Source organism: Bacillus sp. NP157 (assembly GCA_018889975.1).
Lineage (GTDB): Bacteria > Pseudomonadota > Gammaproteobacteria > Xanthomonadales > Rhodanobacteraceae > Luteibacter.
Map to the genome: position 1 here is coordinate 4,207,843 of CP076546.1, position 228,430 is coordinate 4,436,272.

Annotated in this window: 206 protein-coding genes, 1 tRNA gene, 1 other RNA gene and 1 riboswitch (2 of these 209 running past the window's edge); of the genes, 97 read left to right on the top strand and 111 right to left on the bottom strand. The window is 67.3% G+C overall.

The features are described from left to right. On the bottom strand, positions 1 to 324 hold the 5' portion of the coding sequence (locus KPL74_19055) for a porin family protein (protein ID QWT19832.1). Its footprint begins 321 nt before the window's first position; only the first 324 of its 645 coding nucleotides appear in the window; the start codon lies at positions 322 to 324; its stop codon lies beyond the left edge, outside the window. A 242-nt stretch (positions 325 to 566) separates the two neighbouring features. Between KPL74_19055 and KPL74_19060 the strand changes: the two genes are divergently transcribed. The 3 genes from KPL74_19060 to KPL74_19070 all read left to right on the top strand — a co-directional run bounded on the left by KPL74_19060 (position 567) and on the right by KPL74_19070 (position 3,565). Further along, positions 567 to 2,462: a hypothetical protein gene (locus KPL74_19060; protein QWT19833.1), complete on the top strand. Its 1,896-nt coding sequence runs from the start codon at positions 567 to 569 to the stop codon at positions 2,460 to 2,462. Positions 2,463 to 2,526: 64 nt separating this feature from the next. Continuing rightward, positions 2,527 to 3,432: a LytTR family transcriptional regulator gene (locus tag KPL74_19065; GenBank protein ID QWT19834.1), complete on the top strand. Its 906-nt coding sequence runs from the start codon at positions 2,527 to 2,529 to the stop codon at positions 3,430 to 3,432. Positions 3,433 to 3,488: 56 nt separating this feature from the next. Next, a tRNA-Arg gene (locus KPL74_19070) sits at positions 3,489 to 3,565 on the top strand. An 11-nt stretch (positions 3,566 to 3,576) separates the two neighbouring features. On the opposite strand, the gene KPL74_19075 is transcribed toward KPL74_19070, so the two are convergent. Continuing rightward, the gene (locus tag KPL74_19075; GenBank protein ID QWT19835.1) at positions 3,577 to 4,494 is read right to left on the bottom strand and encodes a LysR family transcriptional regulator; all 918 of its coding nucleotides are present in this window, start codon (positions 4,492 to 4,494) and stop codon (positions 3,577 to 3,579) included. Positions 4,495 to 4,677: 183 nt separating this feature from the next. Here KPL74_19075 and KPL74_19080 point away from each other — a divergent pair, with 183 nt between their 5' ends. Genes KPL74_19080 through gstA form a run of 6 tightly spaced genes read left to right on the top strand, consistent with a single transcriptional unit; the run spans position 4,678 to position 13,146 of the window. Next, a complete protein-coding gene (locus tag KPL74_19080; GenBank protein ID QWT19836.1) occupies positions 4,678 to 5,850 on the top strand; it encodes an efflux RND transporter periplasmic adaptor subunit in 1,173 nt (390 codons plus the stop codon). Further along, positions 5,847 to 9,053 (top strand): efflux RND transporter permease subunit, encoded by a 3,207-nt coding sequence (locus tag KPL74_19085; GenBank protein QWT19837.1) that lies wholly within the window; start codon positions 5,847 to 5,849, stop codon positions 9,051 to 9,053. The genes KPL74_19080 and KPL74_19085 overlap by 4 nt, the downstream gene beginning before the upstream one ends. Next, complete coding sequence (locus KPL74_19090) at positions 9,050 to 10,546, top strand: efflux transporter outer membrane subunit (GenBank protein QWT19838.1); 1,497 nt, start codon at positions 9,050 to 9,052, stop codon at positions 10,544 to 10,546. Before KPL74_19085 ends, KPL74_19090 begins: the two co-directional genes overlap by 4 nt. Next, complete coding sequence (locus KPL74_19095) at positions 10,543 to 11,631, top strand: NADH:flavin oxidoreductase (GenBank protein ID QWT19839.1); 1,089 nt, start codon at positions 10,543 to 10,545, stop codon at positions 11,629 to 11,631. Before KPL74_19090 ends, KPL74_19095 begins: the two co-directional genes overlap by 4 nt. 18 nt (positions 11,632 to 11,649) lie before the next feature. Further along, positions 11,650 to 12,519, top strand: coding sequence for a glutathione-dependent disulfide-bond oxidoreductase (gene yghU / locus KPL74_19100; protein ID QWT19840.1), 870 nt, complete (start codon positions 11,650 to 11,652; stop codon positions 12,517 to 12,519). Positions 12,520 to 12,531: 12 nt separating this feature from the next. Further along, on the top strand, positions 12,532 to 13,146 hold the full coding sequence (gene gstA, locus KPL74_19105; GenBank protein QWT19841.1) for a glutathione transferase GstA: 615 nt from the start codon (positions 12,532 to 12,534) through the stop codon (positions 13,144 to 13,146). Positions 13,147 to 13,186: 40 nt separating this feature from the next. Here gstA and KPL74_19110 read toward each other — a convergent pair whose 3' ends face one another. Then, positions 13,187 to 13,753, bottom strand: coding sequence for a carboxymuconolactone decarboxylase family protein (locus KPL74_19110; GenBank protein ID QWT19842.1), 567 nt, complete (start codon positions 13,751 to 13,753; stop codon positions 13,187 to 13,189). Positions 13,754 to 13,869: 116 nt separating this feature from the next. On the opposite strand from KPL74_19110, the gene KPL74_19115 reads away from it, so the two are divergent. Further along, complete coding sequence (locus tag KPL74_19115; protein QWT19843.1) at positions 13,870 to 14,442, top strand: TetR/AcrR family transcriptional regulator; 573 nt, start codon at positions 13,870 to 13,872, stop codon at positions 14,440 to 14,442. Positions 14,443 to 14,493: 51 nt separating this feature from the next. Here the strand turns inward: KPL74_19115 and KPL74_19120 are convergent, their stop codons facing one another. Continuing rightward, on the bottom strand, positions 14,494 to 15,765 hold the full coding sequence (locus tag KPL74_19120; protein QWT19844.1) for a HAMP domain-containing histidine kinase: 1,272 nt from the start codon (positions 15,763 to 15,765) through the stop codon (positions 14,494 to 14,496). 52 nt (positions 15,766 to 15,817) lie between these two features. After that, positions 15,818 to 16,507 carry a response regulator transcription factor gene (locus tag KPL74_19125; GenBank protein QWT19845.1) on the bottom strand — a complete coding sequence of 230 codons (690 nt, stop codon included), beginning with the start codon at positions 16,505 to 16,507 and terminating at the stop codon, positions 15,818 to 15,820. Between the two features lie 119 nt (positions 16,508 to 16,626). Between KPL74_19125 and KPL74_19130 the strand changes: the two genes are divergently transcribed. Continuing rightward, positions 16,627 to 16,929, top strand: a complete 303-nt coding sequence (locus tag KPL74_19130) for a hypothetical protein (GenBank protein ID QWT19846.1) — start codon at positions 16,627 to 16,629, stop codon at positions 16,927 to 16,929. Positions 16,930 to 17,047: 118 nt separating this feature from the next. Further along, positions 17,048 to 17,737 carry a dienelactone hydrolase family protein gene (locus KPL74_19135; GenBank protein QWT19847.1) on the top strand — a complete coding sequence of 230 codons (690 nt, stop codon included), beginning with the start codon at positions 17,048 to 17,050 and terminating at the stop codon, positions 17,735 to 17,737. A gap of 16 nt (positions 17,738 to 17,753) precedes the next feature. Here KPL74_19135 and KPL74_19140 read toward each other — a convergent pair whose 3' ends face one another. From KPL74_19140 to KPL74_19190, 11 genes are all read right to left on the bottom strand, one after another. Continuing rightward, positions 17,754 to 18,251, bottom strand: coding sequence for a DUF4142 domain-containing protein (locus KPL74_19140; GenBank protein ID QWT19848.1), 498 nt, complete (start codon positions 18,249 to 18,251; stop codon positions 17,754 to 17,756). Between the two features lie 76 nt (positions 18,252 to 18,327). Further along, positions 18,328 to 18,501: a DUF1328 domain-containing protein gene (locus KPL74_19145; protein ID QWT19849.1), complete on the bottom strand. Its 174-nt coding sequence runs from the start codon at positions 18,499 to 18,501 to the stop codon at positions 18,328 to 18,330. 329 nt (positions 18,502 to 18,830) lie between these two features. Next, positions 18,831 to 19,436, bottom strand: coding sequence for a hypothetical protein (locus KPL74_19150; protein ID QWT19850.1), 606 nt, complete (start codon positions 19,434 to 19,436; stop codon positions 18,831 to 18,833). Between the two features lie 120 nt (positions 19,437 to 19,556). Then, positions 19,557 to 20,384, bottom strand: coding sequence for an NADPH-dependent 7-cyano-7-deazaguanine reductase QueF (gene queF, locus KPL74_19155; protein QWT19851.1), 828 nt, complete (start codon positions 20,382 to 20,384; stop codon positions 19,557 to 19,559). Between the two features lie 41 nt (positions 20,385 to 20,425). After that, positions 20,426 to 21,418: an aldo/keto reductase gene (locus KPL74_19160; GenBank protein ID QWT19852.1), complete on the bottom strand. Its 993-nt coding sequence runs from the start codon at positions 21,416 to 21,418 to the stop codon at positions 20,426 to 20,428. Next, on the bottom strand, positions 21,415 to 21,825 hold the full coding sequence (locus KPL74_19165) for a MerR family transcriptional regulator (GenBank protein QWT19853.1): 411 nt from the start codon (positions 21,823 to 21,825) through the stop codon (positions 21,415 to 21,417). Before KPL74_19165 ends, KPL74_19160 begins: the two co-directional genes overlap by 4 nt. A 132-nt stretch (positions 21,826 to 21,957) precedes the next feature. Continuing rightward, entirely contained in the window at positions 21,958 to 22,329 is a 372-nt protein-coding gene (locus KPL74_19170; protein QWT19854.1) for a DUF779 domain-containing protein, read from the bottom strand. Between the two features lie 31 nt (positions 22,330 to 22,360). Then, a complete protein-coding gene (locus KPL74_19175; GenBank protein QWT19855.1) occupies positions 22,361 to 23,527 on the bottom strand; it encodes a c-type cytochrome in 1,167 nt (388 codons plus the stop codon). An 11-nt stretch (positions 23,528 to 23,538) separates the two neighbouring features. Beyond that, the gene (locus tag KPL74_19180) at positions 23,539 to 25,239 is read right to left on the bottom strand and encodes a methanol/ethanol family PQQ-dependent dehydrogenase (GenBank protein QWT19856.1); all 1,701 of its coding nucleotides are present in this window, start codon (positions 25,237 to 25,239) and stop codon (positions 23,539 to 23,541) included. A gap of 23 nt (positions 25,240 to 25,262) precedes the next feature. Then, positions 25,263 to 27,557 carry a TonB-dependent receptor gene (locus KPL74_19185; protein QWT19857.1) on the bottom strand — a complete coding sequence of 765 codons (2,295 nt, stop codon included), beginning with the start codon at positions 27,555 to 27,557 and terminating at the stop codon, positions 25,263 to 25,265. Between the two features lie 2 nt (positions 27,558 to 27,559). Continuing rightward, complete coding sequence (locus KPL74_19190) at positions 27,560 to 29,080, bottom strand: aldehyde dehydrogenase family protein (GenBank protein QWT19858.1); 1,521 nt, start codon at positions 29,078 to 29,080, stop codon at positions 27,560 to 27,562. Positions 29,081 to 29,327: 247 nt separating this feature from the next. Between KPL74_19190 and KPL74_19195 the strand changes: the two genes are divergently transcribed. Then, entirely contained in the window at positions 29,328 to 31,172 is a 1,845-nt protein-coding gene (locus KPL74_19195) for a sigma-54-dependent Fis family transcriptional regulator (GenBank protein ID QWT19859.1), read from the top strand. 28 nt (positions 31,173 to 31,200) lie between these two features. On the opposite strand, the gene KPL74_19200 is transcribed toward KPL74_19195, so the two are convergent. The 3 genes from KPL74_19200 to KPL74_19210 form a co-directional block, all read right to left on the bottom strand. Continuing rightward, the gene (locus KPL74_19200) at positions 31,201 to 31,614 is read right to left on the bottom strand and encodes an acyl-CoA thioesterase (GenBank protein ID QWT19860.1); all 414 of its coding nucleotides are present in this window, start codon (positions 31,612 to 31,614) and stop codon (positions 31,201 to 31,203) included. A 158-nt stretch (positions 31,615 to 31,772) separates the two neighbouring features. After that, positions 31,773 to 32,801 (bottom strand): ribonucleotide-diphosphate reductase subunit beta, encoded by a 1,029-nt coding sequence (locus tag KPL74_19205; protein ID QWT19861.1) that lies wholly within the window; start codon positions 32,799 to 32,801, stop codon positions 31,773 to 31,775. Positions 32,802 to 32,934: 133 nt separating this feature from the next. Beyond that, positions 32,935 to 35,448 carry a ribonucleoside-diphosphate reductase subunit alpha gene (locus KPL74_19210; GenBank protein ID QWT19862.1) on the bottom strand — a complete coding sequence of 838 codons (2,514 nt, stop codon included), beginning with the start codon at positions 35,446 to 35,448 and terminating at the stop codon, positions 32,935 to 32,937. Between the two features lie 154 nt (positions 35,449 to 35,602). Continuing rightward, positions 35,603 to 35,814, bottom strand: a riboswitch (cobalamin riboswitch). A gap of 263 nt (positions 35,815 to 36,077) precedes the next feature. Here KPL74_19210 and KPL74_19215 point away from each other — a divergent pair. Then, a complete protein-coding gene (locus KPL74_19215) occupies positions 36,078 to 38,030 on the top strand; it encodes a response regulator (GenBank protein ID QWT19863.1) in 1,953 nt (650 codons plus the stop codon). A gap of 9 nt (positions 38,031 to 38,039) precedes the next feature. Here the strand turns inward: KPL74_19215 and KPL74_19220 are convergent, their stop codons facing one another. Next, positions 38,040 to 38,558: a DUF2501 domain-containing protein gene (locus KPL74_19220; GenBank protein QWT19864.1), complete on the bottom strand. Its 519-nt coding sequence runs from the start codon at positions 38,556 to 38,558 to the stop codon at positions 38,040 to 38,042. Positions 38,559 to 38,663: 105 nt separating this feature from the next. On the opposite strand from KPL74_19220, the gene KPL74_19225 reads away from it, so the two are divergent. The 4 genes from KPL74_19225 (at position 38,664) to KPL74_19240 (ending at position 47,252) form a co-directional block, all read left to right on the top strand. Next, the gene (locus KPL74_19225) at positions 38,664 to 41,204 is read left to right on the top strand and encodes a glycoside hydrolase family 78 protein (protein ID QWT19865.1); all 2,541 of its coding nucleotides are present in this window, start codon (positions 38,664 to 38,666) and stop codon (positions 41,202 to 41,204) included. A gap of 99 nt (positions 41,205 to 41,303) precedes the next feature. Beyond that, positions 41,304 to 42,971, top strand: coding sequence for a cache domain-containing protein (locus KPL74_19230; GenBank protein QWT19866.1), 1,668 nt, complete (start codon positions 41,304 to 41,306; stop codon positions 42,969 to 42,971). A gap of 51 nt (positions 42,972 to 43,022) precedes the next feature. Next, entirely contained in the window at positions 43,023 to 44,705 is a 1,683-nt protein-coding gene (locus tag KPL74_19235; protein ID QWT19867.1) for an AMP-binding protein, read from the top strand. Between the two features lie 81 nt (positions 44,706 to 44,786). Further along, on the top strand, positions 44,787 to 47,252 hold the full coding sequence (locus KPL74_19240) for a membrane-bound PQQ-dependent dehydrogenase, glucose/quinate/shikimate family (GenBank protein QWT19868.1): 2,466 nt from the start codon (positions 44,787 to 44,789) through the stop codon (positions 47,250 to 47,252). Positions 47,253 to 47,423: 171 nt separating this feature from the next. On the opposite strand, the gene KPL74_19245 is transcribed toward KPL74_19240, so the two are convergent. Then, positions 47,424 to 48,638 carry an MFS transporter gene (locus KPL74_19245; protein QWT19869.1) on the bottom strand — a complete coding sequence of 405 codons (1,215 nt, stop codon included), beginning with the start codon at positions 48,636 to 48,638 and terminating at the stop codon, positions 47,424 to 47,426. A 100-nt stretch (positions 48,639 to 48,738) separates the two neighbouring features. Between KPL74_19245 and KPL74_19250 the strand changes: the two genes are divergently transcribed. Beyond that, complete coding sequence (locus KPL74_19250) at positions 48,739 to 49,506, top strand: helix-turn-helix transcriptional regulator (GenBank protein ID QWT19870.1); 768 nt, start codon at positions 48,739 to 48,741, stop codon at positions 49,504 to 49,506. Here KPL74_19250 and KPL74_19255 read toward each other — a convergent pair. Beyond that, positions 49,491 to 50,003, bottom strand: coding sequence for a gluconokinase (locus tag KPL74_19255; protein QWT19871.1), 513 nt, complete (start codon positions 50,001 to 50,003; stop codon positions 49,491 to 49,493). The two genes, KPL74_19250 and KPL74_19255, sit on opposite strands and share 16 nt — an antisense overlap. Here KPL74_19255 and ltaE point away from each other — a divergent pair. Beyond that, complete coding sequence (ltaE, locus tag KPL74_19260; protein ID QWT19872.1) at positions 49,987 to 51,102, top strand: low-specificity L-threonine aldolase; 1,116 nt, start codon at positions 49,987 to 49,989, stop codon at positions 51,100 to 51,102. The two genes, KPL74_19255 and ltaE, sit on opposite strands and share 17 nt — an antisense overlap. On the opposite strand, the gene KPL74_19265 is transcribed toward ltaE, so the two are convergent. The 4 genes from KPL74_19265 to KPL74_19280 form a co-directional block, all read right to left on the bottom strand. After that, positions 51,096 to 51,869: an N-acetylmuramoyl-L-alanine amidase gene (locus tag KPL74_19265; GenBank protein QWT19873.1), complete on the bottom strand. Its 774-nt coding sequence runs from the start codon at positions 51,867 to 51,869 to the stop codon at positions 51,096 to 51,098. The two genes, ltaE and KPL74_19265, sit on opposite strands and share 7 nt — an antisense overlap. Next, complete coding sequence (locus KPL74_19270) at positions 51,866 to 52,303, bottom strand: hypothetical protein (protein QWT19874.1); 438 nt, start codon at positions 52,301 to 52,303, stop codon at positions 51,866 to 51,868. Before KPL74_19270 ends, KPL74_19265 begins: the two co-directional genes overlap by 4 nt. 92 nt (positions 52,304 to 52,395) lie before the next feature. Further along, positions 52,396 to 53,514 (bottom strand): AFG1 family ATPase, encoded by a 1,119-nt coding sequence (locus tag KPL74_19275; protein ID QWT19875.1) that lies wholly within the window; start codon positions 53,512 to 53,514, stop codon positions 52,396 to 52,398. Further along, positions 53,511 to 54,206 carry a hypothetical protein gene (locus KPL74_19280; GenBank protein ID QWT19876.1) on the bottom strand — a complete coding sequence of 232 codons (696 nt, stop codon included), beginning with the start codon at positions 54,204 to 54,206 and terminating at the stop codon, positions 53,511 to 53,513. The genes KPL74_19275 and KPL74_19280 overlap by 4 nt, the downstream gene beginning before the upstream one ends. Positions 54,207 to 54,254: 48 nt before the next feature. Here KPL74_19280 and KPL74_19285 point away from each other — a divergent pair, with 48 nt between their 5' ends. Next, complete coding sequence (locus KPL74_19285) at positions 54,255 to 54,845, top strand: DUF479 domain-containing protein (protein QWT19877.1); 591 nt, start codon at positions 54,255 to 54,257, stop codon at positions 54,843 to 54,845. 9 nt (positions 54,846 to 54,854) lie between these two features. Here the strand turns inward: KPL74_19285 and KPL74_19290 are convergent, their stop codons facing one another. Further along, positions 54,855 to 55,388, bottom strand: coding sequence for a c-type cytochrome (locus KPL74_19290; GenBank protein ID QWT19878.1), 534 nt, complete (start codon positions 55,386 to 55,388; stop codon positions 54,855 to 54,857). Positions 55,389 to 55,713: 325 nt separating this feature from the next. On the opposite strand from KPL74_19290, the gene KPL74_19295 reads away from it, so the two are divergent. The 4 genes from KPL74_19295 to KPL74_19310 all read left to right on the top strand — a co-directional run bounded on the left by KPL74_19295 (position 55,714) and on the right by KPL74_19310 (position 65,978). Further along, on the top strand, positions 55,714 to 56,973 hold the full coding sequence (locus tag KPL74_19295; GenBank protein ID QWT19879.1) for an efflux RND transporter periplasmic adaptor subunit: 1,260 nt from the start codon (positions 55,714 to 55,716) through the stop codon (positions 56,971 to 56,973). A 74-nt stretch (positions 56,974 to 57,047) separates the two neighbouring features. Continuing rightward, positions 57,048 to 60,287 (top strand): efflux RND transporter permease subunit, encoded by a 3,240-nt coding sequence (locus tag KPL74_19300; protein QWT19880.1) that lies wholly within the window; start codon positions 57,048 to 57,050, stop codon positions 60,285 to 60,287. Between the two features lie 136 nt (positions 60,288 to 60,423). Further along, entirely contained in the window at positions 60,424 to 63,546 is a 3,123-nt protein-coding gene (locus tag KPL74_19305; protein ID QWT19881.1) for an efflux RND transporter permease subunit, read from the top strand. Positions 63,547 to 63,746: 200 nt separating this feature from the next. After that, the gene (locus tag KPL74_19310; protein QWT19882.1) at positions 63,747 to 65,978 is read left to right on the top strand and encodes an NADP-dependent isocitrate dehydrogenase; all 2,232 of its coding nucleotides are present in this window, start codon (positions 63,747 to 63,749) and stop codon (positions 65,976 to 65,978) included. A gap of 86 nt (positions 65,979 to 66,064) precedes the next feature. On the opposite strand, the gene KPL74_19315 is transcribed toward KPL74_19310, so the two are convergent. From KPL74_19315 to KPL74_19325, 3 genes are all read right to left on the bottom strand, one after another. Further along, positions 66,065 to 67,324, bottom strand: a complete 1,260-nt coding sequence (locus KPL74_19315) for an SGNH/GDSL hydrolase family protein (protein QWT19883.1) — start codon at positions 67,322 to 67,324, stop codon at positions 66,065 to 66,067. A gap of 150 nt (positions 67,325 to 67,474) precedes the next feature. Then, positions 67,475 to 68,422: an aldo/keto reductase gene (locus KPL74_19320; protein QWT19884.1), complete on the bottom strand. Its 948-nt coding sequence runs from the start codon at positions 68,420 to 68,422 to the stop codon at positions 67,475 to 67,477. Between the two features lie 75 nt (positions 68,423 to 68,497). Further along, a complete protein-coding gene (locus KPL74_19325) occupies positions 68,498 to 68,710 on the bottom strand; it encodes a hypothetical protein (protein ID QWT19885.1) in 213 nt (70 codons plus the stop codon). Positions 68,711 to 68,830: 120 nt separating this feature from the next. On the opposite strand from KPL74_19325, the gene KPL74_19330 reads away from it, so the two are divergent. The 4 genes from KPL74_19330 to KPL74_19345 all read left to right on the top strand — a co-directional run bounded on the left by KPL74_19330 (position 68,831) and on the right by KPL74_19345 (position 73,580). Beyond that, positions 68,831 to 69,727: a LysR family transcriptional regulator gene (locus KPL74_19330; GenBank protein QWT19886.1), complete on the top strand. Its 897-nt coding sequence runs from the start codon at positions 68,831 to 68,833 to the stop codon at positions 69,725 to 69,727. A gap of 255 nt (positions 69,728 to 69,982) precedes the next feature. After that, complete coding sequence (locus tag KPL74_19335; protein QWT19887.1) at positions 69,983 to 70,156, top strand: hypothetical protein; 174 nt, start codon at positions 69,983 to 69,985, stop codon at positions 70,154 to 70,156. Between the two features lie 158 nt (positions 70,157 to 70,314). Beyond that, the gene (gene mgtA, locus KPL74_19340; GenBank protein ID QWT19888.1) at positions 70,315 to 72,939 is read left to right on the top strand and encodes a magnesium-translocating P-type ATPase; all 2,625 of its coding nucleotides are present in this window, start codon (positions 70,315 to 70,317) and stop codon (positions 72,937 to 72,939) included. A gap of 161 nt (positions 72,940 to 73,100) precedes the next feature. Next, entirely contained in the window at positions 73,101 to 73,580 is a 480-nt protein-coding gene (locus tag KPL74_19345; protein ID QWT19889.1) for a hypothetical protein, read from the top strand. A 91-nt stretch (positions 73,581 to 73,671) separates the two neighbouring features. Here KPL74_19345 and KPL74_19350 read toward each other — a convergent pair whose 3' ends face one another. The 4 genes from KPL74_19350 to KPL74_19365 are packed head-to-tail and all read right to left on the bottom strand — an operon-like array spanning position 73,672 to position 82,716. Next, positions 73,672 to 75,105, bottom strand: a complete 1,434-nt coding sequence (locus tag KPL74_19350; GenBank protein ID QWT19890.1) for an efflux transporter outer membrane subunit — start codon at positions 75,103 to 75,105, stop codon at positions 73,672 to 73,674. Next, entirely contained in the window at positions 75,102 to 78,365 is a 3,264-nt protein-coding gene (locus tag KPL74_19355) for an efflux RND transporter permease subunit (protein ID QWT19891.1), read from the bottom strand. Before KPL74_19355 ends, KPL74_19350 begins: the two co-directional genes overlap by 4 nt. Continuing rightward, positions 78,362 to 81,475, bottom strand: a complete 3,114-nt coding sequence (locus KPL74_19360; protein QWT19892.1) for an MdtB/MuxB family multidrug efflux RND transporter permease subunit — start codon at positions 81,473 to 81,475, stop codon at positions 78,362 to 78,364. Before KPL74_19360 ends, KPL74_19355 begins: the two co-directional genes overlap by 4 nt. Further along, positions 81,472 to 82,716, bottom strand: coding sequence for an MdtA/MuxA family multidrug efflux RND transporter periplasmic adaptor subunit (locus KPL74_19365; GenBank protein QWT19893.1), 1,245 nt, complete (start codon positions 82,714 to 82,716; stop codon positions 81,472 to 81,474). Before KPL74_19365 ends, KPL74_19360 begins: the two co-directional genes overlap by 4 nt. Positions 82,717 to 82,909: 193 nt before the next feature. On the opposite strand from KPL74_19365, the gene KPL74_19370 reads away from it, so the two are divergent. Then, positions 82,910 to 83,641: a response regulator transcription factor gene (locus tag KPL74_19370; GenBank protein ID QWT19894.1), complete on the top strand. Its 732-nt coding sequence runs from the start codon at positions 82,910 to 82,912 to the stop codon at positions 83,639 to 83,641. Beyond that, complete coding sequence (locus KPL74_19375; GenBank protein ID QWT19895.1) at positions 83,641 to 84,981, top strand: HAMP domain-containing protein; 1,341 nt, start codon at positions 83,641 to 83,643, stop codon at positions 84,979 to 84,981. The genes KPL74_19370 and KPL74_19375 overlap by 1 nt, the downstream gene beginning before the upstream one ends. Here KPL74_19375 and KPL74_19380 read toward each other — a convergent pair. Further along, complete coding sequence (locus KPL74_19380) at positions 84,935 to 86,722, bottom strand: GGDEF domain-containing protein (protein ID QWT19896.1); 1,788 nt, start codon at positions 86,720 to 86,722, stop codon at positions 84,935 to 84,937. The two genes, KPL74_19375 and KPL74_19380, sit on opposite strands and share 47 nt — an antisense overlap. Positions 86,723 to 86,975: 253 nt before the next feature. On the opposite strand from KPL74_19380, the gene KPL74_19385 reads away from it, so the two are divergent. Together KPL74_19385 and KPL74_19390 are read left to right on the top strand one after the other, a co-directional pair. Further along, complete coding sequence (locus KPL74_19385; GenBank protein ID QWT19897.1) at positions 86,976 to 88,160, top strand: acyltransferase; 1,185 nt, start codon at positions 86,976 to 86,978, stop codon at positions 88,158 to 88,160. Further along, positions 88,157 to 89,455 (top strand): cobyrinate a,c-diamide synthase, encoded by a 1,299-nt coding sequence (locus tag KPL74_19390; GenBank protein ID QWT19898.1) that lies wholly within the window; start codon positions 88,157 to 88,159, stop codon positions 89,453 to 89,455. Before KPL74_19385 ends, KPL74_19390 begins: the two co-directional genes overlap by 4 nt. A gap of 85 nt (positions 89,456 to 89,540) precedes the next feature. Here KPL74_19390 and grxD read toward each other — a convergent pair whose 3' ends face one another. The 4 genes from grxD to KPL74_19410 form a co-directional block, all read right to left on the bottom strand. Continuing rightward, entirely contained in the window at positions 89,541 to 90,464 is a 924-nt protein-coding gene (gene grxD, locus KPL74_19395) for a Grx4 family monothiol glutaredoxin (GenBank protein QWT19899.1), read from the bottom strand. 83 nt (positions 90,465 to 90,547) lie between these two features. Next, complete coding sequence (locus tag KPL74_19400; GenBank protein QWT19900.1) at positions 90,548 to 91,408, bottom strand: UDP-2,3-diacylglucosamine diphosphatase; 861 nt, start codon at positions 91,406 to 91,408, stop codon at positions 90,548 to 90,550. A gap of 87 nt (positions 91,409 to 91,495) precedes the next feature. Next, positions 91,496 to 92,092, bottom strand: coding sequence for an SGNH/GDSL hydrolase family protein (locus KPL74_19405; GenBank protein QWT19901.1), 597 nt, complete (start codon positions 92,090 to 92,092; stop codon positions 91,496 to 91,498). Next, positions 92,092 to 93,336, bottom strand: a complete 1,245-nt coding sequence (locus tag KPL74_19410; protein ID QWT19902.1) for an aminotransferase class I/II-fold pyridoxal phosphate-dependent enzyme — start codon at positions 93,334 to 93,336, stop codon at positions 92,092 to 92,094. Before KPL74_19410 ends, KPL74_19405 begins: the two co-directional genes overlap by 1 nt. Positions 93,337 to 93,454: 118 nt before the next feature. Between KPL74_19410 and rsgA the strand changes: the two genes are divergently transcribed. Beyond that, positions 93,455 to 94,510 (top strand): ribosome small subunit-dependent GTPase A, encoded by a 1,056-nt coding sequence (gene rsgA / locus KPL74_19415; GenBank protein ID QWT19903.1) that lies wholly within the window; start codon positions 93,455 to 93,457, stop codon positions 94,508 to 94,510. On the opposite strand, the gene KPL74_19420 is transcribed toward rsgA, so the two are convergent. From KPL74_19420 to KPL74_19440, 5 genes are all read right to left on the bottom strand, one after another. Then, positions 94,511 to 95,173 (bottom strand): zinc ribbon domain-containing protein, encoded by a 663-nt coding sequence (locus KPL74_19420; protein QWT19904.1) that lies wholly within the window; start codon positions 95,171 to 95,173, stop codon positions 94,511 to 94,513. It lies immediately after the preceding gene. An 87-nt stretch (positions 95,174 to 95,260) separates the two neighbouring features. Beyond that, entirely contained in the window at positions 95,261 to 96,280 is a 1,020-nt protein-coding gene (locus KPL74_19425; protein QWT19905.1) for a spore coat U domain-containing protein, read from the bottom strand. Continuing rightward, positions 96,277 to 98,496: a fimbria/pilus outer membrane usher protein gene (locus KPL74_19430; GenBank protein ID QWT19906.1), complete on the bottom strand. Its 2,220-nt coding sequence runs from the start codon at positions 98,494 to 98,496 to the stop codon at positions 96,277 to 96,279. Before KPL74_19430 ends, KPL74_19425 begins: the two co-directional genes overlap by 4 nt. An 82-nt stretch (positions 98,497 to 98,578) precedes the next feature. Continuing rightward, positions 98,579 to 99,289: a molecular chaperone gene (locus tag KPL74_19435; GenBank protein ID QWT19907.1), complete on the bottom strand. Its 711-nt coding sequence runs from the start codon at positions 99,287 to 99,289 to the stop codon at positions 98,579 to 98,581. A 23-nt stretch (positions 99,290 to 99,312) separates the two neighbouring features. After that, positions 99,313 to 99,819, bottom strand: a complete 507-nt coding sequence (locus KPL74_19440) for a spore coat U domain-containing protein (protein ID QWT19908.1) — start codon at positions 99,817 to 99,819, stop codon at positions 99,313 to 99,315. Positions 99,820 to 100,173: 354 nt separating this feature from the next. Between KPL74_19440 and KPL74_19445 the strand changes: the two genes are divergently transcribed. The 6 genes from KPL74_19445 to KPL74_19470 are packed head-to-tail and all read left to right on the top strand — an operon-like array spanning position 100,174 to position 105,238. Continuing rightward, the gene (locus KPL74_19445) at positions 100,174 to 101,151 is read left to right on the top strand and encodes an alpha/beta hydrolase (protein QWT19909.1); all 978 of its coding nucleotides are present in this window, start codon (positions 100,174 to 100,176) and stop codon (positions 101,149 to 101,151) included. Between the two features lies 1 nt (position 101,152). Continuing rightward, entirely contained in the window at positions 101,153 to 101,563 is a 411-nt protein-coding gene (locus KPL74_19450; GenBank protein ID QWT19910.1) for a hypothetical protein, read from the top strand. Further along, the gene (locus KPL74_19455; GenBank protein QWT19911.1) at positions 101,556 to 101,750 is read left to right on the top strand and encodes a helix-turn-helix transcriptional regulator; all 195 of its coding nucleotides are present in this window, start codon (positions 101,556 to 101,558) and stop codon (positions 101,748 to 101,750) included. Before KPL74_19450 ends, KPL74_19455 begins: the two co-directional genes overlap by 8 nt. A gap of 4 nt (positions 101,751 to 101,754) precedes the next feature. Beyond that, positions 101,755 to 103,335 (top strand): alpha/beta hydrolase, encoded by a 1,581-nt coding sequence (locus KPL74_19460; protein ID QWT19912.1) that lies wholly within the window; start codon positions 101,755 to 101,757, stop codon positions 103,333 to 103,335. Continuing rightward, positions 103,332 to 104,066 carry an ATP-binding cassette domain-containing protein gene (locus tag KPL74_19465; protein ID QWT19913.1) on the top strand — a complete coding sequence of 245 codons (735 nt, stop codon included), beginning with the start codon at positions 103,332 to 103,334 and terminating at the stop codon, positions 104,064 to 104,066. The genes KPL74_19460 and KPL74_19465 overlap by 4 nt, the downstream gene beginning before the upstream one ends. Then, positions 104,063 to 105,238: an ABC transporter permease gene (locus KPL74_19470; GenBank protein ID QWT19914.1), complete on the top strand. Its 1,176-nt coding sequence runs from the start codon at positions 104,063 to 104,065 to the stop codon at positions 105,236 to 105,238. The genes KPL74_19465 and KPL74_19470 overlap by 4 nt, the downstream gene beginning before the upstream one ends. Before the next feature lie 121 nt (positions 105,239 to 105,359). On the opposite strand, the gene KPL74_19475 is transcribed toward KPL74_19470, so the two are convergent. Next, positions 105,360 to 107,474 carry a TonB-dependent receptor gene (locus tag KPL74_19475; protein ID QWT19915.1) on the bottom strand — a complete coding sequence of 705 codons (2,115 nt, stop codon included), beginning with the start codon at positions 107,472 to 107,474 and terminating at the stop codon, positions 105,360 to 105,362. A gap of 125 nt (positions 107,475 to 107,599) precedes the next feature. Between KPL74_19475 and KPL74_19480 the strand changes: the two genes are divergently transcribed. Both KPL74_19480 and KPL74_19485 read left to right on the top strand, forming a co-directional pair. Then, on the top strand, positions 107,600 to 108,439 hold the full coding sequence (locus KPL74_19480) for a hypothetical protein (protein ID QWT19916.1): 840 nt from the start codon (positions 107,600 to 107,602) through the stop codon (positions 108,437 to 108,439). A gap of 1 nt (position 108,440) precedes the next feature. Then, positions 108,441 to 108,977: a pseudouridine synthase gene (locus tag KPL74_19485; GenBank protein ID QWT19917.1), complete on the top strand. Its 537-nt coding sequence runs from the start codon at positions 108,441 to 108,443 to the stop codon at positions 108,975 to 108,977. A gap of 177 nt (positions 108,978 to 109,154) precedes the next feature. On the opposite strand, the gene dgoD is transcribed toward KPL74_19485, so the two are convergent. From dgoD to KPL74_19525, 8 genes are read right to left on the bottom strand one after another with little or no spacing between them, the layout of a single operon-like run. Then, entirely contained in the window at positions 109,155 to 110,306 is a 1,152-nt protein-coding gene (gene dgoD, locus KPL74_19490) for a galactonate dehydratase (protein ID QWT19918.1), read from the bottom strand. Positions 110,307 to 110,308: 2 nt separating this feature from the next. Next, entirely contained in the window at positions 110,309 to 110,920 is a 612-nt protein-coding gene (locus KPL74_19495) for a 2-dehydro-3-deoxy-6-phosphogalactonate aldolase (protein QWT19919.1), read from the bottom strand. A 4-nt stretch (positions 110,921 to 110,924) separates the two neighbouring features. Continuing rightward, on the bottom strand, positions 110,925 to 111,734 hold the full coding sequence (locus tag KPL74_19500; GenBank protein QWT19920.1) for an SDR family oxidoreductase: 810 nt from the start codon (positions 111,732 to 111,734) through the stop codon (positions 110,925 to 110,927). Continuing rightward, entirely contained in the window at positions 111,731 to 112,624 is an 894-nt protein-coding gene (locus KPL74_19505) for an SMP-30/gluconolactonase/LRE family protein (GenBank protein QWT19921.1), read from the bottom strand. Before KPL74_19505 ends, KPL74_19500 begins: the two co-directional genes overlap by 4 nt. Beyond that, positions 112,624 to 113,625: an L-arabinose ABC transporter permease AraH gene (araH, locus tag KPL74_19510; protein ID QWT19922.1), complete on the bottom strand. Its 1,002-nt coding sequence runs from the start codon at positions 113,623 to 113,625 to the stop codon at positions 112,624 to 112,626. The genes KPL74_19505 and araH overlap by 1 nt, the downstream gene beginning before the upstream one ends. Then, entirely contained in the window at positions 113,622 to 115,163 is a 1,542-nt protein-coding gene (gene araG / locus KPL74_19515; protein QWT19923.1) for an L-arabinose ABC transporter ATP-binding protein AraG, read from the bottom strand. Before araG ends, araH begins: the two co-directional genes overlap by 4 nt. After that, positions 115,163 to 116,155 (bottom strand): arabinose ABC transporter substrate-binding protein, encoded by a 993-nt coding sequence (locus tag KPL74_19520; GenBank protein ID QWT19924.1) that lies wholly within the window; start codon positions 116,153 to 116,155, stop codon positions 115,163 to 115,165. The genes araG and KPL74_19520 overlap by 1 nt, the downstream gene beginning before the upstream one ends. Positions 116,156 to 116,181: 26 nt before the next feature. Further along, positions 116,182 to 117,180, bottom strand: coding sequence for a 2-dehydro-3-deoxygalactonokinase (locus KPL74_19525; protein QWT19925.1), 999 nt, complete (start codon positions 117,178 to 117,180; stop codon positions 116,182 to 116,184). Between the two features lie 131 nt (positions 117,181 to 117,311). On the opposite strand from KPL74_19525, the gene KPL74_19530 reads away from it, so the two are divergent. Beyond that, entirely contained in the window at positions 117,312 to 118,160 is an 849-nt protein-coding gene (locus KPL74_19530; GenBank protein QWT19926.1) for a LysR family transcriptional regulator, read from the top strand. 86 nt (positions 118,161 to 118,246) lie between these two features. Here KPL74_19530 and KPL74_19535 read toward each other — a convergent pair whose 3' ends face one another. From KPL74_19535 to rpsU, 5 genes are all read right to left on the bottom strand, one after another. Then, positions 118,247 to 118,918: a DedA family protein gene (locus KPL74_19535; protein QWT19927.1), complete on the bottom strand. Its 672-nt coding sequence runs from the start codon at positions 118,916 to 118,918 to the stop codon at positions 118,247 to 118,249. A gap of 91 nt (positions 118,919 to 119,009) precedes the next feature. Continuing rightward, positions 119,010 to 120,749 (bottom strand): DNA primase, encoded by a 1,740-nt coding sequence (gene dnaG / locus KPL74_19540; protein ID QWT19928.1) that lies wholly within the window; start codon positions 120,747 to 120,749, stop codon positions 119,010 to 119,012. A gap of 51 nt (positions 120,750 to 120,800) precedes the next feature. Beyond that, entirely contained in the window at positions 120,801 to 120,974 is a 174-nt protein-coding gene (locus KPL74_19545; GenBank protein QWT19929.1) for a DUF1328 domain-containing protein, read from the bottom strand. Positions 120,975 to 121,037: 63 nt separating this feature from the next. Then, positions 121,038 to 121,481 (bottom strand): GatB/YqeY domain-containing protein, encoded by a 444-nt coding sequence (locus KPL74_19550; GenBank protein ID QWT19930.1) that lies wholly within the window; start codon positions 121,479 to 121,481, stop codon positions 121,038 to 121,040. A gap of 137 nt (positions 121,482 to 121,618) precedes the next feature. Then, positions 121,619 to 121,834, bottom strand: coding sequence for a 30S ribosomal protein S21 (rpsU, locus tag KPL74_19555; protein QWT19931.1), 216 nt, complete (start codon positions 121,832 to 121,834; stop codon positions 121,619 to 121,621). Positions 121,835 to 121,890: 56 nt separating this feature from the next. Here rpsU and tsaD point away from each other — a divergent pair, with 56 nt between their 5' ends. The 5 genes from tsaD (at position 121,891) to KPL74_19580 (ending at position 126,256) form a co-directional block, all read left to right on the top strand. After that, a complete protein-coding gene (tsaD, locus tag KPL74_19560; protein QWT19932.1) occupies positions 121,891 to 122,943 on the top strand; it encodes a tRNA (adenosine(37)-N6)-threonylcarbamoyltransferase complex transferase subunit TsaD in 1,053 nt (350 codons plus the stop codon). A gap of 114 nt (positions 122,944 to 123,057) precedes the next feature. Further along, the gene (folB, locus tag KPL74_19565) at positions 123,058 to 123,417 is read left to right on the top strand and encodes a dihydroneopterin aldolase (GenBank protein ID QWT19933.1); all 360 of its coding nucleotides are present in this window, start codon (positions 123,058 to 123,060) and stop codon (positions 123,415 to 123,417) included. A gap of 23 nt (positions 123,418 to 123,440) precedes the next feature. Next, a complete protein-coding gene (locus tag KPL74_19570) occupies positions 123,441 to 124,685 on the top strand; it encodes a mechanosensitive ion channel family protein (GenBank protein ID QWT19934.1) in 1,245 nt (414 codons plus the stop codon). Further along, positions 124,685 to 125,167: a 2-amino-4-hydroxy-6-hydroxymethyldihydropteridine diphosphokinase gene (gene folK / locus KPL74_19575; protein QWT19935.1), complete on the top strand. Its 483-nt coding sequence runs from the start codon at positions 124,685 to 124,687 to the stop codon at positions 125,165 to 125,167. The genes KPL74_19570 and folK overlap by 1 nt, the downstream gene beginning before the upstream one ends. Before the next feature lie 234 nt (positions 125,168 to 125,401). Continuing rightward, complete coding sequence (locus KPL74_19580; GenBank protein QWT19936.1) at positions 125,402 to 126,256, top strand: hypothetical protein; 855 nt, start codon at positions 125,402 to 125,404, stop codon at positions 126,254 to 126,256. Between the two features lie 98 nt (positions 126,257 to 126,354). Here KPL74_19580 and KPL74_19585 read toward each other — a convergent pair whose 3' ends face one another. Both KPL74_19585 and KPL74_19590 read right to left on the bottom strand, forming a co-directional pair. Continuing rightward, complete coding sequence (locus KPL74_19585) at positions 126,355 to 127,092, bottom strand: pteridine reductase (protein QWT19937.1); 738 nt, start codon at positions 127,090 to 127,092, stop codon at positions 126,355 to 126,357. 52 nt (positions 127,093 to 127,144) lie between these two features. Beyond that, the gene (locus KPL74_19590) at positions 127,145 to 128,224 is read right to left on the bottom strand and encodes a hypothetical protein (GenBank protein QWT19938.1); all 1,080 of its coding nucleotides are present in this window, start codon (positions 128,222 to 128,224) and stop codon (positions 127,145 to 127,147) included. Between the two features lie 192 nt (positions 128,225 to 128,416). Here KPL74_19590 and KPL74_19595 point away from each other — a divergent pair, with 192 nt between their 5' ends. Both KPL74_19595 and KPL74_19600 read left to right on the top strand, forming a co-directional pair. Further along, positions 128,417 to 130,531 (top strand): TonB-dependent receptor, encoded by a 2,115-nt coding sequence (locus KPL74_19595; GenBank protein ID QWT19939.1) that lies wholly within the window; start codon positions 128,417 to 128,419, stop codon positions 130,529 to 130,531. Between the two features lie 106 nt (positions 130,532 to 130,637). After that, positions 130,638 to 131,831, top strand: a complete 1,194-nt coding sequence (locus KPL74_19600; GenBank protein ID QWT19940.1) for an SAM-dependent methyltransferase — start codon at positions 130,638 to 130,640, stop codon at positions 131,829 to 131,831. A gap of 182 nt (positions 131,832 to 132,013) precedes the next feature. Here the strand turns inward: KPL74_19600 and KPL74_19605 are convergent, their stop codons facing one another. From KPL74_19605 to KPL74_19615, 3 genes are read right to left on the bottom strand one after another with little or no spacing between them, the layout of a single operon-like run. Further along, positions 132,014 to 133,240, bottom strand: a complete 1,227-nt coding sequence (locus tag KPL74_19605; GenBank protein QWT19941.1) for a multifunctional CCA addition/repair protein — start codon at positions 133,238 to 133,240, stop codon at positions 132,014 to 132,016. Between the two features lie 20 nt (positions 133,241 to 133,260). Next, positions 133,261 to 134,202, bottom strand: coding sequence for a complex I NDUFA9 subunit family protein (locus KPL74_19610; GenBank protein QWT19942.1), 942 nt, complete (start codon positions 134,200 to 134,202; stop codon positions 133,261 to 133,263). A 22-nt stretch (positions 134,203 to 134,224) separates the two neighbouring features. Next, entirely contained in the window at positions 134,225 to 136,303 is a 2,079-nt protein-coding gene (locus KPL74_19615; protein ID QWT19943.1) for a transglycosylase SLT domain-containing protein, read from the bottom strand. A 146-nt stretch (positions 136,304 to 136,449) separates the two neighbouring features. Between KPL74_19615 and KPL74_19620 the strand changes: the two genes are divergently transcribed. Next, positions 136,450 to 138,090 carry a hypothetical protein gene (locus KPL74_19620; protein ID QWT19944.1) on the top strand — a complete coding sequence of 547 codons (1,641 nt, stop codon included), beginning with the start codon at positions 136,450 to 136,452 and terminating at the stop codon, positions 138,088 to 138,090. Here the strand turns inward: KPL74_19620 and KPL74_19625 are convergent. The 5 genes from KPL74_19625 to KPL74_19645 form a co-directional block, all read right to left on the bottom strand. Continuing rightward, the gene (locus KPL74_19625) at positions 138,073 to 138,453 is read right to left on the bottom strand and encodes a hypothetical protein (protein ID QWT19945.1); all 381 of its coding nucleotides are present in this window, start codon (positions 138,451 to 138,453) and stop codon (positions 138,073 to 138,075) included. The two genes, KPL74_19620 and KPL74_19625, sit on opposite strands and share 18 nt — an antisense overlap. Then, positions 138,450 to 139,271, bottom strand: a complete 822-nt coding sequence (locus KPL74_19630) for an endonuclease/exonuclease/phosphatase family protein (protein QWT19946.1) — start codon at positions 139,269 to 139,271, stop codon at positions 138,450 to 138,452. Before KPL74_19630 ends, KPL74_19625 begins: the two co-directional genes overlap by 4 nt. Before the next feature lie 83 nt (positions 139,272 to 139,354). Continuing rightward, complete coding sequence (locus tag KPL74_19635) at positions 139,355 to 140,035, bottom strand: thiol:disulfide interchange protein DsbA/DsbL (GenBank protein QWT19947.1); 681 nt, start codon at positions 140,033 to 140,035, stop codon at positions 139,355 to 139,357. Between the two features lie 31 nt (positions 140,036 to 140,066). Further along, positions 140,067 to 140,954: a thiol:disulfide interchange protein DsbA/DsbL gene (locus KPL74_19640; protein QWT19948.1), complete on the bottom strand. Its 888-nt coding sequence runs from the start codon at positions 140,952 to 140,954 to the stop codon at positions 140,067 to 140,069. Between the two features lie 75 nt (positions 140,955 to 141,029). After that, positions 141,030 to 141,836, bottom strand: coding sequence for a cytochrome c4 (locus KPL74_19645; protein ID QWT19949.1), 807 nt, complete (start codon positions 141,834 to 141,836; stop codon positions 141,030 to 141,032). 176 nt (positions 141,837 to 142,012) lie between these two features. Here KPL74_19645 and yihA point away from each other — a divergent pair, with 176 nt between their 5' ends. After that, positions 142,013 to 142,657, top strand: coding sequence for a ribosome biogenesis GTP-binding protein YihA/YsxC (gene yihA / locus KPL74_19650; GenBank protein QWT19950.1), 645 nt, complete (start codon positions 142,013 to 142,015; stop codon positions 142,655 to 142,657). A 43-nt stretch (positions 142,658 to 142,700) separates the two neighbouring features. Here yihA and KPL74_19655 read toward each other — a convergent pair whose 3' ends face one another. Beyond that, positions 142,701 to 143,192: a GAF domain-containing protein gene (locus KPL74_19655; GenBank protein ID QWT19951.1), complete on the bottom strand. Its 492-nt coding sequence runs from the start codon at positions 143,190 to 143,192 to the stop codon at positions 142,701 to 142,703. 76 nt (positions 143,193 to 143,268) lie between these two features. On the opposite strand from KPL74_19655, the gene bioD reads away from it, so the two are divergent. The 3 genes from bioD (at position 143,269) to dcp (ending at position 146,635) form a co-directional block, all read left to right on the top strand. After that, positions 143,269 to 143,940, top strand: a complete 672-nt coding sequence (gene bioD, locus KPL74_19660; protein QWT19952.1) for a dethiobiotin synthase — start codon at positions 143,269 to 143,271, stop codon at positions 143,938 to 143,940. Between the two features lie 35 nt (positions 143,941 to 143,975). Beyond that, positions 143,976 to 144,311 carry a hypothetical protein gene (locus KPL74_19665; GenBank protein ID QWT19953.1) on the top strand — a complete coding sequence of 112 codons (336 nt, stop codon included), beginning with the start codon at positions 143,976 to 143,978 and terminating at the stop codon, positions 144,309 to 144,311. 128 nt (positions 144,312 to 144,439) lie between these two features. Further along, positions 144,440 to 146,635 (top strand): peptidyl-dipeptidase Dcp, encoded by a 2,196-nt coding sequence (gene dcp / locus KPL74_19670; protein QWT19954.1) that lies wholly within the window; start codon positions 144,440 to 144,442, stop codon positions 146,633 to 146,635. Positions 146,636 to 146,693: 58 nt separating this feature from the next. On the opposite strand, the gene KPL74_19675 is transcribed toward dcp, so the two are convergent. From KPL74_19675 to putA, 4 genes are all read right to left on the bottom strand, one after another. Then, entirely contained in the window at positions 146,694 to 147,257 is a 564-nt protein-coding gene (locus KPL74_19675; protein QWT19955.1) for a hypothetical protein, read from the bottom strand. Between the two features lie 88 nt (positions 147,258 to 147,345). Then, positions 147,346 to 147,939, bottom strand: coding sequence for a hypothetical protein (locus tag KPL74_19680; GenBank protein QWT19956.1), 594 nt, complete (start codon positions 147,937 to 147,939; stop codon positions 147,346 to 147,348). Between the two features lie 115 nt (positions 147,940 to 148,054). Then, complete coding sequence (locus tag KPL74_19685) at positions 148,055 to 148,984, bottom strand: 2OG-Fe(II) oxygenase (protein ID QWT19957.1); 930 nt, start codon at positions 148,982 to 148,984, stop codon at positions 148,055 to 148,057. A gap of 125 nt (positions 148,985 to 149,109) precedes the next feature. Next, entirely contained in the window at positions 149,110 to 152,262 is a 3,153-nt protein-coding gene (putA, locus tag KPL74_19690) for a bifunctional proline dehydrogenase/L-glutamate gamma-semialdehyde dehydrogenase PutA (protein QWT19958.1), read from the bottom strand. Positions 152,263 to 152,532: 270 nt separating this feature from the next. Between putA and KPL74_19695 the strand changes: the two genes are divergently transcribed. From KPL74_19695 to KPL74_19720, 6 genes are all read left to right on the top strand, one after another. After that, a complete protein-coding gene (locus KPL74_19695; GenBank protein QWT19959.1) occupies positions 152,533 to 153,015 on the top strand; it encodes a DUF2244 domain-containing protein in 483 nt (160 codons plus the stop codon). A gap of 97 nt (positions 153,016 to 153,112) precedes the next feature. Next, the gene (coxB, locus tag KPL74_19700) at positions 153,113 to 153,937 is read left to right on the top strand and encodes a cytochrome c oxidase subunit II (protein QWT19960.1); all 825 of its coding nucleotides are present in this window, start codon (positions 153,113 to 153,115) and stop codon (positions 153,935 to 153,937) included. Positions 153,938 to 153,971: 34 nt separating this feature from the next. Continuing rightward, positions 153,972 to 155,585: a cytochrome c oxidase subunit I gene (ctaD, locus tag KPL74_19705; protein ID QWT19961.1), complete on the top strand. Its 1,614-nt coding sequence runs from the start codon at positions 153,972 to 153,974 to the stop codon at positions 155,583 to 155,585. Between the two features lie 161 nt (positions 155,586 to 155,746). Further along, entirely contained in the window at positions 155,747 to 156,637 is an 891-nt protein-coding gene (locus KPL74_19710) for a cytochrome c oxidase subunit 3 (protein ID QWT19962.1), read from the top strand. Positions 156,638 to 156,862: 225 nt separating this feature from the next. After that, positions 156,863 to 157,204, top strand: coding sequence for a type II toxin-antitoxin system RelE/ParE family toxin (locus tag KPL74_19715; protein ID QWT19963.1), 342 nt, complete (start codon positions 156,863 to 156,865; stop codon positions 157,202 to 157,204). After that, positions 157,201 to 157,488, top strand: coding sequence for a helix-turn-helix domain-containing protein (locus KPL74_19720; GenBank protein ID QWT19964.1), 288 nt, complete (start codon positions 157,201 to 157,203; stop codon positions 157,486 to 157,488). Before KPL74_19715 ends, KPL74_19720 begins: the two co-directional genes overlap by 4 nt. A 78-nt stretch (positions 157,489 to 157,566) precedes the next feature. Here the strand turns inward: KPL74_19720 and KPL74_19725 are convergent, their stop codons facing one another. Continuing rightward, positions 157,567 to 157,803 carry a twin transmembrane helix small protein gene (locus tag KPL74_19725; protein ID QWT19965.1) on the bottom strand — a complete coding sequence of 79 codons (237 nt, stop codon included), beginning with the start codon at positions 157,801 to 157,803 and terminating at the stop codon, positions 157,567 to 157,569. A gap of 41 nt (positions 157,804 to 157,844) precedes the next feature. Between KPL74_19725 and KPL74_19730 the strand changes: the two genes are divergently transcribed. The 4 genes from KPL74_19730 to KPL74_19745 are packed head-to-tail and all read left to right on the top strand — an operon-like array spanning position 157,845 to position 161,195. Continuing rightward, positions 157,845 to 158,579, top strand: coding sequence for an SURF1 family protein (locus KPL74_19730; protein ID QWT19966.1), 735 nt, complete (start codon positions 157,845 to 157,847; stop codon positions 158,577 to 158,579). Further along, a complete protein-coding gene (locus KPL74_19735; protein ID QWT19967.1) occupies positions 158,576 to 159,136 on the top strand; it encodes a hypothetical protein in 561 nt (186 codons plus the stop codon). The genes KPL74_19730 and KPL74_19735 overlap by 4 nt, the downstream gene beginning before the upstream one ends. Next, entirely contained in the window at positions 159,136 to 160,281 is a 1,146-nt protein-coding gene (locus tag KPL74_19740) for a COX15/CtaA family protein (GenBank protein ID QWT19968.1), read from the top strand. Before KPL74_19735 ends, KPL74_19740 begins: the two co-directional genes overlap by 1 nt. Next, a complete protein-coding gene (locus KPL74_19745) occupies positions 160,278 to 161,195 on the top strand; it encodes a heme o synthase (protein ID QWT19969.1) in 918 nt (305 codons plus the stop codon). Before KPL74_19740 ends, KPL74_19745 begins: the two co-directional genes overlap by 4 nt. Before the next feature lie 18 nt (positions 161,196 to 161,213). Here the strand turns inward: KPL74_19745 and KPL74_19750 are convergent, their stop codons facing one another. Together KPL74_19750 and hemH are read right to left on the bottom strand one after the other, a co-directional pair. Next, on the bottom strand, positions 161,214 to 162,050 hold the full coding sequence (locus KPL74_19750) for an alpha/beta hydrolase (protein ID QWT19970.1): 837 nt from the start codon (positions 162,048 to 162,050) through the stop codon (positions 161,214 to 161,216). Next, positions 162,043 to 163,164, bottom strand: a complete 1,122-nt coding sequence (gene hemH / locus KPL74_19755; GenBank protein QWT19971.1) for a ferrochelatase — start codon at positions 163,162 to 163,164, stop codon at positions 162,043 to 162,045. The genes KPL74_19750 and hemH overlap by 8 nt, the downstream gene beginning before the upstream one ends. A 107-nt stretch (positions 163,165 to 163,271) precedes the next feature. Between hemH and KPL74_19760 the strand changes: the two genes are divergently transcribed. The 5 genes from KPL74_19760 to KPL74_19780 all read left to right on the top strand — a co-directional run bounded on the left by KPL74_19760 (position 163,272) and on the right by KPL74_19780 (position 166,078). Beyond that, positions 163,272 to 163,964, top strand: a complete 693-nt coding sequence (locus tag KPL74_19760) for a lipid-binding SYLF domain-containing protein (GenBank protein QWT19972.1) — start codon at positions 163,272 to 163,274, stop codon at positions 163,962 to 163,964. Positions 163,965 to 164,038: 74 nt separating this feature from the next. Next, complete coding sequence (gene tatA / locus KPL74_19765) at positions 164,039 to 164,275, top strand: Sec-independent protein translocase subunit TatA (protein QWT19973.1); 237 nt, start codon at positions 164,039 to 164,041, stop codon at positions 164,273 to 164,275. Positions 164,276 to 164,290: 15 nt separating this feature from the next. Continuing rightward, on the top strand, positions 164,291 to 164,722 hold the full coding sequence (gene tatB, locus KPL74_19770; protein QWT19974.1) for a Sec-independent protein translocase protein TatB: 432 nt from the start codon (positions 164,291 to 164,293) through the stop codon (positions 164,720 to 164,722). Next, entirely contained in the window at positions 164,709 to 165,461 is a 753-nt protein-coding gene (tatC, locus tag KPL74_19775) for a twin-arginine translocase subunit TatC (protein ID QWT19975.1), read from the top strand. The genes tatB and tatC overlap by 14 nt, the downstream gene beginning before the upstream one ends. 5 nt (positions 165,462 to 165,466) lie before the next feature. After that, a complete protein-coding gene (locus KPL74_19780; GenBank protein QWT19976.1) occupies positions 165,467 to 166,078 on the top strand; it encodes a hypothetical protein in 612 nt (203 codons plus the stop codon). 17 nt (positions 166,079 to 166,095) lie between these two features. Here the strand turns inward: KPL74_19780 and KPL74_19785 are convergent, their stop codons facing one another. Further along, positions 166,096 to 167,439 (bottom strand): S41 family peptidase, encoded by a 1,344-nt coding sequence (locus tag KPL74_19785; GenBank protein ID QWT19977.1) that lies wholly within the window; start codon positions 167,437 to 167,439, stop codon positions 166,096 to 166,098. Positions 167,440 to 167,453: 14 nt separating this feature from the next. Beyond that, positions 167,454 to 168,629, bottom strand: coding sequence for a peptidoglycan DD-metalloendopeptidase family protein (locus tag KPL74_19790; protein QWT19978.1), 1,176 nt, complete (start codon positions 168,627 to 168,629; stop codon positions 167,454 to 167,456). A gap of 246 nt (positions 168,630 to 168,875) precedes the next feature. On the opposite strand from KPL74_19790, the gene gltB reads away from it, so the two are divergent. The 4 genes from gltB (at position 168,876) to KPL74_19810 (ending at position 176,571) form a co-directional block, all read left to right on the top strand. Beyond that, positions 168,876 to 173,324 (top strand): glutamate synthase large subunit, encoded by a 4,449-nt coding sequence (gene gltB / locus KPL74_19795; protein ID QWT19979.1) that lies wholly within the window; start codon positions 168,876 to 168,878, stop codon positions 173,322 to 173,324. Then, the gene (locus KPL74_19800) at positions 173,321 to 174,751 is read left to right on the top strand and encodes an FAD-dependent oxidoreductase (protein QWT19980.1); all 1,431 of its coding nucleotides are present in this window, start codon (positions 173,321 to 173,323) and stop codon (positions 174,749 to 174,751) included. The genes gltB and KPL74_19800 overlap by 4 nt, the downstream gene beginning before the upstream one ends. A 67-nt stretch (positions 174,752 to 174,818) precedes the next feature. After that, entirely contained in the window at positions 174,819 to 175,580 is a 762-nt protein-coding gene (locus KPL74_19805; protein ID QWT19981.1) for an NRDE family protein, read from the top strand. Positions 175,581 to 175,776: 196 nt separating this feature from the next. Continuing rightward, positions 175,777 to 176,571: an SDR family oxidoreductase gene (locus KPL74_19810; GenBank protein ID QWT19982.1), complete on the top strand. Its 795-nt coding sequence runs from the start codon at positions 175,777 to 175,779 to the stop codon at positions 176,569 to 176,571. Between the two features lie 429 nt (positions 176,572 to 177,000). Here KPL74_19810 and KPL74_19815 read toward each other — a convergent pair whose 3' ends face one another. The 4 genes from KPL74_19815 to KPL74_19830 form a co-directional block, all read right to left on the bottom strand. Next, entirely contained in the window at positions 177,001 to 177,138 is a 138-nt protein-coding gene (locus KPL74_19815; GenBank protein QWT19983.1) for a hypothetical protein, read from the bottom strand. Positions 177,139 to 177,373: 235 nt separating this feature from the next. Further along, positions 177,374 to 177,766, bottom strand: a complete 393-nt coding sequence (locus KPL74_19820; GenBank protein QWT19984.1) for a YchJ family protein — start codon at positions 177,764 to 177,766, stop codon at positions 177,374 to 177,376. A 63-nt stretch (positions 177,767 to 177,829) separates the two neighbouring features. Next, positions 177,830 to 178,399, bottom strand: coding sequence for a hypothetical protein (locus KPL74_19825; GenBank protein ID QWT19985.1), 570 nt, complete (start codon positions 178,397 to 178,399; stop codon positions 177,830 to 177,832). Between the two features lie 103 nt (positions 178,400 to 178,502). Continuing rightward, positions 178,503 to 179,033, bottom strand: coding sequence for a lipocalin family protein (locus KPL74_19830; GenBank protein ID QWT19986.1), 531 nt, complete (start codon positions 179,031 to 179,033; stop codon positions 178,503 to 178,505). A gap of 81 nt (positions 179,034 to 179,114) precedes the next feature. Between KPL74_19830 and KPL74_19835 the strand changes: the two genes are divergently transcribed. Beyond that, complete coding sequence (locus KPL74_19835; protein QWT19987.1) at positions 179,115 to 179,618, top strand: hypothetical protein; 504 nt, start codon at positions 179,115 to 179,117, stop codon at positions 179,616 to 179,618. 24 nt (positions 179,619 to 179,642) lie between these two features. On the opposite strand, the gene KPL74_19840 is transcribed toward KPL74_19835, so the two are convergent. Together KPL74_19840 and dinG are read right to left on the bottom strand one after the other, a co-directional pair. Next, the gene (locus tag KPL74_19840; protein ID QWT19988.1) at positions 179,643 to 180,170 is read right to left on the bottom strand and encodes a HutD family protein; all 528 of its coding nucleotides are present in this window, start codon (positions 180,168 to 180,170) and stop codon (positions 179,643 to 179,645) included. After that, a complete protein-coding gene (gene dinG, locus KPL74_19845; protein QWT19989.1) occupies positions 180,167 to 182,263 on the bottom strand; it encodes an ATP-dependent DNA helicase DinG in 2,097 nt (698 codons plus the stop codon). The genes KPL74_19840 and dinG overlap by 4 nt, the downstream gene beginning before the upstream one ends. Before the next feature lie 99 nt (positions 182,264 to 182,362). Here dinG and KPL74_19850 point away from each other — a divergent pair, with 99 nt between their 5' ends. Both KPL74_19850 and KPL74_19855 read left to right on the top strand, forming a co-directional pair. Continuing rightward, a complete protein-coding gene (locus KPL74_19850) occupies positions 182,363 to 182,854 on the top strand; it encodes a hypothetical protein (GenBank protein QWT19990.1) in 492 nt (163 codons plus the stop codon). A gap of 71 nt (positions 182,855 to 182,925) precedes the next feature. Further along, positions 182,926 to 183,237 carry a DUF5076 domain-containing protein gene (locus tag KPL74_19855; GenBank protein ID QWT19991.1) on the top strand — a complete coding sequence of 104 codons (312 nt, stop codon included), beginning with the start codon at positions 182,926 to 182,928 and terminating at the stop codon, positions 183,235 to 183,237. A gap of 46 nt (positions 183,238 to 183,283) precedes the next feature. On the opposite strand, the gene KPL74_19860 is transcribed toward KPL74_19855, so the two are convergent. Both KPL74_19860 and KPL74_19865 read right to left on the bottom strand, forming a co-directional pair. Next, complete coding sequence (locus tag KPL74_19860; GenBank protein QWT19992.1) at positions 183,284 to 183,562, bottom strand: DUF2188 domain-containing protein; 279 nt, start codon at positions 183,560 to 183,562, stop codon at positions 183,284 to 183,286. Between the two features lie 88 nt (positions 183,563 to 183,650). Beyond that, a complete protein-coding gene (locus KPL74_19865; protein QWT19993.1) occupies positions 183,651 to 184,139 on the bottom strand; it encodes a DUF1993 domain-containing protein in 489 nt (162 codons plus the stop codon). Between the two features lie 118 nt (positions 184,140 to 184,257). Here KPL74_19865 and KPL74_19870 point away from each other — a divergent pair, with 118 nt between their 5' ends. Together KPL74_19870 and KPL74_19875 are read left to right on the top strand one after the other, a co-directional pair. Next, complete coding sequence (locus tag KPL74_19870; GenBank protein QWT19994.1) at positions 184,258 to 185,205, top strand: ABC transporter ATP-binding protein; 948 nt, start codon at positions 184,258 to 184,260, stop codon at positions 185,203 to 185,205. Continuing rightward, complete coding sequence (locus KPL74_19875; protein ID QWT19995.1) at positions 185,202 to 185,963, top strand: ABC transporter permease; 762 nt, start codon at positions 185,202 to 185,204, stop codon at positions 185,961 to 185,963. Before KPL74_19870 ends, KPL74_19875 begins: the two co-directional genes overlap by 4 nt. 129 nt (positions 185,964 to 186,092) lie before the next feature. Here KPL74_19875 and KPL74_19880 read toward each other — a convergent pair whose 3' ends face one another. Beyond that, positions 186,093 to 186,599 carry a DUF1993 domain-containing protein gene (locus tag KPL74_19880; protein QWT19996.1) on the bottom strand — a complete coding sequence of 169 codons (507 nt, stop codon included), beginning with the start codon at positions 186,597 to 186,599 and terminating at the stop codon, positions 186,093 to 186,095. Between the two features lie 99 nt (positions 186,600 to 186,698). Between KPL74_19880 and KPL74_19885 the strand changes: the two genes are divergently transcribed. Beyond that, complete coding sequence (locus tag KPL74_19885) at positions 186,699 to 187,316, top strand: FUSC family protein (protein ID QWT19997.1); 618 nt, start codon at positions 186,699 to 186,701, stop codon at positions 187,314 to 187,316. Next, entirely contained in the window at positions 187,297 to 187,992 is a 696-nt protein-coding gene (locus KPL74_19890; protein ID QWT19998.1) for a VIT family protein, read from the top strand. Before KPL74_19885 ends, KPL74_19890 begins: the two co-directional genes overlap by 20 nt. Before the next feature lie 18 nt (positions 187,993 to 188,010). Here the strand turns inward: KPL74_19890 and KPL74_19895 are convergent, their stop codons facing one another. The 4 genes from KPL74_19895 to KPL74_19910 form a co-directional block, all read right to left on the bottom strand. Continuing rightward, complete coding sequence (locus tag KPL74_19895; protein QWT19999.1) at positions 188,011 to 189,378, bottom strand: diguanylate cyclase; 1,368 nt, start codon at positions 189,376 to 189,378, stop codon at positions 188,011 to 188,013. A gap of 73 nt (positions 189,379 to 189,451) precedes the next feature. Next, positions 189,452 to 190,726, bottom strand: coding sequence for a TCR/Tet family MFS transporter (locus tag KPL74_19900; protein ID QWT20000.1), 1,275 nt, complete (start codon positions 190,724 to 190,726; stop codon positions 189,452 to 189,454). Beyond that, on the bottom strand, positions 190,719 to 191,906 hold the full coding sequence (locus KPL74_19905) for a cation:proton antiporter (protein QWT20001.1): 1,188 nt from the start codon (positions 191,904 to 191,906) through the stop codon (positions 190,719 to 190,721). The genes KPL74_19900 and KPL74_19905 overlap by 8 nt, the downstream gene beginning before the upstream one ends. 76 nt (positions 191,907 to 191,982) lie before the next feature. After that, on the bottom strand, positions 191,983 to 192,357 hold the full coding sequence (locus tag KPL74_19910) for an EF-hand domain-containing protein (GenBank protein ID QWT20002.1): 375 nt from the start codon (positions 192,355 to 192,357) through the stop codon (positions 191,983 to 191,985). 78 nt (positions 192,358 to 192,435) lie between these two features. Between KPL74_19910 and cysK the strand changes: the two genes are divergently transcribed. The 4 genes from cysK (at position 192,436) to KPL74_19930 (ending at position 195,142) form a co-directional block, all read left to right on the top strand. Next, positions 192,436 to 193,389 (top strand): cysteine synthase A, encoded by a 954-nt coding sequence (gene cysK / locus KPL74_19915; protein ID QWT20003.1) that lies wholly within the window; start codon positions 192,436 to 192,438, stop codon positions 193,387 to 193,389. A 98-nt stretch (positions 193,390 to 193,487) separates the two neighbouring features. Beyond that, positions 193,488 to 193,964 (top strand): hypothetical protein, encoded by a 477-nt coding sequence (locus KPL74_19920; protein QWT20004.1) that lies wholly within the window; start codon positions 193,488 to 193,490, stop codon positions 193,962 to 193,964. A gap of 84 nt (positions 193,965 to 194,048) precedes the next feature. Next, positions 194,049 to 194,744 (top strand): hypothetical protein, encoded by a 696-nt coding sequence (locus KPL74_19925; GenBank protein ID QWT20005.1) that lies wholly within the window; start codon positions 194,049 to 194,051, stop codon positions 194,742 to 194,744. Further along, positions 194,741 to 195,142 (top strand): DUF5615 family PIN-like protein, encoded by a 402-nt coding sequence (locus KPL74_19930; protein QWT20006.1) that lies wholly within the window; start codon positions 194,741 to 194,743, stop codon positions 195,140 to 195,142. The genes KPL74_19925 and KPL74_19930 overlap by 4 nt, the downstream gene beginning before the upstream one ends. Here KPL74_19930 and KPL74_19935 read toward each other — a convergent pair. From KPL74_19935 to KPL74_19990, 12 genes are all read right to left on the bottom strand, one after another. Then, positions 195,139 to 196,380 carry a hypothetical protein gene (locus KPL74_19935; protein QWT20007.1) on the bottom strand — a complete coding sequence of 414 codons (1,242 nt, stop codon included), beginning with the start codon at positions 196,378 to 196,380 and terminating at the stop codon, positions 195,139 to 195,141. The two genes, KPL74_19930 and KPL74_19935, sit on opposite strands and share 4 nt — an antisense overlap. Continuing rightward, positions 196,380 to 199,172, bottom strand: coding sequence for an AAA family ATPase (locus KPL74_19940; protein ID QWT20008.1), 2,793 nt, complete (start codon positions 199,170 to 199,172; stop codon positions 196,380 to 196,382). The genes KPL74_19935 and KPL74_19940 overlap by 1 nt, the downstream gene beginning before the upstream one ends. Continuing rightward, positions 199,165 to 199,899: a hypothetical protein gene (locus KPL74_19945; protein ID QWT20009.1), complete on the bottom strand. Its 735-nt coding sequence runs from the start codon at positions 199,897 to 199,899 to the stop codon at positions 199,165 to 199,167. Before KPL74_19945 ends, KPL74_19940 begins: the two co-directional genes overlap by 8 nt. After that, a complete protein-coding gene (locus KPL74_19950) occupies positions 199,892 to 201,190 on the bottom strand; it encodes a hypothetical protein (GenBank protein ID QWT20010.1) in 1,299 nt (432 codons plus the stop codon). Before KPL74_19950 ends, KPL74_19945 begins: the two co-directional genes overlap by 8 nt. Before the next feature lie 2 nt (positions 201,191 to 201,192). Then, the gene (folE, locus tag KPL74_19955) at positions 201,193 to 201,789 is read right to left on the bottom strand and encodes a GTP cyclohydrolase I FolE (GenBank protein ID QWT20011.1); all 597 of its coding nucleotides are present in this window, start codon (positions 201,787 to 201,789) and stop codon (positions 201,193 to 201,195) included. A gap of 157 nt (positions 201,790 to 201,946) precedes the next feature. Continuing rightward, positions 201,947 to 202,948, bottom strand: coding sequence for a DNA recombination protein RmuC (rmuC, locus tag KPL74_19960; GenBank protein ID QWT22641.1), 1,002 nt, complete (start codon positions 202,946 to 202,948; stop codon positions 201,947 to 201,949). A 520-nt stretch (positions 202,949 to 203,468) separates the two neighbouring features. Next, positions 203,469 to 204,122, bottom strand: coding sequence for a ribose-5-phosphate isomerase RpiA (gene rpiA / locus KPL74_19965; GenBank protein ID QWT20012.1), 654 nt, complete (start codon positions 204,120 to 204,122; stop codon positions 203,469 to 203,471). Next, positions 204,119 to 204,577: an EVE domain-containing protein gene (locus KPL74_19970; GenBank protein QWT20013.1), complete on the bottom strand. Its 459-nt coding sequence runs from the start codon at positions 204,575 to 204,577 to the stop codon at positions 204,119 to 204,121. Before KPL74_19970 ends, rpiA begins: the two co-directional genes overlap by 4 nt. After that, the gene (locus KPL74_19975) at positions 204,574 to 205,185 is read right to left on the bottom strand and encodes a 5-formyltetrahydrofolate cyclo-ligase (protein ID QWT20014.1); all 612 of its coding nucleotides are present in this window, start codon (positions 205,183 to 205,185) and stop codon (positions 204,574 to 204,576) included. Before KPL74_19975 ends, KPL74_19970 begins: the two co-directional genes overlap by 4 nt. A 109-nt stretch (positions 205,186 to 205,294) precedes the next feature. Beyond that, positions 205,295 to 205,478: non-coding RNA, 6S RNA (gene ssrS / locus KPL74_19980), on the bottom strand. Positions 205,479 to 205,486: 8 nt separating this feature from the next. Next, complete coding sequence (locus KPL74_19985; GenBank protein QWT20015.1) at positions 205,487 to 205,786, bottom strand: cell division protein ZapA; 300 nt, start codon at positions 205,784 to 205,786, stop codon at positions 205,487 to 205,489. Between the two features lie 17 nt (positions 205,787 to 205,803). Beyond that, the gene (locus KPL74_19990) at positions 205,804 to 206,028 is read right to left on the bottom strand and encodes a TIGR02449 family protein (protein ID QWT20016.1); all 225 of its coding nucleotides are present in this window, start codon (positions 206,026 to 206,028) and stop codon (positions 205,804 to 205,806) included. A gap of 115 nt (positions 206,029 to 206,143) precedes the next feature. Here KPL74_19990 and KPL74_19995 point away from each other — a divergent pair, with 115 nt between their 5' ends. Together KPL74_19995 and KPL74_20000 are read left to right on the top strand one after the other, a co-directional pair. Further along, positions 206,144 to 206,710: a UPF0149 family protein gene (locus tag KPL74_19995; protein QWT20017.1), complete on the top strand. Its 567-nt coding sequence runs from the start codon at positions 206,144 to 206,146 to the stop codon at positions 206,708 to 206,710. Then, positions 206,707 to 207,978, top strand: coding sequence for an aminopeptidase P N-terminal domain-containing protein (locus KPL74_20000; protein QWT20018.1), 1,272 nt, complete (start codon positions 206,707 to 206,709; stop codon positions 207,976 to 207,978). Before KPL74_19995 ends, KPL74_20000 begins: the two co-directional genes overlap by 4 nt. 12 nt (positions 207,979 to 207,990) lie before the next feature. Here the strand turns inward: KPL74_20000 and pepQ are convergent, their stop codons facing one another. The 8 genes from pepQ to rph all read right to left on the bottom strand — a co-directional run bounded on the left by pepQ (position 207,991) and on the right by rph (position 216,489). After that, complete coding sequence (pepQ, locus tag KPL74_20005; GenBank protein ID QWT20019.1) at positions 207,991 to 209,316, bottom strand: Xaa-Pro dipeptidase; 1,326 nt, start codon at positions 209,314 to 209,316, stop codon at positions 207,991 to 207,993. Between the two features lie 46 nt (positions 209,317 to 209,362). Beyond that, the gene (locus KPL74_20010) at positions 209,363 to 209,971 is read right to left on the bottom strand and encodes a hypothetical protein (GenBank protein ID QWT20020.1); all 609 of its coding nucleotides are present in this window, start codon (positions 209,969 to 209,971) and stop codon (positions 209,363 to 209,365) included. Between the two features lie 56 nt (positions 209,972 to 210,027). After that, positions 210,028 to 210,375, bottom strand: a complete 348-nt coding sequence (locus KPL74_20015; protein QWT20021.1) for a PilZ domain-containing protein — start codon at positions 210,373 to 210,375, stop codon at positions 210,028 to 210,030. Further along, positions 210,372 to 212,582: a DUF1631 domain-containing protein gene (locus KPL74_20020; GenBank protein ID QWT20022.1), complete on the bottom strand. Its 2,211-nt coding sequence runs from the start codon at positions 212,580 to 212,582 to the stop codon at positions 210,372 to 210,374. The genes KPL74_20015 and KPL74_20020 overlap by 4 nt, the downstream gene beginning before the upstream one ends. A 922-nt stretch (positions 212,583 to 213,504) precedes the next feature. Further along, a complete protein-coding gene (hemW, locus tag KPL74_20025; protein ID QWT20023.1) occupies positions 213,505 to 214,662 on the bottom strand; it encodes a radical SAM family heme chaperone HemW in 1,158 nt (385 codons plus the stop codon). Next, on the bottom strand, positions 214,659 to 215,252 hold the full coding sequence (gene rdgB / locus KPL74_20030; protein QWT20024.1) for an RdgB/HAM1 family non-canonical purine NTP pyrophosphatase: 594 nt from the start codon (positions 215,250 to 215,252) through the stop codon (positions 214,659 to 214,661). The genes hemW and rdgB overlap by 4 nt, the downstream gene beginning before the upstream one ends. Continuing rightward, a complete protein-coding gene (locus KPL74_20035) occupies positions 215,252 to 215,761 on the bottom strand; it encodes an N-acetyltransferase (protein QWT20025.1) in 510 nt (169 codons plus the stop codon). Before KPL74_20035 ends, rdgB begins: the two co-directional genes overlap by 1 nt. Beyond that, entirely contained in the window at positions 215,758 to 216,489 is a 732-nt protein-coding gene (rph, locus tag KPL74_20040; GenBank protein QWT20026.1) for a ribonuclease PH, read from the bottom strand. Before rph ends, KPL74_20035 begins: the two co-directional genes overlap by 4 nt. A gap of 75 nt (positions 216,490 to 216,564) precedes the next feature. On the opposite strand from rph, the gene KPL74_20045 reads away from it, so the two are divergent. The 10 genes from KPL74_20045 to KPL74_20090 form a co-directional block, all read left to right on the top strand. Continuing rightward, the gene (locus KPL74_20045) at positions 216,565 to 217,428 is read left to right on the top strand and encodes a YicC family protein (GenBank protein QWT20027.1); all 864 of its coding nucleotides are present in this window, start codon (positions 216,565 to 216,567) and stop codon (positions 217,426 to 217,428) included. Between the two features lie 117 nt (positions 217,429 to 217,545). Then, a complete protein-coding gene (locus KPL74_20050; GenBank protein QWT20028.1) occupies positions 217,546 to 218,115 on the top strand; it encodes a hypothetical protein in 570 nt (189 codons plus the stop codon). A 40-nt stretch (positions 218,116 to 218,155) separates the two neighbouring features. Further along, the gene (locus tag KPL74_20055) at positions 218,156 to 218,782 is read left to right on the top strand and encodes a hypothetical protein (protein QWT20029.1); all 627 of its coding nucleotides are present in this window, start codon (positions 218,156 to 218,158) and stop codon (positions 218,780 to 218,782) included. Between the two features lie 223 nt (positions 218,783 to 219,005). Beyond that, positions 219,006 to 219,509, top strand: coding sequence for a nuclear transport factor 2 family protein (locus tag KPL74_20060; GenBank protein ID QWT20030.1), 504 nt, complete (start codon positions 219,006 to 219,008; stop codon positions 219,507 to 219,509). Positions 219,510 to 219,726: 217 nt separating this feature from the next. Beyond that, positions 219,727 to 220,284: a hypothetical protein gene (locus KPL74_20065; GenBank protein ID QWT20031.1), complete on the top strand. Its 558-nt coding sequence runs from the start codon at positions 219,727 to 219,729 to the stop codon at positions 220,282 to 220,284. Between the two features lie 248 nt (positions 220,285 to 220,532). Continuing rightward, positions 220,533 to 223,358, top strand: a complete 2,826-nt coding sequence (locus tag KPL74_20070; protein QWT20032.1) for a TonB-dependent receptor — start codon at positions 220,533 to 220,535, stop codon at positions 223,356 to 223,358. A gap of 12 nt (positions 223,359 to 223,370) precedes the next feature. Continuing rightward, a complete protein-coding gene (locus KPL74_20075; GenBank protein QWT20033.1) occupies positions 223,371 to 224,393 on the top strand; it encodes a hypothetical protein in 1,023 nt (340 codons plus the stop codon). 15 nt (positions 224,394 to 224,408) lie between these two features. Further along, entirely contained in the window at positions 224,409 to 224,828 is a 420-nt protein-coding gene (locus KPL74_20080) for a DUF1311 domain-containing protein (GenBank protein QWT20034.1), read from the top strand. Positions 224,829 to 224,964: 136 nt separating this feature from the next. Then, positions 224,965 to 227,154 carry a penicillin acylase family protein gene (locus tag KPL74_20085; protein ID QWT20035.1) on the top strand — a complete coding sequence of 730 codons (2,190 nt, stop codon included), beginning with the start codon at positions 224,965 to 224,967 and terminating at the stop codon, positions 227,152 to 227,154. Next, a protein-coding gene (locus KPL74_20090) for an amidohydrolase family protein (GenBank protein QWT20036.1) crosses the window boundary here: on the top strand, positions 227,151 to 228,430 show its 5' portion. It continues 22 nt past the right edge of the window; 1,280 of the gene's 1,302 nt are visible here — the first part of the coding sequence; its start codon is at positions 227,151 to 227,153; its stop codon lies off the right edge, out of view. Before KPL74_20085 ends, KPL74_20090 begins: the two co-directional genes overlap by 4 nt.

Here is a 228,430-nt window from a genome sequence, read left to right on the forward strand (position 1 = left end):
GAGGAGCGCCTGGCCCTTGAACTTCGCCTTGTAGACGTCGGTCTGGCCCGGGAAGCTGTAGTCGTCGCTGGCCTTCATGCTACCGAGGTCGACGTAACCCACTTCGACGCCGAGCGAGAACGGACGATCGACCACCCAGCGATAACCCGCGAGGGCACCGAACGCGGTGTCGTTGTTGTCGTCGAAGCTGGTGTGGCTCACGCTGTAGTGGGAGCTGCCACCGTTCACGCTGACGAATGCACCCTGCTGGGTCACGGCGGCGGCGGAAAACGAGGCGAGGGAGAGCGCGGTGGCCGCAGCCACCGAAAGCAGAACCTTTTGCATGATGAAGTCCCTGATCCTTGTAAGTACGCCGACCCCTTTGCCGGCGTGCCTCGTGGGCGCCGATATCTTACGAGGGTTTCATGATGACTGCCATGACAGCTGCCGCCCCGTGACCTCTGGCATAGGGAGACCCGGGCCCCGGCGTTTAGGATCGGGGGCTTGCGCGGACCGCAGGGGCCCGCGCCGACCCCATCGCAGGCACGGACGGCCCGGCGACCCCACCTGTTCCTCGGGAGAGACATTTGAAATCCACGCTTCTTGCTTCCGCGCTGCTAGCCGCCCTGGCCAGCCTTGGCGCCACGGCCGCGTTCGCAGACGACGTGCCGGCCATCCAGGATGGCCCGTACAACGGCACCCTCAAGGTCATGGTCGACGCGACCGACCTCGACCACCGCATCCTGCGGGTTAAGGAAACCGTCCCGGCCCAGCCCGGCAAGCTGACCCTGCTGTTCCCGGAGTGGATCCCGGGCCACCACTCGCCGACCGGCCCGATCGACCAGTTCGCCGGCCTCATCGTCAAGGCGAACGGCCAGCGGCTCGAGTGGACCCGTGACGAGTTCAACGTCTATGCCTTCCACGTCGAGGTGCCGGCAGGCGCGACGTCGGTGGACCTCGAGTTCCAGACGCTGACCCCGCAGGACACCCGCCAGGGTCGCATCGTGATGACCCCGGACATGGTCAACGTCGAGTGGAACCAGGTCGCGCTGTACCCGGCGGGCTACCGCGCCGACCAGGTCCAGGTCGAGCCGTCGGTGAAGTTCCCGGCCGGTTTCCAGTTCGGTACCGCGCTGGAACAGGCGAGCAAGGATGGCGATACCGTCACCTTCAAGAACATCGACTTCGACAACCTGGTCGATTCGCCGATCTTCGCCGGCCGTTACTTCAAGCGCGTCGACCTCGACCCGAACGGTCGCTCGCCGGTGCACCTGAACATCATCGCCGACAGCGCGAAGTCGCTGGAAATCAAGCCGGAAGCGCTCGAGATCCACCGCAACCTCGTCAAGCAGATGGACAAGCTGTATGGCGCGCGCCACTACAACCACTACGACTTCCTGTTGGCGCTGACCGACAAGCTCGGCGGCATCGGCCTGGAGCACCATCGCTCCTCGGAAAACAGCGCGTCGACCAACTACTTCACCGAGTGGGACAAGAGCTGGCTCGGCCGCGACCTGCTGGCGCATGAGTACAACCACTCGTGGGACGGCAAGTACCGCCGCGGCGCCGACCTCGCCACGCCGAGCTTCAACGTGCCGATGGGCGACAGCCTGCTGTGGGTGTACGAAGGCCAGACCCAGTTCTGGGGCAACGTGGTTGCCGCCCGTTCGGGCCTCGTCTCGCAGGACCAGGCGCGCGACCTGCTCGCCATGGTCGCCGCCACCTACGACAAGGGCCGTCCGGGCCTGTCCTGGCGTAACGTGCAGGACACCACCAACGACCCGACCATCGCCCAGCGTCGCCCGCTCTCGTACCGCAACTACCAGATGAGCGAAGACTACTATTCGGGCGGCCAGATGATCTGGCTCGACGTCGACACCAAGCTGCGCGAACTGACCAAGAACAAGCGTTCGCTGGACGATTTCGCCAAGGCCTTCTTCGGCATGAAGGACGGTGACTGGAAGGTCAATCCGTACACCTTCGAGGAAGTGGCCTCGACGCTGAACAGCATCACCCCGTACGAATGGGCGAAGTACCTGCGTGACCGCGTCGACGGCCACAAGGGCGACCTCGAAGGCATCGAGCGCGGTGGCTGGAAGCTGGTCTACAACGACAAGCCGTCGGAAGCGGTGAAGGCGTTCGAAGCACGTCGCCACTACACCGACCTGACCTACTCGGCCGGCTTCGGCGTGTCGTCCAAGGGCGACATCTCCGACGTGCGCTGGGACAGCCCGGCCTTCAACGCCGGCCTGTCGCCGGGCATGCACGTGGTCGCCGTGAACGGCAAGGAGTTCGACGGCGATGCGCTGAAGGACGCCGTGACCGCGTCGAAGGGCACCTCGGCCCCGATCGAACTGCTGGTGAAGAACTTCGACCAGTACAAGACGATCAAGATCGAGTACCACGACGGCCTGAAGTATCCGCACCTGGAGCGCGATGCGAGCAAGCCGGACTGGCTGACCCAGCTCTACAAGGCGAAGTAAGGAAAAGGGCCCCTCGGGGCCCTTTTTCATTCCGGCCCCCGCCACTGCGACTAAACTCCACCCCATGGACGAACAGCCAACCGCACCCGGGAAAGACCTCGATACCGCCCATCGTCGCCGGCGCTGGGGCATGATCCTGTTCTGGGCGATCGTCTTCGCCAGCTCCGCGATCGGCAATACGCTGACCACGTCGATCGACGCCGAGCGCTTCCATATCCCGTTCGCCACCTGGCACATCGCCGTCAACGAGTTCAGCAGCACGCTGGTCTCGCTCCTGATCGTGCCCTTCCTGCTCGCCGCCTGCGACCGCTGGCCGCTGCACGCGGACACCTGGCGCCGCTACCTGCCGTTCTACGTCCTGGGCAGCCTGCTCTGGTGCGTGCTCCACGTCGGTGGCATGGACCTGCTGCGCTGGGTCGGCTACGCCATGGGCGGCGATACGTTCGACCCGGGCAACCTCGCGCTGCAGTTCGTCTACGAATACCTGAAAGACATCCGCACGTTCTTCTACATCGTGGCGGTGACCCACGCGGTGGAATGGTTCGGGCGCCAGATCAAGGGCGAAGCGAGCCTGCTCGACGTGCCCGACGTGGGACCGCCGGTGGAACCGGTCGACCGGCCCGAGCGTTTCCTCGTGCGCAAGCTCGGCCGCGATTTCCTGGTCGCCACCGCCGACATCGAATGGGCCCAGGCCTCGGGCAACTACGTGAACCTGCGCGTGCGCGGCCGCGACTATCCACTGCGGTCGACGCTGGCCGCGCTGGAAGCCAAGCTGGATCCGGCGACGTTCGTCCGCGCGCACCGCAGCTATGTCGTCCAGTTGGCCCAGGTGACCTCGATCGAGCCGCTGGACGCGGGCGAGGCCCGCCTGCACATGGCCGACGGCACCGTGCTGCCGTGCAGTCGCCGTTATCGCGAGGCCCTGCGCGCCGTGGCGGCGGGCGTGGAGCCCGGCATGGCCCGCGCCTGAGGCGAGGCTAGGCCATTGGCCGCCAACTCCGCTACAATGCCCGACCGCTCAGGTACGCGCCCGTAGCTCAGCCGGATAGAGTAGTGGCTTCCGAAGCCATTGGTCGGGGGTTCGAATCCCTCCGGGCGCGCCATCTTTCCTGATCTAGCCGAATCGCCAGCCTGGCTCGGCTTCGCCCACCACGCCCGCGACCCAGTCGACGAAGGCACGCACGGTGGGCGACAGGTGCCGGTTACGTGGATAGATCACCGACAACGGCGCCGCGGGTGCCGCGTAGTTGGCCAGCACGCGTCGCAGGCGGCCGCTGCGAAGATGCTGCAGCACCATGTAGCTACCCGCGCGAATCAGGCCCAGCCCTTCGATCGCCGACGTCACATAAGCATCGGTGTCGTTGACGACCAGCCGTTCGGGCATCGTGATGCATCGGCTTTCGCCATCCACGACGAAGTTCCACTCCAGCGAACGCGCGGTGCGGCTGGAGAGATAGCCGACGGCCTGGTGGCTGGCGAGATCCTCGAGCGTCGACGGCGTGCCGTGCCGTTCCAGGTAGGCCGGCGATGCGCAGGTGATCCATTCGAATGCGCCGATGCGTTTCGCCACCAGCGTGGGCGAATCCTCCGGCGTGCCGGCACGGATAACGCAATCGACGCCTTCCTGGACGAGCTCGACCGTGCGGTCGCTGGCCGTCAGGGTCAGCTGCACTTCGGGGAATCCGTCGAGGAATTCCCTGACGCGGGGAAGCACGACCAGGCGTGCGAGCGACAGCGTCATGTCCACGCGCAGTCGCCCGCGCGGCTTGCCGGCGCTGCCGGGGAAACTCGCCTCAACCGCTTCGATGTCGGCCAGGAGGCGCTTGCACTGGTCGAAATACTGCAGGCCATCCGGCGTCAGGCTGATGTGGCGCGTCGTCCTTTGCAGCAGGCGAACACCAAGGAACGTCTCCAGTTCCTTGACGACGCGAGTCACTCGGGAGGGCGGCAGGGAGAGGCTGTCGGCGGCGCGACTGAAGCTCTGCATCTCCACCACCCGGGTGTAGATCTGCATCGACTGGAGACGATCCATGGGCTCTCGACCTCGCTGATTTTATTGCGACACGTGGCAATAAACCGATCGGAAAACCTACCAGATGCTCCGGTCGGCGGCCAATAATTCCATCCAGGGCAAGAATGTTACCCATTTTAGTGCCTAGATGACTGCCGGGCGCGGCCACAGACTGCTGGCCGTCTCCCTCTCGTGGTCATGCCCATGAACCGCTCAGCCAAACCCCGAATCGCCGCCCTCGCGGCCGCCGTCGCCCTGGTGGTGGCGGGCAGCGCGTACTGGAACGGCGTCCCCGACGCGCACGCCGCCACGGCCGCGCCCCCGCCGACCGTCACCTTCCGCGCCGCCGAAGAACGCACCGTGTCGGACAGCCAGGACTACACCGGCCGCCTGGAGGCCGTCGACCTGGTCGATGTGCGGCCGCGGGTGGCCGGGACGCTGCTGGCCGTGTACTTCAGGGATGGCCAGCACGTGGCGGCGGGCGACCTGCTGTTCACGATCGATCCGGCGCCGTACCAGGCAGAGAAGGATCGGGCGGAAGCCGCCGTTGCCATGGCCGAAGAGCGCAGGCGCCTCGCAGGTAGCGAGCTGGCCCGTGGCCAGAAACTGGTCGAAGCCAATGCCATCTCGCGCAAGGAATTCGATGCGCTGGATAACGCGGCGCGCGAAGCCGCGGCGTCCCTGAAGGGCGCCCAGGCGGCACTCGCGCAGGCGCGGCTGCAACTCGGTTATGCGCAGGTCCGCGCACCCATCGCCGGGCGGATTTCACGCGCCGAGATCACCACGGGCAATGTCGTGGTGGCCGGTGGCGATGCGACGCCGCTGACCCGGATCGTTTCCGACACGGCCCTCTACGCCTCGTTCAACGTGGACGAGCAGAGCTACCTGCACCTGATCGCGCCGTCGCTCCGCGCGGGCCGGCTTCCCGTGGCCCAGGTCGGCCTCGCCGACGACGACGGCTATCCGTATGCGGCGACGGTGCAGGCCATCGACAACCAGATGGATACGCGCTCGGGCACCGTGCGCGTCCGCGCACGCATCGACGCGGTATCGCCGGCGATGCTGCCGGGCTTGCAGGCCCGGGTGCGCCTGCAGGGCGGCGAGCCCTACCGCGCCGTCGTCGTCGACGATGCCCTCGTCGGCACGGACCAGGATCGCAAGTTCGTCCTGGTCGTGAATGCAAAGGACACGATCGAGCGTCGCGTCGTCGAGCCCGGCGTCCTGCAGGGGCGTGAGCGGGTCTTGCGTAGCGGCATCGAGCCGGGTGCGCGCGTCGTCGTCGATGGGGCGTTCAAGGCACCGCCGGGCACCACGGTGAAAGCCGTGGCGGCCAGCAACGCCACGGCCAGCGTGGCCGATGCGGGGACGCGGCCATGAACATCTCGAAATTCTTCATCGATCGCCCGATCTTCGCCTGCGTGCTGTCCGCGATGATCCTGCTCTCGGGCATCGTCGCCGCGTTTCACATGCCCGTGTCGGAATACCCGCAGGTGATCCCGCCCTCCGTGGTGGTGCACGCGCAGTACCCCGGCGCGAATGCGAAGACGATCGCGGAGACGGTAGCCGCACCGCTGGAACAGTCGATCAACGGCGTGGAAGACATGCTGTACATGGATTCCAAGGCCAGCGGCGACGGCCACCTCTACCTGACGGTGACCTTCAAGCTCGGCACCGATCCGGCGCGGGCGCAGCAGTTCGTGCAGACCCGCGTATCGCAAGCCCTGCCGCGCCTGCCGGAAGACGTGCAGCGCCTGGGCGTCACCGCGGTGAAGAGCTCGCCGATCATCACCATCGCCGTGCACATGGTGTCGCCCAAAGGCACCTACGACAACAACTACATCAGCAACTACGCGGTGCTGCACGTGAAGGACCGCCTCGCCCGCATCGCCGGCGTGGGCGACGTCGTGCTGTGGGGGCCGGGTGGCTACGCGATGCGCGTGTGGCTCGATCCCGCGGCGCTGGCCGAGCGCGGGCTCGCCGCCAGCGATGTCGCCGACGCGATCCGTCGCCAGAACATCCAGGCCGCCGTGGGCACCATCGGCAGTTCGCCGGCGGTGCCGGACACCGCGTTCCAGCTGACGGTCAATGCCGATGGCCGCCTGAAGACGCCCGAGGAGTTCCGGAACATCGTGATCAAGTCCGATGCCCGCGGCGCCATCACGCGCCTGGGTGACATCGCACGCGTCGAGCTCGGCGCCGAGGACTACGGCATCCGCGCGACCCTCAGCAACCAGCCCGCCATCGCACTGGCGGTGCAGGAAGCGCCCGGTGCCAACTCGCTGGACATCTCGCGCGACGTGCACGCGGCGATGGAGGAGCTGGCCCGGGAGTTCCCGCAGGACCTTACCTACCGCGTGGTGTACGAGCCCAGCCGGGCCGTGCAGACCGGCATCGACGCGGTCATCAAGACGCTGCTGGAATCGGTCAGCCTCGTCGTGCTGGTGGTGTTCCTGTTCCTGCAGACATGGCGGGCGTCGATCATCCCGCTGCTGGCGGTGCCGGTGTCCATCGTCGGCACGTTCACCTTCCTGCTCCTGGCGGGATATTCGATCAACACGCTGTCGCTGTTCGGCCTGGTCGTCGCCATCGGCATCGTCGTCGACGATGCGATCGTGGTGGTCGAGAACGTCGAGCGCAACATCGCACGAGGCCTTGCGCCGCGCGAGGCGACGTACCAGGCGATGCGCGAGGTCAGTGGCCCGATCATCGCCATCGCGCTTACCTTGTCGGCCGTGTTCCTCCCGCTGGCGTTCCTGAGTGGCCTGACGGGCGAGTTCTACAAGCAGTTCGCCGTCACCATCGCCATCTCGACGCTGATCTCCGCGGTCAACTCGCTGACCCTGTCGCCGTCCTTGTCGGCGATGCTGCTCAAGGCGCATGGCGACAAGCCGGATGCGCTCACCCGTGCGATGCATCGCGTGTTCGGCCGCTTCTTCGGCCGGTTCAACCACGCGTTCGATCGGGCCTCCGAAGGCTACGGCGGTGGCGTCGCACGCCTGGTGAAGCACAAGGGCGCGATGCTCGGGGTGTACGCGGCGCTGCTCGTCGCGACGTGGTGGCTCACTGGCCACGTGCCGGGCGGCTTCGTGCCAGCGCAGGACAAGGAATACATCGTCAGCATGGCGCAGCTGCCGGAGGGCTCCACGCTCGACCGCACCGAAGCGACGATGAACCAGATGAACGCCGTGGCGCTGAAGCACCCGGCGGTGATGGGCACGTCGACGTATAGCGGCCTGTCGATCAATGGCGTGACGAAGAGTTCGAGCACGGCGCTCACCTTCGTCCTGCTCAAGCCGTTCAAGGATCGCCCGGGCGTCAGCGCGGACCAGGTGGCCGCCGACCTCAACCGCGAATACGGCAGCATCGGCCATGCCTTCGCCGCCGTGTTCCCCGCGCCGCCGGTGTATGGCCTGGGCACGCTGGGTGGTTTCAAGCTGCAGATCGAGGATCGCGCGGACCTGGGTTACGAAGCCCTCTACAAGGCCACGCAGGCATTCATCAAGAAGGCCGCCGAGGCGCCCGAACTCGGCCCGTTGTTCTCCACCTACACCGTCAACGTGCCGCAGCTTAAGGTCGACATCGACCGGGCCAAGGCGCAGCAGCTCGGTGTGCAGACACCGGCGATCTTCGGCACGCTGCAAGCCTTCCTCGGTTCGTACTACGTCAACGACTTCAACTTCCTCGGCCGCGTCTACCAGGTACGCATGCAGGCCGACGGCAAGTACCGCTCGCGTCCCGACGACATCGGGCAGCTGCACGTACGCAGCGACGACGGCCAGATGGTGCCGCTGGCGTCCGTTGCCAGGGTGTCGCAGACCTACGGCCCCGACCAGGTGCAGCGGTACAACGGATTCACCTCGGCGGACGTGGGCGGCAGCCCGGCGCCGGGCTACTCGTCCGACCAGGCGATGGAGGCGATCAAGCGGATCGCGGCGGAGACGCTGCCGCCGGGCATGTCCTACGAGTGGACGGACCTCACGTACCAGCAAATCATCGCGGGCAACAGCGCGGTGTGGATCCTGCCGCTGAGCGTGCTTCTGGTGTTCTTCGTCCTCGCCGCGCAGTACGAGAGCGTGACGCTGCCGCTGGCCATCATCCTCATCGTGCCCATGAGCATCTTTTCCGCGCTCCTCGGTGTGTGGCTGACCCACGGCGACAACAACATCTTCACCCAGATCGGCCTGATCGTACTGGTGGGCCTGGCCACGAAGAACGCGATCCTCATCGTCGAGTTCGCCCGCGAGCTGGAGATCGCCGGCATGCCGACGATCAAGGCGGTCATCGAGGCATCGCGCCTGCGCCTGCGTCCGATCCTGATGACATCGCTGGCCTTCATCATGGGTGTCATTCCCCTCGTGATGTCGACCGGTGCCGGCGCGGAGATGCGCAAGGCGATGGGTATCTCGGTGTTCTTCGGCATGCTCGGCGTCACGCTGTTCGGATTGTTCCTGACGCCGCTGTTCTACGTGGTCGCTCGGATCCTCGGTGGACGACGGCCGTTGCACTCGGCCGCGCACCATGAGGCGCCGGCGCTGGTGCCGCATCACATCGATGCCGGTCGCCTGGGAGGTGACGCATGAACGCCGCCCTGTCCTTCACGCGCACCGCCCTCATGACCTCGTTGCTGGCGCTGCTCGCGGGGTGCTCGCTCGCGCCGACGGAGCGGCGACCGGAGATCGCGGTGCCAGGCACTTTCCGCGAAGCCGGCACGGACGCGGTTACCGCCGTGCCGGGCGAGGAGCTCGGCCAGTGGGTGCCGGCCCAGCCGGCGGACGAGCAGACGCCTTCGCCCTGGTGGAAGGCCTTCGGCGACCCCGTGCTCGTCGAACTGGAAGCCCAGGCGTTGAAAGCCAATCCGGACGTCGCCATCGCCATGGCCCGGGTCAGGCAGGCACGTGCGCTGGGTTCCCGCGCCGAGGCCGAACGCTATCCCAGCCTCGACGTGGGGTTTGGTCCGACCCGGCAGCGTACCAGCGGTGCGGCGGCATTCCGGGGCGATGGCGCGCCGGGCGTGACGCAGACCCTGTGGCGTGCGCAGGGCACGGTCGCCTACGAGGCGGACGTGTTCGGGCGGGTGTCGTCGGAGGTGGCGGCGGCACAGGCGACCACCGCCCAGCAGCAGGCGCTGTCGCAGCAGATGCTGCTGATCGTGCAGGCCGACGTAGCGAGCACGTACTTCACCCTGCGGCAGCTCGAGGGCGAGCGGCGCCTCCTGCGCGATACCGTGGCGAGCTGGGAAGACAGCGTGGCGCTGCTGGAGCGCAAGCAGGCGCTGGGCGCCGTCGCCACCGTCGTCCTCGACCAGGCGAAGGCGGAACGTTCCGCTGCGCGCGCACAGCAGGCGTCGGTGGAGCAGGAGGCGGCGCTGGCCCAGCATGCGCTGGCCGTCCTGCTGGGAGAGACGCCGGCCGCGCTTGGCCTGGTGGCCAGCCCGCTGGAAAACGTCTCGGTGCACGTCTCGGAAGGCCTGCCGTCCACGCTGCTGGAACGCCGCCCCGACGTGGCCGCCGCCGAACGCGCCATGGCCGCGGAGAACGCGCGCATCGGTGTCGCACGGGCGGCGTACTTCCCTTCGCTGTCGCTGACGGGTGCCTTCGGCTACGAATCCGCGGCACTGGGGAACCTCACCCAGTGGACCCAGCGCACCTTCCTGCTTGGCCCCCTGGTCGGCACGGCGCTGAACCTGCCGATCTTCGATGGCGGCAAGCGCAAGGCCGGCGTCGCGCTCGCCCGCGCCGACTACGAGGAAAGCGTCGGCGCCTACCGGAAGACCGTGCTCCAGGCGTTCCGCGAAGTGGAGGATGCATTGGCTTCCACGCGCTCGCTGGACGAACGGCTCGCGAACGATCGCGATGCGGAGGAAGCGTCTGCGCGCGTCGCATCGTCGGTGCGGACCCGCTTCGACGAGGGCGATGTCGACTACCTCGTGGTGGTCGATGCCGAGCGCACCTTGCTGAGGAACCGGCAGTCGCGCCTGCGCTCCGAGGGCGCGCGCGTGCGCGCCACCGTCGACCTCGTCCGCGCGCTGGGCGGTGGATGGCACGCGGACGCAACGCAGGGAGCCCCGCGATGAGCGTATCGGACCTGTTTAAGCCGCTCACGCTCATGCATGGGCCGGCGATGCGCAATCGCTTCATGCTGGCGCCGTTGACCAACCAGCAGAGCGAACTCGACGGAACGCCGTCCATCCACGATCGCGACTGGATCCGGCAAGTGGCCGGGGGCGGCTATGCCCTCGTGCAGACCGGCGCGGCGACGGTGGAAGCGGGTGGCATCGCGTTTGCGCGACAGTTGGGGGTGCACAACGACGGCCTCGCGCCGGGCCTGCGCGAGATGGCGACATCGATCCGCGACGGCGGCGGGCTCTCGGCGGTGCAGCTCCACCACGCCGGGCACCGTGCCCGGCGTGAGATCGGCGGGGTTCCCGCACCGGCATCCAGCCGCACGCTGGCCGATACCCGGGCGTTGGCGACCGGGCAGGTGGAGCGCATCCGCGACAGCTTCATCGCCGCTGCGAAACGCGCGGAGCTGGCCGGGTTCGACGGCGTGGCGTTGCATGGTGCGTTCGGCTGGATCCTGTCCGAGTTCATGTCGCCGCTGTTGAACGACCGCGACGACAGGTACGGCGGGTCGGTCGAAAACCGTGCACGCCTCACCATCGAAGTGATCGAAGGCATCCGCAAGGCCACCGGACCCGATTTCCAGATCGGCTGGCGGCTGTCGGTCGAGCGCTACGGCCTGCGCCTGGAGGAACTGCGCGAGATCACGGCGTGCATCCTCGATCGCGAACTGATCGACTACCTCGACCTGGCGCTCTGGGATTCGGCACAGGTGGTGCAGGAAGGCACGTTCCGCGGCAAGTCGTTGCTTGGCGTGTTCACGAGCATCCCGCGCAAGCGCGTGCGTGTCGGCACGGCGGGGAAGATCATGGGTGCGCAACGCGCCGCCGAGCTCCTCGACGAAGGTTGCGATTTCGTCCTGATCGGCCGCGCGGGAATCCTTCGCCGCGACTTCCCCCTGCAGGTGCGCGACAACCCCTGCTACGACAGCCCCGCGCTCCCCGTGACCGCCGACTTCCTGCGTCGCGGCGGCCTTAGCGAGCGCTTCATCAACCACATGCGCGGCTGGCCACGTTTCGTGGTGCCGGGCAGCCCATGACCTTGCGAGGAAACCGCGATGACCCACGATCCCACCGATAACCAGCCGGCGGGTTACACGCCGCCCGCCGTCTGGTCGCCGAAAGCGAGCTACGCCGGCACGTTCGGCAGCATCAACAGCCACGTCTCGGGCGCGCGCTTCGAGCACGCCTTGCCCGTGGGCAGGCATCCCTTCCAGTTGTACTCACAGGGCACGCCCAACGGCCAGAAGGTCACCATCCTGCTGGAGGAGCTGTTGCAGGCGGGCCATGCCACCGCCGAATACGACGCGTGGCTGGTCAATGTCTTCGAAGGCGACCAGTTCGGCAGCGGCTTCGTCGCCATCAATCCCAACTCGAAGATCCCGGCCCTGGTCGACCGCACCACCGAGCCCGAGACGCACGTGTTCGAAAGTGGCTCGATCCTGGTCTACCTGGCCGAACGCTTCGGTGCCTTCCTGCCCACCGAACACGGCAAGCGCACCCAGGTGTTCAACTGGCTGATGTGGCAGATGGGCGCCGCGCCGTTCGTCGGCGGGGGCCTGGGCCACTTCCTGAAGTACGCGCCGCTGAAGATCGAATACGCGATCGACCGCTACGCCATGGAGACCAAGCGACAGCTCCACGTGCTGGATACGCACCTGGCCCGGCACGAGTTCCTGGCCGGCGACGACTACACGATCGCCGACATGGCCGTGTGGCCGTGGTACCCGGAAAGCCTTTACGGCGTGTACGGCACGGCCGGGTTCCTCGGCGTGTCGCAGTACACCCATCTCCTGCGCTGGCACAGGACGATCGCAGCGCGCCCCGCCGTGGCGCGAGGCAGGGTCGTCAACCGCATCAACGGCGAACCCGGGACCATGCTGCGCGAGCGGCACGACGCCAGCGATTTCCAATCCCTCACCCCATAGAAGGTCGTTCGAATGAAACTGTACTTCACCCCTGGCTCATGCGGCCTCGCCGCGCAGATTTCGCTGCGCGAAGCCGGCGCTACGTTCGACATGGTCAAGGTCGACTTCGCGACCAAGCGCACCGTGGAAGGCGATTACATGCAGGTGAACCCGAAGGGATTCATCCCTGCGCTGGAGCTTGCCGATGGTGCGATCGTCACGGAAAACGCCGTGATCCTGCAGTGGATCGCCGACACGCACGCCGACGCCGGGCTGCTTCCGCCAGCGGGTACGATCGAGCGCTACCGCGCGCTGGAGTGGCTGAACTACGTGGCCACCGACCTGCACAAGGGCATGGCCGTGATGTTCTCGAGATTCATCGATGGCGCCTCGAAAGCGCGCTTCGCCGAAGGCAACCTCGCCAGCCGCTTCGCCTACGTGGAAGACCACCTGGCAGGGAGCGACTATGTGATGGGCGAGCGGTTCTCGGCGGTGGACGGCTACCTGTACAACGTGCTGCGCTGGCCGGTACGCGTGGGCATCGACATGTCCGGCTACGTGGCGATCCAGGCCTTCATGCACCGGATGGAGGCACGCCCGTCGGTCATCGCCTCGCTGGACGACGAAGGCCGCGCCGCCGCCTACTGAGCAAAACGTGGCGGAGGCCCGGGCCTCCGCCACGTGCGCGTCAGTGGTTGCCGCGGGCGATCTTGGACTGGTCGAACAGGCGAAGCACCGGGAAGTCGATGTCGGTGCGGGCCACCTTCCAGAAGTAGTTGGTGAGGAAGTTGAGGATGAGGTGGCCGAAGACTTCCGAGACGTCTTCGTCGCTCCACCCGGCGTCCTTGACCGCCTGGACTTCGGCGTTGGTCAGGTCGCCCTTGTGGCGAACGAGCAGGAGCACGAAGGTGAGCAGGGCTTCTTCCTTCGGGTCGGTGGACTTGCCGTGGCGGGCCAGCTCGATGTCTTCGTCGGTGAGCTTCTGCAGCTTCGCGATCGCCGCCAGCAGCGAGATGCAGTATTCGCAGCCGTTCTCTTCGCCGATGGCCAGGCCGATCTTGCGGGCCAGCTTCTTGTCGAAGCGGCCATCGGTGAGGTTCTGGAACAGGGTGAGGTAGCTGTTCATCATCGCCGGCGAGTTGGTCATCGACGCCATCAGCAGCGGATTCTTGCCGAACTTGGCCGTGGTCTTCGCGAAGATCTCGGCCTGGGCGGGGGTGGCGGTCTCGGGGGTAAGGACGGGGATGCGTGACACGGTGGTTCTCCAGTAATTTACCGATCGTTCGGTAACAATAGAATCGCTACTGGCCTGCGGAGAAGTCAAGAAGTATTTGACCGATTGTTCGGTTACAATCGCCGCAGGAGTGCACCATGCCCAAGCCACGCAAGATCGAAGACGACGAACTCACCCGCAAGCTGACCGCCATTTTCAAGGAGGTCGGCTACGATGCCGCGTCGCTGGCCAGCCTCTCGGAGGCCACGGGCCTGAAGAAGGCGAGCCTCTACCACCGGTTTCCCGGCGGGAAGGAACAGATGGCCGAAGAGGTGCTCGCCGCCACGAGCGACATCCTCGACGAACACCTGTTTCCCGCGCTGGCGGACGAGTCGTCGCCGGAGCGCAGGATGGCCGCGTTCGTCAGGATCATCGACGCGTTCTACGCGAGCGGCAACGAATCGTGCCTGTTGAACGTCCTGGCGCCGCCCCGCGGCCAGCAGAACGGGCGCTCCGCGGCCATCGCCTCGATCTTCCAGCGGCTTGCCGAGGCGCTGACGCGCGTGGCCGAGGCGGCGGGTGCACCGAAGCGCCAGGCGAAGGTCCATGCGGAACAGGCCCTCGTCGAGTTGCACGGCGCCCTGATCCTATCGCGTGGCATGGCCGATACGAAGATCTTCCAGCGGATGCTGGTGCGCCTGCCCGGCATCGTCCTCGCCGGCGCCCGCTGACGCCGTTCGCATAGCCACGGCGTGGCCGGCGTCGCGCCGGTCGGTCGCCGGTCAGGCCTTCGCGAGCGGCAACCGCACCCTGAAGCACGCCCCGCCGCCGTCGCCATCGGTGACATCGATGCTGCCGCCGTGTCGCTCCACCACCTGCCGTGCCAGGTGCAGGCCGAGGCCGGTGCCCGAGCTGCTGGGCCGCGTGCGATAGAACGGCTCGAAGATCCGCGCGCGTTCTTCCGGGGCGATGCCCGAGCCCTGGTCGCTGACGCGCAGCTGGCCGTCCGCGCGTACCTCGACGCTGATCGTGCCATTGCCGCTGGCGTGCACCATCGCGTTCTGGATCAGGTTCATCAGCACGCGGCACAGCGCTAGCGCGTCACCCTGTATCCATACGGGATCGCGCGGCGCGTCGAACTCGATGTCGTTGCCGGACTCCAGCGCGAGCGGCGCGATGTCGGCCACGGCGTCGGCGGAGAGCTTGCCAAGGTCGAGTCGCGTGAGCACGGCCGAATCGCCGCTGAAACGTTGCAGGTCGAGCAACTGCTCGGCCAGGTTCCACAGCCGGGCGACATCGCCCATCAGGCGCGAACGCTCGGGCCCCGGATCCATCGCATCGATGCGCGTGCGCAGGATCGCGATCGGCGCACGCAGCTCGTGCGCGGCGCTGGCGAGGAAGCGATCACGCACCTCGTAACCCTCGGTCACCCGGCTCAGGGCCGCGTTGAATCCCCGCACCAGCGGCTGGATCTCGTGGGGCACGGCCTGGTCGGCGAGCCGTGCGCCACGCTTCTCGACGTCGATGGCGTCGGCATGGCGTGCCACCGAGCGCACGCCCTTCATCGAGCGGCGTACCACGATCGGCACGAGGATCAGCGTGCAGATCACCGTGGGCACGAGCAGGCGCCAGGTCAGGTAGTCCGCCACCATGGTCGCGATGCCTTGCACGCTGGCGACGCCCGCACCGCCTGTCGCTGCATGCAGCTTGCCGTTGGGCCGCGGAAGCACGCGGATGCCGGTGGTATCGGCATAAGGCGCATGGGTGCCATGGATATCCGAGGCCGCGAACTGGTCAAGCCGGGCAATGAGCGGTGCGAGGGCCGGCGGCGGCGTGCCGTAGTCGAGCGCATGGCCGCGTTCGTCGCGCACGGCGATCCACAGCCCGGGGTGATCCTGCATCGCCTGGCGCAACACCGCCGTGGGATGCAGCGCGATGCGGCCGTCGGAGTCCTGCGTGAGTGACTGGTCCACGGCGTCCAGCACATCGGGTTCGATGTACGACACGTTTTCGTCGTGGATCCGGAAGCCCAGCACCAGGAAGGCGATGAGCATGATCACGGCCTGTGGCACCACGATGCGCCACGAAAGCTGGACCGCCAGCGATCTACCGCGCCGTGCCATGAGCCTTGCCCCTCAGCAGGTAACCGACCCCGCGGATCACGTGGATGTCGACCTCCGCGCCCGCGTCGTCGAGCGAGCGGCGCAGCTTGGAAATGTGTGCGTCCAGCGCGTTGGACTGGATTTCATCGTCGAAGTCGTACACCGCCTCGAGCAGGTCGTTGCGCGACACCGTGCGGCCATGCCGCAGGCACAAGGCTTCGAGCACCAGCAGCTGGCGGCGCGGCAGGCGTAGCGGCACGTCGGCGACGAAGGCCTCGTGCGCGGCGAAGTCGAACGAGAGCCGGGCCACGGTGGCGCGTGGGACGTCGCGCGGTGACTGCCGTCGCGATACCGCGCGGATGCGTGCCAGCAGCTCTTCCACGGCGAACGGCTTGACCAGGTAGTCGTCGGCGCCCTGGTCCAGGCCGGCGACGCGGTCGCCCAGCGAGCCGCGCGCGGTCAGCACGATGACGGGCACCCCGGGCAGGTGTTCGCGGGCCTTGCGGATCAGGCTGACGCCGTCGCCGTCGGGCAACTGCCGGTCAAGGACCACCAGGTCGTGCACGCCCAGGCGCAGCGACTCGTTGGCCTGCAGCAGGGTGGGTGCCACGTCGATCACCAGGCCATGGCGTTCCAGCGCGGTGCGCAGGGCATCCGCGAGTTCGGTTTCGTCTTCGACAAGAAGTATGCGCACGGGCCCGCCTTCACTGGGTGCCCGGGCATGCTACCGCGCGCCGCCGGCGCGGGCGGCAATGTTCAGGCAATGTGGCCTCGCCAACCATGCACGCTCCCCACATAGGCGTTCCCCCCGCCATGCATTACGGCATCATCCGACGCATCGTCACCCTGGCCGAACTGGTCGAGCCCGATCGTGCCCAGGTCTGGACGTGGTTCTTCGAAACCCACATCGATTGCCTGGGCGGCCGCCCCGTCGAACTGGCCTTCCACGGCCGCGGCCCCGAGGTGGTGGAGTTCCTGCTCGACGTGCTCCGTCGCAGCCGGGATACCAGCAACGTGGCGCCGTTCCCGCGCCGGCCACGCCGGCATATCGGCCCGCAGCCTAACAGCGAGCTATTCGACGACGGCCGCATGCGCCTGGTGGCCGTGCGGGGCTGACCACGGCCCGCGAAGCGCGTTGCACGAACGCGCGAGGGCGGGCGCGTCATTCCTGGCAAAGACGCAGGCGGGCGTGGCCTCGTACGGTCGCGGTCCACCGCCTCACCATGGAATGCCCATGAGCCTCTCCGTCACGACTCCCGATGGCCGCTTCGATGCTTACGTCGCCATGCCCGCCCGTACGCCTGCACCGGTCGTGGTGGTGATCCAGGAGATCTTCGGCATCACCGATGGCATCCGCGCGATCGCCGACGGTCTGGCGCGCGACGGCTTCATCGCCGTGGCCCCCGACCTGTTCTGGCGCTTCCAGCCGCATATCGAGCTGTCGGAACATAGCGAAGCCGACTGGAACACGGCGCTCGGTTACTACATGAAGCTGGACATCGAGAAGGCGACCGACGACATCGTCGCCACGCTCGATGCCGCCCGTGCACTGCCAGACGCGAACGGAAAGGCCGGCGTTATGGGCTTCTGCCTCGGTGGCCTGCTCACCTTCCTCACAGTGGCGCGCGGCAAGGCCGACGCCGGCGTGGAATATTACGGCGGCCGCACCGAGGAATTCGTCGAGCGCGGCAAGGACATCAGCACGCCGCTGTTGATGCACCTGGCCGGCGAAGACGAGTTCATGAGCAAGGAAGCGAAGGCGACGATCAAGGCGACCCTCGAAGGCAATCCGCATGTGGAGATCCACGTGTACGCGGGGCGCAACCATGCCTTCGCCCGTCCGGGCGGCGATCACTACGACGCAGCGGATGCGGAAAAAGCCAATGCGCGCACGCGGGCGTTCCTGGCGGAAAAGCTGGGTTGAACGCTACGGGTGCCGCCTAGAACGGCGGCAACCCGTCCGCGAGCTTTTCGTGTTCCTTCAGCACGGGCAACTGCCCACGTGCGAAGTTGCGGATATCGGGGTCTTCGCCCTTGTCGGCTTCGAGCTGGTAGAGCCCCGTGGCCAGCTTGTGATCCTTGACCATCGCATCGGAGTAGGCGCGATCGAACTTCGCGCCCTGCAGGTCTTTCATCGCGTCGATTTCCTGCTGCTGCGCTGGCTCGGGCGCCACGGCGATCTGCACGCCCTTGCTGCCCGCCAGCTTGCCCAGTGCCTCGTTGCCACGGCTGTGGTCTTCAACCATGCGGGCGGCGAACTTCTTGACCGAATCGCTGGATGCCTGGTCGGCGGCGAGCTTGCCCAGGGCGATCTCGGTGAGGCCGGCGCTGCTGGCGCGTCGCACGAAGTCGGCATCGGCCGTGGCGATCTTCGCCGGCTGCTGCGCATGGGCCGCGACGGCGGCGAGGACAAGCACGACACAGGCAAGGCGGCGCATGGCGTTACTCCGTCAGATAGAGAAACGCCCCGGCGTGGGGACGGGGCGTTTCGTCAGCGGTGCGGGTTGGCTTGGGTTACAAGCGCGGCCCGCGACGCAGGCCACCGAACAGCAGCGACAGGATGAACAGGATCAGGAACACGACGAACAGGATCTTGGCGATGCTGGCGGCGCCGGCGGCGATGCCACCGAAGCCAAAGATCGCGGCAACGATCGCGACGATGAAAAATACAACGGCCCAATAAAGCATGGGATCTCTCCTAAAGATGGCAGGGTGCCTGACGGCCCTCTGCCGAGTCAGGTTGGGTGCCATTCGATCATCGGGATGCTGAAAGAGTCGTCTTCACGCGGTGAGACGTCGTCTCACTGGGTTTTGTCTTCGTGCTCACGAAGCCTTGTGGGGGCTGAATGGAGCCGTAGGTTTACTTAGGTGGGGGGCGTTTTGGGGTCAGGAAACCGAGAGGGGGCCGGGATCGCGCGCGGGCGCGCTCCTACGGGAGCTGAATGACTTTTTTTTGCGGGCACAAAAAAAGGCGCGGCAGGGCCGCGCCTTCTGGTGCCTCGCGATGGAGCGGGGGCTTACTTCTTCTTGACGTCGAACGACTGGTCGCCGACGGCCTTGCCGTTGAGCGAGATCGACACCTTGTACTTGCCTTCCGGCCACTCGTTCGGATTCTGGATCTTGAACGTGGTGACGGCCGGGCCGTCGGTGCTGATCGACTGGCTGATGTCGCTGACCGTGGTGCTGGTCTCGCCGTCCTGGTAGGTCCACTTGGCGTTGAGCGTGGCGCCGGCGGTGCTGCCTTCGGTGGCGACCGAGGCGTAGATGGTCTTCTCGTTCGGTGCGAAGGCGGTCTTGGCCTTGGCGACCTTCTTGTCGGCGCCGACGGCGCTGCCGAGGGTCACCGAGCCGACCTTGAGCGTCTCGCTGGCGGCGACCGGGGCCGGGGCGGCCGTCGGGGCGGCCGGGGTGGCAGCGGCGGCAGCGGCCGAGGTGGCGCTGGCCGGGGCGGTAGCGGCCGGGGCAGTGCTGGCGGCGGCCGGAGCAGCAGCCGGAGCCGCCGGGGCGGTCGAGGCAGCGGCCGGGGCCGGGGTCTGCTCTTCCTTCTTGCCGCAAGCGGTCAGGACCAGGAGGCCGGCCAGGGTGGCCGTGGCGAGGGCGGGCGTGCGGAAGGAAAGCTTCATGTCTGGATTCCGGAATAAACGAATACGTGGACGGGACGAGGGAAGTCCCTCAGCCGCGGCAGGTTACAGGCTACACAACTAAAGGCAAGACCAATGAAGAGTGCATGAATGCGCGGTTCATCATTGGCGCGCGCCGCGCGGATTCCCGGGCACTTCGGCGGGGTCCGTGCTGCGGAATGGGTTGATGTCCAGGCCGCCGCGACGGGTGTACCGGGCATAGACCGCCAGCTCGCGCGGGGCGCAGCGGTCGCGCACGTCCATGAAGATCCGCTCCACGCACTGTTCGTGGAATTCGGTATGCGTGCGGAACGAGACCAGGTAGCGGAGCAGGCCGGCGCGGTCGATCGGCGCACCGGTGTAGCGGATCTGCACGCTGCCCCAGTCCGGCTGGCCGGTGACCGGGCAGTTCGAACGCAGAAGGTGCGAGACCAGCACTTCGCGGACGTCGCCTTCGTGGGTGCCGAGAAAATCGGCGCGCGGCGGGCCGTAGCAGTCGAAGTCGAGGTCCTGGTCGTCGAGCAGGATGCCCTCCGGCTCGGACAGCGCCGTGCCGGACAGCTCCTCCGGCGCATGCAGGACGACCCCGGCCGGGCCACCGGCCGCCGCGGAGAGGTCCCGCACGAGGATGTCGCGCAACGCATCGCGGTCGGCGAGCACTTCCTGGGCGAAGCTGTTCAGGTACAGCTTGAACGACTTCGATTCGACGATGTGGGGGGTGGTGGCCGGGAAGCGGAATTCCGCCACGGCCACCATCGGCTTGCCGCGCGGGTCCAGCCAGCTCAGTTCGTAGCCATTCCAGATGTCGACGCCGTGGAACGGCAGCGCATCGCCATCCACGCCGATCTCGTCACGCTTGGCCTGGCGGGGGATGGGGAAGAGCAGGGCCGGATCGTAGCGGTCGGCGTACGTGGTGGCCTTGCCCAGCGGCGAATGGTCGGGGGACGACATGGCGGTTTGCCGGTGATGCAAACCGCCATTATACGGCCCGGTCAGGCGTTGATAGAGCCCATCATGGACGCGGCGTAACGCTCACCTACCGCCGATTCAGGTGGGAACACGGCGTCGATCTCGGCCAGCTCCGATTCGGTGAGCTTCACCTCTACCGCGGCGGCGTTTTCCTCCAGGTACTTCACCCGCTTCGTCCCCGGGATCGGCACGATGTCCTGGCCCTTGGCCAGCACCCAGGCCAGGGCAAGCTGGCCCGGCGTGCAGCCCTTGTCCGCGGCGAACTTCTTCACCTTGCCGACCAGCTCGAGGTTCTTCGTGAAGTTCTCGCCGGTGAAGCGCGGGTTGTGCCGGCGATAGTCGTCTTCGGCGAAGTCGTCGGGCGTGGTGATCGCGCCGGTGAGGAAGCCACGGCCCAGCGGGCTGTACGCCACCAGGGCGATCCCGTTCTCGCGGCAGGCGGCCAGCGTGCCGGTGGTTTCCGGATCGCGCGTCCACAGCGAGTATTCGCTCTGCAGGGCGGTGATCGGATGCACCTTAGCGGCGCGGCCGATGGATTCCGCCGAGGCCTCGGACAGGCCGAGGTGGCGCACCTTGCCTTCCTTCACCAGCTCCGCCATCGCGCCGACCGTTTCCTCGATGGGCACGGTGCGGTCCACGCGGTGCTGGTAGTACAGGTCGATGTAGTCCGTCTTCAGGCGACGCAGGCTGCCTTCGACCGACGAGCGCACGTACTCCGGGCGGCCGCTCACGCCGCGCGAAGACGGGTTGGCCGGGTCGCGCACGATGCCGAACTTCGTCGCCAGGAAGACCTTGTCGCGGCGGCCCTGGAGCACGCGGCCGATCAGCTCTTCGTTGGTGTGCGGGCCATAGGCATCGGAGGTGTCCCAGAAGCTGATGCCGAGCTCCAGCGCGCGTTCGAGCGTGGCGATGTTTTCCTTCTCGTCGCCTGCGCCATAGAACTCGCTCATGCCCATGCAGCCGAGCCCCTGTGCGGAGACTTCCGGGCCGTGGGCGCCAAGTTTGCGGGTAATCATGCGTGCTTCCTCCGGGGAGTGGGGGTGGCGATCGCGGGATCGCCGTACATGGAGCGGTAAAGCGCAATCTTCTCGTCGAGCCGCGCGATCGATTCGGTGAGCGATTCCAGCTGGTCGCGCAGGTGGGCGGCGTGGCGTTCGAGCAGGTCGCCGCGGGCGACGATGCTGTCGGGCGTCTCGCCGAGCCGGCGCAGGCGTGAATATTCCTGGATGTCGCGCATCGGCATGCCGGTGCTGCGCAAGCGCAGCACGAACTGGATGAAGCGCATTTCGGCTTCGCCGTACACGCGCTGGCCGTTTCGTCGCGGGACCGGGTCAATCAACCCGATCTGCTCGTAGTAGCGCAGGGTGTAGGCCGTGAGGCCGGTGGCGGTGGCCGCCTCGGCGATGGTCAGGGATGTGGGCATGACGGGAAGCGTAAGGCTTAGAGTGCGCTCTAAGTCAAATGCTTTTGGTGATGCGGGGGATTGGCGGGGCGAAGGGATGGGCGGTGGGGTGGGTCGCGCGCGGGCGCGCTCCTACAAGGGGGAGGGGATCCGTTAGAAGCGGCCGGCGGCGACCAGGGCGTTGACTTCCTCGTCGGTGAACAGGCGGGAGCGGGTGAGGAAGCGGACGCCTTCGCCGTTTTCCAGCGAGAACATGCCGCCCCTCCCCGGCACCACGTCGATGATCAGCTGGGTGTGCTTCCAGTACTCGTACTGGGAGGGGCTCATGTAGAACGCGGCGTCCGCGATCGTGCCGAGCAGCACGTCGCGGTCGCCGACGATGAAATCCCCGGTCGGGTAGCACATGGGGGACGAGCCGTCGCAGCAGCCGCCGGACTGGTGGAACAAGAGTTCACCGTGCCGTTCGCGCAGGCGTTGCACCAGTGCGACGGCGGCCGGGGTGGCGATGACCTTCTCGATGTCCATGGCGGTGCTCCGCGGTGGGGTCAGTGGGCAGTCAGTGGGCGTTGGACGTCAGCGGTACCTTCGACTGCTTCGCTTCGTCGAAGGTGAGCTTGGTGCTGCCCGGCGGGTAGCCGTTCTCGCGCAGCAGGAAGGCCATGATTTCCACGTAGTCGTCCTGTGGCAGGCTGGCCGGCTGGGTCGCCGGCATGTTCTGCGAGACGATGGTGAAGATGTCGCCGACGTGGAAGTTGGCCTGCGGATTGGCGAAGTGCGGTCCCTTCAGCGCGGGTCCGGCGCGACCTTCCAGGGTCGGACCATGGCACTGCGCGCAGTTGTCGGAATACTTCGTCGCGCCCGAATCGGCCTGTGCCGTGGTGTAGAGCGCTGGCGCCGCGGCGGTGTCCTTCTTTGCCGCCGCACAGGCCAGGCCCGTAGGCTCGCCGGGGCGCCGCCACAAGGCGTTGCGGCGATCCGGTCGTGCCGAGGCGGCCATCGCCACGGGGGCGAGCAGCCTGGCCATGCTGCCGTCGGCGCGCAATGCCGCGACCGCGCTTTCGAACTGGCGTGCGGCAGCGGCGTGGGCGTCGTCGTACAACGCGACGAGGTCGAAGCGTGCATGCGGCTCGGTGAGTTCGACGGTACGGAAGCGTCCGGCCTGCTTCTTGAGGAAGCCGGCGACCGTGGGTCCCCACACCATGGCCGCGCCCACCTTGCCGTCGGCCAGGGCTTTCAGCCCATCGTCGTCGGTGAGGTGCACGTCGGCGACCAGGCCGGGATGGTCGGCGAAGTACAGGTTCGGCGTGGTCTGGTAGGTCACCGCGATGCGCGTGCCCTTGCCGACGCTGGCCAGCGAGGTGGCCTTGTCCGCCGCGGGCAGCACTAGCAGGAAACCCGTGTGCCCATAGGCCTGGGTGGCCTTCAGGCCTTCGGGCACGCCCGGCGCGTCGGCATCGACCGGGAAGCCGAGCACGAGGTCACAGGAGGACTTCGCCAGCGCGTTGAACTCCTTCAGGTCGAAACCGTCGTCGTCCCCGCTTCCATCGAAGTAGTGGATCTTCGCCCGGGCGTGGTCGTGCGCGCCCACGGCCTGCGCCACGCCGACGTCGGCATGGGCAAGCGGGCTGGCGCGATCCACGCAGACCGTGAGGTCCGCTGCGCGTGCGGCGATGACGACGAAGGGCAGGGTGGCCGCGAGCGCGACCAGGTATCGAATTTTCATGCGTCGCCTCCTTACAGCGAGAACACGTAGAGATGGCCGCCGAGCGGGATGTTGCGCACGCGCGGATCCTTCGCCATGTCACCGCCCCAGATCGGCACGCCGCCGCCCCAGCCGGCATACACCGCGACGTATTGCTTGCCGCCGACGCGCCACGTGCTGGGCACGCCGAGCACGCCGGAGGTCATCTGCGGGCTCTTCCACAGCACCTTGCCGGTCTTTGCGTCGAACGCGTAGAGATAGCCGTCGGCCGATCCGGAGAACACCAGGCCGCCCGCGGTGCTGAGCATGCCGCCGTTCCACGGCAGCGCCGACGGATGGCGCCACGCCTGCTTGCCGGTGTTCACGTCGATCGCCTGCACGGAACCCCAGGTGTCCTTGTTTTCAGGGTCCGCGACGACCTTGAAGGTTTCGCCCAGGAACGGCAGGCCGGCCTTGTAGCTCACCGTCGCACCCTTCATGGTCATGCAGGTGTGCAGGGTCGGCACGTACGCGAGATGGGTCTGCGGGTCCACGGAGATGGGCCACCAGTTCTTGCCACCGAGGAAGCTGGGGCAGGTGAACACTTCCTTGTCGACGGTGGGTCGCATCGCCGGGTCGGTCTGCGGCTTGCCATCCTTGAAACCCGACACCGACGTGGCGTGGGCGAACTTCTCGGCGTAGATCAGCTTGCCGTCGTTGCGGTCGATCGCGTAGAACCAGCCATTGCGGCTCGCGGTGACCAGCGCCTTGTGCTTCGTTCCCTTGTAGTCGATGTCGGTGAGCACGATTTCATTCGTGCCGTCGTAGTCCCAGCTGTCGTTCGGCGTGTACTGGTAGTGCCACTTGATCTTGCCGCTGCCGGGATTCATTGCGATCACCGAGTCGGTGTACAGGTTGTCACCCGGGCGCAGCGTGGCCAGCCAGGGGCCGGGATTGCCGACGCCCCAGAACAAGGTGTCGGTCTCGGCGTCGTAGCTGCCGGTCAGCCAGGTGGCACCGCCGCCGGTCTTGTACGCGCCTTCGGGCCAGGTATCGCCGCCCGGTTCGTTCGGCGCCGGGACGGTGTGCTGCTTCCACACCTGCTTGCCGGTCTTCGCATCCAGCGCTTCGACGTAACCGCGCGCGCCATACTCACCGCCGGAAACACCGACGATCACCTTGCCCTTGACCACCAGCGGGGCCAGCGTCATCGCATAGCCGACATCGGGCGCGCTCAGTTCCACGTTCCACGCGACCTTGCCGGTCTTCGCGTCCAGCGCCACCACGCGGTTATCCAGCGTGGCCATGTAGACCTTGTCTTCGTAGAGCGCCACGCCGCGGTTCACCACGTCGCAGCAGATGGTCTTCAGCCCGGTGTTCGACAGGTCGTGTTCGTACTTCCACAACAGCTTGCCGGTGGACGCCTGGAAGGCGAGCAACTGGTTCTTCGGCGTGGTGATGAAGAGGAAGTCGCCGTTGACGATCGGTGGGGCCTCGTGGCCCATGTCGAAGCCGGTCTTGTAATCCCAGGCCGGCTTGAGGCTGGTGACGTTGCCGGTGTTGATGGCATCGAACGGTGCGAAGCCTGAACTGCCGTAGTCGCGGCGGTACATGAGCCAGCCATCGTCCTGGGCGGCGTTCTTCAGCCGGGCGTCCGTTACCGGCTGGTAGTCGCCCGACGCGGCGACGGCGGAGGCCGTGGCGACGAGGGACGCAAGCAGTGCGGCAAGTTGTCTGTTTCGCATGGGCGACATGGCATGGCTCCTGTAGCGTGGGACTAGAGTTGCAGGGTGAGTGACAGCCAGCCGGCGCGAGGCGCGCCGGGGCCAAGGAAGCGGGGATCGTCCATGCCGGCGAAGACGCCGGACGGATCGCCCAGGACACCGACCGTCGCGTAGCGACGATCGAAGAGGTTGTCGACGCGGGCCGACACGGTGACGTGTGCGTTCACCTGCCACGCGGCATCCATGCCGAACACGGCATAGCCGCCGGTGCGACCCAGTGCATTGATCTCGTCGCCGCGCAGGTACTGGCCACCGGCGTAACGGCCGTCGACGCCAATGCGTACGGCGTCGGTCGCGCGCCAGTCGATGCCGGCCTTGAGCGTCTGCCGGGGCAGGCCGGGGATGCTGTCGCCGCGGCGTACGTGCACGACGCCGTCGTCGTCGGCATCCGGATGGTTGGCGCTGACTTCGTCGAAGGGGCTGAGGAACCGCGCGCGCAGGTACTGCCAGCTGGCATGCCAGTCGAACGCACCCAAGGTGCCGGCCAGCGAGGCTTGCGCGCCCTCGCGCCGGGTATCGCCGACGTTGGCGAAGAAGCCCTCGTTGGAGAGGCTGCCACCCGTCGTCTGGAACACGATGTCGTGCGCGCTGGTGCTACGGAACACGCCCGCGTCCCAGCGCCAGCCGTCGCCGGCGCCACGCAGGCCGGCCTCGACGGAACGCGCGACCACCTGCTTCAGCGGCGGGTCGGAAACGAAGTCGTTCGGCAGCTTGCACGGCGCGTCTTCGTCCGCGCAGGTCAGCTCGACCGGCGTCGGCGCACGGGTGCTCTCGCTGTAACCGGCGTACGCGGAGAGGCCGTCGCGCGGCGTCCACGCCAGGCCGACCGACGGATTGAACCGGCTGTAGGCGTGGTTGCCGTCGAGATCGGGATTTTCGCCACTGCGGTCGGCGATGCGGACGCGCGTGTGGTTGAAGCGGCCTGCCACGTCGAGGACCCATGCCGTGCCGATGTGCAGGCTGTCGCTGACGAAAAGGCCGCGATCGGTGGTCCGGGTTACCGCGTCCACGTCGCCGTCGACCACTTGCGGTCCATCGGCTTCGACGTAGCGACGCTCGTCCAGCGTACCGAGCAGCTGGCTCGCGACGTAGCCGACGTCGCCGCGGCGGACCTCCACGCCGGCGAGGAACAGGTTGTCCTGGCCCAGCAGGGGTTGGGTGGCACGGAACACCAGGTTCGCGCCGCGTGCCCGCTGCCGCCGCACGCCCACGTTGCCGATCGCGTCGTAGCCGGACGACACCGGGTGCCCCTGCTCGTCGCGCACGGGGTCGTCGCTGTCGTCCTCGCAAAGGATCGATGCATCGGCGTCGCAGGCTTCGTATTCGGAGGTGTCGCCGTTGTAAGAACGGGTGCGAACGTTGCGCGAATAAACGGTGCCGTCCAGGCTCATGTCGTCGCTGAAGCGGAAGCTGCCATCCAGGCTGGCCTGCGCGAGGCGGTTCTGCGTTTCATCCGGCGCGGTGAAGATCGCCTTGCGCCGCTCGTCCAGCAGCTGCACGGGCGATGCGCCATTGCCGGTGAGGTCGGTGTCGGCGTGGGCCAGGTGCAGGTCGAGGTCGAGGCGTGCACCGCGGAAACTGAACACGCCCACCTCGTGCCGGGCGTGCGATGGCGACTCGTCACGCCAGCCTTTCTCGTAAAGGCGGTCCGCCAGGACGTAGTAGCCGAGCCGTCCGTCGTTACCGCCGCTCTCCACGAAGCTGGTGTCGCGGCCGAACGAACCGGTCTCGTAGCCGATGCGTGTGCCCGGCGCGCTGAAACCGGTCCGGGTCCGCAGCGCGATCGCACCACCCAGCGCGTTCTGGCCGAACAGCGGCGCATCGCCGGCGCCGATGGCGGCGGTGTCGATGGCCCGCGCGGGGATCAGGTCCCAGTTCATGGTGTCGCCGAATACCTCGTTCACGCGCACGCCGTCCTGGTAGATCGCCAGCCCCTGCGGCGTGCCGAGCAGGGGCGAGGCGGTGAAGCCGCGGTATTGCAGGTCGGGCTGCCACGGGTTGCCTTGCACGGCATTCAGCGTGACGCCGGGGATGCCCTTCTCCAGTGCGTCGGCCAGCCCCGTCGACCGGGCGGGGTCCAGCGCGTGCCGGTCCAGGCTGCGTGCGTCATACGGCACGCCTGCCATGTCTTTCGCTTCGAAGATGCCCGGTGCCACGGCGACCACGGTCACCGTCGGCAACGTGGTCGACCCGGTCGACGGCGTCGACGGCGTGGCCTCGATGGCGGCGGCCTTCGCCGCCACCACCGCCAGGCCGATCACGGTGCCCACCCTCACCGCGATGTGCATGCTCAGAAGAATCCAAGCTTCTTCGGTGCGTAGCTGACCAGCAGGTTCTTGGTCTGCTGGTAGTGGTCGAGCATCATCCGATGCGTTTCACGGCCGATGCCGCTCTGCTTGTAACCGCCGAAGGCCGCGTGTGCGGGGTAGGCGTGATAGCAGTTGGTCCACACGCGACCGGCCTTGATCTCGCGGCCGAAGCGATAGGCGCGCGTGCCGTCGCGCGTCCACACGCCCGCGCCAAGGCCGTAAAGCGTGTCGTTGGCGATCGACAGGGCTTCTTCGTCGGTCTTGAACGTGGTGACGGAAACCACTGGGCCGAAGATTTCTTCCTGGAACACGCGCATGCGGTTGTGTCCCTTGAAGACGGTGGGCTGCACGTAATAGCCCTGGGCCAGTTCGCCCGGGAGCTCGTTGCGCGCGCCGCCGATCAACACCTCGGCGCCTTCCTGCCGGCCGATGTCGATATACGACAGGATCTTTTCCATCTGCTCGCCCGATGCCTGCGCGCCGATCATCGTCGACGGATCGAGGGGGTTGCCCGCCTTGATCGCCTTCACGCGCTGCAGGGCGCGCTCCATGAAACGGTCGTAGATGGATTCGTGGATCAGTGCGCGGCTCGGGCAGGTGCAGACCTCGCCCTGGTTCAGCGCGAACATCACGAAGCCTTCGATCGCCTTGTCGAAGAAGTCGTCGTCTTCCGCCGCCACGTCGGCGAAGAAGATGTTCGGCGACTTGCCGCCAAGCTCCAGCGTCACCGGGATCAGGTTCTGGCTGGCGTACTGCATGATCAGCCGGCCGGTGGTGGTCTCGCCGGTGAAGGCGATCTTGGCGATCCGGTTGGACGACGCCAGCGGCTTGCCGGCTTCGAGGCCGAAGCCGTTGACGATGTTGAGCACGCCCGGCGGCAGCAGGTCGCCGATCAGTTCGGCCCAGACCAGGATGCTGGCCGGGGTCTGTTCGGCGGGCTTGAGCACGATGCAGTTACCGGCGGCCAGCGCCGGCGCCATCTTCCACGCGGCCATCAGCAGCGGGAAATTCCACGGGATGATCTGGCCGACGACGCCCAGCGGCTCGTGGAACTGATAGGCGACGGTGTCGTCGTCGATTTCGCCGATCGAGCCTTCCTGGGCGCGGATGCAACCGGCGAAGTAGCGGAAGTGGTCGATCGCCAGCGGCACGTCGGCGGCCAGCGTCTCGCGGATCGGCTTGCCGTTGTCCCAGGTTTCCGCATGGGCGAGCAGCTCGAGGTTCTGCTCCATCCGGTCGGCGATGAGGTTGAGGATGCGTGCGCGCGCGGCGACCGAGGTGCGGGCCCAGCCGTCCTTCGCGGCATGCGCGGCATCCAGCGCGGCGTCGATGTCGGCGGCGTCGGAGCGCGGGATCTCGCAGAACGCCTTGCCCGTGATCGGGGTGACGTTCTCGAAATACTGGCCGCTCTTCGGAGCCACCCACTGGCCGCCGATGAAGTTGCCGTAGCGCTGCTTGAAGGGAACCTGCACGGCAAGGTGCTGCTGTTCGAGTCTGGTCATGGGTGGTGCTCCGGTGGCGTTGGATCAGGTACCTGATCAGGAGCAGGGCCCATGCCATCGCGGGCCTTCACGCGCACGTTGCCGCACTGCCGCACCCGGTGCTGCACGCCCCTTTGTCCAAATCGCTGCAACGCAGCACCCGGCTCGGCGAACGTCGTCTTGCGGCCGCCCGGCGAACGTGCTCTGAATCGGGACAGGCCACGCGCCAGGTGTCGCAAATTGCGACACATCCACCGAGGGGTTAGCCATGCGCCACATCGTCACCGCCGAATCCATATCGATGGCTCGCCGCCGCTTCTTCGATGCCGGGCAGGCGCCGCACGGGCTGGTGCCGGAGAACATCCTTGCGTCGTGGCGCCGCTGCACGGCCGGTGGGCTGGATGCCGCCGCGCGGCCGGTGGTCGCGCCGATGGAACAGGTGGCGCTGAACGAGCTGCACGAGACCAACGAGGAGCTGCGCCGGATCTGTCGCCCCGAACTGGAGTCGCTTTACGCCAGCGCGAGCCAGGCCGGCAGCATCGTGATCCTGACCACGGCCGATGGGCTGATCCTGGACGCGCTGGGCAGCGCCGAGTTCCTGGCCAAGGCGGCGCGTGTCGCGCTGAAGCCGGGCGTGCCGTGGAGCGAGCAGGCGATCGGCACGAACGCGATCGGCACGGCGATCGTCGAGCGTCGCGCCGTGGAAGTGCGCGGTGCCGAGCACTTCTATCGGCCGCACGGGATGCTGAGCTGTTCGGCCTCGCCGATCTTCTGCCCGCGTGGCCAGGTCGTGGGCGTCCTCGACCTGTCGGGCGAGGCGTCCGTGCATCACCTGCATGCCCTGGGCATGGTGCAGATGGCCGTGGAGCAGATCGAGCATCGCCTGTTCGAACGCAAGTTCGCTGGCGCGGAGATCGTCCGCTTCGAGCAGAATCCCGCGTTGTTGGGGACGTCACGCGAGGGCATGGTGGTGTTCGAAAACCACAAGCTCGTCGCGGCCAACCGGCAGGCCCTGCGCCTGCTCGGGCTGGACTGGGGCGAGCTGGGCCGCACGCGTTACGACGAACTGTTCGCCTCGGCGTTGCCGCGGCCGGGCGACACCGGCGCCTTGCGCGGGCACGGCGGTGACTGGTTGCACGCACGCCGCGACACCACCCGTACCGTGGTCGGTCCGCCGCGTGTCGCGCCGCGTGCGCGACCCACCCGCTCCGATGTGTCGGTGTTCGCGCCGGAGATCGCGCGCGCCATCGAGCGCTACGTGCGCCTGCTCGACACCGACGTGCCGCTCCTGTTGCAAGGCGAGACGGGCACGGGCAAGGAGCGCGTGGCGCGTGAGCTGCATCGGCGCAGCGAGCGTGCGTCCGGTCCGTTCGTGGCGGTGAACTGCGCGGCGCTGCCGGAGAGCCTGATCGAAGCCGAACTGTTCGGTTATGCGCCCGGTGCGTTCACCGGGGCGCGCAAGGAGGGCGCCGCGGGCCTGCTACGCGATGCGGATGGTGGCGTGCTGTTCCTCGACGAGCTGGGCGACATGCCGCTCGGCCTGCAAAGCCGGCTCCTGCGCGTGCTGCAGGAACGCGAGGTGGTGCCGCTCGGCGGCGGTCGCCCATGCATGGTCGACATCGCGGTGGTCGCCGCCACCCACCAGGACCTGACCGCCGCCGTGGCGGCCGGTACGTTCCGTGCGGATCTTTATTACCGCATCGCCCAGGCCACGATGCACCTGCCGGCGCTGCGCGAGCACGCCGCCGTGGCGGACACGGTTCGCGCGATGTGGATCGCGATCGGTGGGGACGCGGCGGGCCAGCGGCTGGCGCCGGAGCTGGTGACGCACATGGCTGCGCTGGCCTGGCCCGGTAACCTGCGCCAGCTGGTCGGCACGCTGCGCGGCATGATGGCCCTCGCGGACGGCGGGGCAACCCTCGGCCTGGCCGACCTGCCGCCGGAGCTGCGCACGGCGGTGCCGCGCAGCGAGGGTGTCGCACCCGGTAGCCTGGACAGCATTGAGCAGCAGGCCATCGACGAGGCACTCGTGCAATGTGGCGGGAATGTCGCGGCGGCGGCGCGCAAGCTCGGTGTCGCGCGCAGCACCATCTATCGCAAGCTGGGCCGCTAGGCGCCAGCTGCTAGCGCTGGCGCTGGTATCAGCCGGCGTTCGGCAGCGATTCGACGGCGGTGGGCTTGTGGTTCTCGTCCAGCGCGATCATGACGAACGTGCCGCGGGTGCAAAGCTCGCGCTCGCCGGTGATGAGGTCTTCGGTATACATCGCCACGTCGACGTTCATCGAGGTGCGGCCCACCGAGACGACGATGGCGATCAGCTCGACCATCTGGCCCTTGCGCACCGGGACGTGGAAATCCACCTGCTCGGAACGCGCGGTGACGACGATCTTCCGCGAGTAACGCGAGGCCGCGAGGAAGGCGGCCTTGTCCATCCATGCCAGCGCCTGGCCACCGAACAGGGTGCCCAGGTGGTTGGTGTGGTCCGGGAACACGATCTCGAGGACACGGGCCTCGGTCGGGCGGGCAATGGGGAGCATGGTGGGCTGCTTGGTCATGATCGCTCCATTTTACTGCATTGCAGCAATCCGCGCTGCGCGCCCCTGTAGGAGCGCGCCTGCGCGCGATGTGGGCTGCCCGGATGGCTGTCGCCCGGGAGGATATCGCGCCTGGGTAATCGCGCGCAGGCGCGCTCCTACATGGGGGCGATGGGGCCTTAGAAGGACTGGTCGAAGGCGACTTCGCCCTGGACGCCGACCTGGTAGGACGACACCCGCCGTTCGAAGAAGTTGGTGAGCTCCTGGACGTCCTGCAAGTCCATGAAATCGAACGGGTTCTTTGCGCCGTACTTCTTCGGCATGTCGAGCTGGACCAGGCGCTGGTCGGCGCAGTATTCGAGGTACTGGCGCATGTCGTTCACCGACAGGCCGGCCACGCCGCCCGAGAGCACGTCGGCAGCGAACTGGGTTTCGCAGGCGATCGCGTCTTCCAGCATGGCTTCCACTTCCTGGCGCATCTGGTCGTCGAACAGGTCGGGTTCCTGCTCGCGCACGGTGCGGACCACTTCGAAGGCGAACGCCATGTGGCCGGACTCGTCGCGGAACACCCAGTTGGTGCCCGAGGCCAGGCCGTGCAGCAGGCCGCGCGAACGCAGGTAATACACGTAGGCGAACGCGGCGAAGAAGAACAGGCCTTCGATGCACGCGGCGAAGCAGATCAGGTTGAGCAGGAACTGGCGGCGATGCTCGCGGGTTTCCAGGCGGTTGAGGTCCTGGATCGAGTCGATCCACTTGAAGCAGAACTCGCCCTTCTGGCGGATCGACGGGATGCTCTCGATCGCGGCGAAGGCCTTGTTGCGCTCGCTCGGCTCGGGGATGTAGGTATCCAGCAGCGTGAGGTAGAACTGCACGTGCAGTGCCTCTTCGTACAGCTGGCGCGAGAGGAACATGCGCGCCTCGGGCGAATTCACGTGCTGGTACAGGTTGAGCACCAGGTTGTTCGACACGATGGTGTCGCCGGTGGCGAAGAACGCCACCAGGCGATGGATCAGGTGGCGATCGGCATCCGACATCTTCGACTTCAGGTCGCTGGTGTCCAGCGAGAAGTCCACCTCTTCCACGGTCCAGGTGTTGCGGATCGCAGCGCGATACATCTCGTAGAACTGCGGATACTTCATCGGCCGCAGGGTGAGCTCGAAGCCCGGGTCGAGGATGTGGGTATCGCGGGTGACGGGAGAAGCGGACATGTTGGAGCCTCGCAAATTTCTGTGATGTTTGGGGAGGCGGGAGGTGGGAAGTGGGGGCGCTCCGCATGTGGCGTAGCTGGCCCCCTCGGGACGCATCCACGCGCCCCCATTTCCCATTCCCCCGTCCCCGCTCTTACTGGCAGGCTTCGCAGTACTCGGGGTTCTCGAGCGAGCAGAACACCGCGGCTTCGGCCTGTTCCTGGGCATCGGCGACGGGGGCGGCGGGTACCGGCGCGGCAGCGGCGGCGGTCACCGTCGTCTTGGCGATGCGGGTGGCCGGGCGCGAGCGCAGGTAGTAGGTCGTCTTGATGCCGGACTTCCACGCGTACATGTACATGGACGAGAGCTGGCCGATGTTCGGGTTTTCCATGAACAGGTTCAGCGACTGGCTCTGGTCGATGTATGCGCCGCGGGCGGCGGCGAGGTCGATCAGGGCCTTCTGCGGCAGCTCCCACGTGGTGCGGTACACCTCGCGCAGCATCGCCGGGATGGCGTTGATGCCCTGCACCGAACCCTCGGCCAGCTTGATCTGGTCACGCACGTCGGCGGTCCACAGGCCCAGCGTCTTCAATTCGTCGACCAGGTAACGGTTGACGACCAGGAAGTCGCCCGAGAGCGTCTCGCGCTTGAACAGATTGGACACCTGCGGCTCGATGCACTCATAGCAGCCGGCGATGGAGGCGATGGTCGCGGTGGGCGCGATGGCGATCACCAGCGAATTGCGCAGGCCGTGCGCCTTGATCTTTTCGCGCAGCTCCGCCCAGCGGCCGTCCACGCCTGTCGGCGTCGCCGCCGGCCAGTAGTCGAACTGCAGCTCGCCGTTCGCCGCGCGGGTTTCGTCGAAGCCCGGGTGGGCGCCGTCGCGCTCGGCGATTTCGTTCGACATCGACAGCGCGTGGAAATAGATCTCTTCCTGGATCCGGGTCGAAAGCTTGCGCGCCTGTTCGGAATCGAACGGCAGGCGCAGCTTGAAGAACACATCCTGCAGGCCCATCACGCCGAGGCCGACCGGACGCCACTTCATGTTCGCCGTCTTCGCCGTATGGATCGGGTAGAAGTTCAGGTCGATCACGCGGTTGAGCTGGCGCACCGCGGTGCGCACGGTGCTGCCGAGCTTCTCGAAGTCGAACTGGCCGTCGACGACGTGGCGCGCGAGGTTCACCGAACCAAGGTTGCAGACCGCCGTTTCGCCCTCGTTGGTCACTTCGAGGATCTCGGTGCACAGGTTCGACAGGTGGATGACGTTTTCCGGGCGGGCCGTCTGGTTGCTCGTCGCGTTCGAACGATCCTTGAAGGTCATCCAGCCGTTGCCGGTCTGGGCCAGCGAACGCAGCATGCGTGCATAGAGCTCGCGCGCCTTCACCTTCTTCACGGCCAGGCCGTCGGCCTCGGCCTTGTCGTAGGCGGCTTCGAAGGCCGGGCCCCAGGTGTCGACGAAGTGCGGGACGATCTTCGGATCGAACAGCGACCAGTCGCCATCGGTTTCCACGCGGCGCATGAACAGGTCCGGCACCCAGTTGGCCAGGTTCAGGTTATGCGTGCGGCGCGCGTCGTCACCGGTGTTTTCGCGCAGCTCGAGGAACTCTTCGATGTCGGCGTGCCAGCTTTCCAGGTACACGCAGGCCGCGCCCTTGCGCTTGCCACCCTGGTTCACCGCGGCGACCGAGGCGTCCAGCGTCTTCAGCCACGGCACCAGACCGTTCGAATGGCCGTTGGTGCCGCGGATCAGCGAGCCGCGCGAACGGATGCGCGAGTAGGCCAGGCCGATGCCGCCGGCGAACTTGGACAACTGGGCCACGTCGCCGTACTTGGCATAGATGGACGCGAGGTCATCCTGCGGCGAGTCGAGCAGGAAGCACGACGACAGCTGCTCATGCGCGGTGCCGGCGTTGAACAGCGTCGGCGAGCTGGCCAGGTATTCCAGCGACGACAGCATGCGGTACAGCTCGAGCGTCTCGGTGACGTCGTTGCCGCCGAGCGCGCAGGCGATGCGCATGAAGAAATACTGCGGCGTTTCGATCACGTGGCGCTTGGTCGGATGGCGCAGCAGGTAACGGTCGTACACCGTGCGCAGGCCGAAATACTCGAAGCGGCGCGATGCGGTGGTATCGATCGCGTCGTTGAGCTTGCGCGCATTGGTCTGCACGAAGCTGCGCAGGCGATCGTTGAGGATGCCCAGTTCCGCGCCGAGGTTGATCGACTGCGAGAACGACTGGATGTCCTGGCCGCTCACTTCCTTGTCGACGAAGGCCGACAGCAGGCGCGCGGCGAGCTGGCCGTATTCCGGCTCTTCGGCGGTGAGCGCCGCCGCGGTGCGGATCGACAGCTGGTCGAGCTCCTGCGTGCTGGCGCCGTCGTACAGGCCGCCGATGGTCTTCAGGGCGACGCGCATCGGGTCCACGGCGAACAGGCCATCGGCGCTGCGCGTGACCGCGCGCACGATCTTGTTCACGTCGACCGTCTCATGCCCGCCATTGCGCTTGGTGACGCGCATCTGGCCGGGGTTGTGCGGCGGGGTCAGGGCGAACGCCGGCGGGGCGTCTTCGCGGTAGCCGGCGGCGGGTGCCGCATCGGACGGGTTGGAGGGGGTGGCGGCCGTGCCGGCCGTCTCGGTGCGCTCGCGCGCGGCGGAATCCATCGTGGTCATTGGCGTGCCCCAGGGCATGGTCCTGATACCCCGTTCCCGCGGACGAGGGTCTCTGTGGGGACGCCGAAACGGGAAAGCCGGGGACGAAGCCGCACGATGGGGCTTCAATCCGCGACGAGCCTCCCCGCGGAAGCTGTCACCACGAACCGGAACCGATGAGGCCCCGGCTGCTGGCAGGTCTTCGGACTCGTGGACGGGGCGTCGCCGCCAGGCCTACCCGTCGCTTCCCAGCCCCCAGGGGGCCAGTGCATTGAACGGGATCGTTTCCACTTACCGCTGCGGGGCAGTTCCGGATTCACACCGGATTCCCTATTAAGTCCGACGCGGGATTGCGCCCCGTCAGACACCAGCGGGACACACGATATAGGCGTGTGTAGGTGGGGTCAACACAATATGTAGGGGGATTTCGGATGGGCCGGAAGGTCAAGGACTTAGCGGGGGAAGAGCGTTTCGGGTACCGGGTTAAGAGTTGCGGGTAAGAGCCGCGTTGGCATGGCCCCTGCTCTCCACTCGGTACTCTCAACTCCAAACCCGGCACGCTCCACCCCAACGTGAAGACGGCCTACACATACCCAAACGCCTCCGAACGCTACCATCTGCGCCCGATCCGCCTAGGCCCGCCAGCTTCGATGCCATCGACGTTCCCGCTGCAGGACCACGCCCTCATCAGCCAGTCGCTCGACGCGGTGCCGTTTGGCGTCGTCGGGCTCGCCCCGAACGGGGAACTCCTCTACGCCAACGCGTGGGCACGCGCGCGCCTGCGCAGCGGGGCCTTCCTGGCGTTCTGGAACCCGGCGGGGCGTGCGGCGCTGGAAGCCGTCCTGCCGACGATCGGGGCTCGCGGCATTCGTGACCTTGAGCTGGTCGCAGCGGATGGTGCGACGTGGCGCGTGGCACTGGAGACATGGCGCGAGTCGGCGATTGGCGAGGGCACGGTGCTGGCGACGCTGCGGCCGCCGCAGGGCGATCCGTCGTTCCTGGGCGCCGATGGTGCCGCGCCGATGGACATCACCCAGGACCAGCTGCGCCAGGCGCAGAAGATGGACGCCATCGGCAAGCTCACCGGCGGCGTCGCGCACGACTTCAACAACCTGCTCCAGGTCATCAGCGGCAACCTGCAACTGCTGGTCAACGACGTGGCCGGCAATCCACGCGCCGAGCGTCGCGTCGCCAACGCCATGGCCGGCGTCGCCCGCGGCTCGAAGCTGGCGGCCCAGTTGCTCGCGTTCGGCCGGCGCCAGCCGCTGGCGCCCAAGGTGGTGAACATCGGCCGCTTCGTCCGCGACATGGACGAGCTGTTGCGCCGGGCGCTGGGCGAAGCGATCGAAGTGGAAACGGTGATCGCCGGCGGCCTGTGGAACACGCTGGTCGACCCGGGCAACGTAGAGAATGCCCTGCTCAACCTCGCCATCAACGCGCGTGACGCGATGGGCGGCGCGGGCAAGCTCACCGTCGAAGCCGGCAATGCGCTGCTCGACGAGGCCTATGCGAAGTCGCATGGCGACCTCAAGGCCGGCCAGTACGTGATGCTCGCGGTGACCGACACGGGCACCGGCATCAGCCCCGACGTGCTCGCCCAGGTGTTCGAGCCGTTCTTCACCACCAAGCCCGAAGGGCAGGGCACCGGCCTCGGCCTGTCCATGGTCTATGGCTTCGTGAAGCAGTCCGGCGGCCACGTGAAGATCTACAGCGAACCCGGCCACGGCACCACGGTGAAGATCTACCTGCCCCGTTCGGTGCAAAGCGAAGACCGCCTGGTCGACCTCGACGAGGGCGGCGTGCGCGGCGGCGACGAAACCGTGCTGGTGGCCGAGGACGACGACCAGGTCCGCGAGATCGTGGTCGGCATGCTGGCCGACCTGGGCTATCGCGTACTGAAGGCGCGCGACGCCGAGAGCGCACTCTCGATCATCGACAGCGGCATCGCGGTGGACCTGCTGTTCACCGACGTGGTGATGCCGGGCCCGCTGCGCAGCCCGGAGCTCGCGCGCAAGGCGGTTGAACGCCAGCCGAACATCGCCGTGCTGTTCACCTCGGGCTACACCGAGAACGCCATCGTGCATGGCGGCCGCCTGGATGAAGGCGTGGAGCTGCTGAGCAAGCCGTATACGCGTGAAGCACTGGCGCGCAAGGTGCGCCAGGTGCTTGCCGCGCGGCTGCCGGCGACGCCGGTCGATCCGGCCCATTCGGCGGCGCCGTCGATGCCGGCGCCACCCTCGCCACGGGCACCCGCCGCTTACCGCGTGCTGGTGGTCGAAGACGACGCACTGATCCGCATGAGCATCGCCGAGATGCTGGAGAGCCGCGGCCACACCGTGTTCGAGGCAGGCGACGGCAACGAAGCCATGCGCGTGCACGATGCCGAACGGATCGACGTGCTGCTCACCGACGTCGGCCTGCCCGGCATGAGTGGCGTCGAAGTGGCCGAGCTCATGCGCGAATCGCGCCCGGACCTGCCCGTGCTGTTCGCCACCGGCGACCACACGGCCAACGGCGTTCGCCGCGATGCACGCACCGCGGTGATCGTGAAGCCCTACGGCGTGGCCGACCTGACCGAGGCGATCGCGCGGATCACGAGCTGACCCGCGATCTCACATGCCGGCCCACTTCTTGCCTTGCTTGAGCACGGCATCGCAGGCCTTGTGCACGAGCTTGCCCTTCATGTCGCCGCTGTTGCTGCTGTCGCCACCGGTCAGGTTCACGGTCTTGCCATCGCCGGTCTTGAGCAGGCCCTTGGCGCCGTCGAGGTAACCCTTGTCTTTCGTGGGGTCGGCGCTGGTCGTCGCGGTGCTGGCGTTCTTCTTCGACTTGCCGCCCAGCCCGCTGAGCAGGTTGCTGCCCGAGGAGCTACCCGCGTCGGTGTTGGCGGCATTCGGGTCGCCGGCCAGGCCGCCGAGCAGCTTGTCCTTGACTCCGGAAGCGCCGCTGTCGCCGCCGAGGTAATTGTTGTTCACGCAGTACTGGATGATGCCGGCGGCGTTGCTCGCGCTGCCTGAGCTGAGCGATCCGCCGCCGCCCATCAGCCCGGAGAGCTTGTCCAGCTGCATGGCGGGCGCGGCGGTACTGGCGACGACGAGGCCGAGGGCAAGGCCGGCAAACGGGATCTTCATGGCATGGCTCCGTGGGTTTGCGTGTGCCTTGTGTAGCCCCGTGGACGTTAGATGGATGTGTGCGGGTATGCTCGACGATTCGTGCCATGCCACCGGATCCCCGCCTTGCCACGCATCCTGCTGCTCGCCTTGCTGACCTTCCCCGCGCTCAGTGCCGCCGCCTCGCTTGAACGGCTGCGCGTCGAGCGCACCGCCGCCCCGCTCTACGTCGACGTGGCAAAACCGCGCTTCGGCTGGGTCGTGCATGCCGAAAAGGACGGCACGCAGCAGCTTGGCTACCGGCTGCGGGTCACCCACGCCGGCGCGCCTGTCTGGGACAGCGGCGAGGTCGCTTCCGCGCAGTCGTTCGACGTGACTTACGCCGGCCCCGCACTGGTGCCCGGCGAACGCTACGACTGGCAGGTGGACGTACGGACGTCCGAAGGCATGGCGCATGCCAGCGATAGTTTCGGGACCGCGCTGGACGAGGCGGGTTGGGCGGGTGCGCGCTGGATCGGCAAGGCCGACGCCGCCAGCGTGCCCGCCCCCCTCCTGCGCCGGACGATCCATGTGGACGGCCGCGTCGCGCGGGCCACGCTCTACGTCGCCGCGGGCGGCTATGCCGATCTCTCGGTGGACGACAAGCCGGTAAGCGATGCCGTGCTCTCGCCCGGCTTCACCGACTACGCGAAGCGGCTGGAAGTCGTCGCCACCGACCTCGCGCTGTCGCCGGGCGAGCATGTGCTCGGCGCGGAACTGGGTCGTGGCTTCTACGGGATGACCAACCCGAACGTATGGCATTGGGAGCGGGCGCCTTGGCACGGCCAGCCGCGCCTGCGCGCCGTGCTGGTGATCCGCTACGCCGATGGGCGGATGGAGCGCATCCCCACCGATGCAAGCTGGCAGCTGGCGGACGGCCCGACGCGGCTCGACGACCTGTACGGCGGCGAGACCTACGACGCGCGCGCGGCGAGCCCGTCGGCATGGACGCCCGCGACGGAACTGCCTGCGCCCACCGGCCGCCTCGTCGCGCAGACCGAACAGCCGATCCGCGTCACCGGCACGCTCGACGCCGTCGAGGTCACCGAGCCGGTGCCTGGCACCTTCGTGTTCGCGTTTCCGCGGGTGATCGCGGGCTGGGCCAGCTTCGACGTGGACGGCCCGGCGGGCACGACGATCACCGCCCGCTACGGTGAAAAGCTGTTGCCGGACGGCACGGTCGATGCGCGCGACGAACACCATTACTTCAAGGCGGGCTTCCAGACCGACCGGCTTACCCTGGCGGGCGGCCGCACCCAATGGCATCCGCGCTTCTCCTACAAGGGCTTCCGCTACGTGCAGGTGGACGGCTGGCCGGGGCGTCCCCCGCGCGACGCGGTGAAGGCCCGGCTTGTGCACACCGACGTGGACGTCACCGGGCGCTTCGACAGCGCGAACGACCTGCTCGACTGGATCCACCGTGCCGCCGTGGACACCATGCTCAACAACCTGCATGGCATTCCCACCGACACGCCGATGTACGAGAAGAACGGCTGGACCGGCGACGGCATGCTCGGTGCGGACATGTTCCTGCGCAACTTCGATGCCGATCCCCTGCTGGCCAAGTGGGTGCGCGACATCGCCGATACGCGCACGGCCAGCGGGGCACCGCTGCTGATCGCACCGAACCCGGGCTGGGGCACCGGTCGCGCGCCGACCTGGCACGCGGCGTACGTGCTGGTACCGTGGTCGCTGTGGTGGCAGGCGGGCGATCGCGCGCCCATCGACGAACACCTCGGGGGCATCTCGCGCTATGTCGCGATGGAGCACGCGCGCTCGCCGGGTGGCATCGCCGACACCGACCTCGGCGACTGGGTCAGCCCGACCACCGATCCCGCAGGCGAAAACGCGCCCGAGGATCGCAGGGTCGCCGCCACCGCCTACCTCTACCGGATGGAACGCGTGGTGGCCGACATGCAGCGCCTGGCCGGCACGCCGGCCGAGGCCACGCGCTTCGACGGCCTGGCCGACAGCGTGCGCGAGGCCTTCAACACGCGCTTCCTCGACCGCGCGGCGGCCCGCTATCGCGGCGAGGGCGACACCGGTTATCGCCAGGCGCATAACCTGCTTGCGCTGGGTTTTGGCCTCGTACCGGACGACCTGCGCGCCCGCGTGGCCGCTGGCGTGGCTGCGGATGCGCGCGAACGCGGCGACCATCTCGACACCGGCGCGCTGGCGACGAAGCTGATCCTCCCCGTGCTGACGGCCACCGGGCATGCCGACGAGGCGTGGGCGATCGCCACCCAGGTCACGTTCCCCAGCTGGGGTTTCTGGCGCGCGAACGGCGCCACCAGCCTGTGGGAACACTGGAAACTGGCATCGCGCTCGCGCGGCCACTATTTCCTCGGCACCGTGGATGACTGGCTATTCGAGGACGTGGCCGGCTTGCGGCCGCTGGCACCCGGCTGGCGTCGCATCGGCGTGCGGCCTGCGCTCACGGCGTGGCTGGACCATGCCTCGGCCAGCGTGATGACGCCCTATGGCGAAGCCTCGGTCGCCTGGAAAAAAGGCCCCGATGGCATCGACGTGGACGTCCAGGTGCCGGTGGGCAGCGAGGCGGAAGTCGGCTTGCCGGGCCGTCCGCCGGTGATCGTGCGCAGCGGTCGTCACCGTCTCACCCTGCACTGAGGCTGGGTAACGCGATCGCCGTCACATTGTTCCCATCAAGCCCGTCATCCCTTTGCCGATAAAGCGCCCACGGGGATGTTTTTCTTGGGTGACGGGCAGATGTCGGCAATTGCAAACTGGTTTGGACGTACCACGCTGAACACGCGCGTGTGGATGGTGATGTCGATCGTCGTGCTGGGCCTGGCCGGGCAGACGGTGATGTCGGGAATCGAGAGCCGGGGTGCGCAGATGCGTGGCCTGGAATCGTCGCTCGGCCAGCACGTGGCGGCGGCCAGCGCGATCGCCGACGCGTATCACGCACGCGCGGCGAAGGGTGAGATCAGCGATGTCCAGGCCCGCGTGGATGCGCTGCGCGACATCGAAGCGATGCGCTGGGATAGCGGCACCGGTTACGTGTTCGCGTTCGACTCGGCGCTGGACATGCGCATGCATCCGCTGCGCCATGATGAAGTGGGCAAGAACATCCGCGAGGACGTGGACGGCAACGGCTTCCATCACTACGTGGCCATGCTCGATGCCGACAAGGCCAGCGGCCACGGCCTGACCCGCTACACCCAGATCATCCCGAAGACGAAGGAGCTGAAGGACAAGATCAGCTACTCCGCCTGGTACAAGCCGTGGGACCTGCACTTCATTTCAGGTGCATACTTCGACGACATCGATGCGGCGTTCCGGCTGCAGATGGAAAAGGATCTCGCCAAGTCCGGCCTGGTCGCCGCGCTGGCGCTGTTCGTGGTCTGGTTCTCGATGAGCAGCATCCGCGCCAGTGTCGGCGGCGAGCCGCGCGATGCCGTGCGCATCGCCAGCCGCATCGCTGGCGGCGACCTGCGCACCGAAGGCGAGGCAGGTTTTGCCCCGGCCAGCCTGCTCGGCGCGCTCGAGCGCATGCGCGGGACGCTGTCGTCGATCGTCGCGGAAGTGCAGCAGGGCGCGCACGTGGTGTCGACCACGGCGGGCGAAATCGCCCGCGGCAACGACGACCTGTCGCAGCGCACGCAGGAGCAGGCTTCGAGCCTCGAAGAGACCGCCGCGTCGATGGAAGAGATGACGGCGACGGTGAAGCAGAACGCCGAGAACGCCAACGCGGCCGATCGCCTTTCGCGTCATGCGCGCAGCGAGGCGGAGCAGGGCGGTGACGTCGTGGCGCAGGCGATGGGGGCGATGCGCGAGATCGGCGATTCCAGCCGGCGGATCGCCGACATCGTCGGCATGATGGATGAGATCGCTTTCCAGACGAACCTGCTGGCGCTGAACGCCGCGGTCGAAGCGGCGCGTGCCGGCGAACAGGGCCGCGGCTTCGCCGTGGTGGCCGGTGAAGTGCGCCGGCTCGCCCAGTCCAGCGCGGCGGCATCGAAGCAGATCAAGGCGTTGATCGCCGAGAGTGGCGAGCGCGTCGATGCGGGCACGCAGCTGGTCGAGCGTTCGGCTTCGGCGTTGCGCGACATCGTCGGCAGCGTGAAGAAGGTGACCGACATCGTGGCCGAGATCGCCGCGGCCAGCGCCGAGCAGTCCGCCGGCGTCGATCAGGTCAACATCGCCATCGCGCAGATCGACCAGGTCACCCAGGAAAACGCGGCACTGGTGGAAGAAGCCGCGGCCGCGGCGAAGTCCATGCAGGACCAGGCCCGGGCCTTGCGCGAGCAGGTCGCGTTCTTCCACGTCGAGGGTGGCGTGGCCGAAGAGCGTCCCGCACCGCTCGCCCCGGCGGCCCACGACATGCGCTTCGGCGAGAAGGCAGCGGCCGCGGGCTGGGTCGAATTCGCCTGATCGACCGCGCCCATTGGTTATGCTGGGGCCGACCTTATCGCCGGATCGCGCATGCAAGCCCCAGCCCCCAGTTACGTCCACGGCGCCAGCGCCACGCCCCTGCTTGGTGAAACGGTCGGCGGCCTGCTCGACCGGATCGTGGCGCGCTGGCCCGAACGGCCGGCGTTGGTGGTCCGCCAGCAGGGCGTGCGCTGGACCTACCGCGAATTCCACGCCGAGGTGGAGCGCGTGGCGGCCGGGCTGCTGGCGCTCGGCCTGGAACCGGGCGACCGGGTCGGCATCTGGGCACCGAACCGGGCCGAATGGGTCGTCGCGCAATTCGCCGCGCCCAAGGCCGGGCTCATCCTGGTCAACATCAACCCGGCTTACCGCTCGCACGAGCTTGCCTTCTCTCTGAACAAGGTCGCCTGCCGCGCGCTGATCCTCCCGCGCGTGTTCAAGAGCTCCCGGTACCTCGAGATCCTGTCCGGCCTGGCGCCGGAGCTTGCCCATGCCCAGCCTGGAGGCCTGCGTGCCGCCGCGCTGCCCGACCTGCGCCATGTCGTTTTGCTCGACGACGCGCCGGCCGCGGGCACCTGGCGCTGGCAGGACATCGCCGCCGACGACGCGGCACGCGCGCGTCTGGCGAAGGTCGAAGCGGGCTTGTCGTTCGACGATCCGGTCAACATCCAGTTCACCTCGGGAACGACCGGCGCACCGAAGGGCGCCACGCTGACCCACCACAACATCGTCAACAACGGCTTCTTCATCGGCGAAGCCATGCGTCTCACCGAGGAAGACCGGCTGTGCATCCCGGTACCCTTCTACCACTGCTTCGGGATGGTCCTGGGCAACCTGGCCTGCGTGACCCATGGCGCATGCATGGTCATTCCCGGCGAGGGTTTCGATGCGCTGGCCACGCTGGAGACCGTTGCGGAAGAGCGCTGCACGGGCCTGCACGGCGTGCCGACGATGTTCATCGCCGAGCTCGAACATCCGCGCTTCCACGAGTTCGACCTGTCTTCGCTACGCACCGGCATCATGGCCGGCTCACCGTGCCCGATCGAGGTGATGCGCCGTGTCGTCCGCGACATGCACATGGCCGAAGTCACCATCGCCTATGGCATGACCGAAACCAGCCCGGTGAGCTTCCAGACCGTGCCGGAGGATCCGCTGGAGCGTCGCGTGTCCACGGTCGGTCGCGTCCATCCGCACGTAGAGGTGAAGATCGTCGACGACAGCGGCCGCGTGGTTCCGCGCGGCGGCACGGGCGAACTGCTGACCCGCGGCTATTCGGTGATGCGCGGTTACTGGGGCGACGAAGCGAACACGCGCAGCGCGCTCGACGACGCGCGCTGGATGCATACGGGCGACCTTGCCGTCATCGACGACGACGGCTACTGCACCATCGTCGGCCGGCTGAAGGACATGATCATCCGCGGCGGCGAAAACATCTATCCGCGCGAGATCGAAGAATTCCTTTACGGACACCCCGACATCCAGGACGTGCAGGTGTTCGGCGTGGCCGATGCCCGCTTCGGCGAGCAGGTCTGTGCGTGGGTGCGCCTGCGCGACGGCGCCAGCGTGGGCGAGGCCGGCATCCAGGATTACTGTCGCCGCCACCTCGCGTACTTCAAGGTGCCGCACTACGTGCGCTTCGTCGACACCTTCCCGATGACCGTGACCGGCAAGGTGCAGAAGTACCTTATGCGCCAGGCCATGGAGGCCGAACTGGCCGGAAACCCGCCGGCCTGAGCGCAGCCAACCTGCACCGGGGCTTCACGCTGGCGATCACAGTCTATGCGCTGGGGTGGGTCGCTGGCTGCGAGGTTCCCGGTGAGAAGGATACGTAGGTTCCATCCGGCGACGTTGTTCTCCGCGTTCGTCGTGGCGCTGGCCGGCGTGGCCATGCTGCTCGGGGGCATCCGCCTGTTCAACGATGGCGGCTCGCTGTATTTCCTCGTCGCCGGTGGCTGGTTGCTCCTGGTCGCCGTGCTGCTGTTGTTCCGGGCGCGTTTCGCGATCGCGCTGTACACGCTGTTCCTGCTCGGGACGGCTGGCTGGGCCGTCTGGGAAGTGGGCCTCGACTGGTGGCAACTGCTGCCGCGCCTCGATACCTGGTTCGCGCTTGGCCTGTGGCTATTGCTGCCATGGCCGCGCCGTGGACTTAGCCGCGACCCGTACATGGATACCGCGCGCGGTACCGGCGGCGGCTTCCTCTTCCTTGGCCTGTTGATCGTCGCGGTCGTCGGCCTCGTCGCCGTGGTCCGCCCCGTGCAAGATCTTGCGGGCGAATTGCCGATGGCCGATGTGTCGGGCCCGCAGGGTGACCGCGCCGCGCGCGCCGATGGCGACTGGACGGACTACGGCAGCTCGCCGTATGGCCAGCGCTATTCACCGCTCACGCAGATCACCCCGGACAACGCCGGGCAGCTCCAGGTGGCGTGGAAGATCCAGACGGGCGACCTGCCCGGCCCGGATGACCCGACCGAAACCACCGCCGAGAACACGCCGCTGAAGGTTGGCGACACCGTTTACCTGTGCACCCCACACAGCCGGGTCATCGCGGTCGACGCGGCCACCGGCGCGAAGCGCTGGGAGTACGACCCGAAGATCCAGAGTCCGGTCGGTTTCAAGCACTGGGAACACATGACCTGCCGCGGCGTGTCGTACCACGACGATGCCCGTTACGCCTCGGCGGTGATTCCCGCGCCGGCCACGACCGCTGCCGGCGCACCCGCGCCCGCGTCCACCGCGCCGCTGCCGGCCAACGTGCTGGCGCCCGGCACCTGCCCACGCCGCCTGTTCCTGCCGACCGCCGACGCGCGGCTCATCGCAATCAACGCCGACAATGGCCAGGTCTGCGACGACTTCGGCGACAAGGGCACGGTGAACCTGCGTGCGAACATCGGCTCGTTCAAGCCGGGTGGGTATTACTCGACGTCGCCGCCCGCGGTGACCAGGGACCTGGTGATCATCGGCGGCCACGTCACCGACAACGCATCCACCGACGAGCCGAGCGGGGTGATCCGCGCATACGACGTGCACGATGGCCACCTGGTCTGGAACTGGGATGCGGGACGCCCCGACGACACCGCGCCGATCGCGGCCGACGGCACCTATACACGTAACTCGCCAAACATGTGGTCGGTCTTCAGCGTCGACGAAAACCTCGGCATGCTTTACCTGCCGCTCGGTAACCAGACGCCCGACCAGTTCGCCGGCACCCGCACGCCCACGTCGGAGAAGTTCGGCGCCGGCATCGTGGCGCTCGACATCGCCACCGGCAAGGTGAAGTGGAACTACCAGTTCACCCACCACGACATCTGGGACATGGACGTGGGCGGGCAGCCGAGCCTCGTCGACCTCACCACGGACAGCGGCGTGAAGCCTGCGCTGATCGCATCGACCAAGCAGGGCAGCCTCTACGTACTCGATCGTCGCGACGGCACGCCGATCGTGCCTATCCGCGAGGTGCCCCGCCCGCAGGGTGCCGTCGCCGGTGACCATACGGCGCCCACGCAGCCGATGTCCGACATGAACATGGCGCCGCCCGACATGCGCGAGGCCGACATGTGGGGCACCACGCCGTTCGACATGTTGTGGTGCCGCGTGCGTTTCCGTTCGCAGCGTTACGAGGGGATGTACACGCCGCCGTCGCTGCAGGGTTCGCTGGTGTTCCCGGGTAACTTCGGCGTGTTCGACTGGGGCGGAATCTCGGTAGACCCGACGCGGCAGTTGTTGCTGGCGAACCCCAGCTACATGGCGTTCCAGTCGCGGCTGATCCCCAAGGAGAAGCTCGCGACGATGGAAGTGCATGAGTCGAAGAGCGAGACCGAAGGCATCAAGAACGTCGAGGGCATCCCCTATGCCATCGAGCTGTCGCCGTTCCTGTCGCCGCTTGGCATTCCCTGCCAGGCGCCGCCGTGGGGTTACGTCGCCGGCATCGACCTGCGCAGCGGCAAGGTGCTTTGGAAGCATCGCAATGGCACGATCGTCGACAGCGCGCCACTGCCGATCCCGATGCCGCTCGGTGTGCCCAGCCTCGGCGGCATGATGACCACGGCCGGCGGCGTCACCTTCCTCAGCGGCACGCTGGACAATTACCTGCGCGCCTACGACGTACGCACGGGTCGCAAGCTGTGGGAGGCACGGCTGCCCGCGGGCGGACAGGCGACGCCGATGAGCTATGCCGACGCAAGCGGTCGACAGTACGTGCTGGTCGTCGCCGGCGGCCATGGCTCGCTCGGCACCAAACAAGGCGACTGGGTCATCGCCTACGCCCTCCCCAAACCCATGTAGGAGCGCGCCTGCGCGCGAAAGCAAACTAACGTAAGGCCACGTCCAGGCGAGTGATCCAGGATCATGGAGTGATCCTCGATCATCGATGGATGCAAAATCATCGATGGATGCAAAATCATCGATCGACCAGGCCTGCGCGCGGGATAAAAAACATCGCGCGCAGGCGCGCTCCTACAGGGGGGAGCGGGGGCGATTGGGCAGGAACGCCGCGAGCAGGCCGATCAACGGCAGGAACGCGCACAGCTGGTACACCGCTTCGATGCCGATGTGATCGGCGAGTTCGCCGAGCACCGCGGCGCCGATGCCGCCCATGCCGAACGAGAAGCCGAAGAACAGCCCGGAGATCATCCCCACCTTGCCCGGCACCAGCTCCTGCGCGAACACCACGATGGCCGGGAACGCCGAGGCGAGGATCAGGCCGATGGCGACGGTCAGCGGCGCGGTCCAGAACAGGCTTGCGTAGGGCAGCAGCAGGGTGAAGGGCAGGGTGCCGAGGATCGAGAACCAGATGACCTTCTTGCGGCCGAAGCGATCGCCGATGGGGCCGCCCATCACGGTGCCCACGGCCACCGCGCCGAGGAAGACGAACAGGTGCAGCTGCGCGGTTTCGACCGACACGTTGAAGCGGTGGATCAGGTAGAACGTGAAGTAGCTGGTCAGGCTGGCCAGGTACACATACTTCGAGAAGATCAGCGCGAGCAGCACGGCGATGCCGCGCATGGCGTCGCGACCCGGCGGTGCGCTGTCGGCGTGCGCCGCATGCGAGGCCTTGAGCCGGACCAGGCCGTGGTGGCGGTACCACTGGCCGACGTTCCACAGGATCGCGCAGGAGAGCAGCGCGAGCAGGGCGAAGAAGGCCAGGCTCGACTGGCCCCAGCGCACCACGACCAGCGCCGCCGCGAGCGGGCCCAGTGCCTGGCCCGCGTTGCCGCCGACCTGGAACAGCGATTGCGCGAGGCCATGCTTGCCGCCCGAGGCCATGCGCGCCACGCGCGACGACTCCGGGTGGAACACCGACGAACCCATGCCGAGCAGGGCCGCGCCGAACAACAGGACGCCGTAGGCGTGCGCCTGCGAGAGCACCAGCAGGCCGGCCAGCGAGAACAGCGTGCCGCCGGGCAGGGCAAGCGGCGTCGGGCGACGGTCCGCATACAGGCCGACCAGCGGCTGCAGGATCGACGCGGTGATCTGGTAGGTCAGCGTGATCAGGCCGACCTGGCCGAAGTCGAGGTGAAAGTCGCTCTTCAGGCCCGGATAGATGGCCGGCAGGAGCGACTGCATCATGTCGTTGAGCAGGTGGCAGAAGCTGATGGCGAAGATGACGCCATAGACCGTGGGTGTCGCAGCGCGCGGAGGCTGCGCCGCCGCGTTGGCAGGGGCTTGCATGGACGTGGGTTCCGGGGGATCGGGATAGCGTATGAAACCACGGCCGGCGGTGTCCCGCGCTAGAATGTGGGTCAGAAGCCTTTGAGTCCGGGACATCGCCATGGCCGCGCCTGACGCCGTCGCTTTCGAAGCCACCCCGCGTGCCGTGATCTCGCGCGGCAACAGTTATCCGGCGTCGTTCGAGTTGGCCACCCACGAGCACCGCCGCGGCCAGCTGCTTTACGCCTCGGAAGGCACGGTCGCCGTGACCACGCCCTTCGGCGCATGGATCGCCCCACCCGAGCGTGCCGTGTGGATCCCGTCGTTCATCCCGCACTCCGTGCGGATGATCGGCGCCGTGCATACCCGCAGCGTCTACATCGAACCGACGGTCACCGGGGCGTTCGGCGAAGTCTGCCGGGTGATCGTGGTGTCGCCCTTGCTGCGCGCCTTGCTGGTCGAGGCGGCCGCGGTGCCGCTGACCTACGACGTGGCCGGTCGCGACGGCCTGCTGATGGCGCTGGTGGTGGAGGAAATCGCACGGGCGAAGCGCGTGCCGCTGGAACTGCCGCTGCCGACCCATCCCGGGCTGGCGGTGCGCTGCGCGGCCTTCTTCGAACGGCCCAGCATCACCGAAGGCATCGACGCGTGGGCGGCTGGCCTCGGCATGCACCGGCGCAGCTTCACCCGGCTGTTCCGCCGCGAGACCGGCATGAGCTTCGTGGCGTGGCGGCAGCAAGCCTGCCTGCTGTCGACCCTGCCGCGGCTCGCCGCTGGCGACGCGGTGACCGACGTGGCGCTGGACCTCGGCTACGAAAGCGCGACCAGCTTCTCGACGATGTTCCGTCGCGCGCTGGGCAAGCCGCCGTCGGGCTATCGCGCGGCCTGACGGGCCTGCGCGCAACCCGCGCGGATCACCTTCTCCACGATGCGGGCGGGCTCCTCGGTGACCTCCACCCGCAGGGCTTCCGCGGGCGAGGGCTCTTCCAGCGTGACCAGCTGGCTGTCGAGCAGCGCCGGGTTGAAGAAATGCCCGGCACGCTGGCCCAGCCGCTCGGCGAGCAGTTCGCGCGTGCCATGCAGGTAGACGAAGCGGACGTCGTCGTGGCCCTGCCGCAACACGTCGCGATAGCGTCGCTTCAGCGCGGAGCAGGCGATCACCAGCGAGTCGCCGCGGCCGCGGTGTTCGTCCATCACGGCGACGATCGCCTGCAGCCAGGGTTGCCGGTCCGCGTCGTCGAGCGGTATGCCGCTGGCCATCTTGTCGCGATTGGCCTGCGGATGCAGGCCGTCGCCGTCGACGAAGGGCAGGCCCAGCCGGGCCGCGATGTCGCCACCGACGGTGCTCTTGCCGCTACCGGAAACGCCCATGACGATCGTGATCATCGGCATAGCATGGCGTGCCGTGGGCCACGGAATCGTGAACGGGCTGGCGTACCATCCGTGGCTGGCCCCCGCGAATCCCCCAACCATGCGAACCATCGACCTGCGCAGCGACACCGTCACCCAGCCCACCGACGCCATGCGCGAAGCGATGCTGCGCGCCCCCGTCGGCGACGACGTCTATGGGGAAGATCCCACCGTCAATGCCCTGCAGGATCGGCTCGCCGCCGATCTCGGTTTCGCCGCCGCGCTGTTCGTGCCCACCGGCACGCAAAGCAACCTGCTGGCGCTGATGGGCCACTGCGAACGCGGCGACGAATACATCGTCGGTGCCGACGCGCATACCTATCGCTTCGAGGGCGGCGGCGCGGCCGTGCTCGGTTCGATCCAGCCGCAGCCGATCCCGCAGGCCGCCGATGGCACCCTGCCGCTGGACAAGGTCGAAGCCGCGATCAAGCCGATCGACCCGCACTTCGCCCGCTCGAAACTGCTCGCCCTGGAGAACACCTGGCACGGCCGCGCATTGCCTTTCGAGTACATGGCCGCCGCACGCGAACTCGCCACCCGGCGCGGCCTGGGCCTGCACCTCGACGGCGCGCGCCTCTACAACGCCGCCATCGCCTACGGTCGTCCCGCCCGCGACGTGGCCGCAGGCTTCGACAGCGTGTCGGTGTGCCTCTCGAAGGGGCTGGGCGCGCCGGTGGGCTCGGTGCTGCTCGGTGACGCGAAGCTGGTCGACCGTGCCCGGCGCTGGCGCAAGGTCACCGGCGGCGGCTGGCGCCAGGCCGGCATGCTCGCCGCCGCGGCGACCTATGCCCTCGACCACCACGTGGCCCGGCTCGCGGACGACCATGCGCGGGCCCGGCGCCTTGCCGACGCGCTCGCCACCATCGAGGGGCTGAGCCTGCAGGGGTGTCATACCAACATGGTGTTCGTCGACGTGCCCGCCCCGCGCCTGCCCGACCTCGCGAAGCACATGGCCGCGAAGGGCGTCCGCCTGAGCATCGGCTACCTGCCGTCGATCCGGCTCGTCACCCACCTGGACATCGACGACGAAGGTGTCGAACGGACCATCGACGCGTTCCGTACCTTCAGCTACTGACGCGGCGCCATCAGCTTGCGTTGCAGCGAGTAAAGGATCGCTGCATCGGTGGCGTCCAGCGTGTCGGTCTCAATCGCCCGGTAGTGGCGATGGAACGCGATGATCGCGTTGCGCGGATTGCCGACGTCGTAACCGACCAGCCGCATCGCGGCCAGGCTGTCGAACCCGGGCGGTGCCGGCACCAGCGTTGCGTCCGGCCACAGGCCGAAGCCGTAGCTGGCCAGCGTCGCCCACGGGAACTGCACGCTGGGATCGTCCTTGCGTCCCGGCGCGATGTCGCCGTGGCCGACGACGGCGGTGCGCGGGATGCCGAGCCGGGTCGTCACGTCGGCCAGCAGCCGGACGAGCGCTTCGATCTGCGGCTGGGTAAACGGCGAGTGGCCATCGTTGTCGATTTCGATGCCGATGGACGACGAGTTCAGGTCGGAATCGCTGCCCCAGCGCGATGCACCGGCGTGCCACGCGCGGTCGCCGTCATCGACCAGCTGGTCGATCCGGCCATCCATCTCGACCAGGTAATGCGCGCTCACCGGGCCGCCGCTGTTGCGCGACTTCAGCACGCGCAGCGAGGCGTCGGCATCGCCGATGGACGTATGGTGCAACACGATGAGCTGTGCCTTGCGGGCGTTATAGTTCGGCGACGGTGACCAGTGCGCGAGGGCGCTGCGTTGCGGCGCCACCCGGGGCCCGCTGGCGCAACCGGCCAGCGTGGCGACGAGCAGGGCGGCGACCGCAAGGCGAAGCCATCGGGCCGGCCGCGAACTCATTCGACGCGGAAGTCGCTGCTGGCGATCACCCAGGCGACGCGATCGCCACCGGCTTCGCCGATGTCGTCGCAGGTGGCGAACACGCACTGCAGGTCGATGCAATCGCGACCTTCGCTAAGCCATTCGGTTTCGTCGTCGATGACGATGCCGATGTTGTGCAGGGCGAACTTCACGTCGCGGATGTGGGCGTCTTTCAGTTCGATCGTTTCGTACATGAGCGACCCGCCCAGCACTTCGATGTCACACAGCTTGCCGTCGAGGTAGCGAAGGCGCAGCCAGTCGTCGCCGCCGACTTCGTATTCGTCTTCGTCGTCCCACATCGTTTCGTTGGGCTTGCCGAGCGCCTTGCGCACGGCATCGCGCGGCATGCCGAAGAAAATGTCGATGTCATCGCGACGAACACCGCGACCGGGGATCAGTTCAAGCTTTTCCATGGGCGTATCTCTTTTCGTGTGGCGCGGGAAGCCCGCCCGGAAATCATCTTTCGCCTGGCGTATCCGCGACAGGTGGTCGCGCCCACGCCAACTTAAGGTTTATGCTCACGGCCCAGGTAGTCTTCGCTCTGCATCTCTATCAGCCGCGACTCAGTTCGCCCAAATTCAGCGCGCACGCGCGTTCCGTCGTAGAGCTCCGTGATCGGCGCGGCGGCCGACACTGCCAACTTTACGTGGCGATCGTAGAACTCGTCCACCAGCAGGACGAATCGCTTCGCCTCGTTCTCGGTGTAATCGTTGAACTGCGGCACCCCGGAGATGATCACGGTGGGATAGCTGCGCGCCAGTTCGATGTAGTCAGGCACGGCGCGCGGCCCTTCGCACAGCGCGGCGAAGTCGAACCAGATGATGTCCGGCGCACGGCGACGCACCGGGATATCGCGGCCGTTGACCGCCAGCGTGCCGCCTTCCTCGATGTCGCCGTGGGCCTGGCCCGAAAAGATCTTCGCCAGCGATCGTTCGGATTCCTGACCGGGCGGCACGAGGTAGACCGACGCCTGGCTCAACGCGCGCAGGCGCCAGTCGCGTGCCGAGGCGATCTCATGCACGACGCAATGTTTCTCAAGCGCGGCGATCGCCGGCAGGAAGCGCGCGCGCTGCAGGCCGTCCTTGTACAGGTTGGCCGGCACGGTGTTCGACGTCGTTACGAGGGTGACGCCGCGTGAGAACAATCCATCGAGCAGTCCGGCCAGGATCATCGCGTCACCGATGTCGGTGACCATGAATTCGTCGAGGCAGAGCACGCGATACTTCGCCGCCATGCGTGCGGCGACTTCATCCAGCGGGTTTTGCCGCTCGCCCAGCTCGCGTAGCGTCGCGTGCGTTTCCTGCATGAAGCGATGGAAATGCCGACGCAGGGCGAGGCCGGGCGAGAGGCTGGAGACGAACAGGTCCATGAGGAAGGTCTTGCCGCGGCCGACGCTGCCCCACAGGTAAAGCCCGCGCACGGGTTCGCGCGCGGCGTCACCGCCGAGCATCGACCTGAGCCGGCCGAACAGACCGCTACCCTGGGCTTCGTCCGGCTTGCACAGCTCGCCGTGCAGGCGATCGAACTGGGCGATCACGGCCAGCTGCGCGGGATCGGATTCCCAGCGGTGGCCGGTCACGCCGTCCCGGTAGCGTTCGCCGGGCGTCAATTCCGTGCAGTTCATGCGACATCCGGTGCCGGCGGCCAGTCCTTCACGGCGTGCTTGATGGCGCCGCGCAGGTCCATGAGCCGCCGATGGAAGAAGTGGCTGGTGTCTTCCATCCGGACCAGCACCGGACGCTTGCCTTCGGGCAGGCCGTCGATCCAGTCGTACACGGCCTGCGGCTCGACGATTTCGTCGGCGTCGCCCATCACCACCAGCCAGGGGCAGGATGGCAGCTCGATCGGGCCGAAATCCCAGCCACGGCCCGCGGCGGGCGGCGCGATGCTGACCACGGCGTCCGCGCCCAGCGGCACCGCGCTGCGCAGGCTGACATAGCTGCCGAAGGAGAACCCGGCCAGCCACAGCTTCGCGCCGGGGCGGACCTTGCGCGCCCATGCCACCACGGTGGCCAGGTCGTCGCATTCGCCGTTGCCGTGGTCGAACTCGCCTTCGGAGCGGCCGACGCTGCGGAAATTGAAGATCACCGTGTCCACGCCGGACTCGCGCAGGGCGCGCTCGACCATGGTCACGACCTTGTTGTGCATGCTGCCGCCGTCGGTGGAGAGCGGGTGGCAGATCACGGCGATGGCCGGGCGGTGGCCTTCGGTGGCGGCCCTGGCCTCGCATTCCAGCTTGCCTGCGCGGCCGGGCAGCGCGAAGCTCAGCGTTTCGTCCGGGAAAGCGTCCGGCGCCGTAGGTAGAAGATCAGTCATGCCCGCCATGATACCCGTTGGCCCGCGGCCCCGTGCCGGAACCCCGTCGTGAACGTGCTCGCCCATGCCTTGCTGGCCGGCGGCGACGCGGGCCTGCGCCTGGGCGGCGTCATGGGCGACTTCGTCCGCGGCACGCCCGACCTGGCGCTGCCGCCGCGGGTGCGCGACGGGATCTACCTGCACCGGGCGATCGACGGCTATACGGATAGCCACCCCGCCGTGCGCGAGGCGCGCGAGGCCATGCCCCCGCCGTACCGGCGCTACGCCGGCATCCTGCTCGATGTCTGGTTCGACCATTGCTTGGCGCGGGACTTCGCCAGGTACTGCCCGACGCCGCTGCAGGCGTTTTCGGACAACCTGCGGGCGGAGATGCACGCCGCCGACGCCATCCTGCCGGACGGGCTGAAGCGCTTCCTCTCCTATATGGATACCCACGACCTCCCGGCCGGCTACGTGCGGCGGGAGCGGGTCGAGGGTGCGTTCGCCGGGCTGTCCCGGCGCCTGTCGCGGGCGAACCCGGTGGCCGAAGCGATGCCGCTACTGATCGGCCACGACGCCATGCTGCGGGCTACGTTCGAGACGTTTTTCCCGCAGCTTCAGGCGTTTGCAGTGGATTGGGTGGCAGCGCGGCCCGTCTAGGCCGCGTGCTTACTTGACCTGGTCGACCATCCACTTGACGGTGTTGCCGACCTGTTCGTCGGTGAGCGACGGGTTACCGCCCTTGGCCGGCATGTGGTTGCCGTCGGGGCCGGTGTAGCCCTCGATGGCGTGCTTGACCAGGGTGGCGCTGCCTTCGGCGATGCGGGCACCCCAGGCGCCCTTGTCGCCCAGCTTCGGCGCACCGGCCACGCCGGCCGTATGGCAGCTGTGGCAGAGGTTGTCGTAGATGGTCTTGCCGTCGGTGCTGCCACCGTAGGCGACCTGGGCGGCAGCGGCCTTCGCGGCGGCTTCCTGCGCGGCCAGCATGGCGGCGCGTCCGGTGTCGCCGGCGTAGACGCCGCCGACCGGGGCAATCCGCTGCTCGGTCCGCTTGGCGACCGCAGGGTCTTGTTCCTTGGGAATATTGTCGTAGATGACGTAGGCAACCACCATCAGGACGAGGGCGAGAAGACTTAAGCCGGCCGTGAGCCACGAGAATTGACGTACAAAGTTCTGGTCGGACTTGCTCGGAGAACCGCTCACGCATTGACTCCCATCGAGATTGGGTATGCCGGCCCCCTCCCCGGGATCCGGCGTGCCTGCCGCCTTGCGGCGCCTAACCGCCCGAGTATAACGGAACCTTCGATTTCGTCAGCGGTCCCTCGCCGGGCATCGCAAAACCCGCCCAGCGGCCCGGCACGCGTGCCGTCAGTCATGGTGTACCCCTGTCAACCGGCATTGTTCAATGCCGTTCCCCACCACCTATATTGTCGCCGCCGAACCTTAATGTTTTCCGGGTATAAAGCCCGCGGCGCACGCGCCCGGTCGCTATCGGTGCCGTCGACCGGATTCTCATCGGGAGTTTTACATGTCGCGTTTTTGGAAAATCGCGCTGGGTATCATCGTTGTTCTGGTGATCGCGGCCGTCGTCATCGTCCCACGGATGCACAAGGGTGGTGCAAACGCCCAGGAAGCGTCCGCCCAGGCCAATGGCGACGGGGAGGGCAAGGACCAGCCGCCCGTACCGGTCACCGTGGTGCCCGTCGTGGCGCAGGACGTGCCTGTCTACCTCAGTGCCACCGGCACGGTACAGGCGCGTAACCAGGTCACCGTGAGCCCGCAGGTGGGAGGCCAGCTGATGAAGCTGAACTTCACCGAGGGCCAGGAAGTGAAGCAGGGCGACGTGCTGGCGGAAATCGACCCGCGCACGATCCAGTCGCAATACGACCAGGCCACGGCCAAGCTCCGGCAGGACCAGGCCCTCTCGGCGACCGCGAAGAACAACCTCGAGCGCTCGCAGAACCTGGTCAGCAAGGGTGGACAGCAGTACGTGTCCAAGCAGGACCTGGACAACCTGAAGAACACCCTCGACCAGGCCGCCGCCACCGTCGTCGCCGACCAGGCCTCGATCCGCGCGGCGCAGGTGCAGCTCGGCTTCACCAAGGTCATCGCGCCGATCACCGGCCTGGCCGGCATCCGCGGCGTCGACGTGGGCAACATCGTCACCACGACCACCTCGATCGTGACGCTGACCGAGGTGCATCCGATCTATGTCACCTTCACCCTGCCGGAGAAGAACCTCGACATGGTGCGCACCGGCATGCGTGAGAACGCGGCCAACTCGCTGGGCGTCGACGCGCTCGACCGCATCGACGCGCACGTGGTCAGCAGCGGCAAGCTCGAGGTAATCAACAACACCATCGACACCACCACGGGCACGTTCCGCCTGCGCGCGCTGTTCGACAACCAGAACACCGAGTTGTGGCCGGGCCAGTTCGTCAATGCGCGCCTGAAGGTCCGCACCGTGGCCAACGGCCTGGTGATCCCGGCGCAGGCCGTGCAGCGCGGCCCGGACGGCGAGTACGTCTATGTGGTGCAGGGCGACAACACGGTGAAGATGCAGGCCGTGGAAACCGCCAGCGAAGTCGGCGACAGCCACGTCATGATCGGCAAGGGCCTGAAGCTGGGCGACAAGGTCGTCACCGAAGGCCAGTTCCGCCTGAAGCCGGGTTCCAAGGTGCAGCCGCTGGCCCCGGGCCAGGTGCCGGCCGCGCCGACGGCGGAAGAGCTGCAGAAAGACAAGACCAAGGGCCAGGGTCGCCAGGGCGGCGGTCGCCGCGGCGGCTAACCCTCCGGCACGCGGCGCGTCCATGAAGGACGCGCCGCCCACGGGCCACCCGGCCCAGATACCAGGATCGACACGTGGGTTTCTCGACACTCTTCATTCGCCGGCCGATCGCCACCTCGCTGCTGATGGTGGCGGTGCTGTTGCTCGGCATCCTCGGCTACCGGCAACTGCCGGTGTCGGCGCTGCCGGAAATCGACGCGCCCAGCCTGGTCGTGACCACCCAGTACCCCGGCGCCTCGGCCAGCACCATGGCCGCGCTGGTGACCACGCCGCTCGAGCGTAACTTCGGCCAGATCTCCGGCCTGAACATGATGAGCTCGGACTCGTCGGCGGGCCTGTCGACCATCGTCCTGCAGTTCAACATGGACCGCGACATCGATATCGCGGCGCAGGACGTGCAGGCGGCGATCAACCAGGCGCGCGGCACGCTGCCCAACAACCTGCCTTACCCGCCGGTGTACAACCGGGTGAACCCGGCCGATGCGCCGATCATGACGCTCATGCTCACCTCCGATACGGTGCAGCTGCGCGACGTGAACAACTACGCCGACTCGATCATCGCGCAGAAGCTCGCGCAGGTTCAGGGCGTGGGCCTCGTCTCGATCGCCGGCAACGTGCGTCCCGCCGTGCGCATCCAGATCAACCCCGCGCAGCTGGCCAACCTCGGCCTGACCATGGAAGACGTGCGCAGTTCGCTCACGCAGGCCAACGTCAACGCGCCCAAGGGCACGCTGAACGGCAAGACCCAGTCCTACAGCATCGGCACCAACGACCAGCTCGCCACGGCCGCCGAGTACAAGGACACGATCATCAGCTACACCAACGACTCGCCCGTGCGCCTGAAAGACGTGGCGAACGTGGTCGATGGTGTCGAAAACGACCAGCTCGCCGCATGGGCGAATGGCAAGCCCGCCGTGTTGCTCGACATCCGCCGCCAGCCCGGCGCGAACATCGTGCAGACGGTGCAGTCGATCCGCCAGACCATCCCCGACCTGCAGAAGGTGCTCCCGGCCGACGTGCACCTGAAGGTGTTCTCCGACCGTACGATCACCATCCGCGCGTCGGTGGAAGACGTGCAGTTCACCCTGATCCTCACCATCTGCCTGGTGGTCGCGGTGATCTTCGTGTTCCTGCGCCGCCTGTGGGCCACGGTGATCCCGTCCGTGGCGGTGCCGCTGTCGCTGATGGGCACGTTCGGCGTGATGGCCTTCGCCGGCATGTCGCTGGATAACCTCTCGCTGATGGCGCTCGCGGTGGCGACCGGTTTCGTGGTCGACGACGCGATCGTGATGATCGAGAACATCGTCCGCTACATCGAGCAGGGCCAGGACGCGAAGACCGCGGCCGAGGTCGGCGCGAAGGAAATCGGCTTCACGGTGCTGTCGCTGACCGTCTCGCTGATCGCGGTGTTCCTGCCGCTGCTGCTGATGCCAGGCGTCACCGGCCGCCTGTTCCACGAATTCGCCTGGGTGCTCACCATCGCGGTGGCCATCTCGATGCTGGTGTCGCTGACGCTGACGCCGATGATGTGCGCCTACCTGCTGAAGGCCGACGAGCTGCCGGACGCGGATGACGCGCACGAGCACGCCACCGCCTCGGGCAAGCACACCGCCTGGTCGCGCATCGTCGAAGGCTATGCCGGCAGCCTGGACTGGGTGCTGGCGCACCGCCCGTTCACCATGCTGATCGCGGCGCTCAGCGTCGCGCTCACCGTGGTCCTGTACATCGTGATTCCCAAAGGCCTGCTGCCCGAACAGGACACCGGCCTGGTCACGGCGGTGGTGCAGGCCGACCAGAACGTCGCCTTCCCGCAGATGGAACAGCGCACCAAGGCCGTGGCCGATGCGCTGGCGAAGGATCCGGCGGTGTCCGGCGTGGCCGCGTTCATCGGTGCGGGCTCGGTCAACCCGACGCTCAACCAGGGCCAGATCTCGCTCGTGCTGAAGGACCGTGGCGACCGCGAAGGCCTCGACGACGTGTTGCCGCGCCTGCAGAAGGCGGCGTCGCACATCGCTGGCGTGGCGCTGTACCTCAAGCCGGTACAGGACGTGACGCTGGATAGCCAGGTCTCCGCCACCGAGTACCAGTACTCGCTGTCCGACGTGAACTCCACCGAGCTGGCCGGCTACGCGCAACAGATGACCTCCGCGCTGCGCAAGCGCACGGAGCTCGCCGACGTCGACAACAACCTGGCCGACCAGGGCACTGCGCTGAAGCTGACCATCGACCGCGACACGGCCAGCCGCCTGGGCGTGCCCGTGCAGACGATCGACGACACCCTGTACGACGCGTTCGGCCAGCGCCAGATCTCCACCATCTTTACCCAGCTCAACCAGTACCGCGTGGTGCTGGAGGTGTCGCCGGAGTTCCGTAACAGCGCCGACCTGCTGAACAAGCTGACCGTGCGCGGCAACGGCAACGGCGCGCTCACCGGTTCGAACGCCACCAGCTTCGGCCAGGTCGCCTCGAGCAACTCGGCCACGCCGGCGGGTATCGGCAACACGGGCAACGTCGGCTTCCAGGTCGGCGCGGGCGGCACGATTCCCATCGCGTCGCTGGCCAGCGCCCAGGTCACCACGGCGCCGCTGGTGGTCAGCCACCTGCAGCAGCTGCCGGCGGTCACCATCTCCTTCAACCTGGCCCCGGGTTCGTCGCTGTCCGAAGCCGTCGCCGCGATCCACGACGTGGAGAAGACGCTGAACTTCCCGCCGCAGGTACGCGGCCAGTTCATCGGCAAGGCGGCGGAATTCTCCTCGTCGGTCGGTGACGAGGTGCTCCTGCTGCTGGCGTCGATCATCGTCATCTACATCGTGCTGGGCGTGCTCTACGAGAGCTACATCCATCCGCTGACGATCATCTCGACCCTGCCGCCCGCGGGCGTGGGCGCCTTGCTGGCCCTGCTGATGTGCGGCATGACCCTGTCGGTCGACGGCATCGTCGGCATCGTGTTGCTGATCGGCATCGTGAAGAAGAACGCGATCATGATGATCGACTTCGCCATCGAGGCGAAGCGCACCGGCCTGGATGCGCACGACGCGATCCGTCGCGCCTGCCTGCTGCGCTTCCGCCCGATCATGATGACCACGGCCGCCGCCCTGTTGGGTGCGTTGCCGCTGGCCCTGGGTAGCGGCATCGGCTCGGAGCTGCGCCGCCCGCTCGGCGTGTCCATCGTCGGTGGCCTGCTGCTCTCGCAGCTGGTGACTCTCTACACCACGCCGGTGATCTACCTGTACATGGAACGGTTCTCCGACTGGCTGGCCGAGCGCAAGCGACAACGCGCGCTAGCCCATGCCCAGCCACGGCCTGCGGACTGATGCAGGCCAGCCGTGGGCACCATGGCGACACCCCTCTTCGCCGGACGGTCACCCGTCCGGCGAAACCTTTTTCCGGGCCGTGCGTTGGTAGCAAGTTCCTGCGCTCTCGTCCGCACCAGTTGAAGCCCCCTGCTCGATGAATATCTCCGGCCCGTTCATCCGCCGTCCCATCGGCACCTCGCTCCTGGCGATCGGTGTCTTCGTCGTCGGCCTGATCTGCTATTCGCTGCTGGGCGTGGCCGCGCTGCCGAATATCCAGTTCCCCGCGATCTTCGTGCAGGCCCAGCAGAGCGGCGCCGATGCCAGCACGATGGCGTCCACGGTGGCCGCGCCGCTGGAGCGACACCTCGGCCAGGTGCCGGGCGTGGAGAGCATGCGTTCGAACAGCTCGGAGGGCAGCGCCTTCGTGCTGCTGTTCTTCGGCAACGGCACCAACATCGACGCGGCGGCGCGCGACGTGCAGTCGGCGATCAACGCGGCCCAGCCCGACCTGCCGACCGGCCTGCTCAATGCGCCGTCGTACCAGAAGGCCAACCCGAACGATGACCCGGTGGTGGTGCTCGCGCTCACCTCCGACACCGTGGCGCCGACCGACCTCTACAACGTCGCCGATTCGATCCTTGCCCAGCGCCTGCGCCAGCAGGAAGGCATCGCCTCGGTCGATATCGCGGGCAGCGCCACGCCGGCGATCCGCGTCGACGTGAACCTGCGCGCGCTCAACGCGATGGGCCTGTCGCCGGACCAGCTGCGCAATGCGCTGACCGCGGCCAACGTCACCTCGCCGCAGGGCTTCCTGTCCGACGGCAAGACCACCATGGCGGTGATGGCGAACGATTCGCTGCACAAGGCGGACGAGTTCGCGAAGCTGGTGATCGGCGTGAACAACAGCGTGCCGATCCACCTGTCCGACGTGGCCAAGGTCTACGACGGCCAGCAGGATGCGTACCAGGCGGCCTGGTTCAACGGCAAGCCGGGCATCCTGATGTACGTGTACCGCAAGCCGGACGCGAACGTCATCGAGACGGTGGACCGGATCAAGGCGATGATGCCGACCATGCAGGCATGGCTGCCGAACGGCGTGCGCCTGCATTCGTTCTTCGACGGCACGCCGACCATCCGCGCGTCGCTGCACGAAGTGCAGGCCACGCTGCTGATCAGCCTGGCCATGGTGATCATGACCATGGCGCTGTTCCTGCGCCGGCTCGCGCCCACCGTCATCGCCGGCCTCGCCGTGCCGTTGTCGCTGGCCGGTGGCTTCGTGGTGATGTACGCGTTCGGCTACACGCTCAACAACCTCACCCTGCTGGCCTTGGTGATCGCGATCGGCTTTGTCGTCGACGATGCCATCGTGGTCATCGAGAACGTGATCCGGCACATGGACGAGGGAATACCGAGGTTCGAAGCCGCCCTTCTAGGTGCGCGCGAGATCGGCTTCACCATCGTGTCGATCACCGGTTCGCTGATCGCCGTGTTCATCCCGTTGCTGCTGGCGCCCGGCATCATCGGCATGTTCTTCAAGGAATTCACGGTCACCCTGATCGCCGCCATCGTGGTCTCGATGCTGGTGTCGCTGACCCTGACGCCCTCGCTGTGCGCGCACTTCCTCACCGCGCACAAGTCCGACAAGCCCGAATCGCGGCTGGGCCGCGTGCTTGAGCGCGCCCAGGATCGCCTGCTGGCGTTCTATCGCGTCTGCCTGGACTGGACGTTGCGCCACGCCCTGTTGATGGCGCTGACGCCGCTGGTCCTGATCGGCATTACCATCCTGCTCGCCGGCATGGTCAAGGGCGGGTTCTTCCCGCCGCAGGACACCGGCCTGATCGCCGCGCGCGCGACCTCGAGCTCCACGGTGTCGTTCGGTGAAATGGAATCGCGCCAGGCGCGCCTGACCGACATGCTGCTGTCGGATCCGGACGTGAAGTCGGTGGGCTCGCGCCTGGGCACCAGCCGTACCGGTTCCACGGGTAACTTCAACATCGAACTGCGCACGGTGGCCGAGGGTCGCACCGACACGACCTTCGATGCGCTGGACCGGCTGTCGACCAAGGCCAACAAGTATCCCGACCTCAACCTGCGCCTGCGTCCGATCCAGGACCTGCCCACGGGCGGCGGTGGTGGCACTTCGCAGGGCGGCCAGTATTCGGTATCGCTGAAGGGCAACGACATCACCGAGCTGGAAGAGTGGCTGCCGAAGCTGGTCAATGCGCTGAAGAAGAACCCGATGTTGAAGGACGTGGGCAGCGACATCGATGCCCAGGGCCTGCGCCAGAACATGGTGATCGACCGCGACACCGCGGCACGCCTGGGCGTGTCGATCGGCAACATCGATGGCGCGCTGTACAACGCGTTCGGCCAGCGCGCGGTCTCGACCATCTATTCGGATATCAACCAGTACCGCGTCATCGTCAACGCGCTGCCCACGCTGGCGGCGACGCCCGAAGCGCTGAACCAGATCTACGTCCGTTCCAACAACGGCGCGATGGTCCCGATCACGGCCGTGACCCGGCAGGTGCCGGGACTCGCGCCCAGCCAGATCGTGCATGAAGACCAGTACACGAGCATGGGCGTCAGCTTCAACCTCGCACCGGGCGTGAGCATGGGCGAGGCGATGGCGATCATCCAGAAGACCATCAGCGGCATGCGCATGCCAGGTGACATCCGCCTCGACGCGGGCAGCGATTTCCGTCGCTTCCAGCAGTCGCAGAGCGACATGCCCTTGCTGATCCTCGCGGCGATCATCGTCGTCTACCTGCTGATGGGCATGCTCTACGAGAGCCTGATCCACCCGGTGACGATCCTCTCGACCCTGCCGGCCGCAGGCGTGGGCGCGCTCGCCGCGCTGGTGATCACGGATACGGAACTGTCCGTGGTGGCGATGATCGCGCTGGTGTTGCTGATCGGCATCGTGAAGAAGAACGCGATCATGATGATCGACTTCGCCCTGGTCGCCCAGCGCGACCACGCGTCGTCGCCCACCGAGGCGATCCGCGAAGCCTGCCTGGTGCGCTTCCGCCCGATCATGATGACCACGATGGTCGCCATCCTCGCCGCGCTGCCGCTGGCCATCGGCCTGGGCGAAGGCTCCGAACTGCGCCGCCCGCTGGGTATCGCCATGATCGGCGGCCTGCTGATCTCGCAGAGCCTGACCCTGCTGTCCACGCCGGCGCTCTACGTGATCTTCGCCTGCCTGTCGGACCGCTGGAAGGCACGCAAGGCACGGCGGCTGGAGCGCAAGGCGTTGAAGGCGGCGCGGGCGTGATGGATCGGGCCTCCGCGCCCCCCGCGCAGGCCCCCTTACCCCTGTAGGAGCGCGCCCGCGCGCGAAGGCCCCTCCCCACGCTGTTGCACCCGCAGCAAAGGTGTCATGCCGCCACGGCGCTTTGCCCGGCCGCCCCATCCGAGCCACAATGGTGAGGTTTCCCGCTCGTCCGGGTCCCCCCAGGCAAAAGGCTCGCTTACATGTCCCAGTCGCCCAAGATCATCTACACGCTCACCGACGAAGCGCCGTTCCTGGCCACCGCGTCGTTCCTGCCGATCGTCGAGGCCTTTGCCGGCGCCGCCGGCGTGGCCGTGGAAACCCGTGACATCTCGCTCGCGGGTCGCATCCTCGCCCAGTTCCCGGATCGCCTGACCGACGCGCAGCGCATCGGCGACCACCTTGCCGAACTCGGCGCCCTGGCGACCACGCCGGAAGCCAACATCATCAAGCTGCCGAACATCAGCGCCTCGGTGCCGCAGATGAAGGCCGCGATCCGCGAACTGCAGGCCCAGGGTTACGACCTGCCGGACTACGTCGACGCACCGTCGAGCGATGCCGACAAGGACACCAACGCGCGCTACGGCAAGGCCATGGGCAGCGCGGTCAACCCGGTGCTGCGCGAAGGCAATTCCGATCGCCGCGCACCGCTCTCGGTGAAGAACTACGCGCGCAAGCATCCGCACCGGATGGGCAAGTGGTCGCCGGAGTCGAAGTCGCACGTCTCGCACATGGATGGCGGCGATTTCTACGGCAGCGAGAAGTCCGCCACGGTCGACAAGGCCGGCAGCCTGCGCATCGAGTTCACCGGTGCCGACGGCAACGTGAAGGTCCTCAAGGACAAGGTCGCGGTCAAGGCCGGTGAAATCGTCGACGCCGCCGTGATGAGCCGCAGGAAGCTTGCCGCGTTCATCGACGCGCAGGTCGAAGACGCGAAGGCGAAGGGCGTGCTGTTCTCGCTGCACCTTAAGGCCACCATGATGAAGGTCTCCGACCCGATCATGTTCGGCATCGTGGTGCGCGAGTTCTACAAGGACGTGCTGGCGAAGCACGCCGATGCGCTGAAGCAGGTCGGCTTCGATGCCAACAACGGCATCGGCGACCTCTACGCCCGCCTCGACAAGCTAGACGCCGCCACGCGCGACGCGATCGAAGCCGACATGAAGGCCGAGTACGGCAAGCGCCCGGCGCTGGCGATGGTGAATTCCGACAAGGGCATCACCAACCTGCACGTGCCCAGCGATGTGATCGTCGACGCGTCGATGCCGGCGATGATCCGCGACTCCGGCGGCATGTGGAATGCGGAAGGCAAGCTGCAGGATGCCAAGGCCGTGATCCCGGATCGTTCCTACGCCGGCGTGTACCAGGCGGTGATCGAAGACTGCATCGCCCACGGTGCCTTCGATCCGGCGACGATGGGCTCGGTGCCCAACGTCGGCCTCATGGCGCAGAAGGCCGAGGAATACGGCTCGCACGACAAGACCTTCCAGATCCCGTCGGATGGCACCGTGCGCGTCATCGCCGACGACGGCAGCGTGGTGTTCGAACACGCGGTGGAGCAGGGCGATATCTGGCGCATGTGCCAGACCAGGGACGCCCCGATCCAGGATTGGGTGAAGCTGGCCGTGCAGCGTGCCCGCCTGTCGGCGACGCCGGCGGTGTTCTGGCTCGACAAGAACCGTGCGCACGACGCGCAGGTAATCGCCAAGGTCGAGCGTTATCTCAAGGACCACGACACCAGCGGCCTCGACATCCGCGTGCTCGACCCGGTGGCCGCCACGAAGCTTTCGCTGGAGCGGATCCGCAAGGGCGAGGACACCATCTCGGTCACCGGCAACGTGCTGCGTGACTACCTCACCGACCTGTTCCCGATCATGGAGCTGGGCACCTCGGCGAAGATGCTGTCGATCGTGCCGCTGATGGCTGGCGGTGGCCTGTTCGAAACCGGCGCGGGTGGTTCGGCACCGAAGCACGTGCAGCAGTTCGTCGAAGAGGATTACCTGCGCTGGGATTCGCTGGGTGAATTCCTGGCCCTGGCCGCATCGCTGGAACACCTCGCCGAGCGTTACGACAACCGCCACGCCCGCGTGCTGGCGAAGACGCTGGACCAGGCCAATGGCCGCTTCCTCGACAGCAACAAGTCGCCGGCGCGCAAGGTCGGCGAGATCGACAACCGCGGCAGCCATTTCTACCTGGCGATGTACTGGGCTGAAGCCCTCGCCGCGCAGGACGACGATGCCGACCTGAAGGCGAAGTTCACGCCGGTGGCAAAGGCACTGGCTGAAAACGAAGGCAAGATCGTCGCCGAACTGAATGGCGCGCAGGGCAAGCCGGTGGAGATCAAGGGCTACTACCATCCGGATCTCGCGCTGGTGAGCGCGGCCATGCGTCCCAGCGTTACGTTGAATGGCGTGATCGATGGGTTGCGTGGTTGAGGCGTAAGAAATAGAAGCATCGCGCGCAGGCGCGCTCCTACAGGGCTGTCGTAACCTTGTAGGAGCGCGCCTGCGCGCGACCGTGATTACCTCAAACCCCAACCGACCGGCAGCCCCTCCGCCGCCCACCCCGCCATCAGCTCATGCATCCGTGTCGTCGGATGCAGCGTGTCCCAGAACACGAAGCGGCCTGCTTCACAATGCTTCCGCGGCGCATGCGTCTGCATGTAGGTCAGCGCGCTGTCCTCATCAATCTTCAAACACGACTCCGTCGCGTTACTGAACCCATATGCCTTGGGATCGGCCAGCACACGATCGAACCGGCTGCGTGCGTCGACGACGCGGATCTGCAGGTCGCCTGCACTTGCCACGAGGCCTTCCTTCACCGCCTGCTGGGTGACCGAGCTGGCGATGCTGGCCAGCGCCGAGTTGTAGACCTCGACACGCTTGAGCACATCGGCGGCATCCTCGCGTCCCATGCGGAAGACCGGTGCTTTCGTCACGTCGGGCAGGTTCACCACGATCACCTTGCGTGCGCCGTGACGGACAAGCTTCAGCAGCGAATCGCGCTGCTGCACCACGATGTCGGTGGCATGCTTGGTGTCGTTGACGAAGTCGTTCCCCGCCACCATGAAGGTGAACAGCGTGCGCGACGGATCGTAGCCACGCGCGAACCGCATGTGTTCGAAGAAGTTATCGATCTGCCGGTCGATGCCGTGGATCATGCCTGCTTGCGAATTGCGCGTCTGCGCACCGCCGACCGCCCAGTTGCTCAGTACAAGGCCATGGCGGGTGGCAAGATATTCGATCCACGTGGGCCCGTTGCTGAAGCGCCCGTCGAACCACGAGCTGGAGGGCAGCGACTCCGTGCGCGGCACCAGCCCGAGGATCGTGCGCGAAGCGGTGCGCATGTTGCCCGTGTCCGAGAGGCTGTCGCCAAAGGCAACCATGCGTTCGACGGGTTTGCCGGGCCGCAGGTCGCCTTCGTGCCAGAGCGGATGGCTGGCGGCGAAGGCATCGCTCCCGTGCAGGCCGGATGCACCGATGTAGCGATGCGCGTCGGGCGTCTGTTTGAGCGCCTGGGCGCAGATCCGCTCGACGTCGGCTGGCGGGGCAGGGGTGCGGAACAGGTTGCCCCAGCTCATCACCTTGTCGTGGTGCCAGCGGCCGGGCAGGTGCACACCGGATTTGACGGTGCCCGTGGCGGCGCCGGTCGGGTCGCCGAGCTTCTTGTAATGGCACAGGACCTGGGCCGAGCTCGGGTCGATCGGCGTGGCCAGTGCGCCGGTGGCGCCGAGCGACAGCGCGCTCGCAAGGGCGAGCCGGGTGATGCGACGAATAGTCATGCGTTCCTCCGTGATGATGTGAGGCCGGATGTCCTTCCGGCCCGCACATCCTGCAGGGAGTGGCGCGGTGGCGTCTGTCAGTGCGTGTCGCCGCCGCCATCGCCTTGCGTCTGAGGAAGGCTCAGCGCGCAGGCGATGGCGATCCTGCTGTTACTCCGCGCTGGCCCGCGTAAGCGCGGCTATCTCGTCCGTGCCCAGCTGGATCGCTGCGGACTTTGCGATATCGGCCAGTTGCTCCACCGTGGTCGCGCTGGCGATGGCCGCCGCGATCGACGGTTGTGCCATCACCCAGGCCAGCGATACCTGCGCCGGGGTGGCGTCGTGGGTCTGGGCGACCTGGTCGAGCGCTGCCAGGACGCGCATGCCGCGTTCGTTGAGGTAGCCCTTCACCTTAGGCCCGCGCGCCTTGCTCTTGGCGAGGTCGGCTTCGCTGCGGTACTTGCCGCTGAGGAAGCCGCTGGCCAGCGAGTAGTAACTGATGACGCCGATGTCCTTCTCGACGCAGAGCGGCTGCAAGGCCTCTTCAAAGCCCTTGCGGTCCATCAGGTTGTATTCGGGCTGCAGCGATTCGTAACGTGCAAGGCCCTTCGCGTCGCTTTCCGACACGGCATCGGCGAGGCGGGTGGCGTCATAGTTGGATGCGCCGATCACGCGCACCTTGCCGGCCTTCACCAGGTCGTCGAAGGCGCGCAGCGTTTCTTCCAGCGGCACCTTCGGGTCATCCGCATGCGCCTGGTACAGGTCGATGTGATCGGTCTGCAGGCGGCGCAGTGAATCTTCCACGGCTTCGCGGATGTTCACCGGCGACAGCCCGGGGTAGCGCGGCCACTTGCCGACCTTGGTCGCGATGACCACCTTGTCGCGCTTGCCGGATGCCTTCAGCCAGCGGCCGATGATCGCTTCCGACTCGCCGCCTTCGTTGCCTTCGACCCAGGCCGAATACACGTCTGCCGTATCGACCAGGTTGAAGCCGTGGTCGACGAAGGCGTCGAGCAGTTCGAACGAGCGCGCTTCGTCCGCGCTCCAGCCGAAGACGTTGCCACCGAAGGCAAGGGGCGCCACGCGCAGTGGCGAGCGCCCGAGGTTGCGAAGCTGCATACGGGATTCTCCATGGACGAAACACCCATGATCCCGCATGCGGCAGGAAAACCGCGTCAACCGCGGCGATCGGCCTCAGCAGCAGGCGCCGCCCGCGCAGCCCGGGGTGGCGATCAAGGGCGCCGCTTCGTGTTTCGCCCGTCGGGAAGCATTGGAGGCGGGCTTGTCAGCTCGTGCACCCTTGCCGCCTTGCGCGGGCGGCGTTTCCGCTGCCCCCAGCGACAGCACGAGTTCGCGGTTCACGATGTGGCCGTGCATGAACGCGAGGCCGGTAAAGATCGAAGCCATGGCACCCTCCCTTTGCGTTGGTGTCGCCGCTTGCTGCGACTTGTCGAGGGCTAAAGGGTGGACCTTTGACGGCCCCTGAAAAAGCGATATGTTTGCAACCCGGACTTGAGGGAAATTCACGTGTCCCGTCTTCCTCTCGGCTTGCTCCAGGGGTTCGTGCTCGTCGCCAGGACGGGCAAGCTCGCGCGTGCCGCGGAGCAGCTGAACCTCACCGTCAGTGCGCTGAGCCACCAGATCCGCAATCTCGAAGAGCGGCTCGGCCGCTCGTTGTTCGACCGCGGCCCCCGTGGCGTCACGCTGACCGCCGACGGGGCCAGCCTGCTGGAAGCCATCGGCCATCATTTCGAGGGCATCGAGCACGCACTGGGCCGGTTCGAAGGCCGCCACCAGGATTCGGTGACGCTCAGCGTCCTGCCTTCGGTGGCCTCGAGCTGGCTGGTGCCGCGCCTGCCCCGGCTGGTGTCCGCCCATCCCGAACTCGAGCTCAGCCTGCATTCGTCCGTGGGGGTCGTGGATTTCGACCGCGAGCCAGCGATCGATTCGGCGTTCCGCTATGGGCTGGGCGCGTGGCCGCGCACCAAGGCCGAGCGGCTGTTCGGCGAATTCATCGTGCCGATCGCCAGCCCCTCGCTGGTGCGCAAGATGGGCGGCCTGCCGGACACCTCGCTGAAGGGCTGGCCGTTGCTCGGCGATCCCTCCGGCCGCTGGAACGACTGGGCCGAGCAGTTCGGCATGCCGCTGCCCTCGCGCTACGTGGCCCGCTTCGACAACACCGAACACCTCCAGCGCGCGGTGCTGGAGGGCCTGGGCGTCGCCCTCGGCCGCCTGGTGATGGCCCGCTCCCTGATCGAATGCGGCGCGCTCACCGTGCTGTGCAAGGAGCGCATGCGCGTTGCCGAGGCGTATTACCTCGTCTACCCGAAGCGCTCCGAGGCGCACAGCGGGTTCGGCCGCCTGCGCCAGTGGCTGCTGGCCGAAGCCGCCGACTACGAAAGCGGGCTCGGCCCGGTGTCTTGACCTCGCTTCGTTGCGGCGCGACAATTGTCCGGCTTCCCGGGCTACGTGCGTCGGGCGGCACCCTTCTTTGCTTATTCAGGCATATGGACGTTCACCCTAGTACACGCGCCGGCTCCCGCTCGCTTCGGGTCCCGGCGTCAGACATCGTCATCGCCCTCGGCGACCGCACCCGGTCGGCCGGCGCGTTCCGCTACTAGGAAACGCCCGGCTCTCCTCGTCGGTAGCCGTGAGCTACCGTTATTCGAGGATTGAGCCATGAACCTCCAGCTCGCAACCACCGGCCCGCGCATGTTCGGTCGCCGTCTTGCCTTTGCACTCGCCCGTCGCCGCGCCGCTGCGCCGGTGAAGCGCGTCATCACCGTGCCGCGCTCGCTGGAGCAGGCTGAAAGCGTTTTGAAACCGGTTGAAGGCAAACTGCCGCAGCCATGAACTGCGATATAGACACTACGGCGCGGCTCCAGCCGCACCTCATCACGAACCATCGGAATTCCGTCCGTCGGCTTCGCGCCGGCGCGCCTGCTCTCAGCTGATCGCGGCTGACAGCCGCTCGCGCCTGCCGGACCCTGCGCCCGGAAAGGTAGCGAGCCATGAAGATCCACACCTCGCAGGCGGCCGTCGCCGCCAAGACCTTCACCAATGCCACTGCCGACGCTTATCGTCCGGCGGACGAATTGCTGCGCTCGCTCGACGCTCGCATCGACGGCCTGGATGAAGAAGCCATCGCCGAGCGGCTCGATCGCGACGGCATCAACGAAGTCGGCCACGAGAAGCCACCGCACTGGTCGATCCAGCTGCTGCACGCCTTCAAGAACCCGTTCATCATCGTCTTGCTGGTGCTCGCGGTGGTGCAGCTGGTCACCGACCCCACCGACCTGACCGGCCCGATCATCATCGCGGTGATGGTCGGCATCAGCGTCGTGCTGTCGTTCACCCAGGAATACCGCTCCTCGCAGGCGGCCGAGAAGCTCAAGGCGATGGTCCGCAACACCGCGACGGTGACCCGCCGCGCGGAAGACGGCCACGCCGAGCGCATCGAGGTGCCGGTGGAAGAGCTGGTGGTGGGCGATATCGTCCACCTCGGCGCGGGCGACATGATCCCCGCCGACCTGCGCCTGATCGCGGCGAAGGACCTGTTCATCAGCCAGGCCATCCTCACCGGCGAGTCGATCCCGGTGGAGAAGGCGGCGCCCAACGGCAGCGCCGCGGGCGATTCCAGCGGTCCGCTCGACCTGCCCACCGTCTGCTACATGGGCACCAACGTCGTCTCGGGCACGGCCACGGCGGTGGTGCTGGCCACCGGCGCGCGTACCTACCTGGGTTCGCTCGCACGCACGCTGTCCGGTGAGCGCGTGCAGACCAGCTTCGACAAGGGCATCAAGTCGGTGAGCTGGCTGCTGATCCGCTTCATGGCGGTGATGGTGCCGATCGTTTTCTTCATCAACGGCTTCGACAAGCACGACTGGCTGGAAGCCTTCATGTTCGGGCTCTCGGTCGCCGTCGGCCTGACCCCGGAGATGCTGCCGCTGATCGTCACCGCGAACCTCGGCAAGGGCGCCATCGCCATGTCGAAGCGCAAGGTGGTGGTGAAGCGCCTGAACGCGATCCAGAATTTCGGCGCGATGGACGTGCTGTGCACCGACAAGACCGGCACCCTCACGCTCGACAAGATCGTGCTGGAGCGCCACGTCGACCTCGCCGGCGACGACTCGGACGAAGCGCTGGAGTGGGGCTACCTCAATAGCCGTTTCCAGACCGGCCTGCGCAACCTGATGGACAAGGCGGTGCTGACCCACCGCGACCTGGAGACGATCGCGCATCGTTTCCGCATCGTCGACGAGATCCCGTTCGACTTCCAGCGCCGGCGCATGTCGGTGGTGGTCACCGACGGCGAGTACGAGCAGCTGGTGATCTGCAAGGGCGCCGTCGAGGAAATGCTCACCATCTGCACCGACGCGCGCACCGGTGGCGTGGTCGAGCCGATGACCGAAGAGAAGCGCGCCGAGATCCGCGCGATGACCCGTCGCCTCAACGAGGACGGCCTGCGCGTGCTCGTCGTGGCAGTGCGCCGCGACCCCATCGGCGACCGTGCCTACGGCGTGGCCGACGAGGCGGGCCTCACCGCGGTCGGCTGCCTGGCCTTCCTCGATCCGCCGAAGGACTCGGCGGCGACGGCGATCCGCGCGCTGCACCACCACGGCGTGGCGGTGAAGGTGATCACCGGCGACAACGAAGCGGTGACGAAGAAGATCTGCGCCGAGGTCGGCCTCGACGTGGCCGGCACGGCGCTCGGCCGCGACATCGAGCAGCTCGACGACGAGGCACTGGACGCGATGGTCGACAGCACCACCGTGTTCGCCAAGATGTCGCCGGTGCAGAAGGCCCGCGTGGTCAAGGCGCTGCAGCGCCGTGGCCACACCGTGGGTTTCCTCGGCGACGGCATCAACGATGCGCCGGCGCTGCGCGATGCCGACGTGGGTATCTCGGTGGATACGGCGACGGATATCGCGAAGGAATCGGCGGACATCATCCTGCTCGAGAAGAACCTGATGGTGCTGGAGGAGGGCGTGGTCGAAGGCCGCGTCACCTTCGGCAACATCATGAAGTACATCAAGATGACCGCCAGCTCGAACTTCGGCAACGTGTTCAGCGTGCTGGTGGCGAGCGCGTTCCTGCCGTTCCTGCCGATGCTGCCGCTGCAGATCCTCGTGCAGAACCTGCTGTACGACCTCTCGCAGCTGTCCATCCCGTTCGATCGCATGGACGAGGAATACCTGCGCGTGCCGCGCAAGTGGGATGCGGGTGACATCGGTCGGTTCATGGTCTGGATCGGCCCGGTGAGCTCGGTGTTCGACATCACCACGTTCTGGCTGATGTGGCATGTGTTCGGTGCGCACGACGTGGCCCACCAGTCGCTGTTCCAGTCCGGCTGGTTCATCGAAGGCCTGTTGTCGCAGACCCTCGTGGTGCACATGATCCGCACGCGCCGCATCCCGTTCCTGCGCAGCATGGCCTCCGCGCCGGTGCTTGCCCTGACCGTGGCGATCATGCTCATCGGCATGTACATCCCGTTCTCGCCGCTGGGTGCGCGCATCGGCATGACCGGGCTGCCCGCCGCGTACTTCGGCTGGCTGGCGCTGACCCTGGTCAGCTACTGCGTGCTGACCCAGGTGGTGAAGACGTTGTACATACGGCGGTATAACCGCTGGCTCTGAGGCCAATCCCGGCTGGGGTTTGTGGCGGAAAACTTTCGCGCGCAGGCGCGCTCCTACAATGGTTGGCGTAACGTGGCTACGTTGCGCCAACCATTGGCCCGACATACGCATCGAAGCGGAAACGGTGGAATAGCAGCTCCTCAACCACGGAGCCAACGCCGATGCTTCGCAATACCCTCGCTGTCCTGTTCCTCACCGTGCCGGTTGCCGCCTTTGCCGCCGATACGCCGCCCGCCCGTTTCGTCGATGCCACCGACTGGCCTGCTTCCGAGGCCGGCCTCGATCGCTTCCTCGAAGCCGAGGCGAAACTCAACGCCGGTTTCGACAAGGTCTGCGGCGACACCTTCTGCGAAGGTGAATTCCACAACCTCCGCCCGATGCAGCTGCGCTGCTCCGTCGATGCCGCCAAGGCCACGCTGAAGCAGTGCGTGTGGACCTTCGCGGGCACCAACGCCACCGTCAACCCGAAGAGCGGCGCGGTCCAGGTGGCCGCCAAAACCTTCAAGTGCAAGCTGCTCCTCGCCAAGGGCACCCCGGTCGACAGCTTCTACGCCATGGTGGACGGCGAAGACCCGCTGAACGCCAAGCTGCCGATGGCCCACGTCTCGATCTACGACGGCCTGGCCAGCTGCCTCAACTGATCCGTCGTCGCTAGCGACACCTCTCCACCGCACGTAATGCACGATTCACCGCCAGCCCGCTGGCGGTGAATCGTCGTTCGTCGCCCCGGCCCTAGCGAGTCGCCTCCGCGGTCATCGGCAGGTCCGCGTCGCTCCAGCCGCCACCGACCGCACGGATCAGACTCGCACTGGCCAGCAGGCGGTCGCGCTTCACCTGCAGGGATGCCTGCGCGTTCGACAGCGCCGTGGCCTGCGCGGTCACCACGGTGGTGTAGTCCACCGTGCCGGCCTGGTATTCGTTGCGAGCAACGCCCTCGGCCTGCCGGGCCAGGCGTAGCGCGTCGTCCTGGGCCACCGCCTGGTCGCCGAGCACGCGCAGCGTCGACAGTTCGTCCTCCACGTCCTGGAACGCCGCCAGCACCGTCTGCCGGTAGTTCGCCACGCTCTGGTCGTAACCCGCGCGGGCCTCGGCCACCTGGGCGGAGCGCGCGCCTCCATCGACCAGGGTCTCGCTGGCCGACGCCGCCAGCGACCAGATCGCGTTGCCCGCACTGAACAGCTTGCCCAGGCCGGAATAGCCCGCTTCGCCGGTAAGGCTCAGCGTGGGATACCACGCGGCCTGCGCCACGCCGATCAACGCGTTCTGCTGTTGCATCGTCCGCTCGGCCTCGGCGATGTCGGGGCGCCGCTGCAACAGGCTCGACGGCAGCATCCCGGGCACGCTGGGCAGGGCGATCTCCAGCGGCTTCACCGCGATCGACACCTCCGACGGCGGCTTGCCGACCAGCAGGGCGATGGCATGCTCGTACTGCGCGCGCAACTGGCCGGTGGCGATGGCCGACGCGCGTGCCGTGGCGAGCTGGGTCTGTGCGGTGATCACGTCGGCGCGCGACACGGTGCCGGCGGCGTACTGGTTCTGGGTGATGGCGAGGCTGCGCTCGTAGGCTTTCGTCGTTTCGTCCAGCAGCTGCGCGAGCGAATCCTGGTAGCGCAGCTCCATGTAGTCGCTCACCAGCTCGGCCTGGGCGGAGAGCGTGAGGTCGGCCAGCTCGGCGGCACTGGCCTGCGCGGCGGCCTTGTCGCTCTCGACCTGGCGACGCACCTTGCCCCACAGGTCCGGCTCCCACGAGCCGCTGAGCTCGACCCCGCGCGTGGAGCGCGTCGTCGCCGTGCCGGCCGAGCCCGAGCTGCCGCCCGAGCGCTGCCGGCTCGCACTCGGGGTCAGCGACACCGTGGGCGAGTAGCCGGCGCGGGCCTCGGCCACCACCGCGGTGGCCTGGCGATACGCCGCCTCGGACGCCTTCAGGTTCTGGTTGTTCACCGCCACCTGTGCGACCAGGTCGTCGAGGTCCCTGTCGCCGTACACCGACCACCACGCGCCGCGTGGCACGCCGTCACCAGGCTGCGCGGCCTGCCAGCCCGCTGGCGCCTCCTTGAAGGCTACGGGCGCGGGCGCGGGCGGACGCACGTAATCGGGGCCCACGGCACAGGCGGCGAGGGCGGCCGTCGAGGCGGCGATGAGGAGTGGGCGGGTCAGCATGTTCATGCGGCGGTATCCGGCAGGGCCGTGCCCGGGAAAACCCGGTGCCAGAAGCCCTTTGAGCGGTGGCGGAGGCGATCGATGTACAGGTACACGACGGGCGTGGTGTAGAGCGTCAGCAGCTGGCTCACGACCAGGCCACCGATGATGGAGATGCCGAGCGGACGGCGCAGTTCGGCGCCCATGCCATGGTCGAGCACCAGCGGCAGCGCGCCGAGCAGGGCCGCGCAGGTGGTCATCAGGATCGGCCGGAAGCGCAGCTGGCAGGCGCGCTCGATCGCCTCGAGCGGCGACAGGCCTTCGTTACGCTCGGCATCCAGCGCGAAGTCGACCATCATGATCGCGTTCTTCTTCACGATGCCGATCAGCAGGAACACGCCGATGAGCGCGATGACGCTGAACTCGGTGTTGGTCAGCAGCAAGGCGAGCACCGCGCCGACGCCGGCCGACGGCAGGGTGGACAGGATGGTCAGCGGATGCACGTAGCTCTCGTAGAGGATGCCCAGCACGGCATACACCGCCAGCAGCGCGGCGCCGATCAGCCAGGGCATGGTCGCGATGATCGATTGCGAGCGTCCCGCGGTGCCGCTGAACGAACCGCGGATCGCGACCGGCATGCGGATGTCGCTGGACGCCTTCTCGATGGCGGCGGTGGCGTCTTCCAGGTTGGCGCCGGGCGCGAGGTTGAACGAGATCGTCGCCGCCACGGCCTGGCCCTGGTGGGCCACCTGCACCGGCGTGTTCGCCGAGGTGAGCTTCGCGAAGGCGCTGAGCGGCACCATCGTGCTCGCCCCGGTGCTCACCGCCGCACCGCTGGAGGTGCCGCCGCTGGTGGAGATGCTATTGGTCGCGGCATTGGTCACCGAGGCGCTGGTGCTGGTCGTCGTGGACGAGGAAGAGACCGTGCGCGACGTCGCATTCGTGGACGACGAGCCGCTGGCCGCTTCGCCCGACGTACTGACGTAGACGCCGCGCACCGACGAGGGATCCTGCAGGTACTTCGGCGCGAGCTCCATCACCACGTGGTACTGGTTCTGTGCCTTGTAGATCGTCGACACCGTGCGTTCGCCGAAGGCGTCGTACAGCGTCGCGTCGATGATGTCCGGGGTGAGGCCGAGCCGGGCGATGGTCGGGCGGTCCAGCTCGAGCTTCGTCTCCAGGCCACCGGTCTGCTGGTTGGAGCTGACGTCGACCAGCAGCTTGTTCTTCTTCAGCTCGTCGAGCAGCTTCGCCGACCACACCCGCAGCAGGGCGCCATCGTCCGACTGCAGGGTGTACTGGAACTGGGCGAAGGCCTGGCGTCCACCGATGGACAGGTCCTGCATCGGGAACATCATCAGCGTGGCGCCGGGGATCTTCGCCAGCTTCGGCCGCAGCCGCGCCATCACCTCGAAGGCCGAGGCGTTGCGTTCGTCCAGCGGCTTGAGGGTGACGTTGACGTTGGCGGTGCTGGTGCCGCGGCCGCCGGTGAAGCCGAGCACGTTCTGCACCGCCGGGTCGGCCTGGACGATGGCCTGGGCCTGCATCAGCTTCTTGCGCATGGCCTGGAACGAGGTGCTCTCGTCCGCGTTGATGCCACCCATCATCACGCCGGTGTCCTGCTGCGGGAACAGCGTCTTCGGGATCACCGTGAACATGGCGACGGAAGCGGCGATGGTGAGGAAGAACGTCATCAGCACCGGGAACGGATGCGCGAGCGCGCGATGCAGCGAGCGGCGATAGAGTTCGTACACACCGTCGATGGCGCCACCGACGATGCGCGAGACCCGCCCTGGCGTGCGCCGGGGGCGGTCGCGCAACAGCAGCGAGCAGAGCATCGGCGTGGTGGTCAGGGCGAGCACCAGCGACAGCCCGATCGCGACCGAAAGCACCATCGCGAACTCGCGGAACAGCCGGCCGACGATGTCGCCCAGCAGGACGATCGGCAGGAACACGGCGATCAGCGACAGGCTCATCGACAGCACGGTGAAGCCGACTTCGCTGGCACCCTTCAGGGCGGCCTGCACGCGTGGCATGCCGGCTTCACGATGGCGGGTGATGTTCTCCAGCACGACGATCGCATCGTCGACTACGAAGCCGGTGGCGATGGTCAGCGCCATCAGCGAGAGGTTGTCCAGCGTGTAGCCGCACAGGCGCATGATGCCGAAGGTCCCTAGGATCGACACCGGCACGGCCACCGCGGGGATGACGGTCGAGCGCCAGTCGCGCAGGAACGCCAGCACCACCAACACGACCAGCACCACGGCGACCACCAGGGTCAGCTCGGTATGCGACAGCGATGCGCGGATGGTGCTGCTGCGGTCGCTGGAGATGGCCAGCTTCGTGCCCTGCGGCAGCGCGGCTTCCAGCTGGGGCAGCACGGCGCGGATATGGTCGACCGTATCGACGATGTTGCCGCCGGGCTGCTTGAAGATGAAGAGCAGGATGCCGTGCTTGCCGTTGACCAGGCCTTCGTTGCGCAGGCTCTCCACCGAATCGTCGATCTCGGCGACGTCGGACAGCTTCACCGGCCGGCCGTTGCGCCAGGCGATGACGAGGTCGCGGTAATCCTTCGCCTCGGTGGCCTGGTCGTTGGCGTAGAGCTGGTAACGCAGGTTGCCGTCGTTGACCACCCCCTTGGCGCTGTCCGCGTTGGCGGCGGACAGCGCGGCGCGCACGTCCTCCAGGCCCAGGCCGTACTTGAACACCTGGCCGGGATTGAGTTCGACGCGCACGGCCGGCAGCGAGCCACCGTTGAGGTCGACGTTGCCGACGCCCTGCACCTGCAGCAGGCGTGGCTGCAGGATGTTCGAGGCCTGGTCGTACAACTGGCCGGCGGTCAGGTTCTCCGAGGTCATCGACAGGATCATGATCGGCGCGTCGGCCGGGTTGAACTTGCGATAGGTGGGGTTTGATCGCAGCGACGCGGGAAGGTCGGCGCGCGCGCCGTTGATCGCGGCCTCCACGTCGCGGGCGGCTCCTTCGATGTCGCGGTCCAGGCCGAACTGCATGATGACGCTGGAGGTGCCGATGCTGCTGGTCGAGGTCATCTCGGTGACGTCGGCGATCTGGCCCAGCCGGCGTTCGAGTGGCGCCGCGACTGTCGCGGCCATGGTGTCCGCGCTGGCACCGGCCATCTGCGCCTGCACGCGGATGGTCGGGTAATCGACGTTGGGCAACGGGGCGACGGGCAGGAAGCGGAAGGCGATCGCACCGGCCACCGCGATCGCCGCGGTCAGCAGCAGGGTCGCGACGGGCCGCCGGATGAACAGGGCGCTGGGGTTCATGCGCCGCCCTCGGCCGGATCCAGCACGTAGCCGCGCTCGCGCAGCTTGCGTGCGCCGGTGTCAAGCACCAGGTACACGGCCGGCGTGGTGAACAGCGTCAGCAGCTGGCTGACCAGCAGGCCGCCGATCATCGCCACGCCGAGCGGGTGGCGCAGCTCGGAGCCGCTACCGCTGCCCAGCGCGAGCGGCACGGCGGAGATCAAGGCGGCCATCGTGGTCATCAGGATCGGGCGCAGGCGCAGCAGGCACGCCTTGTGGATCGCTTCGCGCGGGCCCAGCCCTTCCTCGCGCTCGGCGCTGAGCGCGAAGTCGATCATCATGATCGCGTTCTTCTTCACGATGCCGATCAGCAGGACCAGGCCGATGATGCCGATGATGTCCAGGCCCGAACCGGTGATCTCCATCGCCAGCAGCGCACCGATGCCGGCGGACGGCAGGGTCGAGAGGATGGTCAGCGGGTGGATGAAGCTCTCGTAGAGCACGCCGAGCACGACGTACATCACCAGCACCGCGGCGAGCACCAGCCAGAGTTCGTTCGAAAGCGACGACTGGAACGCGTCGGTGGCGCCCTGGAAGTTCACGCTGAAGCTCTGCGGCAGGGCGATCGCCTTCTGCGCATCGCGCACCGCGTCCACCGCGCTGCCCAGCGAGGCACCCGGGGCCAGGTTGAACGAGATGGTGGTCGCCGGGAATTGCGCGAGGTGGCCGATCTGGATCGGCTTGTTATCGACCACGATCTTCGCGATCGCCGAGAGCGGCACCTGGCCGCTGTCGGCCGTCGACGAGGGCAGGTAGATCGAATCGAGCGTGCGCAGCCCGCGATTGCCTGCGGGGTCCATCTCGAGGATCACCCGCATCTGGCTGGACTGGGTGAACACCGTGCTGACGATGCGCTGGCCGAAGTTGTCGTACAGGGCGTTGTCGATGGTGGCCAGGGTGATGCCGAAACGCGCGGCGCTGGCGCGGTCCACCTGCACGGTGGCGGCGAGGCCGCTGTCCTTGAGGTCGCTGTTGACGTCGGTGAGCACGTCCGACTTCTTCAGCTGGTCGACGAACTTCGGCGCCCATGTCGACAACTGCGCAAGCGTCGGGTTGGACAGGATGAACTGGTACTGGGTGGCGCTCACCTGGGTATCCACGGTGAGGTCCTGCACCGGCTGCATGTACAGGGTGATGCCGGTGACGTCGCGGGTCTCGTCCTGCAGGCGGCGAATCACGTCGTCGATCGACGTGCTGCGCTCGCCCTTCGGGCGCAGGTTGATCTGGAAGCGCCCGCTGTTGAGCGTCGCATTGGTGCCGTCCACGCCGATGAACGAGGACAGGCTGACCACGTCGGGGTCCTTTAGCACCGCCTCGGCCAGCGCGACCTGGCGCTTGCGCATGTCGGCATAGGAGATCGATTGCGCCGACTCGGTGATGCCCTGGATCACGCCGGTGTCCTGGCTGGGGAAGAAGCCCTTGGGCACCACGATGTACAGCAGCACCGTCAGCAGCACGGAGGCGCCGGCGATGCCCAGGGTGATCCACTTGTGGTCGAGCGCCACGGTCAGCAGGCGGTCGTAGCCACCGACGATGCGGTCGAACCAGCCCTCGCGCTTCGGCGCCTCGGTCGCGAGCGCCTTCGGCGCCGGGTGGTGGCGCAGCAGGCGCGCGCACAGCATCGGCACCAGGGTCAGCGAGACCACGGCGGAAATGACGATGGTGACGGCGAGGGTGACCGCGAACTCGAAGAACAGCCGGCCGATCACGTCGCTCATGAAGAACAGCGGGATCAACACCGCCAGCAGCGACACCGTCAGCGAGATGATGGTGAAGCCGATCTCGCCGGAGCCTTTCAGCGCGGCTTCCATCGGCGGCATGCCTTCCTCGATGTAGCGGCTGATGTTCTCGATCACCACGATGGCATCGTCGACGACGAAGCCGGTGGCGATGGTCAGGGCCATCAGCGAGAGGTTGTCGAGGCTGAAGCCCCACAGGTACATGGCGCCGAACGTGCCGACCAGCGACAGCGGCACCGACAGGCTGGGGATGATGGTGGCGCGGACGTTGCGCAGGAACAGGAAGATCACCATCACGACGAGCGCCACGGCCAGCGCGAGCTCGAACTCGACGTCTTCCACCGAGGCGCGGATGGTGTTGGTGCGGTCGGTGAGCACGGCGACGTGCACGGACGAGGGCAGGGCGGCCTCCCACTGCGGCAGCGACGCCTTGATCGCATCCACCACCTGGATCACGTTGGCGCCCGACTGGCGCTGCACGTTGAGGATGATGGCGGGCGTGGTGTTCATCCATGCGCCCAGCTCCTCGTTTTCCGCCCCCTGGACGACGGTGGCCACGTCGCTGAGTTTCACCGGCCGCCCGTTCTTGTAGGCGATCACGGTGTCGAGGTATTCGGAGGGATCCTGGATCTGGTCGTTCGCATCGATGGTGTAGGCGCGGGCCGGGCCATCCACGGTGCCCTTCGGCGTGTTGACGTTGATGTTGTCCAGCGTGGTGCGCAGGTCGTCTATGTTCAGGCCGTAGGCCGACATCGCGCGGATGTTGGCGCGCACGCGGATCGCCGGCTTGTTGCCGCCGCTGAGCGTGACCAGGCCCACGCCCGACATCTGCGAGATCTTCTGCGCGATGCGGGTGTCGGTGAGTGTCTGCACCTGGGTGAGCGGCAGGGTCGGCGAGGTGATCGCCAGGGTCATGATCGGCGCGTCGGCCGGGTTCACCTTCGCGTACACCGGCGGTGCCGGCAGGTCGGAGGGCAGCAGGTTGCTCGCCGCATTGATCGCGGCCTGCACTTCCTGCTCGGCGAGGTCCAGCGACACGTCCATGTCGAACTGCAGCGTGACCACCGATGCGCCGGACGACGAATCCGACGACATCTGCTTGAGGCCTGCCATCGTGCCGAGCTGGGTTTCCAGCGGTGCGGTCACCGCCGAGGTCATCACGTCCGGGCTGGCCCCGGGATAGAACGTCTGCACCTGGATCGTCGCGTATTCGACCGACGGCAGTGCCGACAGCGGCAGGAAGCGGTAGGCGACCATGCCGACGACGAGCAGGGCGGCCATCAGCAGCGTGGTCGCTACCGGGCGCAGGATGAAGAGGCGCGACGGGTTCATGGTGCCGCCGTCGCAGCCGCTGCCTTGTGCCTGCCCTTGCCGGTGGCCTTGCCGCCGGCAGGTGCTTCGCCCGCGGCCGGCTTGCTGCCCGGCACGGTGACCTTCGCGCCGTCGCTAAGGTGGTCGGCTCCATCGACGACGACCACGTCGCCGGCGGCCAGCCCGGCGGTGACCGCGACGTTGCCGTTCGCCGACGGCCCCAGGGTGACCTTGCGCAGGGCAACGGTGTCGTCGCTCTTCAGCTGGTAGACGAAGGTACCGGGCGAGCCGGTCTGCACCGCGGTGCTCGGCACGACGACCACGCCGCGCAGCGTGCGCACGAGCAGGTCCGCGTTGACGAACTGGTTGGGGAACAGCGCGCCCTGTGGGTTGGCGAACAGCGCGCGCAGCTTGACCGTGCCGGTGGAGGTGTCGACCTGGTTGTCGATGGTATCGAGCGTGCCCGTGGAAAGCTGGGTGCTGAAGGTGCGATCCCATGCCGACACCGTGCGCGGCTTGCCGTCGTCGCTGGGCGCGAGCACCTGCGAGAGGTCGTCTTCGGGCAGGGTAAACACCACCGAGATCGGATCGGTCTGGGTCACCACCGCCAGGCCATCCGTGTCGGACGAGGTCACGTAGTTACCGACGTCGACCTGGCGCAGGCCGACGCGACCATCGATCGGGGAGACGATGCGTGCATAGGTGAGGTTGAGCTTCTCGCTGTCGACCTGGGCCTGGTCGGTGCGCACGGTGCCTTCGTACTGGTGCACGGTGGCCAGCGCGGTGTCGACGGTCTGCTTCGAGGTGGAATCCTGCGCGGCCAGTTGCTGGTAACGCCGGTAGTCCAGCCGGGCGTTTTCGAGCAGTGCCTGGTCACGCTGCAACTGCCCCTGGTACTGGGCCAGTGCGACTTCGTAAGGGCGTGGGTCGACCTGGGCGAGCAGGTCGCCCTTCTTCACCGGCTGGCCTTCCCGGAACGGGATGGCGGTGAGGTAGCCGCTGATCTGCGACTTCACCGTGGCGGTCGCCAGCGAGGTCACCGTGCCCAGCGCCGTCAGCGTCACCGGGATATCTCCCGTGGTGGCGGTGGCGACGCCGACCGAGGTGCTGACCGTGCGGCCACCGGCCTTCGGCTGCCCCGCGCTGGTCAGCACGCGCCATACGATGACGGCGGCGATCACCGCCACCACGAGCAGCAGCCACGGCCACAGGCGGCGCGGGCGACGGGAAGAGGGGGCAGGCGAGGCGAGGGGCGTGGGCATGCGAGGCGACCGGGCTTCATTGACGATGTCGGCACGGTGCGCCCCACGTGCGCGAGCGTCAATCTAAGTTGTTGATATTGATGCCTAATTACACACTGTGTCAGTTTCGACACGAAGCCACGTAATGGTGGTCCTGCGCGGGGCGATATCGCAGAATGACGCGAACGGGCCTCGGTCCCTTGCTGGAAACCCCGTGCAACCCGCCCACCTGCTGCTGGTCGAAGACGACCCCGACATCCGCTCGACGCTCGCCGGCTTCCTGCGCGGCAAGGGCTACGTGGTCGACGAGGCAGCGAGCGGCGAGGCCGCGATGGCCTACCTGGACCTGCCGGGGCTCGACCTCGTCCTGCTCGACGTGATGCTGCCGGGCATCGATGGCCTGGAGGTATGCCGGCGCATCCGCGCACGCGGCGGCCCGCGGATCATCATGCTGACCGCGCTGGGCGAGGCCACCGACAAGGTGGTGGGCCTGGAGATGGGTGCGGACGATTACGTGACCAAACCGTTCGACCTGCGCGAACTGCTCGCACGGGTTCGCGCGATGCTGCGCCGGCCCGCGGCCGATGGTGCCCCCGTCGGTGCCGCGACGTCCGTGGATGCCGGTGACGTGGTGCTTCGCTTCGCGGGCTTTTCCTTCTTCCCCTACCGGCGCTTCGTTCGTTCGGCCGCCGGCGTGCGGATCCTGTTGACCGGCACCGAGACCGACCTGCTGCTTGCCCTGTGCAAGCATCCACGCCAGGTGCTTTCGCGCGACGAGCTGATCGCGCTCACCCGTGGCGAGGCCTTCCCCATCTCCGCACGTTCGGTCGACCTGCTGGTGAGCCGCTTGCGCCGCAAGCTGTCCACCACCGATCCGCTGGATAACCCCATCCGCACCATGCGCGCGGATGGGTATGTCCTGCACGCCGATGTCAGCCAGTCCTGATGCGTAACTTCTTCGCAACCACCATCGGTCAGATCCTGGCCATCGTTGCCAGCGCGTCGGCAGCGACGTTCGGGTTGTTCCTGTTGCTGTTGATGCTGCTCTATCCGCACGTGCCACCGGCGCCGCCGTGGCCGTGGCAGGCCGCGTATCGCGTCGAAGCCCTGGTCGATACCTTGCGTGACGTGCCGGCGAGCGACTATCCCGCCCTGCTTGCGGCGCCGCGTGCGCCGATCACCGAAGCGCGCCTGCTCGAAGCGCCGCCGGTGTGCGACGAGCTCACCAACGAGACGCGCGAGCTGGAATCGGTGCTCAACGAAGGCCTGTCCAACGGCAACGGGCCGGCCACCGTGCGCGTATGCAGCGGTGCGCCCGCCGAGACGGCGACCCAGGTGCTGGTACGCATGGGTGACCAGACGCTCGCCCTGCGCACGCATCGCGTGTCGCGTCCCCCGCCGCACCTCACCTTCCCCTTCGTCGGTGCGCTGCTGTTCCTCTGCGTAGGTGTCGCCGCGATGTCGACGTGGGCGGTGTGGCGCGTGGTCCGTCCGCTGCGCCGGCTCTCCGACAGCGCCGACGCGTTCGGCCGGGACATGGCGGTCGAGCCGCTGGCCGAAGAGGGGCCCCTCGAAATCCAGCGCGCCGCCGCTGCGTTCAATCGCATGCAGCAACGGGTGACCCGTGTGCTGCAGGATCGCACCCGCATGCTTGCCGCGGTCGGCCACGACCTGCGCACGCCGCTGACCCGGATGCAGCTCTCGCTGCAGGCCGCGGAGCCCACGCCGGTGCCACTGCATGCGCGCCTCCTGCGCGACATCGGCCACATGCGGGTGATGGTCGATTCCGCGCTGGCCTATCTCAGCGCCACCGCCGAGGTGGAGCCACGCGAGCCGATGGATGTCGCCGCGCTGCTGCAATCGCTCTGCGACGATTACGCCGACGGCGGTGCGGACGTTGGCTACGACGGCGTGGACGAAGCCGTGGCGCCGTGCCGGCCGAATGCGATCCAGCGTGCGATGGCCAACCTGCTCGACAACGCGGTGCAGTACGGCACCGCGGTGCGCGCGCAGGCGGGGACGGATGGCGACTACGTGCGGATCACCATTGCCAACGACGGCAGCGTGATCCCGGCGGACCGGCTGGACGACATCTTGGAGCCCTTCGTCCGCCTCGATCCGGCACGCAACGATCGTCCGGGCAGCGTCGGGCTTGGCCTCTCCATCGTGCGTGACATCGTCGCCGACCACGGCGGCACCCTGGACATCGCCAACCGCCCTGCCAACGACGGCGTGGTGGTTACGGTGTGCTTGCCGCTGCGGGCGCCGGGCGCAGCGTCGCCATGATTGCGCGGTTGCGGCCCGCCGCCTTGGCCGCGTACATCGCTTCGTCGGCCTTCATCAGCAGGCGGTCGAGGTCGTAGCCGAAGGTGCCGGTACAGGCGACGCCGAAGCTCGCCGTCGCCCGTGCGATCGTCCGGTGCTCGGTGGATGGCTCGCCGATCGCCACGCGCACGCGCTCGACCCGCTCGAGCGCCTGCGCCGGTGTCGTCGCCCGGAACAGCACCGCGAACTCCTCGCCACCCAGCCGGCCGAAGACGTCGTTCGCCGCGAGGTGGTCGCGACATTCGGCGACCACCCGCAGCAGCACCCAGTCACCCTCGGCGTGCCCGAAGCTGTCGTTGATCTGCTTGAAGTGGTCGAGGTCGAACAGGGCCAGCGCGATCGGTTCGCGGCTGCGCGATGCTTCCGCGAGCGCAGCCGTGCACTGGTCGACGAAATACTGCCGGTTGCTGATCCCGGTGAGGCTGTCGTGCCGGGCCTGGCGCATGAAGCGGCGTTGCGAGCGTCGCGTACGCAGCAGCCACAGCACGATCGTCGCCGTGAGCGTCAGCAGCATCAGGAAATACAGCCGGTTGGTCTGCGCATCGCGCAGGTCGGCTTCGCGTTGCAGGTGCAGGATCTGGTTTTGTTTGTCGAGGCCATCGGCCTCGAGCCGGCTGGCGCCGAGCTCCTGCTTGACGACCTGGTAGGCGAGCGCACGCGCCGTCACGTCGTCGAGGTAGCCCTTGTCGGCGGCCATGTGCCGTTCCAGCCAGCCGGTCGCCGCACGCCAGTCACCGCGCTTCTTCGCCACCAGGTAGGCCGTCCTGGTCGCGGAGACCAGTGTTTCGGAAAACTCGCCCTGTACGCCGTTCCTGATCGCGGCCATGGCGTGCCGCTCGGCACCGTCGACGTTGCCGACCGCCCACGCGGCGCGCGCCATCAAGGCGTCGAACTGCGCGGTCTGGATCGGGTACTGGTCGCGGACCACGGAGGCGTAGTAACGCTCGAGCAGCGCCGTGGCGGCCGTGGCGTCGCCGCGCGCGATGGCGCTCTCGGCCACGTCCGCGCGCAGCGCGTTCGCGACGAGCACTTCGCCGGCCTTCTGGCAGTCGGCGACCCACTGCACGAACGCCGGGCTGTTGCCGTCCACGCGCCCGCCGCGATATTGCGCATGCAGCTTGACCATGTTCGCCTTGCACGCTTCCGCGGGCGTGACGGCCTCGGCCACGCCGCGGTCCGCGTAGTCGGCGGCGAGGTCGTATTGCCCGGCCGTGGTCAGCATCTGGGCGGCTTCCAGCAGCGCCTGCAGGCGCGCGGGGTGGTCGGTGACGCCCGGCAGCGCGGTGACCATGCCGTTGAGGCGGATGAAGGCGTCCTGGTAGCGGTGGCCGATGCCGAGGATGTTGATCAGCGTCGCGGTCGCGCGCAGTCGCAGCACCTTGCCCGGCGAATGGTCGGCGATGTCTTCGAGCAGGGGCAGGGCCCTGGGATAGTCGCCGCCGTAGGCTACCTGCCAGGCCACCAGGTAATCGAAGTGCGCGCGTGCGTCGGTGGCCAGCGTGTCGCGCACGCGCCCGAGGCGGTCCAGCGTTGCGACGAATCCCGGGTGGTCGGAGGTCTTGCTGGCGTCGATGGTGGCGAGGGTCGCCGCGGCGTCCTCGCCGGGGCGAAGCTGAGCGCGTGCATCGCCGGCGTGGTACGCCAGCGTCAGGAACGCGAGCACCGACAACCAGCGGTGCAACGGGCGGTGTGTCACGGACATGCGTCTGCGCGCTCAGTGACCCGCGCGGTCCGGCATGGACGCGATCTTGGCTTTCTGCACGATGTCCCCCTTTCCCCTCGCACTGGCAGAACCCCCCGGTCCATCCAGCACGTGCACGATCTTAGCGCGGCGTGACCTGGCCGGCGCGCTGGACGACCGGCCTGGCGCGCTGCCTGCAAAGCGCCACATCCCGGCCCTCTAACCGCCGCGAACGCCCCACAACCTGCCTCCACGCTCCCCCTGGAACCGACGCATGACCCGCTTGCCCGGACTGGACACCCTGCGCGCCGTTGCCGTCGCGTGGGTCATGCTCTTCCACAGTTACCTTGTCGGCGGCCTCGGCGAAAACTTTGGCCTGCTCGAGCGTGCCGGCTGGATGGGCGTCGACCTGTTCTTCGTCCTCAGCGGCTTCCTGATCGGCTCGCAGGTCTTCCGTGGGCTGCGCGACGGTGGCTCGCTCGACCTGCGTGCGTTTTATGCACGCCGTGCCGCGCGCATCCTTCCGGCCTTCCTTGTCGTGCTGGGGCTCTACGTGGCGTGGCCGGCCTGGCGCGAAACACCGCAGATGCAGCCGGCCTGGCAGTTCCTCACCTTCACCTTCAACCTGTGGTTCGACGCGCCGGACCGCTACGCCTTCTCGCATGCGTGGTCGCTGTGCGTGGAGGAACACTTCTACCTCTTGTTCCCGCTGCTGGCGCTGCTGCTTGCGCGGCGGATGACGACGCGTCGTTTCGTTGCGTCCTGCCTGCTGGTCGTCCTCGGCGGCATCGTCCTGCGCGGCGTGCTGTGGCAGGCCATCATCGGCCCGCGCATCGGCACCGACCTGCCTGTTGGTCCGCCGTTCCTCCAGTTCCTCTACTACCCCACGTATGCGCGACTGGACGGGCTCGTGGCGGGCGTCGCGCTGGCGGCCTGCGCGGTGTATCGGCCCGTGTGGCTGGCGCGGGCACAGGCGCGTGGCGGCCTCCTGCTGCTCGGTTCGGCCGTGTTGCTCGGCGCGTGCATCGCGCTGTGCGAGGGCCGTCGCCTTGGCTTCTGGCCCAACACCGTCGGCTACCCGCTGATCGCCCTCGCCATGGCGGGTTTCGTCGCTGCCGGCGCCGGCGGCACGTGGCTGGCGCGCTGGCGTATCCCCGGGGCGGGATGGCTGGCCCGCGCGTCCTACAGCCTTTACCTAAGCCACAAGGGCGCCTTCATGCTGGCCGAGGCGGCGATGGGCGGCCGGCTGGATACCAGTCCCGTGCTCCGCTTCATGGTCTTCGTCGTGGTCGTGCTGGCCGTGGGCGCCACGCTGCACTACACCGTGGAACGGCCCTTCCTGCGCTGGCGCGAGCGTCGTTCGGCTACCCTACGTGGATCGTCTCCGGCGCAGGGCAACAGCGTGGCAGTCATCGCAGCGGAGGCCGGCATGCCGGCCACAGGGCAGCTCGAACCGTGACGCGCCATGCGCCCGCGCTGCTGGTTTCCGCGCCTGCATCGGGCCAGGGCAAGACCAGCATCACCGCTGCGCTGGCCCGTGCCCACGCACGACTCGGGCGCCGCGTCCGCGTGTTCAAGACCGGCCCGGATTTCCTCGATCCGATGGTCCTTGCCCGTGCCAGCGGCGCTGCGGTGTACCAGCTGGATCCGTGGATGGGCGGCGAGGACGACGTGCGCTCGCGCCTCTACGCCGCGGCCGGCGAGGCCGACCTGATCCTCGTCGAAGGGGTGATGGGCCTGTTCGATGGCACGCCCTCCAGCGCTGACCTCGCCGCGCGCTTCGGCCTGCCGGTGCTCGCCGTCATCGACGGCTCGGCGATGGCGCAGACGTTCGGCGCGCTCGCCCACGGCCTGGCCACCTATCGCAGCGACGTGCACGTGCACGGCGTCCTCGCCAATCGCGTGGCCGGCGACTACCACGCAGCACTCCTGCGCGAGAGCCTTCCGCCTTCGCTCACGTGGTTTGGATTCGTCCCCGGCGACGTGGCGATGGCCTTGCCCGAGCGGCACCTGGGCCTGGTCGCCGCCGACGAGCTCGGCGACCTCGATGCGCGGCTCGATGGCCTGGCCGATGCATTGTCGGGCAGCCACGCACTGGCGTTGCCGCTGCCCGTCGCCTTCGCACCGGTGGCGGCGGCGTCATCGGTCCACGGGCATGCGCCGCTGGCGGGCGTGCGCATCGCCGTGGCCCACGACGCGGCCTTTTGCTTCGTCTATCCCGCGAACCTCGACGTCCTGCGCGAGGCCGGCGCGTCGATCGTTCCGTTCTCGCCCCTTGCCGGCGATGCATTGCCGCCCTGTGACGCAGCGTGGCTACCGGGCGGCTATCCCGAACTACACATGGACGTCCTCGCAGCGCATGACGGCCTGCGCGATGCCCTGCGTGCGCACGTGGATGCGGGAAAACCGTTGCTCGCCGAATGCGGCGGCCTGCTCTATGCGCTGGAAACGCTCGAGGACGTCGCGGGAAACCATGCACCCATGGCGGGTCTGATGCGTGGCCATGCAACGGTACAGCCACGCATGGCCGCCCTCGGCATGCAATCCGTCACGTTGCCCGAGGGCACGCTACGCGGCCACTCGTTCCACTTCGCGCGCGCCGAGATCGATGCTCCGGCCCTGGCCGTCGCCGTCAATCCATCCGGCGGTCCCACCGTCGAAGCGGTGTACCGTCGCAACCGGATGACCGCGACCTTCATGCATCTCTATTTCCCGTCGAATCCCCACGCCGCCGTGCAGCTGTTTTCTGCATGACCGGTGCGGTGTCCTTGGCGGGCAGGCGACAACGTAAAAAGGGCGCCCCGAGGGGCGCCCTTCTTCGTTTACCCGAGCGCCTGGATCAGTAACGCGGCACGGTCGGGTCGATTTCGCGCGACCACGCATCCATGCCGCCATCGACGCTGTAGATCTGCGTGAAGCCGTGGGCAGCCATGCGCTCGGCCGCGGTGCGGCTGGAGATGCCGTGGTGGCAGATGAACGCGATGGCGGTGTCCTTCGGCAGCGAGGCCAGGCCTTCGTAGCCTTCCTCGTCGAGGATGCGCGCACCGGCAAGCGGAGCGGCGGCCGCGCGGCCGTGGGCCGGGCGGACGTCGACCAGCACCACGTCGCCGGCGGCCAGGCGGTCCTTCAGCTCATGCACGCTCATCGAGGCGATTTCGACCGCGCCCGGGAACTTCAGGCTGAGGCCTTCGCCCTGCACCGTGCTGACCCAGTCGATCACAATGCCCTTGGCGCGCTGCGCACTGCCCGGGTCGAAATGCACTTCGATGCCGCTGGCCACGGTGACGATGTCGTGGTCGCCGGCCGGGGCGAGCTGGAAGCCGGCGCTGTGGTCCGGGCCGATTTCCAGGTGCAGGGCCATGCCCTGGGCATTGGCCATGCCACCACGGATGGCCTCGGCGGCCTTTTCGGTGATGGTGATTTCCGGCGGGGTGCGGTCCGGGGCGCTGGCGCCGAACAGCGTGTACAGCTCACCGCTGGTGTACATCTGGCGGATGATGTCCGAGCCGCCGACCAGCTCGCCCTTGACGTAGAGCTGCGGGATCGTCGGCCACTGGCCGTATTCCTTGATGCCCTCGCGGATTTCCGGGTCTTCCAGCACGTTCACCGTGTGGTACTGGCCGACGACGTCGTTCAGCGTGTTGGTGGCGGCGGCGGAGAAGCCACACATCGGCTGCTGGCGCGTGCCCTTCATGAACAGCACGACCTCGTGCTCGGCCAGGAGGGATTCGATGCGCTCGCGGGTGGGGGTATCAAGGGCCATGGGAGGGGATCACCGCAAAGGAAAGAGGGCCATTTTACTGGCATCCCTCGCAGATGGGCGCTATCAATGTGAAATCAACCCACCTAGGCCGCTTCGGCGGTCAGCCGCGACAGGTCGCTGAAGCAGTCGGCCAACGGGGCGAAGGCCAGCACGGCCTCCGGCGAGGGCAGCACCGTCTCACGGCTGGCGCGACCCAGCGGGGTATAACGCTCGGTCCAGTGGACCAATTCCATGGCCCCGCCGAAGTCCTCGACCAGCGCAGTGCAATGTTCCACCCAGTCGCCGTCGTTGAGGTACAGCACGCCGTCGATGCTGCGCATGTGGCCGAAGTGGATGTGCCCGCAGATATGGCCGTCAAGGCCGCGTTCGGCGGCATCGCTGGCCACGCGCTGCTCGTAGCCGCGGATGTACGCCATGGCCAGGCCGATGTGCGACTTGATGATGATCGACAGCGGCAGGTACGGCATGTCGAGGCGGCGGCGCACGGAGTGCATCCGCCGGTTCGCCCAGCAGATGAAGCGATGCATGGTGTCGCCGAGCAGGGTGAGCCAGCGCTTGCCGATGTGTTCCGGATCGAACTCGTCGCCGTGGCTGACGCGATAACGGCGGCCATCGGCGCCTTCGTGCAGGGCGTCCAGTTCGACGCGGATGCCGGCGATGGTCGAGCCGGCCAGGCCGCGCATCTGGTAATCGTGGTTGCCCGGGATGTAAACGACATCCACGCCACGCGCGGCCATCGCGATCAGTTCGGCGATCACGGCGCTGTGGTCCGGGTGCCACCAGTGGCGCTTCGCGAGGGCTTCGAGGTCGACGATGTCGCCGACCAGGTACAGCGTGTCGCATTGCACGCTGCGCAGGAAATCGAGGAGGTAGGCTGCCTTGCAGTCGGGCGTGCCGAGGTGCACGTCGGAAATGAAGGCGCTGCGACAGGTGAGCTTGGCCATGACTGCGATTCCGGGGTGGTCCCGGGACGCCAGTGTCGAGGCGAGCTGTAACGGCGGCGTGGCGTGGGTGTTGCAGGTTGGTTGCGGTCAGCGCGGAAGCGCTTCTTTGGCCTGGGGGAGGATCCGTTCCACCCAGCGGGTGTACTGGTGGGCGGAGGGGTGCAGGCCGTCGGCGACGACATCGCCGGGGGTGTCGCGGGAGATGCCGGTGATGTCGATCCAGTGCGCGCCTTCGCGCCCGGCGGCGTCTTTCGCGATGGCGTTGTACGCGTCGATCTCGCGGCCGATCGCGGCGCGGTCGCGGCCTTCGGCGAAGGCGGTGACGCCCCAGTCGGGGATCGACACGACCAGCACCCTGCGCGCGGCGCCGGTGAGCGCGATGGCGCGCTGGAGCAGGGCGTGGAACGGTTCGCGGTAGCCGTCGGCAGGCCGGCCGCGGTACTGGTCGTTCACGCCGATCAGCAGGCTGGCCAGCGCGTAAGGCGGCTGGAACGTTTCGCCGTCCATTGCCGCCGAGAGTTCGTCGGTGGTCCAGCCGGTGGTCGCGACGATCCGCGGCGGCTGCACCGGGATGCCTTGCGCGTGGAGGGCAGCGACCAGTTGCACGGGCCAGCGGCCCTGTTCGGGAACACCTTCGCCGATCGTGTACGAATCACCCAGCGCCAGGAACGAGGCGGCCGCCATCAGGCGACCGCGCTGGCGAGCGGCGCGTCTTCGGCCGCCATGCGGCCAAGCACGCGGTCCATGCGGGTGAACACCTCGGCCAGTTGCGCCGGTTCCGGCAACAGGGTGAGGCGCAGGTGCCGGCTCGCATGCAGGTTGAAGCTCGTGCCCGGCACGACGAGCACTTCTTCTTCCTCGAGCAGGCGCAGCGCAAACGCGGTGTCGTCGAAGTGCGCGATCGCATCGGCACGCACCCACGGGAACGCGTAGATGGCACCGCCCGGGGCGACCACGTCGAGGTACGGGCTGGCGGCCACGTTGTCGAGGATGATCCGGCGGGCTTCGTGCAGGCGCCCGCCCGGGGCGGTGAGTTCGCCGATGGTCGGCTTGTCCTGCAGGGCGGGGCGCACGGCCCACTGGGCGGTGACGTTCGCACACAGGCGCAGCGCGGCCAGCAGCTGCAGCGCGTCGCGGTACTCGGCGGTGCGGGCGCGGTCACCGGACAGGCTCATCCAGCCCACGCGGTAACCGCAGGCGCGGTGCACCTTCGACAGGCCACCGAAGCTCACGCAGGGATGGTCGCCGGCCACCGCAGCGAGCGGCTGGAAGGGCGTGCCGTCGTAGAGGATTTCGTCGTAGATCTCGTCGCAAAGCAACAGCAGGCCGTGCTTGCGCGCGACCTCCACGATGCGTTCCAGCAACGCCTTCGGATAGACCGCGCCGGTGGGGTTGTTCGGATTGATCAGCACCAGCGCCCGCGTGCGCGGGCCGACCAGGGCATCGATCTCGTCGGGATCGGGCAGGTGGCCGTTTTCCGCGAGGCAGCGGTAATAGCGCGGGCTGCCATCGTTGAGGATGGTGGCGGCGCTCCACAGCGGGTAGTCCGGGCTGGGCAGCAGCACTTCGTCGCCCGGCTGGAGCAGGGCGCGCAGGGAGATGTCGATCAGCTCGCTCACGCCGTTGCCGATGAAGACATGCTCGGCATCGACGCCATGCGCGCCGCGGGCGGCCTGCTGGGCGACGATGGCGTCGCGCGCCTCTTCCAGGCCCTGTTCGTGGCCGTAGGCTTCGCTTTCGCCGAGGTGCGCCGCGATGGCGCCGCGCAGGTGGGCGGGCGTGGTGAAGCCGTAGCGGCCCGGATTGCCGATGTTGAGCTTGATGATCGGCCGGCCGGCCGCTTCCATCTCGCGCGCGCGCCGGGTGAGGGCGCCGCGGATTTCATAGCGCACTTCCGCCAGGTGCGCGCTGGGCTTGATCGAGGACACTGTCAGGCACTTCCGATGCTTGGCGCCAGGCCCTTTCCCGGCGTCGTCACCCGATCCTAACAGCGTCCGGATGGCCGGGCGAGGCGGATTTCTGGCCGGGAGCGGGCATAATCCCCGCATGACCGACCCCTCGGACCTGGCGCGCCTGCGCCATATCGGCTGGCGCGAAGACGCTTTGCCCGACGATCCACGCCGCCTCGCGCGCGTCGTGGCACAGCATCGCGCGGGCTACGAGGTGCACGACGGCAACGGCGCGTTCAACGCGCAGCCCGCCGGCGTGTTCCTCAAGCGCGGCCTCGATCCGGCCCAGCGTCCCGCCGTCGGCGACTTCGTCCTGCTGGACCGGGCCACCCATCCGGTGATCGAAGTGCTGTTGCCGCGCCGGTCGACGCTGACCCGCGCCGCCGCGGGCGAGCGCTACGAGCGCCAGGTCATCGCCGCGAACATCGATTTCGTGCTCGTGCTCACCGGCCTGGATGGCGACTTCAATCCCTCGCGCATCGAGCGCTACCTGACCCTCGTCGAAGGCTCGGGGGCACGCCCCGTGGTGCTGCTCAGCAAGGCCGATACCGGCGTGGACGTCGAGGCGGCGGTCGCTGGCCTGGTCGCGCGCCTGCCGGCCGACGCCGCGGTGCATGCGATCAACGGCAAGGATCCTTCGACGGTCGCGTTGCTGGCGCCTTACCTCGGCCCGGGCATGAGCGCGGTGCTGGTGGGGTCGTCGGGCGCGGGCAAGTCGACGCTGACCAACACGCTGCTCGGCGAAGAAAAAATGGCGACGGGCGCCGTGCGTGGCCACGACAGCCGCGGCCGGCACACCACGACGCATCGTGCGCTGCTCAGCCTGCCGACCGGCGGCTGCCTGATCGACACCCCGGGCATGCGCGAACTGAAGCTCACCGGCGAAGAAAACCTCGACCTGTTCGCCGACATCGAGGCGCTTGCCACGCAGTGTCGCTTCGCCGACTGCGGCCACGGCAAGGAGCCTGGTTGTGCGATCCAGGCCGCGCTTGCCTCGGGCGAACTGTCGCCGCAGCGCTGGCGCAACTACCTGAAGCTGCACGACGAACGCGAAGAGCAGGCGGCGACGCTGGAAGCACGCCTGCGCCGCAAGGCGGCACCCAGGCCGGGTGGCCGCCCCCGCCGCGGCGGCTGGGATGTCGACACCGACTGACTAGGCGGCGGCCTTGCCGCATTCCGCGCAGAACTTCGAACCCGCAGGCATCTCGTGCCTGCACCCGCCGCACAGCTGCACCTGGTTGAGCGCGGTCCCGCAATCGGGACAGAACTTGCCGCCGCCGGTGGCCGTGCCGCAGGATGGGCAGGCGAGTTGCTTCTCGCTCTTGACGTCGACCTTCGCCGCGTTGGCCATGCCCTGCAGGCGTGCATCCTCGCGTGCCTTCTCGACCAGGCCGGCATGCCGCGCTTCGGCCACTTCCGCCTCGACGCTCGGTGCGCAGCGATGGCACAGGCCCTGCTCGATGGTCCAGCACTTGTCGCAGACGTAGTTGCTGCAACGCGCGCAGCGATGGAAATGCTGCTTGGCCTTTTCGATCGCGTCGCCGAGCGCCTCGTCGCGTGCCGTACCCCAGCCTGCGCGTGCATAGCCATCGGCCGCATCGTCCAGCGCGCTGCCCACGTTGCCCAGCAGGTTGCTGGCGACCCCGCTCAGCCGCTGCAGCCAGCCGGCCGCCTGCGCGCTGCGGTAGGGCTCGAACGGCGAGCGCCAGGTGTCGTTGCAATCTTCGCAATAGAAGTCGAACTGGAACCCCGCGCCGGTGCCGAACTGCTGGCTCTGGTCACGGAAGTTCTTCGCAAAATGCAGTTCCCCGCCCATGGGTATCCTCGTCAGCCATGTCCCCTGTGGGCACCGACGGTACTGCCGAACGATGGCTATTGCCACCGTGGCTCCTGAAAGCACGTCTCAGTAGGTGATCGTGATGGTCACGACGTCGCTGTATGCGCCAGCCGTTGCCGCCGCCTGTGCCGGCAGGCGGCCGTACACGGTGAGCGTCTGCTGCGAGCCGTTGCCGCTGGCGGTCGCCGTGTCGGTATTCAGCGCCGTGCCCCAGCGCAGCGTCCGCTGGCTGTCGCGGTAGAGCTCGTAGGTCACGTATTTCCCCCCGGGGCCGATCATTCGTCGCGTGGTCCCCGTGGCGTTCTGGCCGTTGTCCAGGCCGACCTGGTAGGCCGCGCGGTTGGTGCAGGTGGCGCGGACCAGCGAGGTCTGGTCCGTGGCCGTGCGGAGCAGCCCGTTGACCGAGCCGAAGTTGAGGTCGGTGGCCGTGGCCAGCGTGCACTTGGGCGCCACCGAGGCGGTGACGGTGATCGAAGGGCCGGCCACGGTGGTCGCCGCGACGGTGCCGCCGGCCGTGCAGCTCGCCGGGTAGGTACCGATCGAGAGCAGCGCCTCGTTGTAGCTGTAGGTCAGCGCGTTGGAGGCCGTGCCACCGAGCAGCGTGCCGGTGTACGCGCCGGGCGACAGCGAGATCTGCCCGCTGGGCACGCGCCCGTAGAAGGGCAGGCTGCCCACGAACACGGTGCCGTTGTTGAGGATCGGTATCTGCCCCTGCACGACGAACGGCGCGTAGGTGGGATTGTTGACCACGCCCCAGATCGAGGTGCGGTTGCTGTCCTTGTACAGCCCGTACTGCATGCGGTCGCCCAGCGGATCGAGGATCGTCCGTGGCGCGAAGGCGCCCTGGTCATCCGCGCCGATGCTGAAGCACATGGTGATGTAGCTGCCGAAGAGGATGCCCAGCGCGCCGGAGTACGAGCAGGTGTAGTTGATGGTGCCGCTGGCATCCACGTTGGTCGAGGTGGGGTCGACGGGGCCAAACGCGAGGCCGGTGACGCTGGTGATGCTGCAGATCGTCGTCGCTTCCGCGCGGGGAGCGGCGAACAACGCCGTGCAGGCGAGCAGGAGCAGGGCAAGCCACTTCATGGTGTGCTCCGGCAGGTGAGCGGGCCGAGTTGCGGCAGGTCGCGTGCATGCGCCGGGTAGGTGAGCGTGGCCGTGCAACGCGTGCCGTCGGGCCGGGTCACCCGCAGTTCGGTGCTGCCCTTGAGGTTGTCCATGTAGGCCAGGCCGTCGTAGCCGACCACGGCCGGTTCGCCCGGGCCACTGTCCACGCGCGATCCGACCGGCAACGGCGTGCCGTTGTCGTCGACCAGCGTCGCCAGCGCGGCGCGCACGCGGGTGACCGGGAAATGCACGACCACGCCCGACCGGTCCGCGGGGGCGACGACGCTTTCGACATGCTGCACGCGTTCGTCGGCGGGCAGGTCGATCGGGTCGATCGCCAGGCGATTGTCCTGCCATGCGTTCAGGCGCGAGACCAGCAGCAGGCCGCGACTGTCGGTGACGCCGGTACGCCGGTTTTCCAGCATGACCGGGATATCCGGCGTGCCCGCGGTGTCGACCAGGGCGAAGGCATCGTCGATGCGCCGCGCGGTGAACACGTGGCCGCCCATCAGCACCAGCGCGCCATTGGCATCCACGTACTGGTAACCCGATGGCCCGATCGAACTCGCGCCGACGGTGATCTGTCCGTCGTTGCCCAGCCAACCCGCCTCGGCGAGTCCGCCGCCCTGTTCGCCCGCACGGCCCTGCACATGCCAGCCGAAGCCGCCGTCGCCGTCGATCGGATGGTTGGCGTCCACGACGCCGAAGGTCTGGTTGCGATCGCGCTGCGCGGATGACGTCCAGGTGGTGCGTTCGTCCAGGGCCCAGGTGATGCCGACGAAGAAGCTGCGATCGGCGCGTTCGTCCAGGTTCTGGTTGAGGCTTGCGTTGATCGAGATGCTCCGGCGCAGGTTGCGTAGGAGGAACATGCCCATGTAACGCGACGCGGGCTGGCCGCCGTAGCGCAGGCGCACGTAGTTCACCCCGTAGCTGCCTTCGCCGACATTGAAGCCGACCAGCGCCCGGTCGCTCGCGCGCGGCGGCGCGGAGCCATAGTTCGAGGCGACGTCGCGGAAGCTGGCATCGGCACGCAGCGTGTCCAGCGAGAAGTTCACGATGCGCCCGCTCCAGGAGAAGCCGGCGCCATACTGCGCGCCGCCACTGCGCGAGCGTGCATACGACGCGTTGACCACGCTGGCGCCGAACGGATTCCATACCGCGCCGAGGCCGGTCGTGCCGCGCCCGTCGCCGGCTTCCGCGTGGGTTTCCAGGGTGAGCTTGTCGGTGACGCCGCGTCGCCACGTCGCGCTGCCGATCGGTGCATCGCCGTAGGCGAAGGAATCGATGCCGTAGGCCTCGCGCACCGTGCCCAGTTCCACCGACCAGTCGTCCAGCCCCGCGCGCAACAGCTGGCGCGCGGCGTAGAACGGGAACGACACCGTGCTGGTGCGGCCGAGTGCGTCGGTCAGCACGACCTGGGCCTGGCCGGCCTGGTCCACCCCCGGTACCGCGGTCAGCTGGAACGGCCCCGCAGGCACCTTGCCGCTGTATTGGCGGATGCCATCGACATACAGCTCCACCGACGATGGCGCGGTGGCCTGGCCGAAGAACTGCGGCAGCGGCGTGGTCACCCGATAGGGCTGCAGCGAGAAGTCGGTGCCCACGGCGATCCCGCCGATGCGCGTCGCGCGCGACCACGACGTGGCGCCGGTGAGCGTATCGCCCACCGTCAGTGCCACCGACGAGTCGGGGAAGGAGAGTCGCCACTGCGAATCGAGGCGGACGGTATCGCCATGCCAGCTGCCGTCGCTGTCCTGGTAGCGGCGGGTGATCGACGTGTTGCTCAGCACGCCCTTGTCTTCGCTGAAGGCGCGCAGCTCGGCGAGGGCGCTGACGTTGCCGACGCCACCGCCACGCGACGCATAGACGTCGTAGTTGAGCAGCAGGCCGGTGGCACTGGTCGCTTTCGTCGCCGTGCGTTCGGGCTGGTTGAGCATCTGCCGGGGCAGGTCGAGCCGGCCAGTAGGCACGTCGATGGTGACCCGCTGCTGGGCGACGTCGTAGGTGTAGTGCAGCGAGTCGACGTCGGGCAGGCAGCGCATTTCGTCGCCGGGCGGAAGCACGAAGCCGAGGCTGCGCAGGTCCGCCGCGCTGGCGCACAGCGCTTCGCCGCGACGAACGAAGTGGACGAGGCGTTCGGTGGTCGTGCCGTTGAGCACGACTTCCAGGTACAGGTCTTCGCCCGCGACGCTCACCCGGGGATCCGCCGTAGGCGGCGGTATCGCATCGCTGGCGCGGTCCGTGGCATGCAAGGTGGCGGCCTTGAGGGCGAGGACGCTAGCGGCTGCCCGCGTCCACGACCAGGGTCGACTCGCTCGCCTCACCATTGATCCTCGCGCGTAGGGCGCCGGCATGGCTCACGCCATCCGGCAGGTGCCAGGCCATCGTGCTGCCCGGCAGGACATAGCCGACCAGTCCAGGCAACAGCGCGGTGCGCGCGCCTGCCCCAGCCTGGGTGACATCGGCGATCTGGGCATGCCCCTTGCCGCTGTTGGTAATGCGTAGCGATGCACCGGCGCCGGTGTCCTCGACGCTACTCGCCAGCGTGGCGTCCACGCTGGGATCGCCCGCCGGCGCGAGGAAAACGGGCACCGAATAGCGCAAGACGAATTTCAGGCCACCCTTGTCCACGTCGCCGACGGGCAGCTCGTCCACCACCACCCGGTAAGCCACTTCGGTGCCATCCGTCGGCGCCGGCACCTGGCGAATCACGCGCACCAGCTGGCGATCGCCCGGCGCGATCGCGGTGATCGGCGGACTGACCACGAGGTCGTGCGACGCTTCGAGCACGTCCCTGCCGTCGGCCTGGGTCCAGCGGAACACGCGGACCTGGGCATGCAGCGGTTCGCTGCCGGTGTTGGTGAGCCACAGCGCCTGTGCCGGTTCCTTCGCGGCGATGTGCAAGCCGATCGGCGATACCTGCAGGCCACTGGCGAACGCCGTCGGCATGGCCATGCCCATCGCGACGGACGCGATAGCCAGGGCCATCCGCAGCGCGCGCCGGATCATCGTCAGTAGGTGATCGTCGCGGTGATCACGTCGGCATAGGAGCCGGCGGGGAAGTTGGCCGAGGGCACGCGGCCGAACACGGGCAGCGTCTGTACGGTGCCGCTGCCCGTACCTGCGAACACATTGCCGCCGGTGCCGGTGGTGCTGCCCCAGACGTCGGCGGCGGTGCGCGAGGCGGCACGGTAAAGCTGGTAGGGCACCAGCGCCGTACCGTTGCTCATCTTCCGTGTGTTCGCGTCGGTGCCGTTCTGGCCGTTATCCAGCGCGATGGTGTAGGGCGCGCTGGGCGTGCAATTGACGTTGAGCGCGCCCTGGTTCTCCACGTTGGTGGCCGTCGACGGCTGGGTGCCGAAGTTCACGTCGGTCGGCGCCGTGGTGCTGATGTCGCACGCAGCCGTGATGGTGACGCGCACGTTGAACGTCGTGGTGGCCGTGGCGGCATGTGCGCTGCCAGCGACGACGGCGAGGGTGGCGGCGACGGTGAAGGAAAGGCTGCGGAACATGGACATGGCGTGGGTCTCCTGGACTCCTGTCACGGCGAATGCGTCGTGACGTGTTCCCGACGGTTGCAAGGATCGGGTACGACGCAGGCGTCGAGGGGGGAAATTCACGCTCTGCTGCCGCTTCGACATACAGGTGCCGAAACCGCTCAGGATATTGTCAAGCGAGCTTGACACCGGGCGACCGGCTGGCCCACAGTCGGGTCACCGCGGACAGGTGGGGCACAGGGGGCTGGCTGACGCTGCGCGTCGCCTTTCGCCCGGCGGCGTCGGGATCCCGGCACCGGGTGACGCAGTTCACGAAAAAAGTGTGTAAAGGACGCTTGACACGGGGATGGCGACGGGCGCAGGATGATGTCAAGCGTGCTTGACACGCTCCACGCCTACGAAGAGAGGTTCGCCATGTCGTACCGCATCGTCTTCCGCGCCGCCGCCTTGCTGATGGCCGCCGCCGTTGCCTCCACCCTGCATGCCGCCACGCCGGCCGCCCACCCCGCCGCGAGCGCCATGGCGCCCGTCCAGGCCGGCACGCTCAAGGTCGAGCGGCATGGTTCGGCCGGCCGCCCGGTCATCCTCATTCCCGGTCTCGCCGGCGGCCCCTGGGTATGGAAGGACACGATCGCCGACCTGGAGAAAACCCACGTCGTCTACGCGGTCACCCTGGCCGGGTTCGACGGCACGCCGGCACCGTCCGCGGACGGTAACTGGATGGACCGGGCCGACGACTCGCTGGCCGACTTCATCCGCCAGAACCACATCGACAAGCCGGTGATCGTCGGCCACAGCCTGGGCGGCACGCTGGCCTTGCGCTTCGCCGGACGCCATCCCGAGCTCACCGGTGCGGTGGTCGCGGTCGATGGCCTGCCGATCTTCCCGGGCATGGAACGGGTGACGGCCGAACAGCGCGCCGCGATCGCCGCCAGCCTCAAGGCCAAGACCGAAAGCGCCACGCCGGATGAATTCAAGGCGCAGCAGCTGGCTTACATGCAGGCGATCGGCACGCTCGATCCGGCCACCGCCGCGCGGGTGGCGCCGTTGAACGCACGCAGCGACCAGAAGGCCGTGGCGCGCTACATGGCCGAAGACGCCGGCGCCGACTTCCGTCCCGAACTGAAGGCCGCGACGGCACCGATCCTGGAGATCACCGCTTACTCGGACAAGGATGCGCAGGCCGGCCCGATGAAGATCACCCAGGACCAGAAGGTGGCCTACTACACCGCGCTGCTGGCCGATGCGCCGAACGCCCGTGTCATCGCGCTGGCGCCCTCGCGGCACTATGTCATGCTCGACCAGCCCGTCGCCTTCGGCAAGGCGCTCAACGACTTCATCGGAGCCCACTGACATGGCGATGCGTGCCGTCCACAAGCGCTACCTGCGCGAATTCTTCCCTGCGATGTTCGCCTACGTCGTGCTCATCCTGGGCTCGGTGTACTGGCTGAGAACCCTCGATGGCACGCTGGCCCGTGCCGTGGTCACGATCGTGCCGGTGATCCCCATCGCCTTCGTGATCCGCGCGATGGTCCGGGTCATCCGCGACCAGGACGAATTCGAACGGCGGATCGACCTCGAAGCCATCGCCATCGCTGGCGCGCTGGGCTGCTTCGGTTTCCTCACCTACGGCTTCCTGCTCAACGCGAAGGTGCTGCCGGAGCCGACCGGGGCGACGGTGGCGATCTGGGTCTTCCCGGTGCTGATGGGCCTGTTCGGCATCATCAAGTGCGCCGTCCGCATGCACTACCGCAGCAATGAATAACCGGGTCCGCGAGTTGCGCACGGCGCTCGGCTGGTCGCAGGCCGACCTCGGCGAACACCTGGATGTGTCGCGCCAGACGGTCAATGCGATCGAGACCGGCAAATACGATCCGAGCCTGCCGCTGGCGTTCAAGATCGCCCGGCTGTTCGCCCAATCCATCGAATCCATCTTCACGCCCGGGGAATGACGGCATGAAACGCGCTCCACGCTTCGCCATCGTCGTTGCGATCCTCGTCGCCGCCTTCGCCGGCCGCCACGTGGTCCACCGCGATGCCAACGCCGCCGCCACCGTGCCCGCGCCTGCCGCGAGCGCCGCGCCCGCCGTGGCGGCGCCGGCCGGGCCGCCACGCAGCTGGACGCTGGGTTCGTTGCAGCTGCATCCGTGCGAGCTGGGCCAGCCGCACACCGGCCTGTCCACGGCCGCATGGTGCGCACCGTTCCAGGTGCCGGAAGACCGCGAGCATCCGGAAGGCCGCAAGCTCGACCTGCGCCTCGCCATCGTACGCAGCAGCGCACAGGTGCCAGCATCCGACGTCGTCGTGTTCCTCGCCGGTGGCCCCGGCCAGGCGGCCACGGAGACCTATGCCAGCGTCGCGCCGGCGATGGGTCCATTGCTGGCCCATCGCAACGTCCTGCTGCTGGACCAGCGCGGCACCGGCGGCTCGCATCCGCTCAGCTGCCGCGACGGCGACGACCACGACGTTCCCGGCGGCGCGGAGGAAAGTCGTGGCGTAGACATGGACGCGGTGCGCAAGGAAACGAAGCACTGCCTCGATGGCCTTTCCGCGCAGGCGGACGTGCGCTTCTACACGACCACGGATGCCGTGGCCGACCTCGACGACGTGCGCAAGGCGATCGGCTCGCCGAAGTTCGACCTGCTGGGCGTGTCGTACGGCACGCGCGTCGCCCAGCAGTTCGCGATGCGCCACCCCGACGGCGTTCGCAGCATCGTGCTCGATGGCATCGCACCCAATGCCCTGGTGCTGGGCGAAGATTTCGCGGTGAACCTGGACGCGGCGCTGAAGGCGCAGTTCGCCCGTTGCACCAACGACGAAGCCTGCCGCGCGCGCTTCGCCGATCCCTACCAGACCCTTTACCAGCTGCGTGACGCGCTGCGTGCGAACCCGCACAAGGTCACCTTCCGCGATCCGCAGAACTACGCATCGACCCAGCGGGTGCTCAGTGAATACGCACTGGCCACCGTGGTCCGCATGTTCGCCTACTCGCCGGAGACGGCGGCGCTGCTGCCGTTGTCGATCGATGCGGCGGCGCGGGGCGACGTCGGCCCGCTGCTCGGCCAGGCCAAGCTGCTGACGGGCGACCTCGGCGACACCATGGATGGCGGCATGCAGTATTCGGTGATCTGTTCCGAAGACGCCGACCTGCTCACGTCACGCCCGCAGGACAAGGACACGATCCTCGGCGACAACATGATCGAAGCCTTCCGCGCCGCGTGCTCGGTGTGGCCGCATGGCAAGCGCCCCGCCGACTTCCACCAGCCGCTGCGCAGCGACCTGCCGGCCCTGCTGATGTCGGGCGAGTACGACCCGGTGACGCCGCCGCGCTACGGCGACGAGGTACTGAAGGGCCTGCCCAACGGACGCCACCTGGTCTTGAAGGGGCAGGGCCACAACGTGGTGGCACGCGGTTGCATGCCGCGCCTGTTGAACGACTTCATCGACAAGGCCGACGCGAAGTCGCTGGACACGACGTGCCTGGAACGACTCACCCCGCAACCCGTGTTCGTCGGATTCAACGGAGCCACGCCATGATCGAGGTAAAGGACCTGCACAAGGCGTTCGGCGAGGTGCGCGCGGTGGGCGGCGTGAGCTTCACGGCACGCGACGGCGAAATCACCGGCCTGCTCGGCCCCAACGGCGCGGGCAAGACGACCACGCTGCGCATGCTCTACACGCTGATGAAGCCCGACGCCGGCCAGGTGCTGGTCGACGGCATCGACGCCGCACAGGACCCGGTCTCGGTGCGCCGCCGGCTCGGCGTGCTACCGGACGCCCGTGGCCTCTACAAGCGACTCACCGCGCTGGAAAACATCACCTACTTTGGCCGCCTGCAGGGCATGGACGAGGCAGCGATCGCCCAGCGCCGCGAGGCGCTCGTCGATGCGCTGGAGATGCGCGACATTGCCAACCGGCGCACCGAAGGCTTCTCGCAGGGCCAGCGGGTGAAGACGGCGATCGCCCGCGCCCTGGTCCACGATCCGCGCAACGTGCTGCTCGACGAGCCGACCAATGGCCTGGATGTCATGGCCACCCGGGCGATGCGCCGCTTCATGCGCCAGCTGAAGGACGAAGGGCGTTGCGTGCTGTTCTCCAGCCACATCATGCAGGAGGTGGCCGCGCTGTGTGACCGCATCGTGGTGATCGCGCATGGTCGCGTCGTCGCCGACGAATCGCCCGCGGCATTGCTCGAACAGACCGGGGAGGCCAGCCTGGAGGATGCCTTCGTCAGGATCATCGGTACCGACGAGGGGCTCGCCGCATGAATGCGTTCACCGCTGTTTACTGGAAGGAAGTGCGCGAGAACCTGCGCGACCGGCGCACCCTGATCAATGCGCTGATCACCGGGCCGTTGCTGGGGCCGGTGTTGTTCATCATGCTGATGAACGTGATGGTCAACCGCGAACTCGCCCGGGCGGACCAGCCGATCCACGTGCCGGTGATCGGTGCCGACCTCGCGCCGAACTTCGTCAACGCCTTGCGCTCGGCCGGCATCGATGCCCAGCCCGGCGTGGCCGACCCGGAGCGCGCCGTGCACGACATGCGCGCCGACGTGGTCGTCCGCATCGCGCCGGACTACGCCAGCTCGTGGAACAAGGGGCAACCGGTCCAGGTCGAGCTCGTCTACGATTCCTCGCGGCGCGATGCCAACACCACCGTGGCCCGGGTTCGCAGCGTCGTCGAGAACTATGCGCGCCGCGAAGGTGCGATGCGACTGATCGCCCGCGGCCTGTCGCCGACCACGGCGTGGCCCGTGCAGGTGGCCGATCGCGACCAGGCCACCTCGCAATCGCGTTCGGCGCTGATGTTCTCGTTCCTGCCGTACTTCTTCGTGCTCACCGTGTTCATGGGCGGCATGTACCTCGCGATCGACCTCACCGCGGGCGAGCGTGAACGGCAGTCGCTGGAGCCGTTGTTCGTCAACCCGGTGGCGCGCTGGAAGATCCTGGCGGGCAAGCTCGCCGCGATCTGCACGTTCTCGATCATCAGCCTGCTGCTCAGCGTCACCGCGTTTTCCACGGCACCGTGGTTCATCCCGACCGAGAAGCTCGGCATCGTGCTCGACCTCGGCCTGCGCTTCGGCAGCCAGGTGGTGCTGTTGATGCTCCCGCTGATCGTGTTGCTGGCCGCGCTGCAGTCGCTGGTCTCGGCGTTCGCCAAGAGCTATCGCGAGGCGCAGACCTATCTGTCGATCCTGATGCTGATTCCGATCCTGCCCAGTGCCCTGCTCTCGGTGATCCCGGTCAAGCCGGAGCCGTGGATGTATGCAGTGCCGCTGCTCGGGCAGAACCTCGGCATCGTGCAGCTGCTGCGCGGCGACGGGATCACGGGGCAGGAGCTGGGGCTGTGCCTTGTTGGCGGTTTCGCGGCGGCAGCGATCGCCGTGTGGGCCACGGCGATGATGTATCGCTCGGAGCGCCTGGCGATTTCGGCATAAGCGATCGCGCGCAGCCCCGCCCCAACAAGGTGACGACGCCCTTGTAGGAGCGCGCCTGCGCGCGAAAACAAACCACGGCGCCGCCGCCACAACCGATTAACGTGCCCGCGCCCGATGTTGTTTAACGCCAGCGCACATCCACCCCAACCAACAACGTCCGCCCCGGCGCCGGCTCGAAATACCGTCCATTGCCATCGTTGACGATCACCGACCCGATCACATGCCGGTCGGCGAGGTTGTCGACCCGGGCGAAGGTATTCACCCGCCACGGCCCGTTGTCGAAGATGTAGCCGCCCGACAGGCCGAACAGCGCATAGCCCGGCGCCACCGCCGTGCCGAGGTCGTTGGCCGAGGTGGAACCCATCGCGTTCATGTCGAGGCCCGCCTGCAGGCCGGTCTCGCCGCCGTACTTCAACGCGGCATAGCCCATCGAGCGCGGCACCCCGGGGATGCGCGTACCGGCGCCCACCGGCGTGTTGGGTGTCCCGCAACCGGCCGAGACGCAGGTGAGGAACGGCGAACGGAAGCTCGCTTGCAGGTGGGTGTAGGCAGCGACCAGGTGCAGGTCATGCGCGAATTCGTCGTCGAACGACGCTTCCACGCCCTGGCGACGCGAGCTGGCGATGTTCTGGTAGGTGGTGCGGCCGCCGACGTTGGTGGCCACGGCCAGTTCGTTGTCGCTGTCGGCGCGGAACACGGCCACGCCGGCCTGGATGGCGTCCGTCGGGCGCAGCTTGATGCCCAGCTCGGTGTTCTTCGAGCGCGACGGCTTCAGGTCGAAGGCGAGGCCCGCGCCACCATCCGCGCGATAGCCCAGTTCGGAGAAGGTCGGCGTCTCGAAGCCACGTCCCCAGTTCGCGTAGACGTGCGCCCAGGACGCGGCGCGCCACAACACGCCGAACACCGGCGTGGTCGAGGCATAGCGCTGGGTACCGCTATCGTCGGGATTGCCGGGCGCGATGTAACGGTCGCTGGAATCGAAATGGACGTCGCTGTGGCGCACGCCACCCATCAGCGTCCATGCATCCGCGACCCGCCAGGTCGCCTGGGCGTACTGGTCGAAATCGAACACGCGGTCGATCTCGTCGCGGCGTTTGTCGCCACGCACGCCGAGCACGCTGCCGTCGAAGTTCTCATAGCCCTGGCGATGCTGGTGCTGGTTGTCGTAGGCGATGCCCGCGGCGAGCTCGAACGGCCGGCCGAGCAGCTCGTTGCGCCACGTCCAGCGCGCGTCGCCGCCGCCGTAGGCGTTACCCAGGTCGACCACGCCGCCGGAGTTACCCGGCTGGGCGGCCTGCGTCGCCACCGGGATCGACAGGTACTGGGTGACCGTGCGCTTTCCGTAATAGGTCATCACGCGCAGGCTGTTCGAATCGTCGATGCGCTGGTCGTAGATCAGGCCTGCCTGCTGCTGGTCGGCCGATTTGCGGGTGTTGAAGGTATCGGCCACGGTGGCGACCTGGCGCGGGTCCGCGTGGAACTGGGCCTTGGTCAGGCCGAGCGAATCCTGCGCGCCGGGGATGTCGACCGCATTGAGCACGAGGGTGAGCTTGCGGTCGTCGTCGATCTTCCAGCCCAGCTTGGCGTTGCCCGATTCGCGCCGCGCGGCGCTGTGGTCGCGGTAACCGCTGGTGCGGAAGTGGCTGAAGTCGACGTTGTAGTCGACCGGGCCTTCCACGCCACGCGCGTTCACCGAGCTGCGGAACACGCCGTTGCTGCCACCGGCGATGCCGAAGCGCAGCTCCGCCGGCTCGGTGCCATCCGCCGTGAAGAGCTGGATCACGCCGCCCGAGGCGTTGCCGTAGAGGGCGGAGAACGGCCCGCGCAGCACCTCGACCCGTTCGGCGGAATCGAGGTTGAAGTGGGTGACCTGGCCCTGGCCGTCGGGCATCGTCGCCGGGATGCCGTCGGTAAAGAGGCGGATGCCGCGGATGCCGAAGGTGGAGCGTGCGCCGAAGCCACGGATCGAGATCTGTGCGTCCTGCGCGTAGTTCTGCCGGTCGCGCGCGGTCACGCCGGGGATCGATTGCAGGCGCTCGGACAGGTTCACGTCCAGCGTGCCGTCCGGCGGGGTCTGCACCGAATCGATCGCCGCGGGGATGTCGTAGGGCGACTGCGCGCTACGGGTGGCGGTGACGACCACTGGCGCAAGCGGCGCGGCCTGTTGCGCCGCGGCAGGGGCCGCCAGGGCAACGAGCAGGGCGCCCGCGAGTGGACGGACGTGGGGGAGGGGCATGGGGGTTCGTCCCGGGGGGAGATACGCATGATGCTGGCGCACGCGTGAGTGTTATCGCAAGGCACACGTCGTCGCAGTGGCGCCGTGATAGCCTTCCGGCCCTATCCCCACGCCTGGTCGTCGCCATGAAGAAGCTCTTCCTTGCAGGTCTCATCGGTCTCACCCTTCCGGCCGCGGCCATGGCGTTCGACGCCGACCAGCCGGCCCAGGCCACGCCGCCGGCCAGCGCGAGCCAGGCCGCCGCCGGCCAGCTCGACCAGGCTGTCGCCGGCAGCTGGCGCACCCCGGAAAACAAGGCGCGCGACGTCTATCGCCACCCGAAGGAGACGCTGGCGTTCTTCGGCATCCGCCCGGACATGACCGTGATCGAGATCTGGCCGTCCGGTGGCTGGTTCACCGAGATCCTTGCGCCGTACCTCAATGCGCACGGGCATTACATCGGCGCGGTGCCGCCAGCGTCGAAGAGCCGCACGGCGCTGGAGAAGAAGTTCTCGTTCGCCCCGCAGCAGTACGGCAACGCGAAGTTCGTCGAGTTCGACAACAAGACCCCGACGCTGGGCCCGGATGGCTCCGCCGACATGGTGCTGACCTTCCGCAACGTGCATAACTGGGCGGCCGACGGCAGCGCCGAGACGATGTTCAAGGCCTTCTTCAAGGTGCTCAAGCCGGGCGGCGTGCTCGGCGTCGAAGACCACCGCGCGGACAAGGGCAAGACCCTCGACCAGGTGGTGAACAGCGGCTACCTGCCGACCGGATACGTGGTCAAGCTCGCCACCGATGCCGGCTTCAAGCTGGATGGGCAGAGCGAGGTCAACGCCAACCCGAAGGACAACCACGACCATCCGAAGGGCGTGTGGACGCTGCCGCCGACCTACGAGCTGGGCGCGCAGGACAAGGCGAAGTACCAGGCCATCGGCGAATCCGACCGGATGACCCTGCGCTTCGTGAAGCCCGCCGCGAAGTAAGGTGCTGGTTGCACTGAACAAACCCTTCGGGGTGCTGTGCCAGTTCACCGACGAAGCCGGCCGGCGCACGCTGGCCGACTTCGTGACGCAGAAGGGCGTTTACGCCGCCGGCCGCCTCGACCACGACAGCGAGGGCCTGCTGCTGTTGACCGACGACGGCCGCTTGCAGCATCGCCTGGCCGACCCGAAGCACAAGCAGCCGAAGACGTACGTGGTGATGGTCGAGGGCACCCCGACCGAGGAAGCGCTGGCGGCATTGCGCCGTGGCGTGGTGTTGAACGACGGGCCGACGCTTCCCGCGGGTGCCGAGCTGATCGACGCGCCCGAGTGGCTATGGCCGCGCGACCCGCCCGTGCGTTTCCGCAAGACGGTCCCGGATGCGTGGTTGCGCATCACGCTGCGCGAAGGGCGCAACCGCCAGGTGCGGCGGATGACGGCGGCGGTGGGGCTGCCGACGTTGCGGCTGATTCGCGAGGCGGTGGGTGATTACCGGCTTGATGGGCTGGCGCCGGGCGAAACCCGTGTAATTGCCGGCTGAATCCCGGATACCACCGTTTTTTTTGTAGGAGCGCACCTGTGCGCGACAGCATGTCGCGATAATGCATCAGGGCCTGATTTCGGATTCACGCAAACATATCAAGGCCTGTTGGATTCGCAAAAAACACAACAGGCCCTGTCCCGCTTTCGCCAAAAGATGTCGCGCGCAGGCGCGCTCCTACCATTCGGCGACGGAGCCGTCGGGGTGGCGCCAGAGGGGGTTGCGCCAGTCCTGCACTTCGCGGCTGCGCGCGATCACCATCGCTTCGTCGACGTCGATGCCCAGGCCCGGCCCGGTGAACGGCTGCGCGTAGCCACCGTCGTCGAGCTTCAGCGCATCCTTGTTGCGCACGTAGTCGAGGACTTCGCCGCCCTTGTTGTAGTGGATGCCCATGCTCTGTTCCTGCAGCGTGGCATTCCAGCTGACGAAGTCGACGTGCAGGCACGCGGCCAGCGCGATCGGGCCCAGCGGGCAGTGCGGTGCGAGGGCCACGTCGTAGGCTTCGGCCATGGCGGCGATCTTCACGCACTCGGTGATGCCGCCGGCATGCGACAGGTCCGGCTGCAGGATCGAGATGCCGCCGCGTTCCAGTACGTGCTTGAACTCGTAGCGCGAATACATGCGCTCGCCGGCGGCGATCGGGATCGACGTCTGCTCGGCGATGCGCGGGTAATACTCGGCCTGCTCGGCGAGCACCGGTTCTTCGATGAACAGCGGGCGGAACGGTTCCAGCTCCTTCACCAGTACCTTGGCCATCGGCGCCGACACGCGGCCGTGGAAATCCAGGCCGAATTCGATGGTGTTGCCGAAGGCCTCGCGGATCTCCGCGACCTTGGCCACGGCGGCGTCGACCTGCTTGCTGGACGCGATGATGCCCATCTCCTCGCAGCCATTCATCTTGAAGGTGTCGAAGCCGTGGGCGAGGCGCTCCTTCATCTGCGCGATGATGTCGGCGGGACGATCGCCGCCGACCCAGCAATAGGTCTTCATGCGATCGCGCACGCGCCCACCGAGCAATTCATACACCGGGGCATTGAGCACCTTGCCCTTGATGTCCCACAGGGCCTGGTCGATTCCGGCGATGGCGCTCATGAACACCGCGCCGCCGCGATAGAAGCCACCGCGATACATCGCCTGCCAGAGGTCGTTGATGCGCGAGGGATCCTGCCCGATGACGAACTCGGACAGCTCCTGCACGGCAGCTTCCACCGTGCGCGCGCGGCCTTCGACGACAGGCTCACCCCAGCCGACGACCCCCTCGTCCGTTTCCATTTTCAGGAACATCCAGCGGGGCGGTACGCGGTAGGTAGTGATCTTGGTGACTTTCATGCTTAGACCGATCGGTAGGCTTTGACGAAGGCCTCGGCGCGCTCGCGGGTGCGCGACACGGGCTGGCCCGGCTTGTACAGGTCGCCGCCGAGGCCGGCACCGATGCAGCCGGCATCGAGGAACTGGCCCAGATTGTCGGGGGTCACGCCGCCCACCGCCAGTAGCGGAAGGTCGGGCGGCAACACCGCGCGGATCGCCTTGACGTAGGACGGGCCATAGAGGCTCGCCGGGAACAGCTTCAGCGATTGCGCGCCGGCCTGCAACGCGGCGAACGCTTCGCTGGGCGTGGTGAAGCCGATCGAGGTGTACATGCCGCGTGCGCGGCCCTGGCGGATCACCAGGGGATCGGTATTCGGGGTGACCAGCAGGTGCCCGCCGAGGTCGGCGACGCGGTCGACGTCGGCCGGCGTCAGCACCGTGCCGGCACCGACCAGGGCGCGTTCGCCCGCGGCCTGCACGGCGAGCGGGATGCTGCGCTGCCAGTCGGGCGAGTTCAGCGGCACCTCGATGGCGTCGAAACCGGCGTCGATCAGCGCGTCGACGTGGGCGACCACCTCGTCCGGCGTGATGCCGCGGAGGATGGCGATGAGCGGTAGCGCGGTAGGCCAGGCCATGGGATTACTCGTGGTAAAGCTGTGAACGGCCGCCATCGATGCGGATGTCGGCGGCGTTGATGTAACGGGCTTCGTCGGAGGCGAGGAACAGCGCCGTGTAGGCGATCTCCTCCGGTTCGCCGATACGTTTGTTGGGCAGGATCTCGGTCTGCTTGCGCTTTTCCGCCACCGGGTCGGCGGCCGCGGCGAAGCCGGCCTCGGCGATCGCAGTGAGCACCAGCCCCGGCGAGATCGAGTTCACCCGGATGTTGCGTGCCGCGTATTCGATCCCCAGCGCCTTGGTCAGGCCGACCAGGCCGTGCTTGGCGACGGGGTAGGGGAAGCAATGCGGGATGATCTTGTGGCCGTGCACGGAGGCGATGTTGATGATGCTGCCGCGGCCGAGGCCGAGCATGCCCGGCAGGACGGCCTTCGCGCAGTTCCACGCGCCCTTCAGGTCGACGTCGAAGCAACGCACCCATTCCTCGTCGCTGAGCGCGAGGGGATCGTTGAACACGTTGATGCCCGCGTTATTCACCAGCACGTCCGGCGCGCCAAAGCGTTCCGTCGCGGCGTCGACCATGCGCTGGATGGCGGCCGGGTCGGTCACGTCGGCCTGGAACAGCATCGCGTCCGCGGTGTCCAGCTCCGCCAGGGTCTGGCGTGCCTGGGCGTTGTCTTCGAGCACGTTGAGCACGACCGAGGCGCCGTGCGCGGCAAACAGTTTCGCCGTCGCGGCGCCGATGCCCTGCGTGGCGCCGGTGACGATGGCGACCTTGCCGGCGAGGCGGGGCAGGGGCGTGGTCCGTGGGTCCGCCTTCAACACCGCGCTCATGCAGCGGCCCCGCCGCCATAGCGGGCTTCGGGCAGGCCATGGCCGCGCGGCGGGGTGCCGATGAAGATTGCGCCGTTCTGCGGCTCGGCCTGCAGGCCTGCCTCGTCGATGTTCTGGTTCGCGCTGGTGATCACCATGCGATCCAGTGCCGGGCCGGCGAAGCTGACGCAGCTGGGCTGGCGTGCCGGCAGGTCGATGGTCGCATCGATGCGGCCGTCCGGTGCGTAGCGCACCACGCGCGACGCACCCCATTCGGCATTCCACAGGAAGCCATCGGCGTCGATGGTCGAGCCGTCCGGTTCGAAACCCTTGCGCAACTCGGCGAACACGCGGATGCGATCGACGTCGCCCGTCGCCGCGTCGTAGTCGCAGGCCATGATCTGTGCCGTGGGCGAATCGGTGAAGTACATCGTTTCGCCATCCGGGCTGAAGCAGATGCTGTTGGTGATCGCAGCCTTGGGCAGCGCCAGGCGATGCAGCTGCCCTTCGCGGGTATAGCGCCAGAACGACCCGATCTTCTCCGGCCCGCGTTCGTTCAGCGTGCCGAACACGAGGTTGCCCGCGCGGTCGCAACGGCCATCGTTGGCGCGCGTGCCCAGCAGCTCGGGCTCGATGTCCTCGAGCACCTGTAGCGCGCCGTCGCGGCTGTCGTAGCGCGCCAGCTGTTTTTCCATCGCCAGCAGCAGCACGCCCTTCTCGTGGGTGAGCGCGAAGCAGCAGACCCGTGCGGGCAGCTTTTCCTCGCTGACGTGGCCGGTGGCCGGGTCGTACGCGAACAGTCGCGAGGTGGCGATGTCGGTCCAGCGGACCACGCCGGCCAGGTCGTCCCAGATCACGCCCTCGGCGTGGGCCAGGCGGTGTTCGGAAAGGGGTTTGAAGGTATCGGTCATCAACGGGACTGCCTGCGGTTCTTGAGCTGGTCCACGAGCACGGCGATCAGCAGGATCGCGCCACGGACGAGGTATTGGTAGAAGGCATCGATATTCATGAGGCTCATGGCATTTTGCACAGTGCCCATGATGAGGACGCCAACGAGCACCCCGCTGATGCTGGCCCGGCCGCCCATCAGCGACACGCCGCCCAGCACGCAGGCCGAGATCACGTTCAGCTCGAAGCCCTCGCCCGCATTGGGCTGGCCGCTGGTCATGCGGCTGGCCAGGATGATGCCGGCCAGCGCCGCGACCACGCCCTGGATCAGGAAGATGGCGATGCGCACGCGGTCCACGGCCACGCCGGCCAGCCGCGCGGCGTCGGGGTTGCCACCGATGGCAAGGGTGTTACGGCCATAGATCGTCTTGTTCAGCAGCACGCCGAAGACCACGAAGCAGGCCAGGGTGATCCACACCGGCACCGGCAGGCCGAACAGTTCCAGCGCGCCGAGGGTGAAGAAGGCTTCGCTGGTGACGCCGACAGCCTGGCCCTGCGAGGTGATGAAGGCCAGGCCACGGACGATTTCCATGGTGGCCAGGGTGGTGATCAGGGCATTGATCTTCAGCTTGGCGATGACCGCGCCATTGATCGCGCCGATCACCGCGCCGGCCACGATGCTGGCGCCGATGCCGAGCAGTACGCTGCCCGTGGCATTCGCCACGATCGCGCAGAGCACGCCGGCGAAGGCCACCACCGAACCGACCGACAGGTCGAAATCGCGCGAGGCCAGGCAGAACATCATCGTGCAGGCGACCATGCCGATCTGCGAGACCGACAGGGCCAGGCCGACGACGTTGTCCCAGCTGAAGAAGTACTGCACCGTGACGCTCAGGATGGCGAACAGGGCGACGAAGATGAAGATCAGGCTGTAGTCGTCCACCAGGTGCCAGAACAGCGCGCGGCGGCGGTCGGCCTGGGTGTCCTTGGTGGCGCCGATGGCGGCGGCGTTGGTCTCGGTCATGGCGTTGCGTGTTCCTGGTCGGTGGCGCTGGGGCCTTCGGGAAGTGCGGCGGCGAGGACGTTCTGCTCGTTCGCTTCGCCCCGGGCGAACTGGGCGGTGATGCTGCCGCGGCACATGGTGATGACGCGGTCGGCGACGCCGAGCACTTCCGGTAGCTCGCTGGAGATCATGACCACGGCGACGCCGCGGCCTGCCAGTTCGTACAGCACGTTATAGATTTCGTTCTTGGCACCCACGTCGATGCCGCGCGTGGGTTCGTCCACGATCAGCACGCGCAGGTTCTTCTCGGCCAGCCAGCGCGAGAGCACGGCTTTCTGCTGGTTGCCGCCGGAAAGCAGGCGGATCTCCTGCCGGCGGTGCGGGGTGCGGATGCGCAGGCGTTCGATGAAGGCGTCGGCGGTGCGCGCCTCGTTGCGATCGTTGACGAACAGGCCCGCGGTAAGGTGGTTGCGTCGCGCGCTGATGTTGATGTTCTCGGACACCGAGCGCACGCCGATGATGCCTTCTTCCTTGCGATCTTCCGGGCAGAACACCAGGCCCTGGCGGATCGCATCGCGAATGTGCGAGCCCTTCACCGGCGTGCCGTCGACGGTGACGCTGCCGCCCAGCCGGCGGTCCGCGCCATAGACCACGCGCATGATCTCGGAGCGGCCCGCGCCGACCAGGCCGAAGAAGCCCACGATCTCGCCGGCACGCACGTCGAAGCTGACCGGCTTCTGCACGGCGCGACCACTGACCTCTTTTACCGCAAGGCGCACGGCGCCTAGCTCGCGCGGCTTGTAGCCGAACACGTCGCCGATATCGCGGCCGACCATCTTCTGCACGAGCGTGTCGCGGGTGACGCCTTCGAGCGTGTCGAAGTCGGCGACCTTGCGGCCGTCGCGGAAGATCGTGGCGGCGTCGCATAGCTCGAAGATTTCATCGAGGCGATGCGAGATGTAGATCATCGCCTTGCCCTGCGCCCGCAGGTCGTTGACCAGGCGGAACAGGACCTCGGTTTCGCGGTGCGACAGCGAGCTGGTCGGTTCGTCGAGCGCGAGGATCTTCGCGTCGCGCAGGATCGCCTTGACGATCTCCACCATCTGGCGCTGGCCGATCGACAATGACTTGAGCCTTGCGCGTGGATCCAGGTCGACGCCGAGCGCATCGAGCTTCTCGCGCGTCCACTTCAGCGCCTGCCGGCGATCGACCAGGCCGAACCGCGTCGGCAGGCGGCCAAGCAGCAGGTTTTCCATCACCGACAGTTCGGGGACGTACTGCAATTCCTGGTGGATCACCGCGACGCCGGCGTCGATCGCGTCGGCGGCCTTGCGAAACTGCATCGCCTGGCCGTCGATCGCGACTTCGCCCTCGTCGGGGATGTATTCCCCGCCGAGGATCTTCATCATCGTGGACTTGCCTGCGCCATTCTCGCCGAGCAGGCCGTGCACGCTACCGGCGCGCACGCTGAAGCCCACGTCGCCGAGCGCGCGCACGCCCGGGAAGGTTTTCCCGATATGCCGGAATTCCAGGCGTGGCGCGTTCGTCGTGCTGCTCATCAGAGGCCCATTTCCTTGCGTACTTCAGCAGCGTTCGCCTTGGTGATCAGGCGGCCGGTGGTGAGGGTGAGCGGCGGCGGGGCCTTGTCGTTCTTGATCCACTCGTACATGTCGACCGAGGTCTCGTAGCCATGGCGCTTCGGGCTGATCAGCACGCTGCCGAAGAAGCCGGTGGCCTCGGCCTTGGCGAACTCGTTGAGCGCCGACTTGCTGCCGCCGATACCCACGCCGATCATGTTGTCCGCACGGAAACCGCGGCCTTCGGCGGCACGGACGGCGCCGAGCACGGCCTCGTCGTTCAGGCCGAACGCGATCCAGTGCTTGAACTTCGGGTTCTGCGTGATCGCGATGTTGGCCGCGTTGAACGCGTTCTCGGTGTCGGTCTTCGCTTCCGGCGCGTTGATCACGTTGGCCTTGGGGAAGCCAGCCGCGGTGAGTGCGGTGATGGCACCGTCGGTGCGGTCCTTCGCGGTCGGCAACTGGTCGTAGGAGATGCGCAGGGCACCGGTTTCTTCCGGCTTCCAGCCACGCTTCTTCATCTCGTCGGCGATGGCCTGGCCGACCTGCTCGCCGATCTTGCTCGCCGAGATGCCCATGTGCGGCACGGCTTCGATCGGCTTGCCCGAGCCATCGACGAGGCGGTCGTCCACCGTCATCAGCTTGAGGTGGTTCATCTTCGCCTTGGCGACGATCGACGGACCGAGCTTGACGTCCGGCGTGCAGATGACGAAACCCTGGGCGTGCTGCGACTTCAGGTTATCGATGGCGGTGAGCACCTGGCCGCCGTCCGGCGCACCGATCTTGACGAGGGTGAAGCCCTTTTCCTTCGCGGCCTGCTCGGCGTACTTCCATTCGTCCTGGAACCAGGGCTCCTCGGGCTGCTTCACCACGAAGCCGATCTTCACCGGTTCGTCGGCGGCGAACGCCGGGCTGGCCGTGAAGGCCAGGGCCAGCGCAAGGGCTTTGAAGCCCAGGGCGATCTTCATCTTCATGCGTTCCCTCCTCGGGTGTTTCGTGGTTAGCCAAGCAGCCCGCGGCGGCGGGCAATGGCGATCGCGCCGTGCCCTGCCAGGTCGCTTTGCTCGTCGTCGCCCAGCACCGTCACGGTGCCGGAGAAGAAATCGTCGCCTTCGACCAGCCGCGCGATCGCTTCGCGCAGGATCGGCTTGCCGCTGATGACGAAGCGCGTGCCCGGGCTCATCCGGATCGCGCTGGAATTCTTGAGCGTGAGCAGGTCCGAACCGAGCACCGCGCCAAGCAGGAAGTTGGCGCGGGCGTTGGCGTCGTAGACGGCGAACTGGTCGAGGATGCGCACGCTGAAGCAGGCACGGCCCAGGCCGATCCGCCGCGACGAGGCGGCGCCGGCCAGCAGCATCTCGGGGTCGATGCGTTTGGCGAAGCCGTCCTTGAGCGATCCGGCGAGGATGGTGTCGTGCGAAATCACATGGAGCAGTTCGCCGGCCAGCGTGGTCACGCAGCCTTCGATCCGCTGCTGCGCATCGATGCTGACGAACTTGGAGTGCGAACCCGGCAGCACGATCACGGTCGGCTCGTGCAGGTTCAGTCGCTCGACGAGGGCGAAGGCTTCGGTCTCCTCGCCGCGCATCATGTCCATCGCCTCGCAGTTATGCAGGCCGATGTGTTCCACCGCGTTGCGCACGCCCGGGACGAACCAGATCGGCTCGTGCCAGACGTTGTCCAGGCGCGCCTCGCGCATGGCCCGGGCGAGGTCGTCGATGCCGGCGGTGGCGGTGACGTGCGGAATCTCGCAGAGGCCGACGTTCGAGGTGATCATGCCGGAGGCCAGCACACGCCCGATGTCGCCCTTGGCCAGCCGGGCTTCGGCGAGTGCCTCGGCAATGGTCTCGCGGACGCCGTCTTCCAGCTTCTTCGTATTGCCGGTGATGGCGGTGTCCCGCACGCCGACCTGGGCCGCGGCCTGGCCGACGACCTTGCCGTCTTGCCAGGCGGTCACCCGGGTGTTGGTCGTGCCAGTGTCGATGGTGAGGATGTTCATCGAGGGTCCGTTCTTAAGCGCCCCGGATTCTTGGCGTCTCGCGACAAGGCAGGCAAACTAGAATTTCTTCGGGCTTCCCCCAAATTTTTCTTGATGACTTCGCAATGAAGCGCTCGCTCCCTCTCCATGCCGTGCGCGTGTTCGAACTCGCAGCGCAGCATTTGAGCTTCACGAAGGCGGGTGAGGAGTTGTCGTTGACGGCCGCTGCGGTCAGTGCGCAAGTCAAACTGCTCGAGTCGTACCTCGGTACGCCGCTGTTTGTGCGAAGCAACAACAAGCTGTCGCTGACCAGCGCTGGCGAAAACTATTTCCCACGCATTCGCGACGCTTTTCGTGCGCTGCAGCATGCCACCGACCAGATCATGGGGCAGCGGCATGCCTCGTTGCGGGTCGCCGTTCCGGCCACGTTTGGTACGAAGTGGCTGGTGCCGAGGCTGTTCCGCTTCTTCGGGCGGCACCCGGATATCGCCGTTGAGGTGGTCACCGACGGCGGCGAGGAGGGTGGCTGGGACCTCGCGATCGACGACCGGATCAGTGAAGGCGCCGACCAGTCGATCCTCGTCGTCACGGGGTACAAGCCGGTGTGTTCGCCTCTCCTGGCGGAACAGGTCGGCTCACCAGCCGACCTTCCCGGACAGATGCTGTTGCACGAACGGCCGGGCCGCCGCGCGGCGGCATCAGCCAGCTGGGACCAATGGTTCGAGCGCGCCGGCATCGAGCCCGGCGCCGTCAGTCGCGAAATGGGCTTCGGCGATGGCACGATGATGTTGCAGGCGGCTATCGAAGGGCAGGGCGTTGCGCTGGCCCAGGATCTCCTGGTTGCCTACGACCTGGCGGCAGGCCGCCTGGCCGAGCCTTTCCATATCGACGTGCCGCTGCACCACACCTATTACCTGGCGGTGTCCCGCGACGCGGCCTCTCGCGAAGAGACTGCGGTGTTCCGCGAGTGGCTGGTGTCGGAGCTGGGCGGCGTCGGGTAAGGCCTCAGCAGCCCATGTGCGCTCGCCATTCGGCCATCGGGTCGGGGCAGTGACTCCAGCCCGCTCGCGGCAAGGGCGCCGGGTGGTCAGCCGCGCTCGTCGCGCTTGTGCAGGCGAGAGCCCAGCGCCTTGGGCGCCGCGGCTTGCTGGCAGCGCTCGGCTTTCTTCCGGCGCCACCAGATGATGCCGACGCCGATCACGACGGTGGCGACGGCGAACCAGATGCCGGCCTGGCCGCGGCGGATCCACATGGCCAGCCACTCGTGGTTGTGTGCGCCGAGGTAGCCCAGGTAGACCCAGATCGGCACGCTGATCGCGGCGGCCATGCCGTCGAGCAGCAGGAAGCGGAGGAAGCCCACGCGATGGGTGGCGCCGGCGGTGATGAACACGGCGGTGCGCATGCCCGGGAGGAAGCGGGCAACGAACATGAGGCGATTGCCGTAACGTTCGAACTTCTCCTGCACCTTCGCGTAACGCTCGGGCGTGAGCAGGCGGGCGACCAGGCGCCAGCGCATGATCCGGCCACCGAAGTGGCGGCCCAGCAGGAACATCGTCGAGTCGCCGACGAGCACGCCCGCCATGCCGACCCCGACCATGGTGTGGACGTCGCCGTAGCCGAGGCCGGTGATGATGCCGCCGGCGACCAGCGTGATGTCTTCGGGCAGGGGAATACCCGCCCCGCAGAGCATCAGGGCAAGGAAAACGGCGATGTAGCCGTTCTGCCCAAAAACGTCGACCAGGCTATTAAGCAGTTCCATCAGCGAGGGGCGCGTCCGGCCACGACCGGTTCCTTCGAAGTACCAAGGGCGGATGATCCCACGGATCGCATGACATCGGCGGTGCAGCGCATCATTCGGCGGCCTCGCCCTGGCTAAGGCGGGCGGCCAGCAGCACGCGCAGTTCCGCCTTTTCGGTGTCGTCGAGCACGCCTTCGCGGCTGCGGGCGATCAGGTATTCGCGACGCTGTGTCACGGCCTGGCGCTGCATCTGGGCCAGCGCGTCGAAGAATTCCACGCGCTGCATGTCGGCCTCGCCGACGACCTCGGCCTGCATCAGCTTCTGCAGCGAGGCGTATTCCGGGCGGTCCATGAAGTATTCGACCAGCACGGCGGGGCGGATGTCAGGCCGTGAGCGAACCACGTCGATCAGGTCAGCCAGCAGGCCCACGCCGGGCCGGTCGAGCCGGAGGAACGGGTAGGGCGGCTCCACTTCCATGGCCAGGGTGGGCTGGGCCAGCAGCAGCGTGATCGCGCTGCGGACCAGGCTGCGCTGCACCGTGCCCTGGCGCGGCGGCGCAGCGGGCCGGGTCCCTTCCACGGGCTCGAAGGTGGCGCCGGCACCGGTGCGGCGCTTCAGTTCCTCGGCCATCAGGTCGCGGAAAGCGCCGTCCGGGAGCTTGGCGATCAGCGGGCGGGCACGCTCGGCAAGACGGGCACGCCCGTCGAGCCGGGTGGTATCCACGTCGCGCGCCATTTCTTCGAAGAAGTATTCCGAAAGCGGCATGGATTCCCGCATCCGCTTCTCGAAGCCGTCCTTGCCTTCCTTGCGCACCAGCGTGTCCGGATCCTCGCCGTCGGGGAGAAACAGGAAATGCGCCTGGCGGCCGTCGCGCATGCGCGGCAGGATCGATTCCACGGCGCGCCAGGCCGCCTGTCGGCCGGCACGGTCGCCGTCGAAGCAGAAATAGACATCGGGGGCGGCGCGGAACAGTACTTCGGCGTGGTCCGGGGTCGTCGCCGTGCCGAGCGTGGCGACCGCGATGGGCAGGCCAGCCTGGTGCAGGGCGATGACGTCCATGTAGCCCTCGACCACCATGATCCGGGTGACCGTCTGGTTGGCCTGCTTCACCTGCCACAGGGCAAACAGCTCGCGACCCTTGTGGAACAGCGGGGTCTCGGGCGAGTTCAGGTACTTCGGGCCCTGGTCGGACGAGAGCACACGCCCGCCGAAGGCGATCACGCGGCCGCGGCGATCGAGGATGGGGAACATCACCCGCTCGCGGAAGCGGTCGTAGCGATTGCCGCGTTCGTTGCTGGCGACCATGCCGGCGTCGTTGAGCAGCTTGCGCCGTTGCTCCGTGGTGCCAAGGGTCTTGAGCACGCCATCGAAGCCGGCAGGCGCCCAGCCGATGCGGAACCGCTTGAGGGTTTCCTCATCCAGCCCGCGCCGATCGACGTAGGCGGTCGCTTCGGGGCTGTTCCCGAGCTCGCGCTGGTAGTACGTGGCGGCTTCGTCGAGCAGGGTGTAGAGGTCGCTGCGGTCTTCCCGCGGCTTGTCGTCGCGGCCACCTTCGTACGGCACCTTCATGCCGGCGGATTGGGCCAGTTCCTCGATGGCGTCGGGGAACTCCAGGCGGTCGTAGTCCATCAGGAACTTGATGGCGCTGCCGTGGGCGCCGCAGCCGAAGCAGTGGAAGAACTGCTTGGTGGGGCTGACGTAGAACGACGGCGAGCGCTCATTGTGGAACGGGCAGCACGCCGTCCACTCCCGGCCGGCCTTTTTCAAAGGGACGCGCCGCTCGATCACGTCGACGATGTCGACGCGAGTGAGGAGCTCGTCAATGAAATGGTCAGGAATACGGCCGCGCATCAGTCGCCTAGCATGCCACGCAACCGTTTCCGGGAGGAGCTTGACGGATCGTCAGAAAGCCATCTTGAACACGCCGATGACGGCGAGGATGGCGATCACGAACAGGATCAGGAAGATCGCGAAGCACACCTTGGCGATGGTGCCGGCGATGCCCGAGATGCGGCTGAAGCCCAGCGCGCCCGTCACGAGCGCGATGAGACCAAAGATGATGGCGTACTTAAGCATGGGGATTCCCTCCGAAAACGGCGGAAGGATGCGGTGCAGGATGTGCGCCGATCGTGAACGCCGTCAGGCCAGCCTGGCTTTGACCTTGCCTGCCACGGCGCCCATGTCGGCACGGCCGGCGGCCTTTTCCTTCACCAGGGCAACGACCTTGCCCATGTCGCGGGCGGTCGTGGCGCCGGATTCGGCCACGGCGGCGTCGATCAGCGCGTCCAGCTCGGCCTCGCTGAGCTTGGCGGGCAGGTAGGCATCGATCACGCCCATCTCGAAACGCTCGACGGCCACCAGGTCGTCACGACCCGCCTTTTCGAACTGCTCGATCGAATCGCGGCGCTGCTTCTGCATTTTTTCGAGCACGGCCAGCACCTGGGTGTCGTCGAGCTCGATCCGCTCGTCCACTTCGCGGCGCTTGACCTCGGCCATGACCAGGCGGATGACGCCCAGGCGGTCCTTTTCACCGCCCTTCATGGCGGCCTTCATGTCTTCGGTGAGCTTTGCCTTGAGGGTCATGCTAGGGTTCTCCGGAACGACGAAAAGCCGGCTCCACCTTTCGGCGGAGCCGGCTCGGGATTTCCGCCTGATTGCGGCGGCGGGCGAACACGCCAGCCGCAGGTCCAGCACCCGGCCACGAGGGCCAGGCGAGGCAATCAGTACATGCGGGTCCGACGCGTCGTGTCGCGGGACAGACGGCGCAGGTGACGCTTCACAGCAGCGGCGCGCTTGCGCTTACGCTCCTGGGTCGGCTTTTCGTAAAATTCGCGCTTGCGCGTTTCGGCCAGCACGCCAGCCTTTTCGCACGTACGCTTGAAGCGGCGGAGGGCAAGCTCAAACGGCTCGTTCTCGCGGACTTTAACGCTCGGCATGGAAACTCCACTTGATTAAACTGACCCGAGAAACCGGGTGAGCCGCGGATTATAACGTGATCGAAAAGCAAATTTCAAAGCCCGTGTTGGGTGTCGAGACCTCCTGCGATGAAACAGGGGTCGCCCTGCTGCGCTGGGACCCGGAAAAACCGGGTCGCGGCCTGCTTTCCCATGCGCTTTTCAGCCAGATCGCCCTGCATGCCGAATACGGTGGCGTGGTGCCCGAACTGGCCAGCCGGGACCACGTGCGCAAGCTGCTGCCGCTGGTCCGGCAGGCCCTGAAGGACGCCGGCCTGACCCCGGCGGACCTCGGCGGCGTCGCCTATACGGCCGGCCCCGGTCTGGTCGGCGCCCTGCTGGTCGGCGCCTCGGCCGCCCGGGCGATGGCCTGGGCGCTCGGCGTCCCCGCCATCGGCGTACACCATATGGAAGGACACCTGCTGGCGCCGCTGCTGGAGGATGACCCGCCGGAGCCGCCGTTCGTGGCCCTGCTCGTGTCGGGTGGCCACTCCATGCTGGTGGAAGTGAAGGCGATCGGCGAATACCGGATCCTGGGCGACACCCTGGACGACGCGGCCGGCGAAGCCTTCGACAAGACGGCCAAGCTGATGGGCCTGCCCTACCCGGGCGGCCCGGCGCTGGCGAAGCTGGCCGAGCAGGGCGAGCCGGGCAAGTTCCGCTTCTCGCGGCCCATGGTCGACCGGCCGGGGCTGGATTTCAGCTTCTCCGGCCTGAAGACCCAGGTGCTGCTGGCCTGGAAGGCTTCCGATCAATCGGAGCAGACCCGCGCCGACATCGCCCGTGGCTTCGAGGAGGCCATCGTCGACACGCTGGCGATCAAATGCCGGCGCGCCCTCGAGGCCACCGGCGCGAAACGGCTGGTCATCGCCGGAGGCGTGGGCGCCAACAAGCGCCTGCGCGAGCAGTTGGCCGTGGCGGGCGAGAAGGATGGGTTCCGGGTGTATTTCCCGCGGCTGCAGTTCTGCACCGACAACGGCGCGATGATCGCCCTTGCCGGCGCGATCCGCCTCGCGGCCGGGCAGCAGCAGGACGACACCATTGAGGTGTTTCCGCGCTGGAGCCTTGAGACGTTGCCGCCTGCGGCGTGACCGCCGCAGGGAGGCGGGAGGTGGGAAGCGGGGCGTCCGTCCGACGCGCCCCCATTTCCCCATTCCCATCTCCCAACCGTTACCCTGTTACCCCCTCTAGGCATCCTCTCGTCCATGGATATCGTCTTCATCGAGGACCTGCGCATCGACGCGGTCATCGGCATCTACGACTGGGAGCGCCGCATCCGGCAGACCCTGGCGTTCGACCTGGAAATGGCGTTCGACAACCGTCGCCCCGCGGCGACGGACGACATCGACGACACCCTGAACTACAAGTCGATCTCGAAGCGGCTGCAGGCGTACGTCGAAGCATCCAGCTTCGGCCTCGTCGAGACGCTGGCCGAGCGCTGCGCAGGGATCGTCATGGAAGAATTCGGCGTGTCCTGGGTCCGGCTGAAGCTGTCCAAGCCCGGTGCCGTGCGCGGCGCCCGTGCGGTCGGCGTGCGCATCGAGCGCGGCACGCGGCCCGCCTGACGTTCGACGGAGCCGCCACCTGCATGGATGACATGTTCCACTGGATCGAGATGAAGCGCATCGGCGCCATCGTCGGCCTCTTCATCGTCGCCTGGCTCATCGGCCTGCTCGGCCGCGTCTTCCTCCATCGTGTCGTCCGCGTCGCCACGCGACATACGGCATGGCGCTGGGACGACGCGTTGTACGAGTTCGGTGCCTTCCGCTGGCTGGCCCGCATGCTGCCGGCGATCGTCGTGTACTACGGCATCGCGCTGTTCCTCGACATCAAGGACGAGGACAGCGTGGCCGGCTTCATTCGCGACGTTGCCGTGTGCTGGATGATCGTCTGCGTGATCGCGGCGATCGGCCGGGCGCTGATCGCCTTCGAATCGCTGTACAGCGCGACACCCGCCGGCAAGCGTTCGATCAAGGGCGTGGTGCAGCTGTTGCAGCTGGTCCTGTGGATCGTCGCGGTGGTCGTCGTGATCACCCGGCTCACCCACCAGAACGTTGCGCTGTTGCTCTCGGGCATCGGCGCCATGTCCGCCGTGTTGCTGCTGGTGTTCAAGGACACCATCCTAGGCTTCGTCGCCGGCATCCAGCTCAGCACCAACGACATGCTGCGCGTGGGCGACTGGATCACGATGACCTCGGCCGGCGTCGACGGCGATGTCATCGACATCACCCTGCACACCGTGAAGGTGCGCAACTTCGACCGCACCATCGTGACGGTACCGACCTGGCGACTCATTTCCGAATCGTTCCAGAACTGGCGCGGCATGTCCGACTCGGGCGGCCGCCGGATCAAGCGCGAGCTCTATGTCGACGCATCCGGCGTGCGCTTCCTCGACGACGAAGAGATCGAGCGCTTCGGCAAGGTGCACCTGTTGTCCGCCTACCTGGAGCGCAAGCGCGACGACATCCGCCGCTGGAACGAAGCGCTGGGCGAGCCGGGCAAGCTGCCGGTGAACCGCCGGCGCCAGACCAACATCGGTGCATTCCGTGCCTATGCCGACGCCTACCTTAAGGCCCATCCGGACGTGCACGAGAAGATGACCCGGATGGTGCGCATGCGCGATCCAGGTGCATTGGGCATTCCGCTCGAGGTCTACTGCTTTACCAATACCGTGGTCTGGCTGGACTACGAACGGATCCAGGCGGACATCTTCGACCACCTCATCGCCATCCTGCCCGAGTTCGGCCTGCGTCCATTCCAGCAGCCGTCCGGTGGCGACGTGCGCGACGGCTTGCGCGGCCTGCAGCCGGTCGCGCCGTCGGGAGCGCCGTGATGGGGCGTGCGTACCTCAGCCTGGGCTCGAACCTCGATGCACCGCGCTGGCTTGCGGCGGCGGTGGCCGAGTTGCGCGCCCGCTTTGGCGCGCTGGATGTCTCGCCGGTCTACCGCAGCGCGGCGGTGGGTTTCGACGGTCCCGATTTCTTCAATCTTGCCGTGGCGCTGGATTCCGATCTTGATCCCCCGGCCCTCAACGACTGGCTGCACGCCCTCGAGGATCGCCACGGCCGGGTCCGTGGCGGCGACCGCTATGCCAGCCGGACGCTCGACGTCGACATCGTCATGTACGACGACCTGGTCCTCAGCGGCGCCGGGCACCTGGAGCTGCCGCGCGGCGAACTACGCCATGCCTTCGTGCTGAAGCCGATGGCCGACATCGCCCCTGGCCTGAAGCATCCGGTATCCGGCAAAACCATGGCCGAGCTCTGGGCCGCGTTCCCCGCCGCCAGCGAACCCCTGGTCGAAGCCCACCTGTAGGAGCGCGCCTGCGCGCGATGGGGGCCGGGAGAAAGCGTAAGGAGTACCGGGTCAAGAGTACCGGGGAAACGCCGGCCCTCGCTCTTACTCGGTACTCTGAACCCGGTACGCTCCTGGCCGCCCCCATCGCGCGCAGGCGCGCTCCTACACGGGCGGGGTACAGCCGGTCCGGCCTATGGCGGCGAGGACGGTGGGGTGCTAAAAGATCGCCACCAACCATGGGGGCTCAGGGAAATGGGTAAGTTCCAACGCAGTTGGGCGCTGATGAAGGCAAGCGCCAACGTCCTCCGCCAGGACAAGGAGATGCTGCTGTTCCCGCTGTTCGCGGGGCTGGCATCGCTGGTCGTCATCGCCTCGTTCGCGTGGCCGGTGATTTCGCTGTACCACGGCCATCGCACCGGCCTGGAAGACGGCGGCCGGCATGTCTCGCCGATGTTCCTCGCCGTCTCCTTCGCTTTCTACTTCCTGCAGTACGGCGTGGTGATCTTCTTCAATACCGCGCTGGCCTCGGCCGCCTTCATCCGCCTCGACGGCGGCAACCCGACCTTGAACGACGGCCTTCGCGCCGCGTGGTCGAAGCTGCCGGCCATCGTCGGCTACGCGCTGATCTCCGCCACGGTCGGCATGGTGCTGCGCGCGATCCAGGAACGCGCCGGCTTCGTCGGCCGCATCGTCGCCGGCCTGCTGGGCGTGGGCTGGACGGTCGCGACCTTCCTCGTCGTGCCGGTGCTTGCCGCGCAGAACGTCGGCCCGGTCGACGCGGTGAAGGACAGCGCATCCCTTGTGAAGCGCACCTGGGGCGAGAACATCATCGGCAATGCCGGGATCGGCCTTGCCGGTGGCCTCATCACGCTCTGCGTCATGCTGGTCAGCATCATGCTCTTCGTCGGTGCCGTCTCCACAGGTTCCGTCGCGTTGATGGTCGGCGTGGGCGCCGTGGGCATCATCGCCCTCGTCGCGCTCAGCCTTTTCCAGAACGCGATGCATGGCGTCTACGCCGCGGCCCTCTATCGCTACGCCGAGTACGGCGACCCGGGCGAAGGCTTCGACCGGGCGTTGCTGGAAACGGCGTTCCGACAGAAGAAGTGAGATGAAGGCCCCGGATGAGAATCCGGGGCTTTTTTTAGGTCGCGCGCGGGCGCGCTCCTACAGGACGCTTGCGTGGCGTCTGCATCGATCGGGCGCTCTCAGATATTCAACGCCCTGCCGCCATCGACGCGAACGACTTGCCCGGTCGTGTAGCGCGCGTCGAGCATCAGCCAGCGCACGGCTTCGGCGACATCGTCGGGTTCGCCCTTGCGCGCGAGCGGCGTCTTCGCGATCAGCGCCTCGGCGGCTTCTTCCGGCTTGCCCGATTCGGGCCACAGGATGGCGCCGGGTGCTACGGCGTTGACGCGGACGTCCGGGGCGAGTTCCTTCGCCAGCGACTGGGTCAGCATGGCCAGCGCGGCCTTTGCCATCACGTAGACGGTGTGCCCGGCGAGCGGGCGCTCGGCGTAGATGTCCACGATGTTGACGATGGCGCCGCGTGCGGCACGTAGCGCTGGGGCGGCGGCCTGCGAGAGGAAGAACGGCGCGCGTGCGTTAGCGGCGAACAGGTCGTCCCATTGCACCTGCGTGGTTGAGCCGATCGGGGTGGGATAGAACGCCGAGGCGTTGTTGACCAGGCCGTCGAGCCGGCCGAACACGGCCAGCACATCGCCGATAAGGTGTTCGGGGGTTTCCGCCTTCTCCAGCGCGGCCGAAAACAATGCAGCACTTTCGGGGCGCGTGGCATTCAGTTCCCGGGCGAGGCTTTCCGCTTCGTCGGCCGAACTGCGGTAATGGATGGCTACGTTGCAGCCCGCGGCATGCAGGCGCCGGCAGATGACCGCGCCGACGCGGCGCGCGCCGCCCGTGACGAGGACGACCGGTGGCTGGTTCATGGCTTACTCCCTTGGCGGTGCGCGGGCAGCTTGCCGGAAAGCAGCGGGCGCGTCACTTCACGGGAGCGGATTTGCGTGGGGTTTTCTTGGTGGCGGGGCGACGGGCGGTCTTTTTCGCGACCTTGGTGGTCGTGGCTTTCTTGCTCGTGGCTTTCTTGGCGGGGGTTTTGCGGGTGGCTTTTTTGGTCGCGGGGGTGGACGCCGCGGTGGCCGCGCGGGAGGGGGGTGCGGTTGGGGTTTTTTTGGAGGTGGTGGGCTTGCGGGTGGGGGGCTTCTTCACCGCCTTGCGGGCCGACGCCTTGGGCGTCGGATCGCGCACGGGGTGCGCTCCTACAGGCGCGGCGATCCGCGATGCCGACGGGGCGGAGGCGCTGGTTGCCGACGGGGGGGTGCGGCGGGCGGCGGCACGAGGTGCCGACGGGGCGTCGGGCGGGGTGGCGTCGGTTGACGGCGGGTCGGAGCGCTTCGCTTTCCTGGCCGGCTTGGTGTCGTCGTCGCTGCCGTCGTCGACGTGGATCTCGCCGCTGAAGAGGTCGATGGCGGTCTTGGCCACCTGGCCGGTGTCGTAATAGGCATAGGCGCCCACGCCGAGTGCGCCGACGACGGGCAGCCAGCGGGAGATGCCCTTGCCGACGGCGCGCTTGGTGACGCTGACGCCGATCCGGCCGGCGAGGCGCTGCAGCACGCTGGTGGCCGTCGTGCGGAAGACCAGCCGGTCGCCGACGCGGATGGCGATGTCGCGGAAGGCCTGGGCCGCGGTGTGGCGGAACAGGCACCAGAGCATCTGCTCGCGGCCGAGCTTCGGCGTCTTGCCATACGCGGCCGCGATATCGCTGACCAGCTGGCCCTGGATGCGCCAGATGGCGACCAGTTCCGGAAGCACGGTCAGCCAGCCGAGCGGACCCGGCGGCAAGGCGAGCGATCCGGCGGTGAGGGCGGCCTTGTTCGCCGCCGCGCTGGCCAGGCGCCGGCACTCTTCGTCGGCACTGCCCTTGGTCGCCTTGGGCACTTCGCTATCCGGGATCCGGCTGACGAACTCCAGGATGGCCTTGGCCACCGGGCTGTCGCCACAGTCGATGCCTTGCGTCGGCACGATCTCGGTCGAGGTGGAGGTGGGTTCTCGCTTGGCCATCAGGCTCTCCTTACATCCATGGGGAAAGGGTGGCGGCGCGTTCGTGAAGGCGGCGCAAGTAAGCGGGCCGAAGGCATCGCCACGCTACGGTAAGGCCATGACCTGTGGCACCCCCAGCCCTCGGCGAAAGAAAGCTGAAAGGTTGCGGGCTGAGACTATTGAAACAATATAACATTCTATGGCCCCGTCCCCATGAAGCCTGTGCGCCTCGCGCTTTCGATTGCCCTTGCCCTTTCTGCTCCCGCTGCCTTTGCCACCGACGATGCGGCGACCCCGCAAAAAGCCACCAACCTTGGCGCCGTGGATGTCACCGCCAAGCTCGACGAGGCGCGCAACAGCCTGTCCCCGGATACCGGCAGCAGCCAGTACGTCATCGATCGCCAGACCATCCAGGCGCTCCCCCTCGGTGACTCCACCCCGCTGAACCAGGTGATCCTGCAGGCGCCGGGCGTGGTCCAGGACAGCTACGGCCAGCTGCACGTGCGTGGCGACCACGCCAACCTGCAGTACCGCATCGATGGCGTGCTGATCCCCGAAAGCATCGGTGGCTTCGGCCAGACCCTCGACGCACGCATGATCGACAACGTGAAGCTGCTGACGGGCGCCTTGCCGGCGCAGTACGGCGACCGCACCGCGGCCGTGGTCGACATCACCACGCGCATGCCGAAGCAGGATGGCGTCGGCGGCAGCGTCGGCATCACCGGCGGCCAGTTCGGCACGCTCAACCCGAACGCCACGCTGTTCGGCCACGACGGCAAGTGGAGCTTCTTCCTTACCGCCAATTACCTCGAGAACGACGTCGGCATCGAAAACCCGACGTCCAGCCGCAAGCCGATCCACGACCACACCAACCAGGTGAAGGCGTTCGGCGATGTGTCGTACCTGATCAACGACGACACGCGCATCAGCTTCATGTTCGGCGCGACCAACAATCGCTTTGAGATCCCGAACAACCCCGACCAGCAGGCGCAGTTCGGTTACCTCGACGTGACCAACTTCGACTCGGCGCGGTTGAACGACCGCCAGCAGGAAAAGACCCGTTTCGGCATCCTCAGCCTGCAGGGCAAGCTGGGCAGCACGGCGTACCAGGTGTCGGCAGGACAGCGCTACAGCGGCCTGGATTTCACGCCGGACGACATCGGCGACCTGATGTTCAACGGCGTCGCCTCCAACGTGCGTCGTTCGAATCGCGCCGATACGCTGCAGGCGGACTTTTCCACGCCGCTGGGCGACAACCACACGCTGCGCTACGGCGTGTATGGCGCCTTCGAGCGCGCCAACGCGACCAACGACGCGCTGGTGTTCCCGGCGAACGACGATGGCAGCCAGGCCTCGACCACGCCGCTGAACATCGTCGATGCGAGCCGCATCCTTGCCCGCACGTATGCGCTTTACCTGCAGGACGAGTGGAGCATCGGCTCGCAGTGGACGGTGAACTACGGCGTCCGCTACGACCGCTTCGACGCGTTCAAGCCGGAAAGCCAGCTGAGCCCGCGTGTTGGCCTGGTCTACCAGCCGACGGACAGCACCACGATCCACGCCGGCTACTCGCGCTACTTCACGCCGCCGGCCACCGAGTCGATCAGCCCGACCTCGATCGCCAAGTTCGTCGGCACGACCAACGCCCTGCCGGACAACGGCAGCGACACGCCGCTTTCCGAGCGCTCCAGCTATTACGACGTGGGCGTCTCGCAGAAGCTGGGTGACCAGTGGACGGTGGGCCTGGACAGCTATCGCCGCAATGTGAACCGCCTGCAGGACGAGGGCCAGTTCGGCACGGCGCTGGTCTATTCCACGTTCAACTACGGCACGGGCAAGATCAAGGGCGACGAACTGACCGTGAACTACGACGGTGGCGCGCTCACCGCGTACTTCAACTTCGCGTACAACCGCGCGGTGGGCAAGCGCGTGATCACGGGCCAGTACAATTTCGCCCCGGATGACCTTGCCTACATCTACGACCACTTCATCCACCTCGACCACGACCAGAAGTACACGGCGTCGGGCGGCGTGAGCTACGGCTTCGGCGAAGGCACGCGCGTGGGTGCGGACTACCTGTTCGGCTCGGGCCTGCGCAGCGACGGCATCGTCCCCAACGGCGACCACCTTCCGGCTTACTTCCAGCTCAACCTCAGCGTGTCGCAGGACATGCACCTGACCTCGATCGGTACGACCCATGCCCAGCTGGCGCTGGTCAATGCGCTGGATCGCACGTATGAGATCCGCGACGGGTCGGGTATCGGTGTGGGCGCGCCGCAGTTTGGGCCGCGGCGGGGGGTGTTCCTTTCGTTGCAGCAGGATTTTTAAGGGCTGATCGGTTGGGATGCGTCGGCGGGGCTTGTGGGCTGCGGCAAGATCCTTTCGCGCGCGGGCGCGCTCCTACAGGGCGGGAGGGGGCTGGTATCCTTATGGGATGACCGACCGCCTTCCTGAACCTGGCGCCGACGAGCGCGCCCACTCCGATCATCTGGCGGGTCTCCTGCGCGAAGAGATTGCTTCGCAGGGGCCGATGCCGTTCTCGCGCTTCATGGAGCGCTGCCTGTACACGCCGGGGCTGGGCTATTACAGCGCCGGCAAGGCGAAATTCGGTGCCGAGGGGGACTTCGTCACGGCGCCCGAGCTGGGTACGCTGTTTGCCCGCTGCGTCGTGCGTGCCTTCGAGCCGGTGCTCGCCGCCGTCGGTGCGGAGGCGGACTTCCTCGAGATCGGCGGCGGTAGCGGCGCCTTCGCGGAAACCGCCTTGCGTGCCCTGGACGCCGCCGGCAAGCTGCCGCGCCGCTACATGATCCTCGAGCCCAGTGCCGACCTGCGCGAGCGCCAGCGCACGCGGCTACACGCCAACCTGCCGCCGGCGGTCGCACAGCGCGCGGTCTGGCTCGATGCACCGCTGGAAGAGCCGTGGGATGGCGTGGTGTTCGCCAACGAGGTGATCGATGCCTTGCCGACCACTCGCGTCACCGTGCGCGATGGCGAGGTCTACGAGGAATACGTGGTGCTGGACGGCGAGGGCCGTTTCACCCGGACCGATCGGCCGGCCGACGTGCTGGTCAGGAGCGCGGTGCGCCACGTCGAGCGCGATCTCGGCCGCGAGTTCGAAGCCGGCTATCGCACCGAGATCCTGCCGCAGCTGCCGTACTGGGTGCAGGCCGTGGCGGGCACGCTGCGTAGCGGTGCGATGATCTTCGCCGACTATGGCTACACGCGCAGCGAGTACTACCTGCCCGAGCGCACCGACGGCACCCTGCGTGCGTTCTATCGCCACCGCACCCATGGCGACGCGTTCTTCCTGCCCGGCCTGCAGGACCTCACCGCGTCGGTGGATTTCACTGCGCTGGCCGAGGCTGGCAACAGCGCGGGGTTCGGCGTGGCGGCGTACATGCCGCAGGCGCAGTTCCTGATCGCCGCGGGCATGCAGGAGTTCTTCGAAGACGACTACCTGGCCCTGAACGACGAGGCGGCGCGTTATCGCCTGTCGCAGGAAGTGAAGAAGCTGACCCTGCCCGACCAGATGGGCGAGCGCTTCCAGGTGATGCTGTTCGCGAAGGGCATCGAGGCCAGCGCGCTGCCGGAAGGGGTGATGGCGGCTGACCAGGGCGGGCGGTTGTAGGAGCGCGCCTGCGCGCGAATGGCTAAATCCGAAACCGAAAGTCGAAGCCCGAACGCAGCCGAAATTCGGAATTCGGAATTCGGAATTCGGAATCGCAAATCGCAAATCGCAAATCGCAAATCGCAAATCGCAAATCTGGAATCCAACCCTGCGCAGGGAAACTGTCGCGCGCAGGCGCGCTCCTACAGGGGTTTTGGGGTGGAGGCGATGGCGGTGGCCTGGGCGCGTTTCATCGCTTCGCCGATGGCGGGGCCTTGCAGGCCCTGGTCGACGAAGGGTTTCGAGGTGACGGCCGCGGCGGCGGCGCGGCAGGCGCGCAGGTAGTCGGCCTGGGGATAGGCGGCGTCTTCATGGCCCAGCCTTCCGCGCTTGTCGGCGAGGCAGGCGAGCAGGAAGGTTTCCAGCCGCGCGGGATGGCGCAGCGCGCCCAGCGACTCCAGCATGCGCAACACCGTCGACGCTTTCAGCTCGAAGGCCATGTGCGCGTTGAGATGGTATTTGCAGACCATCTCGGCCATGAAGGCGTATTCCGCCGGCACCTTCAGGCGTGCCGATAGCTCGCGCACCGGTTCGATGCCGCGTTGCTCATGCATGATGTGCCGCGGCAGGACATCTTCGGGTGTCAGCGCCTTGCCCAGGTCGTGGGTGAGCGCGCAGAACGCCACCAGCGCGTCGCCGGGTGCCAGCGTCGCGGCTGCGTGCAAGACCATCTCGACGTGGATGCCGGTATCGACTTCCGGGTGATACTCCGCGCGCTGTGGCACGCCGTACAGCGCGTCGACCTCGGGAAACAGCACGCGCAGGGCACCGCTCTCGCGCAGCACGCGAACGAACACTTCCGGCATCGGTTCGGCGAGCGCCTTGCGCGTTTCCGCCCACACGCGCTCGGGCACCAGGTGGTCCGCCTCGCCGTCATTCACCATGCGCCGCATCAGCGCCATCGTCTCGTCGGCCACGCGGAAGCCCAGCGGCGCGTAGCGCGCGGCAAAGCGCGCGACCCGCAGCAGCCGCACGGGGTCTTCGACGAACGCGTCGGACACGTGGCGTAGCAACCGGGCCTCGATGTCGGCGACGCCGCCGAACGGATCGACCAGCCGGCCGTCGTCGTGCTGCGCGATGGCGTTGATGGTCAGGTCGCGGCGCTCCAGGTCCTGTTCCACCGTTACCGACGGATCGGCGTGGAAGGCGAAACCGTGGTAGCCACGGCCGGTCTTCCGCTCGGTGCGGGCAAGGGCGTATTCCTCCTTGCTCTCGCCGTGCAGGAACACCGGGAAGTCCTTGCCCACGGTGCGATAGCCAGCGGCGAGCATCGACTCGGGCGTGGCGCCGACGACGACCCAGTCGCGATCCACGACCGGTCGGCCCAGCAACTGGTCACGGACGGCGCCGCCGACGAGGTAGATCTCCATGGAAACCTTTGACTGAGGGATCAGGGACGCCGGCGGCCGCGCGCTTCATCGAGACGGCGCTGGCGCACGGACTGGCTCAGCAGGCGCGGAAGCCATGCCGAGAACGATTGAGGCACGATACCGAGCCGCGCGAGCCCGTCAACCGTGCCCACCGAATCCGTGCGCAGGCTCAGGAAGTTGTCCGGCGTGAACGGCTTGCCCGGCACGAACTGGGCCACGGCCGCCTGCAGCCGGCCCAGGCCATCCGGCATCGGCAGCACCAGGCGACGGCGGCCACGGATGTCGCGGATGGCGCGCACGATGTCGACCAGCGTCCACACCTCGCGTCCGTAAAGCTCGAAGACTTGCCGCGTGGACACCGTGGCATCGCCGACGCAACGCGCGATGGCTTCGACCACGTCGCCGACATAGACCGGCGCCATCTTTGCATTCGGCCGCGGCAAGGGCATCGCCGGCGCGAAGCGGAGCAGCTGGTCGAAGCGGCTGACCAGTCCGTCGTTCGGGCCGAACAGGGTGCTCGGTTCGTAGATCGTCCAGTCCAGCGCGGAGGCTTTAACCAGCGCCTCGCCTTCGCCGCGCGAATGCATGTATTGCGACAGGCCCTGGCCGGCCTTGAGCGAACTCATGTGGTGCAGGCGCTTCACGCCCGCGTCCGCGCAGGCCTGGATCACCGTGCGCGTAAGCGCGACATGCACGCGTTCGAAGGTGTCGCGCCCACTTTCGTTGAGGATGCCGACGAGGTTGATCACCGTATCGGCGCCGGCGAAATGCTGGCGCAGCACGGCGGGGTCGTGCACGTCCGCGCTGACGACGGTGACGTTGCGCCCGACGGTGGCGTGGCGCCTGGCCTGGCGGTTGCGCGAGAGCAGCAGCAACGCATGCCCCTCGGCGGAAAGCCGTGGCACCAGGCTGGAGCCGACGAAACCGGTGCCGCCAAGGATCACGATGCGCTGGGGATGCATGGCGGAACTCCGGTGGGTTCGGTTAGCGCTGTGGTTCCTGCGCCGCCGGTGCGGACGACGCCGCTGCGGGCGCAGGTTCCATCGAGGTGGGGGCGGTCTGCGGCGGCGGTTTGGCGACGGCCGGTGCGGGGCAGGTCACCTGCTTGCGCAGGGTACCCGAGGTCGGCAGCACATACGGGCTGCCGATCCGGGTCATCCGCGAGCTGAGCGGCAAGGCATTGCCATTGAGGCGCCAGTCGTAGATCACGGCGAAGGCCATGACCCGTGCGACGTATTCGCGGGTTTCCTTGAACGGGATGCTGACGACGAACAGCTCCGGATCCAGGCTGCCGCGCGCATCCACCCACTGGTCGACCTTGTACGGACCGGCGTTGTACGCCGCGCTGGCCAGCCACGGCGCACCGTTGAAGCGCTGGGCCATCTCGGCGAGGTAACGGGTGCCGAGGACGATGTTCGTGTTCGGCTCGTACAGGCTGTCGCCACCGCTCCAGCCCAGCCCGTTGCGCTTGGCGACGGTCGCCGCGGTGCCCGGCAGCAGCTGCATCAGGCCGCGTGCGTCGGCGCCGGAACGCGCGTCGCTCATCCAGGCGCTTTCCGCTCGGATGATCGCGTAAGCCCACGGTGCCTCGATGCCGGCCTGGCTGGCCTGTTCCACCACGCCATCCTGGCGGGCGAGCGGGAAGCGCTGTTCGTACAGACGCAGCGCGTCGCCGGACGACAGGGTGAACACGGCACGGTCGTACCAGCCCTTGCGGAAGGCGAGGTCTGCGGCCAGCCGCTGGGTATCGGTGTCGCGGCCGGCGAGGGCGGCCGTCCACTCGCGGCGGGCGAGCTTCTGCAGGCCCACGGCGTACAGCTCGAACGCGCGGTCCAGCCCCGGGTCGGCGACCAGCGCGGCCTCGCGGCTCTCATCCGTCGCCATCGCCGAGGGGCAGATGGCGTAGGAGGTATTCAGGCGATCCGCCGCGAGGAAGCCGAAGTAGGTGGCCTCCTGCGAGACGTTGCGCAGCAGCGACGTCGCTTCCGCCTGGCGGCCGAGGCGGGCGAGCACCACGGCGCGGAAATAGCGCCATTCGCCATCGTCCTTCTGCGTGGGGCTCAGCGCGTCCAGCGCGGATAGCGCGGAGGTCCAGTCCTGCCGGGCCAGTGCGACGCGTACGCGCCATTCGCGGGTAGCGTCGGTCTGTGTGCCAGGCGGCAGGGCGGCGAGGCGCTCCAGCGCGGTTTCGTCGAAGTCCGTGGCGTGGAACAGCGCGATCGCGTTTTCCACCGCGCCGCGCTGCTGCTGGGACAGGGCGAAGCGCGGCGAGAGCTGGGCCCATGCGCTATCGGCCGTGGCCGACTGCTTGCGCGCCATGCGCTGCAACGCCAGCGTCACGGCCTGGCGATGGCGCGGCGTGTCGGCCCAGGTGGGTGCATCGCGCAGCGCGCCGGACGGGTCGTTCAGGGCCTGGGCCAGGTGCTGCCCGGCCGGCATATCCGCAGGCGGCAGCCACGCGGCCAGCGAGGCCACCGTACCGCCCTTGCCCGCATCGGCCGCGGCATCGATCCGGGTCCACAGGCGCTCGGGGGTGAGCAGGCCCTGGTCATGCGCCGCGGCGATCACCGGGTCGCAGCTGTTGGGCAGGCTGGCCTTGCGCCACAGGTCGGCCATGTCGGTCTCGAACACCAGCCGCTCGCCGCGGGACAGCTTCGCCTGCAGGTTGAAGCAGGCGAGCGAATCGCCCAGCCCAGGCTGGTACATCGCGCTGAACGAGGTCCAGTCCTTGCGCCGGGCCAGCTCGCCGAGGAAGTCGCGGCGCAGGTCGGCGGCGGGGATCAGGCCCGGATTGCGCTTGAGATAATCCTCGACGCGGCTGCGCTCGAGCGTGCGCAGGTCGTGTTCCAGCGCCGCCGCTTCCAGGTACGGGAAGATCGAATAACCCTCGAGTCCGCGGGCCTGCGAACGCCAGGCGTCCCCACCCTGCTGCGAAGCGGTGGCGTAGGCCTGGCGGAACTGCGTGCGCTGGGCCTCGCTGCCTTCCGCGCGGGCGCCGGTGGCCGCGCCAAGGGCGCAGGTGGCGAAGACAAGGCTGGCCAGGCGGCGGAACACGTGGACCATCGGGATTCCTTCACGAAGACGTCCGCATCATTGTAGAGGAAGCCCATGCGCAAGCCGGATGAACGGGAAGGATCCCCGGGAATCGCGTGGAAGCGGCCGGAACGCTAAGCTTGTCGGGATTCCCTCGCGTCTTCTCCTGGAACGGCATGCCGCCCCAAACCGCCTTCGCGCGATTCGCGCGCCCGATCGCATGGATCGTCCTCGTTGCCGCCGCCGTCTTCGGCGCGGCCTACTGGTTCCTGCTCGGCCGCCCCGTCGACCTGCCGGATTCGCCCACGGCGAAGATCGCCTGCGTCTCGTATGCGCCGTTCCGCCTGAAGGGCGAGACGCCGTTCGACCCGCACGCGTTCATTCCGCCCGAGCGGATCGAGGCCGACCTGAAGGCGCTGTCGCAACGGTTCGATTGCGTGCGCACCTATTCGATGAGCCAGGGTCTGGGCGCCGTGCCGGACATCGCCGGCCGTTACGGCATGAAGGTTCTGATGGGCATCTGGCTGGGCCGTGACCCGGTAGCCAACGAACGCGAGATGGCACTGGGCATCGCCGCGGCGAAGCGCGACCACGACAGCCTGCGCGGCATCATCGTCGGCAACGAGGTCATGCTCCGCGGCGAACTTTCCGAGAAAGCGCTGGCCGCCGACATCGCGAAGGTCAACGCGGCGACCGACGTGCCCGTCACCTACGCCGATGTGTGGGAGTTCTGGGAAAAGCATCCGGCGCTGGCGAAGGTCACCGACTACCTGACCATCCACATCCTGCCGTACTGGGAAGACGAACCCGTCGCGCCGGAAAACGCCGTGCGCCACGTGGCGGACGTCTACCAGCACATGAAGGGCGAATTCCCCGGCAAGCAGATCATGATCGGCGAGACCGGCTGGCCCAGCCAGGGTCGCACCCGCCGCCATGCCAGCGCCAGCCTGGTGAACGAAGCGCGCTACATCCGCGAGTTCCTCAACTACGCGTCCACCGTGGACATGCCCTACAACGTCATCGAAGCCTTCGACCAGCCGTGGAAGCGCGACCTCGAAGGCACCATGGGCGGCTACTGGGGCATCTTCGACGTCGATGCCAAACCGAAGTTCGCGATGACCGGGCCCGTGGTCGAAGAGCCGCGCTGGACCTGGGCGATCGCCGCGGGCGGCATGGGTGCATTGCTGTTCCTCGTCGTCGGCGCCATCGGCCGACGCTGGCATGGCGCCAGCGGCTGGGTCGCGCTGGCGCTGGCAGGCTTCGCCACGGGCACGGCGCTGGCCGCGCACGCGCGCCTCGTCCTGTTTTCGTGTCGTAACGCGATGGAATGGAGCATCGGCATCGGGGTCGGCGTCATCGCGCTTTACACCGCGCTATCGCTGGGTCGCGCCATCGCATCGCGCCTCGCCACGCCGCTTCATCCGGTGGCGGCAGCCGCGCCGCGCGCCGAGCGTCGCCGGCTTGGCGTCGCCTGGTCGGACGCGTTCACGCCGCAGCGTTTCTTCTGGATGTTCGTGCTGGGGCTGTGGGCCATCCTGATGGTGTTCAACGGTCGCTACCGCGATTTCCCCATCGGCCTCTTCGCCATCCCGTGCATCGGCTTCCTGCTGCTGGCGCTCCTGCGCACGCGCGAAGACGTGTTGATGCCGCTGGTGGAAGAGCGGCTGCTCGCCATCCTCATCGCCGTGCTCGGCGTGGCGGTGGTGGTGCAGGAAGTCGGCGTCAGCGTCGTCGTGTGGGGCTGGATGCTGCTGAGCTTCGCGCTGGCGTGGCCGGTGTTGGCTGCCTGGCGGCGGGGGTCAGGCGCTCGCGATTGATGCCTGGCGGTCGTACTGGACGCGAACCAGGCGGAGCAGGCCGACGAGCAGGGCGAGCGCGCCGCCCTCGTAGCAATACAACTGCAGGGCGAACATGCCGATGCAGGCGGCGAGCGTAGCGACGGCTGCGCTGCGCCAGACGATGGCCACCAGGGCCGCCACGATGGCGGCGTAGCCGTAGCCGTAGCTGAGGAAGCCCTGCACGACGAGTTCGCGCGTGCCACACCACCACGGCGCCACGCCGCCCTCGCATGCATGCTGCATGTGCTGGGGCTCGATGAACTGGAAGCGGAGCAGGGCAGCGGCCGCGGCGGCCGCGATGATCACGGCCCACGGCAGGATGGCGCGAACACTGGGTTTCATGGAGCGGAAGACCTCGATGGCAGCGCGCCGGTCGCATCCGCCAGGGACAGCGGAAGCTGGATTTCGGCAGCGAGCGGCAGATGATCGGAGAACGCACGGGGCAATGTCCACGTGCGATCGAGCTGGATGCCTGCCGAGGTCAGGATATGGTCGAGTGCGCGACGCGGCTTCCAGCTGGGGAAGGTTGGCGTGAGCACCTTCGGCGGCTGCAGCGCGGTCTTGTCGAACAACAGCCGCATTTCCGGGCTGGACGGCTCGGTGTTCAGGTCGCCCATCAACACCGCGTGCGGGTAGGGCGCCAGCAGTTCCGCGATGAAGGCGAGCTGGCCCATGCGGGCGGCCGCGCCAAGCGAAAGATGCGCGATGACGACGACCAGTCCCTCGGTGCCGTGGCCGAAGCGCACGAACAACGCGCCACGGCCCTTGATCCGGCCGGGCAGGGGGTAGTCGATGACTTCGCTGGGTTCGATCCGGCTGAGCAGGCCGTTGGCCGAATGCGCCACGCGGGCCATCGGCCGGTTCGGCTGGTGGCTCCAGTAGGGCATCCCCGCCGCTTCGGCGATGTAGCGCGTCTGGTTGAGGAAGCCGGAGCGCAGGCTCCCCGCATCGGCTTCCTGCAGCCCGACCACATCGAACTCGTGCAGCAATTCGGCCAGCGAATCCAGGTTCGCCAGCTTCGAGGGACCCGGCAGCACGGCGTTCACGCTGCGGGTGAAGTAGTCGCTGTACCGCTGCACGCTCGCGCCGGCGAGGATGTTGCAGCTGAGCAGGCGCAGGGTGCGCGCGGGGGCGAGCGAGGCGGGGGGCGCGCGGTTCATGGGGAGAGCAGGTTTACTCGTCAGGCCACGGGGCCAGAGGATGCCTCCCGCCGTGTGAACGGGGGGCATCCATGGGCGGTGGCTTACTTGCCGCCGTTGAGCTCGCGGTTGGCGAGGAATTTCGCCACGTCGTTGAGCTGGTCGAAGGTCTGGATCTGGTTGCTGCGGTACTTGCCGTTGACCACGATCGTCGGCGTGCCGTCGATGCCCCAGCCCTGGATCAGCTTGCTGTCGGCGAGGATCTGGTTCTTGACCTCGTCGCTGTTGGCGGTGGTGATGAACTTCTGGGCGTCGACCGCATAGTGCTGGTGATACCAGTCAGCCAGTTCCTCGACGGTGCGCAGCGGGTAATGCTCGACGTGGATCGCCTTGAACAGCGCCGCATGGGCCTCCGGCGACACATTGAGCTTCTTCGCCGCGTAGAACGCCTGCGCGTACGGCAGCCAGGCGTCGTTGAACGCGGCCGGCACGGCATGGAAGGTCGCGCCCTTGGGCAGTTCCTTCTGCAGCTTCTCGACGTATTCCTCGTAATGGGCGCAGTGGATGCAGCCATACGAGAACACTTCCACTACTTCGACCTTGTCCTTCGGCGCGTAACGGCCGGCGGTGGTGGTCGCGACATAATCCGTGCCCTCGGTGACCGTGGCGGCCGGTGCCGCAGGCGTGGCGGCCGCGGCGGGCGCGGCCGGGGTGCCGTTGCCACCCGCGGAGCAGGCAGTGGCCATGGCCATGCCGAGGAACAGGAACGAAAGACGCTTGATCATGGGTATCTCCGTGAAGGGCGCGGGCCGCGGCTTACTTGCCGGCGGCTTCCTTGCTGATGAGCCACTGGACGAGTTCGACCGACTGGGCATAACCGCCGGCGGTGATCGGGGTGAGGCGATACTTGCCATTCACCACGATCGACGGCGTGCTATCGACCTCGTAGGCACGGATGAGTTCATCGGCGCGCTTCATCTTGGTGTTGATGGTGAACGAGTTGGCGGTGGCGACGAACTCTTCCGGCTTCACGCCGTACTTCGCATAGAACTTCGCCACGTCTTCGATGGTCGGCCAGGCCGACTGGGCCTTCGGCTTGTTCGTCTTGACGTCGATCATGCCCAGCTCGCCGCTCTTGAACACGGCGTCGAACACGGCATCGTGGCTCTGCTTGTCCACGCCCAGGGCCTGCGCCGTGAGGTAGGCGCGCTGCAGCAGCGGCCAGTTCTCGTCGGGGCGGAACGAAGCCGGCGTATAGGTCATGACCGTGCCACGCGGCAGGTTCTTGACCATGTCGTCGACGATGCCGTGGTACTGGAAGCAGGCCGGGCAGCCGTACGAAAACACTTCGGTGATCTCGATCTTGCCCGGGCTGCTGGTCGGCTGGACCGGGTCGATGCGGAAGTAATGCTTGCCTTCGACCCACTTACCGTCGTCCACGAAGGGCTTCGGCGCCGGGCGGTTGTCCTCGGCGGTGTCGGTCGCGGCCGGCGCCGGGGCGGCGGCTGCCGTGCCGCTGGCGGCCGGCGCGCTGGCCGGGGCCGTGCTGGCGGCGGCGGGTGCGGTCGCCGGGGCGGTCGCTGCCGGGGCGGGCGTGGAGGCGGCGGGCGCCGGGGTGCTGGCCGGGGCGGCGTCGTTGTTGCCGCCGCTACAGGCGGCGAGGCCGATCAGGGCGGCACAGAGGAAGGGCAGGCGCAGTCGCATCGGGGGTCCTTTTCTCGTTCTTAAGAAAGACGAACGGGCCCGAAGGCCCGTTCGATCCATCCAACTTTAACGCCTTCACGGGCCGGCGGGTGCGGCCTGCGACGGATCGTTCGTGTGCAGCCCTTCCAGATAGCTGGCGACGGCGGCGATGTCCTTGTCGTCGAGCTTCTGCGCGATGGGCATCATGATCTTCGTGTGCGGGTCGTCGGCCGGGCTGGTCGATTCCTTCCACGCCTTGAGCCGCGACTCAACGTACTTGCTGTGCTGGCCGGTCAGGCGCGGGTACTGGGCACCCGGGTTGCCGGCGCCGTCAGGGCCGTGGCAGGCCATGCAGGCCGGGATGCCGCGGTCCGTGTCGCCCTGGCGGTAGAGCGTTTCACCCTGGGCGACGAGGGCCTGGTCGGCCACGCCCGGCAACGGGCTCTTGGTCGCGAAGTAGGCGCCAAGGTCGTGCATGTCCTGGTCGGACAGCGCCGAGGCGAAGCCCGCCATGATCGCGTTCACCCGCTTGCCCGACTTGAACTGGGTGAGCTGGCTGGCGATGTACTGCTCGCTCTGGCCGGCAAGGCGCGGGTACTGCGGGTCGGTGGAGTTGCCGTCCATGCCGTGGCAGGCGCCGCAGACAGCGGCCTTGCCCTGGCCCGCGTTGGCGTCGCCGGGTTTGACCGGGCCCGCCGGCGACGCGTTGGCGGCCACCGTGGGTTGCTCGGCCTTCGGCATCCCCGGGGTGGCGGGGTCGGTGGAAGCATTCGCCCCCGCCTTCGCGGCGGTGGACGCGGGAGCTGGCGCGGACGCCGGCTTGGCGGGACTGGTGGTCTGGGCGTAACCGACGCTCATGAGAAGCGTCGCAGTGATGGCAGCGGCGGCGTGCCGAAACGTCATGGGTTTCTCCACAAAGGAATACTTCCGGACCGGGCGCGCACCCTGCCGCGCCTCATTCAAACGATTATGAATGTGCGGAGAACACTCGGTCAAACCGCAGGTGCGGGCGGCGCCTCGCCACATCGCATACACTTCCGGGCCTTCGTTTCTTCTGCCCCGTGGGCAGGCCAGGTCCCATGTCGTCCAATGTGCTGAACGGCGCGCGCTTTGCCCTCGCCGCCAACGAGATCATCCAACTGCCCTTCGATGCGGGTGCCGAGGTGGCGTTCGCGGGTCGGTCCAATGCCGGTAAATCGAGCGCGCTCAACACGTTGACCGGCCACAACAGCCTCGCCCGCACCTCGAAGACGCCCGGCCGCACGCAGCTGATGGTGGTGTTCGACCTGCCGCCGCTGAAGCGCGAAGGCGAAGAGCCGCTCACCGCTCGCCTGGTCGATTTGCCTGGCTATGGCTACGCGAAGGTGCCCGACGCCATGCGCGACCACTGGCGCCGCGAGATCGATGCCTACCTGAAGATGCGCCGCAGCCTGCGCGCCGTCGTCCTCATCGTGGACATCCGTCACGAGCTGAAGGAGTTCGATCGCACCATGATCGAGTTCTGCGCCGCGACCGACCTGCCGTGCCACGTGCTGCTGACCAAGGCCGACAAGGTCTCGCGAGGCGAGGCGTCGAAGGCGCTGGAAACCATGCGGAAGATGTTCCGCACCGAAAACGTGCCGGGCACCGTGCAGGTGTTCTCGTCGCTCGCAAAGACGGGCGTGGAAGAGGCGCGGGCGCGGATCATCGAGTTGTTGCATACGCCGCGCGCGCACGAAATCTGAATCGCGCGTTGAATCGCGCGTTGAATCGCGCGCAGGCGCGCTCCTACAGGGCCAGGGTTTTCATGAAGGCGGCGCACAGGGCTTCCATGCCGCGCTGGTCGTCTTCGTCGAAGCGGCCGACCGAGGGGCTGTCCACGTCCCAGACGCCGAACAGGCTGCCATCGGCGCGGAACAGCGGCACCACCACTTCCGAATTGGACGCCGCATCGCAGGCGATGTGGCCGTCGAAGGCGTGGACGTCGGTGACCAGCTGGGTCTGGCCGCTCTGGGCGGCCGTGCCGCAGACGCCGCGGCCCAGCGCGATGCGGATGCAGGCCGGCTTACCCTGGAAGGGCCCGACCACCAGCTCGTCGCCATCGAACAGGTAGAAACCCGCCCAGTTCAGGTCCGGCAGCACGTCGTAGACCAGCGCCGCGAAGTTGGCCGCGTTCGCGATCATGTTGGTCTCGCCATGCATCAGGCCCTCGGCCTGCTGCACCAGCTCGGCATAGAGCGTGGCCTTGTCGTGGGTGGCGATGGCCTTGGCTTCGTACATGGCGGGTCCTGCGTTCATCGGGGGATGGAAGCCGTGTATGGTGCCACGTCCCCGCATCTGCAAGGCTCAGGCCACCATGTCGCGACAGCTTTTCGTGGCCGGTACCGACACCGGCATCGGCAAGACCCACGCCGCCCAGGCCCTCGTCCACGCGTTCCGCCAGGCCGGCGAGCGGGTGGTCGGGATGAAGCCCGTGGCGAGCGGCTCGGCGCGCACGCCGCATGGCTTGCGCAACCAGGATGCGCTGGACCTGCAAGGGGCCAGCGCACCCGTGCCGACCTACGAGAGGGTCAATCCCATCGCCCTCGAGGAGGCCGTGTCCCCGCACCTTGCCGCCGCCGTGGCTGGCACCCGCATCGACTGGGCGCCCATGGATGCCGCGTTCGAGTCGCTGGCGCATGAGTACGACCGGGTGGTGGTCGAAGGCGTTGGTGGCTGGATGGTGCCGCTATCGGAATCGATCTCCGCCGAACAGCTGCCGATGCGCTGGAAACTGCCCGTGGTGCTGGTGGTCGGCATTCGCCTGGGCTGCATCAGCCACGCCCGGTTGACCGCGCGGGCCATCGAAGCGGACGGCTGCCGGCTGGCCGGGTGGATCGCCAACGTCATCGAGCCGGACATGCTGATGCGCGAGGAAAACATCGAGACGTTGCGCCGCCTGATCCCCGCCCCCTGCCTGGGCGTGCTCCCGTGGCGGGTCGGTCCGGCGGACGCGGCGCGCCTGATCGACCTGGCGCCGCTGGCCTGACGAGGCGTTCACGCCCGCCGTCTTAAAGACACACCATGACGACGTACTTTCTTTCGGTAAAAGACATGGCGAAGGCGAAGGGTCCCGACCCCGAGCTTTCGTTCGAGGGCATCGGCCCGGAAAAACTCGCCGCCGACATCGCCGACGCGATGCGTAGTGACGGCCTGTTCCAGCGCTGGCGCGCCAAACAGCCGGACCCGGATGAGGTCGATCCCAGCCTGGGCGTCACCGACGCCTCGGCGACAGCCTCGGGCGAACTGTCCAACGACCGCACCGACGTGAAGCTGTCGACCAGCCTGCCGATGCGAATCGTCAAGCATCGGCTCAACCTGCTGATTGGCAGCAGTTGGGAGCTGCGCGACACCCGATAAGCACGCAGCGCCGCGCGCGGCTCCCACCGTGCGGCGCAGCAATTGGCGTAGTACCTGTGGCGGTTGTCCCCGGCGTCCTGCCACGGCTAGAGTCGTGGATTCAGAACACGCCAGGGGACCGCCCGTCCATGAAGGTACGCACGCTCGTGATCGCCACTTCGATCGCCCTCACCGCCGCCTGCTCGTCGTCGAACGACGCCGACAAGGCCGCCACGCCGGCACCGGCGCCCGCGCCGGCCAGCACCGCCCCGGCGCATGCCGGCACCGCCGCTGCGGCACCGGCCGCGCACGTGAACCCGCTGATGACCGCCAGCACGCTGCCGTTCGAGGCGCCGCCGTTCGACAAGATCGTCGACGCCGATTTCCAGCCGGCGATCGAGGAAGGCATGAAGCAGGAGCTGGCCGAAGTCGAGGCCATCGCCAACTCGGCCGACGAGCCGACCTTCGACAACACCGTGGTTGCCCTGGAGAAATCCGGCAAGCTGCTCACCCGCGCGCAGATGGTGTTCGGCGCCCTCGCCGGTGCGAACACCAACGACACGCTGCAGAAGGTGGAAGAGGACGAAGCGCCGAAGCTCGCCGAGCACAGCGACGCCATCTACCTCAACGACAAGCTGTTCAAGCGCATCGAGACGCTTTACGCCAAGCGTGATTCGCTGAACCTCGATCCGGAATCGAAGCGCCTGCTCGAAGTGAAGTACCAGGACTTCGTCCACGCCGGCGCGAAACTCTCCGAAGCGGACAAGACTCGCCTGAAGGAGATCAACAAGGAAGAGTCGACGCTCAGCACGCAGTTCACCAACAAGCTGCTGGCCGCGACCAAGGCCGCCGCGCTGGTGGTTGACGACAAGAAGGCACTAGATGGCCTGTCCGATTCGGATATCGCCTCCGCCGCCGATGCCGCGAAGGGCCGTGGCATGGAAGGCAAGTATGTCATCCCGCTGCAGAACACCACGCAGCAGCCGGAACTGCAGCCGATGAACGATCGCGCCACGCGCGAGAAGCTGTTCAAGGCTTCGTGGGAGCGCGCCGAGCACGGCGACGCCAACGACACGCGCGACACGGCATCGCGGATCGCCCAGCTGCGCGCCGAGCGCGCCAAGCTGCTCGGCTTCAAGAACTACGCCGCGTGGAAGCTCGACGACCAGATGGCGAAGACGCCGGAAGCCGCCGAGAAGTTCATGGAGCGCCTCGTGCCCGCCGCGGTCGCCCGCGCGAAGTCCGAATCGAAGGACATCCAGGCCGTGATCGACCAGGAGAAGGGCGGCTTCCAGGTCCAGGCATGGGATTGGGACCACTACGCCGAGAAGGTGCGCAAGGCTAAGTACGACCTCGACGAAGGCCAGGTGCGCCCGTACTTCGAGCTCGACAACGTGCTGCAGAACGGCGTGTTCTACGCGGCCAACCAGCTTTACGGCATCACCTTCAAGGAACGCAAGGACATCCCGGTTTACCAGCCCGACGTGCGCGTGTTCGAAGTGTTCGACAAGGACGGCACCTCGATGGCGCTGTTCTATTGCGACTACTTCAAGCGCGACAACAAGAACGGCGGCGCGTGGATGGATAACTTCGTGGGCCAATCGTCGCTGATGGGCACGAAGCCGGTGGTCTACAACGTGGCCAACTTCACCAAGCCGTCGGCGGGCCAGCCGGCGCTGCTGTCGTGGGATGACGTCACCACCATGTTCCACGAGTTCGGCCACGCCCTGCACGGCATGTTCTCGAACGCGAAATACCCGTCGCTGTCGGGCGCGAACACCGCGCGCGACTTCGTCGAGTTCCCCTCGCAGTTCAACGAGCAGTGGGCGTCCGACCCGAAGGTGTTCGCGCATTTCGCCAGGCACTACCAGACCGGCGAAGCGATGCCCGCCGAGCTGGTGGCCAAGATCAAGAAGGCTTCCAGCTTCAACCAGGGCTACGCGATGAGCGAGCTGATCTCCGCCGCGCTGCTCGACATGCAGTGGCACATGCTGCCAGCCGACGCGCCGAAGCAGGACGTCGACAAGTTCGAGACCGATGCGCTGAAGAAGGTCGGCTTCACCATGGTGCAGGTGCCGCCGCGCTACCGCAGCAGCTACTTCCAGCACATCTGGGGCAACGGCTACGCTGCCGGCTACTACGCCTACCTGTGGACGCAGATGCTCGATTCGGACGCGTTCGAATGGTTCAAGGAGCACGGCGGCCTGACCCGCGAAAACGGTGACATCTTCCGCGACAAGATCCTCTCGCGCGGCAACACCGTCGAGCTGGGCAAGCTCTACCGCGACTTCCGCGGCAAGGAGCCGAGCATCGAGCCGATGCTGAAAGACCGCGGCCTGAAGTAAGCCGACCGAGGGCCCCGTAAGGGGCCCTCTACCTTTGGGGTCTTCAACGCCGTTGCAACTACGCAAGCAGGATGTAGTCGAGATCTATGTCGGACTCTTCTCCCCGGTCCTGCATGCTAATGATATGAATGCCGTAGAAGGGCTCATCAGGCCGCCATTCGAAAGTGAGCCAGCCTGGGTTGTCGTAGATCATATTCTTCCAGGTGATTAGCTCGCCGCCTTCGTCATGCGTCCATATCTGCACGTTTGGCCAAGCGGCGCCCACATAGAACGCCATCGACATGACCCGACAAGGTTGGTTGAATCTGAAGGCGATGGACCTGTCCCCGCGTGATGCCCACCAGTTCGGGGCTGGTCGGTGAAGCACCAGGCGGTCATGGTCGTCGGATTCCTGGGGGTGCTCGACGTAACCTCGCTCCGCCGACACAATCATGTGCGTGACCTGTGGCGCTTTGGGAAACGGATTCTCCATTTCGCCTTCATAGAATCGCCGATACTGCGCGTCGCGAAAATCAATGAGGAAGGCGTCTGTCGGCAGGCCCTTGCGCCGTGGATCGGGCGCTCTCTGATTGTAGGGAAGGCGGCGCGCCGGGTTTGGTTGGGACGTTTTTTTTGCGTGCATGATAATGCTCCTTTGCATGGTCGGCCCGACCTGGGCCGGTTCCCCTGATCCCTGGTGAGTGGTCCTGGTCGTCAGCCAGGCGACGGCTTCAAGGCTCCAGCCTGATCCGCTCGATGCACACCGTCCCACCGCGCCAGACGATGCCCTGTAGTTCGTTCAGATGCCTGGCGCTGTATTCCAGCGTGGTCCAGAAGCCGGCGCTGCCTTGCAGTCGCTCGCGTGGCTTGGTGAAGCTGAACGTCCGCACTTCGGCGAAGTCGCCGTGCTGGAGGAAGCCGATGTGTGCATCGGCGGCGACGTTGCCCACGCCCAGCTGGCAGATCACCGTGCCGTACGCGTGCCGGAACAACAGCAGGCAATCGTTGTGGCGCCCGCGGGTGCCGGTCAGGACGCAGCGACCGCTGTCGTCGTCATCCGGTGACCCGATACGCACGGCGGCGTCTCCCGTCACGATCACCAGTTCGCCGAACACCTGCGACGAGTGCGGCGGGACGGTGCTGAACGGTGCATGGCGAAAATCGAGGCTGATCACTTCGTCGCCCAGCGAGCCGACCGGCTGCGCGAGTAATTCGGCCACGGAGGGGTCGTCAGCGAGACGGCGTTGCCGCAGGCGCGGCTTGCCGGCGATAGTCTGCGGGGCGTGCTTGAGCGACGCGGCGCGTGCGGTACCGGGCGACCTCATGTCGCAGTCCTCCTGCAAGGGTGGACGTCGGGTACCGGCCGACGTGACTACCCCTAAGCCTCGACCGCCGGGGCGCGTCGCGCAATAGGCCTTTCGTTGTAGGGGCGACCCTGGCTCAGGCCGCCGTGCGCCGCCGGTAGCGCATGTAGAGCCGCTTCATCAGATACAGCACGTGGCCGCCAAAACCCTTGTCCTGCGCCTGTAGCAGCTGGCTGTTCTCGGCGTAGAGCATCTGCATCTGGCCGTCGCGCGAAGCGATCAGCTCGCGCAGCGTACCGACGTCGGCTTCGGTCAGCACATGGCCGGGCGCGAAGTGGCCTGGCAGCTGGCGGTTGACGTAGTGGGTGGTGTGGCGCCCCGCCGTCTCCGCCGCATCGCGTTCCTTCGTATAGAAATACAAGGCGACGGATTTCCGGGTCGTACCCTCGTGCTCGGGCGGAATGGCGATCGGGTTGAAACCATGCCAGCTGTTTTCCGTGGTTTCGAAGATCACGCAGCGATTGAAGTGCGGCGCGACGCGAACCATCGGTTCCGGGTCGGCGTAAGGGTCGCGGAACAATTCGAGCAGGCCGCCCCAGCTGTCTTCCCACGCGTGGTTGAGGTAGACGATCAGGTTGAGCCGGCGATGCCAGCGCTCACTCGGATGGAAATTGAAATCGATGTGCGCACTGAGCGGCTGCTTGTCGCGATTCTCGTGCGTGCCGCCACCGAGATAAAACGGATCGTAGAGCAGGTCGTCGATGCCGGTCACCCGACCTATCCACGCGAGGAAGGCCGGCGTCTGGATGATCTCGTCCAGCCGACGGTAGGCCGGCCCGAGTCCCGGCATCGCGTCCACGGTGGACTTGCCGCCGGGGCGGCCGTCGTCACCGATGTAATTGCCGCGTTCGAACGCGGGGAACTCCGCGAGCAGTGCGTCGACGAACACCCGGTCAAGGAAGTCGTCGATGACGAGATGGCGAAACGGCTGGGCCATCGCGAAGCGCGTTGCAAGGTCGTCGGTCCGGGCCAGTACGGCCGGGCTGATGATCGATTCGTGGGACATCCTATCGCCGCTCAATGCTGGGTACCGGCGTGATTCTAGAACAATCTTGCGAATGCCTCGTTGCACCGTGCAAGAAAAAGGCCGCGACCCTCGCAGGTCGCGGCCCCAGGCACGATCCGGTCGGATTACTCGCCGATCGTCAGCAGCGAGGCATTGCCGCCGGCGGCCGTGGTGTTGATGGTGAGCGTACGCTCGCCGGCAAAACGCAGCAGGTAGTGCGGGCCGCCGGCCTTCGGGCCGGTGCCGGACAGGCCTTCGCCGCCGAACGGCTGCACGCCGACCACCGCGCCGATCTGGTTGCGGTTGACGTAGCAGTTGCCGACCTTCGCATGCGACGAGATGTAGTCGATGGTGTCGTCGATGCGGCTGTGGATGCCGAGGGTCAGGCCAAAGCCGGTGTCGTTGATCTGCTGGACGACCTTGGCGAGGTCGGCGCCCTTCCAGCGGATCACGTGCAGCACCGGGCCGAAGATCTCGCGGGTGAGCGTTTCCAGCGAAGGGATCTCGTACGCACGCGGCGCGAAGAAGGTGCCGTTGCCGGTCGCCTCCGGCAGCGCCACTTCGCCGATCTTCTTCGCTTCGCGGTCCATGCGCGCGGCGTGGTCGACGAGGATCTGGCGTGCGTCCTCGTCGATCACCGGGCCGACGTCGGTGGAGAGCAGGCCCGGGTCGCCGACCTTCAGCTCCGCCATCGCACCGGCGAGCATGCCGATCACCTTGTCGGCGATGTCCTCCTGCACGAACAGGATGCGCGCGGCCGAGCAACGCTGGCCGGCCGACTGGAACGCCGAGTTGATGACGTCCTTGACGATCTGTTCCGGCAGGGCCGACGAGTCAGCGATCATGGCGTTCTGGCCGCCGGTCTCGGCGATCAGTGCGGCGATCGGCGCGTTGCGGGCGGCGAGGGCACGGTTGATCGCCCAGGCGGTGTCGGTCGAGCCGGTGAAGGCCACGCCCGCCACGCGCTTGTCGCGGGTGAGGGCAGCGCCCACGGTCGCGCCGTCGCCCGGTAGGAACTGCAGCACGTCGGTCGGCACGCCGGCCGCGTGCAGCAGCTTCACAGCGGCATGGCCGATCAGCGCGGTCTGCTCGGCGGGCTTGGCGATCACCGCGTTACCGGCGGCCAGCGCAGCGGCCACCTGGCCGAGGAAGATCGCCAGCGGGAAGTTCCACGGGCTGATGCAGACGAACACGCCGCGGCCATTGAGGAACAGCTGGTTGCTCTCGCCGGTGGGGCCCGGCAGCTGCTCGGGCTGGCCGAACAGGCGACGTGCCATCGTCGCGTAGTAACGCAGGAAGTCCGCGGCCTCGCGGATTTCCGCGATGGCGTCGGGCAGGCTCTTGCCGGCTTCGCGCACGCACATGGCGATGAACTCGGCGCGGTTGTGCTCAAGCTGCTCGGCGGCGTGCTCGAGGATCGCGGCACGGCTGGCAGCCGGCAGGCGGTCCCAGGCCGGCTGTGCGGCGACGCCGGCGGCCAGGGCCTTGTCGACCATGGCTTCGGAAGCGTTCTCGACGCTGCCGATGATGCGGCGGCGATCCGACGGATCGGTCACTTCCTGCTTCGTACCGCCGGTGGCGCCACCGGCGACGAGCGGAGCGGCCGTCCACGGGCCGGAGTGACGGTTGACGGCGTCGGCGAGCTCGTTCAGCTCGTTGTCGTTTGCGAAGTTCATGCCCATGGAGTTCTTCCGGAGTTCGCCGTAGAGATTGACCGGCAGGGGAATACGGGGGTGGGGAATGGAGCTGAAGGCACGCACGGTTTCGCACGGGTCGGCGACGAGGTCGCGTACCGGCACGCTTTCGTCGACCACGCGGTTGACGAAGCTCGTGTTCGCGCCGTTCTCGAGCAGGCGGCGGACCAGGTAAGGCAGCAGGTCTTCATGCGTGCCCACCGGCGCGTAGACGCGGCAGGGGACGTTGAGCTTGTCCTTGCCGATCACTTCCGCGTAGAGGTCCGCGCCCATGCCGTGCAGGCGCTGGTTCTCGTACGGACGGCCCTTGGCGATGTGGTGGATCGCGGCGATGGTGTGCGCGTTGTGCGTGGCGAACTGCGGGTAGACCAGGTCGCTGCCGGCGTTGAACAGGCGATGCGCACAGGCCAGGTAGCTGACGTCGGTGTTCGGCTTGCGCGTGTACACCGGGTAGCCCGACAGGCCATTCTCCTGGGCGCGCTTGATCTCGGCGTCCCAGTAGGCGCCCTTCACGAGGCGCACGAACCAGCGGCGGCCGGTGGCGCGAGCCTTTTCAACGACCCAGTCGATCACGAACGGGGCGCGCTTCTGGTAGCCCTGGATGACGATGCCGAGGCCGTTCCAGCCTTCCAGCGTGGGGTGGGCGAAGACGTCGCCGATGATGTCGAGCGACAGCTCCAGGCGATCGGTCTCTTCCGCGTCCACGGACAGCGCGATGCCGTTCTTGAACGCGAGCTGCGACAGTTCGAGCAGCTTGGCGCCCAGCTCGGCGCGCGCACGGGCGCGGTTGCCGATCTCGTAGCGCGGGTGCAGCGCCGACAGCTTCACCGAGATGGACGGCGCCTCGACGTTGCTCTTGAACGGGCCGCGGCTACCCAGCGCGTTGATCGCGTCGCGGTAGTCCTGCTGGTAGCGCTCGGCCGTGGCCTGGGTCAGCGCCGACTCGCCAAGCATGTCGTACGAGTAACGGTAGACCGAGTGTTCCTTCTCCTCGGAACGGTCCAGGGCTTCCTTGATCGTGCGTCCCATCACGAACTGGTGGCCCATGATCCGCATGGCCTGGCGCACGGCGAGGCGCACCACCGGCTCGCCCGCGCGGCCAACCAGGCGGCGCAGGGCGGAGGTGAAGTCGTGGCGGGTGTCGTCGGCCAGGTTGACCAGGTGGCCGGTGAGCATCAGGCCCCAGGTCGAGGCGTTGACGAACACCGACTCGCTCTGGCCAAGGTGCTTCTTCCAGTCGGCGTCGCCAAGCTTGTCGCGGATCAGCTTGTCGGCCGTGGCCTTGTCGGGGATGCGCAGCAGGGCTTCGGCCACGCACATCAGCAGGACGCCTTCCTCGGAGGAAAGGTCGTACTGGCGCATGAAGGATTCGACGGCGCTCTGGTCCTTGGCGCGGGCGCGCACCCGGGTCACCAGGCCGGCGGCCACGTCGATGACGTGTTCGCGCTCGGTCGGCGGCAGGGTGGCCTGGGCCAGGAGGTCGTTGACGGCCTCGGTTTCGTCGCGCAGCCACGCGGCGGTGATACGCGCGCGCGCCGGCTCGGCACCGGTGGGGAGTTCGGGACTGAGGATGGACGGATTCACGGGGGCTACTGGGGACGGGGAGACCGCCCATTGTAAGGGAGGGCGGGGGTTCTTGCGTGGTGCGCTGCGCAAGGAGCCGGAAAGAAAAGTGCGTATCGGGTACCGGGTACCGGGTGAAGATCAAGGGCACGCTAACGTACTCTCGTGCCTGGCTTTTACCCGTTACTCTCAACCCGTTACCCGATACGCTCCTCCCCCTTGCTGCCCCTGTCCTTGCCGCATCCGGCAGGCCGCCCTATGATCCCAACGTTCCAGGCACGCCGGATTCCCATGTTCGTGCTTCGACCGACCGTCGCGGGTCAACCGCGCGTGTTGTGGCTTCGGCCCAATCGCGCGCTGGACAAGCGCGGCCTGCGTCGACTGATCATGGGGCTGGCGGCGATGGCCCTGGCGGTCGCGGCGCTCAGTGCGTGGCAGGGGAATGTCTTCGTCCCCCTCTTCGCGCTGATCGAGGCGTTCGTCGTGGGGTTCGCGCTTGGCGCGGCCTGGCGGGCCGGCGACAGGGGTGAACGCATTGCCATTGACCTGGATACGCTGGAGGTAAGGACGCTGCCGGGTCGACGGGTGTCCCATTTCCAGACATATTGGGTACGGATCAGGCTGGCGCCGGGGGAAGGCCGCCAGCGGCTTTTGATTACATCGCACGGCAATCAGCTGGAAATCGGCGCCTTCCTTGGGGAAGAGGAACGGGTCGAGGTGTCAAGGAAACTCATGGTGCTTCTGTCCGAAGTCATGGATCAGTCGCGCAGGTAGGTTCATCAAAGGTGCAAACATGACATCTGGCGGCATCGGACGATTGGTTTCGGCGTGGACGGCAGGCGGGCTCCTGGCCCTGGTGAACGGAGTGGCCATGGCCAACCCGGAACCCGACCAGCTCAACATGACCAAGGGTGTCAGCGAGTGGTCGCCCTACGGCATGCACATGGTGGCGCTGTGGGTCTGCGTCGTCATCGGCATCGTGGTGTTCGGCGCCATGTTCGTGGCGATGTTCCGCTTTCGTAAGTCCCGCGGCGCCGTCGCCGAGAAGTGGACGCACAGCACGAAGCTGGAAATCGTCTGGACCGTCATCCCGGTCATCATCCTCATCTTCCTGGCCAAGCTCGCCACCGGCGGCCTGACCTCGTTCGCCGACACCACCGGCTCGGAAATGACCGTCAAGGTCACCGGCTACCAGTGGAAGTGGCGCTACGACTACGTTGAGTACAAGGGCAAGCCGGTCGACCGCGTGGGCTTCATGTCCAAGCTGGAAGAGAGCTCCGACCGCACCCGCCAGCTCAAGTCCAACCTCGACCCGGACAAGATCCAGGTCGACGGCTACAAGACCTACCTGCTCGACGTGGACAAACCCCTCGTCGTGCCCGTGGGGGTCAAGATCCGCTTCGTGATCGTCGGCGGCGACGTCATCCACTCCTGGTGGGTGCCGGCGCTGGGCTGGAAGATGGATGCCATCCCGGGCATCGCGAACTCGGCGTGGACCAACATCAAGGAACCAGGCGTCTACCGCGGCCAGTGTGCTGAGCTCTGCGGCCAGGACCATGGCTTCATGCCCATCGTGGTGAAGGCCGTGCCCAAGGCTGAATTCGAGCAGTGGCTGGCCACCCAGGAAGACGAGGCGAAGGTGCAGAAGGCCGCCCAGACCGCCCAGACCCCATCCGCCACGGCCCCCCAGGGCTGAATCCGTCCAAGTCTTAGGTAGAGGTGCAAGGCCCATGGCGCACGAAGCCACCCACGACCACCACGATCACCATGGAGCGCCCCAGGGGTTCTTCCAGCGGTGGGTGATGTCCACCAACCACAAGGACATCGGTACGCTTTACCTGGTGTTCGCCCTGCTGATGTTCTTCATCGGCGGTGCGTTCGCGATGGTCATCCGCGCGGAGCTGTTCAAGCCGGGCATGCAGCTGGTGCAGCCGTATTTCTTCAATGAAATGACGACGATGCACGCGCTGGTGATGATCTTCGGCGCGATCATGCCCTCCTTCGTGGGCCTGGCGAACTGGATGATCCCGCTCATGGTCGGCGCGCCGGACATGGCCCTGCCGCGCATGAACAACCTGTCGTTCTGGATCATGCCGTTCGCGTTCACGCTGCTGCTGAGCACGCTGTTCATGCCGGGTGGCGGTCCCGCCGGCGGCTGGACGATGTACCCGCCGCTGTCGCTGCAGGGCGAGTCGATCGCCTACGTGGTGTTCGCCGTCCACCTGATGGGCATCAGCTCGATCATGGGCGCGATCAACATCATCGCCACCATCCTCAACATGCGTGCCCCGGGCATGGACCTGTTGAAGATGCCGGTGTTCGTGTGGAGCTGGCTGATCACCGCCTTCCTGCTGATCGCGGTGATGCCGGTGCTGGCGGGCGCGGTGACGATGTTGCTCACCGACAAGTACTTCCACACCAACTTCTTCAATGCCGCCGGCGGCGGTGATCCGGTCCTGTACCAGCACATCTTCTGGTTCTTCGGGCACCCCGAGGTCTACATCATGATCCTGCCGGCGTTCGGGATCATCTCGGAGATCATCCCGACCTTCGCCCGCAAGCCGATCTTCGGCTACAAGGCGATGGTGTTCGCGATCGCCTCCATCGCGTTCCTCTCGTTCATCGTCTGGGCCCACCACATGTTCGCCGTGGGCCTGCCGATGGGTGCGGAGATCTTCTTCATGTACGCCACCATGCTCATCGCGGTGCCGACGGGCGTGAAGGTGTTCAACTGGGTTAGCACGATGTGGGGCGGCTCGATGACCTTCGAGACGCCGATGCTGTTCTCCATCGCGTTCGTCATCCTGTTCACCATCGGCGGCTTCTCCGGCCTGATGCTGGCGCTGGCCCCGGCCGACTTCCAGTACCACGACACCTACTTCGTGGTGGCGCACTTCCACTACGTGCTGGTGACCGGCGCCGCGTTCTCGATCATGGCTGCCGCGTATTACTGGCTGCCGAAGTGGTCGGGCAACATGTACAGCGAGACCTGGGGCAAGATCCATTTCTGGTCCAGCGTCATCTCGGTCAACGTGCTGTTCTTCCCGCAGCACTTCCTTGGCCTGGCCGGCATGCCCCGACGCATCCCGGACTACAACGTGGCCTTCGCCAACTTCAACATGATCAGTTCGATCGGCGGCTTCTGGTTCGGCGCCTCGCAGCTGATCTTCCTGGCGGTGGTGGTGCACTGCGTGTACTTCTCCAAGAAGAAGGCCGCGGACCGTTCGTGGGAAGGCGCCAAGGGCCTGGAGTGGACGGTGCCGTCGCCGGCTCCGCACCACACCTTCGACGTGCCGCCGGTCATCCACGATGACGAGCTGGCGCACGGCAACACGGATCATTGATCGATGAATGCGGCGATCGACAACCAGGTGGATGAACGGCGCAAGCGCGCCCGCCGTACCGCGATGATCGCGGGCGGGGTGGCCATCGCCATCTTCGTCGTGTCGATCCTGCAGATGTTGAAGCTGTAACGGCCAACAAGCGACTTCCACGGGAAACCAGCATGGGTCACCAGCAACAAGACGCTTACTACGTACCGAGCAAGAGCCAGTGGCCGATCGTCGCCGCCATCTCCATGTTCGTCACCGTGTTCGGTGCAGCGCACTGGCTCAATGCCGAGCCCGGCGACGCCGGCTTTGGCAAGACCGTGTTCACGGTCGGCATCGTGATGATCCTGGGCATGTTCTTCGGCTGGTTCCGCTCGGTGATCCACGAGTCGATGGCCGGTAGCTACAACGAGCAGGTCGATCGCTCGTTCCGCATGGGCATGATGTGGTTCATCTTCTCGGAAGTGATGTTCTTCGGGGCCTTCTTCGGTGCGCTGTTCTACGCGCGCATCTTCTCGGTGCCCTGGCTGGGCGGCGAAGGCCACGGCGTGCTCACCCACCAGTTCGTGTGGGAGGGCTACAACGCGGCCTGGGGCGCATCGGGTGGCGGCGGTCCCGCCAATGTCGGCGGTTCGTTCCAGACCATCGCCGCGTGGGGCCTGCCCCTGCTCAATACGCTGATCCTGCTGTCGTCGGGCGTGACCATCACCATCGCGCACCATGCGCTGAAGGCGGGCCACCGCAAGGCGCTGTTGATCGGCCTTGGTGCCACCGTGTTGCTGGGCTGCACCTTCCTGTTCTGCCAGGCGCACGAATACGCCGAGGCGTACGAGCACTTCAACCTGACGCTGGGTAGCGGCGTCTACGGCGCCACCTTCTTCATGCTGACCGGCTTCCACGGCATGCACGTGACGCTCGGCACCATCATGCTGGCGATCATCTGGCTGCGTTGCGCCAAGGGCCACTTCACCAAGGACGACCACTTCGGCTTCGAAGCCGTGGCGTGGTACTGGCACTTCGTCGACGTGGTGTGGCTGGCGTTGTTCTTGTTCGTCTACGTGCTCTGAGTCGCCAGGAAGCCCGCCGCAAGGCGGGCTTTTTGCATAAGGCGGGCCGCGTCCGCCGACCCTGTTTCAGCGCGGGCCTACGTTACGTGGCGTCGATGAACGACTGTGGCGTAGCGAGCATCCGGGAATCCTTGGAGGCACCGACTCATCCCGAGTCCTGCACCGAGGCAAGCTGATGTATCCGTCCAAAATCATTCGAGGTACGCCGTTGACGTATGTACGTCAATGGCGTATGTTTGCGCCGTGATCTTCGTAGAGACCCCGTCGTTCACGCGACGGGTGAAAGAACTGCTTTGCGATGACGATCTTCGGCGCCTGCAGGCGTTTCTCGCGGAAAATCCCACCGCTGGCGACGTGATCGAAGGCACCGGAGGCCTCCGGAAAATTCGCGCGGCCATGGCGAGCCGAGGCAAGAGTGCTGGGGCGCGGGTTATCTATTACCACTTCGCGTCGCTTGCTCGCATCGCCATGTTGATGATTTATCCAAAGAACGAACGAGACAACCTCACCCACGACCAGCGCGCGGCCTTGCGCCAGGTTGTTGAACACTGGAGACATCCACCATGACGACCTTTTTCGACGAGCTCCTCGAAAGCGTCCAGCAGATGGACGAGATCCACCGCGGCAAGCGCGCGCCGTCGCGTGAGTTCCATGTCGATCCGGCCACGATCAAGGCGATCCGCGATGAAACGGGGCTTTCCCAGCAGAACTTCGCCCGGGTGCTCGACGTCGACGTCGGCACCCTGAGGAATTGGGAGCAGGGGCGGCGTGAGCCGACGGGGCCGGCGCGGGCGTTGTTGCGGGCTATTCGGAATGATCCGAAGAATGTCCTGGCGGCGCTGGTGGGGTGAGAGGGTCGCGCGCGGGCGCGCTCCTACAGGGGGCGGCACCGATTGCCGCACCGTACCTTGGTGGCTGGCGGGGGCGGGTTAGAATTGGCCGACGTCGTGGGGGTGCAACCACCCCATGAAGATGCCCAGGGCCACCATGGCGATGAGCAGCAGCGAAAGGCCGATGCGGCGGGTGAGCGCCCACACGGTGCGCTTGCTCTGGCCCTTGTCGGTCATCATGAAGAACAGCGCCTGGCCCAGGTTGAATAGCACCACCAGGAGCAGGATCACCAGCGCGTATTTGTAGATGGCTTCCACGTGACCCTTCCGCTTCATTGCGACAATCCGAGTATAGCGGTGGCCACGCGGGGGTTTGCATGAGCTTCCTGCGCCGCCCGACGTGGTTCGCTGTCGCACTGACGGTGGCCGGCGTCCTCGTTTTCTCGCGCCTGGGCGTGTGGCAGCTGGACCGCGCCACGGAGAAGGACGAACTCCTGCGGCGCTACGCCGCAGCCAGCGAAGCCGCGGCGGAGCCGTTCGATCGCGTCGCGGCCGCGCCCCCGGCGGATCGCTATCCCCGGGTGGACCTCGCCGGCGTCTTCCTGCCCGGGCACCGCTATATCCTCGATGACCAGGTTCGCGCGGGCCAGGCCGGCGTGCATGTGTACGTGCCGTTCCTGCCACGCGGCGACAACCATGCCGTGCTGGTCGACCTGGGCTTCCTTCCGCGCGAAGCCGGCAGCCTGCCGAAGCTGCCGCCTGTCCCCGCCGCGCCCACGACCCTGCGCGGCCTCTACGTGCCGCCACCGGGCGTCGGCGTCCGGCTGGGTGGCGACCGCCTGCCGGAGCAGCCGGGGCCGGACAAGACCCTGGTCTATGTCGACACAGGCGAGGTGGCGGCCGACCTTCACCGCTCGCTGTATCCTCGCGTGCTGCTGCTCGATGCCGACCCGTCCACCATCTACGCCCGCGAGTGGACCCCGGCCGTGATGCCGCCGGAGCGCCATCGCGCCTATGCCTTCCAGTGGTTCACCTTCGCGCTGGCCGCGGTGGTGACCTTCGTCCTACTCCATCGCAAGCGGCCGCCCCGCCCACGGACCGATAAGCCATGACCGACCGACCTGCCCATCCTGCTCGCACGGGCCGCCTCAAGCTCGTGCTGATCATGCTGGTCTTCCTGGCGCCCATCGTGGCCGCCGGCATCCTCACGCTCACCGGCTGGCAGCCGGACGGCAAGGGCAATGGCCAGCCGATCGTGCCGCAGCGCACCTTCGAAGGCGTGCATGTCGACGCCGCCGGCAAGCCGTGGGCGTGGCGCGACAGCGAGCCGCGGCTCACCCTCGTCGTGTTGCCCGGCCCGGCATGCGCCACCGAGTGCCTCAAGACCCTCGGCCTCGTGCGCAACGCGCGCATCGTGCTCAACCGCAATGCCGACCGGCTGCGCCTGCTCTACATGGGGCCCGCGCCCACGGCGTCCGATGCGCAGGCGGTGATGGCCGACTACACGCCCGGCACGGGCGGCGAGGATGCGTTCGCGCCGTTCCGCCCGGCCACGCCCGACTCGGTCGCGGTCGTGCTGGTCGAATCCAATGCCACGGCGCTGGCCTGGTACCCGGCGGGCTTCGATCCGAACGGCCTGCGCAAGGACCTGCAGAAGGTGATCCGCTGATGTCTCCCCGTGCCGTGAAAACCCTGCGCACGCTGGCCCTGCTCGCCGCCCTGTTCGCCTTCGGCGTGGTGATGTTCGGTGCCTTCGTACGCCTGTCCAATGCCGGCCTGTCGTGCCCTGACTGGCCGACCTGCTACGGCAAGGTCACCTGGCCTGGACACGCGCAGGACATCGCTCAGGCGAACCAGGCCTTCCCCGATCGCCCTTACGAAACGCACAAGGCGTGGCGCGAGCAGGTGCACCGTTTCCTCGCCGGCAGCCTCGGCGTCATGGTGCTCGCCATCGCGCTGATCGCCGCGTGGCGCAAGCGCTTCGCCGTCGGCGCGATCGTCGTTTCGGCGTTGTTCGCGGCCGTCGGCGTGGTGATGTACATGCGCGGCGAACACGTGGTGTCATCCGCGTTGTCGGCGCTGGCCATCGCCTTGCCGCTCGTCGTCGCCGCCACCCTCGATCGACCCGGTGCGTGGCGCGTGGGCGTGGCCGCGCTGGCCGTCATCATCTTCCAGGCCATGCTTGGCATGTGGACGGTGACGCTGCTGGTGAAGCCGATTGTCGTCACCGGCCACTTGCTCGGTGGCCTGGCGACGTTTGGCCTGCTGGCCTGGGCGGCGCTGCGCTGGTGGCGCGTGGGCACGCCGGACGACCGCTTCGCCGCGTTGCGCACGCCGGTGGCGATCGGCATCGTGGTGCTGGTGTGCCAGATCACCCTGGGTGGCTGGACCAGCTCGAACTACGCCGCGCTCGCCTGCGGCGTGGATTTCCCCAAGTGCCTGGGCCAGTGGTGGCCCGACACGGACTTCCATGAAGCCTTTATCCTCTGGCGCGGCATCGGCGTGAACTACGAAGGCGGCGTGCTCGACATGGCCGCGCGTAGCGCGATCCAGATGGCGCATCGCATCGGCGCCGGCGTCACCTTCATCTACCTTGGCTGGCTGTCGCACAAGCTGGCGCGTGCCGGCCTGCGCAAGGTCGCCATCGCCGTCGCCGTGGTGCTGGTCGTCCAGGTCATCCTCGGCATCGGCAATGTGCACCTTGGCCTGCCGCTGCCCATGGCCACGGCGCACAATGGCGTGGCCGCCCTGCTTCTGTTTACCCTGCTCGCGGCACTGGCCAGCACGCAGCGCCTGCCGTCGGAGACTCCGTGAGCACGTACAAGCAATACCTCGAACTGACCAAGCCGCGCGTCGTCGCGCTGCTGGTGTTCTGCGCCGTCATCGGCATGTTCCTGGCGGTGGATGCCGACGGCAACCGCGTGCTGCCCACCTGGCAGTCCGGCGTCTTCGGCACGCTGGGCATCTGGCTGGCATCCGCCTCCGCGGCGGCGTTCAACCACCTGATCGACCAGCGCATCGACAAGCTGATGGCGCGTACCTCGCACCGGCCGCTGGCGACGGGCCAGCTGACCCCGATGCAGGTATTCGTCTTCGCGATGACCCTGGGCATCGTTTCGATGCTGGTGCTGGTGCTGCTGGTGAACACGCTGACGGCGGTGCTCACCTTCTTCTCGCTGATCGGCTACGCGGTGATCTACACCGCCTACCTGAAACGCGCGACGCCGCAGAACATCGTCATCGGTGGCCTCGCCGGCGCGGCACCGCCGGTGCTCGGCTGGACCGCGGTGACCGGCTCGCTGCATCCGTATGCGCTGCAGCTGCTGCTGATCATCTTCGTGTGGACGCCGCCGCATTTCTGGGCGCTGGCGATCTTCCGCGTCGACGATTACTCGCGTGCGCAGGTGCCGATGCTGCCGGTGACCCACGGCGTCACCTTCACCCGCTGGCACATCTTCTTCTACACCGTGCTGCTGTTCCTGGTGACCCTGCTTCCCTTCCTCACCGGCATGAGCGGCCTGATCTACCTGCTTGGCGCGGTCGTGCTGGGCGCCGGTTTCCTCTGGTACGCCGTGCGGCTGTTCAATCCGCCGGACGACTTCTTCGCGATGAAGGTGTTCAACTATTCCATCGTCTACCTGATGGTGTTGTTCGCCTTCCTGCTGGTCGACCACTGGCTGGTCGAGCCGATGGTGCACCTGCCGATCCGCTTCGATCCGATCGTCTGACCGAAAGGCCCGCGGTCGTCAGAACGCGGCATGCACCCACTGCGCCACGGCATCCGGGTGTTCCATGTGCAGGTGGTGCCCGCCATCCATGTGGGTGACGCGGATGCTGTCGACGCAGTCGATCCGCACCTGCATGGCGTCGGGTTCGAGGTAGGGCGGATGCGGCCTGGCCAATAGCAGCGAGGTGGGCGCGGCGAGGCCGAGCAGCAGGGCCATGACCTGCGTTTCCGCCAGGCGAATGGCGGTCGGACGCGACAGCCGCGGATCGCTGCGCCAGCTATAGCCGCCTTCGACCGGGCGCAGCCCACGCTCGACGATCAGGCGGCCCAGCGCCGGGTCGAGCCCGCTCGCCAGGGCACGTGCGTCGGCGGCGGACTCGATGCTCGGGAACACGCGCAGGGGGCGATTGCCTGTCAACTTCAGGGCCATCGCCTCGCGAAAACGGTCCAGCGTCCGCGAGCCATCGTCGCCGAGCGGGCCCAGCCCCTCGATCAACGCCAGTGCGCGCACGCGTTCCGGCGCGGCGACGGCCAGCAGGGTCGCGACGCCTGCGCCAAGCGAATGGCCCAGCAAATGGAAACGGGGCAGGGCGAGTGCGTCCACGGCTGCGAGCACGGCGCGCACGTAATCCACGTGCTGGTAAATCGTGCCCTCGGGCAGGTGGCCGGAGTGGCCGTGCCCGGGCAGGTCCAGTGCGATGACGTGGAATCGATCGGCCAGCCGGGGTGCGAGCAGGGCGAAGCTGGCGGCGTTGTCCAGCCAGCCGTGCACCATCACCAGCGGCTGCGCGTCCGGTTCGCCCCATGCCTGCCCGGCGATCTCCAGGCCAGGGGTCGAAAAGTTGAGCTCACGCACCGAATGCCGCCTTTCGCGCGCGTTCGCGTGCGGCGGCGAGCTTCACCGCTTCGGCGCCGGCGTCGTAGGCGGGGTCGAACTCCGGCCAGCCCTGGATATGCCGTAGCACCAGGTCGGCCAGCGCTGCGACATGCGTGGGCGCGGCATTGAGGCAGGGGATGTAGCTGAGGGTCTCACCGCCGGCTTCGCGGAAGAAATCCGCGTTCTGCATGGCGATCTCTTCCAGCGTTTCCAGGCAATCCACGGCGAAGCCCGGGCTGATCACGTCGATCCGGCGGATGCCCTGCGCGCCAAGCTTGCGCACCACCTCGTCGGTGTAGGGATGCAGCCAACGCTCCCGGCCCACGCGCGACTGGAAGCTGAAAAGCGCTTCGTCATCCGACAGGCCCAGTGCCTCGCGCAGCAGGCGTGCGGTGGCATGGCACTGGCAGAAGTAGGGATCGCCGTTGCGCACGTAGCGCTCCGGGATGCCGTGGAAGCTCATCAACAGCTTCTCGCCGCGACCATGTGCCTGCCAGTGCGCCCGCACGCTGTCGGCCAGCGCGGCGATGTAGGCCGGGTCGTCGTGGTAATCGTTGACCTGGCGCAGCTCGGGCGGCCAGCGCAGGCCCTTCACCGTATCGGCCACGGCGTCGAACACGCTGCCGGTGCTGGTGGCCGAATACTGCGGGTACAGCGGCAGCACGAGCAGGCGCCGCACGCCCTCGCGCTGCAACTGGGCCACGGTGTCGGCCACCGACGGCTTGCCATAACGCATGGCCAGCGCCACCCGCACGGGGCCCGGCCGGCGGCGGGCGAGTTCGGCGCCCAGCTCGGCGGCCAGCGCCTCGCTGCCCACCCGCAGGGGCGAGCCTTCCTTCGTCCAGATGCGCTCGTAGGCATGCGCCGAGCGCTTCGGCCGGATCCGCAGGATCACCCCGTGCAGGATCAGCTTCCAGAGCAGGCGGGGATACTCGATGACGCGTGGATCACCGAGGAACTGGGCGAGATAGGGCCTGACCGCGGCGGCGGTGGGCGCTTCAGGTGTACCAAGGTTAACCAGCAGCACGCCGGCCTTCGCCGGGATGTCGTGGGAATGACCGTTCAGGCCGGTATAGTTCGGGGTACCTGGCATCGGATTCGGTGTTCGCGGGGACCCCGGCAGTCTGCCATACGCAGGTGCGGGGCGGCTCCCGACACATCGCCGCGGATCCAGCCCAAAGCGTTCAAAAGGAGCCACCGATGACCCAACGCCCGACCCGTCTGCTCGCCCTGGGCCTTGTTGCCCTGCTGCCGTCCATGGCCGCGCAGGCCGCCGATCCGCCGCGCAAGCAGGCGACCGAGGCCGTTCGCGTCCTCGAAGAGATGATCAACGACGCCCCGGACAAGTCCCTGCCGACGGATTTGCTCAAGAACGCCTGCGCGGTGGCGATCATCCCCGGCATGGTCAAGGGTGGCTTCGTGTTCTCCGGCGCCAAGGGCGAGGGCCTGATCGCCGAGCGCAAGGACTGCACCGGCACCTGGTCGAACCCGAACTTCATCTCCACGGCCGCCGCGGGCGTCGGTTTCCAGGCTGGCATCCAGTCGATCGACGTGATCCTGGTGTTCCGCACCCACAAGGGCGTCGACCAGATCATCGATGGCCAGTTCACCATGGGCGCCAGCGCCTCCGCGGCCGCCGGCCCGGTCGGTCGCTCGGCCATGGCGGCCACCAATGGCAAGATGAACGCGGAAATCTATACCTATTCCCGCGCCAAGGGCCTGTTCGCCGGCATCTCGCTGGATGGCTCGCGGATCAGCATCGACGACGACTCCAACGAGGAAATCTACGGCCCGGGGATCACCGCGCGGCGCATTTTCGAGGGCGGTGTCACGAATGTTCCAAGCGAGGTGAACGCATTCCGGGATAAACTCGAGGAGTACACTCAGAAGTAGTCCCGTTCCATGTGGCGCCCCCCGGGGCGCCGCGCCCGTCCCAACGGTGCCCTAGGGGGTGCCCCGAGGTTTCCATGAGCATTACCCATATCGTCCTCCTGCTGCTTGTCGTCGTGTTGATCTTCGGCACGAAGAAGCTGCGTAACATCGGCTCGGACCTGGGCGGCGCCATGCGCGACTTCAAGAAGGGCATGGATGGCGGCGAAGAAGAAGAGCAGCGCAAGCGCGAGGCTGAAAAGCTGCGCGCCGAGTCCCAGTCCAGCGAGAACGTCCGGCGCGACAGCACCGAGACCCACGACCGCGCCCCGTAAGAGGGCCCACGCGCCATGATCGAGATCAGCTTTGGCAAGCTGCTGCTGCTCGCACTGGTGGCGCTGATTGTCCTCGGCCCCGAGCGCCTGCCGCACGCCGCCCGCACCGCGGGCGCGCTGCTGCGCCGGGTGCGCAACGGCTGGGATAGCGTCCGCTCGGAAGTCGAGCGCGAGATCCAGGCCGAAGAGATCAAGCGCACCCTGCGCGAAACCGCCGAGACGGCCCGTGCCGCGCAGGATGGGGTCCGCAAGGATTTCCACGATGCCGGCGCCGGCATCCGCGAGGCGCAGGACAGTTTCCGCGACACCGGTGCGCAGGTCCGCGACGCCTACAGCGAGGCCCAGGCCACGCATGCCGGCCCGCGCGAGCCCGACCCGGAACGCGACATGCTTCCGTTGAACAAGGGCGACGAGCCCACCCGGAACGATACGCATGAGCGCACGTGATCCGTCCGCCGAAGACGGTCTCGAAGAGGGCCTGTTTTCCCACCTGATGGAGCTGCGCACGCGGCTGATGCGCGCGATCGTGGTGCTGCTCATCGTGTTGCTGTGCCTGGTGCCGCTGGCCAACCACCTCTACGCCGAGCTGGCCAAACCGCTGGTCGAGAAGATGCCCAACGGCGCGCACCTGATCGCCACCGAGGTCGCCAGCCCGTTCGTCACCCCCCTGAAGCTCGCGTTCTACGTCGCGCTGTTCATCAGCATGCCGATGATCCTGTACCAGCTGTGGTCGTTCGTCAGCCCCGGCCTGTACAAGCACGAGAAGCGCCTGGCCCGCCCGTTGCTGGTGGCGTCGCTGGTGCTGTTCTACGCGGGCTGCGCGTTCGCGTATTTCGTGGTGATGCCGGCGGCGTTCAAGTTCCTCAACGCCGTGACGCCCGAGGGCGTCGCGATGATGACCGACATCACCCATTACCTCGATTTCGTCACCCTGATGTTCTTCGCCTTCGGGCTGTGCTTCGAGGTGCCGGTCGCGGTGGTGATCCTCGCAGCGTTGGGCATCGTCGATGCCGAGAAGCTGAGCAAGGGGCGTGGCTATGCCATCGTCGGTGCGTTCGCCATCGCCGCGTTCATCACCCCTCCCGACCTGCTCTCGATGGTGATGCTGGCCGTGCCCATGTGCCTGCTCTACGAAGTGGGCCTGCTCTCCGTGCGTTTCCTGCTGAAACCGGCCGTGCCGGAGTAGCGGCGATGAGCACGAACCGGGGGTGGCTGGCAGTGAAGGGCAAGGACGGTGCGGCGGTGTTCGCCGAACTGGACCTGGTTCCGAGTGGCGAGGCTGCCCCACGGGCCCGGCGCGGCATGGCGATGATGCTGCCGAACGGCTGGTTCGTGGTGGTCACGCGCTTTGCCTCGCCCCTGCTGACCGAGGACTCGCTGCTCGCGCTGTCGAAGGGCTGTCGCGTGGTCGCGGTGCAGTGGGACGAGACCGCGGCCAGCTTCGCCACGGCCTACGAGGACGGCAAGCCGGCCTGGCATGTCGAGCACAACACCGACAGCGAAGCGGTGCGCGTGCTGGTCACCAGCGGCCAGCTGCCGCCCACCTTCGACATCCTGCATGCGCGCTTCGAAGCCGAGCAGGACGCGGCCGATGCCGAGGGCAACGACGTCGACTGCTTCCATGCGTTGCCGGTCGAACTGGCCGAGGCCGTCACCGGCTTTGAATACGACATGGGCGCGGGCGCCTATGGCGTCGCGCAGTTCGACGGCTGGAAGATGGGTGAGGACGCGATCCCGCGGGCGGCATCTCGCCGGCTTAAGCGGATGATCCGCGCGTCGCGGCCCTGGTGGAAATTCTGGTAACCACCAGGGACGCCGCCTCAGCGGCGGTTTAGCGACAGACCCTTCAACACGTTCAGTGCCTGCGACAGCGCATAGTCTTCCAGCGCCAGTTTGCCGTCGTCGTCGGCGGTCGCCTTCGCGTCGGCCGACGCCTTCTCGTTGACCAGGTGGTTCGGCAGGTCGGCTTCGGAGCCGATCAACGACGGCGCCGTGTCGCTCTTGTTCACGGCAAGGTCGGCGAGGGCGATGTCCGGCTTGATGCCTTCGGCCTGGATCGAGGTGCCACTGGGCGTGTAGTAACGCGCCGTCGTGATCTTCACCGCGCTGTCCTGGTCCAGCGGCAGCACGGTCTGCACTACGCCCTTGCCGAAGGTGCGCCGGCCCATGATCAGCGCGCGATGGTTGTCTTTCAGCGCGCCGGAGACGATTTCCGCGGCGGATGCCGTGCCGTTGTCGACCAGCAGCACCATCGGCGCGCCGTTGAGCAGGTCGCCCGGGTGGGCGTCGAAGTGCAGGTTGGCATCGGGCAGGCGGCCCTTCGTGGTGACGATGGTCCCCGAGTCCAGGAACGCGTCGGAGACGCCCACCGCCGTAGTCAGCAGGCCGCCCGGGTTGGAGCGCAGGTCGAGCACGGCGCCACGCGGCGCGCCGTTCTTCTTGATGTAATCGCCCAGCTTCTTTTCCATGTCCGACGCGGTGTCTTCCTGGAACTGGCTGAGGCGGATATAGACGTAGCCGGTCTCGAGCTGGCGCACCTTCACGCTGGTCACATTGATGCGTTCGCGCACCAACGGCATGTCGATCGGCTTGTCGGACTTCTCGTGCAGGATGGTCAGCGTGACCTTCGAGCCCGGGTCGCCGCGCAGCTTCTTGAAGGCCTCGTCGATGTTCTGCTGGTCGACGATGGTGCCGTCCACCTTGAGGATGGTGTCGCCCGGCTTGATCCCCGCCCGCGAGGCCGGGGTGTCGTCGATCGGCGAGACGATCTTCAGCAGGCCGTCGACCTGCAGCACCTCGATGCCGAGGCCGCCGTACTTGCCGGTGGTGTCCTCGTCCAGCTCGTCGAGGCCTTCCTTGTCCAGGTATTCGCTGTGTGGGTCGAGGTTCTCCAGCATGCCGGAGATGGCCGCCTTCATGATCGTCTTGTTGTCGAGCTTTTCGACGTACGCCTGCTGGATGATGTGGTAGACCCGCGTGAAGTTGCGGATGTCTTCCAGGTCGACGCTGTCGTCGGCCTTGCTGGCCACGGCGGCGGCCGTGCTGCTGGACGCGGCGGGCGCGTCCGGCTGCTTCACCGGGGCCTTGCCCTGGGCGTGGGCCGTGGGCACCAGCGCGACGGCCAGGGCCATTGCGAGGGCGACGCGAAGGGGGTGCTGGCGCATGCCGTTCTCCATGATCAATGTCGTTTCGATAGCCAGCCGCGCGCATCGATGGGCTTGCCACCCTGGCGCAGCTCGAAATACGCGCCGTTGTCGCCGGCCGGCGCCGCGGCGGTGCCGACGGCTTCGCCGGCCTCCACCGAGTCGCCCACGCCGTGCAGCAGCGTTTCGTTGTTGCCGTACATGCTCATGAAGCCGTTGCCGTGGTTCACGATGATCATCATGCCGTAGCCGCGCAGGAAGTTGGCGAACACCACCCGCCCGCGCGCCACCGACTTCACCTCGCTGCCGCGCGGCGCGACGATGATCACGCCGTTGCCGAAGGCGTGCACCGGGCCGTTGGCCGGCCATGGCAGGTTGCCGCGCAGGTTGCCCAGCGCCGGGCCCGCCGGCGCGCCCTTTGGCGCGGCTGCCGGCTCGGCGGCTTTCGCCGCTTCGTCGATCACCTTCTGCAGCTTGCCTACCAGTGCGTCCACGTCTTGCTCGTTCTGCTTCAGGGCGGCCATGCGCTGGCCCTGGTCCTTGTAACGGGCGTCCGCGGCGGCGGCCAGCTTCTGCTGCTCGCTGCGCTGGCGTTCGAGGTCGGCGGAGCGCTTTTCACGTTCGGCGCGGGTGGCTTCCAGCTTCTGCTGCTCGGCGGTGATGGCGTTTTCGACATCCTGCAGGCGGGAAAGATCCGCGAGCAGGCCCTTGATCCGCTCCACCCGGCTTTCCTGGAAATAGCGCGAGTAGGCCAGTGCGCGGGAAATCCGGTTGATGTCCTCGTCACCGAGCAGGAGCTGCAGGTCGGAGCCGCGGCCCAGGGTGTAGGTGGCGCGGAGCAGGTCGCCCAGCGCGCCCTTGTGTTTCGACAGCTCGGTCTGCATCGCGCCGCGCTGCTGGTTGAGCTGGTCGAGGTCGTGCTGGCGCTGGGCCAGCTCGGCGTCGGTTTCGCGGACCGCCCGGGCGGCGGACGAGACCTCTTCGGCCTTTTTTGCCAGGGCGGCGTTTGCGCTGTCCCGGCTGTTGGCCGTGTCGCGCTGGTCCTTCGTCAGCGACTCGATCTGCTGGCGGACCCCCTGCAGCTTCTGCCGCGCCTCCTCCTGCTCGGCGCGGGCCTTCGCATCCTGCGCGGCGTGGGCCGGCGGGATCGGGGCGAGGCTGGCGAGGGCAAGGGCGAGGCTAAGGGCGGGCAGGCGGAGGTAAGGGCGCATCGCGCGATTATGACCCATCGGGCCCCCGCCCGCCGTGCCCCCCATCCCCCTGGCACGTGGTCCGTCCCGCCGTGAGACGTAAGGTTTTCGTTCGGACGTCCAAACGCTTTGACGCAACGCGGCAAATGTGTGTACCTTCGGGGTCATGCCCTTCGCGTGCATGTATGGTCGGCCGCTCCACGGTCGCAGGCCACGCGCATGCGTCCCCGGGTTCCCAGCACAACCGCATGCCACAGGAGGCGTTTGGTGAAGCAAGGCGCACCGAGCCTCTACGACGAGGCTTTCGAACACGACAGTTGCGGTTTCGGCATCGTTGCGCAGATCGACGGGCACGCGAGCGCGAAGCTCGTCGATACCGCGTTCGACGCACTGGCAAAGCTTTCCCACCGCGGTGGCGTGAACGCCGACGGCATCAGCGGCGACGGTTGCGGCGTGCTTATCCGCCGCCCGGTCGAGTGGTTACGTGCGCTCGCTTCCAGCGCCGGCATCACCGTGTCCACGCAGTTCGCCGCGGGCGTCGTCTTCCTCGATCCCGAGACGCAGGCTGCCGCGGTAGTTGCACTTGAAACCGAAATCGTCGCGGCCGGCCTGCGTGTCGCCGGCTGGCGCGACGTCGCCGTCGATCCCAGCGCGTGCGGTCCGCTCGCTGCTTCCTCGATGCCGCTCGTGCGCCAGGTGTTCGTCGATGCGCCGGGCGACATGCCGCCGGCCAGGTTCGAAGCCGCCCTGTTCCGTGCGCGCCGTCGCGCCGAACAGGCCCTGCGCGGCGATCGCCAGTTCTACGTGGTCTCGCTGTCGGGCGAAGTCATCGGCTACAAGGCGATGGCCGCGCCGGGCCACCTGCGCGATGTCTATCCCGACCTGAAGCATCCCGCGCTGGTCGCCGATGCCGTCGTCTTCCACCAGCGCTTCTCGACCAACACGTCGCCGAAGTGGCGCCTGGCCCAGCCGTTCCGTTTCCTCGCCCACAACGGCGAGATCAACACCATCCGCGCCAACCGCCGCTGGATGCAGGCGCGAGGCAGCGTCATGCGTTCCGAGCACGTCGACCTGTCCGACATCGGCCCGCTGGTCACCCAGGACGGTTCCGATTCGGAAAGCCTGGACAACGCGCTGGAAGTGCTGCTGCGGGGCGGCATGGACCTGCTCACCGCGATGCGCGTGCTGGTGCCGCCGGCTTACGCCGCGCGCGAAGACATCGACGAAGACCTTGCCGCCTTCTACGAGTACTACGCGCTGCACAGCGAGCCGTGGGATGGCCCGGCCGGCCTGGTGATGTGCGACGGCCGCTATGCTGCGTGCACGCTCGACCGCAACGGCCTGCGTCCTGCGCGTTGGGCGCTGTCCGACGACAACCACCTCATCGTCGCCTCCGAAGCCGGCCTGTGGGACGTGCCGTCCTCGCGCATCGTCGCGAAGGGTCGGCTGGCGCCGGGCGAGATGATCGCGGTGGATTTCCGCGAGCACCGCCTGCTGCGCGATGCGGACATCGATGCGATCAACCGTGCACGTGCGCCGTTCCGCGAATGGCTGCGCGATGGCGTGACCTACCTCGAGTCCGACCTGATCGACCCGAGCCTCGCCGCCGAACCGCTGCCCGCCGAAGAGCTGCGCCGTTACCAGAAACTGTTCGGCCTCTCCCGCGAAGAGAGCGAGTCGGTGCTGAAGGTGCTGGCCGAGACCGAAGCCGAAGCCACCGGTTCGATGGGCGACGACACGCCGATGGCGGTGTTGTCGCGCCAGGTGCGGCCGCTGTTCGATCGCTTCCGCCAGGGCTTCGCCCAGGTGACCAATCCGCCGATCGATCCGCTGCGCGAGCGGCTGGTCATGTCGCTGGTCACCCAGATCGGCCAGGAACGCAACATCTTCGACCTCGGTCCGGAGAACGCGCGGCAGATCCTGCTGAACTCGCCGATCCTGTCCCAGCGCAAGCTGCGCCAGATCCTGGCTAACAAGGCTTACGCCGACACGCCGCGCTTCGACCTGATGTACGGCGGCGACGACACGCTGGAACAGGCGCTCGCGCGCCTGTGCGACGACGTCGAAGCGGCCGTGCGCGGTGGCGTGCAGGTGGTGTTCCTCAGCGACCGCTATCCGCGTCGCGACCTGTTGCCGATCCATGCGCTGCTCGCCACCGGCGCGGTGCATGCGCGCCTGGTCGAAACCGGCCTGCGATGTCAGTGCAACATCATGGTCGAGACCGCCACCACGCGCGATCCGCACCAGTTCGCCTGCCTGCTCGGCTTCGGCGCGACCGCGATCTATCCCTGGCTCGCTTACCAGAGCCTGTTCGACCTCGGCCGTAGCGGTCACCTGCGCAAGGGCGAAGGCGGCCCGCGCGAGATCGGCCGCAACTACCGCCGTGGCATCCGCAAGGGCCTGCTGAAGATCCTGTCGAAGATGGGCATCTCCACCGTGGCTGGCTATCGCGGTGCGCAGCTGTTCGAGATCGTCGGCCTGTCGAAGGACGTGGTCGATGCCTGCTTCCCGGGCACGCCCTCGCGTATCGGTGGCAGCACCTTCGCCGACCTGGAACACGAGCAGCGCGTGCTCGCCGCGGAAGCCTGGGACGAAGCCCAGTCGCTGCGTGCCGGTGGCCTGTACAAGTACGTGCACGGTGGCGAATTCCACATGTACAACCCGGACGTCATCGCAAGCCTGCAGGTGGCGGTGCGCACGGGCGAGTGGAGCGACTACGAGACCTACGCGCGCTACGTCGACACGCGTCCCGCCTCGGCCCTGCGCGACCTGCTGGTACCGCGCGACGCCACGCCGATCCCGCTCGACGAGGTCGAGCCGGTCGAAGCCATCCTCAAGCGCTTCGATTCGGCGGGCATGTCGCTCGGTGCGTTGTCGCCCGAAGCACACGAAGCGCTCGCCATCGCGATGAACCGGCTGGGCGCGCGCAGCAACTCCGGCGAAGGCGGCGAAGATCCCGCGCGTTACGGCACCGACCGCCAGTCGAAGATCAAGCAGGTGGCGTCCGGTCGCTTCGGCGTCACCCCGGCCTACCTCGTCAACGCCGAGGTGCTGCAGATCAAGATCGCGCAGGGTGCGAAGCCCGGCGAGGGTGGTCAGTTGCCCGGCCATAAGGTCGACGCGACGATCGCCCGCCTGCGTTACGCCAAGCCCGGCATCGGCCTCATCTCGCCGCCGCCACACCACGACATCTACTCGATCGAAGACCTGGCCCAGCTGATCCACGACCTGAAGGAAGTGAATCCGCAGGCGCTGGTCTCGGTGAAGCTGGTCTCGCACGCGGGCGTCGGCACGGTGGCGGCAGGCGTGGTGAAAGCAGGTGCGGACCTGATCACGGTGTCCGGCCACGACGGCGGCACCGGTGCCAGCCCGCTCACCTCGATCAAGTACGCCGGCACGCCGTGGGAACTCGGCCTTGCCGAGACCCAGCAGACGCTGCGCCTGAACGATCTGCGCGGGCGCGTGCGCCTGCAGACCGACGGTGGCCTGAAGACCGGCCTCGACGTGATCAAGGCGGCCATGCTCGGTGCGGAAAGCTTCGGCTTCGGCACGGGCCCGATGGTCGCGCTGGGCTGCAAGTACCTGCGCATCTGCCACCTGAACAACTGCGCCACCGGCGTGGCCACGCAGCATCCGGTGCTGCGCACGAAGCACTTCATCGGCTTGCCGGACATGGTGATGAACTACTTCCGCTTCGTCGCGGAAGACGTGCGTCGCCACCTCGCGCGCCTCGGCGTGCGTTCGCTGGCGGAGCTGGTCGGCCAGTCCGGCCGCCTCGAGCAGCGTTCGGGCGTCACCGCCGTGCAGGATCGCCTCGACCTCTCGCCGCTGATCAGCGAAGACGGCCTGGGCGAGCAGGTGGATTTCGCCTGCACGCTGGCACGCAATCCCATGCGTGATCCCGCGGCGCTGGCGAGCCGGATCTCGGCGGACGTGCGCGAGATCGTGAAGGACGGCCTCGGCGGTACCTTCAGCTATCCGATCGCGAACACCGACCGTGCCATCGGCGCGCGCCTGTCCGGCGACGTCGCCCGTCGCTGGGGCGATGCCGGCATGGTCGATCGCCCGATCAACCTGCATCTCACCGGGTCGGCGGGGCAGAGTCTGGGCGCGTGGAATGCCGCGGGCGTGCACATCGACCTCGTCGGCGAAGCGAACGACGGCGTGGGCAAGGGCATGGCCGGTGGCCGGCTGGTGATCCGTCCGCCGGCGGACTCGCCGTTCAAGAGCCAGGAGGCGTCGATCATCGGCAACACCTGCCTGTATGGCGCGACCGGTGGCGAGCTGTATGCCGCTGGCCAGGCCGGCGAACGCTTCGCCGTGCGCAACTCCGGCGCGCTCGCCGTCGTCGAAGGCGCGGGCGACCATTGCTGCGAATACATGACCGGCGGCGTCGTCGCCGTGCTCGGCCGCACCGGGCTGAACTTCGGCGCGGGCATGACCGGTGGTTTCGCCTACGTGCTCGACGTCGACCGCAGCTTCGTCGATTGCTACAACCACGAACTCGTCGACATCGTGCGCATCTCGCACGAAGGCATGGAACATTACATGCAGCACCTGCGCCAGCTCATCGCCCGCCACGCGGAACTGACGGACAGCGCCTGGGGCCGTCGCGTGCTCGGCGACTTCCGCGGCCTGTTGCAGCGTTTCTGGCTGGTCAAGCCGAAGGCCGCCAGCCTCGACGCACTGGCTGAAGAACTGCGGAGCGCCGCATGAGCGCGAAAGACTTCCGCTTCCTCGACCTGCCGCGGCAGACGCCGCGCACCGTGCCCGTCGCGGTCCGCGTGCTTGGCTACGGCGAGATCTCCGGCGACTTCGCCTCGGGCGAGGCCTCGTCGCAGTCGGGGCGCTGCATCGATTGTGGCAACCCGTACTGCGAACACGCGTGCCCGGTGCACAACTACATCCCGAACTGGCTGAAGCTCGTCCAGGACGGCCGCCTGTTCGAAGCCGCGACCCTGATGCACGAGACCAACCCGTTGCCGGAGATCTGCGGCCGCGTCTGCCCGCAGGACCGCCTGTGCGAAGGTGCGTGCACGCTGGAGCAGGGTGACTTCGGTGCGGTGACGATCGGTAGCGTCGAGCGCTGGGTGACCGACGAAGCCTTCCGCCAGGGCTGGCGTCCGGATCTTTCCCGCGTGAAGGAAACCGGTGCGCGCGTCGCGATCGTGGGTGCAGGCCCGGCCGGCCTCGCCGCCGCGGATCGCCTGCGTCGCGCGGGTATCGCCGCCGACGTGTTCGATCGCCAGCATGAAATCGGTGGCCTGCTGACCTTCGGCATCCCGCCGTTCAAGCTCGACAAGAACGTGGTGCTGACGCGCCGCGGCGTGCTCGAAGGGATGGGCGTGCGCTTCCATCTCGGCGTCGAGATCGGCCGCGATATCGAATTCGATGAATTGCTCAACGATTACGACGCCGTGTTCGTCGGCACCGGTGCCTACACCTATGTCGATGGCCAGCTCGACGGTCGCGAACTCGGCGGCGTGCACGACGCGCTGCCGTTCCTCATCGCCAACACCGAACGCCTGCTGCGCGAGCAGCCGCCGGTGCCGGAATACGACCTCGCCGGCAAGCACGTCGTCGTGCTCGGCGGCGGCGACACCGGCATGGACTGCAACCGCACGGCGATCCGCCTCGGTGCCGCGTCGGTGACCTGCGTCTACCGTCGCGACGAGCCGAGCATGCCGGGCTCGCGCCGCGAGGTGGGTTATAGCCGCGAGGAGGGCGTGCGTTTCCTGTTCCAGCGGCAGCCGATCTCGCTGGTCGGCGAGGGCGGCAAGGTGAAGGCGGTGCGCGTGGTCGAAACGCAGCTGGTCGATGCGGGCGATGGACGCCCGCGTCCGCAGAACGTCGCGGGCAGCGAGACCGACCTGCGTGCCGACGTGGTGATCCAGGCCTTCGGTTTCCAGCCGAGCCCGCCGGACTGGTGCGACGCCTTCGGCATCGCGCGCGACCGCAGCGGCCGCATCGTCACCGGCGCGGAAGGCAGCCTGCCACACCAGACCTCCAACCCGCGCATCTTCGCCGGTGGCGACAACGTCCGCGGCGCCGACCTCGTCGTCCGTGCCGTCTACGATGGCCGCGAAGCCGCCGCGTCCATCGTCCGCATGCTGGCCACCGCGAGGGCCACCGTCGCCGTGTAAAACCGCGTAAGTTTTCACTGGCCCGTGGGCGCACAATACGGGGCATGTCCCCGCGCCCGTGGTTCCCATGTGCCTGATCGCCTTTGCCTGGCGCGTGCATCCGCGCTGGCGCCTCGTCCTGCTCGGTAACCGCGACGAATTCCACGCCCGACCCACGGCGCCACTGGCGTATTGGGACGAAGCACCGCAGGTCGCCGCGGGTCGCGATCTTGAGGCTGGGGGCACCTGGGCCGGTGTCGCGCCGAATGGACGGGCGAGCATCATCACCAACGTGCGCGACCTCACGGCAGACCACAGCGGGCTATCCCGCGGCCTGCTGGTCGCCGACTACCTTGGCGCGAACCTGCCTGCCGCCGTGCACGCGCAGGAACTGGCCGCCACCGCCAGGGACTACCGTCCGTTCAACCTGCTGACCTTCGACCACGACAGCGCGTTCTATCTGGGCAACCACCCCGAGCCCCGCTCGGAACAGGTCACCGACGGCATCCACGGCCTGTCCAACGCGGACTTCAACGCCCCCTGGCCGAAGACCCGGGCACTGGTCCATCGTCTCGAAGCGTGGGTCGAAGACCGCCGCGAGGACACCGACGCGCTGTTCGCGATGCTCTCCGACCAGGGCCGCTGGCCGGACGACCTGCTGCCGGACACCGGCATCGGCATCGAGCGCGAACGCTTCCTCTCCAGCGCCTTTATCGCCGGCGAAAACTACGGCACCCGCGCCAGCACCGTCATCCTCGTCGGCCACGACGACGCCACCACCATCATCGAACGCCGCTTCGGCCCCAACGGCACCCCCACGGGCGAAACCACCCTCACTCTCCCCCTGTAGGAGCGCGCCCGCGCGCGACCACATCCTCAGTCTCCCCCCCCTTGTAGGAGCGCGCCTGCGCGCGACCCCACCCCCCGACGCGTCCCCACCCCCCATCCTTCCCGCTACGGCAAAAGTCTTTCGCCCCGGTGACGATTGATCCAAGCCCCGCCAGCCCCGACGATGGTGGAATCCACTTTCCCATCGGAGCACCTCCATGAAGATCGACCTTTCCAAGCGCAGCGCCATCGTCACCGGTTCGACCGCCGGCATCGGCCTGGCGATCGCCCAGGGCCTGGCTGCCGCCGGCGCCAGCGTCGTCATCACCGGCCGCACCCAGGCCCGCGTCGATGCGGCCATCGCCGAGATCGGCAAGCACGTCCCGGGAGCGAAGCTGACGGGCGTCGCCGCCGACCTCGGTAGCGTCGAAGGCGCCGCCGCCCTGATCAAGGCCGTGCCCAGCACCGACATCCTCGTCAACAACCTCGGCATCTTCGAGCCGAAGGGTTTCTTCGACATCACGGACGAAGAGTGGTCGCGCTTCTTCGAGGTGAACGTGAACTCGGGCGTACGCCTGTCGCGCCACTACGCGAAGGGCATGGCCGATCGTGGCTGGGGCCGCGTGCAGTTCATCTCCAGCGAATCGGCCCTGCAGATCCCGGCCGAGATGGTTCACTACGGCATGACCAAGACCGCCCAGCTCGCCGTGTCGCGCGGCCTCGCCGAGACCCTGTCCGGCACGGGCGTCACCGTCAACGCGGTGCTGCCGGGCCCGACCCTCTCCGAGGGCGTGGGTGAGTTCTTCAACAAGATCGCGAAGGACCAGGGCAAGTCGCTGGAAGAAGTCGAGAAGGACTTCATCAGCACCCACCGCCCGACCTCGCTGATCGAGCGCCTGCTCACCGTCGAAGAGGTCGCCAACATGTCGGTCTACCTCGCCTCCGAACAGGCCAGCGGCACCACCGGTGCAGCGGTCCGCGTCGACGGCGGCGTCGCCCGCCAGGTCGTCTGACGAGCGGCCCCTTGTAGGAGCGCGCCTGCGCGCGACCGATGGTGATGCCTCGACAACGGGGCAAGCCGGGTGAATACCATTCGCGCGCAGGCGCGCTCCTACAAAAGTTTTAGACTACGGATCGCAGGCAAAGGGAGGGGGCATGTTCGTCGAGGTACGCGGGCACCTGTCAGGCGTCGTCCTGCTCTATGCCCTGGCGATGGCCGCGGTGATCCTTCTCGGCGTGGCCGCGCACTGGATACTCCGCGCCGGCCTGTCCCGTGCGTCGGTCGACATGGGTGCGCCGGATCGCCACGGTCGCCGCCACGAGTTGTACGCGTTTCGCGCAACGCTGGGCGTGCATCCGGTTCCCGAAGGCTACCTGCGCTACGTCGTGCGCGCGATCTGGATCCTGCACGTCGTCGCGTTCGTCGGCATCTGTGGCTGGTTCTACATCGCCAACTCGGCGAACTGCACGAGCGACGTTTTCGATGACTGCCAGTGGCAGCCGTGGAACAAGAGCGCGGGCTTCTGGTTTGCGTTCGCCGCGTTCGTGATCTTCGGTGCCGCATCCCAGTTCGGCAGCATGATGGTGTTGCGTGCCGGCCCGCGTGTGGTCGAGTCCGCCGATCGATTCGACCGGCGCCGTTTCGACCTCGCGCTACGCATGCTCTATCGCGACGGCCTGCTGGATTCGGATCCCGTCGCCCGTCGGCTCCGCGATGCATGCCGCTGGTGCATCGTCGCCGGGGTGCTGGATGTCCTCGGCTGGGTGGTCTACGGTTACCTGCAGTCGTACATCACCGCGACCGCACCGGTATGCTCAGTCGACGTCACCGTCCATGTAATACCAGCGGCCGCCCTCGCGAACGAAGCGGCTGACCTCGTGCATCTTGTGCGCGCTTGCCCCGCCGAAACGCACACGCGCGACGAACTCGACGATGGCCGTGTCCGGGGTGGGATTCTCGTGGCGCTTCACCGTGAGACCCAGCCACGTCGGCTTCGGCGACTGGTCGCCCAGTTCCAGCGACACCGGTCGGGCCGACGGATGCCACGTCGCCAGCAGGTAGTCGGTCAGGCCCATGACGTAGGCGGTATAGCGCGAGCGCATCAGCGCCTCGGCCGTCGGAGCCGGTTCGCCGGCGTGCCACTTCCCGCAGCAGGCGGCGTATGCCTTGCCACTGTCGCAGGGGCAACCGTTGTCCTTCGTCGCCATCGTGCGTGCTCTATCTCGCTGGAAAGCGCCCATCGTAACCGCTAGGGCAGCGGCAGGCCGCGCTCACCTGTCGCTCTGCACCGCGGATACCGCCAGCAGGGCCTTGAGATAGGAAACCCCACGAAGGTCGAAGCGAGCGGCTTGCCGGTTCGCCAGCGTGGCATCTACGGCGGTGCCCGCTTCGAGTACACGGGCGAGTCGATCCTCGCCCGCGGCCGTGTCGGGCGCGTCGACGGCCACGCCATCCAGGCACTGCGTCGCCATCGACAACGTGGTCGCCGCGAATATGTATTCGCTTGTCCCGGCAACGGGGGCGGTTTGTCCGCACGCTCGCGGCGTGCCGGCGACGATGCCGTACGTGACGCCGCCCGTCGCCTGCGATGTCATGGCGACCAGTGTCGCCTCCGCATCGATGGCGCGCAGTTCATAGTGCCCGCGAACCCGCCGCCACGCGGACCGTGCCGAAGGCGGCCGTGGGGCTGCATCGAGCTGGGCGAAGGAAGCGTCCAGGGCCTGCGGGTGGCGTGCGGAAGCACTCGCCGGTGGCGGCGACTGCACGGGGTAGGTCTCTTGCGCCGCGATGCCTGCGGTCCATCCGGATGCCATGACGGCCAGCAACGTCGCGAAGCGCATGCTTCCTCCTTTTCGACGGCCCCAGTCTATGCGTGGCGGCGCCCGATTGCTGCGCTGGCCGTCCGGCGGTGCGATGCGCCGTTCGGTGACCTGGCCCCAGGGGTCACGGCCCCGGTCGATCCACGATCAATGCCGACAGGTCGTACCCCATCGCCACCGCCCGCGCCTTCAGGTCCTCGAACACGGCATCGTCCATCACGGGCGTGCGCGACAGGATCCACAGGTACTTCCGGCCGGGCTGGCCGACCATCGACCACTGGTAGTCCTCGTCCAGCGCGATCACCCAGTAATCCGCCCACACCGGCGGTAGCCAGCGCAGCCAGGGCGGCACGAAGGTGACTTCAAGCTTGCCGCGCGCGAATGCCTCCGGTCGTCGGGCGACGCCCTGGCTGGCGATCGGGCCTTCTGCGGTGTCGCAGCGGTTCTCGACGGTGACCGTGCCATCGATGTTCGGCGTGTAGTGGGCGGTGACGTTGCCCGTGCACTTGCGCTGGAAATACATGGGCAGGCGGGCGATCTCGTGCCACGCGCCCGCATAGCGCTCCAGGTCGAGGTCGGCGACGGCCGTGACGGGCGTGGAAGCGATACCGGGGTGGGCCATGGCCCGGGTCAGGGTCGCGAGGAGGTCGCGCATGGCGTCGGTTCCGTTAAAGCGAACGCCTTAAGATGCCGATATCTGGTGAATCCCGTTTAAATCGCGCCACCGGAACGCTCCATGGACCCCCTCGATACCTCGGCCAAACGCCCGCTGTTCACGCGACTCCGCGAACGGCTGGTGAGCCGGGGCACGGCCCATGTCGACGCCGCGGCGGGCGTGATCGTGGCCACGCCCGGCGGTTTCCGCATGCGCGAAGTGGCACTCTCGTCGGTCGCGCGCGTGGAGGCGGGTAACCGCGATACCCGTGCGGATGCGTGGGACAGCGTCTTCCTGTTCTTCCATATAGATGGCGAAGAGACGCTGGTGGTCTCCGAGCACGACAAGGGCTTCAAAGCGCTTGTTGCTGCGCTGCGCGAGGTGTTTCCCGGCATCGAAGGCTGGGAAGCGGCGATTCCGCCGGTGAAATTCCAGCTGACGTCGGTGGATTTGTGGCGGCGGGATGGGGTGGGGGAGGCGACGGGGGGAGTTGAAGGGGAGGACGAGCCGGAGCCGGAGCCGGAGCCGGAGCCGGAAACGGGATCGGGTTCAGGTTCGGGATCGGGGGATGACCGACCTGGGTGAGGTGGGTCGCGCGCGGGCGCGCTCCTACAGGGTGATTGCTACGGCTTGGGTGCCGGGGGGAAGGACCAGGCGGCGGGTGTCGAGCGCGGTGTCGCCTTGCGCCAGGGCGGCGCCATCGGCTTCGGCGGTGCCGCGGGCGATGTGGACGAGGGCGATGTCGGCGAACACGCCGGGGCCTTGCAGCACGTCGAGCCTTGCCGTGGCGACGCCACGCCGGACCATCAGGTTGAAATCGCGCGTGGCACCGCCCGCGAGTCGCACGTCGACCCTTGCTTCGCCCGGGAACGCGAACGGCACGCACGGCGTGGTCAGCGCATGCTCGCGATCACCGTCCAGCACCATCGTGAATCCCGCACCGTCGAGCAGCACGATGGTGCGGTCGATGCCGGGGAAGACGGAGAACGGCGACGCCGTGTCGACGTCGGCGATGCTGACCCGCCATGCGAAATCCTCCATCGATGCACCATGCGGCTCGACGGCGAGCTCGCGCGTGATGCCGAGGCCGTTCTTCCACGGCACGGCGACCAGGGCATCGAAAGGAATGATCGTCATGCGACGCGCTCGATCTCGCGGGCGAAGGGGGGCAGGGCGCGCAGCATGCCCGTGCCGTAGCGCTTGGTGATGACGCGGCGATCCAGCAGCACGATGCGACCGGTGTCGGTCTCGGTGCGGATCAGGCGCCCGCAGTACTGCGTGAGGATGCGCGTGGCGTCCGGCACGCTGACCTCGATGAACGGATTGCGTCCACGCGATTCCAGCCACTCGGCGTAGGTTGCGCCCACGGGATCGGTCGGCACCGCGAACGGCAGCTGGGTGACCACCACGGTTTCGCACAGCTTGCCCGGCAGGTCGAGGCCTTCGCCGAACGACGCGAGGCCGAAGATCGTGCTGCCCTTGCCGGCTTCGATGTCCGCGCAGTGTTCGGCGATCAGCTGGGCCTTCGCCAGCGAGCCCTGCGCACGCACCTTGCGCACGTGGTCGATCGGCAGCACCTGCAGCACGCGGTCGAGCTTCGCACGCGAGGTGAACAGCACGAGGTTGCCAGCGTCCCAATCCAGGTGTTTCGCCAGCCAGGCCGCGACTTCGCGCGGATGGCCTTCGCGATCGTCCGGCAGGGTGGTGAAGGCAGGCACTTCCAGCCGCGCCTGGCGTTCCAGGTCGAACGGCGAAGGCAGGCTGAGGGTCACGGCATCGTTGGGCAGGCCGACCGAATCGGCGAAGCCACGGAAGTTGCCACCCGCACTCAAGGTGGCCGAGGTCATCACCACGGCCGACGCGTTATCCCAGAGCACGTTGCGCAGCAGGCCACCCGCCGACACGGCGGAGGCATGGCAGACCAGCTGCTGTTCCGGCGTCATGCTCACCCAGCGGGCGAGCGGCGGACCGTTCTCGCGATCATCCGTGGACCACGCGTACCACGTGCGCACCTGGCGCTCGAGTCGTTCCAGCGCCATGCCGAGCTCACGCGACAGCGCTTCCTGCGTGGGGCCGCCCGCTTCCATCTCGACGACGGTGCGGCGCACCGTGCGCAGCCAACGCTGCACGTCGCGGGTCAGCACGTGCAGGTGCGACGCGTGGATCTTCCAGTTCTCCGGCAGCTGGCCGAGCGATGCGCGGAACACCGGCTCCAGCTCGCTCGACGACGGTGTCCACGACATGCGGATCTCGCGCTCGATCTCCTCCATCGCGTTGGACATCTCAAGCAGCTTCTCGTCGCCGGCTTCCAGCGAAAGATTGCCGATGCTTTCCTTGTCGGTGAGCGAATACGCGGCATGCACCTGGTTCTGCAGGCGGCCGATGCGACGCACGGCGCTGGCCAGGTGCACGTCGGCGGCGCCGCGGTCGATCGCCTTGGACGGTACGTGGTGGGCCTCGTCGAAGATGTAGAGCGTCTCTTCCGGCTTGGGCAGGATCACGCCGCCGAAGGTGTCTTCGTCGCGCGGCATGGTCAGGTCGGCGAGCACCAGGTCCTGGTTGGCGACGACGATGTCGGCTTCGCCGATCGCGCGGCGGGCGAGGAAAAACGGGCATACCGCGAACGCATTGCACTTGCGGCCGGTGCAGCCGCCGGCGCTGGTGGTGACCATGCCGCGCACCAGGTCGGACAACGGCTCCGGGCTGGTGTCGATGTCGCCGTTCCACTCGCGCGATTCGAAGGCCTTGCCGAGCTTCTCGATGGCCTTGGTGTCGCGCTCGGCCGGGGGGCGTGCCCACAGGGCCACGTCGGCGTCGAATTCGAAGCCACCCTGCGCGGACGGTTCGGCGCTGGCCATGCGCAGGTTGCGCGGGCACAGGTAGCGCGCGCGGCCCTTGGCCAGGGCGACCTTCGCTTCGACGCCGCAGAGCTTCATGAACTGGGGAATGTCGCGCTGGACCAGCTGCTCCTGCAGCGCCACGGTAGCCGTGGCGATCACCAGCTTCTTCTTCTGCGCCCGCGCGACCTCGAGCCCACCGATGAGGTAAGCCATGGATTTACCGGTGCCGGTCGGCGCTTCGATCACCGCCGCACCCGCTGGCTCGGCCAGGGCCTTGGCGACCTCGGCGATCATCTTCAGCTGGGAGGGGCGCCCACGGAAACCCGTCAGGCCGTCTTTCAGGCGCGCATAGGCGGCGCGGATCGCGGCTTTGGTTTCTTCGGTGAGCATAGCCCACCAAGGTTACCCTATTGGTGTCTCAAGGGCGCCCAGCGTACGGTTTAAACTCCGCGTGGGACACGGATATCCGGCGGCTGTGGGGACTGATGCATGAATGTGGGATTTCGCGTTGTCATGGCGGTATGCATTGCCGCCATCGGTACAGGATTACCTGCGGCGGATACCTCGCCTCCCGCATTCGACATCGACTTCAAACGGATCGAGTTTCCGGCCGGGCAACCCGGCCCGTCGCAGGCCAGCGAGGACGCTGAGGCCATCCTCGATGAGGAGGAAACGGCCGTGCTGTGGGAGCTCCGGACGGCCCTGCTTGAGCGCCATTTCCTCGGCGCTACCGTCACGGGTTATGCAGACGCGCATGAGTGCACCGGCGACGACTGTCGCGAACTGTCGCTACGTCGGGCGGCCCTGGTGCTGGCGTGGTTCCGCAAGCACGGCGTGCCCGATGCCCAACTGCGCGGGCCCGCCAGTGAATCGACCGATTTTCCGCTCAACCCGGGCGAGACCAGCGAAGACCGGGCGCGCAATCGACGCGTTCAGTTGCTCCCCTTCGTGGTGCCCGGCGTACTTCCCGGCGGACCTTAGCGGCCGGGCGGCCCCCATTCATGGATACTCTGCCGGACGACGGCGATTGCAAGCCCGGACCATGGAGACGCATGAAGCAGCAACCCATACCGCCCGCCGCCCTGGACGACGAGCATTCCCTCGAGATGATGCGCGTCTGGATCGCGAAGAAGGGGATGCATACGTCCCTGAACATCGGGATCTACGAAGGCCAGCCGAACCTGACCGAGGAGAAGGCATGGGGCATGCTTTTCGCCGACGCGGCACGCCATGTCGCCCATGCCCTGAGCGAGCGCTACGGTGCTCCCCACGGGCAAGTGCTCGCGGCGATCAGGGCGGCGATGGATGCTGAACTGGATAAGCCGACGACGAAACTCGACGGCGCCTTCCTGCGCCACAACTAGGCACCCGCCAGGCCGACCAACGGGCCGTGCCGGCGAGCCCGGAGGCTCAGCGCGCGTAAGACGATCCGGCGGCCCGGGGTGGGTCGGCGACCAGGCCGGCCACGACCCAGGTGTGCTCCTCCCAGCTGCCGTCCGCGTTCTGCACGTGGATGGCGACGGGCAGCCCGAGGCTGTCGGAGAGGCTGGGGGACAACGCCTCGGCCGCGCGGATGGCCTCGGCCTGGCTGGCGTACTGGCCCAGCGGGGTAGAGGCACGGCGGACGATCCACGGTCCCTGTGTCGATTCGCTGTACGGAATGAACAATTGGGCGGAGCTCGATGCCATGGGACCCTCGCTATCGGTGGGTTCGCTGCTGGAACCCACGCTACCCCGGATCGGCTAAAAAATTCATTAACCGTTGTTACGCAAGGATTTATGCCAGCCCGAGGTAATCCAGCTTGCCCAGGCCCACGCCGTTGTGGCGGAGGATGTCGTACGCCGTGGTGACGTGGAAATAGAAGTTGGGCAGGGCGAAGATCATCAGGTACTCATTCGCGCTGAAGGTGCGCTCGCTGGCGCCGAACTTGCGCGTGATGCTGCGCGTGGCGCCGGCTTCGATGGCCTCGGCGGGTACCGACTCGATCCACTTCACGGTGTCGTCGATGCGCTTGAGCAACTGCTCGATGGTGGTCTCTTCGTCCTTGAACGACGGGCCTTCCACCTCGGCGACGCGGGCGATGGCGAACTTGGCGGTGTCGCTGGCGCGCTGCACCTGGCCGGCCAGGTTGAACATGTCCGGTGCCAGTCGGGCTTCGACCAGGGCATCGCCACCGTGGTCCTTCGCCTTGGCGAGCAGTTCGGAGAGGACGCGGAAGCCGCGGACATAGGCAGCGGCGGAGGCTTCGTGCAGCGAGATGCTCATGGGGTGTCTCCCTGGGGTATCCGTCGATGGTGGGGCGGACAACGCGCGCGTTCAAGGCCGTGCGCGCGCCGATCCAAGGGACTACCATCACCCGCCACCCCGAAACGATTGGACCCCCATGTCCTCCACCGACCCGGCCAGCGACGCCATCGTCGCGGTTCGCGGCCTGTCCAAGGCCTACAAGAGCGGCTTCCAGGCGCTGAAACATGTCGACCTCGACATCCGTCGTGGCGAGATCTTCGCCTTGCTCGGCCCGAACGGCGCCGGCAAGACCACGCTGATCAGCATCATCTGCGGCATCGTCAACGCCAGCGGCGGCAGCGTCACCGTGGATGGACACGATATCGTCGGCAGCTTCCGTGCCGCGCGCTCGATCATCGGCCTGGTGCCGCAGGAGCTTTCCACCGACGCGTTCGAAACGGTGTGGGCGACGGTGAAGTTCAGCCGCGGCCTGTTCGGCAAGTCGCCCGATCCGGCCTACCTCGAAAAGATCCTGCGCGACCTGTCACTGTGGGACAAGCGCGATTCAAAGATCATGGCGTTGTCCGGCGGCATGAAGCGCCGCGTGCTGATCGCCAAGGCGCTGTCGCACGAACCGCGCGTGTTGTTCCTCGACGAGCCCACCGCGGGCGTCGACGTCGAGCTGCGCCACGACATGTGGGAGATGGTCCGCCAGCTGCGCGAATCGGGCGTCACCATCATCCTCACCACGCACTACATCGAAGAAGCCGAAGAGATGGCCGATCGCATCGGCGTCATCAATCGTGGCGAGCTGGTGCTGGTGGAAGACAAGCACACGCTGATGCGCAAGCTGGGCAAGAAGCAGCTGACCCTGTCGTTGCAATCGCCGTTGCAAGCCATGCCCGAGGGCCTGGGCCACTGGCCGCTGGAGCTGTCGCAGGACGGCCTGTGCCTGACCTATACGTTCGACACCCAGGGCGAGGATACGGGCATCGCCGAGTTGCTGAAGACACTCGGCGCGCTCGGCATCGACTTCAAGGACCTGCATTCCAGCGAGAGTTCGCTGGAAGACATCTTCGTCAGCCTGGTAAGGAAGAGCGCATGAACCTGCATGGTGTCCGCGCCATCTACCGATTCGAGATGGCCCGCACGTTCCGCACGCTGATGCAGAGCATCGCCTCGCCGGTGCTTTCCACCTCGCTGTACTTCGTGGTGTTCGGCGCGGCGATCGGCTCGCGCATGGGCGCCATCAACGGCGTGAGCTACGGGGCCTTCATCATCCCCGGCCTGATCATGCTGTCGCTTCTCAACGAAAGCATCTCCAACGCATCGTTCGGCATCTACATGCCGAAGTGGGCCGGCACGATCTACGAACTGCTGTCGGCACCGGTGAACTACGTCGAAGTGGTGCTCGGTTACGTCGGCGCGGCGGCGACCAAGTCGATGATCCTTGGTTTGCTGATCCTCGCCACGGCGCGCCTGTTCGTCGCCTACGAGATCCAGCACCCGTTCTGGATGCTGGGGTTCCTGCTGCTCACCGCGGTGACCTTCAGCCTGTTCGGTTTCATCATCGGCCTGTGGGCGGACGACTTCCAGAAGCTGCAGGTGGTGCCGCTGATGGTGATGACGCCGCTGACCTTCCTTGGTGGCAGCTTCTATTCGATCTCGATGCTGCCGCCGTTCTGGCAGAAGGTCACCCTGTTCAACCCGGTGGTGTACCTGGTCAACGGCTTCCGCTGGAGCTTCTACGGACAGGCCGACGTGAACGTCCTGGTCAGCGCCGGTGCGACGCTGGGCTTCATGTTCACCTGCCTGGCCATCGTCTGGTGGATCTTCCGCACAGGGTGGAAGCTCAAGAACTGACCTACCGACCGGCTGATTTGTAGGAGCGCGCCTGCGCGCGAAAAACCAACCGCGCGTTGATGACGGAACGGTTGGGCGCCGTGCCATCGCGCGCAGGCGCGCTCCTACAGGTCGATCGGGGTGGTTGCGTCAATGCTTGCCGACGAAATCGGCCTTGCCCAGCACCACGCCGACGCCGCGCAGGATCGCGTAGGTGGTCGTGCAGTGGAAATAGACGTTGGGTAGCACGAAGTCGAGCAGGTAAGCCTGGCCTTTGAAGGTCATTTCGCCGGAACGCATCTTCAGCACGATGGTGCGCTCTTCGCTGCCGTCGATCTGCGCGGGCGTAAAGCGCTCGAGCATGCCGAGCACGGTGTCGATGCGGGCCAGCAGCTGGTCGAAGGTGGCTTCGTTGTCTTCCATCTTCGGCGGCTCTTCGCCGGCGAGGCGGAAGGCGGCGCCCTTGGCCATGTCGGTGGCGATCTGCACCTGGCGGATCAGCGGGAACATGTCCGGGGTGATCCGCGTGTTGAGCAGCACTTCCTCGGCGATGTGGCGTTCCTTCGCGTGCTCGGCACCCTTCTTCACCACGGCGGAGAGATTGCGCAGCGCGCGGGCGAGGACGGGTACGGTGATCTGGTACATCGTGACGGACATGGATGGACTCGTTCGGGAGGGGTGGCCGGGGGCCGGGTCGGCGCGTATTGTGCGCGCCCGTTGGCGGCGCGTCGACGGCACGAACGGCTAGGATGGGCCATGAGCGAAACCGAACCCGGCAAGCCCGAGCGACGCGGTGCCCTTGAGCTGCTGCGGGTCCGTCGTGCGCAGCAGTTGCTCGACAATGTCTTCCGAAGGTTGCCGCTGGGCCCGCGCGTGCGGGTCGGCCTGTTCATGGCCTTCAAGTCGACGCTGGGCGCCGTCTTCGCCTATGGCGTCGGCTTCCTGCTGCATCCACCGGAAGCGTTCTGGGCGGCGATCAGTGCGATCGCCGTGACCCAGCCGCACTACGGCGACACGCGCGGGGCAGGTCGCGACCGCATCCTCGGCACGACCTTCGGTGGCATCGCCGGCGTGCTGGGCCTGTGGCTGGGCGATAGCGGCGACCTGCTCTCGTTCGCCGCCGCCCTGGCCGCTGTCACCGTGGCGTGCTGGACCGCGAACGTGGGTGCGGCGGCGCGCATCGGTGGGATCACCACGGCGATCGTCCTGCTCGTGCCGACCAGCGGCCCGCGCTGGGAGGTCGCCGCATGGCGCCTGGGCGAGGTGATCCTCGGCACGGCGTGTGCACTGGCGGTGGCGTGGCTGGTCTCGCGGCTGGAAGACTGGGTGGAACACAAAGAACAGGAGGAGACGCGTGATCCGAAAGCACCATGAACACCACCGGCTGGATCGCCTCGGCTGGCTACGCGCCTCCGTGCTCGGCGCGAACGACGGCATCCTGTCGACCGCCAGCCTGCTGGTCGGCGTCGCCTCGGCCGAAGCCGGCGTCGCGAACGTCATGGTCGCCGGCATCGCTGGGCTGGTGGCGGGCGCAATGTCGATGGGCGCCGGCGAATACGTCTCGGTGCGTTCGCAGGCCGACAGCGAACGCGCGGAACTGGAAGTGGAGTCGCGCGAACTGCGCGAGGATCCCACCGGCGAACACAGGGAACTGACCGAGATCTACGTGCGTCGTGGCCTGGATCGCGAACTCGCGCATCGCGTGGCGGGTGACCTGATGGCGCACGATGCCTTGGGTGCGCACGCGCGTGACGAGCTGGGCCTGTCGACCGTGACCTCGGCGCGGCCGTTGCAGGCCGCCGCGGCCTCGGCCGCGAGCTTCGCGCTGGGCGCGATCGTGCCGATCCTCGCCACGGCGATCTCGCCGCGCGAGCACATGGCCCAGGTCACCGTCGTGGTGTCCCTGCTGGCGCTGGCCGTGCTGGGCGCTGTCTCGGCGCGGCTGGCCGGTGCGCCGGTGTGGCGCGGCGTGGCTCGCATCCTCTGCTGGGGAGCGGCGGCCATGGCACTGACCGCACTGGTGGGCCGCCTGTTTGGCGTGGCGGCCTGAGTCGGGCGTGGCGGGCGCCTAGCCGGCCACGCAGCGATTGCGACCGCCGTTCTTCGCCGTGTACAGGGCGAGGTCGGCGCGCTCGAAGACCATCTGCGGGGTGTCGCCGGGGCGGAACTGGGCGACGCCGATCGAGGCGGTGACGCGCACGGGCTGGCGGCTGGCGTGGAAGGCCAGGTGCTGGATCTTCCCGCGCAGGCGCTCGCACACCTGCAGCGACTCGGCTTCGTCCGCGCCATCGAAGATCACGATGAATTCTTCGCCGCCATAGCGGGCCACGAAGTCGACCGGGCGCACGTGCTTCACCAGCGCCTGGCCGATCACGCGCAGCACCGCGTCGCCCGCGGTATGCCCGTAGGTGTCGTTGATGCTCTTGAAATGATCGATGTCGATCGCGGCGATGGACAGCGGGCGCGAGGTGGTGCCCCAGCTTTCGAAAGCCGCCTCGATGCGTTTCTCGTAGGCCAGCCGGTTGGGCATGCCGATCATCGTGTCGGTCTGCGCCAGCTCGTGCTCGCGTTCGAGCGAACGCTGCAGCGCGTGGCGTTCGGTTTCCAGCTGCTCCACGCGCTGGCGCATCTTTTCGGCGCGGTCGCGGTACGCGGTAAGGCGGGTGCCTTCGCGTTCGCGGAACTCGCGGAAGCAGGCGGCGATGGTTTCCAGGCTGCTGTTCACCCGCTCGCGCAGCTCGTGGGTGTCCTCCGCCTCGAGCACGCCTTCGCTGAGCAGGCGCATCTCGTGGGCGACCGAGGCATCCAGGGCCTGGCCGTTGGCCTCGCCGGTGGACTGGTCCGCGAGCTCGCGGGCCATGTACTGGGTCATTTCGTCCAGCCGGCTGGCCACGTGGCGCAGCACGGCCTGCAGCGCATCGATCTCGCGCTGCATGCTGATGCGTTGTTCGTTGACCAGGTCGGCCAGGCGGTCGCCGCAGGCGGCCAGGGCGACCAGGTCGCCGGCATCGGCGACGTCGCGGCGCAGGTCGTTGGCGCGGTCGGCCAGCTTGGGCTGGACCACGATGCGGTCGACCAGGCGGTGCAGGGCGGACTGGACCGAGGAGCCGTATTCACCACGCTGTGGGCGGGTGATCGGCACGGCGCGTTCTTCCGGCGAGCGCAGCGGCCGGGTGGCCAGGCTCTCCAGCGCATCGCGCAGGCTGTTGGACAGGGTTTCGAGCACCATCGGATCCGCCGGACCGGCGGCCAGCGTGGCGCTCAGGCGTTCGATATGCGGATCGACCTGGTCGTGCGCGCCATGGGCGGCACGCGTGAGGCTACCGACCAGCTGGCGCAGGACAGACTCCACCGCCCGCCATTGGGCTTCCTCGCGGGTGAGCCTTTCGACGGCCTCTCGGTATTTACTTTCCCAGAGCTGGTTGTCCAAACGCACGCCCCAAACGTCGCGTGAAGTTTCTTAAGTCCTTCGCGCATCATACGATGAAATCTGACAATTTTGATCTGTCTTAAGGCGTAGGGTCGGCGACAGGGGCGGCCGGTGGCAGGACGCCGCGGGTGGCACGGGCGGCCACCACGCCGCCGATGGCGACCAGGCCGGCGGCGAGCAGGAAGGCGATCCCCGGGACGTGCACGGTGCGCTCGGGGGCGATCGAGAAGGCGAAGATCTGGGCGAACAGGTAAGGCCCGAAGATCCCGGCGAAGCTGCCCAGGCTGGTGATGGCGCCCTGCAAACGGCCCTGCTGGTCGGCCGCGACGCAGCGGGTCATGATCGACTGGATCGGCGGCCCGGCCAGTCCCCACAGCGCCATCAGCGGGATGCCGAGCAGGAACACCCAGCCGGTGCTGGCCAGGCCCATCACCGCGAACGCCGCCGCACCGAACGCCATGCCGAGCTTCAGCACCGGCCGCTCGCCGAAGCGGCTGGCCAGCCGGCCGGTCAGGAACGCCTGCACCGAGCCGTCGCACGCACCGACCAGGGCCAGCACGAAGCCGACCGCCTGCGCGCCCCAGTGATAGCGGTAGTCCGCATAGAGCACGAAGGTGGTCTGCAGCACGTAGTGGGCGAGGTAGAACAGGAACATCACCACGGCCAGGCCCATCACCGTCGGGCTGCAGCGGAGCAGCCGCAGTGCGCCCAGCGGATGCGCCGTGTGCGGTTCGAAGCGCGGCGCGCGCCGTTCCGGCGGCAGCGATTCGGGCAGGATGAAGAAGCCGTACATGAAGTTGGCCAGCGCCAGCCCTGCGGCCACCCAGAACGGCAGGCGCAGGTCGATGCCGCCAAGGAAACCGCCCAGCGCCGGGCCGATGATGAAGCCGATGCCGAACGCGCCGCCGAGCATGCCGAAGGCGCCCGCGCGTTTCTCCGGCGGCGTGACGTCGGCGATGTAAGCGTTCGCCGTGGTGAAGCTGGCGGCGGTCATGCCGGAGATGATCCGGCCGACGAACAATAGCCACAACGACGGCGCCAGCGCCATCAGCACGAAGTCCAGGCCCAGGCCCAGGTTCGACAGCAGGATCACCGGGCGCCGGCCGAAGCGATCGGACAGCGCGCCCTGGATCGGCGAGGAGAAGAACTGCACGGTGGCGAACACGGTGCCGAAGATGCCGACCCACCACGCCGCGTTGCTGACCGTGCCACCGGTCATCGATTCGATCAGGTGCGGCAGCACCGGGATGATGATGCCGAAGGCGAGGATGTCGATCAGTACGGTGACAAAGACGAACACCACCGCCGCACGGCGCACGGGCGTCGCCAGCGGGGTGTGCGTCGGATCAGCCATGGCCGAGCGATTTCAGCCGCGGCGCGACGAAGGGCACGGTCAGCATCGTGCTGGCGACGGCCATCAACAGCAGCGCGGTAAAGGTCTCGCTGGTGATCATGTGTTTGTCGAGCAGCACGTTGACGAAGATGATCATGATCAACGCCTTGGTCTGTAGCAGCCAGCCGATGACCCAGGCCTCGCCACGCTTCCAGCCGAGCATGCGGCCGGCCAGGCCGACGCCGGCCAGCTTGCCCAGCACCGACGCGACGAGCAGCACGGCGGCGGCCACGAACACCGCGGTGCCACCGATGTTCCAGTTGGTGCGCAGGCCGGTGGAGAGGAAGAACACCGGCATGACCACCAGCAGCACGTTGTCACGCAAGGCGTCGAGCTTCGACAGCGTGAACCAGTCACGCTCCATCACCGCGCCGGCCAGGAACGCGCCGACCATGAAATGCAGGCCGCACCAGTCGGCACCGTAGCCACAGGCGGCAAGCCAGACCAGGCCAAGGTAGTACCGGTCCGGTTCCTGCACGCGCTCCATCAGTCGCCGGAACGCCCATGCCGCCGCGCCGAACACGGCGAGGAACGCGGCCTGGTGGCCGACGCGCTTCCAGTCCAGCAGCAGGATGGCGAGCACGGCCCAGATGGCCAGGTCGTCGAGGCTGGCATAGCGCAGCACGCGCTGGCCAAGCGGCTCGCGCAGGATGCCCAGCTTGGTCATCAGCAGGATGAGGATCGGCAATGCGGTGACGGCGCAGGCCATGCCCACGCCGACGACGAACTGCCACGGCTGGGTATTGGTACCCATCCAGCCGTCGCGCCAGGCCAGCAAGCCAAGCGCCGCCGCGCAGCCGGTCAACATGGGTACGCCCAGGGCGAGCGCGGCGGTCGTGCCGCACTCCTTGCGCTGCTGCCACACCGCGCGCAGGTCGAGTTCGATGCCGGCGATCCAGACGAACACCATCACCGCCCACCAGGCGATGCCGTTTAGCGCACCGATCACCGGCGGCGCGAACACCGTGGCGTAGTAGTCGGGAAACGCCTTGCCCAGCACGCCCGGGCCCAGCAGGATGCCGGTCAGGATCTGGACTACCACCAGCGGCGCCCAGTAATCGGTGCGGAACACGCGCCAGATCAGGTACGGCACGCCAAGGATGATCACCATGGCGATCAGGAACAATTCGGTTGTACTCATCGGGCCCTCCCCAGGGATGGCCGAGGATACCCGAAACCGATGCCGCGCCTGCTACGGCAGTGCACGTGTCGAACCCTTACTGCGGCGGCTGTGCAAGCTCGCGGGCACTGAGGTAACCATCCTTGTTCGTGTCCAGCCGGTGGAACTGGCGGATGAGGTTGCGCTGGAAGTCTTCGAGCTTCACCGGGCGCGCGCCGGGGCGCATGGGGCCGTCGTTCGCATCGAGCACGCCGTCGCCGTTGACGTCCATGCGCATGAAGCCCTGGCTCATGTAGCGAACGTATTCCGCCTCGTCGACCTTGCCGTCGCCGTCGGCGTCCATGCGCTGCAGGTATTCCTTCGGCGTGCGCGGGAAATCCTGTGCGCTGGCGTGGCCCGCTGCCAGGCCGAGGGCGAGGGCCAGGAGGGCGGCAGGGCCACCCGCGGGCGAGCCATTTGGACGTCGATTCATGAGGGGCCAGGTAAGGGTTTGTCGGTGCAGGCGGAGCGGCGTACTCTCGGACGACTGCGTCCATCCCGGGAACCGCCCATGATCTACGAGAGCATCCTCGACACCATCGGCCGCACGCCCATCGTGCGCCTCCATCGTGTCGCCCCCGCCCACGTGAGTCTGTACGCCAAGGTCGAATCCTTCAATCCCGGCGGATCGGTGAAGGACAGGCTGGCCATCGCCGTGATCCTCGATGCCGAGCGCAAGGGCCAGCTGAAGCCCGGCGACACCGTGATCGAGGCCACCTCGGGTAATACCGGCGTGGCGCTGGCGATGGTCTGCGCGGCGAAGGGCTACAAGTTCGTGGCGACCATGGCCGACTCGTTCTCGATCGAGCGGCGCAAGCTGATGCGGGCCTACGGTGCGAAGGTAATCCTGACCCCGGCCGCCGAGCGCGGCAGTGGCATGGTCCGCAAGGCGGAGGAACTGGCGGCGAAGCACGGCTGGTTCCTTCCTCGCCAGTTCGCGAACCCGGCCAATCCGGCCTACCACCGCAGCACCACGGCCGCCGAGATCCTGCAGGACTTCGCCGGCCGTCGGCTCGACGCCTTCGTTACCGGCTGGGGCACGGGTGGCACGCTCACCGGCGTGGGCGAGGTGCTGAAGGTGGCCCGTCCCGAGGTGAAGATCGTCACCTGCGAACCGGCCCCGGCCCCGTTGCTGCAGGACAAGCCGTGGTCGCCGCACAAGATTCAGGGCTGGACTCCGGATTTCGTGCCCGAGGTGCTGAACCGGAAGGTGTTCGACCAGGACATCCTGGTCGACGAAGTCGTGGCCCGCGACACCGCTCGCCGGCTGGCGTCGGAGGAGGGCCTGTTCGTCGGCGTCTCCGCCGGCGCCACGGTGGCCGCGGCGCTGGAATTCGCCAAAACGGCGGCGGAGGGCAGCGTCATCCTCGCCATGCTCCCCGACACCGGCGAACGCTACCTGTCGACCTTCCTCTTCGAGGGCGTCAACGAAGGCAGCGACGAAGACTGGCTGGCCACCCTCTGAACGCTGAACGGTGACGCGGTTCGAACATCGCCAACGCATCCCCATCACGTCCGCCCCGGCACGGTGGTTTCCTTAGAACGCCCAAGGAGACCACCCCCATGACCCTGTTTCGCAAGAGCCTCGCCCTGGAACTCGGCGGCCGCGCGCAGCGCCTCGCTGGCGCCGTCACCCATGACCGCACCCAGGAGCTGACCGGCGCCGCACGCCAGTACGCGGGCGATGCCGGCCTGCTTGCTGTCCGCACCGGCCGCAAGGCCAGCAAGGTGGCGACGCAGGCGACGGCCCAGGCCGCAGCGGTCGCGGCGCTCACCAGCAAGCAGGCGAGGGCGCTGGCCCGCAAGGCCGGTACCCAGGTCCGTAACCATCCGCGTACGACGATCGCCATCGGCGCCGGCCTCGGTGTCGCCGCGCTCACCGCCGCCTGGCTGATCCGCCGCAATGCGCGCAGGCAGGCCGAGCAGTTCGAATACGACGAACACGACCCGACCCGCTATCGCGCCACCAACGCCGCCGGCGACGCCCTCGACGGTTCCGGCGAAGACAACCCGGTGCCGGGCGAGACGGGTTTGTACTGACTGAAAGCTGTGTAGCGGAATTCCTACACAGATGAGCGAGGTTCGCTGAGTTACGACCGTGCGTGCAATCCATACGATGCACGCATGGAAACTTTCGAACATCGCCCATTCCCGTTTGGCGTAGGCGTTTATACGTTCTTCGACGCTGCCCGCTACATCGGCGCAAGCACTCGCGACCTGCGTCGCTGGGTGCGCGCTTACCATCCCATTGCCCGAACCGGACCCCGTGCGCCTCTGTGGGAATCCGAGTTGTTGCCCTGGCGCCGCAAAGGCCTCGGCTTCCACGATCTGATCGAACTTCGCTATGTCCAGGCCATGCGCGAGGCAGGAGCAGGCATGCCCCTCATTCGCCGGACAATGGAGTTGGGTCGCTCATATCTGGGCGTGACTCATCCGCTGTCCTGCGAGCGCTTCGCGCCCTATGCCGAGAGGATCGTCGCCGAGGCATCGGCCAGCTCGCGAGGTCGCCTTGAGCCGTGTGTTAGGGACCAGATACTGAGCGATTTCGCAAACGGCAGGTTGCGAGAGGGCCTCGATGTCGAGGGGCCTGAACGAATTGCGCGATGGTTTCCCTTGCCATCCAGCCGCATGATCGTGCTCGATCCGAATCGCCGGGCAGGGGACCCCATCCTCGCTGAAGCCGGTGTGCCGACGATCGCCATCGCCGCTGCCTACCATGCGGATAACCAGGACGCGCGCTTCGTCGCCTGGCAGTTCGAAATCACCGAAGAAGAAGTCAACGTCGCGGTGGACTTCGAGACCATTCGGTGCGCGGCATGAAGGCGCAGTTGGACGAGAATATTTCTCCCGCTTTCGCGCACGCCCTCGATTGCCTGGTGACCGACAGTGGCCATTCGGTCGTGCACGTGACTGCACTGCATCAGCGCGGTACGGCAGACACCGAACTTCTCTCGCAGGCGCGTCGGCTTGGCGTCGATCTCCATGTCACCCATGACTGCCACCATCGGTGCCAGGCCGAGCGCGACGCCGTCGTTGCGGGCAACCTCGTGGTATTCGTCCTGACGAGCGGTTGGGAATCACACTCCTTCTTCGAACGCGCTTCTCGCCTCGTCCATTGGTGGCCTCGGCTGATCACCGCGTGTGCGACCTTAAGACGGCCGGGGATCTATCTCGTGCCATGGCGAAGCGAGAGTCGGCGATTCCAGCGCGTGGGTTAGCCAGTGGATGCTGGGTCTTCTAGCGGCAAAGGCAATAGAGCTGGCAAGTCGAGCGCCTCCTGCTCTGCTTTTTTGCCAGCATCCTGCAGCGTCCGGACGAACATAGCCAACGTCAACGGCAGTGGACTGTTTGCCAGCCGCGCGAGCCTGCTCCGGTCGTCCTCCGTTAGTGGCCTTCCCTCGCCAGCAAGCTGTAGTGCCTTCGCGTCCATGGCCCAAGGTTGCCAGTCCGATGCCCACGGAGCCGACGCACGCAGGGCGATCTCAATGCCCGCCGGGTCGGGATCGGCTGCGATATAGGCCCGCGCCGGTAAGAGGGAAGCCAGGGCACGCATGGCTGAAAGCCACCAGTCGGGTACGTAACCGGGCATCCACACGACCGTATACCGGTTGCCAAGCCGCCGAGCGACGTCCTCGAAGCTGGTTCGGTTTTCGACGAGCAGCCACGCGTCGTGTACACCAACGATCGTATGGACCCCAGCCAGCGTCGCGGGGCTCAGCGCGATCACATCGGGCACGGCTCGCAAGTCGATCGTGCCCGCCTCGCCGGAAAGCTGGATCGGACCGCGTAAGAGAAGTGTCGGCGTGTGGCGCGAGATGCCAAGCGTCTCGGGATCGACGTGGCGCTCGATCCATGTCCAGTCGGCACTGGTGATTGCCTTTGTATCGCCAAGCGCGAACAGCGCGAATTGCACACGGGTGCCGGTTCGCTGGTCGCGGCACCAGTTCTCCAACTCGCGCACGATCGAGGTGCGCCGTTCGAGCGGCTTGTCGCCAAGCAGGGCGAGGCTTGCATGGAGGGGATGAAGCCGTTCGTCCGCGGGCTGTTGTCCCAGCGCCGCCTGGCGCCACGAGGACCGTGCGGCAAGCGTCACGAGGCCAAGGGCAGAGCGCAGGGCTTCGCCGTCCAGCCAGCGCAAGGTGATGAGTTCCCATTGGCTGCCGCGTCGCTTCTCGCTGAGCTCGACCCATCCGTGCTGGAGAAGGAGCTCGACAGCGTCGATGGCGACATGCCGGGCGTTGCCCGCTTCCGCGAAGAGCGTCTTTGCCTTGACGCTGGTTCCGCCACGCCCCAGTAGCCGAATGACGAGTGCGCGCTCTTCACCGAGCAGGGTATCTACATGGCGGCGCACATCCATCGCGCGGCGCATCCGGGTGAGACGTGACGTCGAGCCATAACGCGCCCTGACGCCATGTTGATCGGGCAGCCCCCACGACGTGTCGGCTGCCGGATCCATCACGCCACCTCGGCGCGCCGGCGCAGCACGGCGAGCGGCTGCGCCCACACGGCGCCGGGCCGCCGCTTGCTGGTTACCAGCGTCAGCTCGGAAGGCTGGAACACGTTGACGTTGTGCGTCGCCGGCGTGGTCAGGATGTACTGCGCGCGGGTGCTCTTGAGGAACGCGCCGACCTTGTCGATGTTGAAGATGTCGAGGTGGGCGAAGGGCTCGTCGATGAAGACGAAGCCGCCGGGGCGGTCTTCGTCGCGCATCAGGGCCACGAGCAGCAACAGCGACTTCATGACCTGCTGGCCGCCGGAGGCTTCGCCGTCGTCCATGCCGATCCAGCCCTTCTTGTCGAACTCGAAGCGCACGTTCAGCGCGGCCGACGCTAGGGCCAGGTCGTCGTTGTGCAGTTCGGGCAGGTCGACCTCCACGCCAATGCCGGCGAGATCGGCCAGGACCTTGAGGTTCTTTGAGTAGCGGCGCACAGTGTTGCGCAGCACCTGGATGTAGGCGCCGCGGGCTTCGTGGGTGATCCGGCCCGCGCGTTCGAGATGCAGGCGGCGCTTGTCGAGATCGGCCTTCAGGCCTTCGTGGTCGGCACCGAGTTTCTCACGTAGGGCGAGCACGCTCGGGTCTTGTTCCCAATGGCCTTCTTCCAAGCGTCGCTCCACGCGCTCCAGTTCGCGACGCACCGCGGCCGGGGATTCGAAGCGCTCACGCAGCGCGGCGATGGCCGCGCGCGTGCGGTGGGCAAGGGGCACGTGCTTGCGCTTGGCGCGGAAGGCCTTCAGGCGATCCACCTGTTCCCCGCGCGAGACGTGGTACTGGCGGTTGGTCTCGTTCTGCTGGTTCTGCACGTTGCGTTGCTCGCGCGCGGCGTTGTCCCGACCGTTGGAGGTTTTCAGACGCTTCTCGCGAACGCTTTCGTAGTATTGCTCGGCGGCGGCATGGCTATCGGCCGTGCGCTGCACATCCTCTTGCAGGCGCGGCTGCTGCTCGCGTGCATCGTTGAATTCTTCCGCGCGATCAGCGAGCTGGCTGCTGGCGTTGGCACCGCGCAGGATGCTCTCCGCATCGCTGGCCTGGGCGGACATGGCCTTGCGTTCGTCGGCAATCGCGCGCAGGCGGCTTTCGATCTCGCGCAGCCTGGCCTCGCCGTCGCGCAACTGGCGCTCGCGGGCGGATGCGCCGAAGTACATGTCGTCCACGCCCAGGTGGCGGCCACCGCGACGTTCGCGAAAGTAACCCTGCGGGGTGATCCAGTCCTGGTCGCGGCCAAGTTTCGAGCCTTCGGCGATATCTTCCACGCGCTGGATGCGGTCAAGGTTGCGCAGCAGCCAATCGGGTGCGGCGGCAGAGAACTCGACCACTTCATGGAGCGAGCCCTTTGCAGGCTTCTCGGCAGGGGCGCGATCGGCGACGACGAAATGCTTGTAGCGCATCGCCTCACCCAGCTTCCACGCCTTTTCGCGGTCGCGCGGATCATCCAGCAGCACTACGTGCCGGTAGCCAGCGAGCACGGCCTCCACGGCGGGCTGCCAGCGGGCTTGGGTGATCTCGACGATCTCGCTCAGCATGCTGTGCCGGATGCCGGCATCGTCCAGCGCACGACGGAACCCGGCTTCGAACTCGGGGGTGTAACGGCGGCCGCTGCGCCATGCTGTGAGCTTGCTGGTGAGCGTGCCGAGATCGGAACGCAACGCGGCTTCTTCGCTTTGCAACGCATGCAGGCGGGCGCGCGCATCGCGGGCGATATCGGCCAGGCGCTCGTGGTCGGCGCCATTCTGTGCGGCCACCATCTCGCGCAAGCGATTCTCTTGGCGGATGACCAGGTCGTTCTGGGCCAATGCGGCGCGGGCGGCGTCGAGACTCTTTTGGGTCGACTGGCGGGCGATATCGGCTTCGTTTTGGTCCCCGCGCAGATGTTCGCCGGTGGCGTCCAGTTCGGCGAGCTGGCGCGTGAGCTCGGCATCGCGCTGTTCCAGTTCGACGACCTTGCGCTTCACACCGTTCAGGGCGGGACGCGCGCCGCGTACGCTGGCAGCCAATTCCGCGAACTCAGTGCGCGGCAATACATCAGCCACCAGCGATACGCGCTCGTCCTTCAGCGCATTCCATTCCTGGAACGAACGCGCACGCGCTTCGGCTTCCTGCAGGCTCACGCCGATCAGCGAAAGCTGGTGTTCGAGGCCATGCTGTTCGCGGTCGGCCTCGGCCTGCTCGTTGCGGGCACGCTGGTAATCGTCGAGCACGGCCTTGTCGCCGAACACGTCGAAGACCAAGTCGAGCAGTGCCTTCGGCGGCAGCTGGCACAGCTTGTCCGTGGCGCCCTGTTCCAGCGTGAGCACGCGGCGGATCGCCTGCGACAGGCCGGCGCCTTCCAGCCGCACGCGATATTCGCGCAGGCCGAGGAAATCGTTGCGCGCCTCGATCTCCTCGATGGTGACGTCGCCGCCGATCACGGCGTACTGGCGGGTCCACTCGCCACCCTTCTTCTGGATCCGGCAGGCGAGGGTGACCTCGCGGTCCATGATCGGGAAGAACGGACGTTCGCCATTCGGGCCGGGGATGTTGCCAACGCGGGCGCGCAGCCAGGCGAACGGCTTGCCGTTGTGGCGCAGGTAACTCTTGTAGTCACGGTTGCCGGCGCAGTCGATGGTCAGCAGCGTGCGCAGGGCATCGAGCAGGGTCGTCTTGCCGGAGCCGTTCGGGCCCACCACCGTGACGATGTTGGTATCCAGCGGCAGGCTGAAGCGCTGCCAGTAATCCCAATGGACGACTTCGAGGCTGCGGAAATCAAACATCGTCGGTGTCCTCGGCGTCGCCTTCGTCCAGTGGTTCGTCGTCGCCGATGTCGGTCACGGGCAGGTTCTTCGCGCGCGTCGCCGCGTCGGCGAGCAGGTCGCCGAGGGCGCCGTCGAGGATGCGCCGGGCCGTGCGCTCGTAGTCGAACGCGAGGTCGAGCAGCGGGCCTTCGGCGATCAGGCGGCCATCCGCGCCTTCGCCGCGTTTGCGCACGATGAAGCCCAGCCTGGCCAGCGTGCCGATCAGCATGCCGAAGCGCATCTTGCCGCCGAGCTTGTCGCCGAAGTCGGCGAACAGCGTGCGTTCGGCGATCACCGGCGCGATGGTCGGATCGCGCGGGATCGGCTTCTCTTCGGCGAACATCTGGGTCTGCGAGGCGGCGGCTTCGAGCTCCTGGCGTTCGACCTGGCGCTGGCGCTTGGGCAGCACGATCAGCGCCCAGATCACCACCAGCAGGGCGACGCCGTCGCGATCGAGCTGCAGCGTGTTCGAGATCCAGCTGTCGCTGCCACCGAACACGGCGCGCTCGCTTTTCCGTGCCACGGCCAGGCCGATGTAGGCGGCATAGGGATGTTCGCGCAGCTCCAGGCCCACCGCTTCGAGGCGGCGGTCGAGGTCTTCGCGGAAGGCTTCGTCGAGCAGGGCCTTGCGCGCCTGGGTATCGGTGCGCGGCAACCAGCGCTGGGCAAGCAGCCGGGTCACCAGGGTGGCGGTTTCGTCATGCATCGGGGATGTCCTTCGGGCGCAGGCGGCCAACGCTCACCAGCGCGATCTGGGGCAAGGCGGGGTCGATCAGCACGGGCTCGATCTCGAGCGCGAGCGGCAGGCGGGCGAGGTCGGCGGTGCCGCCCTCCAGCGCCGCGGATTCCGGGTCGCCGAGCAGGCCCAGCAGCGACAGGCGATAGGCGGACAGCGCGTAATCGTCGCCGACCAGCGTGTCGGCCAGTTCGCGCGGCGCGACGATGGCGGCCAGCTCGGCATGCCAGTCGTCGAGGTAGCGCAGGTCTTCTTCGCCCATGGGCAGGTCGGCGCTGTCCGGCGGCTCTTCGGCGCCGGGCAACGTGGTGATGTCGGCGGCGAGCCGTTCGCGTTCCAGCAACTCGTATTCGGCGACGTCCAGCGCGATCTGGTCGTGGACGAAGGGTGCCGGCAAGGGCAGGGCGAGCTGGCCGTCCTCGAAGGCGGCCAGCGTGGCCACGTCCTGGGCACGCAGCCAGCCGACCAGGTCCGAGGAGGACAGGCCGGTGCGGCCAAGGTGCACGCGGTGCTGGTCGATCTTGTTCAGTTCGCGCTGGAACACGCCGGCCTGGCGGAGCAGGGCGCTCTGCGCGCGGCCGACGGCCTGGGCCAGGCGATGCGCCGCTGGCTCCAGGTCGTCGCCTTCGGTGATGGCGGCGACGATCTCGGTGCCCTTCTCCACCCAGGTCCAGACCGAGTCGAGTCGCTCGGCGGCGCGGCGGATGCGGTGTTCCGAACCGGAAAGCACCGCGCGGTCGAAGTCTTCCTTCAGTTCGGAAAGGCGCGACAGCAGGTGGCCCAGCTCGTCGACCGAGACCCGGCCCACGGCCTGGCCGGCGGCCAGCTGGGCGGTGAGGTAACCGAGGCCGTCGTCGTCGTCGCTCTCGAATTCGAGCATCGTCGCCAACGCGCCGAGCGCCTTGCGGCCGACCGGGCCGACGCGATAACGCAGGGTTTCCGCGTCATAGACGAGCAGGTCGTGGTCTTTCAGGCGCTGGACGACGGTCTCGAGCTTGACCGCATCGACGAAGGCCAGCTGGTCGCGGATTTCCTGCGGCGTCCACTCCGTGGCGTGCGTGCGCGCACCTATCGTGCGCAGCACCAGCAGGCGCAGCAGCACCTGTGCCTCGCTGCCGTGGAACAGGGCGGAAAACGCGCGCAGCAGCCCACGCCCGCGCAACAGCGGGAAGACGGTGGGAAGGTCCTCGGCGACGACGCCGTCGCGGAAGAGATCCTGCAGGCGTTCGTCGTGGACGGAGGTATCGGCTGGCCCGTTCAAGGTCAGCGACGGTCGACGCCAACGAAGCGGAGGAATTCGCCGCGCGTGCGCGGGTCCTCGCGGAAGCTGCCGAGCATCTGGCTGGTCACCATCGACACGCCGCGCTTGTGCACGCCGCGGGTGGTCATGCACTCATGGCTTGCGTCGATCACCACGCCGACGCCGCGCGGGCGCAGGGTGTCTTCGATGCAATGCGCGATCTGCGCGGTCAGCTTTTCCTGTACCTGGAAGCGGCGGGCGAAGCCGTCGACCACGCGGGCCAGCTTGCTGATGCCGACGACGCGGTCGGTCGGCACGTAACCCACGTGCGCGCGGCCGATGATCGGCGCCATGTGGTGTTCGCAATGGCTCTCGAACTCGATGTCGCGCAGCACGATCATCTCGTCGTAACCCTCGACTTCCTTGAAGGTCCGGCGCAGGTACTCGGCCGGGTCTTCGTCGTAGCCCTTGAACCAGTCGGAGTACGCCTTGACCACGCGCTTGGGCGTGTCGAGCAGGCCCTCGCGCTTCGGGTCTTCACCGGCCCACAGGAGCAGGGTGCGCACGGCCTCTTCGGCCTGTTCGCGGGTGACCGGACGGGACTGGGCATCGTCGCTCATCGGGAGGGTTCCTTATGCAAGGTGCAAACGGGCATTGTAGCGCGGGGACGGGAGGGGCGGTGGCGCGCGGGCCGGGGGGTGGTGGCCTGGCGCGGTCGTGCGCGGGTGGGGCGGGGGGCATTCGCGCGCAGGCGCGCTCCTACAGGGGCGCGGTCCGTCAACCTTGCCCGTCGACCTCGCCGTCGCCGCCGCCATCCTCCAGCCCCGGGATGGTATCCAGCAGCCGGCGCGATTCTTCGCCGCCCAGGGTCTCGACGCCCTTCAGCTTCTTCTCGATCGCCCGGGTGCGCACGCCGGCGCTCTTGATGGTGTTGGTCACCGTGTCGAGCTGCTTTTGCGTCCGGTCGAGCACTTCGCCGAACTTGCCGAACTCGGTCTTCACCGCGCCCAGCACCTGCCACACCTCGGACGAGCGCTTCTCGATGGCCAGCGTGCGGAAGCCCATCTGCAGGCTGTTCAAGAGGGCGGTGAGGGTGGTCGGGCCGGCGACGGTGACGCGGTGTTCGCGCTGGAGCAGGTCGGACAGGCCCGGCCGGCGGATCACTTCGGCGTAGAGGCCTTCGGTGGGCAGGAACAGGATCGCGAAATCGGTGGTGTGCGGCGGCGCCACGTATTTGGTGCGGATCCGCTTGGCCTCTTCGCGGACGCGCGCTTCCAGTGCCTTGCCGGCGCTGAGGATGCCCTCGGCATCGGCGGCGTCCTGGAAGTCGAGCAGGCGCTGGTAATCCTCCACCGGGTACTTGGCGTCGATGGGGAGCCACACCGGATTGCCGTCGTCGGTGCCGGGCAGGCGGATCGCGAACTCCACGCGCTCCGACGAGCCGGGCACGGTGGCGACGTTGGAATCGTATTGCTCGGCAACGAGGATCTGTTCGAGCAGGGCGCCCAGCTGGACTTCACCGAAGGTGCCGCGCGTCTTGACGTTGGTCAGCACGCGCTTGAGGTCGCCCACGCCGGCGGCAAGCGCCTGCATTTCGCCCAGACCGCGCTGCACGGCTTCCAGCCGCTCGGAGACCAGCTGGAACGACTGTCCGAGCCGGGTTTCCAGCGTCGACTGCAGCTTCTCGTCCACTGTGGCACGCATCTGCTCGAGCTTGGCGGCGTTGTCCTGCTGGATCGCGGCGAGGCGCGTTTCCAGCGTGCCGCGCATGTCGGCCATGCGCTTCTCGTTGTCCGCCGTGAGCGCGGTGAAGCGCTGGTCGAGCAGCTCGCCGAAGTGCTTGAGCGCGAGCGCCGATTCTTCGCGGGTTTTCCGCGCATCGTCGGCCAGGCCCTGGCGCAGCGACTGCAGGCCCAGGTCGGTGCGCTCGGTGAGCTGGTCCAGGCGGCGGCCGAAGCCTTCGATGCGTTCGTGCTGGTGGGTGGCCGCGGCCTGCAGTTGCTCCTGCACATGTCCGCGGAACTGGCCGAAGCTGTCGCCGAGTTCGCCACGGCCCGCGCGCTGTTCGTCGCGCAGGACGCCTTCGAGGCGGCGGGTGTCGTCACGCAGCGCGTCGAGCTTCGCCGAGCCGCCGTCGTCGTGTTTTCCGCGGGAAAGCAGGGCGAAGAGCAGGGCGAGGCAGGCCAGCCCGACGAGGAGCAGGGCCAGGAGGAGGAGGGTATCGAGGGTCATGGCGAAAGCTTACCTGTAGGAGCGCGCCTGCGCGCGATCCGGGCAGGGAGCGTGCGGCAGGGCGGTCTCAGATCTCGCGATTGCCGACGATAACGACGTCGGCGCGGCGTCTGGCGAACAGGCCGACGCAGACGATGCCGGTGATCTGGTTGAGCTGGGCCTCCAGCGACACCGGATCGGTGATGCGCCAGTGGTGCACGTCGATGATCCAGTTGCCGTTGTCGGTGGTGACGCCGTCGCGCCACACCGGCGTGCCGCCCATGGCGGTGATTTCGCGCGCGACCAGGCTGCGCGCCATCGGGATGACCTCGATGGGCAGCGGGAAGGTGCCCAGCGTTTCGACCTGCTTGGTCGCATCGATGATGCAGACGAACTTATCCGACGCGGACGCGACGATCTTCTCGCGGGTGAGCGCGGCGCCGCCGCCCTTGATCAGGCACTTGTTCGCATCGCACTCGTCGGCGCCGTCGACATACAGATCGAGGCGGCCCGCGGCATTCAGGTCCATCACGTCGAAGCCGAGCTTGCGCAGGCGGTCGCTCGACGCTTCGGAACTCGACACGCAGGCCTTGATGTAATCGCGGTACTGCGGCAGTTCGTCGATGAAGAAATTCACCGTCGAGCCGGTGCCGACGCCGATGATCCGGCCCTTCGGGCCATTGCCGACGTACTTGAACGCAGCGGTTTCGGCGGCGAGGCGCTTCTCGTTGTCCTGGCTCATGCTTTTTCCAGCTTGAGGATGAAATCCCAGTCGCCCTTCGCCACGGGCATGACGGAAAGGCGGTTGCCCTTGCGTACCAGTGGCATGTCGGCCAGCTCGTCGTGCGTTTTCAGCTCGTCCAGCGAGATGGTGCGCTTCAGCTTGCGCTCGAACTTCACGTCGACCAGCATCCAGCGCGGTTCTTCACGTTTCGCTGTTTCGTCGTAGTACTTCGACTTCGCATTGAACTGGCTTTCGTCCGGATAGGCCGGCGAGGCCACCGAGGCGATGCCGACGATGCCGGGTACGTCCGTGTTCGAGTGATAGAAGAAGATCTTGTCGCCGACCTTCATGCCGTCGCGCATGAAGTTCCGTGCCTGGTAGTTGCGCACGCCGTCCCACGGTTCGACACCCTTGCGTTGCAGGTCGTCGATGGAGAAGGCATCCGGCTCGGACTTCATGAGCCAGTACTTCATTCAGCGCCGTCCGTGCAGTCGATCAGCTCTTTTTCGGTGGCGATGTAATCGAGCTTGATGTCCCACTCGGCGGTTTCGATGCCGGGCAGCTCCTGGAAGGAGTAGCCGACGCCCACCAGCAACGGCTGTGCGGGGCGCTTCTGGCCACGCAGGAACTCGAAGCTGCGGTCGTAGTAGCCGCCGCCGAAGCCAAGCCGGTTGCCCTTGCGGTCGAAGCCGAGCAGGGGCACCAGTACGAGGTCGAGCTTGTCGGCCTCGATGACGTTCTTCGCGGCCTTCGGCTCGGGGATGCCGAGCTCGTTGGATTCGACGTCTTCACCCGTCGCCCACGGGGCGAAGGTGAGCCGGCGCTTGCCGCCCACTTTGGTGACGATGGGCAGGTAAAAGGTCTGGCCACGGTCGGCCAGCGGGCCGATGGCGACGTTCAGCGGCAATTCGCCGCCCGTGGCCCAGTAGCCGGCCACGTGCTTGTCGGTAAGGAATTCGGGGAGTTGTTCCAGCGCGGCGCGCAGGCCGGAAGCCGCCGCCACCCGCTCGGCGGGCTTGAGCTCGCGTCGGCGCTGGACAAGATCGGCCCGCAATTCACGTCTTTCAGGGAGCTTTGACATGGTCGTTCAGCCGAACGGCACGGTCTGGGCGCCCGCGAGCCGCCATGGCCCGGTGCCGCGGGCTAGGCGCTGACAGGCCCCGTGGGGGCCTGCCGGCAAAAAGAAAGAGGCGTTCTCCGCGATGCCGCTGCGCACCAAACGACCTTGATCCAAAGGATCAGGTGGGAGAGCCACGCGGTCTCAAGGCTTTCCGTACGAAGGCGGACATGCACAACAACCACGTAAGGCCGACCCGGGGTCGTATGTAGGAACAAGGCAAATGTAAAGTGCGCTGGCGAACATCGCAGGGAACGCCCAGCGCCTATTTTACCGATGCGTCGAGCAGACCATCAAGCTTTCTTCGCAAAGCGGCCAGTCCGTCGGTCAGCGACTGTTCCTGCGTGCCGTGTTTTGCACGCAATGTGAGCAGGTCGTGGGCGATGCTGACGGCGGCCAGCACGGCGATGCGATCGAAACCCGGCACTTTAGCGCTGGACTTCAGTTCACGCATCTTGTCGTCGAGGAACCGGGCGGCAGCCACCAGGCCTTCGCGCTCTTCGGGCGCGCAGGCAATGTGGAATTCACGGTCGAGCAGGCGCAGGGCGACGGGTTCGCTGGTCATGGCATTCGATGCTGGGGTCAGCCCGTGTTCTCGAGCGCTTTCAGGCGCTGGATCATGGCTTCGACGCGGCTGCGGGCCTGCTCGTTGCGCGCCATCAGGCTGGAACGCTCGTTAGCCAGCTGTTCCTGGCTGTGACGCAGGCTACGGTTTTCTTCCGTCAGGCGACGGACGGTATCGACGAGCCGGTCGAGCGTAGCGCTCAGGGCTTCCAATTCAGTCTTGAAGGCGTCCGGGTTCGTCATGCGCGGACTATAACAGGGCTGCCGCGGTTGTCAGCAGGCCGTGAAGGGTAAAAGCGGCGCGATCGCGGTGGCCGTGTGCATTAGACTTCAGGCCGATCCTAGAGGAGTACCCGCCATGTCGGCTAACCAGACCGTCGACCCCGAAGATATCGCCGAGCTCATCGGCCGCTGCAAGCTGGCCACGTCGGTGAGCGAGTTCCACGGCTCGCTGGTCGGTTACATCAGCGCCGGCGGCGGATTCCCTGCCGGTAACGTGTTGGACGCGCTGCAAATCGAGCCCGATCCCGCGCCGGATACCGAGGAACTGGCGATGCTGGCCCGGCTGCGCCACCAGACCGAAGAGTGGATGGCCGACACCGACCTGAGCTTCATGCCCTGGGTGCCCGATGAGGAATCGCCGTTGCACGAGCGCGTGGAAGGCCTGGCCGACTGGACCCGTGGCTTCCTCGGCGGCTTCGGCCTGGGCGGCTCGCCCGAGGCGGCGAAGGCGTTGAGCGAAGATGCGCGTGAAATCCTCCGAGACATGGCCACGATCGCGTCCACCGAAGTGACCCTCGACGAAGACGTCGACGGCGACGAGGCCTCGCTGATCGAGCTGGAAGAGTACGTGCGCGTCGGCGCACTGACCCTCCACGCCGAAATGGCCGCCCGCCGGGAGCCATCGAGCGACACCCTGCATTGATCGCGCCCGCCGAATACGCCCGGCGCCGCCGGGAACTGATGCGCATGGCCGGCGAGGATGCCGTGCTTATCCTGGCCGCCGCGCCGGAGCGCATGCGCAATTCGGACGCGCCGTGGCCGTACCGGCAGGACTCGGACTTCCACTACCTGACCGGCTTCGGCGAACCCGAGGCCGTGCTGGCACTGCTGCCCGGCCGCGCCCACGGCGAAACCGTGTTGTTCTGCCGCGAGCGCGACGCCGAACGCGAGCGCTGGGACGGCGAGCGCATGGGCACCGACCGTGCCGCCCGCGAGCTCAGGCTGGACGACGCGTTTCCGATCGATGACATCGACGACATCCTGCCCGGCATGATCGAAGGGCGGGCCCGGGTGTACTGCCACTTCGGCCAGGAACCCGACTTCGACTCCCGCCTGCTGGCCTGGATGCGCCGGCTGCGCACGGCGCGCGGTGGCGGCGTGGTGCCGAAGGACCTGGTCGCACTCGGCCACCTGCTCCATGACCTGCGCCTGTTCAAGTCGAAGGACGAACTGGCCCTGATGCGTCGCTCGGCCGAAGTCGCCGGCGCCGCGCACATCGCGGCGATGGCCATGGCCCGACCGGGCGTGGCGGAATACGAGATCGAAGGGGAGATCCTCCGCACCATCCGCAGCCGCGGCGCCGTGCCGGCGTTCCCGCCGACCATCGCGGGCGGGGCGAACGCCTGCATCATGCATTACCAGGCCAACCGCGCCACGTTGCGCGCGGGTGACCTGTTGCTGGTGGATGCGGGCGCCGAAGTGGACTGTTACGCGTCCGACATCACCCGCACGTACCCGGTCGACGGCAGCTTCAGCCCGGCGCAGCGCGCGTTGTACGACATCGTGCACGAAGCGCAGCTTGCCGCGATCGATGCGGTGCGCCCCGGCCGCTCGTTCGCCGATTCGCACGACGCGGCCGTGCGGGTCATCGCCGAAGGCCTTTGCGCGCTCGGCATCCTGAAGGGCGGTGCGCAGCGCGCCATCGCCGACGGCACCTACAAGACGTACTTCCCCAGCAAGACCGGGCACTGGCTCGGCCTGGACGTGCACGACGTCGGCGACTACCGCATCGACGGCGAACCACGCGTGCTCGAGGAAGGCATGGTGCTCACGGTGGAACCCGGGATCTACGTGCCGCCGAACGACAAGGGCGTGGCAGAGCAGTGGCGTGGCATCGGCATACGCATCGAAGACGACGTGGTCGTGACCCGGGGCGCACCCGAGGTCATGACCGCGATGGTGCCTCGCTGACGCGCGACCGGATCAGCCCAACAACGCAAACGCATCCCGCGTCAGGTTCTCCGGCTCGCCGGTGGTGCAGACCACGTCGTCTTCGATGCGAATGCCGCCGTACTTGCGGAATGCATCCACCTTCGCCCAGTCGACCTCACCGGACATCGGGCCGTTCTTCAGCTCGGCCAGCAACATGTCGATGAAATAGATGCCTGGTTCGATCGTCACCACCATGCCGGCTTCCAGCTTGCGGGTGAGGCGCAGGTACGGATGGCCTTCCGGTTTGGCGATGGTGCCGCCGGTTTCCGAGGCCTGGAAGCCGCCGACGTCGTGCACCTGCATGCCGATGCCATGGCCCAGGCCATGCGGGAAGAACACCGACGACACGCCGGACTCCACGGCGCTTTCGGCGCTCATGCGGATGAAGCCGTGTTCGCGCAGCACGCCGGCGAGCACGTGGTGGGCGTGGACGTGCAGTTCCGGATAGCTCTGGCCATCGCGGACCATGGCCACGAACGAGCGCTCGGCGGCATCGACCGAATCGATCAGTGCCTGGAATTCGCCGAACCCCTTGCCCGCGTAGGTGCGGGTGATGTCGCTGGCATAGCCTGCCGCGCTGGCGCCGGCATCGATCAGGAACGAACGGCTCTCGGCCGGCGCCTTGCGATCGAAGTTGGTGTAATGCAGGACGGCGCCGTGCTCGTTGGTGCAGACGATGCTGGAGTACGGCAGTTCCGCATCGGTCTGGCCCACGGCCGCGAGGTAGGCCTGGTGGATGCCGAGTTCGCTGGCGCCCGCGCGGAACGCCTGCTCGGCGGCACGATGGCCACGCGTGCCACGACGGCTTGCTTCGCGCATCAGCTCCAGCTCGTATGGGGTCTTGTACGCGCGGTGGTAATGCAGGTGGTCGATCACCGCCGTCGGGTTGTTCGGCTGGACCTGGTCGGCGCCGCAGTGCTGGTCACCGATGATCGCGCTGCGCGACAGCGTGGCGGGGAGCGCGGACAGCGCATCGGCGGCCTTGCGCACCGTGACGATGTCGAAATGCTCGACCCAGTAACCGGTCGGCGCTTCGGGCACCACGTGCCAGTAATCGTGCGGTTGCAGGAACACCAGCTTCGGCTTGTTCCCCGGCGTATAGACCAGCCAGCTACCCGGCGCGTCGACCAGTGGCAGCCAGTGCTTGAAATGCGGGTTGACCACGAACGGATAGTCCTGGTCGTCGAGGAACTTGGTGATCGGTCGGCCGGCCGGGACGACAAGGTGGTCGAAACCGCCACGCGCCAGCGCGGTGTCGGCGCGCTCGCGCAAGGTGGCGAGGTGTTGCGGATACAGCGCGGCCAGCGCGTCGTTCATCGTCGATCTCCGGGGGATGGGGAGTGGGAAAACCCCAATGGTGCGCCTACGCCGCGGAGAACACCACGGTGAAATCGCCGGCCAGGTCGCCCAGGCGCTGGCGCAGGGCCATCGCGGCGTGGTCCTGGCCGTCGAGGAAATGGCGCAGGTGCACGCCATGCAGGCTGATCGCGAAGTGGCCCACGGCGAAGTCGTGGCCGGGCGACTGCCAGGTGGTCAGCGGTGTCCAGGTCGAGCAGGCCGGGCAGGCGACGAAGGCCGAATCCGGCGCGTCGCACCACACCGACAGTGCCTCTTCCAGCGCGTCGCTGCCTTCGTCGCCGGGAGCGAGCGTGGCGCGGCATTGCGGGCAGCGGATGGTGAAGCTGCCGTCGTAACGGCAGAAGATCCCGTTCTCGCGACCGCCGTCGACCATGTGCGCGCCCTGGCCGTCGACCCGCCAGCGGTGCCCGCTGGCATGCAGGCCAATGGCGAAGATGCCGGTGTCGACGCTCAGCGGAAGGTCGAGCAGGGCGAAGGGCGCGTCTTCGCCTTCGTTAGGGCGCGGCGCGATCGTGCCGTCGCCGACCAGCTTCAGGTAAAGGCTGTTGGCGGCCGCGGCGGCGTCGTCGCGTTCGAGGTCGGTGTCGACGAGGAGGGTGGTGGGGTGATTCATTGGCGCGATGGTCGCCCTGCGTGGCGCCCGGGTAAAGCGCCACCGATGGTTACCGTTCAGTCGGCCGGCGGCCCGATCCACTCGTCGATGGCACGGACGTCGTCCTCGCTGCCGGAGATGATCCGGTAACCCGACCAGAACTGGCCAGCCGAGGCGGCCGGTTCATGCCACTGTTCCTGGATGCCGATCACCACCGCATGCTCACGGTGCTGGGCGTCCGGGAGGTGGAAGGTGACCTGGTGCACGGCGCCCGTGCGCGGCTCGCGCGTGCCCAGCAACATCATGCCGGTGGCCGACAGGTTGCCGAGCTGGCCGAGCACTGCGTCGTTCATGACGTCGACGACGGGCATCGGCGAGCTGGCACGCTTGCGCGGGGCGCGACGCTGTTCGAATTCGGATTTCATGCGCGACCCGCCATGCGTTCGTTGCTAACCCGTTCGCGTCGCAACGCGCGGGCGACGGCCTGCCACGCGCGATCGATCAGCGGCGTGCGTTCTTCGCGCCACTCGTGGGCTTCGCCGGTGGAAACCAGCCTGGCCAGCCGGGTCAGGTCCATGTCTTCGCTGCGCATGCCGCGCTGGTTCACGAACAGGCAGCGGCCCGTGGACGGGGAGAACCAGGCCAGCTTGCGCCGGACCACTTCGCCATCGGGCTGGGTGAATTCGAACCACGAGCCGAAGCGCAGGCTGGCAAAGCCTTCGTAGACGGCCTGCGCCGCGGGGTCCAGGGCGGTCGGTTCGACCGTTGCCACGGGTTCGCCGTGCGCCGTGCCTTCGCCCAGGCGTGGACGCTGCTTGAGGCGCATCGCCACGTCGGTGCTGGTGAGGTCGTCGTCGGTCTGCTTCTGCTGGGCCGGCTCGAACAGGCCGGCAGCCACCTGGGCGGCTTCCGACGGATGCATGCCCAGGTGTTCCAGGCCGCGCTCGACTTCCTGGCGCAGCTTCTGGCGATCGGCCACGGGCCGGCGACCGAGCAACTGGTCGGTGACGCCGAGGCAGTGCAGGTAGGCTTCGCCGGTCTCGCCGCCGCGCAGGATATGTAGCGCAAGTACGTCGGCCCAGGTCCGCTCCAGCAGGATGCGCAGCACCCCGCGCGGCACGGTACCGCTGCCCATCCGCTCGCCCATCACTTCGGACGCACGCTGGCGTGCGCGCTCGAGGCGATCGCGGCCTTCCATCGCTTCGATCTGGCGGCGCTCGGCGACATGCGCCTTGCGCGACAGCTGGGCGATCTGCTGTTCGATGTCGGCACGCCAGGCCGGGTCGATGACCTGAGCGGTGCTGGCTTCTACGACCAGGCGCTCGAGGCGATCCACCAGGTTCGCGTCCGGCTCGCCTTCCGCCGAATCCAGCCAGTGGTGGGCGGCTTCGCTCACGGTGTTGAGCAGCTGGCGTGCCGGGTGTTCCGGCTGGTCGAAGAAGCCGCGATCGTTCACCGCGGCGCGCAGCATCGGCCACTGCAGGCCGCCAAGCACGGCGCGGCCGGCGCTGGTGGCGCCCAGCTGCTGGCTGAGGTTCTGGAACAGCATGGCGGTGAGTTCGACCGTGTCGCCCTGTTCCAGGGTGAGTTCGGCCGGCGGCGAACCTGCCGGGCGGCCGCGGTTGAGCTGGGCCAGCAGTTCGTCGCGCAGGGCGCCGGCGCTGCGGATCTCGCGCTGCGCGGCGTCGGTGACTTCGCTGACGTGGCCCTGCAGGGCGAGCAGGGCGGTCTGCAGTTCGTCGTCCGAGGCCAGCCGGCCCGGCGCGAAGCCAGCGCCGCGGCCGGTCTGGGCGCGTTCGGCCAGCAGGCGGCGCAGGCTTTCCAGCACGCCGATGTGGCCTTCGGTCCCGCTCGGGGCGGTGCCGGTGGCTTCCGTCGCGGCCGGCGCTTCGCCGGGACGGCCGCGCCGTTCGGCGGCGGGCGTGCTGGTGACGCGGACGTTCGGGTAGACGCGGAAGCCGGGCAGGATGCCGCGGGTCCGGTAGTGTTCGTTCAGGGCGCCGTAGAAAGCTTCGCTGTGGCCGAGCACGCGGGTGTCCACGGCCTGGAACAGGATCAGCCGGTGGGCGGGTGCCAGGGGCATGTTTTCCATGGCGGCCTGCAGCGCGGCGGTCAGTGCGCGCGGGCCGGCCGGCAGGGCGTCGCCTTCCAGCGGCGGCGTGCCGGAGAGCACGGCCAGCCGGTAGCCGAGTTCGAACAGGCTGCTGGCGCTGCGTGCCTCGGCGCGCGCGGCCATGCTGGACAGGGCGTCGGTCTGTTCCTGTTCTTCCGGATCGACCAGGCTGAGGTTGAGGCCGCCGTATTCCGTGCTGGCCGGGCGGTTGTCGGTGGACTCGCCGAGGCGGCGGAATCGTTCGGACAGGTGCGCGGCGAAGCGGTTGCGGAAGGCGGGGCCTTCCCGCTGGACAATGCCGCGGCTCTCGAAGCAGTCCTGCTGCTCGAGGTGGTTGCGGCTGCTTTCGGCGATGGCGAACATGCGCTGGTCGAAGTCGCGGAGCGATTCGCGCAGGGGCATGTCGAGCCAGGTCAGGCATAGGGATAACCCCTGTTGTGCCTCGCGTTCGGCGCGCGGCGACAGGGCGACGGGATACGGACCCGTCCGACCGAACGGCGGCGTGCCTGAAGAACTCATGAGTTAGGCCCCTCCCCGGCCGTGTCGTAAGTTTAGATGGGGGTCACATCTGTGCGCCAGCTTTTATGCGAAGGGCATTAGGTCTAGTCCAACGGACGTATGGCCAGCCCCGCTTCCGCGCGGCGCTCGGGCGTGGTCGCAGGAGCAGCGCTCGGGCGTGGTCGCAGGACCAGCCCTGGGCGCCCACCCTCGCTGCTCAGACAGGTCCTCCGCGTTCGATAAGGTTGGCCGCAGCCGCGGCCCATGTACTTATTGGCCTACGGCCGCTCACTTGTGCGGAACTCGCCTCGAGGGTGGGCGCCGAGGGCTGTTCTCGCAGCTCGCGCGCGACATGTGGGAAACCGGCCTGGGGCCTGACCCGACGCTGCTTGCCGTTGTAGGAGCGCGCCTGCGCGCGATTGGCCAACAGGGCGGTGATGATGGAACTTGATTCACCGATCATGCGAACGCCGTCGAATCACATTGAAATGATGATCTCGGGCGCTGTTACCTGCTGTGTTTTGGCAATCCCCAATCGCGCGCCGGCGCGCTCCTACAACGGCGGCCGTCCAAACCAGCGTGCGGCAACGTGGAAGAAGAGCCCTCGGCGCCTACCCTCGAGGCGAGTTCGTGGCGGCGAGGGGGCCGGGCGGAAGAAGCCCGAAGGGGGCCGGCCACGATGGCCGGCCGTTCTTGTTGAGGCAGGATGCCGAATCAAGAACCTCCGCCCGGCACCCGGTGCGCGGCCGCAGGCCAATAAGAAAACGGGCTGCGGAGCAGCCCCTCCCTATCGCACGCCAGAACGCTGTCTGAGCAGCGAGGGTAGGCGCCGAGGGCTCTTCCTGCGACCACGTACGAACGCCGCGCGGAGATTGGATGTGACGGCACATCCAATCGCGCGCAGGCGCGCTCCTACACAGCCGGGGGGCGTGAGGTGGCCGGGTCAGGCCATGAAGGCTTCGATGACGTCGTTGAGGAAGCGTTGGCCCTGGGCGGTGGTGCGCAGGGTGTGGGGGTCGTGGTCGACCCAGCCTTTGCGGCGGACGTCGGCGAGGGCGGTGGCGATGGCTTCGGCGGGGAGGCCGGTGCGTTCGGTGAAGTCGGCCATGGGGACGCCGTCGACGAGGCGGAGGGCGTTGAGCATGTATTCGAAGGGGAGGTCGGCGGGGGCTACGAGGTTGTCGCCGCCGATCCGCGTGGGGCCGCCGGCGGCGTGGAGGTAGGCGGCGGGGAGGCGGGTCTTCCAGCGGCGCTGGACGCCCTGGGGACCGCTAACCTTGCCGTGGGCGCCGGCGCCGATGCCGAGGTAGTCGCCGAAGCGCCAGTAGTTGAGGTTGTGCTGGCAGCGCCGGCCGGCCTGGGCGTAGGCGGAGACTTCGTACTGGCCGTAGCCGCCATCGGCGAGCCGGGCCTGGCAGGCTTCCTGGATCGCCCAGGCGGCGTCGTCGTCGGGCAGGGGCGGCGGATTGGCGGCGAAGGCGGTGTTGGGTTCCAGGGTGAGCTGGTAGTGCGAGATGTGGGTTGGCCGCAGGGCCATGGCTTTTTCAACGTCGTCGATGGCGCCGGCCAGGTCTTGCTGGGGCAGGGCGTACATCAGGTCGATGTTGATGTTGTCGATGCCGGCATCCTGGGCCTGGCGAACGGCGTCGGCGGCTTCGTGGGCGGAGTGGATCCGGCCCAGGCGGTGCAGCTTGTCGTTGTCGAAGCTCTGCACGCCGAACGAGATCCGGTTGATGCCCGCGGCGAGGTAGCCGTGGAAACTGCCGTGTTCGACGGTGCCGGGATTGGTCTCCAGCGTGATCTCCGCGCCGCGTGCGAACGGCAGGCGCTCGCGTGCACCGGCGAGGAAGCGGCCGATCAACTCCGGGGTGAACAGGCTGGGCGTGCCGCCGCCGAAGAACACGGTCTGGACCGCGCGGCCACCGATGGCCTCGCCGAAGTCGCGCAGGTCGCCATCCATGTCGGCCAGCAGCGTGTCCACGTAGGTGGCGTATTCAGGCGTGCCGCGCACGCCGTGCGAATTGAAGTCGCAATACGGACATTTGCGGACGCACCACGGCATGTGGACGTAGAGGGACAGCGGCGGCGACAGGTCGGTCATGCGAGTTCGGCGAAGCGCGCCTTCAGCACCTCGAGCGCCTGGCCACGATGGCTCAGGCGGTTTTTCAGCGCCGGTTCGATCTCGGCGGCGCCCAGTTCGGAGCCGTCGGGCAGGAACAGCGGGTCGTAGCCGAAGCCACCTTCACCGCGCGGGGCGGCGAGGATGCGCCCGTGCCAGCGGCCTTCCGCGATCAGCGGTGCCGGGTCGTCGGCGTGGCGCAGCAGCACGAGCACGGCGATGAAGTACGCGCCGCGTTTTTCCGCCGGCACGCCGTCCAGTTCACGCAGCAGTTTGGCGTTGTTCGCCGCGCTGTCGCCATGCACGCCGGAGTAACGCGCGGCGTACAGGCCGGGCGCGCCATCCAGGGCATCCACGCAGATGCCGGAGTCGTCGGCCAGCGCGGGCAGGCCGGTGGCGCGCGCCGCATGACGCGCCTTGATCAAGGCGTTCTCTACGAAGGTCAGGCCGGTCTCGTCGGCATCGCTGACGCCCAGCGCGGTCTGCGGCACGAGTTCGACGCCGGTGCCGGCGAGCAGCTGTTCGAGCTCCACCACCTTGCCGGCATTGCCCGAGGCCAGGACGATGCGCATCAGAGGCCCTCCGCGAATTCCGCCGCGTAGCTGACCCGGCCGGCATAGCCGGCGAGCCCGTCGACGGTGAGCGGCAGCACCTGGAACGCGTTGCCGCCTTCGAACGCGTCGTGCAGGCCATGCGCCGAGGCCTTGGCGAAACCGAACTTGGCGTAATACGCCGGCGAGCCGAGCACGAACACGGCGCGCGCGTCGGCGACGAAGCAGGCGCCGATGCCTTCTTCGATCAGCGCATGGCCGATGCCCTGGCGCTGGTGGTCGGGATGTACGGCGACCGGGGCCAGGCCCAGGGCCTTGCCGTCGTCGCCGTCCTCGACCGTGAGCGGCGAGAACAGGACATGGCCGATCACGGCATCGTCGTCGTCCACGGCGACCAGCGAGATGCTGGCCTTGCCGCCGTCGACCAGCCGGCGCACGAGGTCACCCTCGGCCGGGCGACCGAAGGCGGCATGGTGCACGGCGACGATCGCGTCGAGGTCGTCCGGCAGCGCGGCGCGGATGTCGGTCACGGTGCCGACTCCAGTGCGGCGCGCTGGGCCAGCACCAGCTCGCCGATGCCCTTCGAGGCAAGGTCGAGCAGGGCATTCATTTCATCGCGGCGGAACGCATGGCCCTCGGCCGTGCCCTGCACTTCGATGAAACCGCCACCGTCGTTCATCACCACGTTCATGTCGGTATCGCAGTTGGAGTCCTCGGCGTAGTCGAGGTCGAGCACCGGCACGCCCTGGTACACGCCGACCGAGACCGCGGCGATGGCGCCGAGGATCGGGTTGCGCTTGATCGCGTTGCGCTTCATCAGCGAGCTCACGGCATCGACCAGGGCGACGTAGGCGCCGGTGATCGCCGCGGTGCGGGTGCCGCCGTCGGCCTGGATCACGTCGCAATCGAGGGTGATGACGCGCTCGCCCAGGGCGGCACGGTCCACGCAGGCGCGCAGCGAGCGGCCGATCAGACGCTGGATCTCCATGGTGCGACCGCCCTGGCCGCCTCGGGCCGCCTCGCGCTGGGTGCGTTCGGTGGTGGCGCGGGGCAGCATGCCGTACTCGGCGGTGACCCAGCCCTCGCCCTTGCCGCGCAGCCAGGGCGGAGTACGTTCTTCGACCGAGGCCGTGCACAGCACCTTGGTATCGCCGAAGCTGACCAGGACGGAGCCCTCGGCGTGGCGGGTGTAGTGGCGTTCGATGCTGACGGTGCGCAGTTGGTCAACGGCGCGGCCGCTGGGGCGGGAAAAGGTCATGGGGAGCCTGATTTGGGCGCGGGCGGTGGGTCAGTTTACCATTGCGGCCTTTCCCGCCGCGCGAGCGAAGCCCCCATGATCCGCAGCATGACTGCCTACGCCTCCGCCGAGAGCGCGGGCCCGTCCGGTACGCTCACCTGCGAACTGCGCACGGTGAACCACCGTTACCTCGAAATCAGCCCCCGCCTGCCGGACGACCTGCGCAGCTTCGAAAGCGCCCTGCGCGAGCGCATCGCCGCCCGGCTGTCCCGCGGCAAGGTGGACGTGACCGTCCGGCTGCGCAGCGAGCAGGGCAGTGGCGACGGCCTGCGCATAAACGGCCAGGTGCTGTCGCGCCTTTCCGAGCTGGCGCTGGACCTGGAGCAGCGCTTCCCGCGCATGCAGATCGAATTCACCGAGCTGCTGCGCTTCCCGGGCGTGATGCAGCAGCCGGAGGCCGATGCCGACCAGTTGCAGGCGGCCCTGCTCGACGTGCTCGACCGGGCGCTCGATGCCCTGTCCGACACCCGTGGCCGCGAGGGTAGCAAGCTCGGTGAGATGCTGCGGGAACGCCTCGACGGCATCGACCGGATCGTGGGCGATGTCCGCGGCTGGATGCCGGAGATCCGCACCGCATTGCGTGCCCGCCTCGAAACGCGCCTTGCCGACGTCCGCCAGCCGGTGGATCCGGGCCGTCTCGAGCAGGAGCTGGTCCTGCAGATCACCCGCGTCGACGTGGACGAGGAGCTCGACCGCCTCGCGACCCACATCAGCGAGGCACGCCGCGTGCTGGCGCTCAAGGAGCCCGTCGGCCGTCGCCTCGACTTCCTGATGCAGGAATTCAACCGCGAAGCCAACACGCTGGGTTCGAAGTCGGTCGACTCGCGCACGACCAACGCCGCGGTGGAGCTCAAGGTGTTGATCGAGCAGATGCGCGAGCAGGTGCAGAACATCGAGTAGGGCTTTTCTGTCGCGATGCGCTGGCTTCGGCCTACGCGAGTGACAGGGCGATCGCGGATGTGCGGATGGCGGCGGGCAGCCCAGTATGGAAAGCCCCCCACTCGCCAGGACGGAGCCGTGATCCCCGCGTTTGATAAATCAGGTTTCTTGCCGCCCTTCCTCGACAATGCGCTCTCGACGGAAAGGCGGTCGCCTTACCCCACAACGATTTTCGAAATGGCAGACCGCTTCGGAAGCACGCGCCCGCGGCGAGCGCTGCTGCGCGGACTCCTCAATTACAGGCGGCATCTGCGCGAGTTCGGGATGCGCGACGGCCTTCAGTGGATTGATGGGAGCTTTGTAGAAGATTCGGAGAGCAAGCGTGGGCGGCCGCCTTTCGATATCGATATCGTGACGTTCACACCGTTTACCACGGTGCGATCAACCACGATGCAGGCAATAGAAGCGATTCGATCCAATACGCAGCTCTTTTCACGCCAGAGCGTGTTGGCTACGTACGGCTGTGACGCCTACATTGTCGATACCGCAGTGTCGCCTGATCGAATCATCAGAGCCGCTAGCTACTGGACCAATGTTTTCGGTCACGAGCGGGTCACCGGGAAATGGAAGGGCATTCTGCAATTAGAAATGAACGATGGATTTGATCTAAAGGAATATCAGGAGGCAATCGATGGTTTGGCACACTGAAGTGGCTTGGGCTCGTTCTAATCTTGGGGCACTGCGGGGCATGCTCGCTGACGCCGTGAAAGATGGTGATTTTCTCGCCGAATTCCAGTTGGTCGAGCGAGTCGCAGATCAAGAGAGAGAGCTTCGCGAACTCGAGGAGAGTCCATACGAGACTGGCGAGCTATCGGTCTACATGCGCGGCGATCCCATGATTTGCGGCGTGGGCGTAGATACAGCCTTCATATTCAAGGCGATGGATGCCTTTCAGCATCTCATTCTTCGAATGGTCACTGTCGATGCCAGCAACCTGACTGAAATCCGTGAGGTACCGAAACTGCTGCTCATTGGCTACAACCAAAGCGTAAGCGGATTCGTGCTGCGCGAATGGATCCCCGATAAGGCGCCCGCTACGTCGCGGATGAAAGCAGCGATGGCACGCGTCATCGATTTGCTGGCTATCGCTGGCGACCCAAGCCCAAGCCGTACGGACCTTCTCTCTCTTGGTGAATCGGGTGTGCAGCCGGAACTGGAAGCGTTGGTTGTCTCACTCAGCGATAGCGGAGCGTCGCTTGAGATGGTCGAAAGGACACGGCGAGCCGCGCTTTCGATTTCGGATCTCCGGAGGGCGAGAGCTCGTCTGGTATGTGTTCCGTCTCTATCGGTTGCGGCTGATTTCGTCGCGGCGTAAGTCCATCCATTGGCGGCGGGGCTCCGCCCTTGCGGGCTCCGCTTAAGGGATACCGGGCGAGGCCGCCAGCTACGGGGTGACCATGCCTTTATTCACTGGACACGTCGCCACTCACGTTGGATCTTCTGGACGAAAGACGCGGGGCACCGGGCGCGCTGTTTTCTCGTTGATGCGAGCAACGCCTACCGGGTCTCAATACACGCCTACCACCAAGGATGATCCAATGTGCCGTCGCCTGATGAACGTCGTGCTCTTGTCCGCGATTCTTGCGGTACCAGTCCTGCATGCCGCGCCTTCCGGGCAGGCCGCACCGGCAAAGGCAGCCGCTGAGGACGCCTTGCGGCAAACCGTCGTCGCGCTGGACACCCAGTTCTTTGCCGCGTTCAACACCTGCGACAAGCCAGGCCAACTCGACAAACACGCCGCCATGCTGGACCCGAACCTCGAGTTCTACCATGACAATGGTGGTGTCACGTGGACGCGGAAGGACTACGTTGAACGCACGCACGACCATGTCTGCGGCAACTTCCGCCGCAAGCTCACGCCGGGCACCCTCGAGGTTTATCCAATCAAGGATTTCGGCGCGATCGAAGAGGGCGAGCAGGAATTCTGCGACTTCAAGTCCGGAAAGTGCTTTGGGGCCGCGAAGTTCATGCTTGTCTGGCACCAGACGCCCGCCGGCTGGGTCGTCACCCGCGCATTCAGCTATGGGCACCACGCGCTGTAGTAATTCGCCGCGCCACGCAGTACGGGTTGCCAGCGCTCATGCGCCCGGTGTCGTGAGGCGATCGCGCAAGGATTGACGCCGCGTTGCGCGCGCCGGACAGTAGCGACACACGCGGCACTCCTTCCGCGGCAGGGGACAATCCATGGCGGGACATCACACGAACGGAATCGGTCGCTGGCGCCATGCGCGCGGCTCTCGGTGGTTAAGGTCGGCATGCTTGTGGCTCGCACTGCTTGTCCTCGTCGCCACGCCGGCGATGGCTGCCTCGGCAGGCACGGATTCCTCGCCGATGCCGTTCGGGCCGTGGACCTTCGGCATGACGAAAGACCAGGTCACGGCGATCACCGACCACGGTCCTTACAAGTCTTTCAGCAACGGCGACCTTGAGACGTATGCGGGCACCTTCGACGGCAAGCCGGCCAACGTGCAGTTCTATTTCAGGGACGACAAGGTCGTCCGGATGGAGGTCCTCCGCTACGAGGGAAAGAGCGCAAAGGATGCCGCCCGGGCGTTTGGCGATACGTTCGGCGTGCTGCAGTCGCTGTATGGGGCCATCGAAACGTCGCAGATGGCCAGCCCGACGCCTGGCAAACCCATGGACGCGGAAGGGCTGGTTGCCGCCTCCGCCACCCAGGTCGACCTGCATGGAAAGGCGCAGATGGCACCGGTCAAGCAGCCCCCGGGGGCGTTTGTCTTCTCGACGTTCCGCAAGGACATCGTTCAAGGCGACGTGTATTTCTACGTCTATGTGATGTACGACCCGCCGCAGCGCTGATGCGCTTGCGCGATTGCCGACGCGTCGCGCACGACGACGCTGGCCTCGATACAGCGTCGCGCAACGGCATGGCATGTGCACAACGTCACATGCCATGGCCCATCTCGCGGGCGATGGCAAAAACTGCCAAGTCCATCACCGCTGCGGACATCCATGCCGGATGGCCGTCCGATGTCGTGCGTATGTAAGCCGCCTGTCATCCGTGCTCGCGAAATTAGATCGATCTAAACCGCGACGAGAACGAGATAATGCGATTTGCCGGCCATGCGCCCGAGGCAACGGGCAGCCACGGGTTGTCGACTGAAAACATGCGCGGCGGCCTCGTGCCGACGCGACTGGCGAGCCCGTTGCGGAAGGCGAGTGCCCTGAGCGTCGCGCTCTGCCTTGCGCTGGCGGCACCGTATAGCCATGCCGGGGAAACCGGCGTTGCGACAGCGACAGAGACAGCCACCGCCACGGCCACCGCCGCGACTGGCGATGCCGATGCCGCCGACGCGGCCGCCCGGGCGGCGAGAAAGAAATCCGCCGACGGCGCAACGACCCTCGATGCCATGAATGTCGCCGCCACCACGGTGGTCAACGACAACGAACTGGCCAAGAAGAAGAACGCCAGCGTGCTGGTCGACTCGATCGACCGCGACAGCATCCAGGTCCACGCCCAGGACGATTCGATCGCACAGCGCCTGATGCTGGCGCCCGGCATCAGCGTCACCCGGGACGAAGACCAGCCGCGCTACATCACCGTGCGCGGCATCGAATCCAACCTCAATAGCACCACGCTCGACGGCATGACCATGGCCTCGGTGGGCGACGAGGGTGGCGGCGCACGCTCGATCAACCTGCAGCTGATCCCCAGCGACATCGCCGATCGGATCGACGTCTACAAGACGTTCTCCGCCGAGCAGAACCCCGATGGCATCGGCGGTGCGATCAACCTCGTCAGCAACAGCGCCTTCGATTTCGCGAAGAACACGCTGCACGTCGACGCCAACGTGAACCATCACGACCTCGAGAACGACGGCGGCCACAACGCCCAGCCGAAGACGCGCTCGCTGTTCGGCGACGGCGTGAACGCGAAGTACTCGACTATCTTCGGCGCCGACGACGAATTCGGCATCACCGTGTCGGCCCGCCACCAGGCCTACAACGCGAACCAGAACAAGCTGTTCCAGACCTCGCAGTACTTCTACGACGAGGCCGGCGCGAACATCGCCGGCCCGAACGCCGCCAGCGGCTGGAACGGCCTCGCTGCGCCTTACAACATCGCGTACTACGCCGACGATCGCCGGGTGAAGACCTACGGCGGATCGGTCAAGCTGGAATGGTGGCCGGCAAACGGCCCGGTACGCGCCTCGCTGATGGCCTACGGCTACGGCATGGAAGAACAGCGCACCGAGAACGGCTTCGAATTCGACGCCGCCAAGTCCGTATCCGGCCAGACGGCGACCACCGGCACCACGCCTGTTCAGAGCCTCAACGCCATCTTCGGCAACAAGAACTGGGCGCGTAACAACCAGGGCCTCATCGGCAACGTGGAGTGGCGCGGGGATGACTCGTTCCTCCGCTTCACGGGCGGCTACAGCCGTGACCGGGTCAACGTCGACCAGGCCAACATGAAGCTCACGGCCACGCCCAATGGCGACCCGAGCATGGCCTACGCCTCGGACGGCCGCGGCGAAATCTTCAACATGACCACGCTCGCCGACCCTTCGATCATCGGCAACTCGGCCTACAAGGTCAGCAGCGCCAATACCCAGCAGACCCAGGGCGTGGCCGGCCTGGGCGACGCCCGCGTGGACTTTGCGAAGAATACCGACGCTGGCGCGCAGGGCTTCGGCATCGCCGCAGGCGCCGAGTACAAGCGCATGCACGTGGCTACGGATTACACCCAGCAGGTCTACGCCAATGGCGCCGACCTGACCGGCGACCTGTATAGCCCCGGCAACTTCGTCTTCCCGAAGGCGGTGTACCCGCTGCCGTTCTTCGATTACCCGGCGTTCCTCGCCAAAGGCGGCTGGTCGACGCTGCCGCTCAATGCCACCTCGTCGCTCTACAACAGCCAGGCGTCCGACTTCGGCTACAGCGAAAAGGTCAAGGACGCTTATCTTTCGCTGCACTACGCCACCCCGGTCGTCGAAGCCGTGCTGGGCGTCCGCTACGACGACACGACTTATGTCGCCGACACGCCGACGATCAACAACGGCGTGGTGGCTGGCAAGGCGAAGAGCGAGGGCAGCTACCACTACCCGCTGCCATCGTTGAACGTGACCACCCACGTGACCGACGACACCAACGTCCGGGTGAGCCTTAGCCGCACGATCGGGCGGCCCGTGCCGTCCAACATCGCCCAGGCGCAGGTCGAGACATGCGGCGACAATGCCGAATGCACCATCTCCATGGGCAACCCGCAGCTGAAGCCCGAGAAGTCGTTCAACATGGACGCCTCCATCGAGCACTATTTCAACGACGGCAAGGCCTACGCCTCGCTGGCGTGGTTCAAGAAGAACATCCAGTCGGACATCGTCAGCGTCAGCAGCGAAGCCACCGACGAGTTCGGCCGGCTGGTGACGATCGTGCGGCCCGAGAACGTGGACGATTCGAGCGTGCAGGGCATGGAATTCTCGCTGGTGAGCCGGGACATGGCCCTAGCCGGCCAGCGCTTCGACCTGATGTTCAACGCCACCCACATGGACGGGCAGATGAGCTACACCTCGGCCACGGGCCCGCGGACGATCTACCAGCTGCTCAACCAGCCGCGCAATATCGCCAACCTCGGCGCGACCTGGCACCTGCCCTGGCTGGATAGCCGGCTGACCCTCACCGAGAACTTCACCGACCGGTACCTGATCACGATCGGGGCGAATCCGTGGCAGGATCGCGGCTTCCGCCAGCGCTACGTCACCGATGCGTCGTGGGATGCCACCTTCGACGACCACTGGTCGGCCTCGCTCAGCGCGGCCAACCTGTTCGGCAAGGACCAGTACGAAACCGTCGGCGACCATTACCAGTACATGCGCAACCTCAACAACTACGGCCGCACGTACTACCTCCACGTGAAATACGACCTCAACTGACCCGGGCCCGCCATGACCACCTCACTTCGTCGCCCTCGCCGGATCGCCCTGGCACTCGCCGTGGCCATCGCGACCATGGCCGGCCCCGCGCTGGGCTGGGGCCACCGCGGCCATGCGGTCATCGATCGCACCGCGGTGGAAAGCCTGCCCGCCGACGGCCCCGTGTTCCTGCGCAACTACCTCGGCTTCATCGAGGATTCGTCCACGCTTCCGGACGACTGGCGCGACGACGCCACGCCGTTCTCGAAGATGGAAGAAGACCCCAACCACGGCTGGTTCGAGGAGCAGTTCGCGTTCCTGCATCCGATCCCGCGTTCACGCTTCGAGTTCATCATCGCGCTGGACAAGGAGCAGCAGCGGCTTGCCGCGGCGCATTCGCCCGAGGCGGCCAGGACCAATGTGCGCTGGACCGGCACGCTGCCCTACGCGCTGGTCGAGGTCTACGGCCACCTGGTCACGGGCTTCCGGTCGTATCGCGAGCAGCAGGCGCATGGCCAGGACACGGCGCACATCGAAACCGCCTGCGCGATGTATGTCGCGTGGATGGGCCACTACGTGGGCGACGGCGCCAACCCGATGCACGTCAGCATCCACCACAACGGCTGGCAGGGTCCCAACCCGAACAACTACACCCGCGATCCGAAGGTCCACGGGCGGATGGAAAGCAACTTCGTCGACGCGATCAGGCTCAGCGACACCGACATCCTCAAGCAGGTGAAGCCGCTGGACCCGATCAACGGCGATGTCTTCGATGCCGTGCTTGCGTACCTCGACGAGTCGCACTCGCACGTGGAGAGGGCCTACCAGATCGACAAGCGTGGCGGCTGGGCGGAGCCGGGCGACAAGGAAGCCCGCGACTTCATCTACCAGCGCACCGCGACAGGTGCGGGCATGCTGCGCGACCTTGTCTACCGCGCATGGCGCGAGAGCGCGTTGCCACGCACCCCACATGGCACGTCGCCAACGGATAGCGCCAATCCCAACTACAATCCCGAGACCGGCTCGGCGCCTGCCGAAAGGTCGCCGGGCGTCTAGCCAGGGAGTTGGACGATGTTGAGCACGATTGGAAAAGCCTGGATCGTCATGTCATGTGCGTTGAGCGTGGCGACGGTGTGCGCGGCTACGCAGGACGGGATCCAGGAGCATGGGGCGATCAAGATCAGGCCGTCGTATCAAGCCTGCCTTGATGCGACAGGCGGCGTGACGCCCGCCCTCAAGGAGTGCATGAGCTCCGAATTCAGCTACCAGGACAAGCGGTTGAATGTCGCCTACAAGAAATTGATGGCTTCGCTCGCTCCCGGCGACAGGGCGACCCTGCGTTCCGAAGAGCTGGGATGGATCGGCATGAAACGATCACGCTGCGACGCTGGCGCCGAGGCGGGGCAGGCCGACGAACTGGTCGCCTACGACTGTGCCGTCGTCGAAACGGCCAAACGCGCGACGGAGCTTGAGGACCGAGGCGCAAGGTAAAGCGGTTGTCTCGGCCCGTCGAGGCTGCACCACTCGCCCGCCGAAGCTGGGCCGTGTCGTGGCCACGCGCCCAGGCACTTGACCCACGCACGCCACGACGGGCTAGCATCACGGGTCCGCCAGGGGTCAACGAACCATGCCTGTTTCCTACCGCGCCGCGCTCGCCGTGCTGGGCTCATCGCTTTACCTTGCCAGCGCGCATGCCGCCGACACGGAGCAGGCGCGCTGGCAACGCGAGGCCGCCGCGACCTCGATCACCCGTGACGACTGGGGCATCGCACACGTCCACGGCAAGCGCGATGCGGACGCCGTGTTCGGCATGGCGTACGCGCAGGCCGAGGATGACTTCAACCGGGTGGAGACCAATTACCTGGTTTCGCTCGGCCGCCTCGCCGAAGCCGAGGGCGAGCCGGCGCTGTGGAAAGACCTCCGCCAGAAGCTGTTCGTCGACGACAGCCAGCTGAAGGCGATGTATGCGCGCAGCCCGGCCTGGCTCAAGGTCCTGATGGACGGCTGGGCCGATGGCCTGAACTACTACCTCGCCACCCATCCCGACGTGCATCCACGCGTGATCACCCACTTCGAACCGTGGATGGCGCTGAGCTTCTCCGAAGGCAGCATCGGCGGCGATATCGAGCGGGTGTCGACGAAGGACCTGCAGGCGTTCTACGGCAAGGATCCCGTGGGTGCCCTGGCCCAGGTGACGCCGCCGTCCAGCTGGGCGGAGCCGACCGGTTCCAACGGCATCGCCATCGCGCCGAAGCTCACTGCCGACGGCCACGCCCTGCTGCTGATCAACCCGCATACCTCGTTCTTCTTCCGCTCCGAGCTGCAGATGTCCAGCGACGAAGGACTCGATACCTACGGTGCGGTGACTTGGGGCCAGTTCTTCATCTACCAGGGCTTCAACCGGCACATCGGCTGGATGCACACATCGTCGGGCATCGACGTCGTCGACGAATTCGCCGAGACCATCGTGAAACAGGGCGGCAAGCTGGCCTACCGCTACGGCGATGCGCTTCGCCCGGTCAGCACGCGCGAAATCGTCGTCATGGTGAAGGGGCAGGGCGAACGCCGCTTCACCACCTACGCGACCCACCACGGCCCGATCGTTCGGACCCAGGGCGACAAGTGGATCGCTTTCGCGCTGATGAACAAACCACTGGAAGCCTTGCAGCAAAGCTGGCTGCGCACGAAGGCCAACGACTACGCCGCGTACATGAAGGTCGCCGAGCTGAAGGCGAACTCGTCGAACAACACCATCTACGCCGACGACAAGGGCAATATCGCCTACCTGCATCCGCAGTTCATCCCGAAGCGCGACGATCGTTTCGACTATACGAAGCCGGTCGACGGCAGCGATCCGGCCACCGACTGGCAGGCCCTGCTCCCGCTGGACAAGGCGCCACGGCTGTTCAACCCGGGCACCGGCTGGATCTTCAACACCAACGACTGGCCATATTCCGCCGCCGGCCCGGACAGCCCGAAGCAGGCCGACTTCCCGAAGTACATGGACTCGGTAGGCGAGAACCCGCGCGGCATCCACGCCACGCGCGTACTCACCGGCCAGCATGATTTCACCCAGGCCTCGTTGCTCGCGGCGGCCTTCGATACCTACCTGCCCGCGTTCGAACGCCAGCTGCCGGTGCTGATCGCGGACTACGACGCGCTACCGGCGAGCGAACCGCTGAAGGCGAAGCTGCGCGGGCCGGTCGGCCTGCTACGGGCGTGGGATTACCGCTGGGGCATCGCCTCGATGCCGACCACGCTCGCCGTGTTCTGGGGCGACATCCTCTGGGACAAGGCCAGCAAGGACGACACGCAGGAGGGCCTGAGCATCTACGACATCATGGCCGGCAAGGCGGGCCCACAGGCTCGGTTGCAGGCACTCTCCGATGCCGTGGATCGCCTCGAAAAGGACTTCGGCAGCTGGGGCGTGCCGTGGGGCGAAGTGAATCGCTACCAGCGCAACGACGCGGCGATCGCCCAGGTCTTCGACGACGCGAAGCCGAGCATCCCCGTGCCGTTCACATCGTCGCGCTGGGGCTCGCTCGCCTCGTTTGGCGCGCACCGCTGGCCCGGCACGAAACGCTACTACGGCACCAGCGGCAACAGCTTCGTCGCCGTCGTCGAATTCGGGCCGAAGGTGAGTGCCCGCGCGGTCACCGCCGGTGGCGAGAGCGGCGACCCGGCGTCGAAGCACTTCAACGACGAAGCCGAGCGCTACACCACCGGCAACCTGCGCAAGGTCTATTTCTGGCCCGAAGACCTGCAAGGCCATGTCGAACGCCAGTACCACCCGGGTGACAAGGAAACCGCGCCATGAGCCATCGCCTGCTTGCCCTTGCCGCATGCCTCGCCTGTGCCGCCTTCGCCGCGAATGCGGACGACATGCCGAAGCCTGCCAGCCACCCCCTGCTGCTCAAGGCCGACCGCGTCTTCGATGCGCGCGACGAGCAGGCGCACGCGGGCTGGGTGGTGCTGGTGCAGGGCGACAGGATCGCCGCCGTGGGACCGGAAGGGCGGGTGGCCGCGCCGCCGGGCACCGAGACGCTCACGTTCCCCGGCATGACACTGCTGCCTGGCCTGATCGACGCGCACTCGCACATCTTCCTGCACCCGTACAACGAAACCCTGTGGAACGACCAGGTGCTGAAGGAAACGCTGGCCTTCCGCACCATCGAAGCAGTGAAGCACGCTCGCGATACGCTGATGGCCGGCTACACCGCGCTGCGTGACCTCGGTACCGAGGGTGCCGGCTACGCCGACGTCGACGTGCAGAAGGCGATCGACAAGGGCCTCATCCCCGGCCCGCACCTGTTCGTCGCCACGCGCGCGACGGTCGCCGCGCATTGCTACGGTCCGGGCCCGCTGGGTTTCCGCGAAGACATGGACCTGCCACAGGGAGCGATCCCCGTCAGCGGCGTGGCACAGATGGTCGACGCCGTCCGCGACCAGGCCGCGCACGGCGCCGACTGGATCAAGCTCTACGCCGACTACCACTGCGGCAAGGCGAGGGGCTCGTCGCCGACGCTGACGCAGGAGGAATTGAATGCGGCGGTGGACGTCGCGCACTCGCTCAACCTGCCCGTCGCCGTGCATTCGAGCACGGCCGAAGGCATGCGCCGCTCGGTGATGGCCGGCGTCGACACCATCGAGCATGGCTACGACGGTACGCCGGAAGTCTTCGCGCTGATGAAGAAACACAACGTGGCCTACATGCCCACGCTCGAGGCAAGCGCCGCCTACGCCGAATACTTCAGCGGCTGGAAGCCGGGCGCGCCGCCCACCGATGCGATGAAGACCTCGCAGCAGGCATTCAAGCGGGCGCTGGACGCGGGCGTGACCATCGGTGCGGGAAGCGATGTCGGCGTGTTCCCGCACGGCAGCAATTACAAGGAACTGGAGTGGATGGTCCGCGACGGGATGAGCCCGGCCAGGGCCTTGCTCGCCGCGACGGCCATCGACGCGAAAGTGCTGCGCCAGCAGGACCACATCGGCCAGCTTCGCGCCGGCCTCGATGCCGACATCATCGCCGTGCCGGGCGATCCCACGAAGGACATCTCCGTCCTGTCCAACGTCCCCTTCGTGATGAAGGGCGG

Excerpts from the sequence above, each read along its gene's own strand:
- KPL74_19230 (QWT19866.1), top strand. The coding sequence starts at position 41,304 with ATGTCGGCAATTGCAAACTGGTTTGGACGTACCACGCTGAACACGCGC.
- KPL74_19345 (QWT19889.1), top strand. The coding sequence starts at position 73,101 with ATGCTTCGCAATACCCTCGCTGTCCTGTTCCTCACCGTGCCGGTTGCC.
- KPL74_19275 (QWT19875.1), bottom strand. The coding sequence starts at position 53,514 with ATGAACTGCACGGAATTGACGCCCGGCGAACGCTACCGGGACGGCGTG.
- KPL74_19860 (QWT19992.1), bottom strand. The coding sequence starts at position 183,562 with ATGGCATCGAGCTCCGCCCAATTGTTCATTCCGTACAGCGAATCGACA.
- KPL74_19075 (QWT19835.1), bottom strand. The coding sequence starts at position 4,494 with ATGGATCGTCTCCAGTCGATGCAGATCTACACCCGGGTGGTGGAGATG.
- KPL74_19195 (QWT19859.1), top strand. The coding sequence starts at position 29,328 with ATGCGCCACATCGTCACCGCCGAATCCATATCGATGGCTCGCCGCCGC.
- KPL74_19870 (QWT19994.1), top strand. The coding sequence starts at position 184,258 with ATGTCCTCCACCGACCCGGCCAGCGACGCCATCGTCGCGGTTCGCGGC.
- KPL74_19800 (QWT19980.1), top strand. The coding sequence starts at position 173,321 with ATGAGCGCGAAAGACTTCCGCTTCCTCGACCTGCCGCGGCAGACGCCG.
- KPL74_19525 (QWT19925.1), bottom strand. The coding sequence starts at position 117,180 with ATGAACATCCTCACCATCGACACTGGCACGACCAACACCCGGGTGACC.
- KPL74_19355 (QWT19891.1), bottom strand. The coding sequence starts at position 78,365 with ATGAACCCCAGCGCCCTGTTCATCCGGCGGCCCGTCGCGACCCTGCTG.
- KPL74_19090 (QWT19838.1), top strand. The coding sequence starts at position 9,050 with ATGAACGCCGCCCTGTCCTTCACGCGCACCGCCCTCATGACCTCGTTG.
- KPL74_19280 (QWT19876.1), bottom strand. The coding sequence starts at position 54,206 with ATGACTGATCTTCTACCTACGGCGCCGGACGCTTTCCCGGACGAAACG.
- KPL74_19310 (QWT19882.1), top strand. The coding sequence starts at position 63,747 with ATGTCCCAGTCGCCCAAGATCATCTACACGCTCACCGACGAAGCGCCG.
- grxD (QWT19899.1), bottom strand. The coding sequence starts at position 90,464 with ATGGCCCTTGATACCCCCACCCGCGAGCGCATCGAATCCCTCCTGGCC.
- KPL74_19675 (QWT19955.1), bottom strand. The coding sequence starts at position 147,257 with ATGCACGCAAAAAAAACGTCCCAACCAAACCCGGCGCGCCGCCTTCCC.
- KPL74_19665 (QWT19953.1), top strand. The coding sequence starts at position 143,976 with ATGACGACGTACTTTCTTTCGGTAAAAGACATGGCGAAGGCGAAGGGT.
- KPL74_19790 (QWT19978.1), bottom strand. The coding sequence starts at position 168,629 with ATGCGCCCTTACCTCCGCCTGCCCGCCCTTAGCCTCGCCCTTGCCCTC.
- KPL74_19400 (QWT19900.1), bottom strand. The coding sequence starts at position 91,408 with ATGGCCAAGCTCACCTGTCGCAGCGCCTTCATTTCCGACGTGCACCTC.
- KPL74_19715 (QWT19963.1), top strand. The coding sequence starts at position 156,863 with ATGGCGTATGTTTGCGCCGTGATCTTCGTAGAGACCCCGTCGTTCACG.
- KPL74_19945 (QWT20009.1), bottom strand. The coding sequence starts at position 199,899 with ATGCATGACGAAACCGCCACCCTGGTGACCCGGCTGCTTGCCCAGCGC.
- KPL74_19505 (QWT19921.1), bottom strand. The coding sequence starts at position 112,624 with ATGACCGATACCTTCAAACCCCTTTCCGAACACCGCCTGGCCCACGCC.
- gstA (QWT19841.1), top strand. The coding sequence starts at position 12,532 with ATGAAACTGTACTTCACCCCTGGCTCATGCGGCCTCGCCGCGCAGATT.
- KPL74_19190 (QWT19858.1), bottom strand. The coding sequence starts at position 29,080 with ATGACCAGACTCGAACAGCAGCACCTTGCCGTGCAGGTTCCCTTCAAG.
- KPL74_19460 (QWT19912.1), top strand. The coding sequence starts at position 101,755 with ATGAAACGCGCTCCACGCTTCGCCATCGTCGTTGCGATCCTCGTCGCC.
- KPL74_20055 (QWT20029.1), top strand. The coding sequence starts at position 218,156 with ATGCTCGCTGACGCCGTGAAAGATGGTGATTTTCTCGCCGAATTCCAG.
- KPL74_20010 (QWT20020.1), bottom strand. The coding sequence starts at position 209,971 with ATGAATCACCCCACCACCCTCCTCGTCGACACCGACCTCGAACGCGAC.
- KPL74_19375 (QWT19895.1), top strand. The coding sequence starts at position 83,641 with ATGCGTAACTTCTTCGCAACCACCATCGGTCAGATCCTGGCCATCGTT.
- KPL74_19095 (QWT19839.1), top strand. The coding sequence starts at position 10,543 with ATGAGCGTATCGGACCTGTTTAAGCCGCTCACGCTCATGCATGGGCCG.
- dgoD (QWT19918.1), bottom strand. The coding sequence starts at position 110,306 with ATGAAAGTCACCAAGATCACTACCTACCGCGTACCGCCCCGCTGGATG.
- KPL74_19535 (QWT19927.1), bottom strand. The coding sequence starts at position 118,918 with ATGGAACTGCTTAATAGCCTGGTCGACGTTTTTGGGCAGAACGGCTAC.
- folE (QWT20011.1), bottom strand. The coding sequence starts at position 201,789 with ATGAGCGACGATGCCCAGTCCCGTCCGGTCACCCGCGAACAGGCCGAA.
- KPL74_19385 (QWT19897.1), top strand. The coding sequence starts at position 86,976 with ATGACCCGCTTGCCCGGACTGGACACCCTGCGCGCCGTTGCCGTCGCG.
- KPL74_19635 (QWT19947.1), bottom strand. The coding sequence starts at position 140,035 with ATGATCAAGCGTCTTTCGTTCCTGTTCCTCGGCATGGCCATGGCCACT.
- KPL74_19840 (QWT19988.1), bottom strand. The coding sequence starts at position 180,170 with ATGACGATCATTCCTTTCGATGCCCTGGTCGCCGTGCCGTGGAAGAAC.
- KPL74_19210 (QWT19862.1), bottom strand. The coding sequence starts at position 35,448 with ATGACCACGATGGATTCCGCCGCGCGCGAGCGCACCGAGACGGCCGGC.
- KPL74_19325 (QWT19885.1), bottom strand. The coding sequence starts at position 68,710 with ATGGCTTCGATCTTTACCGGCCTCGCGTTCATGCACGGCCACATCGTG.
- KPL74_20045 (QWT20027.1), top strand. The coding sequence starts at position 216,565 with ATGATCCGCAGCATGACTGCCTACGCCTCCGCCGAGAGCGCGGGCCCG.
- hemW (QWT20023.1), bottom strand. The coding sequence starts at position 214,662 with ATGACCGACCTGTCGCCGCCGCTGTCCCTCTACGTCCACATGCCGTGG.
- KPL74_19315 (QWT19883.1), bottom strand. The coding sequence starts at position 67,324 with ATGACTATTCGTCGCATCACCCGGCTCGCCCTTGCGAGCGCGCTGTCG.
- KPL74_19570 (QWT19934.1), top strand. The coding sequence starts at position 123,441 with ATGGATGACATGTTCCACTGGATCGAGATGAAGCGCATCGGCGCCATC.
- KPL74_19200 (QWT19860.1), bottom strand. The coding sequence starts at position 31,614 with ATGACCAAGCAGCCCACCATGCTCCCCATTGCCCGCCCGACCGAGGCC.
- KPL74_19220 (QWT19864.1), bottom strand. The coding sequence starts at position 38,558 with ATGAAGATCCCGTTTGCCGGCCTTGCCCTCGGCCTCGTCGTCGCCAGT.
- KPL74_19910 (QWT20002.1), bottom strand. The coding sequence starts at position 192,357 with ATGAATCGACGTCCAAATGGCTCGCCCGCGGGTGGCCCTGCCGCCCTC.
- KPL74_19600 (QWT19940.1), top strand. The coding sequence starts at position 130,638 with ATGACCGACCGCCTTCCTGAACCTGGCGCCGACGAGCGCGCCCACTCC.
- KPL74_19380 (QWT19896.1), bottom strand. The coding sequence starts at position 86,722 with ATGTCCGTGACACACCGCCCGTTGCACCGCTGGTTGTCGGTGCTCGCG.
- KPL74_19975 (QWT20014.1), bottom strand. The coding sequence starts at position 205,185 with ATGTCAAAGCTCCCTGAAAGACGTGAATTGCGGGCCGATCTTGTCCAG.
- KPL74_19350 (QWT19890.1), bottom strand. The coding sequence starts at position 75,105 with ATGAACATGCTGACCCGCCCACTCCTCATCGCCGCCTCGACGGCCGCC.
- KPL74_19160 (QWT19852.1), bottom strand. The coding sequence starts at position 21,418 with ATGATTACCCGCAAACTTGGCGCCCACGGCCCGGAAGTCTCCGCACAG.
- KPL74_19735 (QWT19967.1), top strand. The coding sequence starts at position 158,576 with ATGACCGACCGACCTGCCCATCCTGCTCGCACGGGCCGCCTCAAGCTC.
- KPL74_19935 (QWT20007.1), bottom strand. The coding sequence starts at position 196,380 with ATGGATCCGGCAGCCGACACGTCGTGGGGGCTGCCCGATCAACATGGC.
- KPL74_19170 (QWT19854.1), bottom strand. The coding sequence starts at position 22,329 with ATGGACATCGAGAAGGTCATCGCCACCCCGGCCGCCGTCGCACTGGTG.
- KPL74_20085 (QWT20035.1), top strand. The coding sequence starts at position 224,965 with ATGCCTGTTTCCTACCGCGCCGCGCTCGCCGTGCTGGGCTCATCGCTT.
- KPL74_19235 (QWT19867.1), top strand. The coding sequence starts at position 43,023 with ATGCAAGCCCCAGCCCCCAGTTACGTCCACGGCGCCAGCGCCACGCCC.
- KPL74_19425 (QWT19905.1), bottom strand. The coding sequence starts at position 96,280 with ATGAAGTGGCTTGCCCTGCTCCTGCTCGCCTGCACGGCGTTGTTCGCC.
- KPL74_19480 (QWT19916.1), top strand. The coding sequence starts at position 107,600 with ATGAAGAAGCTCTTCCTTGCAGGTCTCATCGGTCTCACCCTTCCGGCC.
- KPL74_19165 (QWT19853.1), bottom strand. The coding sequence starts at position 21,825 with ATGCCCACATCCCTGACCATCGCCGAGGCGGCCACCGCCACCGGCCTC.
- tatA (QWT19973.1), top strand. The coding sequence starts at position 164,039 with ATGAGCATTACCCATATCGTCCTCCTGCTGCTTGTCGTCGTGTTGATC.
- KPL74_19440 (QWT19908.1), bottom strand. The coding sequence starts at position 99,819 with ATGTCCATGTTCCGCAGCCTTTCCTTCACCGTCGCCGCCACCCTCGCC.
- KPL74_19855 (QWT19991.1), top strand. The coding sequence starts at position 182,926 with ATGAAGCAGCAACCCATACCGCCCGCCGCCCTGGACGACGAGCATTCC.
- KPL74_19550 (QWT19930.1), bottom strand. The coding sequence starts at position 121,481 with ATGACCCTCAAGGCAAAGCTCACCGAAGACATGAAGGCCGCCATGAAG.
- KPL74_19215 (QWT19863.1), top strand. The coding sequence starts at position 36,078 with ATGCCATCGACGTTCCCGCTGCAGGACCACGCCCTCATCAGCCAGTCG.
- KPL74_19080 (QWT19836.1), top strand. The coding sequence starts at position 4,678 with ATGAACCGCTCAGCCAAACCCCGAATCGCCGCCCTCGCGGCCGCCGTC.
- rpiA (QWT20012.1), bottom strand. The coding sequence starts at position 204,122 with ATGAGCCAGGACAACGAGAAGCGCCTCGCCGCCGAAACCGCTGCGTTC.
- folK (QWT19935.1), top strand. The coding sequence starts at position 124,685 with ATGGGGCGTGCGTACCTCAGCCTGGGCTCGAACCTCGATGCACCGCGC.
- KPL74_19250 (QWT19870.1), top strand. The coding sequence starts at position 48,739 with ATGGCCGCGCCTGACGCCGTCGCTTTCGAAGCCACCCCGCGTGCCGTG.
- KPL74_19970 (QWT20013.1), bottom strand. The coding sequence starts at position 204,577 with ATGAAGTACTGGCTCATGAAGTCCGAGCCGGATGCCTTCTCCATCGAC.
- KPL74_19180 (QWT19856.1), bottom strand. The coding sequence starts at position 25,239 with ATGTCGCCCATGCGAAACAGACAACTTGCCGCACTGCTTGCGTCCCTC.
- ltaE (QWT19872.1), top strand. The coding sequence starts at position 49,987 with ATGACGATCGTGATCATCGGCATAGCATGGCGTGCCGTGGGCCACGGA.
- KPL74_20015 (QWT20021.1), bottom strand. The coding sequence starts at position 210,375 with ATGAAATCCGAATTCGAACAGCGTCGCGCCCCGCGCAAGCGTGCCAGC.
- KPL74_19810 (QWT19982.1), top strand. The coding sequence starts at position 175,777 with ATGAAGATCGACCTTTCCAAGCGCAGCGCCATCGTCACCGGTTCGACC.
- tatC (QWT19975.1), top strand. The coding sequence starts at position 164,709 with ATGAGCGCACGTGATCCGTCCGCCGAAGACGGTCTCGAAGAGGGCCTG.
- KPL74_19295 (QWT19879.1), top strand. The coding sequence starts at position 55,714 with ATGTCGCGTTTTTGGAAAATCGCGCTGGGTATCATCGTTGTTCTGGTG.
- KPL74_19265 (QWT19873.1), bottom strand. The coding sequence starts at position 51,869 with ATGAGTTCGCGGCCGGCCCGATGGCTTCGCCTTGCGGTCGCCGCCCTG.
- KPL74_19760 (QWT19972.1), top strand. The coding sequence starts at position 163,272 with ATGACCCAACGCCCGACCCGTCTGCTCGCCCTGGGCCTTGTTGCCCTG.
- araG (QWT19923.1), bottom strand. The coding sequence starts at position 115,163 with ATGAGCAGCACGACGAACGCGCCACGCCTGGAATTCCGGCATATCGGG.
- KPL74_19470 (QWT19914.1), top strand. The coding sequence starts at position 104,063 with ATGAATGCGTTCACCGCTGTTTACTGGAAGGAAGTGCGCGAGAACCTG.
- KPL74_19940 (QWT20008.1), bottom strand. The coding sequence starts at position 199,172 with ATGTTTGATTTCCGCAGCCTCGAAGTCGTCCATTGGGATTACTGGCAG.
- coxB (QWT19960.1), top strand. The coding sequence starts at position 153,113 with ATGGCCAACCCGGAACCCGACCAGCTCAACATGACCAAGGGTGTCAGC.
- KPL74_19620 (QWT19944.1), top strand. The coding sequence starts at position 136,450 with ATGCCGCCCCAAACCGCCTTCGCGCGATTCGCGCGCCCGATCGCATGG.
- KPL74_19365 (QWT19893.1), bottom strand. The coding sequence starts at position 82,716 with ATGCCCACGCCCCTCGCCTCGCCTGCCCCCTCTTCCCGTCGCCCGCGC.
- KPL74_19450 (QWT19910.1), top strand. The coding sequence starts at position 101,153 with ATGGCGATGCGTGCCGTCCACAAGCGCTACCTGCGCGAATTCTTCCCT.
- KPL74_19120 (QWT19844.1), bottom strand. The coding sequence starts at position 15,765 with ATGCTCATCGCCTTCCTGGTGCTGGGCTTCCGGATCCACGACGAAAAC.
- rdgB (QWT20024.1), bottom strand. The coding sequence starts at position 215,252 with ATGCGCATCGTCCTGGCCTCGGGCAATGCCGGCAAGGTGGTGGAGCTC.
- tatB (QWT19974.1), top strand. The coding sequence starts at position 164,291 with ATGATCGAGATCAGCTTTGGCAAGCTGCTGCTGCTCGCACTGGTGGCG.
- KPL74_19640 (QWT19948.1), bottom strand. The coding sequence starts at position 140,954 with ATGCGACTGCGCCTGCCCTTCCTCTGTGCCGCCCTGATCGGCCTCGCC.
- KPL74_19630 (QWT19946.1), bottom strand. The coding sequence starts at position 139,271 with ATGAACCGCGCGCCCCCCGCCTCGCTCGCCCCCGCGCGCACCCTGCGC.
- KPL74_19360 (QWT19892.1), bottom strand. The coding sequence starts at position 81,475 with ATGAACCCGTCGCGCCTCTTCATCCTGCGCCCGGTAGCGACCACGCTG.
- KPL74_19680 (QWT19956.1), bottom strand. The coding sequence starts at position 147,939 with ATGAGGTCGCCCGGTACCGCACGCGCCGCGTCGCTCAAGCACGCCCCG.
- KPL74_19305 (QWT19881.1), top strand. The coding sequence starts at position 60,424 with ATGAATATCTCCGGCCCGTTCATCCGCCGTCCCATCGGCACCTCGCTC.
- KPL74_19645 (QWT19949.1), bottom strand. The coding sequence starts at position 141,836 with ATGACGTTTCGGCACGCCGCCGCTGCCATCACTGCGACGCTTCTCATG.
- KPL74_19710 (QWT19962.1), top strand. The coding sequence starts at position 155,747 with ATGGGTCACCAGCAACAAGACGCTTACTACGTACCGAGCAAGAGCCAG.
- yihA (QWT19950.1), top strand. The coding sequence starts at position 142,013 with ATGTCGTCCAATGTGCTGAACGGCGCGCGCTTTGCCCTCGCCGCCAAC.
- KPL74_19780 (QWT19976.1), top strand. The coding sequence starts at position 165,467 with ATGAGCACGAACCGGGGGTGGCTGGCAGTGAAGGGCAAGGACGGTGCG.
- KPL74_19595 (QWT19939.1), top strand. The coding sequence starts at position 128,417 with ATGAAGCCTGTGCGCCTCGCGCTTTCGATTGCCCTTGCCCTTTCTGCT.
- KPL74_19655 (QWT19951.1), bottom strand. The coding sequence starts at position 143,192 with ATGTACGAAGCCAAGGCCATCGCCACCCACGACAAGGCCACGCTCTAT.
- KPL74_19130 (QWT19846.1), top strand. The coding sequence starts at position 16,627 with ATGCATTACGGCATCATCCGACGCATCGTCACCCTGGCCGAACTGGTC.
- KPL74_19880 (QWT19996.1), bottom strand. The coding sequence starts at position 186,599 with ATGTCCGTCACGATGTACCAGATCACCGTACCCGTCCTCGCCCGCGCG.
- KPL74_19150 (QWT19850.1), bottom strand. The coding sequence starts at position 19,436 with ATGAAGCTTTCCTTCCGCACGCCCGCCCTCGCCACGGCCACCCTGGCC.
- KPL74_19900 (QWT20000.1), bottom strand. The coding sequence starts at position 190,726 with ATGGCTGATCCGACGCACACCCCGCTGGCGACGCCCGTGCGCCGTGCG.
- KPL74_19610 (QWT19942.1), bottom strand. The coding sequence starts at position 134,202 with ATGCATCCCCAGCGCATCGTGATCCTTGGCGGCACCGGTTTCGTCGGC.
- KPL74_19545 (QWT19929.1), bottom strand. The coding sequence starts at position 120,974 with ATGCTTAAGTACGCCATCATCTTTGGTCTCATCGCGCTCGTGACGGGC.
- KPL74_19785 (QWT19977.1), bottom strand. The coding sequence starts at position 167,439 with ATGCGCCAGCACCCCCTTCGCGTCGCCCTCGCAATGGCCCTGGCCGTC.
- KPL74_19825 (QWT19985.1), bottom strand. The coding sequence starts at position 178,399 with ATGCGCTTCGCGACGTTGCTGGCCGTCATGGCATCCGGATGGACCGCA.
- KPL74_19605 (QWT19941.1), bottom strand. The coding sequence starts at position 133,240 with ATGGAGATCTACCTCGTCGGCGGCGCCGTCCGTGACCAGTTGCTGGGC.
- KPL74_19455 (QWT19911.1), top strand. The coding sequence starts at position 101,556 with ATGAATAACCGGGTCCGCGAGTTGCGCACGGCGCTCGGCTGGTCGCAG.
- hemH (QWT19971.1), bottom strand. The coding sequence starts at position 163,164 with ATGCCAGGTACCCCGAACTATACCGGCCTGAACGGTCATTCCCACGAC.
- KPL74_19465 (QWT19913.1), top strand. The coding sequence starts at position 103,332 with ATGATCGAGGTAAAGGACCTGCACAAGGCGTTCGGCGAGGTGCGCGCG.
- KPL74_19625 (QWT19945.1), bottom strand. The coding sequence starts at position 138,453 with ATGAAACCCAGTGTTCGCGCCATCCTGCCGTGGGCCGTGATCATCGCG.
- KPL74_19270 (QWT19874.1), bottom strand. The coding sequence starts at position 52,303 with ATGGAAAAGCTTGAACTGATCCCCGGTCGCGGTGTTCGTCGCGATGAC.
- KPL74_19740 (QWT19968.1), top strand. The coding sequence starts at position 159,136 with ATGTCTCCCCGTGCCGTGAAAACCCTGCGCACGCTGGCCCTGCTCGCC.
- KPL74_19500 (QWT19920.1), bottom strand. The coding sequence starts at position 111,734 with ATGAGCGCGGTGTTGAAGGCGGACCCACGGACCACGCCCCTGCCCCGC.
- rmuC (QWT22641.1), bottom strand. The coding sequence starts at position 202,948 with ATGGCCGACATGCGCGGCACGCTGGAAACGCGCCTCGCCGCGATCCAG.
- KPL74_19115 (QWT19843.1), top strand. The coding sequence starts at position 13,870 with ATGCCCAAGCCACGCAAGATCGAAGACGACGAACTCACCCGCAAGCTG.
- KPL74_19140 (QWT19848.1), bottom strand. The coding sequence starts at position 18,251 with ATGCGCCGCCTTGCCTGTGTCGTGCTTGTCCTCGCCGCCGTCGCGGCC.
- KPL74_19995 (QWT20017.1), top strand. The coding sequence starts at position 206,144 with ATGTCGGCTAACCAGACCGTCGACCCCGAAGATATCGCCGAGCTCATC.
- KPL74_19850 (QWT19990.1), top strand. The coding sequence starts at position 182,363 with ATGAATGTGGGATTTCGCGTTGTCATGGCGGTATGCATTGCCGCCATC.
- KPL74_19615 (QWT19943.1), bottom strand. The coding sequence starts at position 136,303 with ATGGTCCACGTGTTCCGCCGCCTGGCCAGCCTTGTCTTCGCCACCTGC.
- KPL74_19920 (QWT20004.1), top strand. The coding sequence starts at position 193,488 with ATGACCCTGTTTCGCAAGAGCCTCGCCCTGGAACTCGGCGGCCGCGCG.
- queF (QWT19851.1), bottom strand. The coding sequence starts at position 20,384 with ATGTCGTCCCCCGACCATTCGCCGCTGGGCAAGGCCACCACGTACGCC.
- KPL74_19720 (QWT19964.1), top strand. The coding sequence starts at position 157,201 with ATGACGACCTTTTTCGACGAGCTCCTCGAAAGCGTCCAGCAGATGGAC.
- dinG (QWT19989.1), bottom strand. The coding sequence starts at position 182,263 with ATGCTCACCGAAGAAACCAAAGCCGCGATCCGCGCCGCCTATGCGCGC.
- KPL74_19145 (QWT19849.1), bottom strand. The coding sequence starts at position 18,501 with ATGCTTTATTGGGCCGTTGTATTTTTCATCGTCGCGATCGTTGCCGCG.
- KPL74_19730 (QWT19966.1), top strand. The coding sequence starts at position 157,845 with ATGAGCTTCCTGCGCCGCCCGACGTGGTTCGCTGTCGCACTGACGGTG.
- pepQ (QWT20019.1), bottom strand. The coding sequence starts at position 209,316 with ATGAACGACGCGCTGGCCGCGCTGTATCCGCAACACCTCGCCACCTTG.
- KPL74_19135 (QWT19847.1), top strand. The coding sequence starts at position 17,048 with ATGAGCCTCTCCGTCACGACTCCCGATGGCCGCTTCGATGCTTACGTC.
- KPL74_20080 (QWT20034.1), top strand. The coding sequence starts at position 224,409 with ATGTTGAGCACGATTGGAAAAGCCTGGATCGTCATGTCATGTGCGTTG.
- KPL74_19245 (QWT19869.1), bottom strand. The coding sequence starts at position 48,638 with ATGCAAGCCCCTGCCAACGCGGCGGCGCAGCCTCCGCGCGCTGCGACA.
- yghU (QWT19840.1), top strand. The coding sequence starts at position 11,650 with ATGACCCACGATCCCACCGATAACCAGCCGGCGGGTTACACGCCGCCC.
- dcp (QWT19954.1), top strand. The coding sequence starts at position 144,440 with ATGAAGGTACGCACGCTCGTGATCGCCACTTCGATCGCCCTCACCGCC.
- KPL74_19185 (QWT19857.1), bottom strand. The coding sequence starts at position 27,557 with ATGCACATCGCGGTGAGGGTGGGCACCGTGATCGGCCTGGCGGTGGTG.
- KPL74_19685 (QWT19957.1), bottom strand. The coding sequence starts at position 148,984 with ATGTCCCACGAATCGATCATCAGCCCGGCCGTACTGGCCCGGACCGAC.
- KPL74_20070 (QWT20032.1), top strand. The coding sequence starts at position 220,533 with ATGCGATTTGCCGGCCATGCGCCCGAGGCAACGGGCAGCCACGGGTTG.
- KPL74_19875 (QWT19995.1), top strand. The coding sequence starts at position 185,202 with ATGAACCTGCATGGTGTCCGCGCCATCTACCGATTCGAGATGGCCCGC.
- folB (QWT19933.1), top strand. The coding sequence starts at position 123,058 with ATGGATATCGTCTTCATCGAGGACCTGCGCATCGACGCGGTCATCGGC.
- KPL74_19520 (QWT19924.1), bottom strand. The coding sequence starts at position 116,155 with ATGAAGATGAAGATCGCCCTGGGCTTCAAAGCCCTTGCGCTGGCCCTG.
- rph (QWT20026.1), bottom strand. The coding sequence starts at position 216,489 with ATGACCTTTTCCCGCCCCAGCGGCCGCGCCGTTGACCAACTGCGCACC.
- KPL74_19175 (QWT19855.1), bottom strand. The coding sequence starts at position 23,527 with ATGAAAATTCGATACCTGGTCGCGCTCGCGGCCACCCTGCCCTTCGTC.
- dnaG (QWT19928.1), bottom strand. The coding sequence starts at position 120,749 with ATGCGCGGCCGTATTCCTGACCATTTCATTGACGAGCTCCTCACTCGC.
- KPL74_19905 (QWT20001.1), bottom strand. The coding sequence starts at position 191,906 with ATGAGTACAACCGAATTGTTCCTGATCGCCATGGTGATCATCCTTGGC.
- KPL74_19580 (QWT19936.1), top strand. The coding sequence starts at position 125,402 with ATGGGTAAGTTCCAACGCAGTTGGGCGCTGATGAAGGCAAGCGCCAAC.
- KPL74_19830 (QWT19986.1), bottom strand. The coding sequence starts at position 179,033 with ATGCGCGACCTCCTCGCGACCCTGACCCGGGCCATGGCCCACCCCGGT.
- KPL74_20060 (QWT20030.1), top strand. The coding sequence starts at position 219,006 with ATGTGCCGTCGCCTGATGAACGTCGTGCTCTTGTCCGCGATTCTTGCG.
- KPL74_19985 (QWT20015.1), bottom strand. The coding sequence starts at position 205,786 with ATGACCAGCGAACCCGTCGCCCTGCGCCTGCTCGACCGTGAATTCCAC.
- KPL74_19495 (QWT19919.1), bottom strand. The coding sequence starts at position 110,920 with ATGGCCTGGCCTACCGCGCTACCGCTCATCGCCATCCTCCGCGGCATC.
- KPL74_19885 (QWT19997.1), top strand. The coding sequence starts at position 186,699 with ATGAGCGAAACCGAACCCGGCAAGCCCGAGCGACGCGGTGCCCTTGAG.
- KPL74_19990 (QWT20016.1), bottom strand. The coding sequence starts at position 206,028 with ATGACGAACCCGGACGCCTTCAAGACTGAATTGGAAGCCCTGAGCGCT.
- KPL74_19405 (QWT19901.1), bottom strand. The coding sequence starts at position 92,092 with ATGGCGGCCGCCTCGTTCCTGGCGCTGGGTGATTCGTACACGATCGGC.
- KPL74_19205 (QWT19861.1), bottom strand. The coding sequence starts at position 32,801 with ATGTCCGCTTCTCCCGTCACCCGCGATACCCACATCCTCGACCCGGGC.
- bioD (QWT19952.1), top strand. The coding sequence starts at position 143,269 with ATGTCGCGACAGCTTTTCGTGGCCGGTACCGACACCGGCATCGGCAAG.
- araH (QWT19922.1), bottom strand. The coding sequence starts at position 113,625 with ATGACCGAGACCAACGCCGCCGCCATCGGCGCCACCAAGGACACCCAG.
- rsgA (QWT19903.1), top strand. The coding sequence starts at position 93,455 with ATGACCGACCCCTCGGACCTGGCGCGCCTGCGCCATATCGGCTGGCGC.
- KPL74_19835 (QWT19987.1), top strand. The coding sequence starts at position 179,115 with ATGGACCCCCTCGATACCTCGGCCAAACGCCCGCTGTTCACGCGACTC.
- KPL74_19255 (QWT19871.1), bottom strand. The coding sequence starts at position 50,003 with ATGATCACGATCGTCATGGGCGTTTCCGGTAGCGGCAAGAGCACCGTC.
- KPL74_19695 (QWT19959.1), top strand. The coding sequence starts at position 152,533 with ATGTTCGTGCTTCGACCGACCGTCGCGGGTCAACCGCGCGTGTTGTGG.
- KPL74_19585 (QWT19937.1), bottom strand. The coding sequence starts at position 127,092 with ATGAACCAGCCACCGGTCGTCCTCGTCACGGGCGGCGCGCGCCGCGTC.
- KPL74_19930 (QWT20006.1), top strand. The coding sequence starts at position 194,741 with ATGAAGGCGCAGTTGGACGAGAATATTTCTCCCGCTTTCGCGCACGCC.
- KPL74_19925 (QWT20005.1), top strand. The coding sequence starts at position 194,049 with ATGGAAACTTTCGAACATCGCCCATTCCCGTTTGGCGTAGGCGTTTAT.
- KPL74_19085 (QWT19837.1), top strand. The coding sequence starts at position 5,847 with ATGAACATCTCGAAATTCTTCATCGATCGCCCGATCTTCGCCTGCGTG.
- KPL74_19815 (QWT19983.1), bottom strand. The coding sequence starts at position 177,138 with ATGCTGCCGAACTGGGATGCGGCACCGAAGATCACGAACGCGGCGAAC.
- cysK (QWT20003.1), top strand. The coding sequence starts at position 192,436 with ATGATCTACGAGAGCATCCTCGACACCATCGGCCGCACGCCCATCGTG.
- mgtA (QWT19888.1), top strand. The coding sequence starts at position 70,315 with ATGAAGATCCACACCTCGCAGGCGGCCGTCGCCGCCAAGACCTTCACC.
- KPL74_19475 (QWT19915.1), bottom strand. The coding sequence starts at position 107,474 with ATGCCCCTCCCCCACGTCCGTCCACTCGCGGGCGCCCTGCTCGTTGCC.
- KPL74_19725 (QWT19965.1), bottom strand. The coding sequence starts at position 157,803 with ATGAAGCGGAAGGGTCACGTGGAAGCCATCTACAAATACGCGCTGGTG.
- ctaD (QWT19961.1), top strand. The coding sequence starts at position 153,972 with ATGGCGCACGAAGCCACCCACGACCACCACGATCACCATGGAGCGCCC.
- KPL74_19865 (QWT19993.1), bottom strand. The coding sequence starts at position 184,139 with ATGAGCATCTCGCTGCACGAAGCCTCCGCCGCTGCCTATGTCCGCGGC.
- KPL74_19435 (QWT19907.1), bottom strand. The coding sequence starts at position 99,289 with ATGGCCCTGGCTATCGCGTCCGTCGCGATGGGCATGGCCATGCCGACG.
- rpsU (QWT19931.1), bottom strand. The coding sequence starts at position 121,834 with ATGCCGAGCGTTAAAGTCCGCGAGAACGAGCCGTTTGAGCTTGCCCTC.
- KPL74_20020 (QWT20022.1), bottom strand. The coding sequence starts at position 212,582 with ATGAGTTCTTCAGGCACGCCGCCGTTCGGTCGGACGGGTCCGTATCCC.
- KPL74_19820 (QWT19984.1), bottom strand. The coding sequence starts at position 177,766 with ATGGCGACGAAGGACAACGGTTGCCCCTGCGACAGTGGCAAGGCATAC.
- KPL74_19065 (QWT19834.1), top strand. The coding sequence starts at position 2,527 with ATGGACGAACAGCCAACCGCACCCGGGAAAGACCTCGATACCGCCCAT.
- KPL74_19590 (QWT19938.1), bottom strand. The coding sequence starts at position 128,224 with ATGGCCAAGCGAGAACCCACCTCCACCTCGACCGAGATCGTGCCGACG.
- KPL74_19320 (QWT19884.1), bottom strand. The coding sequence starts at position 68,422 with ATGCAGCTTCGCAACCTCGGGCGCTCGCCACTGCGCGTGGCGCCCCTT.
- KPL74_19335 (QWT19887.1), top strand. The coding sequence starts at position 69,983 with ATGAACCTCCAGCTCGCAACCACCGGCCCGCGCATGTTCGGTCGCCGT.
- KPL74_20075 (QWT20033.1), top strand. The coding sequence starts at position 223,371 with ATGACCACCTCACTTCGTCGCCCTCGCCGGATCGCCCTGGCACTCGCC.
- KPL74_19420 (QWT19904.1), bottom strand. The coding sequence starts at position 95,173 with ATGGGCGGGGAACTGCATTTTGCGAAGAACTTCCGTGACCAGAGCCAG.
- KPL74_19805 (QWT19981.1), top strand. The coding sequence starts at position 174,819 with ATGTGCCTGATCGCCTTTGCCTGGCGCGTGCATCCGCGCTGGCGCCTC.